At 71.6% G+C, this 195,503-nt stretch carries 180 protein-coding genes and 3 tRNA genes; 110 read left to right on the top strand and 73 right to left on the bottom strand.

The window, feature by feature from the left end:
* Positions 1-161 precede the first annotated feature (161 nt).
* From V6R91_RS33340 to lysS, 4 genes are all read left to right on the top strand, one after another.
* Positions 162-671 (top strand): PH domain-containing protein, encoded by a 510-nt coding sequence (locus tag V6R91_RS33340; protein ID WP_255218068.1) that lies wholly within the window; start codon positions 162-164, stop codon positions 669-671.
* Positions 672-721: 50 nt separating this feature from the next.
* The gene (locus V6R91_RS33335) at positions 722-2,413 is read left to right on the top strand and encodes a PH domain-containing protein (RefSeq protein ID WP_336398899.1); all 1,692 of its coding nucleotides are present in this window, start codon (positions 722-724) and stop codon (positions 2,411-2,413) included.
* Complete coding sequence (locus V6R91_RS33330) at positions 2,410-3,111, top strand: DUF2520 domain-containing protein (protein ID WP_271059714.1); 702 nt, start codon at positions 2,410-2,412, stop codon at positions 3,109-3,111. Before V6R91_RS33335 ends, V6R91_RS33330 begins: the two co-directional genes overlap by 4 nt.
* A gap of 99 nt (positions 3,112-3,210) precedes the next feature.
* The gene (gene lysS / locus V6R91_RS33325) at positions 3,211-4,758 is read left to right on the top strand and encodes a lysine--tRNA ligase (RefSeq protein ID WP_271059713.1); all 1,548 of its coding nucleotides are present in this window, start codon (positions 3,211-3,213) and stop codon (positions 4,756-4,758) included.
* A 47-nt stretch (positions 4,759-4,805) separates the two neighbouring features.
* Here lysS and V6R91_RS33320 read toward each other — a convergent pair whose 3' ends face one another.
* Complete coding sequence (locus tag V6R91_RS33320) at positions 4,806-6,017, bottom strand: DUF4192 family protein (RefSeq protein ID WP_336398898.1); 1,212 nt, start codon at positions 6,015-6,017, stop codon at positions 4,806-4,808.
* A gap of 149 nt (positions 6,018-6,166) precedes the next feature.
* Here V6R91_RS33320 and V6R91_RS33315 point away from each other — a divergent pair, with 149 nt between their 5' ends.
* The 3 genes from V6R91_RS33315 (at position 6,167) to V6R91_RS33305 (ending at position 8,775) form a co-directional block, all read left to right on the top strand.
* Complete coding sequence (locus V6R91_RS33315; RefSeq protein ID WP_169797634.1) at positions 6,167-6,340, top strand: hypothetical protein; 174 nt, start codon at positions 6,167-6,169, stop codon at positions 6,338-6,340.
* A gap of 135 nt (positions 6,341-6,475) precedes the next feature.
* Positions 6,476-7,936, top strand: coding sequence for a cardiolipin synthase (gene cls / locus V6R91_RS33310; RefSeq protein ID WP_067242839.1), 1,461 nt, complete (start codon positions 6,476-6,478; stop codon positions 7,934-7,936).
* A 104-nt stretch (positions 7,937-8,040) separates the two neighbouring features.
* Positions 8,041-8,775, top strand: coding sequence for a hypothetical protein (locus tag V6R91_RS33305; RefSeq protein WP_336398897.1), 735 nt, complete (start codon positions 8,041-8,043; stop codon positions 8,773-8,775).
* A gap of 50 nt (positions 8,776-8,825) precedes the next feature.
* Here V6R91_RS33305 and V6R91_RS33300 read toward each other — a convergent pair whose 3' ends face one another.
* Positions 8,826-9,824 (bottom strand): diacylglycerol/lipid kinase family protein, encoded by a 999-nt coding sequence (locus tag V6R91_RS33300; protein WP_067242844.1) that lies wholly within the window; start codon positions 9,822-9,824, stop codon positions 8,826-8,828.
* A 77-nt stretch (positions 9,825-9,901) separates the two neighbouring features.
* On the opposite strand from V6R91_RS33300, the gene serS reads away from it, so the two are divergent.
* The 4 genes from serS (at position 9,902) to V6R91_RS33280 (ending at position 13,668) form a co-directional block, all read left to right on the top strand.
* Positions 9,902-11,209, top strand: a complete 1,308-nt coding sequence (serS, locus tag V6R91_RS33295; RefSeq protein ID WP_336398896.1) for a serine--tRNA ligase — start codon at positions 9,902-9,904, stop codon at positions 11,207-11,209.
* On the top strand, positions 11,206-12,024 hold the full coding sequence (locus V6R91_RS33290) for an HAD family hydrolase (protein ID WP_336398895.1): 819 nt from the start codon (positions 11,206-11,208) through the stop codon (positions 12,022-12,024). The genes serS and V6R91_RS33290 overlap by 4 nt, the downstream gene beginning before the upstream one ends.
* 134 nt (positions 12,025-12,158) lie before the next feature.
* Positions 12,159-12,243: transfer RNA gene (locus V6R91_RS33285), tRNA-Ser, on the top strand.
* 126 nt (positions 12,244-12,369) lie between these two features.
* Positions 12,370-13,668: an LCP family protein gene (locus V6R91_RS33280; protein WP_336398894.1), complete on the top strand. Its 1,299-nt coding sequence runs from the start codon at positions 12,370-12,372 to the stop codon at positions 13,666-13,668.
* 10 nt (positions 13,669-13,678) lie between these two features.
* Here the strand turns inward: V6R91_RS33280 and V6R91_RS33275 are convergent, their stop codons facing one another.
* The 4 genes from V6R91_RS33275 to V6R91_RS33260 form a co-directional block, all read right to left on the bottom strand.
* A complete protein-coding gene (locus V6R91_RS33275; RefSeq protein ID WP_336398901.1) occupies positions 13,679-15,082 on the bottom strand; it encodes a rhamnulokinase in 1,404 nt (467 codons plus the stop codon).
* A gap of 2 nt (positions 15,083-15,084) precedes the next feature.
* Positions 15,085-17,121, bottom strand: a complete 2,037-nt coding sequence (locus V6R91_RS33270) for a bifunctional aldolase/short-chain dehydrogenase (RefSeq protein WP_336398893.1) — start codon at positions 17,119-17,121, stop codon at positions 15,085-15,087.
* A gap of 71 nt (positions 17,122-17,192) precedes the next feature.
* Complete coding sequence (gene rhaI / locus V6R91_RS33265; RefSeq protein ID WP_336398892.1) at positions 17,193-18,359, bottom strand: L-rhamnose isomerase; 1,167 nt, start codon at positions 18,357-18,359, stop codon at positions 17,193-17,195.
* A complete protein-coding gene (locus V6R91_RS33260; RefSeq protein WP_336398891.1) occupies positions 18,356-21,136 on the bottom strand; it encodes a family 78 glycoside hydrolase catalytic domain in 2,781 nt (926 codons plus the stop codon). Before V6R91_RS33260 ends, rhaI begins: the two co-directional genes overlap by 4 nt.
* A 263-nt stretch (positions 21,137-21,399) precedes the next feature.
* On the opposite strand from V6R91_RS33260, the gene V6R91_RS33255 reads away from it, so the two are divergent.
* The 3 genes from V6R91_RS33255 (at position 21,400) to V6R91_RS33245 (ending at position 26,115) form a co-directional block, all read left to right on the top strand.
* Positions 21,400-22,701: an MFS transporter gene (locus tag V6R91_RS33255; RefSeq protein ID WP_336398890.1), complete on the top strand. Its 1,302-nt coding sequence runs from the start codon at positions 21,400-21,402 to the stop codon at positions 22,699-22,701.
* Positions 22,702-22,740: 39 nt separating this feature from the next.
* Positions 22,741-25,029: an alpha-L-rhamnosidase gene (locus V6R91_RS33250; protein ID WP_336398889.1), complete on the top strand. Its 2,289-nt coding sequence runs from the start codon at positions 22,741-22,743 to the stop codon at positions 25,027-25,029.
* Positions 25,030-25,119: 90 nt separating this feature from the next.
* Positions 25,120-26,115: a LacI family DNA-binding transcriptional regulator gene (locus V6R91_RS33245; RefSeq protein WP_336398888.1), complete on the top strand. Its 996-nt coding sequence runs from the start codon at positions 25,120-25,122 to the stop codon at positions 26,113-26,115.
* 27 nt (positions 26,116-26,142) lie between these two features.
* On the opposite strand, the gene V6R91_RS33240 is transcribed toward V6R91_RS33245, so the two are convergent.
* Entirely contained in the window at positions 26,143-26,757 is a 615-nt protein-coding gene (locus tag V6R91_RS33240) for a MarR family winged helix-turn-helix transcriptional regulator (RefSeq protein WP_067242893.1), read from the bottom strand.
* Between the two features lie 140 nt (positions 26,758-26,897).
* Between V6R91_RS33240 and V6R91_RS33235 the strand changes: the two genes are divergently transcribed.
* The 5 genes from V6R91_RS33235 to V6R91_RS33215 all read left to right on the top strand — a co-directional run bounded on the left by V6R91_RS33235 (position 26,898) and on the right by V6R91_RS33215 (position 30,793).
* Positions 26,898-27,836 (top strand): transporter substrate-binding domain-containing protein, encoded by a 939-nt coding sequence (locus V6R91_RS33235; RefSeq protein ID WP_336398887.1) that lies wholly within the window; start codon positions 26,898-26,900, stop codon positions 27,834-27,836.
* Positions 27,836-28,744 (top strand): amino acid ABC transporter permease, encoded by a 909-nt coding sequence (locus tag V6R91_RS33230; protein WP_336398886.1) that lies wholly within the window; start codon positions 27,836-27,838, stop codon positions 28,742-28,744. The genes V6R91_RS33235 and V6R91_RS33230 overlap by 1 nt, the downstream gene beginning before the upstream one ends.
* Positions 28,741-29,538, top strand: coding sequence for an amino acid ABC transporter ATP-binding protein (locus V6R91_RS33225; RefSeq protein ID WP_067242899.1), 798 nt, complete (start codon positions 28,741-28,743; stop codon positions 29,536-29,538). The genes V6R91_RS33230 and V6R91_RS33225 overlap by 4 nt, the downstream gene beginning before the upstream one ends.
* Complete coding sequence (locus V6R91_RS33220) at positions 29,535-30,497, top strand: aldo/keto reductase (protein ID WP_067242901.1); 963 nt, start codon at positions 29,535-29,537, stop codon at positions 30,495-30,497. Before V6R91_RS33225 ends, V6R91_RS33220 begins: the two co-directional genes overlap by 4 nt.
* Positions 30,498-30,701: 204 nt before the next feature.
* A tRNA-Ser gene (locus tag V6R91_RS33215) sits at positions 30,702-30,793 on the top strand.
* Between the two features lie 56 nt (positions 30,794-30,849).
* On the opposite strand, the gene V6R91_RS33210 is transcribed toward V6R91_RS33215, so the two are convergent.
* Both V6R91_RS33210 and V6R91_RS33205 read right to left on the bottom strand, forming a co-directional pair.
* Positions 30,850-31,662, bottom strand: coding sequence for an NAD(P)H-dependent oxidoreductase (locus V6R91_RS33210; RefSeq protein WP_336398885.1), 813 nt, complete (start codon positions 31,660-31,662; stop codon positions 30,850-30,852).
* 98 nt (positions 31,663-31,760) lie between these two features.
* A complete protein-coding gene (locus V6R91_RS33205) occupies positions 31,761-32,351 on the bottom strand; it encodes a TetR/AcrR family transcriptional regulator (protein WP_336398884.1) in 591 nt (196 codons plus the stop codon).
* A 113-nt stretch (positions 32,352-32,464) separates the two neighbouring features.
* Between V6R91_RS33205 and V6R91_RS33200 the strand changes: the two genes are divergently transcribed.
* Positions 32,465-33,313 (top strand): phosphotransferase, encoded by an 849-nt coding sequence (locus V6R91_RS33200; protein WP_336398883.1) that lies wholly within the window; start codon positions 32,465-32,467, stop codon positions 33,311-33,313.
* A gap of 21 nt (positions 33,314-33,334) precedes the next feature.
* Here V6R91_RS33200 and V6R91_RS33195 read toward each other — a convergent pair whose 3' ends face one another.
* Positions 33,335-34,723 carry an HNH endonuclease signature motif containing protein gene (locus V6R91_RS33195; protein WP_336398882.1) on the bottom strand — a complete coding sequence of 463 codons (1,389 nt, stop codon included), beginning with the start codon at positions 34,721-34,723 and terminating at the stop codon, positions 33,335-33,337.
* A gap of 130 nt (positions 34,724-34,853) precedes the next feature.
* A complete protein-coding gene (locus tag V6R91_RS33190) occupies positions 34,854-35,495 on the bottom strand; it encodes a LysE family translocator (protein WP_271059686.1) in 642 nt (213 codons plus the stop codon).
* Between the two features lie 120 nt (positions 35,496-35,615).
* Here V6R91_RS33190 and V6R91_RS33185 point away from each other — a divergent pair, with 120 nt between their 5' ends.
* The 3 genes from V6R91_RS33185 to V6R91_RS33175 are packed head-to-tail and all read left to right on the top strand — an operon-like array spanning position 35,616 to position 41,237.
* Positions 35,616-37,109 carry a DUF3375 domain-containing protein gene (locus V6R91_RS33185; protein WP_336398881.1) on the top strand — a complete coding sequence of 498 codons (1,494 nt, stop codon included), beginning with the start codon at positions 35,616-35,618 and terminating at the stop codon, positions 37,107-37,109.
* A gap of 4 nt (positions 37,110-37,113) precedes the next feature.
* Positions 37,114-37,878, top strand: a complete 765-nt coding sequence (locus V6R91_RS33180; RefSeq protein WP_271059684.1) for a DUF4194 domain-containing protein — start codon at positions 37,114-37,116, stop codon at positions 37,876-37,878.
* Positions 37,875-41,237 (top strand): ATP-binding protein, encoded by a 3,363-nt coding sequence (locus V6R91_RS33175; protein WP_336398880.1) that lies wholly within the window; start codon positions 37,875-37,877, stop codon positions 41,235-41,237. Before V6R91_RS33180 ends, V6R91_RS33175 begins: the two co-directional genes overlap by 4 nt.
* A gap of 6 nt (positions 41,238-41,243) precedes the next feature.
* On the opposite strand, the gene V6R91_RS33170 is transcribed toward V6R91_RS33175, so the two are convergent.
* The 5 genes from V6R91_RS33170 to V6R91_RS33150 form a co-directional block, all read right to left on the bottom strand.
* Positions 41,244-43,154 (bottom strand): FAD/NAD(P)-binding protein, encoded by a 1,911-nt coding sequence (locus tag V6R91_RS33170; RefSeq protein WP_336398879.1) that lies wholly within the window; start codon positions 43,152-43,154, stop codon positions 41,244-41,246.
* Complete coding sequence (locus V6R91_RS33165; protein WP_336398878.1) at positions 43,151-44,086, bottom strand: carbohydrate ABC transporter permease; 936 nt, start codon at positions 44,084-44,086, stop codon at positions 43,151-43,153. Before V6R91_RS33165 ends, V6R91_RS33170 begins: the two co-directional genes overlap by 4 nt.
* A 2-nt stretch (positions 44,087-44,088) precedes the next feature.
* Positions 44,089-44,913, bottom strand: a complete 825-nt coding sequence (locus tag V6R91_RS33160; protein ID WP_336398877.1) for a carbohydrate ABC transporter permease — start codon at positions 44,911-44,913, stop codon at positions 44,089-44,091.
* 85 nt (positions 44,914-44,998) lie between these two features.
* On the bottom strand, positions 44,999-46,468 hold the full coding sequence (locus V6R91_RS33155; protein ID WP_336398876.1) for an ABC transporter substrate-binding protein: 1,470 nt from the start codon (positions 46,466-46,468) through the stop codon (positions 44,999-45,001).
* The gene (locus V6R91_RS33150) at positions 46,455-47,531 is read right to left on the bottom strand and encodes an NAD/NADP octopine/nopaline dehydrogenase family protein (protein ID WP_336398875.1); all 1,077 of its coding nucleotides are present in this window, start codon (positions 47,529-47,531) and stop codon (positions 46,455-46,457) included. The genes V6R91_RS33155 and V6R91_RS33150 overlap by 14 nt, the downstream gene beginning before the upstream one ends.
* Before the next feature lie 71 nt (positions 47,532-47,602).
* On the opposite strand from V6R91_RS33150, the gene V6R91_RS33145 reads away from it, so the two are divergent.
* Positions 47,603-48,238, top strand: a complete 636-nt coding sequence (locus tag V6R91_RS33145; protein WP_336398874.1) for a GntR family transcriptional regulator — start codon at positions 47,603-47,605, stop codon at positions 48,236-48,238.
* A 71-nt stretch (positions 48,239-48,309) separates the two neighbouring features.
* On the opposite strand, the gene V6R91_RS33140 is transcribed toward V6R91_RS33145, so the two are convergent.
* Positions 48,310-49,596: an MFS transporter gene (locus tag V6R91_RS33140; protein ID WP_336398873.1), complete on the bottom strand. Its 1,287-nt coding sequence runs from the start codon at positions 49,594-49,596 to the stop codon at positions 48,310-48,312.
* 136 nt (positions 49,597-49,732) lie between these two features.
* Positions 49,733-50,029, bottom strand: a complete 297-nt coding sequence (locus V6R91_RS33135; protein ID WP_271059676.1) for a metal-sensitive transcriptional regulator — start codon at positions 50,027-50,029, stop codon at positions 49,733-49,735.
* Between the two features lie 331 nt (positions 50,030-50,360).
* Here V6R91_RS33135 and V6R91_RS33125 point away from each other — a divergent pair, with 331 nt between their 5' ends.
* Together V6R91_RS33125 and V6R91_RS33120 are read left to right on the top strand one after the other, a co-directional pair.
* Positions 50,361-52,055 carry an FAD-dependent oxidoreductase gene (locus tag V6R91_RS33125; protein WP_336398871.1) on the top strand — a complete coding sequence of 565 codons (1,695 nt, stop codon included), beginning with the start codon at positions 50,361-50,363 and terminating at the stop codon, positions 52,053-52,055.
* Positions 52,052-52,717: a class I SAM-dependent methyltransferase gene (locus V6R91_RS33120; RefSeq protein WP_336398870.1), complete on the top strand. Its 666-nt coding sequence runs from the start codon at positions 52,052-52,054 to the stop codon at positions 52,715-52,717. The genes V6R91_RS33125 and V6R91_RS33120 overlap by 4 nt, the downstream gene beginning before the upstream one ends.
* 22 nt (positions 52,718-52,739) lie before the next feature.
* Here the strand turns inward: V6R91_RS33120 and V6R91_RS33115 are convergent, their stop codons facing one another.
* Positions 52,740-53,510 carry a TetR/AcrR family transcriptional regulator gene (locus V6R91_RS33115; protein WP_336398869.1) on the bottom strand — a complete coding sequence of 257 codons (771 nt, stop codon included), beginning with the start codon at positions 53,508-53,510 and terminating at the stop codon, positions 52,740-52,742.
* Positions 53,511-53,644: 134 nt separating this feature from the next.
* On the opposite strand from V6R91_RS33115, the gene V6R91_RS33110 reads away from it, so the two are divergent.
* From V6R91_RS33110 to V6R91_RS33100, 3 genes are all read left to right on the top strand, one after another.
* Positions 53,645-54,673, top strand: coding sequence for an ATP-binding cassette domain-containing protein (locus V6R91_RS33110; RefSeq protein ID WP_336398868.1), 1,029 nt, complete (start codon positions 53,645-53,647; stop codon positions 54,671-54,673).
* Positions 54,670-55,503, top strand: a complete 834-nt coding sequence (locus V6R91_RS33105) for an ABC transporter permease (RefSeq protein ID WP_336398867.1) — start codon at positions 54,670-54,672, stop codon at positions 55,501-55,503. The genes V6R91_RS33110 and V6R91_RS33105 overlap by 4 nt, the downstream gene beginning before the upstream one ends.
* Positions 55,504-55,724: 221 nt before the next feature.
* On the top strand, positions 55,725-57,002 hold the full coding sequence (locus V6R91_RS33100; RefSeq protein ID WP_336398866.1) for an MFS transporter: 1,278 nt from the start codon (positions 55,725-55,727) through the stop codon (positions 57,000-57,002).
* A 75-nt stretch (positions 57,003-57,077) separates the two neighbouring features.
* Here the strand turns inward: V6R91_RS33100 and ald are convergent, their stop codons facing one another.
* The gene (gene ald, locus V6R91_RS33095) at positions 57,078-58,169 is read right to left on the bottom strand and encodes an alanine dehydrogenase (RefSeq protein WP_231818971.1); all 1,092 of its coding nucleotides are present in this window, start codon (positions 58,167-58,169) and stop codon (positions 57,078-57,080) included.
* 154 nt (positions 58,170-58,323) lie between these two features.
* Between ald and V6R91_RS33090 the strand changes: the two genes are divergently transcribed.
* A complete protein-coding gene (locus V6R91_RS33090) occupies positions 58,324-58,809 on the top strand; it encodes an Lrp/AsnC family transcriptional regulator (RefSeq protein WP_336398865.1) in 486 nt (161 codons plus the stop codon).
* A 31-nt stretch (positions 58,810-58,840) separates the two neighbouring features.
* On the opposite strand, the gene V6R91_RS33085 is transcribed toward V6R91_RS33090, so the two are convergent.
* Positions 58,841-59,995: a DmpA family aminopeptidase gene (locus V6R91_RS33085; protein WP_271062221.1), complete on the bottom strand. Its 1,155-nt coding sequence runs from the start codon at positions 59,993-59,995 to the stop codon at positions 58,841-58,843.
* Between the two features lie 139 nt (positions 59,996-60,134).
* On the opposite strand from V6R91_RS33085, the gene V6R91_RS33080 reads away from it, so the two are divergent.
* The 7 genes from V6R91_RS33080 (at position 60,135) to V6R91_RS33050 (ending at position 70,673) form a co-directional block, all read left to right on the top strand.
* Positions 60,135-61,616 carry an APC family permease gene (locus V6R91_RS33080; RefSeq protein WP_336398864.1) on the top strand — a complete coding sequence of 494 codons (1,482 nt, stop codon included), beginning with the start codon at positions 60,135-60,137 and terminating at the stop codon, positions 61,614-61,616.
* Positions 61,606-62,187 carry a TetR/AcrR family transcriptional regulator gene (locus V6R91_RS33075; protein WP_271062219.1) on the top strand — a complete coding sequence of 194 codons (582 nt, stop codon included), beginning with the start codon at positions 61,606-61,608 and terminating at the stop codon, positions 62,185-62,187. Before V6R91_RS33080 ends, V6R91_RS33075 begins: the two co-directional genes overlap by 11 nt.
* Before the next feature lie 267 nt (positions 62,188-62,454).
* Positions 62,455-66,255: a DUF7507 domain-containing protein gene (locus V6R91_RS33070; RefSeq protein ID WP_336398863.1), complete on the top strand. Its 3,801-nt coding sequence runs from the start codon at positions 62,455-62,457 to the stop codon at positions 66,253-66,255.
* Between the two features lie 174 nt (positions 66,256-66,429).
* Complete coding sequence (locus V6R91_RS33065; RefSeq protein WP_336398862.1) at positions 66,430-67,548, top strand: ABC transporter substrate-binding protein; 1,119 nt, start codon at positions 66,430-66,432, stop codon at positions 67,546-67,548.
* The gene (locus V6R91_RS33060) at positions 67,545-68,354 is read left to right on the top strand and encodes an ABC transporter ATP-binding protein (RefSeq protein WP_271061909.1); all 810 of its coding nucleotides are present in this window, start codon (positions 67,545-67,547) and stop codon (positions 68,352-68,354) included. The genes V6R91_RS33065 and V6R91_RS33060 overlap by 4 nt, the downstream gene beginning before the upstream one ends.
* Entirely contained in the window at positions 68,347-69,198 is an 852-nt protein-coding gene (locus V6R91_RS33055) for an ABC transporter permease (RefSeq protein WP_336398861.1), read from the top strand. The genes V6R91_RS33060 and V6R91_RS33055 overlap by 8 nt, the downstream gene beginning before the upstream one ends.
* A 104-nt stretch (positions 69,199-69,302) precedes the next feature.
* Positions 69,303-70,673, top strand: coding sequence for an NtaA/DmoA family FMN-dependent monooxygenase (locus V6R91_RS33050; protein WP_336398860.1), 1,371 nt, complete (start codon positions 69,303-69,305; stop codon positions 70,671-70,673).
* A 269-nt stretch (positions 70,674-70,942) separates the two neighbouring features.
* Here V6R91_RS33050 and V6R91_RS33045 read toward each other — a convergent pair whose 3' ends face one another.
* Complete coding sequence (locus V6R91_RS33045) at positions 70,943-71,533, bottom strand: PadR family transcriptional regulator (RefSeq protein ID WP_067242947.1); 591 nt, start codon at positions 71,531-71,533, stop codon at positions 70,943-70,945.
* 100 nt (positions 71,534-71,633) lie between these two features.
* Here V6R91_RS33045 and V6R91_RS33040 point away from each other — a divergent pair, with 100 nt between their 5' ends.
* The gene (locus V6R91_RS33040; protein WP_067242948.1) at positions 71,634-72,146 is read left to right on the top strand and encodes a flavin reductase family protein; all 513 of its coding nucleotides are present in this window, start codon (positions 71,634-71,636) and stop codon (positions 72,144-72,146) included.
* Positions 72,143-72,544: a riboflavin kinase gene (locus tag V6R91_RS33035; protein WP_271061913.1), complete on the top strand. Its 402-nt coding sequence runs from the start codon at positions 72,143-72,145 to the stop codon at positions 72,542-72,544. The genes V6R91_RS33040 and V6R91_RS33035 overlap by 4 nt, the downstream gene beginning before the upstream one ends.
* A gap of 13 nt (positions 72,545-72,557) precedes the next feature.
* On the opposite strand, the gene V6R91_RS33030 is transcribed toward V6R91_RS33035, so the two are convergent.
* On the bottom strand, positions 72,558-73,667 hold the full coding sequence (locus tag V6R91_RS33030; RefSeq protein ID WP_271061914.1) for an LCP family protein: 1,110 nt from the start codon (positions 73,665-73,667) through the stop codon (positions 72,558-72,560).
* A gap of 453 nt (positions 73,668-74,120) precedes the next feature.
* Here V6R91_RS33030 and V6R91_RS33025 point away from each other — a divergent pair, with 453 nt between their 5' ends.
* The 11 genes from V6R91_RS33025 to V6R91_RS32975 all read left to right on the top strand — a co-directional run bounded on the left by V6R91_RS33025 (position 74,121) and on the right by V6R91_RS32975 (position 88,366).
* Positions 74,121-75,203: an ABC transporter substrate-binding protein gene (locus V6R91_RS33025; protein ID WP_271061915.1), complete on the top strand. Its 1,083-nt coding sequence runs from the start codon at positions 74,121-74,123 to the stop codon at positions 75,201-75,203.
* 70 nt (positions 75,204-75,273) lie between these two features.
* Positions 75,274-77,094, top strand: a complete 1,821-nt coding sequence (locus V6R91_RS33020) for an ABC transporter permease subunit (RefSeq protein WP_336398859.1) — start codon at positions 75,274-75,276, stop codon at positions 77,092-77,094.
* Positions 77,091-78,191, top strand: coding sequence for an ABC transporter ATP-binding protein (locus V6R91_RS33015; RefSeq protein WP_336398858.1), 1,101 nt, complete (start codon positions 77,091-77,093; stop codon positions 78,189-78,191). Before V6R91_RS33020 ends, V6R91_RS33015 begins: the two co-directional genes overlap by 4 nt.
* Positions 78,184-79,485, top strand: a complete 1,302-nt coding sequence (locus V6R91_RS33010; protein ID WP_336398857.1) for a M24 family metallopeptidase — start codon at positions 78,184-78,186, stop codon at positions 79,483-79,485. The genes V6R91_RS33015 and V6R91_RS33010 overlap by 8 nt, the downstream gene beginning before the upstream one ends.
* Positions 79,467-81,560: a prolyl oligopeptidase family serine peptidase gene (locus V6R91_RS33005; RefSeq protein WP_336398856.1), complete on the top strand. Its 2,094-nt coding sequence runs from the start codon at positions 79,467-79,469 to the stop codon at positions 81,558-81,560. The genes V6R91_RS33010 and V6R91_RS33005 overlap by 19 nt, the downstream gene beginning before the upstream one ends.
* A gap of 97 nt (positions 81,561-81,657) precedes the next feature.
* On the top strand, positions 81,658-82,032 hold the full coding sequence (locus tag V6R91_RS33000) for a nuclear transport factor 2 family protein (RefSeq protein ID WP_067244381.1): 375 nt from the start codon (positions 81,658-81,660) through the stop codon (positions 82,030-82,032).
* 46 nt (positions 82,033-82,078) lie between these two features.
* Positions 82,079-83,713: a phytoene desaturase family protein gene (locus V6R91_RS32995; RefSeq protein WP_336398855.1), complete on the top strand. Its 1,635-nt coding sequence runs from the start codon at positions 82,079-82,081 to the stop codon at positions 83,711-83,713.
* 67 nt (positions 83,714-83,780) lie between these two features.
* A complete protein-coding gene (locus V6R91_RS32990; RefSeq protein WP_336398854.1) occupies positions 83,781-84,161 on the top strand; it encodes a cupin domain-containing protein in 381 nt (126 codons plus the stop codon).
* Positions 84,158-85,609: an aldehyde dehydrogenase family protein gene (locus tag V6R91_RS32985; protein ID WP_336398853.1), complete on the top strand. Its 1,452-nt coding sequence runs from the start codon at positions 84,158-84,160 to the stop codon at positions 85,607-85,609. Before V6R91_RS32990 ends, V6R91_RS32985 begins: the two co-directional genes overlap by 4 nt.
* A gap of 37 nt (positions 85,610-85,646) precedes the next feature.
* The gene (locus V6R91_RS32980) at positions 85,647-87,275 is read left to right on the top strand and encodes an amidohydrolase (protein ID WP_336398852.1); all 1,629 of its coding nucleotides are present in this window, start codon (positions 85,647-85,649) and stop codon (positions 87,273-87,275) included.
* A gap of 5 nt (positions 87,276-87,280) precedes the next feature.
* On the top strand, positions 87,281-88,366 hold the full coding sequence (locus V6R91_RS32975; protein WP_067244395.1) for a PLP-dependent cysteine synthase family protein: 1,086 nt from the start codon (positions 87,281-87,283) through the stop codon (positions 88,364-88,366).
* Positions 88,367-88,412: 46 nt separating this feature from the next.
* Here V6R91_RS32975 and V6R91_RS32970 read toward each other — a convergent pair whose 3' ends face one another.
* On the bottom strand, positions 88,413-89,366 hold the full coding sequence (locus tag V6R91_RS32970) for a LysR family transcriptional regulator (RefSeq protein WP_336398851.1): 954 nt from the start codon (positions 89,364-89,366) through the stop codon (positions 88,413-88,415).
* A 174-nt stretch (positions 89,367-89,540) separates the two neighbouring features.
* Between V6R91_RS32970 and V6R91_RS32965 the strand changes: the two genes are divergently transcribed.
* From V6R91_RS32965 to V6R91_RS32950, 4 genes are all read left to right on the top strand, one after another.
* Positions 89,541-90,119 carry an NADPH-dependent FMN reductase gene (locus V6R91_RS32965; protein ID WP_217996195.1) on the top strand — a complete coding sequence of 193 codons (579 nt, stop codon included), beginning with the start codon at positions 89,541-89,543 and terminating at the stop codon, positions 90,117-90,119.
* A gap of 66 nt (positions 90,120-90,185) precedes the next feature.
* Positions 90,186-90,842 carry a GntR family transcriptional regulator gene (locus V6R91_RS32960; RefSeq protein ID WP_336398850.1) on the top strand — a complete coding sequence of 219 codons (657 nt, stop codon included), beginning with the start codon at positions 90,186-90,188 and terminating at the stop codon, positions 90,840-90,842.
* Positions 90,843-90,939: 97 nt separating this feature from the next.
* A complete protein-coding gene (locus V6R91_RS32955; protein ID WP_336398849.1) occupies positions 90,940-91,557 on the top strand; it encodes an asparagine synthase in 618 nt (205 codons plus the stop codon).
* Positions 91,558-91,673: 116 nt separating this feature from the next.
* Positions 91,674-91,746, top strand: a tRNA-Arg gene (locus tag V6R91_RS32950).
* 86 nt (positions 91,747-91,832) lie between these two features.
* On the opposite strand, the gene V6R91_RS32945 is transcribed toward V6R91_RS32950, so the two are convergent.
* From V6R91_RS32945 to V6R91_RS32930, 4 genes are read right to left on the bottom strand one after another with little or no spacing between them, the layout of a single operon-like run.
* Positions 91,833-92,711, bottom strand: a complete 879-nt coding sequence (locus V6R91_RS32945; RefSeq protein WP_336398848.1) for a metal ABC transporter permease — start codon at positions 92,709-92,711, stop codon at positions 91,833-91,835.
* Positions 92,708-93,454, bottom strand: coding sequence for a metal ABC transporter ATP-binding protein (locus V6R91_RS32940; protein ID WP_336398847.1), 747 nt, complete (start codon positions 93,452-93,454; stop codon positions 92,708-92,710). Before V6R91_RS32940 ends, V6R91_RS32945 begins: the two co-directional genes overlap by 4 nt.
* The gene (locus V6R91_RS32935) at positions 93,451-94,371 is read right to left on the bottom strand and encodes a metal ABC transporter substrate-binding protein (RefSeq protein WP_336398846.1); all 921 of its coding nucleotides are present in this window, start codon (positions 94,369-94,371) and stop codon (positions 93,451-93,453) included. Before V6R91_RS32935 ends, V6R91_RS32940 begins: the two co-directional genes overlap by 4 nt.
* Positions 94,372-94,419: 48 nt before the next feature.
* Positions 94,420-95,289 (bottom strand): helix-turn-helix transcriptional regulator, encoded by an 870-nt coding sequence (locus V6R91_RS32930; RefSeq protein ID WP_336398845.1) that lies wholly within the window; start codon positions 95,287-95,289, stop codon positions 94,420-94,422.
* Between the two features lie 153 nt (positions 95,290-95,442).
* Between V6R91_RS32930 and V6R91_RS32925 the strand changes: the two genes are divergently transcribed.
* Both V6R91_RS32925 and V6R91_RS32920 read left to right on the top strand, forming a co-directional pair.
* Positions 95,443-96,399, top strand: a complete 957-nt coding sequence (locus V6R91_RS32925; protein WP_336398844.1) for an SDR family oxidoreductase — start codon at positions 95,443-95,445, stop codon at positions 96,397-96,399.
* Positions 96,400-96,408: 9 nt separating this feature from the next.
* Complete coding sequence (locus V6R91_RS32920) at positions 96,409-97,920, top strand: L-serine ammonia-lyase, iron-sulfur-dependent, subunit alpha (RefSeq protein WP_336398843.1); 1,512 nt, start codon at positions 96,409-96,411, stop codon at positions 97,918-97,920.
* A gap of 12 nt (positions 97,921-97,932) precedes the next feature.
* On the opposite strand, the gene V6R91_RS32915 is transcribed toward V6R91_RS32920, so the two are convergent.
* On the bottom strand, positions 97,933-98,874 hold the full coding sequence (locus tag V6R91_RS32915) for a helix-turn-helix transcriptional regulator (protein ID WP_336398842.1): 942 nt from the start codon (positions 98,872-98,874) through the stop codon (positions 97,933-97,935).
* Positions 98,875-98,936: 62 nt separating this feature from the next.
* Here V6R91_RS32915 and V6R91_RS32910 point away from each other — a divergent pair, with 62 nt between their 5' ends.
* The 4 genes from V6R91_RS32910 (at position 98,937) to V6R91_RS32895 (ending at position 103,972) form a co-directional block, all read left to right on the top strand.
* Positions 98,937-101,186 (top strand): excinuclease ABC subunit UvrA, encoded by a 2,250-nt coding sequence (locus V6R91_RS32910; RefSeq protein ID WP_336398841.1) that lies wholly within the window; start codon positions 98,937-98,939, stop codon positions 101,184-101,186.
* Positions 101,187-101,302: 116 nt separating this feature from the next.
* A complete protein-coding gene (locus V6R91_RS32905) occupies positions 101,303-101,890 on the top strand; it encodes a TetR/AcrR family transcriptional regulator (protein ID WP_336398840.1) in 588 nt (195 codons plus the stop codon).
* A 469-nt stretch (positions 101,891-102,359) separates the two neighbouring features.
* On the top strand, positions 102,360-103,241 hold the full coding sequence (locus V6R91_RS32900) for an ABC transporter ATP-binding protein (RefSeq protein WP_336398839.1): 882 nt from the start codon (positions 102,360-102,362) through the stop codon (positions 103,239-103,241).
* On the top strand, positions 103,238-103,972 hold the full coding sequence (locus tag V6R91_RS32895; RefSeq protein WP_336398838.1) for an ABC transporter permease: 735 nt from the start codon (positions 103,238-103,240) through the stop codon (positions 103,970-103,972). The genes V6R91_RS32900 and V6R91_RS32895 overlap by 4 nt, the downstream gene beginning before the upstream one ends.
* A 101-nt stretch (positions 103,973-104,073) precedes the next feature.
* Here the strand turns inward: V6R91_RS32895 and V6R91_RS32890 are convergent, their stop codons facing one another.
* The 5 genes from V6R91_RS32890 to V6R91_RS32870 all read right to left on the bottom strand — a co-directional run bounded on the left by V6R91_RS32890 (position 104,074) and on the right by V6R91_RS32870 (position 108,244).
* Complete coding sequence (locus V6R91_RS32890; protein WP_336398837.1) at positions 104,074-105,684, bottom strand: SPFH domain-containing protein; 1,611 nt, start codon at positions 105,682-105,684, stop codon at positions 104,074-104,076.
* Positions 105,685-105,831: 147 nt separating this feature from the next.
* Positions 105,832-106,263, bottom strand: coding sequence for a MarR family winged helix-turn-helix transcriptional regulator (locus V6R91_RS32885; protein ID WP_336398836.1), 432 nt, complete (start codon positions 106,261-106,263; stop codon positions 105,832-105,834).
* A gap of 346 nt (positions 106,264-106,609) precedes the next feature.
* A complete protein-coding gene (locus V6R91_RS32880) occupies positions 106,610-107,146 on the bottom strand; it encodes a GrpB family protein (RefSeq protein ID WP_271060437.1) in 537 nt (178 codons plus the stop codon).
* A 60-nt stretch (positions 107,147-107,206) separates the two neighbouring features.
* Positions 107,207-107,482 carry a hypothetical protein gene (locus V6R91_RS32875; RefSeq protein WP_336398835.1) on the bottom strand — a complete coding sequence of 92 codons (276 nt, stop codon included), beginning with the start codon at positions 107,480-107,482 and terminating at the stop codon, positions 107,207-107,209.
* Between the two features lie 159 nt (positions 107,483-107,641).
* Complete coding sequence (locus V6R91_RS32870; RefSeq protein WP_336398834.1) at positions 107,642-108,244, bottom strand: TetR/AcrR family transcriptional regulator; 603 nt, start codon at positions 108,242-108,244, stop codon at positions 107,642-107,644.
* Positions 108,245-108,301: 57 nt separating this feature from the next.
* Here V6R91_RS32870 and V6R91_RS32865 point away from each other — a divergent pair, with 57 nt between their 5' ends.
* The 4 genes from V6R91_RS32865 (at position 108,302) to V6R91_RS32850 (ending at position 111,943) form a co-directional block, all read left to right on the top strand.
* Positions 108,302-108,838: a J-domain-containing protein gene (locus tag V6R91_RS32865; RefSeq protein WP_336398833.1), complete on the top strand. Its 537-nt coding sequence runs from the start codon at positions 108,302-108,304 to the stop codon at positions 108,836-108,838.
* 109 nt (positions 108,839-108,947) lie between these two features.
* Positions 108,948-109,316 (top strand): YciI family protein, encoded by a 369-nt coding sequence (locus tag V6R91_RS32860; RefSeq protein ID WP_336398832.1) that lies wholly within the window; start codon positions 108,948-108,950, stop codon positions 109,314-109,316.
* Complete coding sequence (locus V6R91_RS32855) at positions 109,313-110,560, top strand: RNA polymerase sigma factor (RefSeq protein ID WP_336398831.1); 1,248 nt, start codon at positions 109,313-109,315, stop codon at positions 110,558-110,560. The genes V6R91_RS32860 and V6R91_RS32855 overlap by 4 nt, the downstream gene beginning before the upstream one ends.
* Positions 110,561-110,668: 108 nt before the next feature.
* The gene (locus tag V6R91_RS32850) at positions 110,669-111,943 is read left to right on the top strand and encodes an alpha/beta fold hydrolase (protein WP_336398830.1); all 1,275 of its coding nucleotides are present in this window, start codon (positions 110,669-110,671) and stop codon (positions 111,941-111,943) included.
* Positions 111,944-112,285: 342 nt separating this feature from the next.
* Here V6R91_RS32850 and V6R91_RS32845 read toward each other — a convergent pair whose 3' ends face one another.
* Positions 112,286-113,416 carry a sensor histidine kinase gene (locus V6R91_RS32845; protein ID WP_336398829.1) on the bottom strand — a complete coding sequence of 377 codons (1,131 nt, stop codon included), beginning with the start codon at positions 113,414-113,416 and terminating at the stop codon, positions 112,286-112,288.
* Positions 113,417-113,718: 302 nt separating this feature from the next.
* On the opposite strand from V6R91_RS32845, the gene V6R91_RS32840 reads away from it, so the two are divergent.
* Complete coding sequence (locus V6R91_RS32840; RefSeq protein ID WP_067244292.1) at positions 113,719-114,387, top strand: response regulator; 669 nt, start codon at positions 113,719-113,721, stop codon at positions 114,385-114,387.
* A gap of 69 nt (positions 114,388-114,456) precedes the next feature.
* On the opposite strand, the gene V6R91_RS32835 is transcribed toward V6R91_RS32840, so the two are convergent.
* The gene (locus V6R91_RS32835) at positions 114,457-115,002 is read right to left on the bottom strand and encodes a small multidrug efflux protein (protein WP_231818948.1); all 546 of its coding nucleotides are present in this window, start codon (positions 115,000-115,002) and stop codon (positions 114,457-114,459) included.
* Positions 115,003-115,155: 153 nt separating this feature from the next.
* Between V6R91_RS32835 and V6R91_RS32830 the strand changes: the two genes are divergently transcribed.
* Both V6R91_RS32830 and V6R91_RS32825 read left to right on the top strand, forming a co-directional pair.
* Positions 115,156-116,355 (top strand): sensor histidine kinase, encoded by a 1,200-nt coding sequence (locus V6R91_RS32830; protein ID WP_336398828.1) that lies wholly within the window; start codon positions 115,156-115,158, stop codon positions 116,353-116,355.
* Entirely contained in the window at positions 116,352-116,954 is a 603-nt protein-coding gene (locus tag V6R91_RS32825) for a response regulator transcription factor (RefSeq protein WP_271060447.1), read from the top strand. The genes V6R91_RS32830 and V6R91_RS32825 overlap by 4 nt, the downstream gene beginning before the upstream one ends.
* A gap of 52 nt (positions 116,955-117,006) precedes the next feature.
* Here V6R91_RS32825 and V6R91_RS32820 read toward each other — a convergent pair whose 3' ends face one another.
* The gene (locus V6R91_RS32820) at positions 117,007-117,717 is read right to left on the bottom strand and encodes a MerR family transcriptional regulator (protein ID WP_336398827.1); all 711 of its coding nucleotides are present in this window, start codon (positions 117,715-117,717) and stop codon (positions 117,007-117,009) included.
* 60 nt (positions 117,718-117,777) lie between these two features.
* On the opposite strand from V6R91_RS32820, the gene V6R91_RS32815 reads away from it, so the two are divergent.
* Together V6R91_RS32815 and V6R91_RS32810 are read left to right on the top strand one after the other, a co-directional pair.
* Entirely contained in the window at positions 117,778-118,221 is a 444-nt protein-coding gene (locus tag V6R91_RS32815) for a DUF6194 family protein (protein ID WP_336398826.1), read from the top strand.
* Entirely contained in the window at positions 118,218-118,754 is a 537-nt protein-coding gene (locus tag V6R91_RS32810; RefSeq protein WP_336398825.1) for a putative immunity protein, read from the top strand. Before V6R91_RS32815 ends, V6R91_RS32810 begins: the two co-directional genes overlap by 4 nt.
* Here the strand turns inward: V6R91_RS32810 and V6R91_RS32805 are convergent.
* Positions 118,739-119,410 carry a TetR/AcrR family transcriptional regulator gene (locus V6R91_RS32805; protein ID WP_336398824.1) on the bottom strand — a complete coding sequence of 224 codons (672 nt, stop codon included), beginning with the start codon at positions 119,408-119,410 and terminating at the stop codon, positions 118,739-118,741. The genes V6R91_RS32810 and V6R91_RS32805 overlap by 16 nt on opposite strands.
* 69 nt (positions 119,411-119,479) lie before the next feature.
* Here V6R91_RS32805 and V6R91_RS32800 point away from each other — a divergent pair, with 69 nt between their 5' ends.
* The gene (locus V6R91_RS32800; protein ID WP_336398823.1) at positions 119,480-120,391 is read left to right on the top strand and encodes an alpha/beta hydrolase; all 912 of its coding nucleotides are present in this window, start codon (positions 119,480-119,482) and stop codon (positions 120,389-120,391) included.
* Positions 120,392-120,403: 12 nt separating this feature from the next.
* Here the strand turns inward: V6R91_RS32800 and V6R91_RS32795 are convergent, their stop codons facing one another.
* Positions 120,404-121,138, bottom strand: a complete 735-nt coding sequence (locus V6R91_RS32795; RefSeq protein WP_336398822.1) for a formylglycine-generating enzyme family protein — start codon at positions 121,136-121,138, stop codon at positions 120,404-120,406.
* Positions 121,139-121,202: 64 nt separating this feature from the next.
* The gene (locus V6R91_RS32790) at positions 121,203-122,147 is read right to left on the bottom strand and encodes an endonuclease/exonuclease/phosphatase family protein (RefSeq protein ID WP_336398821.1); all 945 of its coding nucleotides are present in this window, start codon (positions 122,145-122,147) and stop codon (positions 121,203-121,205) included.
* A 154-nt stretch (positions 122,148-122,301) separates the two neighbouring features.
* On the opposite strand from V6R91_RS32790, the gene V6R91_RS32785 reads away from it, so the two are divergent.
* Both V6R91_RS32785 and V6R91_RS32780 read left to right on the top strand, forming a co-directional pair.
* Entirely contained in the window at positions 122,302-123,057 is a 756-nt protein-coding gene (locus V6R91_RS32785) for an AAA family ATPase (RefSeq protein ID WP_271060455.1), read from the top strand.
* A gap of 106 nt (positions 123,058-123,163) precedes the next feature.
* Complete coding sequence (locus V6R91_RS32780; RefSeq protein ID WP_336398820.1) at positions 123,164-124,597, top strand: MFS transporter; 1,434 nt, start codon at positions 123,164-123,166, stop codon at positions 124,595-124,597.
* A 25-nt stretch (positions 124,598-124,622) separates the two neighbouring features.
* On the opposite strand, the gene V6R91_RS32775 is transcribed toward V6R91_RS32780, so the two are convergent.
* The 5 genes from V6R91_RS32775 to V6R91_RS32755 form a co-directional block, all read right to left on the bottom strand.
* On the bottom strand, positions 124,623-125,351 hold the full coding sequence (locus tag V6R91_RS32775; RefSeq protein WP_336398819.1) for a peptidylprolyl isomerase: 729 nt from the start codon (positions 125,349-125,351) through the stop codon (positions 124,623-124,625).
* Between the two features lie 60 nt (positions 125,352-125,411).
* Positions 125,412-126,305 (bottom strand): sigma-70 family RNA polymerase sigma factor, encoded by an 894-nt coding sequence (locus tag V6R91_RS32770; RefSeq protein ID WP_336398818.1) that lies wholly within the window; start codon positions 126,303-126,305, stop codon positions 125,412-125,414.
* 43 nt (positions 126,306-126,348) lie between these two features.
* A complete protein-coding gene (locus tag V6R91_RS32765) occupies positions 126,349-126,819 on the bottom strand; it encodes a carboxymuconolactone decarboxylase family protein (RefSeq protein ID WP_336398817.1) in 471 nt (156 codons plus the stop codon).
* A gap of 103 nt (positions 126,820-126,922) precedes the next feature.
* Positions 126,923-127,678, bottom strand: coding sequence for an SDR family NAD(P)-dependent oxidoreductase (locus tag V6R91_RS32760; protein ID WP_336398816.1), 756 nt, complete (start codon positions 127,676-127,678; stop codon positions 126,923-126,925).
* Positions 127,679-127,691: 13 nt separating this feature from the next.
* The gene (locus V6R91_RS32755; RefSeq protein WP_336398815.1) at positions 127,692-128,369 is read right to left on the bottom strand and encodes a GntR family transcriptional regulator; all 678 of its coding nucleotides are present in this window, start codon (positions 128,367-128,369) and stop codon (positions 127,692-127,694) included.
* A 108-nt stretch (positions 128,370-128,477) separates the two neighbouring features.
* On the opposite strand from V6R91_RS32755, the gene V6R91_RS32750 reads away from it, so the two are divergent.
* A complete protein-coding gene (locus tag V6R91_RS32750; protein ID WP_336398814.1) occupies positions 128,478-129,719 on the top strand; it encodes an MFS transporter in 1,242 nt (413 codons plus the stop codon).
* Here V6R91_RS32750 and V6R91_RS32745 read toward each other — a convergent pair.
* The 3 genes from V6R91_RS32745 to V6R91_RS32735 are packed head-to-tail and all read right to left on the bottom strand — an operon-like array spanning position 129,706 to position 131,618.
* Positions 129,706-130,710, bottom strand: a complete 1,005-nt coding sequence (locus V6R91_RS32745; RefSeq protein ID WP_336398813.1) for a GNAT family N-acetyltransferase — start codon at positions 130,708-130,710, stop codon at positions 129,706-129,708. The two genes, V6R91_RS32750 and V6R91_RS32745, sit on opposite strands and share 14 nt — an antisense overlap.
* On the bottom strand, positions 130,707-131,159 hold the full coding sequence (locus V6R91_RS32740) for a VOC family protein (RefSeq protein WP_336398812.1): 453 nt from the start codon (positions 131,157-131,159) through the stop codon (positions 130,707-130,709). Before V6R91_RS32740 ends, V6R91_RS32745 begins: the two co-directional genes overlap by 4 nt.
* A gap of 48 nt (positions 131,160-131,207) precedes the next feature.
* Positions 131,208-131,618 carry a VOC family protein gene (locus tag V6R91_RS32735; RefSeq protein WP_336398811.1) on the bottom strand — a complete coding sequence of 137 codons (411 nt, stop codon included), beginning with the start codon at positions 131,616-131,618 and terminating at the stop codon, positions 131,208-131,210.
* Between the two features lie 134 nt (positions 131,619-131,752).
* Here V6R91_RS32735 and V6R91_RS32730 point away from each other — a divergent pair, with 134 nt between their 5' ends.
* Positions 131,753-132,163, top strand: coding sequence for a RidA family protein (locus V6R91_RS32730; RefSeq protein WP_336398810.1), 411 nt, complete (start codon positions 131,753-131,755; stop codon positions 132,161-132,163).
* Between the two features lie 27 nt (positions 132,164-132,190).
* On the opposite strand, the gene erm is transcribed toward V6R91_RS32730, so the two are convergent.
* From erm to V6R91_RS32705, 5 genes are all read right to left on the bottom strand, one after another.
* Positions 132,191-132,979, bottom strand: coding sequence for a 23S ribosomal RNA methyltransferase Erm (gene erm / locus V6R91_RS32725; RefSeq protein WP_336398809.1), 789 nt, complete (start codon positions 132,977-132,979; stop codon positions 132,191-132,193).
* Between the two features lie 385 nt (positions 132,980-133,364).
* Positions 133,365-134,195 carry an acyl-CoA thioester hydrolase/BAAT C-terminal domain-containing protein gene (locus tag V6R91_RS32720; RefSeq protein ID WP_336398808.1) on the bottom strand — a complete coding sequence of 277 codons (831 nt, stop codon included), beginning with the start codon at positions 134,193-134,195 and terminating at the stop codon, positions 133,365-133,367.
* Complete coding sequence (locus V6R91_RS32715) at positions 134,192-134,611, bottom strand: VOC family protein (RefSeq protein WP_336398807.1); 420 nt, start codon at positions 134,609-134,611, stop codon at positions 134,192-134,194. Before V6R91_RS32715 ends, V6R91_RS32720 begins: the two co-directional genes overlap by 4 nt.
* Before the next feature lie 74 nt (positions 134,612-134,685).
* Positions 134,686-137,139: an alpha/beta hydrolase-fold protein gene (locus V6R91_RS32710; protein WP_336398806.1), complete on the bottom strand. Its 2,454-nt coding sequence runs from the start codon at positions 137,137-137,139 to the stop codon at positions 134,686-134,688.
* Between the two features lie 173 nt (positions 137,140-137,312).
* A complete protein-coding gene (locus V6R91_RS32705) occupies positions 137,313-138,086 on the bottom strand; it encodes a siderophore-interacting protein (protein WP_336398805.1) in 774 nt (257 codons plus the stop codon).
* Positions 138,087-138,188: 102 nt separating this feature from the next.
* Between V6R91_RS32705 and V6R91_RS32700 the strand changes: the two genes are divergently transcribed.
* The 4 genes from V6R91_RS32700 (at position 138,189) to V6R91_RS32685 (ending at position 142,019) form a co-directional block, all read left to right on the top strand.
* Positions 138,189-139,187 carry a siderophore ABC transporter substrate-binding protein gene (locus V6R91_RS32700; RefSeq protein WP_067249236.1) on the top strand — a complete coding sequence of 333 codons (999 nt, stop codon included), beginning with the start codon at positions 138,189-138,191 and terminating at the stop codon, positions 139,185-139,187.
* 63 nt (positions 139,188-139,250) lie between these two features.
* Positions 139,251-140,234 (top strand): ABC transporter permease, encoded by a 984-nt coding sequence (locus V6R91_RS32695; RefSeq protein WP_336398804.1) that lies wholly within the window; start codon positions 139,251-139,253, stop codon positions 140,232-140,234.
* Positions 140,235-140,238: 4 nt separating this feature from the next.
* Positions 140,239-141,267 (top strand): iron chelate uptake ABC transporter family permease subunit, encoded by a 1,029-nt coding sequence (locus V6R91_RS32690; RefSeq protein ID WP_442928212.1) that lies wholly within the window; start codon positions 140,239-140,241, stop codon positions 141,265-141,267.
* Positions 141,264-142,019, top strand: a complete 756-nt coding sequence (locus V6R91_RS32685) for an iron ABC transporter ATP-binding protein (protein WP_271063017.1) — start codon at positions 141,264-141,266, stop codon at positions 142,017-142,019. Before V6R91_RS32690 ends, V6R91_RS32685 begins: the two co-directional genes overlap by 4 nt.
* A 129-nt stretch (positions 142,020-142,148) precedes the next feature.
* On the opposite strand, the gene V6R91_RS32680 is transcribed toward V6R91_RS32685, so the two are convergent.
* The 3 genes from V6R91_RS32680 to V6R91_RS32670 form a co-directional block, all read right to left on the bottom strand.
* On the bottom strand, positions 142,149-142,355 hold the full coding sequence (locus tag V6R91_RS32680; protein ID WP_336398802.1) for a hypothetical protein: 207 nt from the start codon (positions 142,353-142,355) through the stop codon (positions 142,149-142,151).
* A gap of 186 nt (positions 142,356-142,541) precedes the next feature.
* Complete coding sequence (locus V6R91_RS32675; protein WP_336398801.1) at positions 142,542-143,510, bottom strand: DNA-3-methyladenine glycosylase family protein; 969 nt, start codon at positions 143,508-143,510, stop codon at positions 142,542-142,544.
* Between the two features lie 188 nt (positions 143,511-143,698).
* Positions 143,699-144,412, bottom strand: a complete 714-nt coding sequence (locus V6R91_RS32670; RefSeq protein ID WP_067249252.1) for a winged helix-turn-helix domain-containing protein — start codon at positions 144,410-144,412, stop codon at positions 143,699-143,701.
* A gap of 405 nt (positions 144,413-144,817) precedes the next feature.
* Between V6R91_RS32670 and V6R91_RS32665 the strand changes: the two genes are divergently transcribed.
* The 4 genes from V6R91_RS32665 to V6R91_RS32650 all read left to right on the top strand — a co-directional run bounded on the left by V6R91_RS32665 (position 144,818) and on the right by V6R91_RS32650 (position 150,303).
* Positions 144,818-145,123: a GNAT family N-acetyltransferase gene (locus V6R91_RS32665; protein WP_067249258.1), complete on the top strand. Its 306-nt coding sequence runs from the start codon at positions 144,818-144,820 to the stop codon at positions 145,121-145,123.
* Positions 145,124-145,239: 116 nt separating this feature from the next.
* A complete protein-coding gene (locus tag V6R91_RS32660) occupies positions 145,240-145,704 on the top strand; it encodes a DIP1984 family protein (protein WP_336398800.1) in 465 nt (154 codons plus the stop codon).
* A 304-nt stretch (positions 145,705-146,008) separates the two neighbouring features.
* Positions 146,009-147,175 carry an exonuclease SbcCD subunit D gene (locus V6R91_RS32655; protein ID WP_336398799.1) on the top strand — a complete coding sequence of 389 codons (1,167 nt, stop codon included), beginning with the start codon at positions 146,009-146,011 and terminating at the stop codon, positions 147,173-147,175.
* A complete protein-coding gene (locus tag V6R91_RS32650; protein WP_336398798.1) occupies positions 147,175-150,303 on the top strand; it encodes an AAA family ATPase in 3,129 nt (1,042 codons plus the stop codon). Before V6R91_RS32655 ends, V6R91_RS32650 begins: the two co-directional genes overlap by 1 nt.
* On the opposite strand, the gene V6R91_RS32645 is transcribed toward V6R91_RS32650, so the two are convergent.
* Complete coding sequence (locus V6R91_RS32645; RefSeq protein WP_336398797.1) at positions 150,291-150,866, bottom strand: phosphorylase family protein; 576 nt, start codon at positions 150,864-150,866, stop codon at positions 150,291-150,293. The two genes, V6R91_RS32650 and V6R91_RS32645, sit on opposite strands and share 13 nt — an antisense overlap.
* A 95-nt stretch (positions 150,867-150,961) precedes the next feature.
* Here V6R91_RS32645 and nadE point away from each other — a divergent pair, with 95 nt between their 5' ends.
* The 3 genes from nadE (at position 150,962) to V6R91_RS32630 (ending at position 156,177) form a co-directional block, all read left to right on the top strand.
* Positions 150,962-151,780: an ammonia-dependent NAD(+) synthetase gene (nadE, locus tag V6R91_RS32640; protein WP_336398796.1), complete on the top strand. Its 819-nt coding sequence runs from the start codon at positions 150,962-150,964 to the stop codon at positions 151,778-151,780.
* 94 nt (positions 151,781-151,874) lie between these two features.
* Positions 151,875-155,423, top strand: coding sequence for a TM0106 family RecB-like putative nuclease (locus V6R91_RS32635; protein WP_336398795.1), 3,549 nt, complete (start codon positions 151,875-151,877; stop codon positions 155,421-155,423).
* Entirely contained in the window at positions 155,410-156,177 is a 768-nt protein-coding gene (locus tag V6R91_RS32630; protein WP_336398794.1) for a GNAT family N-acetyltransferase, read from the top strand. The genes V6R91_RS32635 and V6R91_RS32630 overlap by 14 nt, the downstream gene beginning before the upstream one ends.
* Positions 156,178-156,272: 95 nt before the next feature.
* On the opposite strand, the gene upp is transcribed toward V6R91_RS32630, so the two are convergent.
* Positions 156,273-156,905, bottom strand: a complete 633-nt coding sequence (upp, locus tag V6R91_RS32625) for a uracil phosphoribosyltransferase (protein WP_067246642.1) — start codon at positions 156,903-156,905, stop codon at positions 156,273-156,275.
* 101 nt (positions 156,906-157,006) lie between these two features.
* Here upp and V6R91_RS32620 point away from each other — a divergent pair, with 101 nt between their 5' ends.
* A complete protein-coding gene (locus V6R91_RS32620; protein WP_267918686.1) occupies positions 157,007-157,474 on the top strand; it encodes a nucleoside deaminase in 468 nt (155 codons plus the stop codon).
* Between the two features lie 75 nt (positions 157,475-157,549).
* Here the strand turns inward: V6R91_RS32620 and V6R91_RS32615 are convergent, their stop codons facing one another.
* Positions 157,550-158,431: an alpha/beta hydrolase gene (locus tag V6R91_RS32615; RefSeq protein WP_336398793.1), complete on the bottom strand. Its 882-nt coding sequence runs from the start codon at positions 158,429-158,431 to the stop codon at positions 157,550-157,552.
* A 16-nt stretch (positions 158,432-158,447) separates the two neighbouring features.
* A complete protein-coding gene (locus tag V6R91_RS32610; protein WP_336398792.1) occupies positions 158,448-159,419 on the bottom strand; it encodes a cation diffusion facilitator family transporter in 972 nt (323 codons plus the stop codon).
* Between the two features lie 78 nt (positions 159,420-159,497).
* Between V6R91_RS32610 and proC the strand changes: the two genes are divergently transcribed.
* Positions 159,498-160,337: a pyrroline-5-carboxylate reductase gene (gene proC / locus V6R91_RS32605; protein ID WP_336398791.1), complete on the top strand. Its 840-nt coding sequence runs from the start codon at positions 159,498-159,500 to the stop codon at positions 160,335-160,337.
* 59 nt (positions 160,338-160,396) lie between these two features.
* On the opposite strand, the gene V6R91_RS32600 is transcribed toward proC, so the two are convergent.
* The 5 genes from V6R91_RS32600 to V6R91_RS32580 form a co-directional block, all read right to left on the bottom strand.
* Positions 160,397-161,989 carry a hypothetical protein gene (locus tag V6R91_RS32600; RefSeq protein WP_271060295.1) on the bottom strand — a complete coding sequence of 531 codons (1,593 nt, stop codon included), beginning with the start codon at positions 161,987-161,989 and terminating at the stop codon, positions 160,397-160,399.
* Entirely contained in the window at positions 161,971-162,747 is a 777-nt protein-coding gene (locus V6R91_RS32595) for an ABC transporter ATP-binding protein (RefSeq protein WP_271060296.1), read from the bottom strand. Before V6R91_RS32595 ends, V6R91_RS32600 begins: the two co-directional genes overlap by 19 nt.
* 76 nt (positions 162,748-162,823) lie before the next feature.
* Complete coding sequence (locus tag V6R91_RS32590; protein ID WP_271060297.1) at positions 162,824-163,543, bottom strand: alpha/beta fold hydrolase; 720 nt, start codon at positions 163,541-163,543, stop codon at positions 162,824-162,826.
* Positions 163,544-163,803: 260 nt separating this feature from the next.
* Positions 163,804-164,475, bottom strand: a complete 672-nt coding sequence (locus tag V6R91_RS32585; RefSeq protein ID WP_067246661.1) for a potassium channel family protein — start codon at positions 164,473-164,475, stop codon at positions 163,804-163,806.
* A gap of 126 nt (positions 164,476-164,601) precedes the next feature.
* Entirely contained in the window at positions 164,602-166,032 is a 1,431-nt protein-coding gene (locus V6R91_RS32580) for a TrkH family potassium uptake protein (protein ID WP_336398790.1), read from the bottom strand.
* Positions 166,033-166,109: 77 nt separating this feature from the next.
* Here V6R91_RS32580 and V6R91_RS32575 point away from each other — a divergent pair, with 77 nt between their 5' ends.
* Entirely contained in the window at positions 166,110-166,526 is a 417-nt protein-coding gene (locus V6R91_RS32575) for an ArsR/SmtB family transcription factor (protein WP_067246663.1), read from the top strand.
* A gap of 39 nt (positions 166,527-166,565) precedes the next feature.
* Here V6R91_RS32575 and V6R91_RS32570 read toward each other — a convergent pair whose 3' ends face one another.
* Entirely contained in the window at positions 166,566-167,387 is an 822-nt protein-coding gene (locus V6R91_RS32570) for an ABC transporter permease (protein ID WP_336398789.1), read from the bottom strand.
* Complete coding sequence (locus V6R91_RS32565; protein WP_336398788.1) at positions 167,384-168,295, bottom strand: ATP-binding cassette domain-containing protein; 912 nt, start codon at positions 168,293-168,295, stop codon at positions 167,384-167,386. Before V6R91_RS32565 ends, V6R91_RS32570 begins: the two co-directional genes overlap by 4 nt.
* 82 nt (positions 168,296-168,377) lie before the next feature.
* Here V6R91_RS32565 and V6R91_RS32560 point away from each other — a divergent pair, with 82 nt between their 5' ends.
* The 9 genes from V6R91_RS32560 (at position 168,378) to V6R91_RS32520 (ending at position 173,432) form a co-directional block, all read left to right on the top strand.
* Positions 168,378-169,367, top strand: a complete 990-nt coding sequence (locus V6R91_RS32560; RefSeq protein ID WP_067246672.1) for a TetR/AcrR family transcriptional regulator C-terminal domain-containing protein — start codon at positions 168,378-168,380, stop codon at positions 169,365-169,367.
* Positions 169,368-169,468: 101 nt separating this feature from the next.
* Positions 169,469-169,660 carry a helix-turn-helix domain-containing protein gene (locus V6R91_RS32555; RefSeq protein WP_067246676.1) on the top strand — a complete coding sequence of 64 codons (192 nt, stop codon included), beginning with the start codon at positions 169,469-169,471 and terminating at the stop codon, positions 169,658-169,660.
* A gap of 125 nt (positions 169,661-169,785) precedes the next feature.
* Positions 169,786-169,884, top strand: a complete 99-nt coding sequence (locus V6R91_RS32550) for a 30S ribosomal protein bS22 (protein WP_003792170.1) — start codon at positions 169,786-169,788, stop codon at positions 169,882-169,884.
* A gap of 120 nt (positions 169,885-170,004) precedes the next feature.
* A complete protein-coding gene (locus V6R91_RS32545) occupies positions 170,005-170,307 on the top strand; it encodes a rhodanese-like domain-containing protein (protein WP_336398787.1) in 303 nt (100 codons plus the stop codon).
* Entirely contained in the window at positions 170,304-170,579 is a 276-nt protein-coding gene (locus tag V6R91_RS32540; protein WP_271060300.1) for a glutaredoxin family protein, read from the top strand. The genes V6R91_RS32545 and V6R91_RS32540 overlap by 4 nt, the downstream gene beginning before the upstream one ends.
* On the top strand, positions 170,576-170,878 hold the full coding sequence (locus V6R91_RS32535) for a Dabb family protein (RefSeq protein ID WP_271060301.1): 303 nt from the start codon (positions 170,576-170,578) through the stop codon (positions 170,876-170,878). Before V6R91_RS32540 ends, V6R91_RS32535 begins: the two co-directional genes overlap by 4 nt.
* Before the next feature lie 148 nt (positions 170,879-171,026).
* On the top strand, positions 171,027-171,854 hold the full coding sequence (locus tag V6R91_RS32530; RefSeq protein WP_271060302.1) for a basic amino acid ABC transporter substrate-binding protein: 828 nt from the start codon (positions 171,027-171,029) through the stop codon (positions 171,852-171,854).
* 34 nt (positions 171,855-171,888) lie between these two features.
* The gene (locus tag V6R91_RS32525; protein WP_271060303.1) at positions 171,889-172,680 is read left to right on the top strand and encodes an amino acid ABC transporter permease; all 792 of its coding nucleotides are present in this window, start codon (positions 171,889-171,891) and stop codon (positions 172,678-172,680) included.
* Positions 172,677-173,432 (top strand): amino acid ABC transporter ATP-binding protein, encoded by a 756-nt coding sequence (locus tag V6R91_RS32520; protein WP_271060304.1) that lies wholly within the window; start codon positions 172,677-172,679, stop codon positions 173,430-173,432. Before V6R91_RS32525 ends, V6R91_RS32520 begins: the two co-directional genes overlap by 4 nt.
* A gap of 57 nt (positions 173,433-173,489) precedes the next feature.
* On the opposite strand, the gene V6R91_RS32515 is transcribed toward V6R91_RS32520, so the two are convergent.
* A complete protein-coding gene (locus tag V6R91_RS32515; RefSeq protein ID WP_067246698.1) occupies positions 173,490-173,672 on the bottom strand; it encodes a YegP family protein in 183 nt (60 codons plus the stop codon).
* Positions 173,673-173,892: 220 nt separating this feature from the next.
* On the opposite strand from V6R91_RS32515, the gene V6R91_RS32510 reads away from it, so the two are divergent.
* Positions 173,893-175,209 (top strand): alpha/beta hydrolase, encoded by a 1,317-nt coding sequence (locus tag V6R91_RS32510; RefSeq protein WP_336398786.1) that lies wholly within the window; start codon positions 173,893-173,895, stop codon positions 175,207-175,209.
* Positions 175,210-175,283: 74 nt separating this feature from the next.
* Positions 175,284-177,800: a bifunctional lysylphosphatidylglycerol flippase/synthetase MprF gene (locus tag V6R91_RS32505; RefSeq protein WP_336398785.1), complete on the top strand. Its 2,517-nt coding sequence runs from the start codon at positions 175,284-175,286 to the stop codon at positions 177,798-177,800.
* Positions 177,801-177,925: 125 nt separating this feature from the next.
* Here V6R91_RS32505 and V6R91_RS32500 read toward each other — a convergent pair whose 3' ends face one another.
* Complete coding sequence (locus V6R91_RS32500; RefSeq protein WP_336398784.1) at positions 177,926-178,444, bottom strand: GNAT family N-acetyltransferase; 519 nt, start codon at positions 178,442-178,444, stop codon at positions 177,926-177,928.
* A gap of 130 nt (positions 178,445-178,574) precedes the next feature.
* Positions 178,575-180,350 carry an aspartate--tRNA ligase gene (aspS, locus tag V6R91_RS32495; RefSeq protein WP_336398783.1) on the bottom strand — a complete coding sequence of 592 codons (1,776 nt, stop codon included), beginning with the start codon at positions 180,348-180,350 and terminating at the stop codon, positions 178,575-178,577.
* Positions 180,351-180,529: 179 nt separating this feature from the next.
* Between aspS and V6R91_RS32490 the strand changes: the two genes are divergently transcribed.
* The 5 genes from V6R91_RS32490 (at position 180,530) to V6R91_RS32470 (ending at position 183,437) form a co-directional block, all read left to right on the top strand.
* A complete protein-coding gene (locus V6R91_RS32490) occupies positions 180,530-180,934 on the top strand; it encodes a DUF5684 domain-containing protein (protein ID WP_174522535.1) in 405 nt (134 codons plus the stop codon).
* Between the two features lie 4 nt (positions 180,935-180,938).
* Positions 180,939-181,577, top strand: coding sequence for a histidine phosphatase family protein (locus V6R91_RS32485; RefSeq protein WP_271060309.1), 639 nt, complete (start codon positions 180,939-180,941; stop codon positions 181,575-181,577).
* A gap of 68 nt (positions 181,578-181,645) precedes the next feature.
* Positions 181,646-182,122, top strand: coding sequence for a DUF2975 domain-containing protein (locus tag V6R91_RS32480; RefSeq protein ID WP_336398782.1), 477 nt, complete (start codon positions 181,646-181,648; stop codon positions 182,120-182,122).
* Positions 182,122-182,355, top strand: a complete 234-nt coding sequence (locus V6R91_RS32475; RefSeq protein ID WP_271060311.1) for a helix-turn-helix domain-containing protein — start codon at positions 182,122-182,124, stop codon at positions 182,353-182,355. The genes V6R91_RS32480 and V6R91_RS32475 overlap by 1 nt, the downstream gene beginning before the upstream one ends.
* Before the next feature lie 53 nt (positions 182,356-182,408).
* Positions 182,409-183,437, top strand: a complete 1,029-nt coding sequence (locus V6R91_RS32470; RefSeq protein WP_271060312.1) for a DUF368 domain-containing protein — start codon at positions 182,409-182,411, stop codon at positions 183,435-183,437.
* 69 nt (positions 183,438-183,506) lie between these two features.
* Here the strand turns inward: V6R91_RS32470 and V6R91_RS32465 are convergent, their stop codons facing one another.
* Positions 183,507-184,403: an NAD(P)/FAD-dependent oxidoreductase gene (locus V6R91_RS32465; RefSeq protein WP_336398781.1), complete on the bottom strand. Its 897-nt coding sequence runs from the start codon at positions 184,401-184,403 to the stop codon at positions 183,507-183,509.
* 52 nt (positions 184,404-184,455) lie between these two features.
* On the opposite strand from V6R91_RS32465, the gene V6R91_RS32460 reads away from it, so the two are divergent.
* The 5 genes from V6R91_RS32460 to ccsB are packed head-to-tail and all read left to right on the top strand — an operon-like array spanning position 184,456 to position 189,101.
* On the top strand, positions 184,456-184,887 hold the full coding sequence (locus tag V6R91_RS32460; protein ID WP_336398780.1) for a helix-turn-helix domain-containing protein: 432 nt from the start codon (positions 184,456-184,458) through the stop codon (positions 184,885-184,887).
* Between the two features lie 23 nt (positions 184,888-184,910).
* Positions 184,911-185,549: a TlpA family protein disulfide reductase gene (locus V6R91_RS32455; RefSeq protein WP_336398779.1), complete on the top strand. Its 639-nt coding sequence runs from the start codon at positions 184,911-184,913 to the stop codon at positions 185,547-185,549.
* On the top strand, positions 185,546-186,316 hold the full coding sequence (locus V6R91_RS32450; protein ID WP_271060315.1) for a cytochrome c biogenesis CcdA family protein: 771 nt from the start codon (positions 185,546-185,548) through the stop codon (positions 186,314-186,316). The genes V6R91_RS32455 and V6R91_RS32450 overlap by 4 nt, the downstream gene beginning before the upstream one ends.
* Before the next feature lie 40 nt (positions 186,317-186,356).
* Positions 186,357-188,093 carry a cytochrome c biogenesis protein ResB gene (gene resB, locus V6R91_RS32445; RefSeq protein ID WP_336398778.1) on the top strand — a complete coding sequence of 579 codons (1,737 nt, stop codon included), beginning with the start codon at positions 186,357-186,359 and terminating at the stop codon, positions 188,091-188,093.
* A gap of 9 nt (positions 188,094-188,102) precedes the next feature.
* Positions 188,103-189,101, top strand: a complete 999-nt coding sequence (gene ccsB / locus V6R91_RS32440) for a c-type cytochrome biogenesis protein CcsB (protein ID WP_336398777.1) — start codon at positions 188,103-188,105, stop codon at positions 189,099-189,101.
* A gap of 272 nt (positions 189,102-189,373) precedes the next feature.
* On the opposite strand, the gene V6R91_RS32435 is transcribed toward ccsB, so the two are convergent.
* Both V6R91_RS32435 and V6R91_RS32430 read right to left on the bottom strand, forming a co-directional pair.
* Positions 189,374-191,527 (bottom strand): YhgE/Pip domain-containing protein, encoded by a 2,154-nt coding sequence (locus V6R91_RS32435; protein WP_336398776.1) that lies wholly within the window; start codon positions 191,525-191,527, stop codon positions 189,374-189,376.
* Positions 191,524-194,520, bottom strand: coding sequence for an efflux RND transporter permease subunit (locus V6R91_RS32430; protein WP_336398775.1), 2,997 nt, complete (start codon positions 194,518-194,520; stop codon positions 191,524-191,526). Before V6R91_RS32430 ends, V6R91_RS32435 begins: the two co-directional genes overlap by 4 nt.
* A 171-nt stretch (positions 194,521-194,691) precedes the next feature.
* Here V6R91_RS32430 and V6R91_RS32425 point away from each other — a divergent pair, with 171 nt between their 5' ends.
* Positions 194,692-195,336, top strand: coding sequence for a TetR/AcrR family transcriptional regulator (locus V6R91_RS32425; RefSeq protein WP_336398774.1), 645 nt, complete (start codon positions 194,692-194,694; stop codon positions 195,334-195,336).
* Positions 195,337-195,503 lie beyond the last annotated feature (167 nt).

Genomic DNA, 195,503 nt, shown 5'->3' with positions numbered 1-195,503 from the left:
CGCCCGCGGCACCCGCGCCTGCCCCCTCGCCCGCGCCGGCGACGCGGCGAGAGGCCGCCGCTGCGGCGGCCGCCGCCCCCGCCGAGACGACGGCAGTCTCCGGCTCCGCGGCCGCCGGGACCGGCGAGGCTCCGCGGGCCGCCGCCGTGCTCGACCAGGACGTGTTCACGACCCTGCGTCAGCCGAAGGCGCCCGGTGCGCTCGCGCTGGACGGCGTGTGGCATCAGATCTCGCCGCGGTACGTGACCTCGCAGCTGCTGCAGAACGTGCTCTTCCTCGCCGTGGTCGTCGTCGCGGCGCTCGTCCTGGTCTTCGTGCTGGACCAGCCCTGGGCCTGGATCCCCGGAGGGATCCTCGCCGTGATCACCGTCGTGACGCTGGCGATCCTGCCCCGGCAGGCCCGGGCGATCGGGTACATGCTGCGCGCGGACGACATCGTCTTCCGGCGGGGCATCCTCTGGCAGCGCATGATCGCCGTGCCCTACGGCCGCATGCAGCTTGTCGACATCACCCACGGCCCCCTCGATCGTGCGTTCGGCATCGCGAAGCTGAAGATGGTGACCGCCGCGGCGACCACCGGGGTGGAGATCCCCGGCATGAACCAGGCGGCGGCCGAGGCCCTGCGCGACACGCTGATCGAGGTCGCCGAGACCCGCCGGACCGGGCTGTGAGCGTGCTTCCTCCGTCGTCCCCGCCCGCGGGCGGCGAGCCCTCCGCACCCGTGACCACCGCGGACGGGACCCTCCCGTCGGGCGGGTCGTCCGAGCTCGCGGACGGCGAATGGCACCGGATGCATCCGCTGACCCCGCTGTTCAAGGGCGGGCTGGCGCTGATCGTCATCCTGGGTCTCGTCGTCGCGAACCTCCGCGACAAGGTCGTCCACTGGGTCATCGGACTCTTCTCGCCCGAGGCGTCGCGCGTGGAGGTGGGCGGGGACCCGGTGGACTGGGTGCTGTCGAACAACCTCGCGCTGGTGGCGCTGCTCGGGGTCTTCGTCGTGCTCGTCGTCCTGATCCTCATCTTCTGGATGGTGTGGCGCTTCCAGCAGTTCCGCATCACGGGTGAGCACGTCGAGGTGCGCAAGGGCATCGTCTTCCGCTCGCAGCGGCGCGCCCCGCTCGACCGGGTGCAGGGGGTGAACCTCACGCGGCCCTTCCCCGCCCGCCTGATCGGGATGGCGAAGCTGGAGGTGGTCGGTGCCGGAACCGACGCGAACGTCGCTCTGGAGTATCTGTCCACACCGAAGGCGGAGGCCGTCCGGATGGACATCCTCCGCCTGGCCTCCGGCGCACGTCGCGCCCGCGAGATCGCGCGCGGCGGCGATCCCGCCGTCGCCGGGAACGCGCAGGACGCCCGTTCGGCCAGGGCGCAGCTCGTCGAAGGCGTGAACCAGGGGGTCACCGGGATCATCGCGGGCGTCGACATGGACGACGTCGCGCCGGAGAGCATCCTTCGGATCCCGACCGGTCGCCTCGTCGGCTCGCAGCTGCTGTCGGCCGTCATGTGGCTGGTCTTCTTCGCGGTGCTGTTCGCCGTCGTCATGGCGTTCGTGTTCCCCCCGATCGTCGCGAACGAGGGCCCGGCGGGCGCAGCGATCCTCCTCGGCGTCGCGCTCGTGACCGGCCTGCCGATGCTGTTCGCAGCGGTCGCGATCACGTGGGCGCAGATCGCGAAGTCGCTGCGGTATTCGATCGCGCCCACCCCGGACGGCGTGCGGATCACCTTCGGCCTGCTCACCACCGTCACCGAGACCATTCCGCCGGGACGCATCTTCGCCGTCGAGGTGTCGCAGCCGCTGCTGTGGCGCCCGTTCGGGTGGTGGACCGTCAAGATCAACCGGATGTCCGGCAAGAGCGCCTCGGCCCAGCAGTCCAGCACGGCGCAGCAGTTCAACGTGGTGCTCCCGGTCGGTGCCCGCGCGGACGTCGAGCGCGTTCTCGGCCTCATCCTCCCGGATGCGCCGCACGAGGTCGTGCCCCTGATCTGGGAGCACGGCGTTCTCGGCCCCGTGGCGGGCGACCCGTACCGCACCATCCCGGCGCGGGCCTGGTGGCGGCGGCCGTTCTCCTGGCGGCGGCACGGCATCGCGCTGACCGACTTCGCGCTGCTCATCCGCCGCGGACGCATCTGGCGCAAGCTCGCGCTGTTCCCGCTCGCGCGGCTCCAGGGCTTCTCGGTCGAGCAGGGGCCGATCGACCGCGCGCAGCGCGTGGCCAGCGGCCGACCGCACTCCGTCACCGGACCCGTCACCGGCGATGTCTCCGGCATCGAGCGGGACGTCATGGTCGAGCTGCTCGACGCCGTCAGCCGAGCGGCGGCGCGCGCCGCGGCCGAGGACCGCGGACACCGATGGGCAGAGTCCGGCGCGGGGACGCCTCTCGTCGCCGACGCCGCCGGACCCGGGACGTCGTGAGCCGTGACGGGCGCCTCGCCGTCGGAATCGTCGGCGCGGGGCGTGTCGGGCCGGTCCTGGGCGCTGCGCTGGCCGGTGCCGGGCATCTCCTCGTCGGGATCACCGCGGGCTCCGACCCCGACCGGGTGGCGGCGATCCTGCCGGGCTTGGAGGTGCGCGAGGCCGACGCGCTGGTGCGGGATAGCCAGCTCGTGGTGCTCGCGGTGCCCGGCGAGCAGCTGCCCGGGCTGGTCGCGGGGCTGGCCGAGGTCGGGGCCTGGCAGCCGGGGCAGCTCGTGCTCCACACCGACCCGGCCTTCGGGACCGAGGTGCTCGAGCCCGCGGTGCAGCGCGGGGCGATCCCGCTCGCGGTCCATCCCGCGATCACCTTCACGGGGACGACGCTGGATCTTCGCCAGCTTCAGGCGTCCTACGCCGCGGTGACGGCGCCGCCGATGGTTCTGCCTATCGCCCAGGCCCTCGCGGTGGAGCTCGGATGCGAGCCGGTCGTGATCGAGGAGCAGGACCGGGCCGCGTATGCGGAGGCGATCAGCACCGCGTCGACCTTCTCGCGCGCCATCGTGGGTCAGGCCACGGGCATCCTCCGCGGGATCGGCGTGGAGAACCCCGGCGGCTACCTCTCGGCCCTCGTCTCCTCGGCGGTCGAGCAGGCTCTCCGCGACGCCTCCGACCCGCTGGAGCCGCCGGCCGTGGGCTGACGCAGTGGTCCTCGCCGCGACGAGTGCGGCGAGGGCACCCCGCGGAGAGCGGCGGAGGGCGCCGGTAGACTGGACGGCGACTTCCGAGGAGCCCCACCCATGACTGACGCGCCCGCGCAGACCCCCGCCGTCGACCCGTCGTCCGGCACCGACGCCGCCGAGTCGGCCGAGGACACCTTCGAGCAGCGGGCGGTGCGTCTGGCCAAGCGCGAGCGGCTGATCGCCGAGCGCACGGACGCGGCGGGCGGCGCCTTCCCCGTCGCCGTCCCGGTGACGCACACGATCCCGCAGCTGCGGGCGGAGTACGGCGAGCTGGAGGCCGGCGCGGAGACCGGCGCCGTCGTGGGCATCGCCGGTCGCGTGGTGTTCAGCCGCAACACCGGCAAGCTCTGTTTCGCGACGCTGCAGGCCGGTGACGGATCCCGCATCCAGGCGATGATCTCGCTGGCCAACGTCGGCGAGGAGTCGCTGCAGCGGTGGAAGGAGCTGGTGGACCTCGGCGACCACGTGTTCGTGCACGGCGAGGTGATCTCCAGCCGCCGTGGCGAGCTGTCGGTCATGGCCGACGACTGGATGATCGCTTCCAAGGCCGTGCTGCCGCTGCCGAACGTGTACGGGGAGCTGAGCGAGGAGAGCCGCGTGCGCAGCCGCTTCCTCGACCTGATCGTCCGCGATCAGGCGCGGACGACGGTCCGCGCCCGGGCCGCGGTGAACGCGAGCCTCCGGCAGACCTTCACGGCGCACGGCTTCCTCGAGGTCGAGACGCCGATGCTCCAGGTGCAGCACGGCGGCGCCTCGGCGCGCCCGTTCATCACCCACTCGAACGCCTTCGACACCGAGCTCTACCTCCGGATCGCGCCGGAGCTGTACCTGAAGCGCGCCGTCGTCGGGGGCATCGATCGCGTCTATGAGATCAACCGGAACTTCCGCAACGAGGGCGCGGACTCCACGCACAGCCCCGAGTTCGCGATGCTGGAGGCCTACCAGGCCTACAGCGACTACAACGGCATCGCGGACCTGACGCAGGAACTGGTGCAGAACGCCGCGGTCGCGGTGGCGGGGTCCACCACGGTCACCTGGGCGGACGGCACCGAGTACGACCTCGGCGGCGAGTGGGATCGCATCTCGATGTACGACTCGCTCTCCGCCGCGGCAGGACGCACGTTCTCTCCGGCCGACCCGCTGGACGAGCTCGTCACCTTCGCGCAGGCCCACGGCGTGGAGGTCCCGCCGCAGGCCACGCACGGCAAGCTCATCGAGGAGCTCTGGGAACACTTCGTCAAGGGCGGTCTGGAGCGGCCGACGTTCGTGATGGACTTCCCCGTCGACACCTCGCCCCTCGTCCGTGAGCACCGGTCGATCCCGGGCGTCGTGGAGAAGTGGGACCTGTACGTGCGCGGCTTCGAGCTGGCCACCGGGTACTCCGAGCTGGTCGACCCCGTGATCCAGCGCGAGCGCTTCGAGGAGCAGGCGCGACTGGCGGCGCGGGGCGATGTCGAGGCGATGCGCGTGGACGAGGAGTTCCTGCGCGCACTCGAGCACGGCATGCCGCCGACGGGCGGGATGGGCATGGGGATCGACCGTCTGCTCATGGCCGTGACCGGTCTCGGCATCCGCGAGACGATCCTCTTCCCTCTCGTCAAGTAGCGTCCCGGCGGACGGGCACTCCGCATCCGGCGGTCGCTTCGCCATGGTCATGCCCGCGCCCGGGCGAAGACCCAGTCCGGCAGCGGCGATGCGTTCAGCAGGCGCCGGAGGAGACCCGCGAACGAGTGCTCCGGGTCGATCAGCAGAGCCTGGTCCAGGTGGTGCGCCGCGGGCGTCGAGCGCCCCAGCGCCCAGGAGAGCCACGCGGCGGCGGCCAGGGCGCCGGGGCGGGCCCGACGAGGAGCGAGAGCCGCCGCGCTCCGCGCGAGCGAGAGCGCCAGCCCCAGCCGGTCCGGGTCCGGTCGGGCACCGCGCCCGAGCATCACCTCCCCGATGTCCGCCGGGAACGAGCCCGGATCGAGGTCGAACGCGATCTGCGCCTCCAGCGCGCGCTCGCCGTGCTCCTTCCCGCGGGCCCATTGGATCAGTGCGACATCGCGCAACGCTGGTCGGGCGAGGACCGCGATCAGCGCGGCGACGGTGAAGGGCGGCAGGTTCTGCGGTGCGTCCAGGAGGTCCTCGAGGAACGCCGGCAGGTCGTCGAGCGCGAGCGTCGCCGCGAAGGCGCGAGGGTCCACGCGCGCGGAGGCGCATCGCGGGTACCCGGACGACAATGCCTCCTCCACGTCCTCCCACGCGCGTCCGATCCGTTCCTTCTCCGCGAGGTCGGCGGGCGGCAGTTGGCCACCCGTCGTCTGGTCGCCGGTGGCCGGCGCGAGACCCGGGACGGCGGGGGCCGCCGGGAGGTCCCCGAGATGGTGGCGGACGCGGTCGGGGTCGAGATAGTCGCCCCAGGCGTCGGGCCCCACGCAGAGCGCCTCGACGATGCGCAGTCCGCAGGCCGTGGCGCGCAGGAGGAGGTCGTCCATGAGCGCTGCGCCGGGAAAGGGGGACGGCGACGCGTCCTCCCCGGCGGTGAGCGGCTCGTCCCGGTACAGCACGATCGCGAGTGCGTCGGTGTCGGGCACCCGGCAGGCCAGCCCCACCGCCGTGGCGGCGAACCTTTCGCGCGCCTCCGTCGTGACGGGATCCTCGCCCGCGTTCGGGCTCGGGACCGAGCCGGAGCCGGCGTGGGGCACGGAATCGGAATCGCGCTCGGAGCCGGAGTCTCCCTCGGGCAGGTCGAAGCGGATGGCTCCGGCGGTGCGCCGGCCGGCGAACGGGAGCAGGACGGCGCTGCGGCGAGGGGTGAAGCCGGACAGGACGGGGACGAGCGCGAGGAGCTCCGCGGCTCCGGACGCCTTCAGGATCGTGGTCATGTCAGGATCCTCCGCGACCGCGGGATCACGGAGCGGCCCGATCCCGCGATCGGTGGGCAACCGCGTGCCGTCCCTCGGGTGTGGAGGACGAGGAGCCGGGCCGCGGTCACTCGCAGCCGGAGCCGAGGCGCGGCGCGTACGATGGGGTCATGGACGATTTCTGGGCTGCGGCGGCGTGGTCGATCATTCCGACCCTCGCGGTGCTCGTCGTCTTCTTCGTGGTCCTTCGGGGCATCCTCCGCTTCGACCGCACCGAGCGCCGCACGCACGCGCGCATCGAGGCCGAGGAGCGAGCCGCCCGCGGTCTTCCCCCGCGTTCCTGAGCCGCCGGAACCCCTGAGCCCGAGGCGCGCGGGCCCGGTCCGCCGAGGACACACAGCGCAGCGCCCGAGGCGTGTCCGCGCGGCCCGCTACTGTGAGACGAAGCCGCCGCCGTGCGGCCTGCGTACGGGAGAGCGATGACCATCGATGCGTGGCCCTGGTGGGTGGTGGCGATCGCGCTGGTGGTGGACATCACCATCCGCGTGACCGCGATCATCGTCGTGCCGCGGAACCGACGCCCCACGGCGGCGATGGCGTGGCTGCTGGCCATCTACTTCATCCCCATCGTCGGGGTCTTCCTGTTCCTCCTCATCGGGAACCCGCGGCTGCCCCGGGCGCGGCGCCGCAAGCAGGAGCAGATCAACGAGTACATCGCGGACATGAGCGCGAGCCTGGCCGTCGGCAGCCTCCGCCCGAACGCCCCGGAGTGGTTCGACGCCCTCGTGCGCATGAACAAGCGCCTCGGCGCGCTGCCGCTCACCGGGGACAACGGCGCGGAGCTGATCTCCGACTACCAGGAGTCCCTGGACGCGATGGCCGCCGCCGTCCGCCGGGCGAAGGACTACGTGCACGTCGAGTTCTACATCCTGCAGGCGGATGCGGCGACCGACGACTTCTTCCGCGCGCTGGAGGAGGTGGCCGCACGCGGGGTGACCGTGCGCGTGCTGCTGGACCACTGGGCCAACCGCTGGAAGCCGCGCTACCGCCAGACGATCGCCCGGCTGGACGCGATGGGCGCCCACTGGCAGCTCATGCTCCCCGTGCAGCCGCTGCGGGGGAAGACCCAGCGCCCGGATCTGCGCAATCACCGCAAGCTCCTCGTCGTCGACGGCGACGTCGCCTTCCTCGGCTCGCAGAACGTGACCGACTCCAGCTACAACCTCCCGAAGAACATCAAGCGCGGCCTGCACTGGGTCGACCTGATGGTCCGCCTCGACGGCCCGGTCGTCGCGAGCGTCAACGCGGTCTTCCTGTCGGACTGGTACAGCGAGACCGGGCACGTCCCCGACGACCTGGACTTCCTGCGCGCCGAGGCGGGCAGCGGCGACCTGGACTGTCAGATCGTGCCGTCCGGTCCCGGGTTCGAGGTCGAGAACAACCTGCGTCTGTTCCTCAGCCTGCTCTATGCGGCCAAGCACAAGATCATGATCGTCAGCCCGTACTTCGTCCCGGACGAGGCGCTGCTGCTCGCCGTGACCGCGGCGTGCGACCGCGGGATCCAGGTGGAGCTGTTCGTCTCGGAGGAGGGCGACCAGGCCATCGTCTATCACGCGCAGCGCAGCTACTACGAGGCGCTGCTGCGGGCAGGCGTGCGGATCTGGATGTACCGCAAGCCGTACATCCTGCACACCAAGAGCCTCACCATCGACGACGACATCGCCGTCATCGGGTCGAGCAACATGGACATGCGCTCGTTCGGTCTCAACCTGGAGATCTCCATGCTGGTGCGGGGAGAGGAGTTCGTGGAGGACGTGCGCCGGGTCGAGGACCGCTACCGCGAGCTGAGCCGCGAGCTGACGCTGGAGGAGTGGATGCAGCAGCCGCTGCGCTCGACGGTGCTGGACAACCTCGCCCGACTGACCTCCGCGCTGCAGTGACGCCGGCAGAGACGCGAACGGCGGCGATCGGAGCGCGCCCATCCTCAGCACCCTCCCAGTGCGGGTCCGGGTGACGCGAGGGTCTCGCGTCTAGCATGGGCCCCATGAGGATTCGATCGGCTCTTGCAGCAGTGTCCCTCGCGGCGGCGGCGGTCGTCCTCGCCGCCTGCGCCGGCGGACCCGGGGGAACGCCGGCGCCGACGACGGTCCCCACCGAGTCCTCGACCGCGCGGCCGGGCCCCGACCTGGAGACCGCGGCGACGTGGCTGGACGGCGGCCGGCTCGTGGGGCTCGTCACCTTCGGCTCCTCCAGCTGCGTGCCGCAGGTCGGCGACGTCAGCGCGGAAGGGCAGCAGCTGACGGTCGAGCTGGTGTCGACGACTCCGGCCGATGCCGTGTGCACCGCCGACTACAGCCCTCGCGCCGTGGCGGTCGCGGTCCCCGACGGCGTCGATCCGACCAAGGACGTCGTGATCTCGATCACGGGGGACGAGGCCGCCGGACAGGTCGCGCTCGCCGGCGATCCCGCCATGACCGCGGCCGGCACTCCGACGGACTATCGACCCAGCGCCGGGTGGTATTCGGACGCCGGCGCCGTGCTGCTCACCTGGGGCTCGTCCTCCTGTGTCCCCGAGATCGAGCGGGCGCAGATCGGCGAGACCGGCGCGACCCTGACGTTCCGGGACCTCGACCGTCCGTGCACGATGGACATGCAGCCGCGGGCGACCGTGGTGGGCCTGGGCGGCACGGCCCTCACGCAGGAGGGCTACGTCCTGACGCTGACCGGAGGCGGTCTCGACGGCGAGGTCACGGTCGGCGGGGCTCTCCCCGGACGCTGATCCTCGTCCGCGCCCGCCCGGCCCGGCATCGCGCCGGAGAAGGGCAGCGTTCAGAGAGCGCTGACGTCGTGGCCCGCGGGCAGCACCACCAGGAGCGCTCCGGGATCGATGCGGCATCGGATGCGCACGGCCGCGCCGAACTCGTCGCCGTCCAGCTCGATCGGCGCGGGCTCCTGCGCGGCGGCCTCGGCCGCCTTGCCGCTCAGGTACCGGATCGACCGGCTCTGCCCGGCAAGCTCGATCATCCGGCGCCCTGCCTGCGTGCGGCGCAGCACCGAGTTCTGCCACCAGACCGTGCGCCAGACGGCCAGCCACCCGAAGGGGCCGCTGGGCTGGATGACGGCGACGTCCAGACCCCCGTCGGCGATCGACGCGTCCGGGATCAGCGAGATGCCGGCGGGGAGCGTGCCGCAGTTGGCGAACAGCATGCTGTGCACCTTGACCGAGTGCAGCTTGGCGTCGTCCACCGCGTAGACCACCCGGAACGGCTTCGCCCCGGCGAGCGAGCGCGCCGCACCGTCGACGTAGGCCACCCAGCCGACCGACTTCTTGAGATCGGGGCGCGTGTTGGCGATCATGTCGGCGTCCAGACCGATCCCGGCGAGCACGACGAACGCGTGCTCGCTGGTCGTGGCGTCCGGGCGGGTGATCTCGGCCCACCCGATGTCGACCGGGTGGACGTCGCCGCGGAACACGGCCCGGATCATGCCGAGCGGATCGTCGAGCGGGAGGGCGAGGTTCCGCGCGAGAAGGTTGCCGGTGCCGCTCGGGATGATCGCCAGGGGCACGCCGGTCCCCGCCATGGCCTCGGAGACGGCGCGGACCGTCCCGTCGCCGCCCGCGACCAGCACGGCCGACGCCCCGCCGGCGAGCGCCGTGCGGGTGGCCTCCTGACCGGGGTCCTCGACGCTCGTCTCGAGGATCGCCGGCGGCGCCCAGCCCATGGACGCCGACATCGACTGGAGCATCGTGCGCAGGCGCGGCGCGTCCGCTTTGACGGGGTTCACGACGAGCGCGGCGTGGGAGCGCGGGCGGTCGTCGGTGGTCACAGCGCCAGCATACGTCGCGGGGCGGTGGGGCGGGGCGCGAGGGCGGGCGGCCCGACCGGGCGTCCTAGACTTGAGGGGTGATCGATCTCGCGCTTCTCCGCGACGAGCCGGAGCTCGTCCGTCAGTCCCAGGCCGCGCGCGGAAACGCGCCGGAGACCGTCGATGCGGCGATCGAGGCGGATCGATCCCGACGCCAGGCGCTGGCGGCGTTCGAGGAGCTGCGCGCCGAGCAGAACGCCTTCGGCAAGCAGGTGGCCGCCGCGCCCAAGGAGGAGAAGGCCGCGCTGGTCGCGCAGGCGAAGGACCTCGCGGAGCGCGTGAAGCAGGCCCAGCACGCGGCGAACGAGGCGGCGGCGACGGCCGCCGAGGCGCTCTCGCACATCGAGAACATCGTCCTGGACGGCGTCCCCGCCGGTGGCGAGGACGACTTCGTGGAGCTGCGCCGCGTCGGCGACATCCCGACGTTCGACTTCGAGCCGCGGGATCACCTGGAGCTCGGCGAGCTGCTGAACGCGATCGACATGGAGCGCGGGGCCAAGGTCTCCGGCGCGCGGTTCTACTTCCTCCGCGGGGTCGGCGCCCGGCTCGAGATCGCGCTGATGAACATGGCCCTGGACAAGGCACTGCAGCACGGTTTCACGCCCATGATCGTCCCGACCCTGGTGCGTCCGGAGATCATGCAGGGCACCGGCTTCCTCGGGGAGCACGCCGACGAGGTGTACCGCCTCGAAGCGCAGGACATGTACCTCGTCGGCACGAGCGAGGTCCCCCTCGCCGGCTACCACAAGGACGAGATCGTCGATCTGTCCCGCGGGCCCCTTCGCTACGCCGGCTGGTCGACCTGCTATCGCAGCGAGGCCGGCTCGTACGGCAAGGACACCCGCGGCATCATCCGCGTCCACCAGTTCAACAAGCTGGAGATGTTCGTCTACACGACGCCGGAGGAGGCGCAGGCCGAGCACGAACGCCTGCTGGCGATGCAGGAGGACATGCTGACCGGACTCGGCCTCGCCTATCGGGTGATCGACACCGCGGCGGGCGACCTCGGCTCCAGTGCCGCGCGCAAGTACGACGTGGAGGCGTGGGTCCCGACGCAGGGCACCTACCGCGAGCTGACGTCGACGTCGAACTGCACGACCTATCAGGCGCGCCGGCTCGACGTGCGCCACCGCACCCTGGACGCCGACGGCAAGCCCGGGAAGACGCAGCCCGTCGCGACGCTCAACGGGACGCTGGCGACCACACGCTGGATCGTCGCGATCCTGGAGACGCACCAGCAGGCGGACGGCTCCGTCCTCGTGCCGGAGGTCCTCCGTCCCTATCTCGGAGGCCTCGAGGTCCTTCGTCCCGAGGGCGCGGACGAGGGTGCGGGGGAGACCGCATGACCCGGCCCTGGCTCATCGGCCTCGACATCGACGGCACGATCCTCCTCGAGGACGAGACCCTCAGCCCGGGCGTCGTCGACGCGGTGGCCCGGGTGCGCGACGCCGGCAACGAGGTCACCCTGGCCACCGGGCGCAGTTGGATGGCGACCCACCGATACCTCGACGAGCTGGCGATCGCTCCCGAGTTCGTGGTGTGCTCCAACGGGGCGGTCACGATGCGCCGCACGGGGGACGGCTGGGAGCGCTGGCACGTCGAGACGTTCGACCCGTCCAAGGTCTTGGCGCTGCTGGGCGAGCGCCTGCCGGACGCGCGGTACATGGTCGAGCTCGGCTCCGGGCAGCGCCTGTTCACCGAGCACCTCGACGACTGGACGCTCGACGGCGGCCGCGAGGTCGCGTTCGCCGACCTGTCCGCGGAGCCGGTGTCGCGCGTCGTCGTGGTCTCGCCCGGCCAGGACGAGGCGTACTTCCAGCGGATCGTGGAGGAGGCCGGGCTGAACGAGGTCTCCTACGCGATCGGCTGGACCGCGTGGCTCGACATCGCGCCGCAGGGGGTCGACAAGGGGACCGCCATGGAGCGCGTACGGGCACGACGCGGCATCGACGGCGACCGGGTGTTCGTGGCCGGGGACGGCCGCAACGACATCGGGATGTTCGGCTGGGCCCGCGACCTCGGCGGTCGCGCCGTCGCGATGGGACAGGCGCCCGAGGAGGTCAAGGCCGCCGCCGGCGAGGTCACGGACGACGTCGTGCATGGCGGCCTGGCCCGCGCGCTGTCCTCGCTGGTCGACGCCGCCGCGGCGACGCGGGGCTGAGATCACGGTGTGACCGGGGAGCGCTTCCAGGGCTCCCCCAGGTGGACCCGCCATCATAAGAGGATCGGTCCAGACCGCCTTCCGCGCGTCGACTAGACTCGACGCCGATCGGTTGTGGGGATTCCCGCAGTCGAGGAGGGTTGTCCGAGCGGCCGATGGAGCTGGTCTTGAAAACCAGTGGGCAGAGATGTCTCGTGGGTTCGAATCCCACACCCTCCGCTGGGTCTGAACGGCCGCCCGGAGGGTGGCTGTTCAGACGCACGATGGCTGAGCGGGATTCGAGAGGAGAACCGCCGCAGGCGGGTCACCGGCTCCCACACCCTCCGCAGGATCGAAAGGCACTGAGTGAGCGCGACCTCCCGATCGCGGCGACCCGTCGCCCGGCACGGCCAGCTTCGCCGACCCACCGCTTTGTCCCAGCTGCTGAAGATCGTCGGCGTGGCCATGGCGGTCGTGCTCGTCAGCGGCTTCGGCGTCGCCGCGTACGTCCTCTACGACCTGCAGTCCACCCTCTCCTCGAACGCCGTCGCACTGGACGGGCAGGAGTCGGTCCCGCCGGACATCGGCGAGCTCAAGGGCGGCATCAACATGCTCGTCGTGGGCACGGACGCCTGTGAGGAGTCCTTCTCCGGTCTCTTCGGCCTCCGCTGCGAGGAAGACGACGGCGGGGAGCGCAACGACGTCAACATGCTCCTGCACATCTCCGACAACCCGCGGCGCGTCACGGTCATCACGCTCCCGCGCGACCTCATGGTCCCGGTGCCGGAGTGCACGGATCCCGAGGGCAACACGACGTCGGCGATGTGGAAGCAGCCGCTGAACTCGACCTTCGAGACGGGCGGGCTCAACTGCGTCGTCAAGACGGTCTCCGAGCTGACCGGCCTCGACATCCCGTTCGCCGCCAAGGTCACGTGGGGCGGCGTGATCGAGATCACCAACGCCATCGGCGGCGTGGACGTCTGCATCGCGAACGGTCTGACCGACGAGTACACGAATCTGAACCTGCCTCCGGGGATCAACACCCTGCAGGGGTACGAGGCGCTGCAGTTCCTGCGCACCCGCTACGGCGTGGGCGACGGGAGCGACCTGGGCCGTATCTCGAACCAGCAGGTGTACATGTCGTCGCTGGCCCGCAAGCTCGTCAGCGACGAGGTGCTGTCGAACCCGGCGACGCTGCTGAAGCTCGCCCACACCGCCCTCGCCAACGTGACGCCGAGCGAGTCGCTGACGAACCCGATGCTGCTCGTGCAGATCGCGCTCGCGGTGAAGAACGTGCCCTTCGAGGACATCAACTTCGTGCAGTACCCCGTGTACACGGATCCGGACGACCCGAACAAGGTCGTGCCCGACGAGGAGACGGCGGACACGCTCATGGCGGCCCTGGAGGCGAACGAGCAGATCGTCGTGACCGGGACCAACGACGGCGTCGTCAACGCCGACGGGACCACGGGCGAGGCGCCGCCGACCGAGGGGACCGGTGAGATCCCGCCCACGGACGGCGACACCACCCCGGGCGACGGCGAGGAGATCGGCGAGACCGCCCCTCCGACCACGCCCGGCGTCGTCACCCTGCCGCAGGGGGTCGTGGGCCAGTCCGCGGCCGACCAGACCTGCTCCAACGGCGTCGGCTACGCGGGGGAGTGACCCGCGCCGATCAGCGCGGCAGGTAGCGGACCGGCCTCGTGGCGGCGGCCACCCGGGCGCGCAACTCCTCCAGCGAGGCGGCCGACCCGTCGAGCGCGCGCGCCTGCACGAGGACATTCCCGAGCGCCGTCGCCTCGACCGGACCCGCGAGCACCGTCGTCCCCGAGCGGTCCGCCGTCGCCTGGCACAGCAGCGCGTTGAGGGCGCCGCCGCCGACGAGGTTCACCGTGTCGATCCGGCGGCCGGTGAGCTCGGCGACGACCCGGAGGGTCCGCGCGAACGCCTCGGCGATGCTCTCCACGATGCTGCGCACGAAGGCGCCGCGCTCGGCGGGCGGCTCCGCCCCGCGGCTCCGCAGCAGGGCCGTGATCCGCGCCGGCATGTCGCCGGGGGCGCTGAGCGACGGATCGTTCGCGTCGAAGAGGGGGACGGGCGCGGTGACCGCCGCCGCCTCGCTCAGCAGCGACGACAGGTCGAGCGGGGCGTCGTCCTCCTGCTCCCACGCGCGGACCGTCTCGCTCAGCAGCCAGAGCCCGGTGACGTTGTGCAGGAAGCGGATCCGTCCGTCCACGCCCAGCTCGTGCGTCATGTTCTCCGTGCGCGCGGACTCGGTGAGGATCGGCGCCTCGATCTCCACACCGACCAGGCCCCACGTGCCGCAGGAGATGTACGCGGACGCCGGCGATGCCAGCGGGGCGGCCACGACCGCCGAGGCGGTGTCGTGGGATCCGACGGCGATCACGGGGAGCTCGGCGGCGCCGATCCGCGCCGCGATCTCCGGGCGGAGCCGGCCGAGCACGGTTCCCGCGTCCACGAGCGGCGGGAGCACGCGACGAGGGATCCCGAGCCGCTCGGCGAGGTCGTGGTCCCACTCCCTCGTCCGCACGTCGAGCAGGCCGGTCGTGGAGGCGTTGGTGCGCTCCGCGACGCGCGCCCCGGTGAGCCGGTGGGCGAGGAGATCGGGGATGAGCAGGGCGGTATCGGCCTCGGGGAGGCGCTCGTCGGCACGGTACTGGTAGAGCGTCGTGAACGGCAGGAACTGCAGGCCGTTGCGTGCGTACAGGTCCGGGAACGGCACCCGGGCGTGCGCCGCCTCGACGCCGCGCGCGGCGCGGTCGTCCCGATAGTGGAACGGCTCGGCGAGCAGCTCGTCGTCGCGGAGTAGTCCGTAATCGACCGCCCAGGAGTCGATGCCGATGCTCTCGATCTCCGGCGCACGTCGCACGGCCTCGGCGAGCCCGTCCAGCACATGGGCGAAGAGCGCCTCGATGTCCCAGTGCAGGCCGTCCTCGCGTGCGACGGCCCCGTTGGGGAAGCGGGCGACCGGCTCCAGCTCGAGGACGCCCGGCCCGACGCGGCCGATCATCACCCGCCCGCTCGTGGCGCCCAGGTCGACCGCCGCCACCGTCCGCATCGTCATCGCAGGAAGGCCGCGGCGACGCCCGAGTCGACCGGGATGTGCAGACCCGTGGTGCGGCTCAGCTCCGGGCCCGTGAGGACGTACACGGCGTCCGCGACGTTCTCGGGGACGACCTCGCGCTTGAGGATCGTGCGGTTGGCGTAGAACTGGCCCAGGTCCTCCTCCTTGACGCCGTAGGTGGCGGCGCGGTTGGCGCCCCAGCCGGAGGCGAAGATGCCGGATCCGCGCACCACGCCGTCCGGATTGATGCCGTTCACGCGGATGCCGTGCTCGCCCAGCTCGACCGCCAGCAGCCGCACCTGGTGCGCCTGGTCGGCCTTCGTGGCCGAGTACGCGATGTTGTTCGGGCCGGCGAAGACGGAGTTCTTGGACGAGATGTAGATGATGTCCCCGCCCAGCCTCTGGTCGATGAGGATGCGTGCGGCCGCTTGGGAGACGAGGAAGGAGCCCTTCGCCATCACGTCGTGCTGCAGGTCCCAGTCCTTCTCGGTCGTCTCGAGCAGCGGCTTGGAGAGCGAGAGACCGGCGTTGTTGACCACGAGGTCCACGCCGCCGAACGCGAGCACCGCCTCGTCCAGCGCGGCCTGGACGGCCTCTGCGTCGGCGACGTTCGCGGCGACGCCGATCGCGACGTCCGCGTTCCCGAGCTCGGCGGCGGCTGCGCGCGCCTTGTCGAGGTCCAGGTCGGCGACGATCACGCAGGCGCCCTCGGCGGCCAGCCGTGTGGCGACGGCCTTGCCGATCCCCGAGGCCGCGCCCGTCACGAACGCGACGCGCCCCTGGTGCGTCTTCGGCTTCGGCATCCGCTGGAGCTTGGCCTCTTCGAGCGCCCAGTACTCGATGCGGAACTTCTCGGCGTCCGAGATCGGAGCGTATGTCGACAGCGCCTCGGCGCCGCGCATCACGTTGATCGCGTTGACGTAGAACTCGCCGGCCACCCGCGCGGTCTGCTTGTTGGCGCCGTAGGAGAACATCCCGACCCCGGGCACGAGGACGATGAGCGGATCGGCCCCGCGGATCGCTGGGGACTCGGCGGTCGCGTGCGCGTCGTAGTACGCCTGGTAGTCGACACGGTACTCGGCGTGCAGCTCGTGCAGGCGCGCGATCTGCTCGTCGACGGACGCCGTCGCCGGGAGATCGAGGATGAGCGGCTTGACCTTGGTGCGCAGGAAGTGGTCGGGGCAGGACGTGCCGAGCGCGGCGAGTGCGGGGGCCTTCTCGGAGGCGAGGAAGTCGAGGACGACATCGGTGTCGGTGAAGTGCCCGAGCATCGGGCGGTCGGTGGACGCGATGCCGCGGATGGTCGGTGCGAGCGCGGCGGCCCGGGCGCGGCGCTCGGCGGGGGCGAGGGGCTCGAAGCCGGGGCGCACGGCGCCGAACGGCTGCGGTGCGCCGTGCTCGGCGATGTAGGCGGTCGCCGTCTCGATGATCCGCAGCGAGTTCGCCTCGGCCTCCTCGGAGGACGCTCCCCAGGCGGTGATGCCGTGTCCGCCGAGGATGCACCCGATCGCCCGCGGGTTCTGCTCCTTGATCGCCGCGATGTCCAGGCCCAGCTGGAAGCCCGGGCGGCGCCACGGGACCCACACGACCTCGTCCCCGAAGATCTTCGCGGTCAGCTCCTCGCCGTCGGCGGCCGTGGCGATCGCGATCCCGGAGTCGGGGTGCAGATGGTCGACGTGGGCGGCGTCCACGAGCGCGTGCATCGCGGTGTCGATGGACGGCGCTGCGCCGCCCTTGCCGTGCAGGCAGTAGTCGAACGCGGCGACCATCTCGTCCTCGCGATCCACGCCCGGGTAGACGTCGACGAGCGCCCGCAGGCGATCCATGCGCAGGACGGCGAGACCCTGCTCGGTCAGCGTGCCGAGGTCGCCGCCCGAGCCCTTGACCCACAGCAGCTCGACGGGCGCGCCCGTCACGGGATCGGTGTCGGAGCCCTTGGCGGAGGTGTTCCCGCCGGCGTAGTTGGTGTTCCTCGGGTCCGCGCCCAGGCGGTGGGACCGGGCGAGAAGGGCGGCGGCGGTGGGGTTGGTCATGAGCGTGGTGTCCTCGGTGTGGGTGTCGGGTTTCGCATCGGTCGGGGATCGAGGGGCTTCGGCCCCCGGGCTCAGGCGCCCCAGCCGGCCTGGGCGCCGCCGACGCGCTCGGCGGCGATCCGCTCGGCGTAGCCGGAGACGGCATAGGCGGCCATGGGGTCGGCGGGGAGGCCGCGAGACTCGCGCCATTCGGCGAGAGCGGGGCGCACGTCCGTGGAGAACGCGTCCATGAAGACGGCGTTCGCGCCGAGGATGTCCCCCGCCCGCTGCGCGGCCGCGAGCGCCTCGCGGTCCAGCAGCAGCGCCCGCGCCGTCATCTCCTGGACGTTGAGCACCGAACGGATCTGCCCGGGGATCTTGTCCTCGATGTTGTGGCACTGGTCGAGCATGAAGGCCACGTCGGCGTTGTTGAGCGCGCCGCCGCGGATCACCTCGACCAGGATGCGGAACAGCTGGAACGGATCCGCCGCGCCGACGATCAGATCGTCGTCCGCGTAGAAGCGGCTGTTGAAGTCGAACGATCCGAGCCGGCCGAGGCGCAGCAGCTGCATGACGATGAACTCGATGTTCGTCCCGGGGGCGTGGTGGCCGGTGTCCAGGCACACCATCGCCTTCTCGCCGAGCGCGACGACCTGGGCGTAGCTCGTCCCCCAGTCCGGCACGTCCGTGTGATAGAACGCGGGCTCGAAGAACTTGTACTCGAGCACGAGTCGCTGGTCGTCCCCGAGGCGGTCGTAGATCTCCTGAAGAGAGTCGTGCAGGCGGTCCTGCCGGCTGCGCATATCGGCCTGCCCGGGGTAGTTGGATCCCTCCGCGAGCCAGATCTTGAGGTCCCGGCCGCCGGTCTGGTCCATCACGTCGATGCAGGCCAGGTGGTGGTCGATCGCCTTCCGGCGGACCCGCTCGTCCTCGTGGGTGAGGGCGCCGAGCCGGTAGTCGTCGTCCTGGAACGTGTTGGAGTTGACCGTCCCGAGGGCGACGCCGTGATCCTCCGCGTGCCGGCGGAGGTCGGCGAACGAGTCCACCGTGTCCCACGGGATGTGCAGCGCGACGGTCGGGGCGAGGCCGGTGTGCGCGTGCACCTGGGCGGCGTCGGCGATCTTCTCGTACGGGTCCCGCGGCGTGCCGGGGCTGCCGAAGACCTTGAAACGGGTCCCGGAGTTCCCGAACGCCCACGAGGGGAGCTCGATCGCCTGCTTCTCCAGGGCGCTGAGGACGTCGGAAGGGAGTGCGGTCATGATGCGGTGCTTTCTTCGCTGCGGAGGAGGCGGACGGTGTGGGTTCCGGGGCCGAGGTCGTCGTCGGCGTCGACCCGCCAGCCCGGGCCGGCGTCCAGGCGGGCGCGCACGCCGATCGGGATCTCGACGGTCAGCTCCGCGTCGGCGTCGCGACGGCGCCAGTCCACCGCGATGCGCCCGGCCGGCGCGTCCACGTGGGCGCGGCAGTGGTCGAGGGGGCCGTCGAGGTCGGGCGAGATCCGCGTGACCCGGTACCCGGGCTCGATCGCCTCGATCCCGGCCTGTCTCCGGATGATCCAGTCGACGACGCAGCCGAAGGCGTAGTGGTTCATCGACATCCGGTCGACGGTGCCGTCCTCGTGCACGGCGTGCCAGGACTCCCAGATGGTGGTCGCGCCGTGGTCGACCTCGTACAGCCAGGACGGCGCGGTGTCCTGCGTGAGGAGCGTCCGAGCGAGGTCACGGTGGCCGTTGTCCCACAGCACGTCCAGCAGGAAGGGCACGGAGACGAACCCCGTGTCGAGGTGGTCGCCGGCGGCGTGGACGAGCTCGACCAGGCGATCCACGACGCGCGGGCGGATCCCGGCCGGGACAGCGTCGAAGGCCAGCGCGAGGACCGCGATCCCCTGCATGTCCGGTCCGATGCGCCCGTCCTCGCCCACGTACTCGGCGGCGAAGGCAGCGCGGACGGCGGCCGCCTGCTCCCGGGCCCGCGCGGCGGTGTCGTGCTCGCCGAGCGCGGCGGCGCTGGCCGCGTACAGGTCGAGCGAGCGGATCTGGAACAGCGGGCCGGTCAGCTCCGCGGTGAGCTGCGGAGCGAGCATGATGGCAGAGAACTCGTCGAGCCCCGCCGCCTCGGGACGCGAGCCGTCCAACGTCGACGGCGCGAGCCAGTCCCCGAAGTTCGGCTGGCCGTTCCACAGCAGGCGGTGGCGGGCGAGCACCTCCTCTGACGCGGTCTCGGGATCGATCCGGGAGGGGTGGGTCGCCGCCGCGTCCGCGGTCTGGTACTCGACCCACGCCCGCATCGCGTCCAGGTTGTCGCGCAGGAACCGCGGGTCGCCGTAGTGGCGGTACAGCTCCCAGGGCGCGATGGTGATCGCGTCCGCCCACCCGGCGGCGGCATGGATGCCGCCGAGCCCCGCGTTCGGGCGCGTCGGGTCGTCCATCGCCGGCGGCATCGGGACGATGATCGGCACCACGCCGTCGTGGGCGGCCTGGTCCACCCGGACGTTGCGCAGCCAGCGCTCCAGGAACGCCGCGACGCCCATCAGCGTGGCGGCCGTCGGGACGAAGATCTGCAGGTCGCCCGTCCAGCCGGCGCGCTCGCGCTGCGGGCAGTCGGTCGGGACGGCGAGGAAGTTGGACCGCTGCGACCACACCGTGTTCTCCACGAGGCGGTCGAGCCGCGGATGGGAGGAGGAGAAGGACGCGGTGGCCTCCAGGTCGTTGGCGATCACGACCGCCGTGAAGTCCGCGGGATCCGGGGTCCCGGGGTAGCCGATGAGCTTGACGTACCGGAAGCCGTGGAAGGTGAACAGCGGCTCCCACTCCTCGCCCTCCGATCGTCCGGCCAGCACGTACTCGTCCGCCTGGTCCTTGTTGACGCCGAGGATGTTGTCCAGGAAGTTCCCCTCCGCGTCCACGACCTCCGCGTGCTCCAGACGGACGACGGTGCCGCGCTCGCCGCGGACCCTCATGCGCACGCGCCCGGCCAGCACCTGGCCGAAGTCGACGACGGTCTCGCCGGAGGGGGTCGTGAGCACGGCCTGTGCGGGAAGCTCGCGGACGCGGCGGATCGGCTCTCCGACGAACGGGACGAGGGGGACCTCGACGGGAACGAGCGCGCACGGCGCCCCGTCGGCGAACGCGTCGTCGTCGTCCGGCGTGTCCCACCCGTCGATCTCCGCGCGGGCGTCGTGGCGTTCGCCGATGAAGATGTCGGACCAGTCGATGGGGCCGCGGACACTGCGCACACCCTCGTCCGGGCGGATCACATGCTGTGATCCGTCGGCGAGGTCGACCTCCAGCCGCCAGGTCGCGCGCAGGACGTCGCCGTACTGCGCGCTGCGCCCGAGGATCGAGATCCGCCCCGCGTACCACCCGTCGCCCAGGATCACCCCGAGCACGTTCCGGCCGGGACGCAGGAGCTCGGTGACGTCGTGGGTCATCACGGAGATCTCGTGCTGGTAGCTCTCGTAGCCGGGGGCCAGCAGACCGTCGCCGGCGGGGCGGCCGTTCACCGACGGATGGTGCACGCCCTGGCTCGTGATGCGCAGCCGAGCCGACACCGGCGCGGACGGCAGGTCGAAGCTCTGCCGGAGGTACCGGGGCGGGTGCAGGCGGTCCCCGGGCGGCGTGGCCGTGTCGGCGGCGGCGAAGACCTCCGGCCCCAGCTCCAGCGGGCCTTCGACGAGGACCGGCTGCTGCGGGGGCTCGACCCAGGGGGCGTCCCAGTCGGCGAGACCGATCCCGAAGGTGCTGGAGGCGGTGGCGACGGTGTCGTCGTCGCCGCGCACGGAGAGGTCCCAGCGGTACTCGGCGCCGGGCTCACCGCTGAACCGGGCCAGCTCCGCGGCGGACTCGGCGGAGTCGACCCAGTCGGTGTCGTGGACGGTCTCTCCGTCCCTGGTGCGGGTGACGCGGATCCGGTGCGCGCGCGGCAGGATCCGGTTCCCCTCGGCCGAGAGGCGCCAGGTGAGCCGCGGGCTCGTACGGCGCAGGGCCAGCGGGCGGACGAGGTGATCGGCCCGCAGGTCGGTGAGGAGGAGAGGCATCGACGGCTCCTTTGCTCTGAATCGATTCAAGCCTGAGATGAATGTAATGCGGAAGGTCGAGGGGGGTCAAGTCGCTCAGAATGGCGTGAATGCAAGGCGTCGAGCGTCTTACCCAGGACCGGTTGTGAATCGATTCATTCCCTGCTAGCGTGCAGTCACCCTCCCGATTCGCCGGGCGCCGGAACCCCATCCGGCGTCACCGACCGGGCCGCTCGCGTTCACACGCTCACGTTCATTCACACGCTCACGTTCAAAGGAGAACCATGGCCGTCGAAGCTCCCGCCGTCCGCCGCCCCAACCCGTGGTGGGTCGGCATCGTCTGCGGTATGGCGTCGTACATCGACGCCGCGACGATCGTCGCGACCGGCATCGCCCTCGTCATCTACCAGCACACGATCGGGATCACGCCCGAGCAGATCGGCATCCTGTCCGGAGTGCTGACCCTCGGCATCGCCGCCGGAGCGGTGTTCGGCGGCCGCCTCGGCGACCTGCTGGGCCGGCGCCGGGTGTTCCTCGCCACGATGGTCCTCGTGATCATCGGCATCGCCCTGCTCGTCTTCGGCGACAGCTTCCCGCTGCTGCTGGCCGGCGTCATCCTCGCCGGGGTCGGGACCGGGGCGGACCTGCCGGTGTCCCTGTCCACCATCGCCGAGGCGGCGACGGAGAAGAACCGCGGCGCCATCATCGGGCTCTCCAACATCCTGTGGGTCGTCGGCATCCTCGGGACCGTGATCATCTCGACGATCGCCGGCGGATGGGGGCGTCTGGGCGGTCAGCTGCTGTTCGCGCAGGTCGGCGTCATCGCCGTCCTCATCTTCCTCGCGCGCCTGACCATCCCCGAGTCCCCGTCGTGGCTCGCGGCGCGGGACGAGCGCCGCCGGGGCGTCGCGACGATCCGCGCGGACCGCGCCTCGGTGCGGGATCTGCTGCGCCCGCCGTACCTGGCCCCGTTCGTCGCCCTGCTGGTCTTCTACACGCTCACCAACGTCGGCGCGAACACGGGCGGCCAGTTCGGCACCTACCTCGCGGTGAACGTCGCCGGGATCTCCGTCGAGACCAACTCCGCGCTGGGCCTCCTGACGTTCCCGATCGGCCTGCTCTGCGGCCTCTGGTTCATGCGCATCGTCGACGGCGCACACCGGATGACCTACTTCACGATCGGAGCCGTGGTCCTCCTGCTGGGCTACCTCACCCCGGCGCTCCTCGGTTTCTCGCTGCCCACGATCGTCGCGATGAACGTCTTCATGGGAATCGGCGGGGCGTTCGCCTTCGAGGGGATGATGAAGGTGTGGACGCAGGAGTCGTTCCCGACGCTGCTGCGCACCACCGCGCAGGGGAGCATCATCGCCGTGGCGCGCGTGGTCGCCGCGCTGCTCGCGTTCGTGACGCCCTCGCTGGTCGCGGTCAGTCCGCAGGGGCTCTACGGCGTCCTGAGCGCGGTGGTCGCGATCGGGCTCGTCGTCGCCCTGCTGGCCTTCCGGGGCCAGCGCCGCAACCAGTTCGAGGAGGAGGCACGGCGCGATCCGGAAGCGGCGACCGCCGCCGTGCCGACCCCTCAGCCCTGACCGCGCCCGCCCGTCGCCCCCGCACAAGGAGATCCCCGCATGACGACCCCCCTCGACGCCGCCGCCTTCCTCACCGCGCCCGTTCCGCGCGACCGGGCCATCCGGTTCACGCGGTACGTCGAACCGGCTCGCCCTCGGGCCGAGGTCCGCAAGGCCGAGCTCGTCGCCACCGCACTGGGCGTGTACGAGGCGAGCATCGATGGCCGTGCCGTCTCGTCGTCGGTCCTCGATCCGGGGTGGAGCGCGTACGAGTGGCGGCTGCCGTACCAGACCTGGGACGTCACCGACCTCGTGCGCGACGGCAGCGGGCCGATCCGGCTCGGCCTGCACCTCGGCAACGGCTGGTATCGCGGGAAGCTGGGCTTCGAGGGCGCGGACATCGACTATGGCGACCGGATCGCCGTCTGCGCGGCCCTCCGCCTCACGTTCGCGGACGGCTCCGTGCAGAGCGTCGAGACCTCGGAGGGCGGGTGGGCGGCGCAGGGGTCCGAGACGACCCGCAACTCCCTCTACAACGGGCAGACCATCGACGCCCGGCTCCGGGGCGGCGAAGGTGGCGAGTCCGGGGAGACCCTGCCCGGGGAGACCCTGCCCGGGGAGGCGCTGCCCGTGGAGGCGCTGACGGTGGACCGCGCGCGACTGATCCCGCAGAGCGGTCCGCCCGTGATCCGGCACGAGGCGATCCGCCCGGTGAGCATCGACCGGTCGCCGTCGGGACGCCTTCTCGTCGACTTCGGGCAGAACCTCGTCGGATGGATCCGGGCGCGCGTGCGCGGCCCGCGGGGCACGGAGGTCACGATCCGGCACGCGGAGGTCCTCGAGCACGGCGAGCTCGGCACGCGACCGCTCCGCGCCGCCGAGGCCACGGACGTGTTCGTGCTGTCGGGCGGGGACGACGTCTTCGAGCCGACCTTCACGTTCCACGGCTTCCGCTATGCCGAGGTCGAGGGCTGGCCGGGCGAGCTGACGGCGGACGACCTCGAGGCCGTCGTGGTGCACTCGGAGATGCGCCGCACCGGCTCCTTCTCCTGCTCCGACCCGCTCGTCGACCGCCTGGTCGAGAACGTCGTGCAGGGGCAGCGGGGCAACTTCCTGAGCGTGCCGACGGACTGCCCTCAGCGCGACGAGCGCCTGGGGTGGACGGGCGACATCGCGGCGTTCGCGGCGTCGGCGGCCTTCGTCTACGACGTCGCGGACTTCCTGGACGACTGGTTGCGCGATCTGCGGGCGGAGACCGAGAACGCTCCCGATCGGTTCGTCCCGATCGTCGTCCCCGACGCGTTGAAGTACGCGCACTTCGGCGAGGACTTCGCGTTCCCCGAGATGGGGCCGACGGCCGTCTGGGGCGACGCGGCGGTGTGGGTGCCGCAGGCGCTGTGGCACGCCTACGGGGATCGGGACCGGCTCGCCGCGCACTATCCGGCGATGGTCCTGCATCTCGAGTCGGTGCAGCGGATGCTGTCGCCCGACGGCCTCTGGGACCGGGGGTTCCAATTCGGCGACTGGCTCGACCCCGATGCGCCGCCGGAGAACCCCGCGGCGGCGAAGGCCGATCCGCACGTCGTGGCGACCGCCTGCCTGTACCGCTCGGCGTCGTTCGCGGCGGAGGCGGCGGGGGTCCTCGGGCGGGCGGAGGACGCCGAGCGATGGGCGGACCTCGCCGAGCGGACGCGGACCGCCTTCCGCGAGAACTACGTCGACGGCGGGCGGATCCGCTCGGACTGCACCACCGTCTACGCGCTCGCCATCTGCTTCGGACTCCTGAAGGAGGAGGACCGGGTGCGGGCGGGGGACCGGCTCTCGGAGCTGGTCCGACAGGGCGGCTACCGGGTGACCACCGGGTTCGCGGGCACGCCGTTCGTGACCTGGGCGCTGTCCGAAACCGGGCACGTCGCGGACGCCTATCGGCTGCTGCTGGAGCGGGAGTGCCCGTCGTGGCTGTACCCGGTGACGATGGGGGCGACGACGATCTGGGAGCGCTGGGACTCGATGCTCCCGGACGGGTCGATCAACCCGGGGGAGATGACGAGCTTCAACCACTACGCGCTCGGGGCCGTCGCCGACTGGATCTTCCAGGTCGTGGGAGGCATCCGTCCGGCCGAGCCGGGATACGCCCGGATCCGGATCGAGCCCGTGCCGGGTCCGGGGCTGACCTGGGCGCGGACGCGGTACGCCTCGCGGGTCGGCGACATCGAGGTGTCCTGGCGGACGGACGGGGATCGGTTCGTGCTCGACGCCGTGATCCCGGACGGCGTCCCCGCGGACATCGTGCTGCCCGACGGCACGACGCACGAGGTGGCCGGCGGGGAGCACCGTTTCACGGTCTGACCCGCGTCCCGCCGTGGGTCCGGCGGGCGCCGGGCGGACCGTGCGGTCCGGCGCCCATGCCCTAGGCTCGCTGTGCGAGAAGGGGGCGCGATGGCGGTGAGCGTGCGTGAGGTCGCCGAGGACGCCGGGGTGTCGGTCGGGACCGTGTCGAACGTGCTCAACCGCCCCGAGCGGGTCTCGGCGGACACCGTCGCGCGCGTCCACGCGGCGATCGAGCGGCTCGGCTACGTCCGCAACGACGCCGCGCGGCAGCTGCGCGCCGGCCGCAGCCGCACGATCGGACTGGTCGTGCTCGACATCCGCAACCCGTTCTTCGCCGAGGTCGTCCGCGGTGCGGAGGGGCGCGCCGAGGAGCACGGGCGCAGCGTGCTGGTCGCCAACAGCGACGAGAAGGCGGAGCGCGAGGCGACCCACCTCGCACTGTTCGAGGAGCAGCGGGTGTCGGGCGTGCTCATCACGCCGGTGGGGGACGCGACGCCGCTGCTCGGCCGGATGCACCAGCGAGGCATTCCGTCGGTCCTGGTCGACCGGCGCTCGAGCGACCCGCGCTTCGCCTCGGTGTCGGTGGACGACGGAGAGGGCGGGCGCATCGCGGCCGCGCACCTGCTGTCCCTCGGTCGCCGACGACTGGCCTTCGTGGGAGGGCCGCTGACGCTGCCGCAGGTGTCGGACCGTCTCAGCGGCGCGCAGTCCGCCGCGGCCGAGGCGGGGGCGGCGATCGAGTTCCTCGCCACCCGTGCGCTGACGGTGGAGGAGGGGCGTCGTGCGGGGGAGCTCCTGCTGCAGCGCGCGCCCGCGGAGCGGCCGGACGGCGTCTTCGCGGCGAACGACCTCGTCGCGCTGGGGATCCTGCAGGGCATGGTGATGACCGGGGGCGCTCGCGTTCCGGAGGACCTCGCCCTCATCGGCTACGACGACATCGACTTCGCGGCGGCCGCCGTGATCCCGCTCTCCTCGGTGCGCCAGCCCGCGTCGCTCATCGGCGCGACGGCCGTCGATCTCCTGCTCGGCGAGGGGGAGGGGCTGGCGGAGCCGGTCCGGTACCGGCCGGAGCTGGTCGTCCGCGCATCCACGACCGGGCGCTGAGCCCGGCGATCCGGGCGCAGAGGTCCCTCAGCGCGCGTCGTCCGACGGCTCCTCGGCCTCGAGGAGCCGTGCGTCCGGGGCATGCGACGCCGCGTAGGACATCAGCTTCTCGAGGATCTGCATGAGCTGCGCGTACTCCTTCGCCGTGAGGGCGTGGAGCAGCTCCGACTCCTTGGCGTTGCGCGCGAGGAACGCCTCCCGATAGACCTCCTCGCCGTGCGGCGTCACGGCGTGGAGCACCGCCCGGCCGTCCTTCGGGGAGGGCGTGCGCGAGATCATCCCGTCCACGATCAGGGTGCGCACCGCCGATGAGACCGCGGCCCTGCTCATCCCCGAGTAGTCGGCGATCTGCGCCTGTGTGAGAGGGCCGGCGAGCATCAGCGTCAGCAGGATGCGCTGGCCCGCCGTCGAGGGTGCGCGATGGTCGGCGAGGCCGGATCTCGCGAGCTCGCTGAGGGTGCCTGTGGCCCGCCGCAGCCGCATCACGAGCCGGGACGCGTCGGCGTCGACGCCGGGGAAGTGCTCGCCGAGGACGCGGTACGCGTAGTGGGTGAACCACCAGTCCGCGAGGACCGGATCATGTCGCGGCTCGCCGTTCTCATCTGTCCAATGGACGCCGCTCGTGGCTTCGCCGTCTTCCAACGGACCTCCCTGTCTCGGTGCCCATGCTGACACAGCCTCGGTATCGAGCATAACTAAACAAAACAAAGTCTTGACTAAATTGCGGACCCGTGTCGATACTGAGGGCGAAGCCACTCATGGGCTGCGAAGGAGGAGAACCCATGCAATTCCCCCGTACGACGAGAACCCTGGCCGTCCTGTCCCTGGTCGCGCTGGCGCTCACCGGCTGTGCCGCGGGCGGCGCGGGCGGAGCCGACGCCGACGACGCCGGCGACGAGACGGCGCCGGCGTTCGCGCTGCCGACGGACATCCGGACCCCGACCGGCGAGAAGGGACAGTTCGCCGATCTCGTCCCCGCCGACGAGGACGGCGTCTGGATCGCCGCCGGCTCCGGGCAGGTCGCACCGCTGCAGTACGTCCCCGAGGGCGGGGACTCGATCATCGGCATCGTCGCCGACCTCACCGCCGAGTACGCGCACCGCCTCGGCCTGGAGCTGAAGATCGAGCAGGTCTCCGGCGGCGGCACGATGCCGGGCGTCGAGTCCGGGCGGTACGACGCCGCGCTCGCCGCGGGCGACTTCGCGGAGCGGCGGACGACCGTGAGCTTCGTCGACATCCTCAAGGGCGGCACCGCGCTGCTCGGCAGCGCGCTCGCGCCGGCCGACATCAGCGGCGTCGAGGACCTCTGCGGCCACTCGCTCGCCGTCACGATCAGCTCGATCCAGCAGACGCGTGCCGACGAGGAGAACAAGGCCTGCACGGACGCCGGCAAGGACCCGATCGACATCCAGGCGTACGACTCCGTGCAGGCCGCGGTCCTCGCCGTGCAGTCGCAGCAGGCGGAGGTGGCGTGGTCCGACATCTCGCCGATCAACGTGATCCTCGCCGAGACGCCCGGGCAGTTCGAGCTCGTGGGCGACCTGATGTGGTACGCCCCGTACGGGGTCGCGATCGCCGCCGACCGTGCCGACATGGCGGAGGCCGTCCGCGCCGCCCTGCAGAGCATGGTCGAGGACGGCACCTACGCCGAGATCCTCGAGCGCTGGGGCAGTGAGAGCCTGGCGATGGACGAGATCGAGATCAACGGATCCGAGTTCTGATGACCACCGTCGCGGAGAAGACGCGGACGGGCCCTCCGGAGCCGGTGCTGGCCACGCCGCACATCGGCCGCCGGCGTCTGTCCTGGTGGATCTGGGGCCTGGTCGGCGCGTTCGTCCTGGTCGGTGTCGTGCACTTCATGGTGACCACGCCCGGGTGGCAGTGGGACCTCGTCGGGGAGTACCTCTTCAAGGAGGAGATCCTCCGCGGGGTCGTGAACACGATCTGGCTGACCCTGCTGTCCGCGGTGACCGGACTTCTCGCCGGAGGCGTCGTCGCCTACCTGCGGATGTCGGAGAACCCGGCGCTGAAGGCCGCAGGGACCGTGTTCATCTGGCTGATGCGGGCGATCCCGGCCCTCGTCGTCCTGCTGTTCATCTTCTTCCTGGGCGCGCTCGTCCCGCAGCTGACCATCGGCATCCCCTTCACGGACATCGTGTTCTTCTCGGTCAAGACGAACGACGTGATCAACAAGTTCACCGCCGCGCTGATCGGGCTGACCCTGATCCAGGCCGCCTACGTGGGGGAGATCTACCGGGCCGGGATCCTCTCCGTGCCGAAGGCGCAGTATGAGGCGGCCGGGGCGATCGGGATGACGAAGGCGCGCGCCATGCGGCGGATCATCATGCCGCAGGCGATCCGGGTCATCATCCCGCCGCTGAGCAACGAGCTGATCACGCTGTTCAAGAGCACGTCGCTGGTGTCGGTGATCGGCTTCACCGAGCTGCTGACCTCGGTCCAGCTCGTCTACGGGCGGACCTACCAGACGATCCCCATGCTGCTCGTCGCCTGCCTCTGGTACCTCGTGCTCACGAGCATCGCGATGGTCGGCCAGAGTGCGCTCGAACGCCACTACTCGCGGGGATTCGTCCGTCGATCCAAGCTCAAGGCCCCGGAGGTGCCGGCATGACCGAGACGATCCTCACCGTGCGCGGCCTCGTCAAGGAGTTCCACGGCACGGCGGTGCTCCGCGGCGTGGACCTGGACCTCGCGCGGGGACAGGTGGTCAGCATCATCGGGCCTTCGGGGTCCGGGAAGTCCACCCTGCTGCGGTGCCTCAACCAGTTGGAGGAGACGGACGGCGGAGAGATCCGTCTGCGCGGCGAGCGGCTCGGCATCGAGACCGTCCGGGGGCGCCTCATGCGGGTCCGGGAGCGGGACGTGGTGCGCCAGCGCCGCCCGTTCGGGATGGTGTTCCAGCACTTCAACCTCTTCCCGCACATGACCGCTCTCGCGAACGTCTCGGAGGGACCGGTGCAGGTGCTCAAGGTGCCCCGTGCCCAGGCCGAGTCCGCCGCGAGGGAGGAGCTCGCCCGAGTGGGGCTGTCGGGGCACGCCGGGCATTACCCGACGGAGCTCTCCGGCGGCCAGCAGCAGCGGGTCGCGATCGCCCGGGCGCTGGCGATGCGCCCGGAGATCATGCTCTTCGACGAGCCGACCAGCGCCCTCGACCCCGAGCTCGTCGGCGAGGTCCTCGACGTCATCCGAGGCCTCGCCGCGGAGGGCATGACCATGGTGGTCGTCACGCACGAGATGGAGCTCGCCCGCGAGATCTCCGACGTCGTCGTGGTGATGGACGCCGGACAGATCGTGGAGACCGGTCCACCCGACCAGGTCTTCGCCGCACCGCGCTCGGACCGCACCCGGCGGTTCGTCGCGAAGCTCATCGCCGCACAGCAGGCAACCGACAAGGAGAACGCATGAACACGGCAACCATCGGCACGACGGACATCGAGGTCTCCCGGCTCTCGCTGGGATCCTGGTACACCTACTCGCGGCTGAGCTTCGAGGCCGGGGTGGACCTGGTCCGCAGCGCCCTGGATCTCGGGATCACGTTCTTCGACGTGGCGTACTACCGCAACTCCCCGCACACCGAGATGATCTTCAGCCGGCTGATCCGCGAGGCGGGTGCGCGCCGCGAGGACTACCAGCTCGCCGAGAAGCTCTGGTACTTCAACTATCCGTCGGAGTCGCTCAGCGACCAGACCGACCGCATGCTGCGCCGGGTGGACGAGGAGTATGCGGACGTCCTCATCATCGAGCACCCCCGTCCCGGGATGAGCGTGGAGAAGCTCGTCGACGAGGTCACCGAGGTCGTCGACAGCGGACGCGCCCGGTGCTGGGGCGCGCTGAACTGGGTGCCGGAGGACCTGCTCGCCGCGCACGAGCACGCCGCCTCGATCGGCAAGCCCGGGCCGCAGCTCGCCCAGCTGAAGTACTCGATCGTCCGTCGCAACGTGGTGGAGGACCAGTACCGCGAGGTGGTCGCGCGCACGGGGATGAGCATCCACGCGTCCGACACCATGGAGGGCGGCATCCTCGCGGGGATCCTGGAGCCGGAGCGCCACATCGGGATCGACGTGGGCGACATCCGGGCCCAGATCAAGGCGACCGTGCCGGCCATCGTCGAGGCGGCGGAGGGCCTCGGGATCACGCCCGCGCAGTTCTCGCTCGCCTGGTGCCTGACGAACCCGCAGGTGGCGTCGCTGCTGTTCGGCGCGACGCGTCCCGAGCGGCTGCGGGAGAACGCGGAGGCGGTGCGCATCGCCGCCGAGCTCGGCGACCGCATCCGCGAGGCGGCGGAGGGGCTGGGGATCGACGCGCACGCGCTCGACGCCCCGTACACCCACGACCGCGCGCTGATCGGCGACTACGTCGCCTGACCGCCCGGGCGGTTCCCCGTCCGGACGGGCGGGTCATCCGATCGCGTGGGTGAGGATCGCATGGGTGAGGAGAGGGTCCGTGACGCCGAGCGTCGCGGACCCTCTCGCGCGTCGGTCGGGCCGTGCGCATCCGCGGGCGGTTCGCGACCTCGCCTCGGAGCCGTTAGGATGGTCAGGCGTGTCCGTTCCTCGGAGCGGGCGCACGGAGACGTCGCATAGTCAGGCCTAGTGCACCACCCTGCTAAGGTGGAGTCCCCTCACGGGGACCGAGGGTTCAAATCCCTCCGTCTCCGCCACACTTCTTCAGGTTCGGCGCGGTCCGTTCGACCTTCGATCCGGCCGAGCCGCAGCGTCACGCGGACCGGCCCTCGGGATCGGCGAGGTGGATGCCGAGGTCGGTCCGGCCGGGGTGGATGTCGTCTCGCAGCGCTCGCGTCCCCCGGTAATCGCCGTCGCGGAGCCGTCGGAAGGGGCGTCCTGGCTCGTCGTCGAGGTGCTGCAACCGGTCGGTGAGGCGGCGGATCTCCCGCTCGAGTCCGTCGGTGCCGAGTCCGTCGGCGTCATGCACGACGTGCAGCGCGAGCGACTCGATCCCCACGTACCAGAGCGCGCCGTGCGTCAGCGGGAACAGCAGAGAGTCCAGGTCGCCGCTGATGCCGCGCGGCCCGATCGAGCGCTCGTCCTCGCCCGCGGTCACGATGATGAGGGCGCGTCGCCCGGCCAGGCCGCCGTCACCGTAGCGGCGGGGGATGCCGAGCTCCGGATCGGCGTCGCCGTACGCGAAGCCGTTGGCGAGGACGCGGTCGAGCCAGCCCTTCATGATCGCCGGAACCCCGTACCACCAGAGCGGGAACTGCAGCACGAGCAGCTCGGCGGCGGCGAGCTTGGCCTGCTCGGCCTGCACGTCTGCCGGCAGCAGCCCCTGTTCGTACGCCACGCCCTGCAGCTCCACGACGTTGCCCGGGCGCCTGTCCTCGACGGCGAGGTCGCGATCGGAGAGGACGGGGTCGAATCCCTGCGTGTACAGGTCGGAGGTCGCGACCTCATAGCGGCGGGACAGAGCCTCCGTGCCGGCGTCGAACAGGCGGCGATTGAAGGACGTGCCCCGAGGGTGCGCGAGAACCCAGAGCGCGTGTCCCGGGCGCGGAGGGTGGTGGATCGTCATGGGAGTCCTCTCGATCGGTGTTCCGTCTGTGGGGGTTCTGTCTGTCGGGTTCTGTGGGCCGCGAGTGGTCTGTTGCGGGCCGGGTCCGCGCCCTGCGTTCAGCCGCCGGCGACGGTGACGATGATGCGCGCCAGGGCTCGCCGAGCGCGACCCTCATCCAGCTCGCCGGCGAGCGAGGCGCGGGAGAGCGCGTCCGCGGCCCCGGCCACGGCGTGAAGCCCCGCGCTGTCGACGGGCGTCCGGGCGACCGGAGCCAGCGCTGAGCGGCACTTGGCGAGATACGCGTCGGTGGCGTCCCGGCGGAGCCGCTCAAGGGTGGGCGAGCCGGTGAGGGCGGAGAGGACGTCGGCCAGTTCGCGCCCCTCGGCTCGCGCGCAGTCCAGGTACGCGCCGGCCATGAGATCCGCGACGGCGTCCAGGTCCGGCTCGACCTGGGCGAGTGCCGCATCGAGGGCGGCATGCTGACGGGCGTCGAACTCCCGGTACAGCTCGGCCAGCAGCCCCGAGCGGTCCCCGAAGTGGTCGTAGACGAGGGGCTTGGCGACCCCCGCCCGCTCGGCGAGACGGCCGAGCGTGAGCCGGTCCGTCCCCTCCTCGCGGATCAGATCGCGAGCCGCGGCGAGCAGCTGGGCGCGACGCTGCGCCTTCGGCAGCCGCCGCGGGAGAGGCGGCGTCGCGTGTGGGGGCACTGCTCCTCCGTTCGGGGCGAGACGTGACGGTCGCACGTAACTTACCATTCGTATCTTACTCTTGGTAACCTCGGGCTGAGTGGCAAGGGCCGCGCTCAGGAGGGAGGCCCGTCGTGTCCGAGTCGATCCGTGCGCTCGACGCCGCCAGGGCCGTCTGCGCGGGCCTGGGTCTGCCGGTCGCGCAGGTGTCGATCCTGCAGGAGGCGAACCGGCTCACGCTGCGGCTGCGCCCGGCCGACATCGTCGCCCGGGTCGGACGGGGCGAGCATGCCGCCGCCCGTCTCGAAGTCGAGCTCGCGCAGGCGCTCGCCGACGCCGGGTGCCCGGTGGGGCGCGTGGACTCCCGCGCGGACCCGCGCGTCTACGTGCAGGACGGGTTCGCCGTGACGTTGTGGGAGCCTCTGGACCGGGTGGCATCGGCGGCGACGGCACGCGAGTACGCGGACGCCCTCGTGCGGCTCCACGCGGGCATGCGGACCGTCGCGACACCGGTCCCGCGGTTCACCGCGCGGGTCGCCGCCGCCCTCGACGTCGTCGGGAGCCCGGCCCTGTCGCCGGAGCTCGGCGACGGGGATCGGGAGTTCCTGCGCGGTCGCCTGATCCACCTCGGACGAGCGATCCACGATCGCGGCACCGAGCAGCTGCTTCACGGCGAGCCGCACCCGGGGAACGTGATCGCCACCGCCGCGGGAGCCCGGTTCATCGATCTCGAGACCGTCTGCCGGGGTCCGGTCGAGTTCGATGTCGCGCACGTCCCGGCGGAGGTCGCCGAGCTCTACCCCGGCCTCGACCGCAGCCTGCGTGATGATTGCCGGGAGCTCGTCCTGGCGATGGTGGCGGCGTGGCGCTGGGAGAGGGGTGACCGGTTCCCGAACGGTCCGCAGGTCAGGCAGGAACTCATGGACGTGCTTCGGTCGGGGGCGCCCTGGCCGACGCTCGACGCGTTGCGCAGCGCGGAGTGAAGGCCCCGTCATCCGCGGCGGTCAGACGAACTGGACGCGGGGTGTGGGGTGGTCGGTGTGGGTTCGTCCGGTGGGGTCGGTCCAGATGAGGGTGCCGTCGGGGCTCTGTGTCGCGGACCATCTCCACCGGTCGTCGTGGTGGGGGTGTTTGAGGGCGTGGTGCCCGGCGCAGAGGCAGGCGAGGTTGGTGATGTCTGTGGGCCCGCCGCGGGCGTGGTCGTGGGTGTGGTCGGTCTGTGTGCGGCGGGCGGGCATGCGGCATCCGGGAAATCGGCAGTGTTGGTCGCGGGCGCGGAGGTGGCGTCGCATGCGTTCGGTGGGGGTGTAGGAGTCGGTGCGGGTGAGCATCCCGGTCGGGTCGAGGAAGAGGCGGTCCCATCGCTCGGCGTCGGCGGCCAGCGTGCGGACGAGGGCGGGGTCGGCGGGGCCGTGACCGTCGTGTTCGGCGGGCCGGTCGTCGTCGCCGTGGAGGGTGGTCGCGGCGATGGTGACCTGGACGGTTCCGCGGATCGCCTGGGTGCCGGTCTCGGTGAGGGTGTCGGTGGTGGCGGCGAGGAGGAGGTCGGCGGCGATGTCGGCGCGGATCTGGTCGAGCGTGCGGTCGTCGGTGAGGGGTTCGTCGAGGTCGGCGACGAGGTGTTCGAATCCGGTGAGCTCTTCCCATTCCGCGGGCGTCGGCGGCGTGGTCCCGTCGGGGCCCTGGGGGCTGTCGGGGCCCGGGGGACTGTCGGGGCCCGGGGGACTGTCGAAGGCGCCGCAGTCTTCGGCGGCGCGGAGCATGCGGATCTGTCGCCCGATGCCGGTGAGGCGGTCGTGCACGGCGTGCGCGATCGGGGAGGGGAGGAGCAGGGAGAGCCAGCTCATGCCGTCGTCGGCGTCCGTGACGGTGACGCGTCGCCCGGCGCGGGCGCGGGTGAGGCGTTCGGTGATCGTCTGGGGCGACACGGATGCGGCGACGGAGCGGGCGAACGCCTCGGTGCGTGCCGGTGTCTCCGCGGCGGCGTACGGGATGACCTGTTCCTCGTAAGCGGCGTGCGCGGCGTGGTCGTGGAGGTCCAGGGCCTGTGCGGCCTGCACGATCGCGGACGCGTGCCGGGCGCTGATCCGGCCCTGGGCGAGAGCGGACATCGTCGCGGGAAACCGGTCCCGAAGCGCCCACCCGGTGCCGAGCGCCTTCGCCGCCGCCGTCCGGGACAGGTGCAGCGCGGCGGAGATCTCCGCGAACATCGACCGTTCCGCCTGCTCGAACCCGGCACTCCCCGCCGGCATCTCACGCAGCAGCAACTCGACGCGCTCGCCCAGCAGTGCCGCCTTCTCCGCCTCCCGGACCGCGATCTCCGCATCCAGCGCACGGCACCGCTCTACGATCTCCCGGCTCCGGAGGAGGTATGCGTCCTGGACTCCCGACATGATCTCAGCCTAGTACATATGTTCGAAACTCGCCAAGGGTCTGTGGGCAACCCGCCGTCAGAGCGCGACCCCTCCGCCGACCCGTGGCCGTGCCGTCGGACGGCGTGATCTGCGCCGATCCCGGTTGCGCTCAGGCCTTGTTGTCCGCGAGGAGCACCGTGCCGCCGAGGCCGATCATCATGCCGCCTCCGGTCGCACGCACGGCTGCGAGGCGGCGCGGCGACCGGGCGAACCACGCCCGCGCGGTCCCGGCGGCGAGGGCCCAGGCCCCGTCGCACACGAACGCGATGACGGTGAAGACCAGGCCGAGGACCAGCATCTGGACGGGCACCGCGCCTGCGGAGAAATCGACGAACTGGGGGAGAGCGGCGACGAAGAACACGATCGTCTTCGGGTTGGATGCGCCGACGATGAATCCCTGACGGAGCACGGTGGCCGTCGAGGCGCGGCGCGGAGCCTCCGCGGCGGTCGCCGCCATCCCGTCCTTCCGGTGCCGGATCGCCTGCACTCCGAGATACGCGAGGTACGCCGCTCCGGCGATCTTCACGACCGTGAACAGGGCCACCGACTGGGCGACGATCGAGCCCACGCCGAAGGCGACGGCGGTGATGGGGATGAGGCCGCCGAGCTCGTTTCCCACCACGCTCCACAGACCGCCGCGGCGACCGAGCGAGAGGGAGCGCCCGATCACGAACAGGACGCTCGGACCCGGGATCGCGATGAGGATCAGCGACGCGACCGCGAAGGCGAGGAGGGCTTCGATCGACGGCACGGCGTCACCCTACTCCCCGCGGGACCGCGCGCACCAGGCTGCGTCGCCCCCCCACCCGCGAGGCGCGGCCCCGCCCCCGCGCGTCGGGAAGGGGTGCGCGTCCTCGGTAGGCTCGAACGTGTGACGAACACGCGTGCCGAAGCGGCTTACCTCCGCTCCCTCGCCGCGTTCCGCACCCCCACGCTGGATCTCCTGCACGGCCGGTTCGCCCCGTTCGTCGTGGCGGCGCTGTCGGTGCTCTTCACCGCCGATCGACCCGCGGTGGCCGTCGCCGACGCCCATGCCGAGGTCGCCGAGATCCTCGACGAGCTGCGCGCGGCCGGCTATGACGACGACGACCGGCGGCTCCCCGGCGGCAGCGGCCGCGAGGTCTGCCGCACCTGGACGCGCGTGGGCTGGCTCGTCCGCCAGATCGACGACGACGTCGAGGTCTATCGCCTCTCCGCGCACGCGGTGGAGGCGCTGGAGATCGCCGGACGCACCGGCGGAGGACGCACGCGCGTCTCGAACTCCCGCGTCCGCACCCTGCTGGAGGCCGTCGAGCACCTCGCCGACAACGCGGAGGCCGATCCGGCCCGGCGCCTCGCCCGGCTGCTGGAGGAACGGGACCTGCTCGACGCGGAGATCGCGCGCGCCCGCGACGGCGAGATCGACCCGTTCGACGACGAGGAGCTGCGGGAAGAGGCGGAGAACGTGCTGCACCTGGCACGGGAGCTGCCCGCCGACTTCACACGGGTGGCAGAGTCGCTCAAGGCCATGCAGCGTGACGTGGTCGCACACCTCCGCCGCGACGAGCGGCCCACCGGCGAAGTCCTGCGCGAGTACCTTCAGCGTGCGCAGGACGTGATGCAGTCGACTCCGGAGGGACGCGCGTTCGCCGGCGCCCTGCGCCTGATCGGGGATCCGGACCGGATCGACGCGCTCACCGAGCAGCTGCACTCCGTGCTCCGTCAGCCCTTCGCGCGGATGCTGGACGGCACGCAGCGCGCGGAGCTCAACGCCATCGGCCGGCGGGTCGAGGTCGGCGTGGAGGAGGTGCTCGCCGCCCAGCGGCGGGCGTCGCACGTCATCACCGGTCAGGTGAAGACCCACGATCCGCTGCGCGACCGGCAGATCGACGACCTGCTCCGAGACGTGCTCTCCGGCCTGCACGCCTGGACCGACGAGACGGGCGGCGCCGCCGCGGTCAACGCCAGCGTGGACCCGGTGCGCAGCATGCCGCTCGTCGACCTCGGCCATCTACGTCAGACGGTCAGCGACATCCGCCCGGCCGGGACGCCGGCCCCGCTGGCGGGCGCGGACGACGTCGAGTTCGTCGACAACGACACCCGCGCCTGGGGCGGACCGCGCTACGACGAGCTGGAGGCATATCTGGCCGGTCTCGGTCCGGAGTTCGACCTCGGCGAGGCGTTCGCGGGAGCCGCGGACGAGACCCGGCGCCCGGTCGACCTCGTGGGCCTGCTCGAGATCGCCCACCGCAACGGCATGACCGAGGCGGATCGGATCTCCACGGTCGAGGCGCGGCGGCCCGACGGCACCACCCGGCGGTTCGCGTTCGGCGCCGTCACGGCGAGGACGACCAGAGCACAAGAGAAGGAAGACGCGATTGACTGACGACGTGCCCGGGACCGCTGCGCCTCAGGACGATCCGTTCATCGCCCCCGTCGCGATGGAGGACGACGCGGACGAGCTGTTCCCCGGCGATCGGGGAACCCTGGATCCGGAGGTCCGGCGCGTGCTCGTCCATCTCCTGCAGCGGCGGTTCGTGGCCGCGGATCGCAACCGCCGCGACTGGACGTTGCTGCTCGATCACCAGCAGGTCATCGAGTCCCGCCTGAACGACCTCTACCTCCGGCTCGTGATCGACCACGGCCGCGGGTACGCGTACAAGCAGCAGCTGCGCTCCGACGAGATCGACATGCCGGTCCTGCTGAAGGACGCCCCCTACTCCCGTGCCGAGACCCTGGTGCTCGTGCATCTGCGCACCGTCTACCAGCGCGAATCGGCGCTCGGGGAGGCCGCGCCCCGCATCGACATCGAGGACGTCGAGCAGACGGTGCTCAGCTACTTCGCCGACGTGGACGGCAGCACCGCGCGCCAGCAGAAGGCGATCCGCAGCGCCATGGACCGCCTCGACCGCGAGGGGATCATCGACGAGGAGACGGACGGACGCTACCGGATCAGCTCCCTCGTCGAGGTCGTCCTCAGCGCCGAGACCCTGAGGGAGCTGCGGGACTGGCTGCGCGCGCAGCAGGCGCCGCACGACGTTGCCGACGGCGACGTCGGATCGGATGACGAGGAGGACCGGCCCGAACAGGGGGCCGCAGTCCGCGAGGAGGCCGCGGTCCGAGAGGACGACGCGGCGGAGGTGCCCGTACCGTGACGATGGTGGAGACGCTCTTCGGGCTCATCCCGGCAGGGTCCCGCGGCCAGCAGTGGGTGGCCGAGGACCTGCAGCTGATCAACTGGGGCGGCTACGACGCCGGACCGCACGTGGTGCGGTTCTCGCCGGACGCGACCCTGCTGTGCGGCGGGTCCGGGTCCGGGAAGTCGACGCTCATGGACGCGTACATCGCGCTCATGATGCCGCATACGACGCCGTTCAACGGCGCGTCGAACGGCGGCGTCACCGGACGTCCGCGCGGCGACGAGCAGCGGAACATCCTCTCCTACGGCCGCGGCAAGATCGACGAGTCCCGCACCGACGAGGGCACCAAGCTCCGGGTCCTGCGCGGCGACGGCGAGGACACCTGGAGCGCGGTCGCGATGACCTGGCTCGACCACGACGGATCTCGGTTCACGGCCGTGCGCGCCTGGTACATCCCGGCGGGCGCGCGGGTGCTGGAGGACACCGTGCGGGTCCGGGCGACGGTCGACGCCGCCTTCGACCTCGGGCGCCTCGAGGCCGCGGCGGCACAGCGGCTCTCCGACGCGGCGGTGCGCGCGACGGGACTGGAGACGCTTGGGACCGACCGGGAGTTCTCCGCGCGCCTGCACGCCGTGCTGGGCATCGGGACGGCGGGGGCGGGCGCGAAGGCCGTCAGCCTGCTCGCACGCATCCAGGCCGGACAGCAGATCACGACCGTCGACGACCTGTACAAGAGGCTCGTCCTGGAGGAGCCGGAGACGATGGCGACGGCGGACGCCGTGGTCGCCCACTTCGACGAGCTGGAGAGCACGCGGATCAGCATGCTGACCGCTCGCCAGCAGGTGAGCGCTCTCGAGCCGATCCGCGGCATCCGCGAGCGGATGGCGGCGTCGAGCGAACGCGTCCGCCTCATCGACGAGCTCGGCTCGTTCACGGAGGCGGCGTCGAGCGCCGCGCTGTGGCGGGCCGAGCGTCGCCTGGACCTGCTGCGCGACGTGGAGACCGAACTGCGCGACCGCACCCACGCGCTGGAGCTCGCGCTGCGGGAGAAGCAGGCCCTCGCCGACGCCGCGGAGGCGGAGCGCGAGGGGCTTCTGGAGGTCCTGCGCCAGTCCGGCGGCGACCGGCTGGAGACCGCCCAGCGTGAGCTGCGCGGCGTCGAACGGCGGCTGGAGGAGGTGCGGCGCGAGCGCGACCGCGTGGGCGCGGTCCTGCGCGAGCTCGGTGAGGAAGTGACGACCGCCGACGCGTTCGACGCGCTGCTCGCCCGCGCACGGACCGCGTCGACGGGCGGCGACACGGGACGGTCCGCCCGCGCCGCCTTCGCGGAGGCCGAGGCGGAGCGACGCGCGATCGAACGGGAACGTGCGCGCCTGCGGGACGAGCGGGACCGGAGCGCACGCAGCGCGGGCAGCATCCCCGTGCGGCTGGACGAGGCGCGCGCCGCGCTCGCCGAGGCGGCGGGACTCACCCCGGACGACCTGCCCTTCGTGGGAGAGCTCGTGGAGGTGCGCACCGAGTACGAGCCGTGGCGGGACGCCTTCAACCTCGCCCTCGGCGGGTTCGCCCGCACGCTGCTCATCGACGTCGAGAACCTGCCGCGGTTCCGCGCGGCGATCGAGTCCGTGCGGATCCCGGACCGGTTGAGCTACGAGGGCGTGCACGTCGGGATCGGCACGCAGGTCCCCGCCGACCCGACGACGCTGCCCGGGCGCCTCGACTACCGCGACACCCCCTTTACCGGCTGGGTGCAGCAGCATCTTCGGGAGCGCTTCGACTTCGTGTGCGTGGACTCGTCGGCGCAGCTCGCGGAGCACCCGAAGGCGCTGACGATCACCGGGCAGGTCTCCCGCGGGCAGCGCGGCGCCCACGGGGGCCATGGCCGGGACAACGTGCTGGGCTTCTCGAACGAACGCCGGCTTCGTGATCTCGACGAGCGTCTCGCCGAGCTGGACACCCGGTACCGGAGCGCCGAGACCGCGGCGCGTGAGGCCGAGTCCGCCCTGGACAACGCCGTCGGGCGTCTCCAGTCCTACGCGAAGGTCCAGGACGTGACCTGGGAGCAGATCGACGTCGACGCCGTCGTCGCCGAGCGCGACCGCTGGCTCGCCGTGGAGTCCGAGGTGACCGACGGCAACCCGGAGATCGCGCGCCTGAAGGCCAGGGCCGAGGAGCTCAAGGCCCGTGACGCCGGCCTGCGGGCGGAGATGGCGCGGTTGCGCGCGGACCTCGACCGGACGCACACGGAGTGGGGAGAGGTCACCGACGACGTCGACGCGTGCCAGGTCATCGTCGACGCCGCCGAGGCGGACGAGCGCGCGCTCGATCCGGCGCAGTCGGCGTTCCTCGACGCGCGTTTCCTGCTCGCCGAGGAGGAGGACCAGGCGGCCCCGTCGGAGCGGCTGGCACGTCTTGACCTCGCCCTGCGCTCGGCCGCCCAGCGCCTCGCGGAGGACCGGCGCGCGGCGGCGGATGCGCATCAGGAGCAGCGCGAGGCCCTCCGGCGGCTGATGACGGGGTTCCTGGAGCGGTGGCCGGACCTCAACGTGCTGCCGGATCCCGACACGTCGGTCGCGGAGTTCGAGGGGATCCTCGACTCCCTCCGCACGAGCGGACTGCACGAGCTGGAGGCCGAGTGGCGCGACAGCCTGCTGCGCCTGTCCGGCAACGACCTGACGAGTCTCGACTCCACGCTCAGCCGCTCACTGCGGGAGATCAAGGACCGGATCGACCCGATCAACCGGATCATGCAGGAGCTGCCCTTCTACGACGACGATCACCGGCTCCAGATCGTCCCGCGCGAGAACCAGTCCGAGGCGCGACGACGCTTCCGCCGGGAGCTGCGCGAGGTGCGCGGCCTCATCGAAGCGGCGTCGACGGGCGAGCAGCGTCAGCACGCGTACAACCGGATGAGCCGCCTGATCGGCAAGATGCGGCGGACCGCTCCGGACTTCGCCGAGCTCATCGACGTGCGCAACCATGTGCGGGTGAGCGCGGAGCGGATCCACGCCGCCACCGGGCAGCACGTCGCCCTCTACGACCACATCGGGGAAAAGTCGGGCGGGGAGTCGCAGGAGCTCGTGGCGTTCATCGTCGGGTCCGCGCTGCGCTACCAGCTCGGCGACGCGGGAGCCCCGCGTCCGCGCTACGCGCCGGTGTTCATGGACGAGGCGTTGATCAAGGCGGACGCGCACTTCACCAAGCGCGCGATCGGCGCGTGGCGCGGGCTCGGCTTCCAGCTCGTCATCGGCGCACCCAATGACAAGTACAGCGCGATCGAGCCACACGTGGACGTGGAGTACACGATCCTGAAGGACACCCGAGGACGCTCCTGGGCCCGGCCGAAGGTGGGGCTCGATCCGGCAGTGAGCTGAGCGAGGTCAGGCCGGTCGCGAGGCCAGGTGCGGTCGGGGCGGATGGACGGCGCCCCGGCCGGCGACGCGGTTGAGCACCGCTCGCGCGATGGCGTCGGCGTCCCGGAGGAACGCCGAGTCCGAGCGTGCCAGCGGACCCAGCTGCGTGCCGTAGTGCAGGTGCTCCAGGGGCACGCCGAACACGTAGAGCGAATCGTCCTCGGTCCCGTCGACGGAGACCGCGCGGTAAGGGGAGCGCCCCACATCGATCGCCCCGGTGACGAACGGGGTCTGCTCGATCGGATCCGGCATGCGGTACGGACGCAGATGCCCCGCGTCGCGCAGCGTGCGCAGCAGCGGATCCCCCGTCTGCTGGAGACGGTTGGGCGGGAGGTGCGCCTCCAGCAGCGCGCGGGCGTGCCGCGGGGCGGACGCGACCGCCGGCGACGACGCCGCGAAGCCGTCCTCCGTCTCGGTCACCCTCAGGGACGGTCCCACCGGCTCGACGACCCCCGCCTCGGTCAGGGCGTGAAGCTCGGCGATGCGCCGTGCCGGCGGTCCGCTCGCCAGCGAGCCCGCGAAGCCGCGGTACCAGCGGTCGACGTCCCGATCGTAGGAATGCCCCCGGAACCCGCCGTACGCGACGAGCCGGCGGAGGGCGCCGCGGCCCTGGCCCAGCGCCACGGATGCGCACTTGCGCGCGCTGTCGAGCCCGCGTCGGGCCTCGTCGTGGTCATCGCGGAGGTCGTCGAGCCACCACTGTCGAAAGGCGTCGGCTGAGACGAACGAACGACCCTGAAGGGGGCGGTCCCAGGCCGAGAGGTCGAAGAGGCCTCCGGTGGCGGAGACCAGGGCCGCATCGAGCTCGGCGCTCGCCCAGGGCAGCTCGTCCAGGGCGTCCAGCACCTGCTGCGGGTCCGTGGCGAACCGCTCCGGCTCCGCCCGGGCGAGGACCATGTGGAACACTCGCGCCGTATCCTTGGCGATCAGGGGCCAGAGCTCGGCCCGGAAGTCGACGCCCGGCCGCGTCGCGAGTCGATCGACGACCTCCCTGGTCAGGTACCGCGGCGCGAACACCGGGGTCATAGAGCCGAAGAGGCCCTTCGCGCGGTACGGCGTGCCGCGCGAGGAACCGACGTGGAGGACGGGCTCGTCTCCGCTGGCGACGTACGAGAGGAGCCCTCCGTCGCGGTCCTCGAACCGACCGCCGCGACCGACCGTGAGCAGGGACACGTAGTCGAAGAAGTTCATGCCGAGTCCGCGGACGATGACGTCCTCCCCCGGCCCCAGAGCGCTCAGGTCCGCGTCGAGGGGATTGCCTGGACGCCCGTACCAGCCGCCGACCCGCCGGGCGTGCGCCGCCCTCGGAGCGTCGATCGTCGGGTCCAGGTCGACGTGACCGTTCGCGAGCACCAGCGCGTCGGCGTCGACCGTGTCGCCGTCGCTCAGTGCGATCGACCACCGGGCGGATTGCTTCCTCGCGGCGACGGCCCGGGCCGCGTGATGCACGACTCGCATCCCGTCCGGCACGCGGGAGAGGTCTTGCGCGTGGCACCAGCGCAGGTAGGCGCCGAGGAGTCGTCGCGACGGGTGACCGTGGGGCTCGATGCGCCCCGCCTCCTCGATGATGAACGGGTCGTCCTCGGCGATCGTCCCGGCGGCGACGGCGCGGGCCCACCCGTAGAGCGTCGGGCCCTCGACGATCGGGCCGTCGCACCGCACCGTCTCGTCGGTGAAGTGCGTCGCATCGTCGGCGAGGGTGTTCATCAGCAGGTGCGGCGGCTGGTCGTGCCGCCACACCCGACCGCCGCCGGGCGGGGCGGGATCGATCAGGTGCACGGTGAGGTCCACGGCGCCGCCGACGGCGTTTGCGACCAGGCGCTCCACGAGCGAGGAGCCGCGGGGCCCTGCCCCGACGATCGCGACGACCCCGCTCATCGGCTGGACTTCTCCGCCCGCCCGTACCCTCGCATGTACGCGTAGGCGGCGCCGGTCAGCACGATCGCCGTGACGACGGCCAGCGCCGACGCCTCGCCGATGCTGTTGCTCTCGAAGGCCAGCGACCGGATCGCGAGAGGCACGGTGACCGCGGCCTGATCCGGGCCTCCGCCGTTCGACAGCAGGAACGGGAGATCGAAGTCGTAGGCCGTCCAGATCGTCCGCAGCATCATGCCGGCCAGCACGACCGGCATGATCGAGGGCAGCGTGACGGCGGTGAACCGCCGGATCGCGCCTCCGCCGTCCATGGACACGGCCTCGTTGAGCTCGCGCGGGATGGACTGCAGCCGGGCCAGGACGATGATCATGAAGAACGGGCTGTACTTCCAGACGTTCACGACGACGGCGGTGCCGAGCAGGAGGTCCGGGTTGGAGAGGAACGAGATGGGCTCCTGGATCAGCCCGATCGACTGCAACAGGTAGTTCACCACGCCGGTCACGTCGTTGAACATGAACTGGAAGACCATCGCGACGACGATCGCCGGGACCATGTACGGGAACAGGACGAGCCCGCGCAGGAACGCCTGGCCGCGCAGACCCGCGTTCAGCAGGAGCGCGACGCCGATGCCGATGCCGACCTGCAGGATCATGTTCCCGCCGGTCCACAACACGGTCCGCAGCCCGGCGGCGAGCACCTCCGGGCGGGAGAAGATCGCGACGTAGTTGTCGACTCCGTTGAACACGCCCGCGCCGGTGGCGATGTCGACGTCGTTGAAGCTGTTCCACACCGCGATCCCGAACGGATAGACGGCGAACACGGCGATCAGCACCGCCGCGGGCAGCACCATGGTGAAGGCCAGACCGCGATCGGTCAGTCCCGTGCGACGGACGGGCGCCTCCTCGCGGGCCTTCGCCCGGGAACTCATCGTCATGGTCATCCCTTCACCGCTCCTTCACCGAATCCCGAGACGAGCCACCGCTGCGCGATGACGAACATCACGACCACAGGCGCCACGATCGTGAGGGCTGCGGCCATCAGCAGCCCCCAGCTGGTGACGCCCATGTGCCCCATCAGAAGGAAGATCGCCGGGTTGGCCGGCAGCTTCGAGTTGGTCGTCATCAGCGTCGAGGCGAAGAGGTACTCGCTCCACGCCGCGTTGAAGGTGAAGATCCCGGTGGAGATCAGGCCGGGCAGCACCTGCGGGATGACGACGCGACGGAACGCCTGGAACCGCGTGCAGCCGTCGATCATGGCCGCCTCCTCGATGTCGACCGTCGCGCCCTGGAAGTAGGACCGGAGGATCCACAGTCCGAAGGGCAGGAGCGTGGCCATGTACAGCACGGTGAGGGCGGCGCGGTTGTCGCCGAGCCCGGATCCGAAGAGGATCTGGGTCACCGGGACGAGCACGACGATCGGAGGGACGAGGTAGGCGAGCAGCGAGAGCTCTCCCACGGCGCGGATGAGTCGGAAGTCGAACCGTGCCATGGCGTACGCCGCGAGCGAGGCGACGACGAGCACACCCACCGTGGCGACGGTCGAGACCACCACGCTGTTGAGCAGGTACTGGCCGAACCCGCGGAGGACGAAGAGGTCGTCGAAGTGCTCGCCGGTGAGCCGGCCCGGGAGGAACGTCGGAGGGTAGGCGCTGATCTCGCTGTCCGGGCGGATCGCGTTCAGCAACACCCACAGCAGCGGGCCCGCGGAGAACAGCAGCACGATCCCCATGAGCACGTACTGGACGACGCGAAACGGTGTCATCCTGCGTCGCGGTCGCGGCCGTACGCCCGGAGGAAGGACGACGCGTTGGGTGGCGAGGGTGGTGGTCATCGTGTCGTGCCCTTTCTCACCGGGTGACCTCGGGCGTCCAGCCCGGGTTCGCGGCGCGCCAGTCGTCGCCGACCTTCTTGATCCGTGCCGCCGCGTTCCGCCAGGCGGTGTCGACGTCGACGCCCTTGATGAGGATGTCCTGGAACATCACCGTGTCGAGCGCGGGCGAGGGCCAGACATCGGCGGCCCACGGGCAGAGGTTCGAGATCTTCCCGTCGAACGTGCCGTCGCGGACCGCACCCATCGAGGTGGACGGCGTCATCGCAGTCGCGACGTTGTCGATGAACGTCCGCATCCACTGCCGGCGTTCGAACAGGTAGCCCTCGGAGGCGTCGTCGACCCGCTCGACGAGCAGGTCGCGCGTGCTCTTGAGCGCGGGGAGCAGATGACCGGGCACGGTGAGGGCGAACGCCACCGCGTCGTCCCCGGTCGTCAACCGCTTCAGGAACTCCGTGGCGAGCTCCAGGTTCCCGGTGTTCGCGTGGACCCCGTACTGCTGTCCGGATCCGAAGTGCAGTGCGGCGGTCTCGAAGGGGCCCGCAGGAATCGGCATCACGACGGTCGCGTCGGCCACGTCCTTCGCCTTCTCGTGCAGACCCGCGCCGAGGCGTCCGGGGAAGGTCGCGAACGCCGCGCGGCCGGCGGTATAGGAGTTGGCGATGTCCCCGAACGCGCAGTTGTACATGGAGTCGGAGGTGTGACGCAGGATGTCGGTGAAACTCTTCACGGCGTCGCGCGCCTCGGGACGGTCGAATGTGCACTCGCCGTCCTGATCGAAGTAGTCGACGCCCTGCTGGTAGAGGTACGGCGTGAAGAACTGCAGGCTGAGCTGCGGGGTCGCGCCGACGCCGGACGCGATGCCGATGATCCCGTTGCGGCCGTGCAGCGTGCGCACGGCGTTCAAGTACTCCTCGAAGCTCCTCGGGATGCTGAGGCCGGCCTCGTCGAGCAGGTCCTTGCGGGCGTAGACGAGCGAGGAGTTGGATTGCATCGGCATGCCGTAGTCCCTGCCGTCGATGATCATCCGGGTCCCCGGCAGGAAGTCGTCCTCGCCGATGTCCCTGACCAGTCCGGTGATGTCGGCGAGGTGCCCCGCGGCCTGGAAATCCGGGAACGAGCTCACCGGCGGCGCGAAGATCCCCAGATCGATGCCGTTCTGCACGGCCGTGGTGAGGTACTGGAGCTGGTTCGAGTCGGAGTACACCGTCACCTTCACGGTGTAGCCCGGATGGTCCTTCTCGAACTTCGCGATCACCATGTTGTAGAAGGCGAGGGTCGCCGGATCGTTCTCCACCGTGTACAGCGGGATCTCCGTGGAGGACCCGCCTCGCGCGCCGGCGGGCTTCAGACCGCCTGCGCAGCCGGCGAGGAGCGCCGTCGCCGAGAGCCCCATGGCGGCCGTCAGGAAGCCGCGCCGGGAGATGTCGCCCTGGAGGAGCCGGGTGCGCAGTGTCGAGAGCCGGTGCACATCGTCATGCGAGGGCATCGTGGTGCGTCTCCTTACGTGTCGAGAGGATGTGGTCGACCACGTCGTCGACGAGGCCGGGCGGGGGATCGAGCTCTCGTCCGAGGATCGCGGAGGAGAGCGCGTGGAGCGCGGAGAGGGTGCGGTGCGGCGTGCCGATCCGCCGCGCCGTCTGCGCCCACGCGGCGACGCCGAACGGGACGTCGTCGGTGAGGTAGCGGTACTCCAGGAGCCGCGGCGCGGGGGTGTCGTCGAACGGAGGAAAGCTCCGCAGGCACTCGACGAGCGTGTCGCCCGACATGCCCTGGTCACCGTAGAAGCCGTTCATCCAGTCCACGCCCGATCGGTCGTCCCCGCCGAGAGCGGCGACGAGCGCGCGGCGCTCGGCGTCCGCCGCGGACAGGAGCTCCTCCGCGGCCTCGGACAGCCCCTCCCGGTAGAAGCCGAACGGCTCGTCCCGATCGATCCGCACCGCGTTCGAGAGCACGAGCGGCGGATGGATGAGGTGGTTCGTGTTGCTGAAGGACGTGGTCGCCAGCGTGCTCGGCTCGAGGTCCGGGAGCCATGGCGCCAGCGCATCCGCGACCGTGAGGGTCTCATCGAGGGTCCGCCCGGCGATCGGCAGATGGCGCTTGACCGCGCGCACGTCCAGGTCGTCCCCCGAGCCCATCGCCGGGAACCCGGTGGCCTCGGCGATGGTCGGCGGATCGATCCCCGCCGCCTGGAACCAGGCGTGGGCCCGCAGCACGCCTCCGAAACCGCCCGGCGCCAGCAGCAGCGTGCCCCTGGACATCGCCGCGCCGTGCGCATCGAGCGCGGACTCGATCCGGGCGCTGCGGCACACGAGAACCCAGTGGGTCGCCCTCGGGTGCTCGGTCGTGCACACGTCCACGAGGGCGTCATCCCGGAACGGGGTGGCCGCCTTCGCCGGGCCCCCCGGGTTCGCGACGCCCGCGGGCGGCGCATCGTCGAGGGAGAGCAGGACGCTCCCTCCGCTGTGGGCCGCCGCCCAGGCGGCCACGCCGATCGCGGGCCTCTCGCCCACCACCGCCAATCGGTCCGTCGTCGAATCCGTGGTCGCCATCGACCCTCCTGCTCTCCATCGAGTTCCTGGCATATTACAGATATTTCAGTCGTGTGGGTAGTGTGATTCCCATGGTCGGCATTTCGTTGCGCGAGTCGGCGTATGAGACGCTCAAGGAGCAGATCCTCAGCGCGCAGCGCGCGCCGGGGGAGACGCTCAACGAGAAGGAGGTGGCGGCGAGCCTCGGCGTCTCGAAGACGCCGGTGCGGGAGGCGATCTCGCGCCTCTCCGCCGAAGGGTTCGTCGAGGTCTATCCGCGTCAGGGCACGATCGTCCGGCACGTCCAGGTGCGCGACATCAAGAACGTCCTGCTCGTGCGGAGCCTGGTGGAGCCGGAAGCCGCCTATCAGGCCGCGCTCCGGGCGACGCCGGAGGATCTCGAGCAACTTCGCACCCTCGACGACGAGCAGATCGCGACGCCGGAGGGCGCCTGGCCGGACCTGCGCCAGCACGCGCGCTTCCACGTCGCGGTCGCCGAGGTCGGTCGGGTGCCGCAGCTCACCGCCATCGTGGCGACCGTCCACGACCAGGTCCGATGGTTCCTCGCCAGTCACGCGAGGGAGGGCGGGGCCCCGTTCCCGATGCGACTGCACGAGACCCTTCTCGAGGCGATCGCCCGGGGTGACGCGGACGAGGCGCGTCGCGTGAGCGAGGAGAGCGTGCGGACCTCACGGGCGAACCTGCTGAAGAATCTCATCGACGGCTGACGCGCCCCGACGCTTCGGGTCGCCGCGTGTCATCTCGCTCCTCGCCCAACGGTCGAGCATTGCCTGAGTGCTCAGACGGGGCGGACGCAGGCGCACTGACCGGCGATCAGGATCCCTTCGGCGGCGGCGTCGTCGTCCTCGGAAGGGGCAGCCGTCGTCGCTTGGCGGCTCTCCGGGCGCCAGAGGAGTGGGGCGGCGAGGGACCCGGCGACGGCGAGGACGCCGAGGGCGATCCAGGCAGGCGCCAGGCCCGACGCCGTGCCGACCCACCCGGCGATCGGGTAGGTGATCAGCCAGGCGAGGTGCGAGAGCGAGAACTGGGCGGCGAACGCCGCGGGCAGCGCGGGCACTGCCACCGACCTGCGGATGACTCGGCCGGTCGGCGTGATGATCAGCGCCATCCCCGCGCCGATGAGGACCCAGACGGGGACGGCCGCGGCCCACGCGGCGAGCCCGAAGGCGGCCATGGCGACGGCGGCGAGCACCCCGGCGACGAGCACCGCGGCACCGGTGAGCATCACGCCCCGATCCGCGATCCGGTCCAGAACCCTCGGCAGGGCGAGCGCCACCACCAGCGTGCCGCCACCGGAGGCGGCGAGCATCCACGCGACGTCCGCCTGTGAGCCGCCCAGGGTGTCGCGGACGTAGTTGACGGTGTTGACGACGACGATCGATCCGGCGGCGGCCACCACAAGATTGAGGGCCAGGACGCCACGGAGCCGAGGCGTGGCGACGAAGGTGCGCATGCCGGAGCTGATGCGGTCCCACACACGGGTGTGGCCGCTGGCAGCGGCGTTGGGGATCCTGGTGGACAGGACCAGGCCCGCGGAGACGACGAACCCGACGGCGGTCCCGAGGAAGAGCCAGTTGAAGGTCATGAAGGTCAGCGCCACGGCGGCCAGGACGGGGCTGAGCAGGCTCTCCATCGTCGACGCGACCTGGGAGGCGGACAGGGCGCGGGTGTACTGCGACTCCTCCGTCACGATGTCGGGGATCACGGCCTGGAACGTCGGAGTGAAGGCCGCCGACGCGGCTTGGAGGACGCCGACGAGGACGTAGATCTGCCATACCTCGGTGACGAAGGGCAGCACGAGCACCACTCCGGCGCGGACGATGTCGAGCAGCGTGAGGAAGGCTCGTCGTGGCAGCCGATCGGCGTAGGCGCCCGCGAGAGGTGCGATGACGACGTACATGACCATCTTGATCGTCAAAGCGGTCGCCAGCACCGCCCCGGCGCTCGCGCCGGCGAGCTCGTACGCCAGCAGTCCGAGCGCGACGGTGGCCAGTCCGGTGCCGAACAGCGCGATGATCTGCGCGCCGAAGAGGTGCCGGTAGTCGCGGATCGCGAACAGTCTCACGTGATCTCTCCTCGTTCGAGGGGCGGCGCCTCTGCGACCGCGGTGCGCGCGGGTCCGCACAAGAGTTGTACTATACCCCGGTAACGTATTTATAGGCGCGCCCTCGGCGCGGGTGGGTGCGGGGTGGGGGTGCTGTTCAGGCGAGCGAGAGGAAGAGCTTCTCCAACTCCTCCTGCCGCAGGGCTCCCTCGTCCTCCGGGTCGGTCAGGCACTCCTTGAGGGCGGATGAGATGACGAGGAACCCCGCGCGATCCAGCGCCTTCGAGACCGCGGCAAGCTGCTGCACCACGTCGCGGCACGGGGCATCGTCCTCGACGGCCTGCAGAACGGCCGTCAGTTGCCCCTGGGCTCGCCGCAGTCGATTCGTCACCCGCCGCTTCGCCTCCGGGTCATGGGCGAAGACCGGGGGCTCGTGCTTCGTCGCGGTGCTCATGTGATGTCCTCTCCGCCTTCGTTCGATTCCACTATACCCCCAGGGGTATAATGGAACGGTCCCCTGGATACTCAGGGGAGTATCGAGACGAAAGGAAGTCCCATGTGTCGAGCCGTCCGCTGCCGGACCTGCGGGAAGACGACCTGGACCGGATGCGGTCAGCACGTCGCGAGTGTGAAGGCATCCGTTCCGGCCGCACAGTGGTGCAACGGGAAGCACACGCCGGCAGAGATCCGCGACGCGGAACGCCCCGCCGGCCTCCTCGCCCGGATCTTCGGTCGATGAGTCGGTCGGCGGCAGCCAGGGCCGCACGCGAGAGAGGACAGTGGGCATGAGGATCGTCATTGTCGGGGGAGTCGCCGCCGGGATGAGCGCGGCCGCGCGGGCGCGCCGTCTGGACGAGGAGGCCGAGATCGTGGTGCTCGAGCGCGGCGATCACGTCTCGTTCGCCAACTGCGGCCTGCCCTACTACGTGGGCGGTGAGATCTCCGAGGAGGACGACCTGCTGCTGCACACGCCCGCCTCCCTGCGCGCGGCGCTGGACCTGGACGTGCGCGTGCGGCAGGAAGTCGTCGGACTGGACGCCGCGGCGCGCACGGTCGCGGTGCGGACGCCGGGAGCCGCCGACGAGCGCACGGAGGAGATCGCCTATGACGCCCTGATCCTGGCACCCGGCGCGCTGGCCATCCGCCCGCCGATTCCCGGGCTGGGATCACCCCGCGTATCGACGCTGCGCACCGTGGGGGACGCCGTCGCGCTTCGGGACGCCGTCGAGGCGGGCGCCCGACGCGCCGTCGTGCTCGGCGGCGGCTTCATCGGCATCGAGGCGGCCGAGAACCTCCGCGCTCGGGGCCTGGCCGTCGATGTCGTGGAGCGGGCGCCGCACGTGCTGCCGATGCTCGACGCCGAGATCGCGCATCCTGTCGCCGTCGAACTGGAGCGGCTCGGGATCACGGTGCACGCCGCCGTCGAGGCGAATCGGATCGAGCAGGGCGAGGAGTACGACGTCGTCGTCCTCTCGGACGGAAGCCGCGTCGCCGCAGACCTCGTCGTCCTCTCGGCGGGAGTGCGTCCGGACACCGCGGTGTCCGAGGCGGCAGGAGTGGCGTGCGAGCGCGGCGCGATCGTCGTGGACGAGCACGGGCGCACGAACCTGCCCGGAGTGTACGCGGCAGGCGACGCCACGGCGGTCACCGACGCCGTGACCGGCGTCCGTCGTCCCGTCGCACTTGCGGGCCCGGCCAACAGGGCGGGACGACAGATCGCCGACCACGTCTTGCGTCCGGATGCCGCACGGCCCCTGCCTGCCCCGGTCGGCACGGCGATCGTGCGGGTCGGACGCCTCACGGCGGCCACGACCGGCGCCGGCGCTGCCGACCTGGCCCGCGCGGGGATCGCCGCGCACACCCTGCACCTGCATCCGACGCAGCACGCGGGGTACTTCCCCGGTGCGTCGCCGCTGTCCATGGCGGTGCGGATCCGCGAGGGGGACGGCCGGGTCCTGGGCGCCCAGATCGTGGGGCGCGACGGCGTCGACAAGCGCATCGACGTCGTCGCCACGGCGATTCGCGCCGGGCTCGCGGTCGGCGATCTCATCGACCTGGACCTCGCCTACTCCCCGGTCCACGGCAGCGCGAAGGACCCGGTCAACCTCGTCGGGATGGTGGGCGCCAACGTGCTCGACGGCACGCTCGCCCTCTGGTACGCGCAGGAGTGGGAGACGCTGCGTGAGACGGCGTTGATCCTCGACGTGCGCTCCCCGGAGGAGTACCGTGCCGGGCACCTCCCCGGAGCTCTCCTGATCCCGCACACCGAGCTCCGCGGACGGCTCGACGAGGTGCGCGAGGCCGCGGACGGACGGCCGGTCCGCGTGCTGTGCGGCTCCGGGGTGCGCTCGCACATCGCGCACCGGGTGCTGACCCAGGCAGGGATGGACTCGGCGTCCCTGTCCGGCGGGATGCGCACGGTCGTGAGCGTTCTCGGCGCCGACCTGCTGGAGCGGACGGGCGCCGAGGGGGTGGCATGAACGAGCACCCTGGCGACGCCTCCTCCGTGCATGGCGTGCCCACGGGGCACGGTCATGCCGATCCCGAGTCGCCCCCGTTCGGAAAGCGCTACTGGGAGGATCACTGGGCCCGTGCGGGACGACGCGCGCCCGCCCCGGCCAACCCCTACGTCGTCTCGGCGACGGCGGATCTCCCGCCGGGCTCGGCGCTGGACGCCGGCTGCGGCGTCGGGGCTGAGGCCATCGCGCTGGCCGAACGTGGCTGGAACGTGACCGGGGCGGACATCTCCCCGGCAGCCCTCTCGACGGCGCGCGCGAGGACGGAGGGCGCGGCGGCGCGGATCGAGTGGGTGGAGGCGGATCTGACACGGTGGGAGCCGGAACGCACGTGGGACCTCGTCGTCACGAACTATGCGCATCCGGACTCCGGGCAGCTCGCGTTCTACCGGCGTCTCGCGTCGTGGGTGGCGCCCGGTGGCAGCCTGCTCGTCATCGCGCACGCGGCCGGCGGCGGGCACGGGCATCACCCGGTGGAGGCGATGGCGAGCGCCGACGGCGTCGCGGGGGTCCTTCCGTCCGACGAATGGGTCATCGACTTGAGCGAGGAGCACGACCGGGAAGTGGCCCGCGGGGCGCAGACGCTCGGGCTGCGGGACCTGGTCGTGCGCGCCCGTCGCCGCTGAGGCACCCGGCCCCGCGGCCGTCTCATCCGTCGGCGGGTGACGCGTCTTCGATGAGGCGGTCGATGCCGGCGATCAGGATCGCGACGCCGGTGTCGAGCGTGTACCGGGGGCTGTGCGCGGCGTCGAAGGTCTGTCCCACCGTGGTGCCCACGCGCCCGGAGACGGGGTAGTCCGCGTCGACCATCAGGCGATCGAGCACCGGTGAAACGATCGCCCACCACTCGGCGTCGGCCATGCCGGACCGGCGCTGCACCTCCACGTCGCTCCGGCTCGCCCGGGCGGCGCCGGCGACGATGTTGAGCAGCGTCGTCAGCGACGCCTCCATGTCGAGGTCGGACAGTCCGATGCCGTCGAGGACCCGGATCTCGGTCTCGTACTTCCGTGCCGCGTGGGGGCCGAGCCCGATCCGCGTGTCCTGGACGTCGAGCAGCCAGGGGTGTCGGGCGTAGAGGTCCCACGTGAGTTCCGCGATGACGCGGAGTCCGGCGCGCCAGTCCCCGGCCGCGCGCGGGTCGTCCTCCGCGTACAGCTCGGCGTAGACGGCGTCGATCATGAGGGCGGTCAGGTCGTCTTTGCCCGGCACATGGTTGTAGAGCGCCATCGTGCTCACGCCGAGGCGCTCGGCGACGTTGCGCATCGTCGTCGCCCCGATTCCCTCCTGGTCGGCCAGGTCGATCCCTGCTCGCACGATGCGCTCCACCGTGATCCCGGATCGTCCCGGACGAGGATGGTGCCCCCACAGCAGATAGAGGCTGCGCACGAGGTCGGGCTCGGACTTCCGCTCCGTCGTCACGCTGCTCCTTCCTGCGTCGCGATCCCTCTGTCACGTCGACAGGATCACGCTATCCCACGGGCTAACGTACGCCGTACGTTTCGTGCTACCCTCTCCTGTACGCCGTACATAACGGCGCATAGAAAGGAGTGAGGATGTCGAACGACACGGCGGTCCTGCTGGAAGGGGTCCGCAAGACCTTCCGGGGATCGAAGGCGGGTCCTGTGCTGGACGGACTCGACCTGCAGGTCGCACGCGGGGATGTGCACGGGCTCCTCGGTCCCAACGGGGCGGGCAAGACGACGGCGGTCCGCATCATGACGACGCTGCTGAGCCCGGATGCCGGGAGTGTGCGCGTCGCCGGGGCGGACGCCGTGCGCCAGCCCGCGCGGGTCCGTGCGCGAATCGGTCTGGTAGGACAGCACGCGGCGGTCGACGAAGCGCTGACCGGGAGGCAGAACCTCGTGATGTTCGCTCGGCTCAACCGCTACCGGCCGAGGACCGCCGCGCGGCGCGCCGACGAGCTGCTGGAGCGATTTGGGCTCGAGGAGGCCGCCGACCGCCCGGTGAAGACGTACTCCGGCGGCATGCGGCGACGGGTGGATCTCGCCGCCGGGCTCCTCACCGCTCCCGAAGTGCTGTTCGTGGACGAGCCGACGACGGGGCTCGACCCGGGTGTCCGCCAGGAGGTGTGGAGCGCGATCAGGGACCTCGTCCGGGGCGGCACCACTGTTCTGCTGACCACCCAGTACCTGGAGGAGGCGGATCAGCTCGCGACCCGGATCTCGATGCTCGGAGGTGGGCGTGTAGTCGCGGAGGGCAGTCCTGCGCAGCTCAAGGCGCGCGTCGGCGACGACTGGCTGGAGGTCGCTCCCGCCTCCCCCGCCGACATCGGTGCGTTGCGGGGCGTCCTGGCCGCGTGGTCTTCCGGCGAGATCACCGAGGAGGACGGCATCGTCCGCGTGCCGCTCGTCGACCGGGCGACGTCGCTGATCGGCGCGTCGGCCGCGCTGCGGGACGCCGGTCTCGGCGTCCGGGACATCGCCGTGCGCACGCCGACCCTGGACGAGGTGTTCCTCCAAGTCACCGGTCGCTCCGCCCGGGTGCCCGGGGACGAACCCGTCTTGGAGGCCGTCGTCGACGGCGAGGAGACTGCGCCGCTCGCCCAGGAGGGAGCCCGATGAGCGCCGTCGCCCCCGCCTCCGTTCTGCCGGACGCCTCGGAGTCGTCCTTCGCCCGAGCCGTCGCCGACACCTGGACCATCACGCGCCGGGACCTCCAGCACTGGCGCCATCTTCTCGGCGCGCGCGTGTTCGGATGGCTGTGGCCGATCATCCTCATGGCTCTGTTCCTCGGGCTGATCGGCGGGGCCCTGAGCGGCGAGGTCGGCGGACGCTACATCGACTTCGTCATGCCCGGTGTCCTGGCGATGACCGTCTTCCTCGGTCTGGAGGGTACGATGGCCGCCGTCAGTCAAGACGCCTCACGCGGGATCACAGACCGTTTCCGGTCCTTGCCGATGAGCGGGATCGCGGTGGTCGGCGGCAGATGCGTCGCGGATCTGCTGGACTCGTTGATCACCCTGGGGGTCGTCGTCGCCGGAGGACTCCTGTTCGGCTGGCGACCCGACACCACCGTGCCGCAGGCGCTCGCCGTCGGCGGGCTTCTCCTCCTGCTGCGCGTCGCGATGCTCTGGGTCGGGATCTTCGTGGGGCTCAAGGCGTCGACCCCGGAAGCGCTCATGCCGGTCAACCTCCTGGTCTGGCCGATCCTGTTCTTCTCCAGCGTGTTCATCGACACCTCCACGATGCCGCGGTGGCTCGGCCTGATCGCGGAGGCGAACCCGCTCTCGGCCACCGCCACGACGGTCCGCGCGCTCCTCGGCGCCCCCGTGGTCGGAGGGGAGGGGTGGCTCGTCGACAACGCTCCGCTGCTCGCGATCGTCTGGCCGCTGCTGATCATCGCCGTCTTCCTGCCGCTCGCCGTGTCGACGTACCGGCATCTTCGCCGTTGAGCGCGCCCCTGTGCTCCGCGGCATCGTCCGCGGAGCACAGGGCGTGAGCGCACCTCTCCGGCGCACGCGCCGGTTCGTCGGAATTGGTGTGCATTTCTGTCGCTTGGTGACGCGCATCGCCGCCGGATAGGTTCGGTGCAGGGCAGAAGAGCGATCACGGCGAGGCGAGGGAGAGGGAGATGTCGACATCGAGCGGATCTGCGGCTGGCGTGCCATCGGGAATGACGACCGCGACGACGGTGAGCCGTGGCGAGGGCGTTCTCCTCGAGCCGACCGTCCCGCCGCCGCTGCGCTACAAGATCGGGCTCTTCGTCTCGATGCTTCTGTTCTTCGTGGCCCTGTTGGGCCCGGCGATCATCGGCATCGGATTGAAGGTCCAAGCGATCGTCCCCGACGCGGAGAAGGCGAGTGCGCTCGGACTCGTTGCCGGGGTCGGCGCGCTCGGGGCGCTGGTGGCCAACGTCGTCTTCGGGCGGCTGTCGGATCGCACGACGCTGCGGTGGGGAAGGCGTCGCCCGTGGATCGTCGCCGGCACGGCGGTGATGACGGTCGGGCTCCTCGTTCTCGCCCTCGCCCCGAACCTCCCGACGGCGACGGTCGGGTGGCTCGTGACCCAGCTCGGCGCGAACGCGACGCTGGCGCCGTTCGTCGCGACGATCGCCGATCAGGCGCCGAAAGCTCAGCGTGCGAGTATCTCCGCGCTGCTGGGCATGGCGCAGAACATCGGGATCCTCGGCGGCACGTACGTCGCCGAGCTGTTCATGGGGAACATGATCGTGATGTTCGTCGTCCCCGCGGTGGTGTCGATCGCGGGCATGGCGGTGTTCGCGATCGTGCTGCCGGACAGGGCGCTCCCGACGGCACCGCCGTCGATGACCCTCCGTCAGTGGGCGGAGACGTTCTGGGTCAGTCCGCGCAGGAACCCGGACTACGCGTTGGCCTGGTGGTCCCGTTTCCTCATCACCCTCGCGACGTTCATGTTCACGACGTACCGGCTCTTCTTCCTCCAGGACCGTCTGGATCTGAGTGAGGGACAGGCGGTGAGCGCGATCACCGTCGGCGTCCTCGTCTACACGGTCGCCCTGGTGGCCTCGGCATGGATCGCCGGGAAGATCAGTGACCGGATCGGCCGCAGGAAGCTCTTCGTGTTCGGTTCGACGGCCCTGTTCGCCGCGGGGACGGTGCTGCTCCTGTTCGCCCACGACCTGACGACGTTCTATCTCGTCGAGGTCCTGCTCGGCTTCTCGTACGGCATCTACGTCGGCGTGGACCTGGCGCTCGTGGTCGATGTGCTTCCCAACCCCGACGACGCGGGCAAGGACCTCGGCGTGTTCAACATGGCCAACGCGATGCCGCAGTCGATCGCCCCGCCCCTGGCGGCGTTCCTGCTCGGCGTCGGTTCGGCGACCGGTCAGAACTACGAGCTGATGCTCTGGATCGCGGGGCTGCTTGCGCTGGTGGGAGCGTTCGTGGTCCTCCCGATCAAGCAGGTGCGGTGACGTCAGCACCGGTCGTTGAGCGAGCGCTCACCGGTCGTTGAGCGAGCGCAGCGAGACGAAACGTCCCCGGCCCGATCAGGCTGTCAGGCCGTGCGCCTCGGCGACGGCCGGCACCGTGATGCGACCGTCGCGGACGTTGAGACCCTTCGCGAGCGCGGCGTCGTCCTCGGCGGCACGGTCCCAGCCCTTGCCTGCGATCGCCGAGACGTAGGGGAGCGTGGCGTTGGTGAGTGCGCGCGTCGCCGTCTCCGGCACCGCTCCCGGCATGTTCGCGACGCAGTAGTAGATCGAGTCGTGCACGGCGAAGGTGGGGTCGTCGTGGGTGGTGGGGCGCGACCCCTCGAAGCAACCGCCCTGGTCGATCGCGATGTCCACGAGCACCGAGCCGGGCTTCATGCCCGCGACCATCTCGTCGGTGACGAGCTTGGGCGCCGCGGCGCCGGGGATCAGCACCGAGCCGATCACGAGATCGGCGGTGGCGAGCTCCTCGGCGATGGCGTAGCGGCTCGAGGCGCGCGTCTGCAGCGCCCCGCCGTAACGGTGCTCGAGCTCGCGCAGGCGAGGGAGCGAGATGTCGATCACGGTCACCTGCGAGCCCAGGCCGAGCGCGTTCGCCGCGGCGTGCTCGCCGGCGACGCCGCCCCCGATCACGACCGTCTTGGCGCGCGGGGTGCCGGCGATGCCGCCGAGCAGCATGCCGCGGCCGCCGTTCGAACGCAGCAGCGAATAGGAGCCCATCGTCACCGACAGGCGGCCGGCGATCTCGCTCATCGGCACGAGCAGGGGCAGGCTGCGATCGGGCAGCTGCACGGTCTCGTACGCGACGGCCGTCGTGCCCGCCTCGACCAGGGCGGTGGTGAGCGCGCGGTCGGCGGCCAGGTGGAGGTAGGTGAACAGGGTGAGGTCGGAGCGCAGGAAGCCGTACTCCTGCGCGATCGGCTCCTTCACCTTGAGCAGCAGGTCGGCCGCGCCCCACGCCTCCTCGGCGGTGTCGACGATCTCGGCGCCGGCGGCGCGGTACGCGTCGTCGGCGATGCCCGACCCCCGTCCCGCCCCGGACTGCACCAGCACCCGGTGCCCCTCGTGGACGAGCCGGTCGGCTCCGGCCGGCGTGAGCGCGACACGGTTCTCGTTGTTCTTGACCTCGGTGGGGACAGCGATCCTCATCGATCCTCCTGGTGGCGATTTTGTCGTCCTGACGGCGATTTTGTCGTCGCATAGCATCGCAGGAAAACGCGGACGGGTACATATTCTCCGCAGAACCTTCGACATGAGCAGCGTATCCGGAAGAATCATTCGCATGGATGACTCTTCTGGGGAAATGGCGCCGAACCCTCTTCGGGCGCCCGCGCTGGATGCCGTCGATGCGCGGATCGTGGACCTCGTCTCGACGAACGGGAGGATCACGAACGCCGAGCTCGCCGCGCGGCTGGGCATCGCGCCGTCGACCGCGCACGCGCGACTCCGGTCGCTCACGGAGCGGGGCGTGATCACCGGCTTCCACGCCAGCGTGGACGAGAAGCTGCTGGGAGCCGGACTTCAGGCGATCATCGGGGTGACGCTGCGTCCCGGCGCTCGCCGCGAGAGCATCGTCACGTTCGAGGATCGCGTCCGTGCGCTGCCGCAGGTGATCCAGATGTTCTTCCTCGGGGGTCACGACGACTTCCTGCTCCACATCGCGGTCGCCGATTCCGAGCAGATGCGCGCGTTCGTCGTCGATCACCTCTCGGCGCAGAGCAGCGTCGCCTCGACCCGGACGAGCATCATCTTCGACTATCACCGCAACTCCGTCGCGGCGTCCTTCTGAGCCGCCGCGTGCGGCCTCGGCGCGTGCGGCTTCAGCCGGCGGGCCGCGCGGCTGCCACGGCGGCACGGATCTCGTCGTGCGGGAGCGCGAAGCTCGCGTGGCCGTCACGGCCGACCATGTCCCGTGCCGCCACCAGCGCGTTCATCACGGCCTCCTCCGTCGCCTCGACCACGGCCGCGTACAGCGGGTCGATCGCCCCCCACGGCGTCGCGGCGATCGTCGTCATCGAGCGCGTCTCACCCATCGACGAGCGGAGCCCGTCGGCATCCGCGGTCGAGAAGGCGAGGAAGATGTCGCCGGAGAAGTGCCCGCCCGTCGTCCCGGTCCTGGCCAGGCCCAGCGGCACGCGTCGGGCCAACGCCGCGCACTGCGACGGCAGGAGCGGGGCGTCGGTGGCCACGATCGCGATGACGCTGCCGGCACCGGGCGCCGCGGCGACACGGGCGTCGTCCGCGTCGAGCCAGGGCTCCGCAGCCATCGGGCACGGCGCGGCCGAGCCGCGCCCGAGGTCCATGCCGCGCAGGCGCAGCTCGTGACGGGCGCCGAAGTTCGCCTGGAGCAGCACCCCCACGGTGCGCGGTGCGCCGAGAACGTCCACGACGCGTGAGGCGGTGCCGATCCCGCCCTTGAACCCGTAGCAGTTCATCCCGGTCCCGCCGCCGACGTTTCCCTCGCCGACTCGCCCGCCGCTGGCGACGTCGAGCGCTCGCCGGGCGTGCTCCGGGCGGACGTGGCCGCCGTTGATGTCGTGCAGATACCCGTCCCAGGTCTCTCCGACGACCGGCAGCATCCACCGGTTGGCGAGCCGCGGCGCATGATCGGCCAGCCAGGAGTCCACGCCGCTGTGGCAGGCGCCGACCGCGTGGGAGGAGGTGGTGATGATCGGCGTCTCCAGCAGGCCAGACTCGTCGATCCAGGCGCGCCCGGTGAGCTCTCCGTTGCCGTTGAGCACCGCCGTCCCTGCGGCGCACGGCGCCTCCAGCGCCTTCTTCCCGCGGGGAAGCACCGCCGTGACCCCCGTGCGCACCGGGCCCTCGCCGCGGCGCAGGGGACCGTCGCCCGAGATGAGCGTGACATGGCCGACCTCGACGCCGGCCACGTCCGTGATCGCGTTGGCCGGACCGGGGCGTCCGTCGAACGGGAGACCGAGGTCGCGGGCGCGGGGGGAGGGCGGGGCTGGCTGCATGCGTCCATTCTTGGCGTGCGCAGACATTGAACGCAAGTGCAGCACTTGTGAGAACTTCGCTGGAGACCATTGACACCCTCTCCATGAGTGAATTAAATGAGTGTTCAAATTCGTCCGATGTGGAACGAGAGGGCCCGCGATGACCGAGCTTCAGCATGAGACGGCACGACCCGGGGTGCAGAGGCTTCCCGGCGGAAGGCTCGGCGTGTTCGCCGTCGTCTGCCTGGTGGTCTCCGCCGCTGCACCGCTCACCGTCGCCGCCAGCGCGGGCGCCACGTCCTACCGCCTCGGCGGGCTCGGCGGCCCCCTGGCGATGCTCGTGTGCGCCGTCGTGCTGATCTGCTTCTCGTTCGGCTTCACGGCGATGAGCGGCCACGTCACCAACTCCGCGGCGTTCTACGCGTACGTCGGCAAGGGGTTCGGGCGACCCGCAGGCCTCGGCGTCGCCGCGGTGACGACCTTCGCCTACGTCGTGCTCACCTGCAGCTTCTACGGCTTCATCGGCTTCTTCACGGCGATCGGCATGCGCACGATCTTCGGGATCGAGGTGCACTGGTTCGTCGGATCGGCCCTCGCCTGGGGCGTGGTCACGTTCCTCGGGCATCGCAGCGCCGAGGCGGGGGCGCGGGTCCTCGCGGTGATCCTCACGGGCGAGGTCGGGATCCTCGTCATCCTGTCCGTCGCCGCGCTCGTCAACGGGGGCCCCGAGCCGATGTCCCTCGGGTCCTACCAGCCGGGGCTCCTGTTCGTCCCCGGTGCCGCGGCGCTCTTCGTCCTCGGGTTCGGGGCGTTCGTCGGGTTCGAGGGGACCGCGATCTACGCCGAGGAGGCCAAGCGCCCGAAGCGGACCGTCCCGCTGGCGACCTACATCGCAGTGGGGTTCCTCGGCGTCTTCTACTCGTTCGTGTTCTGGATCTACACGGTCGCGTTCGGCGTCGAGGGCGTGCTCCTCGCGGCGCAGGAGGACGACTTCCAGGACATGATCTTCATCGCCTCCACCACGTATCTCGGCGACTGGGCGGCGAAGGTGATCGCGGTCCTCGTCGTCACGAGCTTCCTGGCCTGCGTGCTCGCGTTCCACAACTCCTCGGCGCGGTACATCTTCTCGCTCGGGCGCGACCGTGTTCTCCCCGCGTACCTCGGCGATGTCCACCCGCGCCACGGATCCCCGTCGAAGGCCAGCCTGACGGTCTCGTGCATCGCCGCGGTGCCGTTGATCGTCGTCGCGGTCACTGGCGCCGACGTGTTCCTCGTCTTCGGGCTCATCGCCTACGCGATCGGGGTGGCGGCGATCATCTTCGCGCAGGCCGTCGCGGCGCTCGCCGTCGTCGGCTACTTCGCGAGGGATCGCCGCGGCCACAGCCCGTGGCGGGTGCTGATCGCGCCGTCGATCGGTGCGCTCGGCCTCACGGTCGCCTGGATCGCGATCGTGGCGAACTTCTCCATCATCAGCGGGCTGGAGGGGGCCTGGCAGAACATCGCCCTGATCCTGCCGACCCCGATCCTCTTCGTCGTCGGCATCCTGCTGGCGAACCGCTGGCGTCGCACCGACCCCGCGCGCTTCGACGGGCTGGCTCAGGACATCGGGACGACGACTATCGTTGTTGACCGTGTCGAGTGAGCGACGACGGCGAGAGCTGCTGGAGGCCGCCATCCGGGTGGTGTCCCGCGGTGACGCGTCCTCGCTGAGCGCCCGCGCGGTCGCGGAGGAGGCGGGGGTGAGCCCGGGCTCCGTCATCTATCACTACGGCGACATGGACTCGCTCGTCAGCGCGGCGCTCGTGAGCGTGATCGAGCAGTACGTGGACCTCCGGCGCCAGGCGATCATGACGGTCACGGATCCCGTGGAGCGGTTGCGGCTGCTCATCGACACCGGGGTGCCGGAGAAGGTCGACGGCGCACTGCGGTTCATCTACGAGCACATCGATCATGCGCGCACCCATCCGGAACGCGCGTCCCTGCACCGCGCCGTGGTGGAGCGGCAGATCGACCTGTACGAGGCGACCATCGACCTCGGCGTCGCCACGAACGCGTTCCGTCCGGAGCTGCCACACCGCCGGATCGCGACGACGCTGGTGGCCCTCGAGGACGGGTTCGACCTCTGGGCCCTCATCGGGTTCCAGGACCGTGTCGAGGAGCACCGGGAGATCCTCCGCGTCATGGCGTCGCGCCTGCTCGCCGTCACGCTTTGACCGTTCGGCTGATCCTCGCCTTCCTATCTTGTGGAGTGCGATCACGCGCATTCACCGTGACTCTCGTTTGCGACCGTCATACCAATGTGCCAGAAGTCTTGCCTTCTGACCTGGATGTTTGGGATTGTTTCGCGATCCGATTCACTGGCATGCTGAACTCCCAAGGAACGGATCGATCGAGGGGGACCGATGCCTCGGAACGGGAAACGCACGTCGCCGACAGCCCATGTCCGCACGCGCGGAGGAAAGACTCGTGTCGCGAGTCTGATGGTCGCGGCACTCGCACTGGTGGTCGCCAACGTCGGAGGGTTCGCCGTTCCGGCCAACGCCGCCGAGCCGTTCGACGATGCGTATCTCTACGGGACAAGTGCTGGTGCGAACGCGAACGTCTACCGGATTGACCCCGCCTCAGGTGCGGCGACCATCGTCCTCGCCGCGCCGGCAAACCCGGGACTCAACGCGTTGGCGCTGAGCGCCGACGGCAACGCGATGCTGGCGGTGTCGAGTGCGGACATCTTCATGTATGACGCGCCGAGCGAGACCTGGACGCAAACCCCGCGCGTCGCGGGAGATGCCCCGGCATTCACCATGGGCGGGGTGAACTCCGTCACCGGGTACTTCTACTACGGCGGGCTGGTTTCGGGAGATCTCACGACGGCTCGATATGCAGCCTACGACCTGGCGACGAACACCCCGGTGCCGAACGCGCTCACGGTTGTGCTTCCTGGGAACACCGGCAACAACGGCGATGTGGTCTTCGACCAGCAGGGAAACATGTACATCGTCGCGTCCGATCCGGCAACGGGCGAAGGGTCGCAGGTGTGGCGCGTCGACGCCGGGGATGTCTCCACCTCGACGGGAGGCGTCGTCACCGCGACGCGTCTCGGCGACAAGATTCTCGACACTCAGCTCGCCGTCGGCGTCGCTTTCGGGCTGGACGGCTATGCGTACTTTGTCCGAAACGCTGCCGCGGGCGGGAGCGAACTGCTGCGCACGGATCCTGTGACGTTCGGGATCGAGGGCGCGCCGGTGCCTGTCACTCCGTCAGCGGTACGGCTGAACGACCTCGCCTCCAGGGCATTCCAACCCACGGCGCTGGTCAACGTTGACCTCCCTGAGGGGCGATACGCAGCGCGAGACACCGATCAGTTCCACATCACGATGCAGGGACCGGGTTCAGAAGACCCGCTGCTGGAGGCGGAGACCACGGGTGACGAGATCGGTCTTCAGGACCAAGAACAGGGTGAGTACATCGGCCGAATCGCGACCTTCCCCGGGGACACCTTCAGAATCGGGCAAAGCGCGGCGGGAACGACCAACCTCGGGAACTACACGACGACGTGGCAGTGCATCAACATCGGCAACCGGGAAGTTGTCGCCAGCGGTTCCGGTAACAGCGGTTCGTTCTACGTGCCGACGGCACCGGTGATCGATGTCGACTGCACCTTCACCAACATCCCGATCAGCCCGTCTCTGACTCTGGAGAAGTCGGCCGACAAGACCGAGCTCGTCGCGGGCGAGACGATCACGTACTCGTTCCTCGTGACGAACACGGGCAACGTGGCGCTCGACGTCGTGGTGAACGAGGTGTCGTTCACCGGCTCCGGTGACCTGTCGGACGCGGTCTGCGACCCGTCGAACCTCGCGCCGGAGCAGTCCGTCACGTGCACGGCGACATACACGGTGACGCAGGAGGACGTGGATCGCGGATCGGTCGACAACTCCGCGACTGCGACGGGAACTCCGCCGAATGGAGGGGACCCGGTGACGTCCGATCCGTCGGACGTGAGCATCCCGGGCGCTTCGGACCCGGGCATCACGATCGAGAAGTCCGCTCAGGCCGACGACGGCTCCGTGGTGGGCGATCTGTCGCTGGGTGACACCATCACCTACACGTTCGTGGTGACCAACACTGGGAACGTGACGTTGAACGACATCGTGATCAACGAGACCGAGTTCACGGGTTCTGGTGAGATGTCGGACATCGTGTGTGAGGCGACGACGCTGGCTCCGAACCAGAGCACGACCTGCACCGCCACCTACGAGGTGACTCAGGCCGATGTCGACGCGGGGCAGATCGACAACGAGGCCACCGCGACGGGCACCCCGCCGCGCGGTGATCCGGTGACGTCTCCGCCGGACGATGTCACCGTGCCGCAGGAGCAGAACCCGGGCATCAGCCTCGTGAAGTCGGCAGACCCCGAGGCCTACGCGGTCGGTGACACGATCACCTACACCTTCGCGGTGGAGAACACGGGCAACGTCACGCTGAACGACATCGTCATCGACGAAGGCGACTTCAGTGGTTCCGGCGAACTGTCCGACGTCACGTGTGAGGCGACGTCGCTCGCCCCGGGGGCGAGCACGACCTGCACGGCCACTTACGAGGCGACGCAGGCCGATGTCGACGCCGGGTCGATCAGCAACTCCGCGACCGCGACGGGCACCCCGCCGGGTGGCGGGGACCCGATCACCAGCGATCCGTCCGAGGTCCAGGTCACGTCCGACCCGCAGCCGGGCATCGCGATGGTGAAGACCGCGAGCACCGACACGCTGGTCGTGGGTGAGACCATCACTTACACCTTCGCCGTGGAGAACACGGGCAACGTCACGCTGAACGACATCGTGATCGACGAGGGCGAGTTCACCGGCTCCGGCGAGCTGTCGCCGGTGACGTGCGAGCCGACGACGCTCGCCCCGGGTGAGACCGTCGACTGCACCGCCACGTACGTGGTGACGCAGGCCGATGTGGACGCCGGCTCGATCACGAACGCCGCGACCGCCTCGGGTGCGTCGCCGACGGGTGACCCGGTGGATTCGCCTCCGTCCGCGGTGGAGATCACCGCCGACCCCCAGCCGGGCATCGCGCTGGTGAAGTCCGCCGACAAGACCGAGTTGGTCGCCGGCGAGACGATCACTTACTCGTTCACCGTGGAGAACACCGGCAATGTCACCCTGAGCGACGTGGTCGTCAACGAGACCGAGTTCAGTGGCACCGGTGAAATGTCTGAGATCGTGTGCGAACCGAACACGGTCGCTCCCGGAAACACGATCACCTGCACCGCCACCTACGAGGTGACGCAGGAGGACGTGGATCGCGGGTCGATCGAGAACACCGCGACCGCGACGGGCACTCCGCCGGGAGGTGCGGAGCCGATCACGTCGGAGCCGTCCGAGGCGCAGGTTCAGGGTGCCCCGGCGCCGGGTATTTCGATCGTGAAGTCGGCCGACAGGGCTGAGCTCGTCGTTGGTGAGACGATCACCTACTCGTTCGTCGTGACGAACACGGGCAACGTGACGTTGACGGATGTCGCCGTGTCCGAGGGCGAGTTCACCGGGACCGGTGAGCTGTCCGAGGTCGTCTGCGATCCGACCACGCTCGCTCCTGGCGCGTCGGTGACGTGCACGGCGACGTATGTCGTGACGCAAGCCGATGTGGATCGCGGGTCGATCGAGAACACGGCGACCGCGACGGGCACTCCGCCGAACGGCACGCCGGTGGTCTCGGAGCCGTCGGCGGTGCGACTGCCGCAGGATCCTCAGCCGGCCATCGCGATCGTGAAGACGGCCGACACTGAGCAGGTGTCGGAGGTCGGGCAGGTGGTGACCTACTCGTTCACGGTGACCAACACTGGCAACACCACGCTGATGGACGTTCGCGTGGACGACAGCGCGTTCTCCGGCGCGGGAGAGCTGTCGGAGATCTCGTGCCCCGCGGACGCGGCTCGACTGGTGCCGGGACAGACGGTGGTGTGCACGGCGACGTACACGGTGTTGGCGGCCGACCTGACCGGTGACGGGCTCAGCAACGTGGCCGTCGCCGAGGGGACGCCCCCGGGCGGTGAGGCGCCGATCGTCTCGCCGCCGTCGGAGGTCGTGATCGACACGGCCGTCCCGCCGACGCCGACGCCCGCACCGACCGCGCCGGCGCCGAAGCCTCCGGCCCCGGGGCTTCCGGTGACCGGTGGCGAGCTCAGCACGGGGATCGTGCTGCTGGCGCTGCTGCTCCTGGTCGGAGGGGCCGCGCTCGCGGGCGTCGCTCGGCGTCGCCGCACGACGGAGGGCTGACCTCGGCGTCCTCCACGGATGCCCCCGGAGCCCCCGCGCACCGCCGCTGGTGCGAGGGGGCTCCGGCGCGCGCCGCCGGACTTCGTCACGAAAAGCGTTCAATCTTGTCTAGTCAAGCTTGACTATGTTAGCTTGATCTAGCCATCAACGATGAACGGCCGAGAAGGGACCACCATGGCACTCTCCCCTGCGGATAGGACCCGATTCCGCACTGCCGCCACCCTGACGTGTGTTCTCGCTGCCACCCTGACGCTGGGCGCCTGCTCGTCGGCCCAGCCCAGCGCCGGCGGAACCCAGCCCCCGAACGCAGCCGTCGACGCCGACGCCTGCACGAGGAATCAGGACGCGGGCACGATCACCTACATCTCCGGCTACGGCTACTCCGCCAGCGCCGGGCAGCTCGACGTCTTCCTCGCACAGGAGCTCGGCTACTTCGACGAGCTGTGCCTGGACGTGGAGATCAACGCCTCCGGCGCGAACGGGCAGCAGCTCGTCGCCTCCGGGCAGGCGCAGTTCACCGCCCTCGGCTCCGCCTCCGACGTCATGCTCGCGGCGGCGAACAGCAAGAACCTCACGGCCGTCGCGACCTACGGGACGACCCCGCCGTTCTCGATCTTCGGCAATGAGAAGCTCACGAGCCTGAAGGACCTCGAGGGCGGATCGCTCGGCTACTTCATCAACCTCACCCCGATCGCCTCGGCCATGCTGGACAACGCCGGCGTCGACGCGTCGAAGGTCGAGATGATCAAGATGACCAACTACGACCCGACCGTCGTGGTGCGCGAGCAGGTCGACGCCATCGTCGGCTACGCCTCGAACCAGCCGCAGTCCCTCAAGGCACAGGGGCTCCCGTTCAGCGACTTCCTCCCCGAGGACGAGGGCGTGGAGGGCACCTACAACGTCATGGAGGTCAACTCCCGGTTCCTCGCGGAGCACCGCGAGGTCGCCGCCGACTTCATGCGCGCATCCCTCAAGGCCTTGCAGTACTGCCTCGACGAGTCCGACGCCTGCATCGACACCCTCGCGAAGCTCGCCGAGGACAACAACCAGGGCGCCGCCTTCCCGCGCGACCAGCTCGCCCGCACGTGGGCCGTGGAGTCGGAATGGGTGCGCAACAGCAAGGGCGGGAACCCTGGCGTGCAGACCGAGGCCATGTGGGAGCCGGAGTACGCGCTGGTCGAGAAGTACGGGAACGTGAAGTCGGTTCCCGAGATCGCCGAAATGATGGACGCCGACCTCGTCGCCGACCTCTACGACGGCGACGCCCTGATCTGGCCGGAGGCCGGCAAGTGACCGGGCAGGGCGCGGGCGTCGAGGTCCGCGGCGTCACCAAGTCCTTCGGGGTCGACGGGCGCCGGGTCACGGTGCTCGACGACGTCAGCCTCACGATCGGGATGGGGGAGTTCGTCTCCGTCATCGGACCGAGCGGCTGCGGCAAGTCGACCCTGCTGAAAGTGGTCGCGGGCCTCCTCGACGCCGACTCCGGCAGCGTCACGATCGACGGCGAGAGCGTCACGGCGGCCTCGAAGGACAAGAAGATCGGGCTGGTGCCGCAGTCCCCGGCGCTGCTTCCCTGGAAGACGGTGCTGGAGAACGTCCGGCTTCCGCTGACCGTGAACCGCCGGGGGAACGGGGCGGGCGGCGGGGGGTCGCGGACGCTCGGCAACGCCGAGACCCTGTTGTCCACGTTCGGCCTCGGCCACGCGATGAAGAAGTACCCGGGACAGCTCTCCGGAGGCATGCAGCAGCGGGCGGCGATCGCGCGGGCCTTCGTCTTCGATCCCGCGATCATGCTGATGGACGAGCCGTTCTCGGCGCTCGACGAGATGAACCGGGACCTGCAGCGGATCGCCCTGCTGGAGTTCTGGCAGTCCAACCGCAAGGCCGTGATGTTCGTCACCCACTCGGTGCCCGAGGCGATCATGCTGTCCGATCGCATCGTCGTCATGGCAGCGCACCCGGGCCGGATCGCCGAGATCATCGACGTGGACCTGCCGCGGCCGCGCACCGAGGACGCATACGCGACGGATGCGTTCCGCGACCTGGAGAAGACCGTGCGCGGTGCGCTGCGCGCGCAGACGGAGAAGGCGCATGTCTGAGATGACCATCCGAGACACGACGGCGACGCTCGCCACGGCCGAGGCCCGCGGGAGGGGACCCCGCCGGGGCGTCCCCCCGTGGCTGCGCTGGGGCGCGTGGGTGCCCACCCTCATCATGTTCGCGATCGCGGCGCTGCTGTGGCAGGTCGTCGCGGCGACGAATCCCTACGTGCTCCCGAGCCTCGGCGACATCGGGGCCACGCTCGTCGAGGATGCCCCGATGTACGGGTCGAACTTCCTCGTGACGCTCCTGGAGGTCGTCGTCGGGGCCTCGGCCGGGATCATCGCCGGCTTCCTCCTCGCCGTGGTGATGGCCGAGTTCCAGATCATCGAGCGCGCCGTGATGCCGCTGGTCATCATCGTCATGGTGACGCCGATCGTCGCCATCGCCCCGGCGCTCGTGGTCGCGTTCGGCTTCGGCATGGTGCCGAAGTTCATCGTGACGGGACTCGTGGTGTTCTTCCCCATGCTCGTGAACTCGCTCGCGGGCCTCCGTGACGTCGACCAGCGCGCCCTGGACGTCTTCAAGACGCTGCACGCGAGCCGCTGGGAGATCTTCCGCGAGCTCCGCTTCCCCGGCAGCATGCCCTACGTGTTCGCGGGGCTGCGCATCGCTCTGCCGCTCGCGGTGGTCGGCGCCGCCGTCGCGGAGTTCGTCGCGGCCGGCCAGCAGGCCGGGCTCGGATCGCTCGTGACCACCTCGGCGGCGCAGGCCAACCTGCCCGTCACCTGGGCCAGCATCGCCCTGCTGTGCGTGCTGGGCGTCCTCCTCATCGTCCTCCTCGCCCTGGTGCGCAAGCGCGTCCTGTGGTGGAGCGAAGGAGAGGTCACCGCCAAGGGCTGACCTCGCCGTCCGGATGCCGATCCGGGGATACCCGTCCCCGGGTCCGTCCGGCGTGCCCCGCACATGCCCCCGACGGGGCCGGAACAACACAGAAAGGCACGACCATGGCCACGCAGCTCAAGCTCGGACTCTTCGAGAACGCGCAGGCGAACGACTCCGGGACCGCCACCTGGCGCCACCCCGACAACGGCCGCTACCTCTTCGACCGACTCGACTACTGGCGGGACACCGCCCGCATGGTCGAGGACGCCGGATTCGACTTCCTGTTCCTCGCCGACGCCTGGGGGTGGGCGGACGTCGCCGGCGAACGCCCCGACATCTGCTCCGTGGAGGGGCTCGACCTCCCCCGGCTGGACCCGGCGATCGTGCTCGGTGCGCTCATCCCGGAGACCACGCGCCTGGGCCTGGTCGCCACCGGCTCGACGCTGCTCGAGCCGCCCTACGCCTTCGCCCGCCGGATGGCGACCCTCGACATCCTCTCCGGCGGGCGCATCGGCTGGAACATCGTGACCACCGGCACCGCGGACACCGCCGTGCAGGGCTTCGGCGTGCCGATGGTCGGTCACGACGAGCGGTACGCCATGGCCGACGACTTCATGCAGGTCGTCTACAAGCTGTGGGAGCAGGCGTGGGAGGAGGGTGCGCTGGAGCGCGACAAGTCCGGGCGCTTCGCCGATCCGTCCAAGGTGCACCGCATCTCCCATGACGGACCGTACTTCCGCTCGCACGGATACGGCAACACGTCGCGCTCGCCGCAGGGGACGCCCGTGCTCTTCCAGGCGGGGGCCTCTCCGGCGGGGCGCGCCTTCGGCGGCAAGCACGGCGAGGCGATCTTCGTCGGCAGCGGCTCCGTGGAGCAGCTCCGGGCACACTCGACCGCGATCCGGGAGGAGGCGGTGAAGAACGGCCGGGCCGCGGACGACGTGAAGATCATGTCCGCGTTCTCCGCCGTCGTCGGCAGCACCGAGGAGGAGGCGCGGCGCCGATACGCGGAGGTCGCGGACGCGCAGAACCCGGACGTGACCGTCGCCTCCTACGCGTGGTTCACGGGTCTGGACCTCTCCGCCTACGCGCCGGAGACGCCCATGACGGACCTCCGCACGGAGCTGTCGCAGACCCAGGTCGCGCGGTTCGCCGGGAAGACCGTGGGCGACGTTCTCGCGGACTGGCACGCGCACGGCGTGGGTGCACGGCCGATCGTCGGCACCCCGGAGCAGATCGCGGACCGGATGATCGAGCTGGCCGAGGGGGCGGACCTCGACGGGTACCTCTTCTCCCCGGTCATCCCGCCGTCCTCCACCGCGGACTTCATCGAGCACGTCCTGCCGATCCTCAAGGAACGGGGCGCGATCGCCGAGCCGGGAGACGGGCGGCAGACGTTGCGCGAGCGGCTGATCGGCACGCCCACGCCCGCGCTGGCGGACTCGCACGTCGGCTCCTCGTATCGCCGGAGCCCCGCCCTGTCCGAGGCCTGACACGCGTTTCGTCTCGCTGCGCTCGCTCAACGACCGGCACCTGTCCCGCCGGTCGTTGAGCGAGGAGCGCAGCGACGAGTCGAAACGCGCTGAGGCGGGGGTGGGGCGTTTCGTCTCGCTGCGCTCGCTCAACGACCGACACCTCTCCTTCCGGCCGTTGAACCGGGGTGGGGCGTTTCGTCTCGCTGCGCTCGCTCAACGACCGGCGCCTCTCCTACCGGTCGTTGAGCGAGGAGCGCCGCGACGAGTCGAAACGCGCTGACCCGGGGTCAGCGGGCGGGGGAGGCCTCGGCCGGCGTCTCGCCGGCGAAGACGTACTCGCCCGCGCGCAGGCGGTCGAGCAGGGCCAGCGCCCACTCCTTCTCGGCCGTGAGGCGAGCGGTCGACAGGTCGAAGATCTCGCGGACGTACTTCGGCGTGGTCTCCGACCGCAGCGTGTCCTGGACGTGGAAGCCGTTGGCGGTGATGAGCGCGTCGCTCTTGCTGAGGCGGTTCTCGAGCCCCGCGATCACCTCCTGCCGGCTGAGCACGAACATGAAGGAGGCGACCGTCATGATCGCCTCCGTGTCGAACGGGGCGACGTTCCAGAGGTTCTCGCGGAGCATCCGTTGGAGTTCCACCTCACCGGTCGGCGTGATCCGATACGTGGTCCGGGCGGGGCGCTTGCCGTCGGCGACGGTGTCGTTCTCGGCGATGTACCCATCGACCTCCAGCGCGCGCAGGGCGTTGTAGATCGAGCCGGGCTGGATGTGCGCCCACTCGTCGATGTGCCACGTCATCAGCTCGCGGCGCAGGAAGTAGCCGTGCACGGGCTGGAACTGCTTGACCGCTCCGAGGACGACGAGGCGCGTGGTGGACATGGACTCATGCTATCCGGGGTGGGGCGGATCCGTTCAGGTTTGTATGGTCAAGACCAACGCTTGCTTGTATAGTCAAAGTTGACGAAGAAAGGATGTCGAGATGACGACCGTCGCGCACGAAACCCTCTCGCAGGACCGCGCCCTGCGCCGGGCCTTCTCCCTCTACCCCACGGGCGTCGTCGCCCTGGGAGCCCGCATCGAGGGGCGGCTCACCGGTATGGCGGTGAACTCGTTCACATCGGTCTCGCTCGATCCGGCGCTCGTGGCGATCAGCGCGGCCCGCACGTCCAAGACCTGGCCGCTGCTGCGGGACGCCGCCGCGCTCGGCATGAGCGTCCTCGCCGCCCATCAGGAGGCGTTCAGTCGGCGGCTGTCCGCGCGTGAGGGCGACCGGTTCGGGGACCAGGCCCTGCGGGAGACCGAGGGCGGGGCCGTGCTCATCGAGGAGGCCGCCCTGTGGCTCACCTGCCGCCCGCACTCCCGATTCGACGGGGGCGACCATGAGATCGCGCTCTACGAGATCGTCGACGTGACGGTGTTCGACGACGTCGAGCCGCTCGTTTTCCACCAGAGCCGCTACCGCAGCATCGTCGGCGACGCGCCCCGTCCGTGACCGAGGCCGCGTCCGCCATCGTCGGCGTCGTCGTCCCGGGTGACGGACGGGGCCGACTCCTGGGGTTCCCCACGGCGAACCTCCGCTGCGAGGACGCGGCCATCCCGGCGGACGGGATCTACGCGGCGTGGGTCACCGAGCCCGAGCGGGGCATGAGGTGGGAGGCGACCGCCAGCGTCGGGACGAACCCCACCTTCGCGGGAGCTCGCCGACGCCGGCTGGAGGTCCATCTGCACGACGCGGACCTGGATCTGTACGGTCGGCGTCTCGTCGTGGACCTCGTCGCGTTCCTCCGCCCGACGCTCCGTTTCGAGGACGCGGACCAGCTCGTCGCCCAGGCGGTCGACGACGTCCGTCGCAGCCGGCAGGTGCTGTCCATGCACGGACGGGCGCCCTAGACGGGCAGGAGGCTCATCGTCCGGCGCAGGTGGTGTCGGCGGCGGTCTGGCCGTGGGCGTCGACGGGCACCGCGGCGGTGTGCTCGGCGGCGGCGGTGTCGTCGTCGGCGGGTGTGTCGTCGGTGGCGTCGGCCGCGGCGATCTCGTCGGTTCCACCGAGGGTGATGGGACGGTCGTCGCGGAGGGCGGCGAAGAGGGCCTCGGTCTGGTCGGGGACGGGCTCGACCCGGTTCGGGTCGTCGGGGTACTCCTGCACGGGAAGCTGCACGAGCACCATCCGGGTCAGATCCACCCCGGACAGGGCCCCGGCGAGCCCGGCGAGGACCCCCGGATCCGCGAGCGCCTCATCGACCCGCAACGACCGGCTCGCGGCGTCGGCGAGGGAGAACAACGCGACCGGGTTCGTCAACGTCTGCGCGCTCTTCACCTTCCGCGCCAACGCCGACAGATACGTCTGCTGCGTATGGATACGACCCAGATCGCTGCCGTCACCGATCCCGTACCGGGTCCGCACGAACGCCAACGCCTGCTCCCCCTGGACCGTGTGCGACCCCGCCGCCAAGTGCAGCTGCGAGTCCGGATCGTCCACATCCTCCGCCAGACACACCTCGACCCCGCCGACCGCGTTGGTGATGTCGATGAACCCGTCGAAGTTCACCACCACGAAATGATCGACGTCGATCCCGGTCAGCTCCCGCACCACGTCCAGGGTGCAGTACGGGCCGGTATCGAACGCACTGTTGATCTGCGCGACCTCCACCGCCGGCTCCACGTCCCCGTCCGCCGTGGTGCACTCCGGGAACGGCACCATCGTGTCCCGCGGCAGACTCACCAACGTCGCATCCGTATGCGCCGCGTTCACGTGCAGCAGCATCAGCGTGTCCGACCGATCCCCCGCGATGTCGTCATCCCCGTACGACCCGCTGGTCAGCCCGTCCCGCCCGTCCGACCCGATGACGAGCAGATCGATCGGCCCCTCCCAATCCGGGATCTCGACACCCCCACCACCAGGACGCGCCACCACGTTCGCCGCGATGTTCCCCGACACTCGCAGCACCGTCGCCACCGCAAAACCACCCACCGCGACCAGCGCGACGACGAGCGGCGCGGCGATCAACAACACCCGACGCCGACGCCGACGCCGACGCACATCGCGGTGCGATGCCCGCGGCCGCTCGGGTTCGGGCGAGGGGGAGGGGGCAGCGGGCTGGGGCAGGGAGGGGCGTCTCATCGGCAGGCCGTTCGTCGGTGATCGTCGCACGGGGCGCGGATCCTCGATCGGCCCGCGCCACCGCTCCGCGGGGGGAAGCTCCGATGCTCTCATCCGCAGCGCGAGGGACGCTGAGCTTTCCCTGGGTACCCGACCCGGCAGCGGACCCCTCAGCGGATCCTCGGCTCCGCCGCCACCTGCGGCGTCACACTCGGACATCGGATATCCGATGGTTATGGCGCCTATTGACAATGAATGCACCGCACCGAGCCGCCCTAGCATCGGCCCCACGGGCTCGTCGACGGTGTGAGCCGTCGCCGTCGAGGTCGTGTGATTCCCCGCAGTTCTCGCCGAAAGGATGCCGCCATGGCTGTTCGCTCACGTTCCCCGCGTCGCCTGCTCGCCCTGGGCCTGGCCGCGCTCAGCGCGGTCGCGCTGGCCGGCTGCACCTCGAGCGAGGTCGGAGGCGGCGGCGGGGGGACGACAGGACCGGAAGACTCCGGCACGCTGCTGTACTCCGGCTTCGGCGGCAGCTACGAGGAATCCATCCGCGCGGCGGTGTTCGACCCGTTCCGCGCGGAGACCGGTGCCGAGGTGCTCTTCGACACGGACGGCTCGAACGTCGCGAAACTGGCCGAGACCATCGCGGCCGGAGCCACCCCGCCGGATCTCGTCGACACGGAGTCGCGGACCCTGGCGCAGTTCATGGCCGGGGATCTCCTGGAGCCGCTCGATTTCGACGAGCTCGACATCACCGACGTCGCCAGCCAGGAGACCGTCAACGACTACAGCGTGCCCTGGTACCAGTTCTCGCGGAACCTCTTCTGGAACGCCGACGCGTTCCCGAACGGCGGTCCGCAGACGTGGGCCGAGGTCTGGGACGTCGAGAAGTTCCCCGGGACGAGGTCCTTCCCGACCTACCCGACCGGCGTGCTGGAGGTCGCGCTCCTCGCGGACGGGGTGTCCGTCGACGACCTCTATCCGCTGGACATCGACCGCGCCTTCGCCAAGCTCGAGGAGATCAAGCCCAACGCGCTGTTCGGCGGACAGGAGGACGTGGCGATCGCCCAGGGCGAGGTCGTCGCCGGGCTCTACACCCTGGGCCGGATCCGCGACATCCAGTCCGGCGGGGCCAACGTCCAGTACAGCTGGGACGGCGCCGTCGTCTCGGTGCAGTCGCTGACGATCCCTCGGGGCGCGGCGAACCCCGCCCTCGCGCACGAGGCGATCCAGTTCGCCCTGGAGCCCGAGCAGCAGCGGGCGGTCCTGGATGCGCTGAAGTACACCCCGAGCGTGCAGAGCGTGCTCGACGAGCTCACCCCGCAGGAACGGGCGGACCTCCCCGGGACGCCGGAGACCAACGCGGTGTCGTTCTACATCGACGGCGACTGGTACGCCGAGAACTGGGACGAGGTGTCCTCGCGCTGGCAGGAGTTCGTCAACTCCTGATTCCCCCGCCGGACCCCGGCCGGGACCGCCGCCACGTCGGTCCCGGCCATGACACGGAGGAGGACCCACGATGGCAACGACGACTTCGAGGCAGAGCCGAGGGTGGGGGCTGTTCGCCCTCCCCGCCGTCGCGTTCGTGCTGGGCGTGTACGTGCTCTCGCTCGGCGTGCTCGTCATCCGCAGCGTCACGGAGCCGGACGGCGCACTGGGGCTCGGCGTCTACGCCTCCGTGCTCACCAGCAGCGGGTTCCAGAACGTCCTGATCAACACGGTCGTGCTGGCGATCGTCGCCGCGGTCCTGTCCGTGCTCATCGGCTATCCGATCGCGTACACGATCGCCCGGTCCCGCGGCGTGCTCCGCGGGTTCCTGTTCATCTGCGTGCTCACGCCGTACCTGACGTCGATCCTGATCCGCACGTTCGCGTGGCAGGTCGTGCTGGGGCAGCAGGGGCTGATCAACTCGGTGCTCGCCGCGCTCGGTCTGCCCAAGGCCGACCTCATCTACAACGCGATCGCCACGACGATCGGCCTCGTGCACTCCCAGCTCCCGCTCGTGGTGCTCATCCTCGTGCCCGTGATCCAGCGGGTCGACGCGAGCCGCATGCTCGCGGCGCGCAGCCTGGGAGCCGGCCCCGCGCAGGCGTTCTTCCGAGTCTTCCTCCCCGCGACCCGCCCCGGGATCCAGGTCACGTTCATCCTGGCGCTCGTCTACAGCGCGGGCTCGTTCGCCGTCCCTGCCCTGCTCGGCGGCAACTCGGGGCGCATGCTCGGCTCCTTCATCCACGGCTCGATCGAGGAGCAGGCGAACTACTCGGTCGCCGCCGCCGCCTCGGTGATCCTCGGGCTCGTCGTCTTCCTCATCCTCATCCTCTTCACGGTGCTCTCCCGGCAGAAGATCCAGAACGTCGTCGCCCCGCAGATCGCGGCGGCGCCGTCCGCGTCCGCCGCGGCGGGGCCGGGGTCCGCGGACGAGACGCAGGCGATCGCCCTCGCGCAGGCCGCGGGCGGCCGCGACGAGCCGACCGTGCGATCGTCGCTCGGGTCGCGTGCCCTCGGCGCCTTCGCCCAGGCGCTCGACCGCTCCCGGCTCAGCTATCTCAGGGGCGTCGGGACGGTCGTCTCGATCGTGCTCGCGGTCCTCGTCCTGATCCCCCAGCTGCTCGCGATCCCGATCTCGTTCTCCGGGGCCCGTGCGCTCGTGTTCCCGCCGCAGAGCTGGTCCACGACGTGGTACGCGAACTTCTTCCAGCCCACGTGGCTCGACCCCACGATCATCAGTCTGCGGGTGGGGGTGATCACCGCGCTGGCGGCCACCGCGCTCGGCATGCTGGCGGCGATCGCGGTCAGCCGGACGGCATCGCGCACCCTGCGCGGCGGGATCACGCCGTTCCTGCTGATCCCCTTGATCTTCCCGGCCGTCGTGGCGGCCGGAGCCTTCTTCATCGCCTTCCTCAAGGTCGGGCTCATCGACACCCAGACCGGGATCGTCCTCGCGCACATCTCGATCACGCTGCCTCAGGCGTTCATCATCACGCTCGCCGGGATGCAGACCCTGGATCCGGACTACGAGAGGGCGGCGGCCAGCCTCGGAGCGGGGCGCGCGCGGACCGTGCGTCGGATCCTGATCCCGCTGCTGTCGGGGCAGATCCTGGCCTCGCTCTTCCTCACCTTCATCACCTCGTTCGACGAGTCCACGATCGCGATCTTCCTCTCGGGGGTGAGCGTCAAGACGCTGCCCCGACGCATCTACGAGGCCCTCGCGGTGCAGACGGATCCGACGGTGGGCGTCGTGGCCGTCCTGTTCATGGCGCTCGTCGCCGTCGTCGGGATCGGCGCGGCGGTCGTCACGCGGCTGCGACGCCGCCACATCCAGGGAAGGAACCACACGTGAGCCTCAAGCTGTCGCTGCGGGACGTGACCAAGGAGTACCACGGGGTGAGGGTGCTGACGGTGCCCGAGCTCGACGTGCACGAGGGCGAGTTCTTCTCGCTGCTCGGGCCGTCCGGATCGGGCAAGACGACGACCCTCAAGCTCGTCGCGGGCTTCGAGGGGCTCACGACCGGGACGATCGACGTGGACGGCAGGGACATCGCCCCGGTGCCGGTCGAGAAGCGCAACATCGGCGTCGTCTTCCAGAACTACGCGCTGTTCCCGCACATGACCGTCGCGCAGAACATCGCCTTCCCGCTGGAGACCCGCCGTGTGCCGCGCGCCGAGATCGCGCGCCGGGTGGCGGAGGTCCTGGAGCTCGTCGACCTCACCGCGCACCGGGACAAGAACGCCGCCCTGCTGTCCGGCGGGCAGCAGCAGCGCGTGGCGATCGGGCGCACCCTCGTCTTCGAGCCGTCCCTGCTCCTCATGGACGAGCCTCTGGGCGCGTTGGACCGCAAGCTGCGCCAGCGCCTGCAGGAGGAGCTGCGGGCACTGCAGCGCTCGCTCGGGATCACGGTCGTCTACGTCACGCACGACCAGGACGAGGCGATGTCGATGAGCGACCGCATCGCGATCATGAACCACGGCGTCGTCGAGCAGCTCGGGGATCCGCGCGGGCTTTACGACCGCCCGGAGACGCTGTTCGTCTCGAACTTCCTCGGCGACAACAACACGCTCGCCGCGATCCAGGCCTCGGCTTCGTCGCTGCGGTTCGACGGCGGTGCCGAGGTGGCCTCGGCGTCCCGCTTCGCGCCCGGCACGCGGTTGTCGGCGACGCTGCGCCCGGAGCGGGTGAGCCTCGCCCGTGACGGCGGTCGCGTGCACGGCTCCACCCGCCTGACCGGGACGGTGACCGACGTCGTCGCGCTCGGCGCGGTGACCGCCTACCGCGTCGACGTGGCGGGGGTGGGACAGCTCAAGGCGACCGTCCAGCACAGCGGGGACTACTTCTCCGCGGTCCCCGGCGACGCCGTCGCGGTCGGCTGGAGCGGCGAGGACCTGCACCTCTTCGCGGACTCCGGCACGGCCCCCGACGACGGACTCGGGGATGACTGACTCGCGGGAGCTCCTCCTCGCTCCCGGACCCTACGCGCCCGCCGACGGCTTCCGGCTCCCGCTCGCATGGAGCCGGGAGAGGGCCGCGGAACTGAGGCGTCGTGTCGACCCCGAGGGGCGCACCGGGGTCCTGCTGCTGGACCCGTGGAACATCGTGACCTTCACCGGGCTGTGGGCGCTGACCACCGAGCGGCTGCTCGCCGCGTACCTGCCTCCGGACGGCTCGGCCCCGACCTGGTTCTACCCGTGGCTCGACCACGAGCTCGTGACGACGTGGTGGTACGGGGACGGGGACTGCTACTTCGACGTCCCCGACGTGCCGGGGCAGTTCCCCCCGCACGGCACGGCGACGGCCGGGCCGGGACAGGACCGCTGGGAATGGCTGTTCGAGCGTCTGCGGCATCGGGGGCTGCGGCCCGCGGCGGGCGCGGTCGACGGGTTCGTCGTCGACGCGGAGCTGCCGATCGCCGCGCGCGAGGCGGCGGAGAGGTCGTTCGGGGGCGTTCCCGCCTCTGTCGCGCACCACGCCATGGCGATGCGCATGGTCAAGACGGACGAGGAGCTCGCGCTCTGGTCCCGCGCCTACCGCTACTTCGACGATGTCCATGCGTACGCGCGGGACCGGATCCGCGAGCGCGACCCGCTTCTGACGGACGCGCGTCTGCGGCTGGACATGTCGGGACGGGTCCTGGACGAGATCATGGCCGACTACGGAGCGGATCGCTCCGTGCACGGACCGGTCGGGATCACGGTCGACCTGGGCTGGGTGCGTGCGGGGCGCATCACCGGCCTTCCCCACCCGAACCAGGTCCGTCATGCGGTGATCGCGGACCAGCGCACCGTACAGGTGTCCGGGATCGTCCAGGTCGGCGGGTGCGGGGGAGAGCTGTACCGTCCCTATCTCCTCGCGGAGCCCACGGCGCACGAGCGACGTCTCTGGACGACCGCGCGCGACGGCTGCCTCCTGCTGCGCGACGCGCTGCGGGCCGGTCGGACCGGGGGCGAGGTCGCCCAGGACGTCCACGGGTTCCAGCGCGCGAACGGCGTCGAGCGCTACGCGGCCACCCGGCCCTCGCACGGCCAGGGGATGGAGGGGCACCAGCCGCCCTACATCGCGCTCGGCGAGACCACCGTCCTGCAGCCGGGGATGTGCTTCTCGGCGGAACCGGGCCTCTACGACCCCGCGGGCGGGTTCGGGGCGAACTTCTCCGACACGTTCGTGGTCCAGGCGGAGGGGCCGGCGGTCCAGCTCTCGCGGCTGCCGTGGAGCGAGGAATGGTGCTGGCTCGGATGACGGGGACGGAGGTCGACGACGATCTGTCCCGGTGGGACTGGATGCGCGGGGATCCGGAGCAGCCACCGCTGGACGAGTGGCTCGCCGAGCGAGCCGCCGAGCGTGCGGCCTTCCGGCAGGATCCCGGGGTCCGGCCCCTGCGCGAGCGCGCTGCGGCGGCGCTCGCGTCCGCCACCGCCCTCGGTCATCAGGGCACCCCGTTCCTCGCCGGCGGCGCCGTGCTCAGCCTCGACCGGCTGCCCGGACACGCGCACCGGACGATCGTGCGGCGCGCGCCGGGCGCTCCGGCGCCTCATCCGCTGCTCGACGGGGCGGGCGCCGGGATCGACTGGTTCCACCCCAGCCCCACGGGCCGCTTCCTCGCCCTCGGCCGCTCGCAGCGCGGATCCGAGCAGTCGGTCGGCACCGTGCTCGACACCGGGACCGGGAGGCTCCTCGCCGATCGGCTCTTCGGCGTGCGTCACGCGTGCGTCTCGTGGCTGCCCGCGGAGGACGCCTTCGTCTACAGCCGTTACCCCGGAGGACGGGACTACGGTCGCGAGCTCTGGATCCACCGCCTCGGCGAGAGCCAGGGCGCCGACGTCCTGCTCTGGCCGAACACCCCCGACAGCACCGACTGGCCCGACGTGGAGGTCTCGCCGGACGGGACACGCGCGCTCGTGCACGTCTCGATCGGGTGGACGCGGACCGACGTGTACCTGGTCGACCTGCGGGACGGGAGCCGCGCGGCGCTCGTCGAGGGCCGAGAGGCGATGACGCGCCTGCACTTCACCCCCTCCGGAGGGATCCTCGGCGTCACCGGGATCGACGCCCCGCGCGGACGGCTGGTCCGCGTGGAGCCGGGCGACCCCGGGCCCGCGCACTGGCAGGAGCTCCTGCCGGAGGGAGAGGCGGTGCTGGAGGACTGCTCCGCGCGAGACGACGGGGTGTTCCTCGTCGGCGAGCGGGAGATGTCCGGCGTCGTCGGCTTTCTCCCCCTCTCCGTCGAAGCCCCTGCGCCGTCCGCCGCGGACGATGTCGAGTGGGCCCGGCTCGGGATCGGGGACGTGGGGATCGCGTGGCCCACACCGGGGCGCTCGACCATGCGCGACCGTGTCGTCCGCCACCGGGCCCACCGGACCGCCGTGTTCGCGTGGTCGAGCCTCACCGCTCCCGCACGGATCATGGAGTGGACGCCCGGCTCGGCGCCGCGCCCGCTCGACCCCGGTGAACCCGTCGACGAGTCCTTCCGGACCCGGTCCCTCTCCGTGGAGGCGGGCGACGGGGAGCACGTCCCCGCGCTGGTCCTCGAGCCGGTCGGCGCCGACGCGCCGCTCCCGACGCTCCTGCACGGGTACGGCGGGTTCGGGCTGTCCTCCACCGGCGGGTACTCGGACGTGGCGCGGGCCTGGGTCGCTCTGGGCGGGCGCTACGTCGTGGCCGGTCTGCGGGGTGGACGGGAACGCGGCGCGGCCTGGCACGAGGCGGGCAGGCTCCAGCGGCGGCAGCGGGTCTTCGACGACTTCGCCGACGTGGCCGACGCCCTCGTCTCGCGGGGACTGTGCACCCGGGAGCGCCTCGCGATCTGGGGCAGCAGCAACGGCGGGCTGCTCATCGCGGCCACGATCGTCCGGCGTCCGGACCTCTGCGCGGCCGCGCACGCCGCGGTCCCGATGACGGACATGCTCGGGTACCACCGCCTCTCGATCGCACGGCTCTGGGCCGGGGACTTCGGCGATCCGACGGATCCCGGCGCGCGGCCCTGGATCCGCGCCTCCTCCCCGATGCACAACCTGCCGGACGGATCCGTGGCGCTGCCCGACATCATCGTCACGACAGGACGCAACGACACGCGGGTCGCCCCGTTCCACTCGTACGCGTTCGTCGAGGCGCTGCGCGAGCGGCGGGACCAGGCGGCCCGATCGGCGCTGCTGCTGGCCGAGGACCCGGACGCCGGGCACGGCGTCGGCAAGCCCGCGGACGCCTTCGTCGACGAGCGGGCCGACGTCTTCGCGCTCTTCCTCTCCGCGTTCGCACGGTGTCTCGGGGAGAGGGGCGACGCCGAGGACGACGCGGCTGATTCGGTCTCGTTATGAGCGTCATCGGGTACGGAGGAGCACGGGCCCGGCTGACCTACGCTGGCCCCGCGAGCGCATCACGCCCGCCGCACGACAGCCCCTCCGAAGGAGTCACATGAGCACCGCCGTCGAGACCGAGCGCGCGATCGAGCGCGTCGTGCACTCCGTCGCCTACATCCTCGACGCCGGGGAGTACGACCGGATGGGCGAGGTCTTCCACGCCGACGTCCTCTTCTCGAACCCGGGACGACTCGAGGCGCAGGGCCTGGCGACGCTCATCGAGCGCTTCCGGGGCATCGCGAACCCGGCGCGGAGCCACGCCAACTCCAACGTCGTCGTCACCCTGGTCGACGAGCGCACCGCCACCTCGGTCTGCAAGGCGCACACCGTGCGGTCCGACGGCGAGGTGGCTCCGGCGGAGTACCGGGACGTGCTCACGCTCACGGACGAGGGCTGGCGGATCTCGGAGCGCCGGATCCGTCCCCTCTGAGACGGACCGGAGCGCGAGGGCCAGGACAGGACACAGGAGGAGCGACATGACGGACGGCTTCGATGCGATCGTGGTCGGCGGCGGCCACAGCGGACTCGTCGGCGCCTTCTACCTGGCGCGCGCCGGCTGGAAGGTGCTCGTGCTGGAGGCCAGGAGCGTGGTCGGCGGCTGCTGCGTGACCGAAGAGGTCGTCCCGGGGTACCGGTGCAGCGCCGTCTCCAACTCGAGCCACAGTCTCGATCCCCGCATCATCGCCGACATGGAGCTGACCTCGTTCGGGCTGCGGTACACGTCCCCGCCGCTCGGGTCGCTCACGCTGTTCGAGGACGGGCAGGCGTTCGTGCCGTGGCCGGATCGCGCGCAGCGCCGCGCGCAGGTGGAGCGGTTCGCGCACGGACCGTCCGACGTCGAGGGCTTCTTCGGCGTCCTGGAGCGCATCCGCCGGGTGGCCCAGCGGATGCGCGTCTCGTTCCACGAGGCGCCGCCCACACTGGCAGAGGTCGCGGCGCGGTTCACCACCGCGGAGGAGACCGAGGACTTCAACGCGCTGATGTTCGGGAGCGTCGGCGACCTCCTCGACCAGCATCTGTGCTCGCCGCATCTCAAGGCGTTCTTCGCCGCGACCGCCGTGGCGACGAACCTCGTCGGCCCGTACACCCCGGGGTCGGCCTATCTGCTGCTGCAGCGGCCCCTGTACGAGGAGTCGATGGCCGCGTTCGGCGTCGACGACCGCAACGACCTGATGATGAAGAACGCGGCGCCCCTGGGTGGCATCGGATCGGTCACCCAGGCCATGGCGCGCTCGGCCGAGGCGCGGGGAGCGCGGATCGAGGTCGACGCCCCGGTCGAGCGGATCCTCACCGACGGGGGACGGGTCGTCGGGGTGCGACTGGTCGACGGGCGGGAGTTCTTCGCTCCCCGGGTGCTCTCCAACGCCGACCCCAAGCGCACCCTCACCGAGCTCGTCCGCCCGGAGGACCTTCCGGACGAGTTCGTCGCCCGCGCGCGGCGGCTCAAGATGGACGGCACGAGCGCCAAGGTCCACATCGCGATGACCGGCGCGCCGCGGTTCGCCGCCGCCGAGGACGAGGCGCAGAACGAGCTGTTCCTCCCGACGAACTTCCGCGTCGCCTCCTCGATGGAGGTCCTCCAGGAGGCCTACAACGAGGCGATCATGGGTCGATGGTCGCGGCGGGTCACCGTGACGGGACTGATGGACTCGGCGATCGATCCCGAGGTCGTCGACACCCCGGGCCATCACATCATGAGCCTCAGCGTCCGCGGTGTCCCGTACCACCTCGCGGAGGGCACCTGGGACGACCAGCGCGACGAGCTCGGCGAGGCCGTGCTGGCGACGGTCGCGACGCACATGCCCAACGTGCCGGACATCCTCGATGCCGTGCACGTCTACACGCCCCTCGACCTCGAGCGGGAGTTCGGGCTCGTGGAGGGATCCGGGTCGCACGGGGACATCGTCCCGGGCCGGATCCTCGACGCCCGACCCCTCGCCGGCGCCGCCGACTACACGACGCCGCTGAAGGGGCTGTACCTCTGCGGGGTCGGGACCTGGCCGGGCAACTTCATGAGCGGGGTCACCGGGCACAACGCCAGCAATCGGATGATCGCGGACCGGGAGAACGGCACGACGGCCTACGACGAGATGGAGCCGCAGGTCGGCTGACCAGCGCATCGGCAGGAGACCGCCCTGCCCCACCCTGCCCTCTGCGGGCGACATGAAAGGACGACCCATGATCATCGGACGCGGACACCGCGACGGAGCCCCCTCGGGCAAGCGCGACGAGACCACCACCGGCGGGGTCTGGTCGGACATCCTCCTCAACCAGGACGGCGTGCGCTCCGCCAACATCATGTTCCCGCCGGGGGGACGCACCCACTGGCACACCCACCCCGGCGGCCAGTTCATCTACACGCTGCAGGGCGAGGGATGGATCCAGGAGCGGGGCGGGGAGCGGGTCGTCGTGCGTCCGGGCGACGTCGTGTGGACCGAGCCGAACGTGGAGCACTGGCACGGCGCGACCGACACCAACCTCGTCACCCAGGTGATCCTGCACTTCGAGGACGTGCGCTGGACCGGTCCGGTCAGCGACGAGGAGTACGCGGCGTCATGACCGGAACGGGGGGTGCGCCGTCGCGGATGCTGATCGGGGGCGCATGGATGCCCGCGGTCTCCGGCGCGACCTTCGCGGTGTGGGATCCGGCGACCGGAGACCGCCTCGCCGACGTCGCGGACGCCGGCTCCGCGGACGTCCGCGCCGCGATCGCGGCGGCGGGCGCGGCGTGGGAGGGCTGGCGGGACACCGTCGCGTCCGACCGGTACGCGACCCTCCAGCGCGCGGTCGCGCTCCTCCGGGACCGTCAGGGCAGGATCGCCGACCTCATCGTGCGGGAGACCGGCAAGCCGCTCGCCGAGGCGAGGGGCGAGATCGCGAACAGCCTGCGGTTCTTCGACTTCTTCAGCCACGAGGCGCTGCGCCTGCCCGGCGAGTACTGGCCGCGGGTCCAGGAGGACCGGGACGCGTACGTCGTCCACGAACCCGTCGGTGTGGTCGCCGCGATCACCCCGTGGAACTTCCCCGCCTTCATGGTCGCCTGCAAGGTCGGCGCGGCGCTCGCCGCCGGCTGCGCGGTCGTGCTCAAGCCCGCCGAGCAGACGCCGCTGACCGCCCTCGCGATCGCCGAGGCGTTCGTGGACGCCGGTCTTCCCGCGGGCGTCCTGTCGGTGGTGCCCACGAGCGATCCGGCCGCGATCGGAGAGGTGCTCCTGGAGCACCCCGAGGTCGCGTGCCTCACGTTCACGGGCTCGACGGCCGTGGGGCAGCGTCTGCTCGCGGGAGCCGCCGGCGGCGTGAAGAGGATGCTCCTGGAGCTCGGCGGCAACGCCCCCGTGATCATCACCGAGGACGTGGAGGTCGACGCGGTCGTCCGTCATGTCGTCCGGGCGCGCTACGCGAACGCCGGACAGGCGTGCGTGGCGGCCAACCGCGTCTATGTGCACCAAGGGGTGGCCGATCGCTTCGTCGCGCGCTTCACGGATGCCGTGCGCGGCCTCCGCGTCGGGGATCCGTGGGACGCGGCGACGGACATCGGCCCGCTGATCGACCGGCGGGCGGTCGAGACCCTGGAGGATCAGGTCGCGCGCGCCCTGGCGGGCGGCGCGTCGCTCGTCGCCGGGGGGCGACGGGTCCGCGACACCGCGACCAGCGCGTTCCTGGAGCCGGGCGTGCTCACGTCCGAGGGAGGGATCGGCGTCTTCTCGGAGGAGTTCTTCGGACCGATCGCGAGCGTCGTGGTCGTCCAGGACGACGACGAGGCGGTGCGCCGGGCCAACGACACCACCTACGGGCTGAGCGCGTACGTGTTCAGCGGGGACGAGGGGCGGGGGCGCCTCATCGCCGACCGCGTCCGCAGCGGGAACGTGGGCGTCAACTGCGCGCTGACGAGCGATCCGGCCCTCCCCTTCGGCGGGGTTCGGATGAGCGGGATCGGACGCGAGCGCGGTCGCGCCGGCGTCCTGGAGTTCCTCGAGAGCAAGACGATCCAGATCGCGCGGCGCTGAGGCGCCCGCGGGAGAAAGCGGGAGAGAAGGAGCGGAGATGGCCAACGAACTGTGCATCGTCGGAGGGCGCGTCCTCACCATGGACGCGGAGGACCGCGTCGCCCAGGCGCTTCGGAGCGTGAACGGCGAGATCGTGGCGGTCGGGACGGACGAGGAGATCCTCGCCGCCGCGACGGCGGACGCCGAGATCGTGGACGTCAAGGGGGCCACGGTCCTCCCGGGCCTGATCGACGCCCACTCCCACATCGAGATGCTGGCGTACGCATGGGAGCTGGCCGAGGACGTCCGCGCCTCCCGGGTCTCGTCCATCGAGGAGCTCGTGCTGGCCCTGCGCGCCAGGGCGGGACGCACGCCGGAGGGCGAGTGGGTGATCGGCCACGGTCAGCACTTCCAGGACTCCCTCTTCGCGGAGCAGCGGTTCCCGGACCGGCACGACCTCGACCGCGTCTCGACGAGCCATCCGGTCATGTACCGCTCCAGCTTCCACACGAACATCTTCAACTCGGCGGCCCTCGCGCGCATGGGCGTGACGGCGGCCACGCCGGACGCCCCCGGCGGACGCATCGAACGGGACGAGGACGGCGAGCCCACGGGACGCACCTTCGACATGTTCGCGGCCATCGGCGGTCCGCAGGCCCCCGTCCCCGTGCTCGCGGACGCGATCGAGCGGGTCCAGGAGATGTACCTCCGCGTCGGGGTCACGGGACTCGGCGAGATCTCGCTGCTCTCCCACGGCCTCGACGCCGTGCTGGACCTCGCTCGTCGCGGGGAGCTGAAGCTGCGCACGACCTCGTACGCGACGTACCCCAACGTGGTGGACGAGGAGACCGTGACCGGTGGCGCGCTGGCGCAGAGGTTCGAGGGCATCGACGAGGATCGCCTCAAGCTCGGCGGCGTGAAGCTCTTCCTCGACGGCGGCCTCACGTCCCTCGCCGCCGCGCTCACCGAGGACTACCCGGACAAGCCCGGCTACCGCGGCGAGCTCGCCTACGAGCAGGAGGAGCTTCGTGCCTGGGTGTCGCGGGTGAGCGGGCTCGGGCTCCAGATCGCGATCCACGCGATCGGAGACAGGGCGCTCGACGAGGCGCTGGACGCGATCGAGGCCGCCGGCGACGGCGCCCGACGGCTCCGGCACCGGATCGAGCACGCGGGCAACCTCTGGATGACGCCGGAGCGCATCGCCCGTCTGGTCGAGCTCGGGGCGGTCCCCGTCCCCCAGCCCGCGTTCATCCTCACCACCGCGCTCGGGTACCGTCGACACCTCGGTGACCGCATCGGCGACCTGATGCCGTTCCGCAGCCTGATCGACGCGGGCCTCGCGCTGGTCGGCAACAGCGACGCGATCGGCATCACCGCCGATCAGCACGACCCGTTCCCGGCGATCCAGGCGGTGATCACCCGGCACACCCACGACGGTCAGCCGGTGGATCCGCACCAGGCGCTGACCCTCATGGAGTCGCTGGGGATGTACACCCGGGACGCGGCGTACGCCGTGCAGCGGGAGGACGAGATCGGATCCCTGGAGCCGGGAAAGCGCGCCGATTTCGTCATCCTGGACGAGGACCTCCTCACGCTCGACGCGGAGGACATCGGGGCGATCCGTCCGCGCGAGACGTGGATCGACGGCGAGCGCGTGTATGCGCGCGACGTGCTTCCCGAGGGGTGATCCCGATGGGGCACGGCCCGGACCGCACGGCGACGACGTGGTGCGCGGAGGCGATCCGCCTGCTCCAGGCGGACGCCACCCGCAGCGCCGACACCCACCTCCACCTGTTCCCGCTCGCGCCGGAGTGGGGCATCGACCTGTATCTCAAGGACGAGTCCGTCCATCCGACCGGATCCCTCAAACACCGCCTGGCGCGCTCGCTCATCCTCTACGCGCTGGTGAACGGGCGGATCGGACCGGAGACGACGCTCGTGGAGGCGTCGAGCGGCTCCACGGCCGTGTCCGAGGCGTACTTCGCGCGGATGCTGGGGCTGGACTTCGTCACGGTGCTGCCCCGGACGACCAGCCGCGAGAAGATCGAGCTGATCGAGTTCTACGGCGGGCGCTGCCACTTCGTCGACCGTGCCCCGGAGATGTCGGGAGCGGCCGAGCGCCTGGCGGCCGAGGTCGGCGGCTACTTCCTCGACCAGTTCACGAACGCCGAGCGGGCGACGGACTGGCGGGGCAACAACAACATCGCCGAGAGCGTGTTCGGGCAGATGGCCGAGGAACGGCACCCGATCCCCGCGTGGATCGTCGTCGGTGCGGGGACGGGCGGCACGAGCGCGACCTTCGGCCGCTACGCGCGCTACCGGCGTCACCCCACGAGGATCGCCGTCGCGGACCCGGAGGGATCGGCCTTCGCCGAGGCCTGGCGGAGCGGGGACATGACCGTCACGACCGGCAGGGGGTCGCGCATCGAGGGGATCGGTCGTCCCCGGGTGGAGCCCTCGTTCGTGCCGACCGTGATCGACGAGATGTTCTCCGTGCCCGATGCCGCCTCGATCGCGGCGATCCGGATGCTCCGCGAGCGGACGACCCACTGGGCGGGCGGATCCACGGGCACCAGTCTCGTCGCGGCGTTCCAGATCATCGCCCGCATGCGCGAGCGCGGGCAGACCGGCAGCGTCGTCGCCCTGATCTGCGACGGGGGCGCGCGCTACGCGCACACGTACTACTCCGACGACTGGGTCCGTGAGCAGGGGATGGACCTGCGTCCGCACCGGGAGCGGATCGACGCCTTCCTGGCGACCGGGCGGTGGCGCGACTGATCCGGCGGGGTGCCTGAGTCCGCGTCCGGCCTCGGCGGGCAAGGGGTCAGACGACGACCGATCCGGGGCGGTTCAGCCGCCACGGGGTGCCGTCGAGGCCGGCGATGACACCGGTCGTCAGCTTGACGGCGGGGATGGAGGACCGCTCCGGCATGGTCGCCACGTGGATCGTCCGGTACTCCTGGGGGTTCGTGGGCTTGATCACGCAGCCCCGGGGGATCGCCGCGGTCGTGAGGGGGAGCCGCGGCAGCAGCGACACGCCGAACCCGCGCGCGACGAGGCCGAGCACGGCGATGAAGTTATCGGTCGTCATGGAGACCTTCGGCGTGAATCCCAGGTTCCGGCAGACCTCCTCGGTGTGCCATCCGGAGATCCAGTCGTCGTCCTCGAGGTCCACGAGATCGACCGTGGTCTCGTCGGCGAGGGGGTGGTCGCGGGGGAGAACGGCGTAGAGGGGGTCGACGAACAGTGCGTTCGACTCGATGCCGAAGCTCTCGAACGCCGCGTCCATCTCCGCCGCGTCGTATCCGCACACGAGGGCGACGTCGCACTCCCCGCTGGCGAGGGCCTCCAGGGAGTCGTGCGGCTCGGACTCGGTGTAGGAGATGGCGATGCCGGGGCGGGCCGTGCGTACGTCGTTGAGCAGGGTCGGCACGAGCGTGGACGAGGCGGACGGGAAGCCGCGCAACCGGACGTTCCCCGACCGCAGCTGGGTGAGCCCGTCGAGCTGGGTGAGGACGTCGTCGACCGCGCCGATGACCTGCGGCGCGATCGCCGCGATCGCCGCGCCGGCCTCGGTGAGCTTGATGCGCCGCCCCAGACGGGTGATGAGCGGCATGCCGATCCGGCTCTCCGCGCGTTGGAGGTGCTGGCTGACCGCCGGCTGGCTGTATCCGAGCCGTTGCGCGGCGGCGGTGATGGACCCTTCCTCCTCGATGGCGCTGAGGATGCGGATCGTGCGCAGCTCGATGTCTCGGGCGCCTTCGCCGGTGGGGGTCATGCTCTCACGCTACCGCCGCGCAGGTCCGGGCGCCCGCGGCGTGACGGGTGGTGACGGCCCGGCGACGCCGCCGGTGGGACACCGCCGAAATGTCGGCTCGCCGATCTGGCGTGCATGCGGCGGCAGGAGCACACTGTCGGTGATGCCGGGGGATCCGGCCGAGCCGAAGGAGCTGTGATGACGTACCGAGTCGGATACTTCGTGGGGAGCCTGTCCTCCACATCCATCAACCGCGTGCTGTCCCGGGCGCTGATCCGGCTGGCGCCGGACGACCTGGAGTTCCACGAGATCGGGATCGGCGGCCTGCCGCTGTACAGCTCGGACTTCGATGCCGACTACCCGGCGGAGGGTCGTGAGCTCAAGGCGGCGATCGAGTCCAGCGATGCCGTGCTGTTCGTGACGCCGGAGTACAACCGCTCGATCCCGGGCGCTCTGAAGAACGCGATCGACTGGGCCTCCCGCCCCTGGGGCCAGAACTCGTTCGACCACATCCCGGCGGCGGTGATCGGCGCCTCGATCGGCGCCATCGGCACGGCCTTGGCGCAGCAGTCGCTGCGCAGTGTCCTGTCGTTCTGCAACGCCCGGCAGATGACGGCGCCGGAGGCGTACATCCACTTCAGCCCCGAGGTGTTCCTTGAGGACGGGACGATCACGAAACCCGACACGGAGGAGTTCCTGAGGGCCTACATGGCCGAGTTCCGCGAGCACATCGAGCGCGTGCTCACCGTGCTCCCGCGTCAGCAGGGGGAGTGACCCCCGGGGGTTCCCGGTGCAAGCGTGCCGGGACCGGCCCGGGACGGGCGGTGCCACAATGGGCGCATGGCGGGCGGGGGCGGTGAGGAGCTCGAGTCGGCACGCGTGGCGCGCGTGCTGCGCGAGGAGATCCTGCACGGCGACCGGGCGCCGGGGTCCCGCCTGATCGAGCGGGACATCGCCGCGGCGCTGGGGGTGAGCCGTCTTCCCGTGCGCGAGGCGATCCGCAAGCTCGGCGCCGAGGGGATCGTCGTGTCGCGTCCGCGCTCGTGGGCGACGGTCCGGATCTTCACCGAGCGGGACATCGAGGAACTCGGTGAGGTCCGTGACGCCCTGGAGGGCTTCCTGTTCGTGCTCGCGGCCCGCCGCCACGACGAGCCCGGACTCGCGCGTCTGCGCGCGGTCATCGAGGCCGAGCGCGCCGCGGCCCTGCGCGGCGACCACGCCGGCGCGCAGGACGCGGCGGCGGAGTTCCACCTCGCGGTCACCCGTCTCGCGAACAACTCCGCCTTCGACGAGATCGTCTCCGGCACCCTGACCCGTCTGCGGTGGGTCTTCGGCCAGCACGACGACCTCGGCGGCATGGTCGACGAGCATGAGGCGCTGTACGAGGCGATCGCCGCGAGGGACGAGGCACTCGTCCGCGAGCGGATCACCGATCATCTGCGCCGCGGGCGCGTGCAGGCGATGCGTCGCCTCCGGGCACTCCCCGTCGAGCGGTGACCGCGTCGCCGAGCGCCGCGTGCCCTCGCCTCGACGGGCGGATCCGCCCCGTCCGTGTCGCCGGGAGCGGGTACGCTCGAAGCCTGAGGAGGTAGCGGTGGGACGGACTGCGGATGCCATCGCCGAAGGCGTCGCCATCGCGACGTCGGCCGCGCGCCTCGTCGTGAAGAACCACATCCTGGTCGGGACGATCGGGCAGGGCGGATCCTTCGACGTGGAGCGTTACGTCCAGGATGCCCGGGATGCGCTGCGGGGTCTCGCCGCCGAGTCCGCCGAGGCGGCCGATCTCGCCACGCGGCTGCGCAAGCGCGCGCACGGGCGCCACTCCGACCCCGTCGGCACCCACGACTACCGCGACCGCGACGTGCGCAACCTGAAGCGGCGTGCCAAGCAGGCGGCGGGCGTGGCCCAGCGCCTGGAGGCCATGGCGGAGGACCACGAGGCGCTGCGTGAGCTGGTGGAGCAGGCCCGGCGCGCGGCGTGGGGCGACGTGGCCAGCAACCTGCAGCGCCGGTTCCAGGTCGAGGCCATGCGGCCGGACCAGGACCCCGACTACGCGGTGATGCGCGAGGCGCGCATGCAGGCGCTGCGCCTCGTCGATCTGCAGGCGCTCTCGTCGGAGCAGCGCGCGCGCCGCCGACGGCGCGAGAAGGCCGAGAAGGCCGCGGCCAAGGAGGCCGCGCGGGAAGAGCGCAAGGCTCGCCACAGCGGGTGAGGGGCGCTCATCCGGGACCTTTCGGGGCCGGCGGACGGGCGCTCCGGCTCGATTCGCGTTGCGCGACGCCGTGAGGTATTGTTGACGAGGCCCGCGAGAGCGGAACAAGCCGGAATGCGCCTCTAGCTCAATGGATAGAGCATCTGACTACGGATCAGAAGGTTGGGGGTTCGAGTCCCTCGAGGCGCGCACTGTGTTGAGACAGTAAGAGGAAGGCCCCGCTTCGGCGGGGCCTTCCTCGTCTCCGGGCGCTGTTCCTCGGATCCTCCTCCGGGTCAGCCCTCCGTGCGTGCCAGGAGGCGTCGCCGACGAGCGCGGCCGAGCTGACGGCGCAGCAGTCCATGGCGCGGGCTGAACAGGTACACGACCGCGAACACCGCGCCCTGGGCGAGCACCACCATGCCGCCGGAGGCCGTGTCGAGCCAGTAGCTCAGGTAGATGCCGAGGACCGAGCAGGTCACGGACAGCACCGGCGCGATCACCAGCATCCGGCCGAAACGGTCGGTGAGCAGGTACGCGGTGGCACCCGGGATGATCAGCATCGCGACGACGAGGATCACGCCGACGACCTGCAACGCCACCACCGAGGTGAGCGCGAGCAGTCCCAGCAGAAGGGCGCCGAGGAGGCGGGGGCTCAAGCCGATCGCGTGGGCGTGCGTGGGGTCGAAGGCGTAGAGCGTCAGGTCGCGCCGTTTCAGGACGAGGGCGAGGAAAGCGATCGCGCCGAGCACGCCGATCTGGATCAGGTCGCCGGTCGAGACGCCGAGGATGTTCCCGAAGATGATGTGGTTGAGGTCGGTCTGGCTCGGCGTGACCGAGATAAGGACCAGCCCGAGTGCGAACAGCGTCGTGAACACGATCCCGATGGCGGCGTCCTCCTTCACGCGACTCGTGCCGCGGACGAGCCCGATCAGGATGACGGCGAGGAACCCGAAGACCAGTGCTCCGAGGGCGAACGGGGCGCCGAGCACGTAGGCGATGACGACGCCGGGGAGCACCGCGTGCGACACGGCGTCGCCCATGAGCGACCAGCCGACCAGCACCAGCCAGCACGACAGGAGGGCGCAGACGATCGCCGCAATGGCGGTCGTGACCAGCGCGCGCACCATGAAGTCGTACGCGAGCGGTTCGAGGATCAGATCCCACGGGGTCATGCCGCGTCCCCCCGGTCCCGGCCGAGGACGTCGAGCCCGAAGGCCATCGCGAGGTGCTCCGGGCGGAGCACCTCCTCGACCCCCGCGTGCAGGAGCACCCGGCGCATCAGCAGGATCGCCTCGTCGGCGAGCTCCGGGAGCGCCTGGAGATCGTGCGTGGAGACGAGCACCGTCCTCCCGTCGGCGGACAGCTCGCGCAGCAGCCGCACGATGGTCGCCTCGGAGCGCTTGTCGACGCCGGCGAACGGCTCGTCCAGGAGCAGGATCTGCGCCCCCTGGGCGATCCCGCGGGCGACGAACGTGCGCTTCTTCTGCCCGCCGGAGAGCTGGCCGATCTGCCGGTCGGCGTACTCGGTGAGCTCCACCCGCTCCAGGGCCTCGGCCACGGCGGCGCGGTCGGCGGGTCGCGCCCGCCGGGTGAGTCCCTGCCGCCCGTACCGGCCCATCATCACGACGTCGCGCACGGAGACCGGGAAGGCCCAGTCCACGTCCTCGCTCTGCGGCACGTATCCGATGAGTCCGCGCTTGCGCGCTGCGGAGGGTTCGACGCCGTCGATGAGGACCCGCCCGCGGTCGGGGCGGACCATGCCCATGATCGTCTTGAAGAGCGTGGACTTGCCGGATCCGTTCATGCCGATCAGGCCGCACACGCGGCCGGAACCGACGCGGGCGGTCACGGCGTCGAGCGCGAGCACCTCGCCGTAGTGGACCGTGACGCCCTGGACGTCGATCGCGGCGGTCATCGGGCGCGCCCCGTCAGTGCGCGGGCGATGGTGTCGGCATCGTGGCGGATGAGGTCGAGATACGTCGGCACGGGGCCGTCCGCCTCGGAGAGGGAGTCGACGTACAGGGTCCCGCCGAAGACGGCGCCGGTCGCCTCCACCACCTGCTTCATCGGTCGATCCGAGACGGTGGACTCGCAGAACACCGCGGGCACGTCGTGGGCCTGGACGAACTCGATCGTCGCCGCGATCTGCTGCGGGGTCGCCTGCTGTTCGGCGTTCACCGGCCAGATGTAGCGCTCGGCCAGACCGGCGTCGCGGGCGAGGTAGGAGAACGCCCCCTCGCACGTCACGAGCGCGCGCTGACTCTCCGGCAGGGTGCTCAGCTCGTCGACGAGTTCATCCTGCACGGTCTGGAGCTCCGCTTTGTAGGCCTCGCCGTTCGCCGCGTAGTCGTCGGCGTGCGCCGGGTCGAGCTTGCGGAAGGCGTCCACCATGTTGTCCACGTAGAGCTGGACGTTCAGCGGGCTCATCCACGCGTGCGGGTTCGGTGTGCCCGCATACGCATCGGCGGTGATGTCCATCACCTCGACGCCGTCGGAGACGACGACGTGCGGCACGTCGAGCTCCTCCACGAACTGGGCGAACCACAGTTCGAGGTTCAGCCCGTTGTCGAGGATCAGGTCGGCGTCGGCGGCCCTGCGGATGTCGCCGGGCGTGGGCTCGTAGCCGTGGATCTCGGCTCCCGCCTTGGTGATCGACTCCACGGCGAGATGGTCGCCCGCGACGTTGCGGGCGATGTCCGCCAGCACGGTGAACGTGGTCAGGACCCGCGGGCGGTCGTCGGCGGGCGCGGCGCTCGGGCCCGCGCAGGCGGAGAGGACCAGGGACGACGCGAGCACGGTCGCGGCGAGCAGTCGGAGGCGAGGTTTAGGCATACCGAAACCCTATGTTTTCGGTGCACCGAAAACAAGCCGGGACCGGCGTCAGGGGGCAGCCGCCTCCGCGCTCCCCGCCCAGATCGCTCCGTGGTCCGCCAGGGCGGACAGCAGCCGCAGCCGCTCGTGGCTCTCCGAGCCGGGGGCCGCCGTATAGACGAGCAATGAGTGGGACGTCGAAGGGTCCACCAGGGTCTGGCAGGTCAGCTCGAGCGCCCCGACCTCCGGATGCCGGAACCGCTTGACGTCTCGAGGGCGCAGGCCGATCTCGTGCCGGTCCCACACTCGACGGAACTCCTCGCTCTCCTCGAGGAGTAACCGGGCGAGATCGGCGGCGCGGGAGCGCGGCCCACGCCGCGTCTTCACATCCCGCAGACCCGACGCGAACATTCGGGTGAGGAAGGGATGCTCGTCCGGGTCGTATCGCTCACGTGTCTCCGGATCCGTGAACCACCGATAGCCGATACTGCGGGCCGGTCCGGCGAACCCTGTCAGGTCCCCGGCGAGCGCGACGCTCGACGGCGTCTGCCGCAACGTCTCGCCGAGCTCGGTGACGATCTCGGCGGGCGTGTCCTGGAGCCGGTCGAAGATGCGCAGCATGCCCGGCGCGATGTGATCCGTCTGACCTCGCGCCGGCGGCGGATGACCGGCGAGACGGAACAGATGGTCGCGCTCGTCCGCCGACAGATGCAGGCCCTGCGCGATCGACGCGATCATCTGCGCAGACGGGCGGGGTCCTCGTTCCTGCTCGATCCTGGTGTAGTAGTCGGTCGAGAGGTGACAGAGCGCGGCGACCTCCTCGCGGCGGAGGCCGTCGATGCGCCGACGCGCTCCCCGGGGGAGGCCGACATCCTCGGGTTGCAGGGCGGTCCGTCGTCGACGGAGGAAGTCCGCCAAGCCCGTCCGATCGATGTCCATGCGTTCCTCCGGTCCTGTCGCGAACGGTGTACGTCGAGACAATCACGGACCACCGCGCGCATCCACGGATCAGTGGTCCCTGGATGCGCTCCGGCCGGCGGGTCACGGTGGGAACGAGCACCGATTCCGGTGCCGATCACCGAGGAGGTCCCCTTGCGCGCACAACTCCCTTCCCTTTCCGACCTCTCCGGACGCCGAGCGGTCATCACCGGCGGCAGCGATGGGGTGGGCCTTCGCATCGCGACCCGCCTCGCTGCGGCGCGAGCCGAGGTCGTGCTGCCCGTGCGCAACCGGTCCAAGGGGGAGGCGGCGCTCGAGCGCATCCGTCGCACCGCCCCGGCGGCCCGGATCACGCTGCGGGATCTGGACCTGTCCTCGCTCGACGCCGTCGCGGAGCTGGGCCGGGTCCTCCGAGCAGAAGGGCATCCGATACACCTCCTCGTGAACAATGCCGGCGTCATGACGCCCCCCGCGCGGCAGACGACCGCGGACGGGTTCGAGCTTCAGCTCGGCGCCAATCATCTCGGCCACGTCGCGCTGGTGGCCCACCTCCTTCCTCTCCTGCGGAGCGGACGAGGACGGGTGGTCTCGCAGGTCAGCGTCGCCGCGGCGCGGGGCTCCATCGCATGGGAGGATCTGCAGAGCGAGCACCGGTACGACCCGATGGCGGCGTACCGACAGTCGAAGATCGCCCTCGGGCTGTTCGGCCTGGAACTGGATCGGCGCAGTCGTGCCGGTGAGTGGGGGATCACGAGCGCGTTGTCGCATCCGGGGGTTGCCCCGACCAACCTGCTGGCGGCCCGTCCGGACCTGGGGCGGTCCGAGCAGACGGCGGGGCGACGGATCATCGGGGCCCTGTCGCGTCGAGGGATCCTGTTCGGGACGCCCGAGAGCGCGGCGGAGCCCGCGCTTCTCGCGGCGACCGATCCGGCGGCCCCGGGGAACCTGTTCGGGCCGCGCGGACTCGGGCGCCTCGGTGGCCGACCGGCGGGGCAGAGGCTCTACCGGCCTCTTCGTCGGGCCGAGGACGCGGAGAGGGTCTGGCGGGTGTCCGAGACGCTCACGGGTGTCGCTTTCCCCCGCGCATCCGGCGGGTCCGCGGCGGCGTAGCCTGGAGGGGTGACTGCGTACGTCTCGGCTTTCGACCTGTTCTCCATCGGTGTGGGACCCTCGAGCTCGCACACCGTCGGGCCGATGCGTGCGGGGTACGACTTCGCCCGGCGCCTGACCGCGAGCGGCCGGCTGGAGGACACGGCGCGGGTGACCTGCGCGCTCTACGGTTCCCTGGGGGCGACCGGCCTCGGACACGGCACCCCCGATGCGGTCGTCGCCGGCCTGCAGGGACTGGCCCCGGAGACCTGCGATCCGGACGACGTGCGACGTGCCTGGTCGGACTGGCCGGACGGCGCGGAGCTGCGCCTGGACGGCACGCACGGGATCCGCTTCGACCGCGACGACGTGACGTTCGAACCGCGCACGCGTCTGCCCGGACACCCCAACGCCATGACCCTCCGCGCGCTCGACGCGGATGGCGCGCCCCTCGCGGAGGAGACGTACTACTCGATCGGTGGCGGGTTCATCCGCCGGGACGGAGAGGACGCGGCGCTCGCGGACGCATCCGGCTCCACGCCGGAGACGCCCTTCTCCTACGGGGACGCCGCGACCCTGCTGGAGCTGTGCGACGAGCACGGGCTGACGATCGCCGAACTGGCGCGGCGCAACGAGACCGCCGTGCGCAGTGAGGAGGAGGTCGCCGCGGGCCTCGACGCGATCTGGGACGCCATGGCGAGCTGCGTCGAGGCAGGGCTGCACGCCGAGGGCACGCTGCCCGGGATCCTCAAGGTCAAGCGGCGCGCGTCGACGATCCGCGCACAGCTCGAGGCCACCGAGGCGGAGGGTCATCGCGAGGTGCCCGGCGAGTGGCTGGGGGCGTTCGCCTTGGCGGTGAACGAGGAGAACGCCGCGGGCGGCCGGGTCGTGACCGCCCCGACCAACGGCGCCGCGGGCATCCTCCCCGCGGTCGCCATGTACTGGTGGCGGTTCCTCGCGGACTCCGGGCTCGGCGCGGGCAACGCGGTCACCCCCTACGGCGAGCTCGTGGGCAGCGCCCTGCTCGGTTTCGGTCCGGAGCGCTCGCTCGTCGCCGTCGGTGCGATCGACGACCCCGATGAGCTCGCCGAGGCGAACCGCCGCCGGGGCATCCGGCGGTTCCTCCTCACCGCGACCGCACTGGGATCGCTGTTCAAGGCGAACGCGTCGATCTCCGGTGCCGAGGGCGGCTGCCAGGCCGAGGTCGGCTCGGCGTGCGCGATGGCGGCCGGCGGGCTGACCGCCGTGATGGGCGGCACGAACCGGCAGATCGAGAACGCCGCCGAGATCGCGATGGAGCACCATCTCGGCCTCACCTGCGACCCGATCGGCGGGCTCGTCCAGATCCCCTGCATCGAGCGCAACGCGATCGCCGCGTCCACCGCGGTCACTGCGGCCCGGCTCGCGCTGCGCGGCGACGGCACGCACTACGTCTCGCTGGACGCCGTCGTGGAGACCATGCGGCAGACGGGCCTCGACATGTCGACGAAGTACAAGGAGACGAGCGAGGGCGGCCTTGCCGTCAACGTCATCGAGTGCTGAGCGCGGCAGTCGTCACCGGTCCCTGAGCAGGCGCGCGGCGAACCCCCGCAGCTCCTGCGCATACTCCCGCGGTTCCACCACCACGGCCGGGGGAAGCACCGCCAGGGCGTGGGCGAGCCATGGCCAGCCCGCCAGGTGCAGCGCCACGCGGGTGCGCCCCTCCGGCAGCGCCTCGATCTCCAGCTCCTCCCAGGGCAGCGCGTCCCGCACCGCATCGCCGTCGGCGTCGACGTCGAGCACGACGCGCGTCCGATCCCGGCGCAGGCCCGCGGCGAGGTGAGCGTCGGCGGCGTCCTCCGGAAGCGGGCGCGCCGCGAACCCGAGCGTCGAGACCGCGGCGGCGGTCATCCGGTCGAGGCGGAACGTCCGCCAGTCCTCCCGGTCCCGATCCCACGCCAACAGGTACCACCGTAGATGCCGGTGCAGCAGGCGGTGCGGCTCCGCGCGCCTCTCCTCCCGGTCGCCGGGATAGGCGAACCGGACGATGAGGCGGCGACGGATCGCGTCGCCGAGGTCGGCGAGCAGGCGAGGATCGACGGCGGGGGACTCCGGCCACGACACATCCAGGCCCTCGCGGAGAGCAGCGGCGCGGGGCCGCAGGTGATCCGGCAGGAACTGGTCGAGCTTTCCCTGGACCCGCGCAGACGCATCCGTGAGCGATCCCGGGGAGTCGCCGGCCATGGCGCCGAGCACGGACAGGGCGACCTGGGTGGCCACGGCCTCGTCGTCCTCGAGCAGCAACGGTGGCAGGGACCGCCCCGAGACGAGCCGGTATCCACCGCCGGGGCCGGGGCGGGTCCGCACGGGATAGCCGTACCCGCGCAGGCGCTCCACGTCCCGCCGCAGCGTCCGCTCGCTCACGCCGACCTGCGCCGCGAGCTCGGCTCCGGCGTACTCCCGTCCCGTCTGCAGCGCCGACAGCAGTTCCAGCATGCGTCGGGTGACATCGGCCATGCTCCGAGGATAAAGGCAATCCCGGCCAGGATCCGGCCGGATCTGCGCGTACGGTGGGCGCCATGTCCACCCCCGTGATCCGCATCCGCGGCGCCCGCGCCCACAACCTCCGGTCCCTCGACATCGACATCCCGCGGGGCCGACTCGTCGTGTTCGCGGGCCTGTCCGGTGCGGGGAAGTCCTCGCTCGTCTTCGACACGATCGCCGCCGAGGCGGGGTATCAGCTCACCGAGACGTTCCCGCCGTTCGCCCGCAACCGCATGCCGAAGTGGACCCGCCCGGAGGTCGACGCCATCTCCGGCGTCTCGCCGGTCGTCGTGATCGACCAGCGGCGGCTGGGCGGCAACGCGCGCTCCACGGTCGGGACCATCACCGACACGTGGACGTATCTCCGCCTCCTGTTCTCGCGGCTGAGCGAGCCGCACGTCGGTGAGTCCACGGCCTTCTCGTTCAACGACCCGTCCGGGATGTGCCCGACCTGCGCAGGGCTCGGGGAGGTCGTCACCAGCGCCGTCGAGCGGTTCCTCGACCTCGACAGATCGCTCGAGGACGGTGCGATCCGCGTTCCCGGGTTCGGGCACGGCGGCTACTTCTACCGCCAGTACGCCGACATCGGCAGCTTCGCCGTCGACACCCCGGTGAAGGACTGGACCGCCGACGAGCGGGAGGCGCTGCTCTACGGCGGAGAGGCCGCGGCGCGCCTCGGACGCCGCCCGCCGAAGGACTACGAGGGGATCGTCCCGCGCTTCGAGCGCATCCACCTGCACACGTCCGACCACGTCTCGGAGCGCAAGGCCGCGGTCATCCGCGACTTCACGAGGTCCGAGACCTGCCCGGACTGCGGCGGAGACCGGCTGAACGAGGCGGCCCGCACGGCGACGGTGCACGGGCGGACGATCGTCGAGCTCGCCCGGATGGAGGTGGCCGAGCTCCTGCCGTTCGTGCGGGGGATCCGGGACGCCGACACCGCCCCGGTCCTGGCCGCGCTCGTGCAGCGGCTGGAGGCGCTCGACGGCATCGGGCTCGGGTACCTGAGCCTGGGGCGCGCGACGCCGACCCTCTCGGGCGGGGAGTCCCAGCGGATCAAGACGGTCCGGCATCTGGGATCGAGCCTCACGGAGATGCTGTACGTCTTCGACGAGCCGACCGTCGGCCTCCACCCGGAGGACGTCGACGCGATGATCGCGCTGCTGCGGGATCTGCGCGACAAGGGCAACAGCGTGCTGGTCGTCGAGCACGATCCGGCGGTGATGGCGGCCGCCGACCAGGTCGTGGAGATCGGGCCTGCCGCGGGAGAGGGCGGTGGGCGCCTCGTGTTCCAGGGATCGTTCGAGGACCTGCGGCGCGCAGACACCGCGACCGGGCGTACGCTGCGTGCTCCGCTCCCCGAACCCGGTCCGCCGCGGACGGGGGACGGTGTCGTGGAGATCCGGCACGCGACGCGCAACAACCTCCAGGACGTGTCGGTGAGGATCCCCCGCGGGGTGCTCACCGTCCTCACCGGCGTGGCGGGCTCCGGCAAGTCCAGTCTCGCGGCCGAGCTCGTCGCACAGCACGGGGCGATCGTGATCGACCAGCGACCGATCGCCGCGAACCGGCGATCGACGCCCGTCACCTACACGGGCATCGCGACCCAGATCCGCCGGGTCTTCGCCGATGCGCACGGAGTCTCGCAGGGGCTGTTCAGCGCGAACTCCGAAGGCGGCTGCCCCGCGTGCGGCGGCCTGGGCGTGCGCTACACGGACCTCGCCTTCATGGAGGGGAAGGAGACGCCGTGCGAGACGTGCGGCGGCCGCCGGTTCCGGCCGGAGGTGCTCGCGCTCACGGTGGACGGGCTCAGCATCGCCGACGTGGACGAGCTGACGATCGCCGAGGCCGTCACCCGCCTGCCGTCGAAGCGGATCCGGGACGCGCTGTCGCACCTCGCCGGCATCGGGCTCGGCTACCTCCGGCTCGGGCAGCCGCTGAGCACGCTGTCCGGTGGGGAGAGCCAGCGTGTGAAGATCGCCGCGGAGCTGCGCGACGCCGAGGAGCCCGCCGTGTACGTGCTCGACGAGCCCACCACCGGCCTGCACGCCTCGGACGTCGGGACCCTCGTCGAGCTGCTGTCGGCGCTGCGCGACCGGGGCCACACGGTGGTGGTGATCGAGCACAACCTCGCCGTCATCCGCCGGGCGGACTGGCTCATCGACCTCGGACCCGGCGCGGGGCGCCATGGCGGCCGAGTGCTGTACGAAGGCCCGGTGCCGGGGATCCGCGACACCCCGACCGCCCGCGCGCTCGCCGCGGAGGAGACCGCCCACCACGGGTGAGGCGCAGGAGCGGGCGCAGGGCGATGTGGGTGTGGGGGTGGGTGCGTGCGGTGGGCGTGGGCGCGGGCGGGAGGAGTCCCCCGCGTCGGCAGGGCTGCGCGGAATAGGGTGGGGGCATGGTCAGTGCTCGCCGCCGCGGACGGCCGCGCGGGGAATCCGGGTCGCGGGAGCGCATCCTGTCCGCCGCCGTGGAGGAGTTCGGCGAGCACGGATACGAGGCGGCCACGATCCGCGCGATCGCCGGACGTGCGGAGGTCGACTCCGCTCTCGTGCACCACTACTTCGGCACCAAGGCCGATCTGTTCGCGGAGGCGGTCGGGATGCCGGTCCGGCCCGACCACGACGTCCCGGGGATCCTCCGCGGTCCGCGAGACGGGGTCGGCGAGCGTCTCGTCCGGTATGTGCTGGAGGCCTTCGAGCGTCCGGAGGTGCGCAAGCGCGGGGTGATGCTGCTGCGGACGGCGATCGGCAGCAAGGCGATGACCCCGCTCGTGGCGGGCTTCCTCTCCCGCGAGCTGATCGGCCGGGTCGCGACGGAGCTCGACGTCCCCGACGCGGAGCTTCGCGCCGGGCTCGTCGCCTCCCAGATGGCGGGGATGCTGATGGGACGGTACGTGCTCCGCCTCGCGCCCCTGGCGGAGGCGTCGGTCGACGACCTCGTGGCGCGGGTCGGCCCGACGGTCCAGCGTTACCTCTTCGCATAGCCGCCGCGGATATCGCGCGCTCCCGCGGAGTTCGCGCGCTCCGGCGGATATCGCGCGCCCCGGCGGAGTTCGCACGCCCCGGCGGATCCTCCACCGTGAATCCTCCGCCGCTATGCGCTGTCTCCGTGTGCCGGCGTTGTCCTGGCGCCCCCGCGGCTTCCGCAGGCTCTCACGGAGATCTTGCGTTGCTGCGCATTCCCCCGCCCGAATCGTCCTCCGTTGCGGGAGTCGTCCGTCGGCGCGAGGTCTGCGCGGCACGGCCGGAGGGGCCGGGGAGTGGAGTCGACGGGGCGGGGAGAGAGCAGGGGAGCGGATCCGGAGGGAGCAGGGGCGCGGGTCCGGAGGGAGCAGGGGCGCGGAGCTGAGCGGGCAGGGGAGAGGGGGTCGAGGGATAGGGAGAGGGGGGCGAGGGGCAGGGGAGGAGCGGGGGATCTTGACGGGGGAGAACGCCGGGCGGATAATTCATCACATGATGAATAACGTCGCGGTGGACGTCGACGACCTGCGGGTCCGGCGGGGCAGGACCGAGGTCTTCGACGGCCTCTCGGTCCGCATCCCCCGCGGGGACGTCACGGGGTTGCTCGGGCCGTCGGGCTGCGGCAAGACGACCCTCATGCGATCCATCGTCGGCGTGCAGCGGATCCGCAGCGGCACGGTGACCGTGCTCGGGGAGCCCGCCGGGTCCGCGCGGCTGCGGCGTCGCGTGTCGTACGGCACGCAGGGCGCGGCCGTGTACACGGATCTCACCGTGCGGCAGAACCTGCAGTACATCGCGTCCCTCCTCGGGGTCGATCGCGCCGAGGTGGATCGCGTGATCGCGGACGTCGGGCTCGTCGACCAGGCGCGGCAGGTCGCCGGATCCCTCAGCGGCGGACAGCTCGGGCGCGTGTCCCTCGGCATGGCGTTGCTGGGCGGACCCGAGCTGATCGTGCTGGACGAGCCCACGGTGGGACTGGATCCCGTCCTGCGCGCCGAACTGTGGACGCTGTTCCGCCGGATCGCCGATTCCGGTACGACCGTGATCGTGTCGAGCCACGTCATGGACGAGGCGCTGCGCTGCGACCGCCTGCTCCTCATGCGTACCGGACGCATCGTCGCCGACACCACGCCCGACGCTCTGCTCGCCGACACCGGCGAGACGGACGCGGAGGCGGCGTTCCTTGCCCTCATCGCTCGGGACGAGGCCGCCCACGCGAATCTGCGACGGGAATACCGGCCCGATCGCGAGCGGGCGTCGCGGAAGGGGCCCGGCCCGGACCGTTCGCGACCATCCGGCGCGGGGCCGCACGACGCGGATCCGGGGCAGGCTCCGTCTCCGGGTGCGCCGAACGGAACGGAGGACGGACGATGAACGGCCGACGTCTGTTCGCGACCGCCGGGCGGGTGCTGCATCAGCTCCGCCACGATCCGCGGTCCATCGCCCTCATGCTCGTGGCTCCGAGCCTGCTCGTCGGGCTCTTCGCGTGGCTGTTCGCAGATCAGGAGGGGGTGTTCGACCGGTTCGGCGGCGCGATCCTCGCTCTGTTCCCCTTCATCCTGATGTTCCTGCTGACCTCGATCACGACTCTTCGCGAGCGCCGGTCCGGCACGCTCGAGAGGCTCATGACCACGCCGCTCGGCAAGGCGGACTTCATCCTCGGGTACGCGCTCGCATTCGGCCTGATGGCGGTCCTCCAGGCGGTCATCACCGTCGCGTTCGCCGTCGGGGTGTGCGGTCTGGAGGTGGACGGACCCCTGTGGCAGCTCGGTCTCGTGGCGGTCGTGGATGCGCTGCTCGGGACCTCACTCGGCCTGCTGGCGAGCGCCTTCGCGCAGACCGAGTTCCAGGCGGTGCAGTTCATGCCCGTGCTGGTGTTCCCGCAGATCATCCTGGGCGGGCTGTTCATGCCGCGCGATCAGATGCCGGATGTGCTGTCCGCGATCTCCGACTGGCTGCCGCTCAGCCACGCGATCGACGCCATCCAGGCCGTCGCCGCCGGAGACGAGGGGGCGGATCTGTGGCGACCCGTGCTGATCGTCGCCGCGTTCGCCCTCGGGTTCCTCGTGCTCGCACCGCTCACCCTGCGTCGTCGGACCCCGTAGCCGGCCGACATCGGCGGGGACGGCGAAGGGCCGGAGCGGCGTCGTCCCGACGATCGTCGGTGGATGCCCCTCCGGCCCTTCGGTCGGCGTGTGGAACGGTGCTACTCGGCCGTCTCCGGGGCGTCCTCCCGCACGGACGATGCCGATCCCGAGGCCGCCGTGGCCGGCGCCGCGGTCCGAGACGTGTCCTGCGCCTCGGCCACGCCGGCGCCGAATCCGCGACCGATCGCCTGGCCCTGGATGATCGCGGCGAGGTCGAGCCCGGTCGCGGCGCTGACGCTGTCGAACACCGAACGCATCGCCTTCGCACTGTCGCCGCCGACGACGCCCGAGGCGCCGTCCTCGCCCGATCCGCCGATGATCGAGACGTTCCCGATCGCGGCGTAGCCCTTGGCGAACTCCGCCATGATCGCGGGGAGCACCTCCAGCACACGCTGGGACAGGAAGGCCTCCTGGTTCGACGCGATGGCCTTGGCCTCCGCCTCCACCGCGGCGGCGCGCGCCTCACCCTCGGCGCGGATCGCGTCCGCCTCGGCGTTCGCCCGGAGGCGGCGCGCCTCCGCCTCGGCCTCGGCGAGGGCACGGAGCGCGCTCGCCTCACCGGCGGCCTTGGCCTCGGCGGCGGCGGCTTCACCGTCCGCGCGGGCCTTGTCCGCCTGGGCCTGCTGCTCGGCGATCCGGGTGCGGGCCTCGGCCTGCTTGACCTGCTCGATGGCCGCCGCCTCGGCGGCGCGCTCGCGCGTGTAGAGCTCCGCCTGCGCCCGCGTCTCCGCCTCGTAGCGCTGGGCATCGGCGACGCGCTTGACGTCCGCATCCAGCTGCGCCTGCTTGTTCTCCGCCTGCTGCTGGAGAACGGCCTGCTCCGCCTGCGCGCGGGCGAGCTGCTCGGCCTGCTCGGCCTCGGCACGCGCCCGGCCGATGCCGGCGTCGGCGTTGGCGGTGTTCGTGTCGAGCGCGGTCTGCTCGATCAGGTTGGCTTCCTGGTTGGCGATGTTCTTCTGGTTGATCGCACGGTCCGCGTTGGTCTGCGCGATCTCCGCGGCCTGGCGCTTGGCCTGGATCTCCGGGGCTCCGAGGGACTGGATGTACCCGACCTTGTCGGTGATGCCCTTGATCTGGAAGGAGTCGAGGATGAGTCCCTGTTCGGCCAGCTCCTGCGACACGTCCGCGGCGATCTGGTCGGAGAACTTCTTGCGCTCGCGCATGAGCTCGACGACCGACAGCGTGGCCACGATGCCGCGCAGCGCGCCCTCGAGCTGCTCCGTGGTGAACTGCTCGATCGCCTTGTCCTGCGAGGCGAAGCGCTCGGCGGCCCGACGCACGTACAGCGGGTCGGATCCGATCTTCACGATCGCCACGCCGTCGACGTTGAGCGTCACGCTGTCCAGGGACTGGGCCTCGGCGTTGAGCGACACCTGACGGGAACGCAGCGAGATGATCTCGTGACGCTGGGTGATCGGGTTGACCAGCGACTTGCCGTTGACGATCACGGTGACGGGCGATTCGCCCATCTGGGTCTGGCTGGACCCGTCCGCCGCGATGACGGCCCGCTGCACCTTCTGTCGCCTGCCCGAGATGACGAGCGCCTCGTCGGCGCGAGCGACCTTGATCCAGCTGCGCGCGAACAGCAGCACGATCAGCAGGACGATGACGATGCCGACGACGGCGATGCCGGCGATGACCAAGATCCCGATCAGAGACGCGGGGTCCATGGTGTTCCTCCCCTCCGGGGCTCTCCGGTCGGAGAGCCGATGGCGCCGGCGCCGGATGCGCGGGCGCGTCCCCTCACTCTGCCAGATGCCCGGGCTCCGGTCCGTGGACGGCGGAACGATCGGAGTGCAGACGGGACGGGGCCCGGGTCAGCGGTCGCCGCGGAGCTTGGCCGTCAGGTCGCGCAGCGTGCGCTGCTCCTCGGGGGTGAGCGCGGACATCTTCGACGCGATGGTGCGCGCATGCACGAGGGCGATGCGGTGGAACGCGCGGCTGCCCTCCTCCGTCGCACGGATGAGGGCGCCGCGCCCGTCCTGCGGGTCGATCTCCTTGGTGACCAGTCCGCGCCCGACCATCCGGTCCACGAGGCGGGAGACACTGGGCTGGCTGATGAGCATCCGCGCGGTCAACTCGCGCAGTCGGACCGTCCTGCCGGGACAGCGGGTGACCGTCAGGAGCACGTCGTACTCGGCGGCGCTGAGCCCCGCGCCCTCGAAGTCCGCGGACATCTCGAGGAAGAGCTCGTGCTGGGCACGGAAGAGGCTTTCCCATGCCTCGACGGCCAGCTTCCGATCGCTCATCCCCTCAGGGTATAGCGAAGCTCGGACGCCGCGCCCTCCGGGGCCTGCCCGCGCCCGCCGACGCGCACGGGGCCGCGGATCAGGGCGGCGTCGGCCCCGTCCGCGGGACATGAGTAAGGGCCGGTCGGAGAGGCTCCCGACCGGCCCTTGTCCCTTGCACCAAGAGTTCCTGCAATCACATGCGGTGGATGCCACAGCAAACATTCACCGTGCAGACACTGTATAACGGCGAGGTAACGAAAGCAACGGTTTGGTCACGAACTCAGCGGATCCATCTCGCATGCGTTGGAGCGTTCGCCGGGCCGGACTCCTGCACGCCTCACTCCGCTGCTGCGGCGGAACGTCGTTACCTGCCCGTGCGCCGTGCGATGACGTCGAGAATGAAGGCCTCCTTGCCGCGGTTGTAGTCCGCGCGCGTGCTACCGGTTTCTGCGAGGCGCCGTTTCAGTCGTTCGTATCGACGGGCGAGGGTCGCGTCCAAGCGCAATGCGTCGCGGAAAGCGAGATGGTCCAAAGCCCAGGTGGAGTCTCGCGTGCAGACGTGGACGTGCGCATCGCGCACACGTCCCGCGGGTGGGCGGAAGAAGCGGAACTCTTCGCCGCGAGCTCGCAGCACCATTCCCAGGCTCTCCAGCGGGAGCGCGTAAGCGGCTTCATCTGCGAGGTCCGGTACCTGGACCTGAAGGTCGATGACCGGTTTGGCTGCCAAGCCCGGCACCGAGGTCGAGCCGACGTGGTCGACTCTGGTCGGTAGCGGCGCGAGAGCGTCGCTCAAGAGCCTCTCCCACCGTCTGCCGACTTCAGCCCACTCCACTGAGGCGTCGTAAATCTCGACGGCGTCGCCGATCGGTTGGCCAAACCACTCAACGTTCGCGTTCTCCACAGTTCCAGTCTTGCCCCGATGGTCGACGTTGACGGCCTCGCCCCGCGGAGCGGCTGCGCGTTACTCCTCGTCGTCCGGCGTGGGGATCACGCCGATGCCGACGGCCTCGTGGTCAGGTTCGGGGTCGAGGGGCTTGTCGGCCTTGGGCTCCTCCCCGGGCTCCTTGGCGACGCTCGGCTCCTGCAGGTCCTCGTCCGAGGGCATCTCGTCCTGGTTGCGCTGGGCGTCCGCATCGGCGGAGTTGGTCGCGTCCGCGTCGGGCGAGTTGGCCGTATCGGAGTCGGTCGGCTCGGCGGAGCCGGTCGTGTCGGTGGTGTCGTCGGCTGGCGTGCTCATGGCGGACTCTCCTCGCATCGGTCTCTCCTCGACCCGACGGCATGCGTCGTCGGTCCGCCCAGGATGGCGCGGGCCTGCTTCCCGCGGAACGGGGTTGACGAGGGCCGTGGCGTCACCGCCGCTCCGCCGGCGGGGGTCGTGACCCGCTGTGGCCCGGGATCAGCCCTGCGGCGCGAACAGTCGGTCGAGGTGGCGGTCGATGGCGGTGCGGGCGGCGTCCGCCGTGATGACGCCCAGGTCGATGAGCGGCGCGAGGCCCGTCAGCGCGAGCAGCAGATCCGTCTCCACGACCGGGTCGCGGTCCTCCGGGATCGCGCCATCGGCGATCGCGGATCGGATGATGCCCTCGATCCGGGTGCGGCCGTCCTGCAGTCCGACGCTCGCCTGTTCCCGCAGCCGTGGGTCGTGGAGGGCCTCCAGGACGAACGCGGTGTGCAGTCGACTGGTCGCCCGGGAGTCGGGGTGGAGGGGCAGCATCTCCAGGATCCCTGCCGCGAGGGCGTCGCGAGCGGCGGCAGGCTGCGGGAGCGCTGCCAGCGCGCGCGCGACGCGCTCGCCCGCACGCTCGGAGGCGAGCTCGCGGGCGAACGTCAGCATCTCTTCGCGTGTGGAGAAGTAGTGCTGGAGCTGCCCGAGGGACACGTCGGCGGCGCGGGCCACTTCGCGCATGGTCGTTCGCGCCCAGCCGAGCTCGTCGACGACGCGCCAGAGCGCCTCGGCGATGGCCCCACGGCGCTCGTCGTGATCCACGCGCTTCGGCATGAGGACACCTTAGCAATACGGGTGACATAATACAGCTGACCGAAAAAGGGGGACGGCATGTCGGACGACGAACGCCCCTCCGTCTTCTTCAACGCGGCGGCGATCGCCTTCGATGCGGACGTGGCGATCGCCCTGCTCGCCGACCTGCAGATCCGGCGGGCGATCGAGCGCGGCGAGTTCGATGATCTCCCCGGATCCGGCAGGCCGATCGACCTCTCGGACAGCCATGATCCGGACTGGTGGCTGAAGAGCCTCATGCGGAGGGAGGGCATGGTGCTGCTCCCCGCTTCCATCCAGCTCCGCAAGGACGATGCCGCGCTGGACGAGCTGCTGGACGGGCTGCCGAACGAGCACGACGTGCGTCAGGAGATCGAGCAGTTCAACGCGCGGGTGATCCGCGCGCGGTACGACCTGTCGCCGGGGCCGCCCCTGGTGACCATGCCGAGGGATGTCGACGAGACCGTCCGCGCCTGGCGGGACCGACGTGCCGCGCGGCGGGCCGAGGCCCGGGCGGCGCAGAAATCGGGGGAGGCCAGGGAAGGGACGGGGCGACGGGGGAGACGCCGCCGCGTGCGCGGACGCCGCGGCTCGTGACGAAGGGATACGACGCCGCGGTCCAGCCGACACCGGGCAGCATCTCCCGCTGCACACCGCGTGACAGTCGACGCCGTCACGGTTAGCATCGCCACGACAGGGAGGCGTCATGAAGTTCTTGATCCTGGGCTACACACCGGCGGCGTCGTGGGACGGCCAGACCGCGGACGTCCCGTCCGAGGACGCGCTCGCCGCCTTCGCCGAGTACCAGAAGTTCGAGGCCGAGCTCCGGGAGACCGGGGAGTTCGTCAGCGCGGAGGGACTGGGGCACCCGGTCATGACGACGACGGTGCAGAAGCAGGGCGACGCGGTCGTCGTGACCGACGGACCGTATGCGGAACTGAAGGAGGTGCTCGCCTCCTTCGCCGTGCTCGACGTGTCGAGTCTGGATCGTGCGAAGGACATCGTCGCCCGGATGGTCGCCGTGCTCGGGGAGCCGATGGAGATCCGACCGATCATGGGCGACGACTTCGCTTGACGGACGACGCGCGCGTACGAGAACGGGTGCTGCGCGACGAGGCGCCGCACGTCGTCGGGGCGCTCGCCCGACGCTTCGGGCGTTTCGACATCGCCGAGGACGCGGCGCAGGAAGCCTTGCTGGCGGCGAGCCGGCAGTGGGCGGAGGACGGCATCCCGGAGGAGCCCCGTGCGTGGCTCATCCGGGTCGGCTACCGGCGGATGATCGACATGATCCGCTCCGCGCAGGCGGAGCGACGCCGTGAGGAGGAGTACGCGGCGGGGGATCCCGTCTGGATCGATCCGGCCTCACGGGTCACGATCGATGTGGACGACAGCCTCCATCTGTTGCTGCTGTGCTGCCACCCGATCCTCTCCCCGGGATCCCGGATCGCACTGACCCTCCGTGCCGTGGGCGGGCTCGCGACGGCGGAGATCGCCCACGCGTACGGCGTGACGGAGCCGACCATGGCGGTCCGGATCAGTCGCGCCAAACAGCAGCTGCGAAAGGCCGGCGCGCGCTTCGAGTTCACCGCGTCGGACGACCTCGAGGCACGCACGACGGCGGTCCGCAAGGTGCTCTACCTGATCTTCAACGAGGGCTATACCGCCTCTGCCGGTGATCGTCTGATCCGGGCCGACCTCTCCACCGAGGCGATCCGGCTGGCACGGCTGCTGCACCGCCAGGCCCCGGACGACGCAGAGTCCGCGGGCCTGCTCGCCCTCATGCTCCTCACCGACTCGCGGCGCGCCGCCCGCGTGGATGATGCCGGCCAGCTGATCCCCCTCGCGGAGCAGGACCGGGACCGATGGGACCCCGGGATGATCACCGAGGGGACCGCCCTCATCGAGGCGGCGTGGCCGCGGGGGCCGGTCGGGGCATACCAGCTCCAGGCCGCCATCGCCGCGGTGCACGCCGAGGCCCGGAAGCCGGAGGACACGGACTGGCGACAGATCGCGGCACTGTACCTCGCTCTGGAGCAGGCGGAACCCGGCGGGCCGACGATGCTCGCGCGGGTCGTGGCTGTCGCGCACGCGTACGGCGCCGCAGCGGCCCTGGAACTGCTCGATCAGAGGGATCGCGAGCACGGACTATCGGGGCATCCGCTCACCGCGCAGCGCGCCCACGCCATCCGGGCGCACCTGCTGGCCGATTCCGGCCGTGCCGAGGCGGCTCGGAGCGCTTTCCTGGCCGCCGCGGATCTCGCCGAGAACCGCGTGGAATCGCACTACCTGCGACGCAAGGCGGGCGGTGCCGCCGACTGACGACGCTCGGTCGGAAGATTTTCTCGCGAGCGATGTCAAGAATGCGCCGACGGCTCCGATGTCCCTGTGAACGCCGCCCGAGGGGTGGCACCGAACACGGAGGACATCATGAACGACATCCAGACCGACGCGATCGTCTCGGCGGACGGCACCATCATCGCGTTCGAGAGGAACGGATCCGGCCCGGCGATCATCGTCATCAGCAACGTCGCGGAGGACCGTCACGGCGTCGCGGGCGTCGCCGGCGCCCTGGCGGCGGACTTCACGGTCGTCACCTACGACCGCCGGGGCCGCGGAGCGAGCGGCGATCCCCAGCCCTACGACCCTGCCCGGGAGATCGAGGACCTCGCCGCCCTGATCGACGTGGTGGGCGCTCCGGTGTTCCTGGCCAGCGGGTCGGGCGGATGCGGTCTCGCCCTCGACGCCGCCAGCGCCCTGGGCGATCGCGTCGCCGGACTCTACCTGTACGAGCCGCCGTTCATCGTCGACGACTCCCGCGCCCCGGCGCCCGCCGACTACGTCGAGCACCAGGAGGGGCTGGTCGCCGCGGGCCGCCGCGACGAGGCGGTCGAGTACTTCATGACCGAGATGATCGGCGTGCCCGCCGAGTACCTCCCGATGATGAAGGAGGATCCGTCCTGGCAGGAGATGGTCCGCTACGCGCATACATACGCCTATGACGGCCGGATCATGCGGGGGCTCCAGGACGGCACGCCTCTGCCCGAGGGACGCTGGCACATCGATGCCCCGATCGGGGTGGCGGTCGGCGGTGAGGGGGAGCCGTTCATCCGCGCCGGAGCCGAGGCGTTGGCCGGGCTGCTGCCGAACGTCCGCGTCCTCGAACTGGAGGGGCACGACCACTCGGCGTTCTGGACGGCGCCGGAGCCGGTCGCCGCGCAGGCGCGCGAATTCCTGCTTGCCGGGGAGGGCGGCGATGCGACCGGTGCCGTGGACCGGGCCTCCGAGGAGTCCGTCCCCAGTGCGGACGTGACGGCACTCGACCGGCTCGTCGGAGAGTGGACGGTCACAGGCGGCGCCGAAGGGATCGTGCGCTATGAGTGGATGGCCGGTCGGCACTTCCTGTTGCAGCACGTCGAGCTGGAGCAGTTCGGCGAGCGCGTCGTGGGCCTGGAGGTCATCGGCCACCTCCGTCCGTTCGGCGAGCCGGCCGGGACGGACGTCGTATCCCGGTTCTATGACTCGCAGGGCAACACCCTCGACTACACGTATGAGCTGGAGGGCGACACCCTCACGATCTGGGGTGGTCCCAAGGGCAGTCCCGCGTACTTCCGCGGTGAGTTCCGGGAGGATGACACCGTCATGGACGGCGCATGGGTCTACCCGGGTGGCGGCGGGTACGCCTCCACGATGACCCGGCGCTGAGAATCCGCTGCGGGCGGCTCGCGACGGCGGGTCGCCCGCACCGTTGCGCCAGGGCGCGGTCGTCGGATCCGACGACGACGATCGTCGGTCGCGCAGCAAGACGGCACGGCCATACGGCCAACGAAGAGGGCCGCCGGTCTTGCCTGAGAACGGCAGAAGATGTGCCTCAGGCAAGACCCGCGGCGTCAGAGACTGGGGAGGCTCTGACTGGTCGTGGACTGGGGTTCCACGTGTGGGCTGGGGACCCACTGTCGAGATTAGGGCAGATTCGCCGTCCGTCAGAGGGACGAAGGTCGAAAGGCTAGTGGACCTTTGGCCAGGCTTTGGTCGACCATCATCCGTTCACTCGGCGGGCGCGGCCACGGCGGTCCCGGCCAGCGGGAGGCGGATGGAGACCAGCCAGTTCTCTCCGTCCTCTCCCGCGTGGAACTCGCCGCTCACGCCGAGCACGCGCTCGGCCATCCGGTTCAGGCCGGTCCCGGTGGACGGGAGGTCTCGCCGGGGCGTGGCCGGACGCGGGCTGCGGATGCTCATCCGCACGTCGTCCTGCCCGACGACGATGGCGAGGCGCACCTCGCCCGGCGCCGCGTACTTGAGCACATTGGTGGCGGACTCCCGCACCACGCGCGCGAGGATGATCTCGGCTCCGCGAGGGATGCGTTCGTCGGCCGGGTCGCCGACGACCGTGACGGGATGCCCCGCCGCCTCGAACTCCTCGCGGGCCTCGGCGACGGCCGCGGACAGATCGCCGGATCCCACCTCCGTGCCGCGCGGGGCATCCTTGGCGAGCTCGATGACGAAGTGCAGATCGCTGAGGGCCTTGCGGGCCGCGGAGCGGATGGCGTCCTGCGAGGTCGGCCGGGTGGCCTCGTCGTCCAGGAGCTGCGCGTGCATGGCGACGATCGTCAGATGGTGGGCGATGCTGTCGTGGAGTTCGCCGGCGATCCAGGACCGCTCGGCGAGCACGGCCTCGCGCTCCTTCTCCGCGCTCGCGGCGAGTTCGTGCTCGAGGCGCTGGCGACGGGCGTAGGCGGCGCGGATCCCGAGGCCGAGCGCTCCGGCCGCGACCGCGATGATGAGGGCGACCGAAACACTGGCCGCGTCAGCGCCCTCTCCTCCGAGCCCGAAGAGCAGAGCGGTGAAGACCATGAGTCCTGCGACGTAGCCGAGGATGACGGGCGGCGTGGCCAGTCGCATGACGAGCAGCGCAGCGATCGCGGCAGCGATGAGCCCGGCTCCTCCGTGCCCCAACGGGAACGAGAGAGCGAGGGTAGCTGCGAGCGCGAGGACGGCCGCCAGCGGCGACCAGAGGAAGAGGAGGAAGGTCAGCGTCGTGGCGATGCTGACGACGTTACGCACCGGATCTGGTGTCGGTGCGGTGAAGATCAGGAGGACATCCACGAGGACGCTGCCGGCCACGATAGCCAGGAGCGCGATCCACTCGGGACGATGGAGGCCCTCGGCGCGATCCAATCGAAAACGATCGAACGTGCGACGAGGGCGCGCTCCCTCGGCAGGCAAGCCGCTCGACATGCCCTCAGTCTCCTCTATTGGCTTCAGCCGCGGCGGAAGAGGTTGGCCACGATGTCCCAGAACGTCATGATTATTGCACCCCCTTTTGGCTAATAGTCGATTCCTCTCTGATCTTTCCGGTCAGCAGGGGCGCGCACATCTGACTGTTAGGCAGGGTTTCGATAGCCGAAGGTCGTAGATCGGGGCAGACCCGACAGGGGGTGTTCGTATCCGGAACGACCGGACGGACGTAGGATCGGCCCATGGAAGAGGGCGGTACGGGGGAGATCCGAGTACTCATCACGGACGACGATCCGTTGGTGCGCGTGGCGTTGACGCATTTCGTCTCGCGGGCGCCGGAGATCACCGTCGTGGGAGAGGCGACCGACGGCGCAGAGGCGATCGAGGCCTTCGAGCGGCTCCATCCGGATGTCGTGATGATGGACATCCAGATGCCCGGGATGGGCGGGATCGAGGCGACCGAGGAGATCGTGTCGCGCTGGCCGGAGGCGTGCGTGGTCGCCGTCACGACGCTGGACACCCGGGAGACCGTGCTCCCGATGCTGAGCGCCGGGGCCTCGGGGTACATGCTCAAGGACTCGAGCGCCGACGAGATCGTCAGTGCGCTCAAGCAGGCGTACCAGGGGGAGAGCTCGCTCTCGCCGAGGATCGCCGCGATGCTCGTCCAGCACGTCCGCGACACGAAGCAGGCCTCGGGCGCCTACGGCCTGGAACCGCTCACCGATCGGGAGAAGGAGGTGCTCCAGCGCCTCGCGGAGGGGATGTCGAACTCCGAGATCGCCGTGGCGATCCACGTGTCGGAGGGGACGGTGAAGGCGCACCTCGGCAGCATCATGGCGAAGTGGCAGGTGCGCGACCGCGTGCAGGTCCTCGTGACGGCCGCACGCGTCGGCCTCGTCGAATTCGTCTGAGGCGGTGGGTGCCTCTCGATCCGACGAGGCCTGTCCGACGGTGGCCGGTACGTGGCCGGTGCCGCCGGCTCAGCGCAGCGCGGTGATCGCGCCGGTGATCAGGAGCGTGACGACGGTCGTCCAGCCCACGATCGCGACGCCCTGCCAGAACAGGATGCGCGCCTTGCCGATGCCCGACGCCGCGAGCATCGTCGCGGTGAAGTGGGTCGGGAGCAGCAGCGGGCCCAGCAGGCTCACGCCGGGGACCCCGTAGCGCTCGAACGCCCGCTGGAACTTCTCCCATCGCGCACCGCGACGCTCGCTGCCGGGCTCCGCGGGGGCGTCCTCCAGAGACGACGCCGCGCTGCCCGCAGCGACCGCCGTGCGTGACCGCCGCCGGTTGGTGATCGCGCTGCGCGCACCGGAGCTCAGCATCACCAGGATCGTCACGCAGAGGAAGTTGCCGACGATCCCCGCGATCGCGGCGACGACGGGAGCGATGCCGCCGACGATGCCGATCGCCGCCGCGCCCTCGCCCTCGATGAAGGGCACGGCACCGGCCAGCGCGACGATGAGGGGCTGGACGATCTCGGGCACCTTCGCGACGAGGTCCTGGAAGGTGTCGATGAGGTTCATGTCGATGCTCCTGTCGGTCCGCCGGGGCGGGTGCGCCGGCAGAGACCAGTCCACCGGAGCCGGTCGTGCGGCGGCAGTGCCGGCGCGTCATCGATGGTCGTGCGGTTCGCGTCGGCAGGCCCTGACAAGTGTCATGGCCCTATCGTGGGGCGGGTGAGCACCGCGTCCGTCCGTCCTGTGCCGGCCGCCGATCCGTCCCCGGGAGCGCGCCAGCTGGCGAGAGGGATCACGGCGACCTGGTGGTACACGGTGTCCGCCGTGATCGGGTTCGAGGTCGCCGTGCTCTTCCTCTGGGCCGTCGTGGTCGCCGCCGACGGCACCGGCCCCGCCGTCCCTCTGACGATGGGCTTGGGCGGATCGCTCTGGGTGGCATCGACGCTGTTGCTCCTGTGGGATTACCGCCACCGCGGCGACGCCGACCGCCCGCGGTCATGGTGGCGCCTTCTCGTGCCGGTCCTGATCGCCGTGGTGTTCGGCGTCCTCGCCGGGTACCTCACGGGGAGCTGGGTGGTCCTCGCGACCCCCGTGGCGCAGTGCGCGACGCTGTGGAACTGGCCGAAGGGCGTCCGGCTCCGGGTGGTCGTCGGGCTCACCGGCCTCCTCCTCGTGCTCGCCGTGATCGACGGGGCGCGGGGCATGGCGTGGTTGATGCCGGTCGGCTGGGTTCCGGTGTTCTTCGCGGTGACGCTGCCGTCGATGAGCGTGACGTCGCTGTGGTGGTGGGACGTGCTCGTCGCCCTGGACAGGGCGCGACTGTCGGAGGCGCGGCTGGCGGCGACTCAGGAGCGGCTGCGCGTGGCCACGGACGTCCACGACCTGCAGGGGCACCACCTGCAGGTGATCGCGCTTCAGCTCGAGCTCGCCGAACGCCTGATGGGGAGGGACCAGGACGCGGCGCTGGAACAGCTCCGCGCGGCCCGCGCCAGCGTGGACGAGGCGCGTCAGGGCACGCGGGACCTCGCGCTGCGGTTCCGGTCCGTGCCCCTCGGCGACGAGCTCGCCAACGCCCGGGACCTGCTCGCCGCCGCGGGGCTGACCGTGGAGGCCGACATCGCCGCCGACGCGGACGAGGCCCCGACGGCGGCCCTCGGGCCGGTCATCCGAGAGACGACGACCAACGTGCTGCGGCACGGGGGCGGGCGGCGCGCACGTCTCACCCTGCGTCGCGAGCCGAGCGGCTGGCGCTACGAGATCGTCAACGACGCGCCGTCGGACCGCCCCGCAGACGCGGACGGATCCGGTCTGGAGGGCATCGGGCGGCGGATCACCGAGGCCGGAGGCACGATCCGGGTGCGCCGCGGGGCGGACGAGTTCGCGCTCTCGGTGCTCGTGCCGGACGGGGGCGTCCGATGATCCGGGTCCTGCTCGCCGACGACGAGGGGATGATCCGCTCCGCGCTCGCGGCCCTGCTCCGGCTGGAGGACGACATCGACGTCGTCGCCGAGTGCGCGGACGGCGACGAGGCGCTGGCGGAGGCGCTGCGTCTGAAGCCAGACGTGTGCCTGCTCGACCTGGAGATGCCGGGCCGAGACGGCGTCGAGGTCGCGGCGCAGCTGGGGCGGTCGATCGCGACCCGCTGCGTGGTGGTGACCAGGCACGCGCGTCCGGGCGTGCTGCGCCGCGCCCTCTCGTCGGGGGTCGCGGGGTTCCTGCCGAAGTCCCGAGGAGCCGACGAAGTGGCTGCGGTCATCCGCCGGGTCGCCGGAGGCTCGCGGTACGTCGATCCGGAGGTCGCCGCCGACGCGCTGAGCGACGAGCGCTCGCCGCTGACCGACCGCGAGCTCGACGTGCTGCGTGCGGGACGCCGCGGCGAGACCACCGGGCAGATCGCGCGGACGCTCTCGCTGGCGCCGGGGACGGTGCGCAATCACATCTCCGCGGTGCTCACCAAGCTCGGGGTCGCCACCCGCCAGCAGGCGGTGCTCCTCGCCGAGGAGCGCGGCTGGATCTGACCGCTGAGCGGCCGGCGCGACGGAGGATGAAGGCTGTCCCACCGCCCGCGCCTCAGCGCTCGAGGAGGCGGTGGAGGTCGCCCGCCGCCGCGAGGAGGGCGACGCTGCGGCGGGAGAGGTCGGTCAGGCGCTGCTCGAGGAGGGCACGGGCGGGGAGTCCACGCCCGTGAGACCGCAGGTCCTCGAGTACCTGCCCGATCGGGGGGATCGGGTAACCTCCGGCACGGAGCGCCGCGACGATGCGCGCGGAGTGGATCGCGTCCGCGCCGAAGCGACGGACCCGGGTCCGCTCCGCACGCTCGGGGCGGACGAGCCCCTGATCCTCCCAGTGGCGCAGGGCCGAGGTGCGGACGCCGAGGGCTTCGGCGAGCTCGCCGATGCCCATCGCGTCCCTGTCGTCGAAGGACGCGTCGTCGTCCCGGAGGATCGCGTCGAGGGACCGGAGCGCCTCCCGCACGCGACGGCGCTCCTCGGCGATCCCGGCATGGAGGTCGTCGAGCATCTCGGCTGCCGCATCGAGGGGCGAGGTGCGGAGGACGGGCAGGAGCCGCCGGGCCGGGACGGGACCGACTGCCGCGGCGAGGGCGCGGTAGGCACGGAGCGCGAGGAGATGCTCCGGCCGGTAGCGGCGGTACCCGTTGGGTCCGCGTGCCGCGGGCGGGATCACGCCCAGCCTCTCCAGATCACGCACCTGCTGGGTCGAGTAGGAGACCATCCGGCCGATCTGCGCGGTGGTGAAGATCCGCTCTTGAGGCTTTTCCATGGATTTCCGCTCGCTGACGTCGCAAAGTCCACATAAGCACATGAAGCGCACTATGGAAGCATGACGATGCAGCAGATCCTCGATGCCGTCCACGGGTTCGACGGCGTCCTCGTCGTGGAACCCCACGCGGCGCCGTTCCCGGAACTCGCGTGGGGCGACGCCTTCTTCTCCTACGCACCCGACGGCGTCATGCCGGAACGGACTCAGCCCTACGGGACGATCATCACCAAGGACTATCCCGACGACGAGAGCTCGCGGCTCTCGGCCGCGGGGCGCTTCCGCGTGAACATCCACGTCGGAGGGAGGCGGGTCGCGGAGGTGGCGGACCCGGCCGCGGACGCGGCGGACGCCGACGTCATCGTCCGGCACCCCGTGTACGGAGACGCCGGGTGGGTGTCGATCGTGAACCCTGGGACGGCGACGACGGGCACGGTCCTGGCTCTCCTGAAGGAGGCGCATGACGCCGCGCGTGCCCGGACGCGGCGTCGCGCGGAGCGAGGATGAGCGCGCCGCGCTCGGCGCAGGCGCTGACCGAGGCGCAGCGCCGGACCCTGGCGGCCTGGGCGGCGGACTGCGCCGAGCGGGTCCTTCCCCTGTTCGAGGCCGAGGCCCCCGGAGACGCCCGCCCGCGTGACGCGATCGCACGAGCGCGGGCGTTCTCCCGGGGTGAGCTCGATACGGCGGGCGAGATCCGGCGCCGCTTCGTCGCCGGGCGCGCGGCGAGCGCGGTGGACCGGCCGGCGGCGGTCGCCGCGGCCAGGGCGGCGGCGCAGGCCGCGGGCGTGGCTCACATGGCCGCGCACGCGCTCGGAGCGGCGGCCTATGCGGCCCGGGCGGCACGCGAAGGCCGTCCGGAGGACGCGGAGGGGTTCGAGGCGGAGCTCCGGTGGCAGGTGGGGGCGCTGTCGGACGCGGCCCGTCCAGCGCTTCGGGCGCTTCCTCCGCTCGGCGAGGACTCCGCGGGGCCGCTGGGTCCGGGGCTGCTCGCCCGCGGCGACCTTGCCGACGCGATCCGCCGGATTCAGTCGGCGCTCTGAGAGCCACGCGGGGAGACGAGCGGGGCGTCGAGCGTCGCGTCCGCGGCGCCGAGGGCGTGCAGGCGCTCGACGAGAGCGCGCTCGGCCCGGCGGTACGGGGTGTCGCCGCCGCGGAGCACCGACTCGGCGTTCGCATGTGCGAGCAGGGCCTCGAGCTCGAAGACGAGCTGTCGTGCGTCGTCGAGCCCGGGGAGATCCCCGTCCGCCATCGCTCGGGAGATCGAGATCTCCAGGTACGAGCGCCAGAGCTCCATCGCCTCGGAGACGGCGTCGCGCACGGCGCCCGGCCGCGCCGCGTACTCCGCGGCGACGGCGAGGAAGAAGCAGCCGCCGGTGAACGTGCGCCCGGACGAGTAGTCGATCCAGGCGCGCACCAGGGCGCACAGGCGCGGAAGGCCCCGCGGGTATGCGCGCGCGGGCTCGACCACCACCTCGATGAACACGCGGCGAGCCTCGGCGACGACGGCAAGCTGGAGCTGCTCCTTGGATCCGAACAGGGCCGCGACACCGCTCTTGCTGGCATCGGTCTCGGCCGCGAGTCGGGCGATCGAGACCCCGGTGAGGCCCTCCGTCGACGCGAGCTGGGTCGCGACCGACAGGACGGCTCGGCGGGAGCGGTCTCCCCGCGCCCGGCGTCCGTCGATCGCTGTTGTCATCGCCCCAAGGTATCAGTACGATCGTGCGTATAGATATATGAACGATCGTCCGTATTGTTTGGAGTCGCCATGGATGTCCGGTCCCTCGTCCGCTCGCTCGACCGCCTCTCGCCCGTTCTGGCCGCCGCAGCGACCTATCCCGGGTACATCAGCGCCGGTCGTCGGCTGCCGGTGCGTTCGCGCGACCGCGCGACCCACGACGACGCCCGGCGTCGGGTCCGCGACCTCGGCGGACACCGAGTCGTCGTGTACGAGTGGGGAGCAGGACCCCGCGCCGTGCTCATCGTGCACGGCTGGCGCGGGCGGGCATCGCAGTTCGGCGCGATCATCCGCGAGATGCTCTTCGCGGGCTACCGCGTCGTCGCCTTCGACGCGCCCGCCTCCGGGGACTCGCCGGGGCGACGCACCCACGTCGGCGAGTACCGCCGGATCATCGACGCCCTGGCGCAGGAGGAGGACGGTGGGAGCTTCCACGCGGTCGTGGCGCACTCGGCCGGAGCACTGGCCGCGCTCACCGCCGTCGCCGACGGGGGGATCTCACGGCGCATGGTCGCGATCGCACCGGTGGTCCGGTACTCGGCCCTCAGCGAGGCGTTCGCGCGCGGAGCCGGACTGGGCGAGAAGGCGAGGATCCGGCAGGAGGGATGGTTCACTCGGCGACTGCGGCGCGACGGCGTCGACGCGGCGTCCTACGACATGCTCGTCCGGGAGCTCCCCGAGGGCCTCCGGATCCGGATCGTCCACGACGCCCGGGACGGGTGGTCCGAGGTGGGAGAGAGCCGGCGCCTCGCCGAGCGGCATCCGGGCCGGGTGGATGTGACCGAGACCACCGGGCTCGGACACACCCGGATCCTCGAGGCGGACGTGACCCTCGACACGGTGCTCGAGGCGGTCGGTGCCGTCACCGTCGCACGTGGCGAGACGACTCGGTCCGGCGCGTCGGCGGCTTCGCCGGCCGGATCGGAACGCCCCGCCGCCTGAACCGAGTCCGCGTCACGCCGCCGAGGCCGCCAGCCGGACGCCGACGCCGATCGCGCGCAGATCCTCCTCGTACGCGCCGTGCCGACGCGCGCACCGGGCGAGATCGCGGTCGTGGCGGAAGGCGCCGCCGCGCGTGATGTGCGGGTCGAACGCCCAGGACTCCGTCGCGGCGAGCTCCGGCGGCGCGCCCGGGTAGGGGGCGTAGAGCGTGGACGTCCACTCATCCACGTTCCCGGCCATGTCGAGGACGCCGAACGGGCTCGCGCCGCCCGGGAACGAGCCCACCGGAGTGGTCGTGCCGAGCCCCAGATCCACGAGGTTCGCCAGCCCCCGACGGTACTCGTCGCCCCAGGGGAACTCGCGCGCGTCGTCCCCTCGGGCGGCCCGCTCCCACTCGTCCTCGGTCGGCAGGCGCACCTCCATGCCGGTGCGGCGCGCCGTCCACGCGCAGAAGGCGACGGCCGCATCCCAGGAGACGCCGAACACCGGGTGGTCCGCCGGGCCGTCCGGCAGCGACCGACCGGTCTCGGCGGCGAAGGGTTCCCACTGCCCGACCGTGACGGGAGTCCGTGCGATCCGGAACGCCGGCACGCGGATCGGCGTGCGCGGGACCTCCTTCACGTACCAGGCCAGGGGGACGCCGGTGTCCGAGAACCGCTCGGCGATGTCGGGGAGCTCGTCCGCGGGCGTGCCGCGCAGGAGCGTCCCTGCCGGGATCTCCACCCAGTCGATGGCCTCGTCGGGCATGCGTCCTCCTCGTGCGATCCGGTCATCCCATCCTCCCGGCATCCCGGGGCACGGGCGCCGTTCGTCAGAAGTCCACGGTCGTGAGCGTGGCGAGGTGATCGCTGGCGCCGGCGCGAACCGCGGTCGAGGAGACCACGGACAGGCCGCGCTCGAAGACCTGGTCGATCCGCGCGAGCGGGAAGGGCGCGGGCCACGTCAGGCCGAGGCCCGCCTCCGTCGGGCGCACCCAGTCGGCGCTCGCTCGCAGCGGTCCCAGGGCCGGGTCGGTGGGGGTCGCGTTGAAGTCGCCGACCGCGAGGACCCGATCCGCGTCGTCGGCGGCGATCTCGTCCGCCAGCGCGGAGAGCATCGTGTCCCGTGCGTGCTGCTCGCCCGGCCGCAGGGAAGCGGCATGGATCAGGTAGACGCTCACCGGTCCCGCCGGCGTGTCCGCGACGACGCGCAGGGCGCGGTTCCAGCCGAGCCCGAGGTCGAGCGGCTCCATGTCGACCAGCGGGTAGGCGCTCCAGACGCCGACGGTCCCGATCCGGTACGAGTACGCGAACCGCTGCCCGAGGAGCTCGTCCGCCACCGCGCCGCTCTCGCCGTCGAGCTCGGTGAGCGTCACGATCTGCGCGCCGGTGTCCATCAGCGTGCGAGCGGAGGCGGCGACCCCTCCGGAGTTCGCCTGCACGTTCTGGCTGGCGACGGTGAGGGCGCCGGTGCCGGATCCGGGGAGCGCGGGCAGCGCCGGGATCATCGCCACGAGCCAGACGACGCCCGCGGCGAGCGGGACGAGGACGGCCCGCCGCGCGAGGAGCGCCGTCAGCACGACGGCCAGCGCGATCGCGGCGCCGACCCACGGCAGGGTCGCGGCGACCAGCGCGCCGACCTGTCCCGGCAGCATCCCGAGGAGCACCCACACGGCCAGCAGCACGCTCGCCGCCGCCAGGGCGCGTCCGCGGCGCACCGGCCGCGCGCGAGGCGGGGGCGGCGGGGCGTGCACGGCCGCAGGAAGCGTCTGGGTCATGGATCCTCCGGTCGGGTACGGCGGGAGCGCCGGACTCCAGGAACGTATCCGATGATCCTGTCCGCCGGATGTCCGTCCTCTGTGGGTCGGATGGACGCACTGTCGGCGGCTCCCGGCACAATGGTGCGCACGGTCGGACCAGCGGAGGGGGAGCATGGAGTCGTTCTGGGATCCGCGCAGTCGCCGCACCCGCCAACAGCCGGTCGTCGCGGTGAGCGCCAACGACGACGCGCCGGACCCGGCCTCCCCGCGATGGCCGGTGAGCATCCCGGCGGTCGCTCAGGTGCTGCGGGACGGGCTGGATCTGGACCCCGGGGTGACCTTCCTCGTCGGCGAGAACGGCAGCGGGAAGTCCACGCTCGTGGAGGGGATCGCCATCGCGTACGGACTCTCCCCGGAGGGGGGATCCCGCCAGGCGAACCACCGCACCCGGGCCACGGAGTCGCCGCTGTCGGACTGGCTGCGGATCCGACGCGGAGTCGGGGCCGACCGGTGGGGGTTCTTCCTGCGCGCCGAGACGATGCACTCCTTCTACACCTATCTCGAGGAGAACCCGGGGACCAGTCCGGAGCCGGCCTTCCACGAGATGAGCCACGGCGAGTCCTTCCTCGCGCTGCTCGATGCGCGCTTCGACGACCCCGGCTTCTACTGTCTCGACGAGCCGGAGGCGGCGCTGTCCTTCGGCTCGACGCTCTCGCTCATCGCCGTGCTGCGCCGCATCGCCGACGAGGGCGGACAGGTGCTCTGCGCCACGCACTCGCCGGTGCTCGCGGCCCTTCCCGGAGCGACGATCCTCGAGGTCGGCGACCGCGGGCTGCGTCGCGTCGAGTGGGACGAGCTGGAGCTCGTCGCCCACTGGCGCTCGTTCCTGGGGGATCCGTCCCGGTACCTCCGCCACCTGCTCGACTGACGCGGCGCCGGGCGGGCCGGGGCCAGCCGCGGCGGCGATCCGGAGACCGACCCTCGGTTCTCCCCCTAGACTCGGAGGCGATGTCGCGAAACGGGTGGGTCGTCTGATGGGGGTCGAAGAGGAACGCCGCCGACTGTCGCGGCCGGCACCGCATCGCGCGATCGTCGCGGTGCTGCTGGCCACGGGGCTCTGCGCGTCGTTCCTGTTCACGCTCGTCGTCCCGATCCAGTCGAAGCTCCCGGATCTGCTCGGCGCCGCCCGCGAGGACACCGCCTGGGTGGTCACGGCCACCTTGCTGGCGTCGGCGGTGGTCACCCCGATCGCGGGGCGTCTCGGCGACATGTACGGCAAGCGCCGCATCATCCTGTCGCTGCTGGTGATCACCCTGGTCGGGTCCGTGGTCGTCGCCCTGTCGTCGCAGATCCAGGGCGTCGTCATCGGCAGGACGCTGCAGGGCGCGATGGCGGGAGTGATCCCGCTGGGCATCGCGGTCATGCGCGACGTGCTCCCGACCGAGCGCGTGGACGGCGCCGTGGCCATGATGAGCTCGACGCTCGGCGTGGGCGGTGCGCTGGGCCTTCCCATCAGCGCTCTCATCACGGAGTACGCCGACTGGCATCTGCTGTTCTGGGTGACCACCGTGCTGTGCGCGGCCGCGTTCGTGCTCGTGCTCTGGGTGGTGCCGGTCAGCGTCCTGCGCACCGAAGGGCGATTTGACTACCTCGGCGCCGCGGGTCTCAGCATCGCGCTGATCGGCGTGCTGCTCGCCGTGTCGCGCGGCGATCAATGGGGCTGGTCGTCACCGGCGACGCTGCTGAGCGGGTTCGGGGGACTCGCGCTTCTCGTGCTGTGGGGCTGGTATCAGCTGCGGGCGAAGGAGCCGCTCCTGGATCTGCGGGTCGCGGCCCGCCGGCCTGTGCTCCTCACGAACCTGGCCTCGATCGCGATGGGCTTCGCCCTCTTCGCCTCGAACGTGGTGTACCCGCAGCTGCTGGAGCTGCCGCCCGAGTCCGGTGTGGGCTTCGGTCTGCCCCTGATCGCCGCCAGCCTGGTCGTGATGCCGTCGGGCGTCCTGATGATGCTGCTGTCCCCGGTCGCCGGGCGCGTGGCTCACGCGATCGGCCCCAAGGTGCTGCTGCTGGGCGGCGCCGCCGCCCTGATCGCCGCGTACGCGTTCACCATCCTCCTGCACAGCGAGGTCTGGCACGTCCTCGTCGCGAACCTCCTGATCGGTGTGGGGATCGGCTTCGGCTACGCCTCGATGCCGATGCTCATCATGCGCTCCGTGCCGCAGAACGAGACCGGCGCGTCCAATGGGCTCAACGCGCTGTGCCGGTCTCTCGGCACGAGCGCCGCGGCGGCCGTGATGGGCGCCGTCCTCGCGGCGTCCAGCGCCCAGAGCCCGATGGGGCAGCCGACCGAGGACGGATTCCAGCTGGCGTTCCTGCTCGGCATCGGTGCCGCGGCCGTCGCGTTCGTGCTCGCCCTGATCATCCCGACGAAGCCCGCACGCGAACGGCACCCCTCCCTGCCGGAGTGAGGACGTCGCCGGCGGGCGCAGGCCCTCAGCCGGCGGTCACGCCGGCGATCGTCACGGGCTCCTTGGGCTCGCCGTCGCCCGCCCCGGTGTCGGTGCCCTTGGCTGCGATGGCCTTGACGACCTCGACGCTCGCCGCGTCCAGGGACCCGAAGACCGTGTAGCTCGGGGCGAGCTGGGTGTCGGCGTAGACCACGAAGAACTGCGAGCCGTTCGTGTCGGGGCCGGCGTTGGCCATCGCGAGGGTCCCGGCCGGGTAGGTCTCCGAGCCGGTCAGCTCGTCGGGGAACTCATATCCCGGCCCGCCGGTGCCCTTGCCGGTGGGGTCGCCGCACTGCAGCACGAAGATGCCGGAGGTGGTGAGACGGTGGCAGGGGGTGTCGTCGAAATAGCCCTGCTGCGCGAGCGACAGGAAGCTGTTGACGGTGCACGGCGCGGCGTCCGCGTCGAGGGACACGGCCAGATCGCCCGCACTGGTGCGGATCGTCGCCGGGACCGTGCCCGACGCGGTCGGCTCTGCGGGCGGCGTGGTCGCGTCCTTGGCCGCCGGTCCCGCCGCACCGTAGACGCAGGTGCCCGCGGGCGTGGTCGGTTCCGCGCTGGCGCCGGCGTCGCCGGGCGCACCGGATCCGGCGTCGGTCGGCGCCGCGGGAGTCGTGGAGCATCCGGCGAGGGCGAGCATGGCCGCGGCCGACACCGCGAGCAGGGAGCGGCGGGCCAGGGAACGGGGGGCCAGGGGACGGGAGGAGGTGCGCATGCATCGATCGTAGTTCGACCCGGAGCGCGAGCCCGATGCCGGCGAGCGGGGCGCTTGGTGTCACGCCGCGCGTGCGTGGCGGAGCTTGTCCGGGTTCGCGACCTGCCGCAGCGCACGGATCCGCCCCGAATCGCCGAGCTCGATCGTCACGACCGCGTCGTGCCCCGAGTAGTGCAGCAGGAGCGCCGTCTCGCCGTTGACCTCCACCAGACCGCCCCGGAGCGGATGGACGGCGTCGTGCGCGCGGGCGCGTTCCACGATCCCCCGCAGGAAGCGCGTGACCTTCTCCGCGCCGAACACCGGGTTGAGCGCGCTGCGGACCCGGCCCCCGCCGTCGGCCCACAGGATCGCGTCGTCTTCCAGGAGGGTCACCACGGCGTCGATCTCGCCCTCCTCGATCGCGGCGACCAGACGGGCGAGGGCCTCCCGGTCCGCGGAGCGCGGAGGCGTCGACGTCGCGTCGATCCGCAGCCGTCGCTCGGCCCGCGAGAGGAGCTGGCGCACCGCTGCCGGGCTCTTCTCCAGGATCTCCGCGATCTCCCGCGTCGGCATGCCGAACGCCCGATGCAGCACCACCGCGGCGCGGGCCTCGGGAGCGAGCTGCTCGGCGAGGTGCAGCAGCGCGAGGGAGAGCAGCTCGCGGTCCGCGATCGCCTCCTCGGGCAGACGCTCGGTCGCCACCGGCTCCGGAAGCCAGTGCCCGACGTAGTCCTCCCGAACCGCGATCTCGGCCCGCAGCCGGTCGATGGAGCGTCGCACGCAGATGGTCGTGAGCAGGGCCGGCCAGGACCGCACCTCGCGCGTCCCGGCCCGCTCCTCGCGCAGCGCGTCGATCGCCACCTCCGACACCACGTCCTCGGCATGCCCGAGATCGCCCAGCATGCGATAGGCGATCCCGAGCAGCCGGCCGCGTTCACGCTCCCACGCCTGCGTGGCGGGGGAGGAGGCGGTCATGGCCTCCACGCTAGCCCGTGCAGCGAACGGGCCGGGGATCTCCTCACTCGACCGGATGCTTGTCGTCCACGGGCGGTTCCATCTCGGTCGCGATGGCGATCCGGTTCCACACGTTGATCGTCGCGATCGCGAGCACGAGGGCCCCGAGCTCGCCCTCGTCGAAGTGCTGCGCGGCGGCGTTCCAGATCTCGTCCGTGACGGTCGTGGGCCCGAGCTCCGTCACGGCGTCGGTGAGCGCGAGGACCGCGAGCTCCCGCTCGTCGAACAGGCTCCGGGAGTGCTGCCAGGCCGCCACCGCGTGGAGCTTGCGCTGAGGGATGCCGTGCTTCGCGCCGTCGGTGGAGTGCATGTCGACGCAGAACCCGCAGCCGTTGAGGATCGACGCGCGAAGCTTCAGAAGGTGATACAGGGAGGTGTCGACGGACTTCCGGGAGTACGCCTCCAATCCGATCACGGCGGCGTAGCCGAGCTTGTTGGTCCGGGACATGTCGATTCGCATCGCGGATGCATCCATTCCGCCGGTCCTCTCCGGCGGATCTCGCCGAAGGCGCCACCGGCCTCATGGATGGTGTCGGAGCGCACGCCCGAAGTGTGACAGCCGGCCGTCGATCGTCCCGTCAGCCGCGGCCGAGGAGGGCCCCGCCGTTGACCTGGATGATCTGACCGGTGGTCCAGGCGGCGGACGGCCCGGCGAGATATGACACCGCACCCGCCACCTCGTCGGGCGTGCCCGGGCGGTTCATCGGGACCCCGGCGAGGCGCGAGGCGGCGATCTCGGGGGTGCGCCGGCCGTCCCAGAACCCGGTGTCGGGCACGTATCCGGGGGCCACGGCGTTCACCGTGACGCCCTCGTCGGCGAGCTGGAGGGCCAGGCCCATGCTCCATCCGTGGATCGCGGCCTTGGCCGCACCGTAGGCGTCCGCACCACGGAGTCCGGCGATGGAGCTGATCGACACGATGCGTCCCGGTCGTCGCACGTGCGGAAGCAGCGCCTCGGTCAGGAGCACGGCGGTGAGGACGTTGCGGCGGAAGTTCGCCTCGTAGTACTCCGCCAGTCCGCTCAGGCCCTCGCCGCGGTCGAGGAGGTTCCCGCCCGCGTTGTTCACGAGCACGTCGACCGTCCCGATCGCCACGATGTCGGCGGCGGCCCGCTCCACCCGCACGGGGTCCTCGAGGTCCGCCGTCACGGTGTGCACCCGGCGCTCGGGGGCGGCCCGGCGGATCTCCTCGGCGGCCTCGTCCAGGACGGCGGGGCGACGGCCGATGATCGTCACGTCGAAACCGTCGCGCGCGAGCCGGAGGGCCGTGGCCCGACCGATCCCCGTGCCGCCGCCGCTGATGACCGCGTGCCCGGCCTCGTCCCTCGTCGTCATGACGCCAGCCTAATCAGCCCTCGTCCACGACGGCGAGTCCGTGCCCGCGGAGCCGGCGCCGCTCGTGCGCGAGCGTCTCGACCGTCCGCTGCGCTCCGCTGCGGACGTGCGCGCGGACGAGCTCCGCGGCTCGTTCCGCGTCCCGGGCCATGAGGGCGTCCGCGATCTCCCGGTGCTCGTCCCTGGCGCGGTCTCTGGCCTCGTCCGTGCGGACCTCGAGCCACCGCGGCCGCAGGAGCCGTGTCATCGCGCCCGCCAGCCCTTCGGCCAGGAAGACGTTCCCGGAGAGCCGGCCGATGATCTCGTGGAAGCCCGCGCCGGGGCGGAGCAGGTCGTCGTCGTCCGTCGCGATCGCGTCGGCGAGCGCGGCGAGGTCGTCGTCCGAGGCGCGTTCGCCGGCCATCCGGACGGCGGCGACCTCGATCGCCTCGCGGTACTCGGCCAGGGCTCGGATCTCGGCCAGGTCGATCGGGGCGACGGCCCAGCCCCGGCCGTCGCGGCGGACGAGGCCGTCGGCCTCGAGGCGCAGGAGGGCGGCGCGGATCGGGGTGCGCGACGAGCCGAGGCGATCCTCGAGCCCGCGTTCGGTGAGCCTCTCCCCGGGCAGGTGGTCCAGGGTGAGGATCCCGTGCCGCAGGCGGCCGTAGACCGAGGCGTCTGCCCGGAGCTCGGACCGGTGCGCAGTGCTCATCGTGCTCCTCATCGACGGCGACCTTCTTCCTCAGAGCGGAAGTTACGGGATACCAACTGGGTGTACCGTAACGATACCCCTCTCTTGGACGACGTGAAGGAGATCGCGATGGCTTCTGCGACGCCGCGTCGCGCGTGGACGATGCTCTCCCTCGGCGTCGCCGCCCAAGCGGCGGGGACGGTGTTCGTGAGCACCCCGGCCTTCCTGATTCCGCATCTGCACGCCGAGCAGGGCATGTCCCTCGCCGAGGGAGGGCTCCTTGCCGCCGCGCCGACGGTGGGGCTCGTCCTGACGATGGTGCTCTGGGGCGCCCTGGCGGACCGGCACGGGGAACGGATCGTGATCGCCGGCGGATCCGCGCTCACCGCGGCGGCAGCCCTCGGCGCAGCGGCCCTGGCCGAGGATCGCGCGTTGCTGGGCGTGCTGCTGCTCGTCGGCGGCGCGGCCTCGGCGAGCGTGAACGCGGCGAGCGGACGCGTGGTGATCGGATGGTTCCCGCGTGAGCGCCGCGGACTGGCGATGGGGGTCCGCCAGATCTCGCAGCCGCTGGGGGTGTCGGTCGCCGCCGTGCTCGTGCCCGCGTTCGTGGGTGGCGCCGGCGTGGGCGCCGCCCTCCTCCTGTCCGCCGTGCTCACCGGTGTGCTCGCGGTGCTGTGCGCCATCGGCATCCGCAACCCGCCCAGGACCCCGCGAGCGGAGGCCGTGCTCGCCCGTCCGGCCAATCCCTACCGCGCCGGGTCGTTCCTGTGGCGCATCCACCTCGTGTCGGCGCTGCTCGTCGTGCCCCAGTTCGCCCTGTCGATCTTCGGCGTCGTCTGGCTCGTGACCGATCTGCGGTGGGACGCCACGATGGCCGGGCTGCTCATCTCCGTCGCGCAGTTCGTCGGCGCACTGGGCCGGATCCTCATCGGGGGCTTCAGCGATCGCGTGGGCAGCCGGGTCCGGGTGCTGCGGGGGGTGGCGATCGCTGGGGTCGCGGTGATGCTGGCCGTCGGCGCCGCCGGCGCGCTGCGCATCGACGCGGCGGCCGCCGTCGTCTTCGTCCTGGCGACGGTCGTCAGCGTCGCCGACAACGGCTTGGCGTTCACCTCGGTGGCCGAGGCGGCGGGCACCTCCTGGGCGGGGCGGGCGCTCGGGGTGCAGAACACCGGTCAGTTCCTCGTCGCTTCCGCGGTGGGTCCGGCGGTCGGGGCGCTGATCGGACTGGTGGGGGCGCCGGTGGCCTTCGCGCTGCTGGCGGCGGCGCCCGCGGTCGCGCTGCCCCTGGTCCCGCGCGAGGACCGCCACGATCTCGCGGAGCCCGACGGATCCCTCCCGGTCGCGCCGGACGGAGGCGTCAGAACCCCGTGAGCTCGACCTCGTGCATGATCTCGACGGGACGGTAGCCGAACGCCTCGTTCGTGCGGTACATCGCGGTGTTGGCGGGGTCGGTCCATGTGTAGACGACACGGCACTCGGGCGCCTGTTTCCGCAGCCGCGCGAGCGTGTCGCGCTTGAGCGCCCCGCCGAGTCCGTGTCCGCGGTGGGCGGGCATCACGAGCGTGTCGTCCTGACGTGCCACGCGCGCGTCATCCCTCGGAGTCATGAGGACGGAGTACCCGGCGAACTCGCCGGTCGACCGGGCGCGGGCGGCTGCCACGAACGAGCGCCAGCTCGCGGATGTGCGCTCCTCGGAGACCCGCAGCCGCTCCTCGTCGAGGACGACCGGATCGATGTCGATCTCGCCCAGGGGGACGTCGGCGTTCATCTGGTTGCGCATCGCCAGGTACGCCGCGAGGAACTCCTCGGGGCAGCGGTCGGTCCAGCCGAGGATCTCGTAGGCCTCATCGGGGCGGGACGGGGCGGCCGGTGCCGCGGGACCGTCCGCCCCGGGGACGTCGAGACGCAGCACGTGCTCCGTGTGGACCACCCGGTAGCCGAGGGACTCGGCGAACGCGGCGCCGATTCCGCGCGCATCCATCGGTCGGGAGACCTCGGCCAGGATCGTGCGGCGCCCCGCCTCCCGGCACTCCGCGATGAGACGCTCGTGGAGCGCGCGGCCGATGCCGCGTCGCCAGACCGGCGGCTGCACGCCCAGCGCGAGCGTCGCCAGGTGCGGGTTGTCGGCGAGGGAGAAGGCGAGCTCGGCCGCCCCCACGGTCTCACCCCCTTTCTCCGCCAGGAACCACCGGCGCTCGGTGTACGGCGACGGGGACAGCGCGCGGGCGAGCAGAGCGTGCTCCGGTTCGGGCACCGCATCGGGACGGCCCTCGCGGTACGCCGCATCCAGGATGCGCCAGACGGTGCGCAGCTGTTCGGGGCGGTCGGTGGGCACGTGGTGCACCGTGACCGGCGGCGTCATCGAGCGCCGCCGTCCGCGTCGGCCGCGTTCTCCGCATCGGGCGACGGATGCTCCCAGCCCTGCGGGTCGTGGAAGACCTCGAGGCGGATGCCGTTGTCGTCCTCGACGAACGACGCGTAGTACTCCGGAGTGAAGCGCGGATACTCCTTGGGCTCGCGGACGGCGGACCAGCCGGCCGACAGCGCGACGCGGTGGATCCGGTCGACCTCGGCGCGCGACTCGACGCGGTAGGCGAGGTGCTGCCACCCGACGCGGCCGTGCCGGTGCGGCGCGGACCCCTCCTCGCGCGCGGGATAGAGCAGGATCTCGGGGACGACGCCGGTCCAGAACGCGAGGTCCTCCGCGTCGTGGGTGCGGCGGTAGCCGAGGGCGGCGAGGACCGGGTCGAACTGTGCGGACGCGGAAGGGACGTGGTCGACGGTGATCCCGAGGTGGTCGATGCGGGCCATACGGGGCAGTCTCCCACGGACCGCGGACGCGGCCGTGCGGCCGGCGCGTCAGTCCTCGGTGGTCGCGACCATCCAGTCGATCCCGAACCGGTCCGTGAACATCCCGAACAGGCCGCCCCAGGGCGCCGGGGCGAACGGCATGGTGATCGAGGCGCCGTCGGTGAGCCGGTCCCACGCGGCGCGCAGCTCGTCCGCGTCGGGGCCGCTCAACGAGACGGCGACCCCCTGCGGCGCGGCGTACGGCATGGCGCTCGGGGTGTCCGAGGCCATGAGGACCAATCCGTCCGGGGTGGTGAGCTGCGCGTGCATGACCAGCGATGCCTCGTCGGGGCCCTGGACCATGTCGGGGAAGGACTCGAAGGTCGAGATGTCGAGCTCGCCGCCGAGCGCGCCCTGGTAGAACTCCATCGCCTCGCGGGCGTTGTCGCGGAACGAGAGATACGGGTTGAGGTTCGTCATGATGCTCCTTCGACAGACGCGACGGTCGTCGCGCACGCTCAGTCTCCGCCCGGGCGCAGATGTCCGCAATGGCCTGTCCGCGCGTGGACGGAGCCGGTCCGCCCGGGGCCGATGCGCCTGGCAGAGTGGGGGACATGACCGCCGTGACCCTGATCCGTTCCGCCACCCTGTCCGACGTCGCCGAGTACGCCTACGCCGCCACCGCGCCGAAGGACGCGCGGCTGATCTTCCTCGCCGGCGCCTGCCCGCTCGAGGACGACGGCTCCACCGCCGCGGTCGGCGACTATGCGGGGCAGGCGGCGCGCTGCGTCGAGACGCTGCGACGCGCGCTCGCCGACGCCGGCGCGTCGATGACCGACGTCATCAGCACGCGTGTCCTCGTCGCCTCGTCCTCCCAGGCCGACCTCGTTGCGGCCTGGGAGGTCGTGCGCGACGCGTTCGGCGCTCACGACGTCCCCAGCACGCTGATGGGCGTCACGGTGCTCGGGTACGACGACCAGCTCGTGGAGATCGAGGCGGTGGCCGCCGTCGTCGACGACTCCTGAGGCCCGGGCGGCGTCGCGGACGCCGCCTCACCGTCCCGACCCCAGCGCCCGCCAGAGCACGGCCCAGTCCTCCGCCGCGAGGTCGCGCGGCAGGGCGCGCGACCCTACCCCCGCGCGGCCCAGCGCGCCCCGGGCGTCAGCGAGCGGGCGCCCCGCGGCGTGCGCGACGATGCGGTCGAGGCCTCTGCCGGGCGCCGTGAACGCGGCACGTACGAACCGCTCGTACCCGTGCTGCTCCCGGCGGGGCAGGAGAGGCTCGGGCCGGCGGGCGATCCCGAGGATCCCTCCGTCGACCGAGGGCACCGGACGGAACCGCCCGCGCGGCACGCGTCCGTGGAGGGCGAAGGTGAACCACGGCGCCGCCTGCGCCGTGAGCATCGTCGCCCCTCCCACGCCCGCGCGCTTGCGGGCGACCTCCCACTGGGTGAGGAGGACGGCGTGCCGCCACTGCCCGGAGGTGAGGATGCGACGCAGCAGTGGCGTTGTCAGGTGGAACGGGATGTTGCCCACGAGCACCGGCGCGTCCAGGCGCGCCCGCAGGGCGTCCCCGTGATGCACCGCCAGGGGCGCGCCGGCGAACCGCTCCCGGAGTCGACGGACGCGGTGCTCGTCGATCTCCACGGCGGTGACGGGGCGTCCCAGACGCAGCAGGTGGGCGGTGAGCGCGCCGTCTCCCGGACCGATCTCGAGGATCGGGCCACGGGTCGCGGCGACCAGGTCGGCGATCGACCGGGCCGTGGGCGGGTGCGCGAGGAAGTTCTGCCCGAGCTCGTGGCGTCCGCCGTGACGGGAGCGCGGCTCGTCGGACGACGGCACCTCGTGCGGCGCCGGATGTCGAACGAGGGCCGATCCGCTGCGGTGACGGGAAGGGGTCGGGCGAGGGGGACGAGAGGATGGGGGATGACGACGCATGGCGCTCTCCAGGGTTGAGGGGAGCACCCGAAAGGGTTACCGGGACGACGGCGTGCGGCGTCTCAGAGAGGACGCGCGGGAGCACGCGGACCGGTGAGACCGTGCGGGTGCAGGTCGACCGGCGTCGGCGCGAGAGGCTGGGCTAGCGAAGCGTCAACGCGCCGTCAGGCGCGGCGGTCGCGGTAGCCGTAGAAGCGCACACCGACGTGAGCGCTGCACAGAGTTCCCATGGCGTCGAGTGTACGCGATGCCCGCGCCGGGCCGCGACCGCTCGGCGGTCGTGGGGGCGTCAGAGCGCGCGGATGCGCAGCAGGTCGCGGATCCTGGGCCACGCGAGCAGCCCGAGCTCCCGGTCCGCGGCCTCGCTCCCTCCCCGCTGCATCCGGGTCCCGCCGGTGGGCGGTCGCTCCCCGGGGAGGACAAGTCGATGTCCGGCGTCCGGATGGGCGATCACGGCGGTGTCGAGCCCGGCGGCACGGCGGCGGCGGGCGATGCGCTGGGCGAAGGCATCGCTCGGCCACACCCGGTCGTCCCCTCCGTGGACGAGGAGCACCTCGCCGTCGATCCTCTCCACCGGGATCTCCGGGCTCTCCGCACCAGCGGCGGCGGCCCGTTCGTGGGCGGCGAGGCTCCGCTCGTACAGCGAGCGGAAGGCGGGAGGGTCGGTCTCCGGGGCCCAGTCGCCGTCGAACGGCACGGCTGCGAGGGCTCGCCCGCCGCGGGTCCAGTGCGAGGACCAGCCGCCGTCGAGGAGACCGGGCCAGACGACGGAGCTGGGCGCGATGGCGATCACGGCGTCCACGGGCTCGGCGGACGCGGTCAGGAGCACGGCCTCGGAGCCGAACGACGTCCCCATCAGGACGACGCGGTCGTGATCGTGGCGCAGGGACTCGGCCTCCGCCGCGAAGATCTCCAACGGCACCTCGTGCGGGGCGGGGCGCTGCGCCGCGCCGCCGAACCAGCGGATGGTCCTGGCGTGCACCCCCTGGCTCGCGAGGAGCTCGGCCCGCGCGGTCTCCATCCGACCGCTGGAGCCGGCGACGATCAGGACCGCCGTGCCGTTGGGCCTCGCCGGGCGCGCGTCGACGCGATCCTCGTCCTGCACGTACCGATCGGTCATGGCATGGCCGTGTGGACCGTCTCGCGCGGCGGGTTGTGCATGAACTCGATCCGGATGCCGTTGTCGTCCTCCAGGAAAGAGGCGTAGTACCGGTCCGAGAAGCGCGGATAGAGCTTCGGCTCGCGGACGACGTTCCACCCCGCCGCCACGGCGATCGCGTGCAGACGGTCCACCTCCTCGCGGGAGTCGACGGCGAAGGCGAGATGCTGCCAGCCGACGCGGCCGTGGCGGTGCGGGCCGCTTCCGGGCTCGCGGGCGGCGAAGACGATGAACTCCGTCTCGCCTTCCTTCCACCAGGCGGACGACCCTTCGATGTCGCTGCGCTCGAACCCCAGTGCGGTCATGACGGGATCGAACTGCGCGATCCCCCGGGCGAGATCCTCGACGCTGACGCCGAGGTGATCGAAGACGGGCATGGGGCCAGTCTGGCCGATCCGCGGGCGTTCGGGCGGTCCGACGAGCGATGTCGTCGAACCCGCGGCGCCGGCTGTCACCTTCCCGGGATCGTGTGACGCCGCGCCCTCCGGACGACGACGACACCCGCGAGGGCCGCCAGGACCCCGGCGGCGAGCAGGCGCCACTCCGGGGAGCCGCCGGTGCCGGGCAGTGCGGAGCCGGGGTTTCCTCCGGGGTTCCCCTCCGCATCGCCGTCGGGGCCCGGCCCGCCGGGGCCCGGGGTCGGCGTGGGTGTCGGGGCCGGCGTGGATGTCGGCACCGGCGTGGGCGTCGGTGTCGGAGCGACGGGATCTTCGGTGTCGAAGGGGCGGACGGAGGTGAAGACGTCGCCCGCACCGGCGGACGCGGTCCCGGTCGGCGCGCCGTACGTGAGCCCGGAGATCCAGGCCGCCTCCGCCCCCGCGGCGACGAAGAGGTTCGGGTCGTCCCATTCGTCCGCGCCGTCCCGGTCGATCGAGCCGAACTGCGTCACGGGACCCGGCGTCCCGTCCGCGTCGACCTCGATCGTGGCGACGTCGACGCCGCCGATCTGGTCGGCGAGGGTTCCGTAGGTCGTGGCGACGACGAGGACGCGGCCGTCCGCCCCGAGGACTCCGGTGACGCCGCGATCGTCGGTCTCCGTGCCGATCTGCGTCGTCCAGAGGGTCGCGCCGTCGGCTCCGAGCGCACGCACCAGGACGTCGTGGTCGCCGGACGCCGACGCACCGACGGTTCCTCGCGTGTGCCCGATCGCCACGACCGAGCCGTCCGCGCGCGGGACGAGCCCCCACACCTGGTCGGTCTCGGCGGATCCGTACTGCCGGGTCCACGAGACCGTGCCATCCGGATCGATCCGCGACACGAACGCGTCCAGCCCGCCGTGGGCCTCGCCCCCGGGCAAGGCATCTCCAGCCACCCCGCCGAGGTACACCGCGCCGTCCGCCCCGAGGGCGACCGCCTGTCCTTTGTCCTCGCCGGGGCCGCCGAGCTGCAGGGTCCGCTCGACCTGGCCCTTCGCGTCGACGTGCACGAGGAGCGCGTCCTTGTCGCCGGCGTTCGGGGCTTCGAGCGACCCGCCGGTGTATCCGCCGAGGTATGCGCCGCCGTTCCCGTCCGCGGTGATCGCGTAGAACCGGTCGGCGGCCTCGGGATCCCCGATCTGGACGACCCACGACGTCGTGCCGTCCGCGGCGATGGAGGCGACGAAGCCGTCGTCGCGGGTCGCTCCGGGGTGCCGTCCGTCCAGGTCGCCTCGCGCGTAGCCGCCGACGAGGACGCCGCCGTCCGCGCCGGGGACGACGCCATACGCGCGTTCGTCCGCCTCGGTCGCGAGCGCGGTCGACCAGCTCACCGCACCGGCTGCGTCCCGGCGCTGCACGACGACATCCAGTCCTCCGGCATGCGGGACCCCCTCGACGGGCCCCGCGGCGGCGAAAGCGAGCACGGATCCGCCGTCGGGCATCGCGACCACGCCGCCCGCGCGGTCGTCGCCCTCTGATCCGACGAGAGTGCCCTCCCAGTCCGGAAGCGGTGCGGAGCGCAGCCTCGAGGCGACGTCGACGACGCCCTCGGCAAAGGCGGGGTCCCAGACGTCCCAGTCGTGGCCGCCGTCGAGCACGCGCAGCTCCGCGGTGACGCCGGGGACGCGGCGGGCGGCGGTGTAGAGGGTCGTGGCCTCCATGGTGAGGTCGTGGATGGCGTCCGCCGGATCGGGATTCGGCCATTCGTCGTCGCCGACCGCGATGAACAGGTGCACCGGCAGGGACGGGTCAACGGACGACAGCGCCGCGGGATACGACAGCTCCGCGAACCGCCCTTCGTCGAAGAGGCGGTCCCCGACGCCGTATCCGCCGTAGTCGCGCGTCGAGGAGTCGGCGGGCGGCAGGGGGACGTACACGGCCGGACTCAGCACGATTCCCGCCGCGAACATGTCCTGATGGGCGAGGGTGAGCCGGAGCGCGCCCGCGCCGCCCATCGAGTAGCCGCCGACGGCTCGGGCGACGCGGTCGGGGACGGTCCGGTACGTCGCGTCGACGTGGGCGACGAGGTCGTCGACCAGGCCGCTCTCGACGGCGAGGCCCGGTCCGCCTGCGGCGTCTCCGGTGTACTGCGAGTCGGTGTACCAGCTCCCGCGTTCGTTCCAGGGCGCGTCGGGCATGATGACGACCATGGGCGGGATGCGGCCCTCGGAGATGAGGGCGTCGAGGGTGCTCGACACGTGCTGCCACGCCGCCATCGTGTCGCCGCGCCCGTGCAGGAGGTACAGCGTCGGGTACCGCTCGTCCGTCGTGTCGTAGCCCGGCGGCAGATAGGCGGCGTAGGCGATCCCTCCGAGCGCATCCGAGGGCGCGGTCCCGGTGGACACGGCCCCTTCAGAGGCGACGGCGGCCGGAGCGCGGAACGGGAGCACCGCGGCCAGCGCGATCGCGACGACCGCCGTGACGACCGCGAGCGCTCGGGTGGTCCTGCGGCGGGCCTGCGGGCGTGCGTCATGACGGGGTCCGGGCATCGTCGCTCCTCGGCGCTGAGGGAGATGGAAACGTTTCCAATTCGGGCGCATCCAGTCAAGCACTCCGGCGCGGACGTCGTCAATGGTGCGAGGCGCCCTCCGCGCCCGATCTCCCCATCGGATCCGGCGACGGCGGCTCGGGTCCAGGGACGAACGGCGAAGGGGCCGGCGACTCAGTGCGGGGCGTGGTACTCGGCCTCGCCGCGCTTCCAGTACCCCTTCACGACCGCGCGCGAGGTGTCGACGCCCCAGCGCTCCAGCAGCGCACGGCCCGGCTTGACGACGGCCTGCTCGGCGGCGATGAAGCAGAACGGGTCCGCCGCGACCGCGTCGTCCTCGGTCAGCGCGTCGAGGTACCGGATCAGGGCGGTTCCCGCGGGGGCATCGCCACGGTGCAGCCACTCGACCGCCACGGGGGCGTCGACGGCCAGTTGTGTCTCCGCGGATCGGGTCTCGATCACGATGCGGGCCGGGACGGAGGCCGGGATGAGCGCCGCGAAGCGCCGGATCGCCGGGATCGCCGTCTCGTCCCCGGCGAGGAACCACCCCGCGGGCGAGCCGGTCACGACCGCCGAACCCCGTGGTCCGCCCACGCCGATCCGCGCGCCGAGGGGCGCGGTTGCCGCCCAGGGGGCGGCCACGCCTTCGTCGCCGTGCACGGCGAACTCGACGTCCAGCCAGTCCTCGCCCCAGGCGAGCGGCGTGTACTCCCGGCTCGGCGACGCCCGCAGCTCCTCCACGGTGTCGGGGATCGTGTCCGGGAAGAAGAGTCGCATGTGGTCGTCGGCGCCGGGGGAGTCGAAGCCGGCCAGGTCCGCGCCCTGGAGGCGCACCCGCACGTACTCCGGGGTCACCCACTCGCGCTCGGCCAGCGCGACGGTGCGGAAGCGGAGGTCGAGCGGGCGCCGCTCGATCGTGAACGAGGGGGTCGGGTTCGACGAAGTCATATCCGTAGGTTAGCCTGAATCCGTCAGGTTAGGGTTGGCTTACCTACATATCGGTGCCGCCTGCCGACGACCCTCGCACAGCAGCAGAACAGGAGTCCTTCCATGTCCGTGCCCAGAACGCTCACCGCCGCCGGTGTCGGCCTCGTCTCCCTCCTCGCGATCGCCGGATGCTCGGCCGCACCCGCCGCGGAGCCGACGACCGTCCCGAGCAGCGCGTCGAGCACCGTCACCGTCGAGGACAACAACGGCGAGCACACCATCGCCACCCCGCCCTCGTCGGTCGTCGCCACGGACAACCGCACGTTCCAGACGCTCAACGACTGGGGCATCGAGCTCTCCGCCGCCGCGGTCTCGTTGATGTCGGACGGTAACCCGTACACCAAGGACGACAAGATCATCGACCTGGGAACGCACAACGAGCCCGACCTGGAGGCGGTCGTGGCCGTCGAGCCGGACCTGATCATCAACGGTCAGCGCTTCAGCCAGTACCACGACGACTTCGCCCAGCTCGTGCCGGACGCGACCGTGCTCGAGCTCGACCCGCGCGAGGGCGAGCCCTTCGACGAGGAGCTCAAGCGCCAGGTCACCGTGCTCGGCGAGGTCTTCGGCAAGCAGAAGGAGGCCGACGCGCTCGTCAAGGACTTCGACAAGGCCGTCGAGCGGGCCAAGAAGGCGTACGACTCGTCCCAGAGCGTCATGGGAGTCATCACCTCCGGCGGCGAGATCGGCTACGTCGCCCCGACCGTCGGCCGCACGCTCGGCCCCGTGTTCGACTTCCTCGACCTGACCCCGGCCCTCGAGGTCGCCGACTCGTCGACCGACCACCAGGGCGACGACATCTCGGTCGAGGCGATCGCCGAGTCGAACCCGAGCTGGATCCTGGTGATGGACCGCGACGCCGTGTTCGCCGCCGACCAGCCGGACTACAAGCAGGCCGCGCAGATCCTGGAGAGCTCGGAGGCGCTGAAGAACGTCACCGCGGTCAAGGAGGGGCACATCATCTACATGCCCGCCGACACCTACCTGAACGAGGGCATCCAGACCTACACGACCTTCCTCAACGACTTCGCGGACGCGCTCGAGAAGGCCGCGAAGAAGTAAGGACGAAAGAACGCCTGAGGCGGCGGCGTCCGGGCGCTCCGGACGCCGCCGCCGACTCGCCCCATGACCTCCGCCACCGCTTCCCCCACGCGCTCCCGCGGCCGGCTCTTCGACGTCCGGCTGCTCATCGGCGTCCTCGTCGTCGCCGTCCTGCTCGCCGCCTCCCTCGCCGTCGGCGTCTACGACATCGCCGGCTCCTCGGACGGCGCCGAGATGTTCCAGATCACCCGCATCCCGCGCACGATCGCGCTCGTCCTCGCCGGCGCCTCCATGGCGATGGCCGGGCTCGTGATGCAGATGCTCACCCAGAACCGCTTCATCGAGCCCACGACGACCGGCACGACCGAGTGGGCGGGCCTCGGCCTCCTTGCCGTGATGATCCTCGTGCCTCACGCCCCGCTCCCGCTGCGGATGGCGGGGGCGATCCTCGCCGCGTTCGTCGGGACCATGGTCTTCTTCCTGTTCCTGCGCCGCGTGACGCTCCGCTCCTCCCTGATCGTCCCGATTGTCGGGATCATGCTGGGCGCCGTCATCGGCTCCGTCTCCACCTACGTCGCGCTCTCGACCGACACGCTGCAGAGCCTCGGGGTCTGGTTCGCCGGCAGCTTCACCTCCGTCCTGCGCGGACAGTACGAGATGCTGTGGATCGTCGCGATCGTGGGCGTCATCGTGTTCGTCGTCGCCGACCGGCTCACCGTGGCCGGGCTCGGCGAGGAGATCGCTACGAACGTCGGCGTGAACTACGACCGGATGATCCTGCTCGGCACCGTCCTGATCGCGGTGGTCACCGGCGTGGTGACCGTCGTGGTCGGGAACCTCCCGTTCCTGGGCCTCATCGTGCCGAACCTCGTCTCGATGATCCGCGGCGACGACCTGCGCAGCAATCTGCCGTGGGTCTGCCTGCTCGGGATCGGCGTGGTGACCCTGTGCGATCTGATCGGGCGGACGATCATCATGCCGTTCGAGGTCCCGGTGTCCCTCGTGCTCGGGATCGTGGGCGCCGTCGTGTTCGTCCTGCTCCTGCTGAGGCAGCGTCGCCGTGGCTGAGGCGATGCGGACCCGAGGGGCGCAGGCGCCCGCGCGGTCGTCCGGTGCGCTGCCGGCGCGGCACACCCGGCGGCGCTTCGTGATCGTGGTGTCGGTCCTCGCGGTGCTCGCGCTCGGCTTCGCCTTCGGGATGCTGGCGTGGGGGAACCCGATGCCCGTCGGCTCGGAGGGGTTCTGGCGGATCGCGAACCGGCGATGGAACAACGTGATCGTCATCGCGATCGTCGCCGCCTGCCAGGCGGTCGCGACCGTCGCGTTCCAGACCGTCACCACCAACCGCATCATCACCCCGTCGATCATGGGGTTCGAGTCGCTCTACCGCGCCGTGCAGACGACCTCGGTCTACCTGTTCGGGATCGCGGGGCTCGTCGCGATCCAGGGGCTGTGGCAGTTCACCCTCCAGATCGCCATCATGGTCGGGCTGGCGATGCTGCTCTACGGATGGCTCCTCACGGGTCGCTACGCGAACCTGCAGATCATGCTGCTCGTCGGGATCGTCATCGGCGGCGGTCTCGGGGCTGTCGCCACGTTCATGCAGCGCCTGCTCACGCCCAGCGAGTTCGACGTGCTGGCGGCGCGGCTCTTCGGGAACGTCTCCAACGCGGATCCCGCGTACCTGCCCCTCGCCATCCCGCTGTGCGTGGGGGCGGCGGCGCTGCTGTGGGCACGCGCTCGCCGGCTGAACGTCATGGCGCTGGGGGCGGACACCGCGACGTCCCTGGGGCTGAACCACCGGCGGGAGCTCATGGTCGTGCTGTTCCTCGTCGCGGTGCTGATGGCGACCTCGACGGCGCTGGTCGGGCCGATGACCTTCCTCGGGTTCCTCGTCGCCACGCTCGCCTATCAGCTCGCCGACACCTATGACCACCGCCTGGTCTTCCCGATCGCGGTGCTGACCGCGTTCACGATCCTCACCGGGGCCTACTTCGTGATGCGCAACGTCTTCTCCGCGCAGGGCGTGGTGTCGATCATCATCGAGTTCGTCGGCGGTCTCGTCTTCCTCATCGTCATCCTCAGAAAGGGGCGTCTGTGATCACGCTCGAGGGCGTTCGCCGCCAGTACAGCACCGAGGTCGGGATCGGACCCGTCGACCTGCGGATCCCGCGGGGCGGGGTCACGGCGCTCATCGGTCCCAACGGCGCGGGCAAGTCGACGCTGCTGACCATGGCCGGCCGGCTGATGGGGATGGACGAGGGGGCGATCGAGATCGCCGGGATGGACGTGGCGCGCACGCCGTCCAAGGATCTGGCGAAGATTGTCTCGATCCTCCGGCAGGAGAACCACTTCGTCACCCGGCTGACCGTGCGCCAGCTCGTGGGCTTTGGCCGGTTCCCATACTCGAAGGGGCGGCTGACGCGCGTCGACGAGGAGATCATCAGCCGCGCGATCGACTTCCTGGAGCTCGGCCCGCTCGAGTCGCGCTATCTCGACGAGCTCTCCGGGGGGCAGCGTCAGCGCGCGTACGTGGCGATGGTGTTCGCCCAGGAGACCGAGGCGGTGCTGCTCGACGAGCCGCTGAACAACCTGGACCTCCGCCACGCCGTGCAGATGATGAAGCACCTGCGCCGGGCGGCGGAGGAGCTCGACCGCACGATCGTGGTCGTGCTGCACGACATCAACTTCGCGGGGCACTACGCCGATCACATCTGCGCGATGAAGGACGGGCGCGTGGTGGAGTTCGGCCCGCCCGCGCAGATCATGACCGACGAGGTGCTGACGCGGGTCTTCGACACTCCCGTCCGGGTCGTCGACGGCCCGCACGGCCCCCTCGCGGTCTACTACTGACCGGCGACTACTGACCTGACGGCCGCATCGACTCGCGGTGGTCGAGTGGTCAGTTTCTGTGGGCTCCCGGCCCGCGAACCCGCAGAAACTGACCACTCGGCGGGGAGGGCGGGGACGGGGGCGGGCCGGCTAGAGCTGGATGCCGTTGTCCTCGTCGTTCACACCGGTGTTGCGCCCGCGGCGGGTCTCGAATCCGAGGAACCAGATCGTCCAGATGAAGGCGGCGAGGACGAGCGCGAGGACGACGTTCTGCAGGACGAGTCCCACGACGATCCCCAGCACGAGGAAGCCGAGCGTCACGAGGATCCGGAGGCCGGTGCGCCGCGGAGTCTGCATCCCGCCAGTCTAGGCGTCGCCCGTCGCGGCTCGTCTGGCGCCGAAGCCCCCTCTCTTCGCCGACCTCTCGGCCAGCCCGAACCCTCTCCTGACGCCGAAACCCCCTCCGCCCGCCGACACCCCCTCTGAGACGCGTATCTCCGAGGGGGTGTCGGCGAGGAGAGGGGGTTTCGGGTGGAACGCCGGTCAGCGATCGCGGTGGTCCTCGGGAGCCAGGCGCGGACCCCGCCGGGGCTCGACGACGCCGCTGGCGAGGATCATCCGGATCGCGCGCTGGCGCTGACCCGCCCACGGCGCGAGGAGGGCGATCATCCCCTCGTCGTCCGTTCTGCTGCCGGTGAGGGCGTAGCCGATCTCGTGCGCGAGGTGGTAGTCGCCGACGCTGACGGCGTCCGGATCGCCGAGTGCGCGGATCCGCGTCTCGGCCGAGGTCCAGGCGCCGATCCCGGGAAGGCTCGTGAGGACCGCGTCCCGCGCGGCCCCGCCCGCCGCCTGCAGTACGGCGGAGGCGATGCGCTCGCCGCGTTCCGCCGCACGGACGATGGTCCGCGACTGCGGCGGCTGGACGCCCGCGCGGTGCCAGGCCCACGAGGGGATGCGCCGCCATCCGGCCGGATCGGGCGGCGCGGACAGGGGACGCGGCGTGGGGCCAGGGGCGCGCTCGCCGAAGCGGGACACCAGGGCTCGCCAGGCGCCGAAGGCCTGCATGGCCGTCACCTTCTGCTCCAAGACGGAGCTCGCCAGGGCGTCGAACACCTGGTCCGTGCGGGCGAGGCGGAGCCCCGGGTTCCGTCGGGCCGCCTCAGCGACGAGCGGGTGCGCGGAGGCGTCGAAGCCCGCGGCGTCGTCCGCGGCGCCGCAGAGCCGTGGCACCTGGTCGAGTGCGTGCCCGGCGCCCGGCCCCCACGCGGTCGCCCTCACCTCGCCCGAGACGGCGCGCAGCGCCAGGGTCGCCACACCGGCGGGGGTGCGGGACGCCCGCCAGATCACAGGTCCGTCGACCGCCATCGTCGGGTCCGTCCCGCCGCGACGGAGCACCGCCACCGTCGCAAGCAGATCGAGCGGGTGGCGCGGGCGATACACCGTCTCCCTCGGACGCTCCGTGTGCCGCGGCGTCGGGAGGGGCCCGGTGCGCGCGGCGCGGACGATCGTCATGCGATCACCCTACGTCGGCACGGCGACATCGTCCGCTCGGCCGGCTCGCTCGCCGCCATCACCGCGACGAGGTGCGGTCGGCCGCCGTCGATCCTGCACGACTCCCTTGCGCGGTGCCGGGACCACCGCGATCGCAGGGAACCCGGCGCGGACGCCGCGGTCCGGCGGATCAGGAGCCGCCCGGCGGGTCAGAAGCGGTCGGGCGAGGGGGTGCCGTGGCCGTAGCGGATGACGACGTCGGCGTGACGGTCGAAACGGTATCCGACCCCGCGCACCGTGCGCACGATGTCCTCGTACCGGCCGAGCTTGGCCCGCAGACGGCGCACGTGGACGTCGATGGTGCGCTCGCCCGGGGTCTCGTCTTCGGGGGCCTGCCACAGGGCGGACACGAGCTCGCTGCGCTCGATCGTGCTGCCCTCGCGGAGAACCAGGTACTGCAGCAGCTCGAACTCCTTGTAGGTGAAGGAGGCGGACTCTCCGTCGATGAGGACGCGCTTGCGGGAGATGTCGACCACGACGCCGCCCTCGTCCTCGTCGCGCTCCTCGGCGGCGGCCTTGGAGCGCGCGATGGCGCCGGGCTCGTGCAGGGCGAGACGGACGACGTCGAGATCCCGGCCGCCGGCGGTCTGCGGGGCGAGGGCGACGGTGGCGTGCGTCTCGGCCTCGGGCGCGAGCTCTGCGAGGGTGCGGCGCAGGGCGTCGACGAGGAGGGGCAGGCTGACCCCCGCGGTCGCCGCCTTCAGCTCGTCGATGCCGACGTAAAGGGCGAAACCGCGCGGGGCACGGGTGGTGGGAAGCTGGGCGGCCGAGGATTCGGCGGGGGCGTCGATCTGAGTGTTCGGCACGACGTGGAGACGGGTCGGGGCGGTGGCGGGACGCTCGAGGAGGGCGGTGTTCGACATGATGATGAGTCCTTGGGAACGGACCCGGCGACGTCGGTCGTCGATGGTTCGAGTGAGGACGACGCGTCGCGGACGGGTCTGATGTGTTGCGGAAGTGACCGGTAGGGCCGGGGCGAGCACGCGGGTGGGTGCTCGGTGACTCAGCTCGCGAAGATCACGACAGAGCGAGTCGGGCGGGTGGCTGAATCGTTCAGCAGCACATTCGGCAACACATGCCAACGCGGCCGGCCATCATCATGCCGGTCGTCCCGTTCGCCTCCTGGGCGGACATGGGGCGTGCGTTGGTGGTCATGGGGCCGATTATTACCGACGGTGTCCGCATGTGTCAAAACGGGCTCTCCGCGGAGACGAGCACATACGAGGCGAACCGGCCCCGACCCCGGCGGCGGGGCGTAGCGTGGCGGCGTGACGAAGACGGATGACACCGAGTACCTGGTGACCAGGGAGGACGACGCGTCGCGGTACACCCTCACCCGCGGCGGGGAGCTGCTGAGCGTCCTGGACTTCCGCGACGACGGGCGCACCATCGCGCTCACCCGCGCCTTCACCATCCCGACGTTCCGCGGCTCCGGGCATGCGGCACGGGTCGTGGCGGGCGCGGTGGCGGACATCGCCGCGCGCGGGGACCGGAAGGTCGACGCCGTGTGCTGGTACGTCGCGGACTGGTTCGCCGCGCACCCCGAGCACGCCTCCCTCCTGCGCGTCCGCTGACGGCCGCGCAGGAGGACCCGGCCGAGGCGGCGGGCGTAACACAGCGTCATGATCGCCGCGGGCCCGGCCGGGGCGCGGCCGAGACAGGCGCCGCCACGGGATGCGAGGATGACGGCATGAAACTCGCCGAGGCCCTGGCGGCGCGCGCGGACCTGCAGCGCCGCATCGAACAGCTCCGATCCCGGATCGCGACGAACGCGCGGTTCCAGGAGGGGGAGGAGCCCGCGGAGGACGCCGGCGCGCTGCTGGCGGAGGCGGAGGAGGCGCTGGAACGCCTCCGCGACCTCATCCGACGGATCAACGCTACCAACGCGGGGCTCGATCTCGGCGCCGACGGCACCATGACCGACGCGCTCGCTGCGCGCGACGTGCTGCGCCTGCGACACGCCCTTCTCGCGGAGGCGGCCGCCGCCGCGTCCGGCTCGAACGGGCTGATGCGGCAGATGCGCTCCGAGCTGCGCCAGTTCCCCGCGCTGCCCGTCGCCGAGCTGCGCACCCGGGCCGACGATGTCGCGCGCGAGCTGCGCGAGCTCGACACGCGGATCCAGCAGGCCAACTGGACCAACGATCTGAGGGAGTGAGGCCGAGCGGACGGAAGTCGGTAGTCCGAGGAAGCGGGCACGAACCCTGCCGGAGGGTCAATCCGGCCCTGTCGGGCGGAGGGCAGCCCCTGTCTCGCACAGCGCAGCCCCGCACCCCGCACAGGTGATCGCGCACCGCGCAGGTCGCACCACCGTGTGCCGGTCCTCGGACGAGGGCGGGTCAGGGGATCTTCCGTCCGGTTCCCCGGAGCGGGCGCGGCGCCGCGTCGCTGAGCCGGGGCGGCGGACGGGTTCGCGGCACGCCTCAGCGGCGATGTCGGACCCTCTCCGTACCGTGGGTGGCATGAGGATCCTGCACACCTCCGACTGGCACATCGGCCGCACGTTCCACGGGCACTCGACGCTCGCGGCGCTGGCCGAGGTGCTGGGCGCCCTGGTCGCGCAGGTGCGGGAGCACGATGTGGACGTCGTCCTCCTCGCGGGGGACGTCTTCGACTCGGCGACCCCGGCCGCGCCGGCCTACACGCTGCTCACGGACACCCTCGCCGCAGTGCACGACGCCGGAGCGCAGATCATCGTGACCAGCGGCAACCACGACTCCGCCGCCCGGCTCGGCTTCCAGTCCCGGCTGCTGCGCGAGGGCATCCACGTCGTCACGGACCCGCGGGGGATCGCCACGCCGATCACGATCGAGGACGAGCACGGCCCCGTGCGGTTCTTCGGGCTGCCCTACCTCGAGCCGGCGATCGTCCGTCAGCACTGGGCCGAGGACGCCGAGGCGCTCCCGCTGCGCACGCAGGCGCAGACCCTGGCACACGCGATGTCGCTCGTGCGGACCGGACAGGACGCGCACCCCGGGCGATCGGTCGTCGTCGCGCACTGCTTCGCCGCCGGAGTGGACGCGACCGTCGGGCTGGAGCGCGAGATCCGCCAGGGCGGGATCGACATGGTGCCGCTGTCCGTGTTCGACGGCGCCGACTACGTGGCGCTGGGGCACATCCACGGGCGGCAGACGCTGAGCGAGGGCGTCCGTTACGCGGGCGCGCCGCTGCACTACAGCTTCGGCGAGCAGCACAAGGAGCGCGGTTCCTGGCTGGTCGAGCTGGACGCCGACGGGCTCGCGGACGTCACGTGGCTGGCACTGCCGGTGCCGCGGCGGCTCGTGACCCTCACCGGACCGCTGGACGAGATCCTCTCCGAGGAGAACGCGGCGGCTCACGCGGATGACTGGGTCTGCGCGGTCTACACGGACGCCGTGCCTCAGCACGAGCCGATGCGGCGGCTGCGCGAGCGCTTCCCGTTCTGCGCACTGGTCCAGCACCAGCCGGCCGGCGCGGACGCCCGCGACGAGCGCTCGTACGCGCAGCGGCTGCGGGCCGCCCTCACCGACACGGACCGGATCGACGCGTTCCTCTCCCACGTGCGTGCGGGCGTCGGGCCCAGCGAGGCGGAACGGCTCCTGATCCAGGAGGTCGTGGACGACCGGGTCCGGGCAGAGGCACTCGTCTAGTGCGACTGCATCGTCTGGAGATCGAAGGCTTCGGGCCGTTCCTGCGCCGTCAGGTCATCGATTTCGACGCCTTCTCGGACGACGGCATCTTCCTCATCGCCGGACGCACCGGGGCCGGGAAGTCGAGCATTCTCGATGCCGTCTGCTTCGGCCTGTACGGCGGGGTCCCGCGGTACGACGGCGGCGAGAAGCGGTTGCGCAGCGATCATTGCGAGCCGGAGGACCCGACGGAGGTCGTCGTCGAGTTCAGCACGGTCGCGGGGCGCTTCCGGGTCACGCGCTCGCCGGAGTACCTCCGACCGGCCAAACGCGGCGGCGGTCTGACCAAGCAGGCGGCCGCGGTCGCCCTGGAGGAGCACACCGATGCCGGGTGGGTCGGCCGCGCCGCACGGGCGGTCGACGTGGCGAACGAGCTCGCCGACATCCTTCAGCTCACCCAGGAGCAGTTCCTGCAGGTCATCCTGCTCGCGCAGAATCGGTTCGCCGACTTCCTGCTCTCCGACAGCCGAGATCGGCTCGCTCTGCTTCGCCGCCTGTTCGGCACCGAGCGGTTCGAGGACTACCAGACCCGGTTCGAGGACCGACGCCGTGCCGCGGAGGCGGCGCTGGGCGGTCGCCGGGCGACGGTCGAGGCGCGGCTGGCGGAGGCCGAGCGGATCGTGGACGGCGCCGGTCTGCACGGTCGTACCGCCGCCGAGGACGAGGACGGCGCCGATGTCGGAGATTCGACGCCCGCCGCAGAGCCGCGGCGATCCGATGCGGACGAGGGGATCGGCGAGGCCGCCCCGACCGGCATCGGGGCACGGAGCACGCCCGAACGGATCGCCGCGCTGCGGCGGGCGCTCGCGCGCGCCGACTACCGCGTCGAGAGGCTGCGCGCGGAGCGAGACGCCGCCGAGTCGGCCCTCGCCGCCGCGGACGAGCGTCTTGCGACCGCGAAGGAGGAACGTCAGGCACAGAGCGAACGGGACCGTGCGCGCGCGGCGCTCGCCGCGCTGGACGCCGAGGCGGAGCGCGTCGCCGAGGACCGCGAGCGGCGGGACCGAGCGCGGTCGGCCGAGGCGCTGCGGTCCGTGCTCAAGGCGGCCTCGCGCGCGCAGGCGGCCGAGAAGGCAGCGGTCCAGGCGGAGGACGCAGCCCGAGCGGCATGGGAGCGGTATGCGGACGAGACCGTCGGTCCCGACGCGGAGGCCGCCGACCTTCGTGCCTGGGCCTCCGACCGAACGAGGGAGAGCGGTGCCTGGCAGAGGGCCGCGGACCTCGAACAGCGCCACCCGGAACGCGAACGTGAGCTCGCCGAGGCACGGCGGGAGGCGACGGAGGCCGCGGAGGAGCTGGCCGCTGTGGAGCGTGAGAGCGAGGAGCTGCCGGCGCAGATCCTCGAGCTGACGGCCCTCCGTGACGCCGCTCGTCGTGAGGGCGACCGGGTCGACGACCTCCGTCGCGCCGAGGAGGAGTCGGCCGCGCGCCTCCGCGCCGCGTCCGAGATGCAGCGGCTGGACGAGCAGCGCACCGAGGCCGAGCGCCGCAGCGCCGCCGCGGCGGGGGAGAGCGCCCGGGCGCAGGGCGTCGTCGCCGCTCTCCGGCAGCGTCGTCTGGACGGCTTCGCGGGGGAGCTGGCGTCGGCTCTCGTCCCCGGGGAGCCGTGCGCCGTCTGCGGTTCGACCGAGCATCCCGCCCCGGCGGAGCACGCGGACCCCGTCTCGGCCGAGGATGTCGCGCAGGCCGAGGCGGTCCGGGACGCGGCGGCGTCGGCGGAGCGCGAGGCGGTCCAGCGCGAGGCCTCCGTCCGGGCGGAGCTGGCGGCGGTGACCGAACGGGCGGGGGGCCGTACGGTCGCCCAGGCGGAGGACGAGCGCGACCGTGCCCGGGAGGCGTGGGAGGCCGCGCAGGCCGCGGCCGCGCGCGCCGAGGAGCACGAGCGCGCGCTGACCGCGGCCCACCGTCGCCGGGAGGAGAACGGGGCGCGTCACGATGAAGCGGTCCGGACGCTGGCGGAGGCTCGGGAAAAGCTCGTTCGATGCGAGCAGCGCGCTGCCGAGGCCGACGCGGAGATCGCCCGGGCGCGCGGGGAGCACGAAAGCGTCGCGGAGCGCCTCGATGACCTGCGCCGCGCCATCGCTGCGGCGGTCGACGCGGCGATGGCGAGCGAGGAGCGGGCGTCACGCACCGCGGCGGCCGAGGAGGCGTTCTCCGCGCAGAGGCGCGCCCTGGAGGAGTCGCCGTTCGCCGACGCGGAGGCGGCCGAGGCGGCCCTGCTCGCGCCGACGGAGCTCGCCGCGCTGGAGAGCCGTCTCACCGCCCACGCGGTGCAGCGCGAGAAGGAGCGCGACACCCTTCTGCACCTCGAGCTGCGGATGCTCCCGGAGGAGCCCATCGATCTGGATCCGGTGACGCGCGCCGCCGCGGACGCCCGCGAGGCGTGGAAGCTCGCCGTGGGGGCCGCGGCGCGGGCGGAGGAGACCGCGGTGCGGCTGCGGGGACTCGTCGACGATGCCGAGGCGGAGCACGCCGTCTCAGCCGAGGAGCAGGCGGAGTTCGACGTGCTGCGCGGGCTCGCGGACACCCTGGCCGGACGCGGCGAGAACACCCGGAAGATGAACCTGGAGACGTTCGTGCTCGCCGCGGAGCTGGAGGAGATCGTCGCCGCGGCCACGCTCCGGCTGCAGGACATGTCCTCCGGGCGCTACCAGTTGCGCCACTCCGACGCGCTGGCCGCGCGCGGCGCCGCCTCCGGGCTCGGGATCGTCGTGTTCGACGCCTTCACCGGTCAGACGAGGCCGGCCCGATCCCTCTCCGGCGGCGAGACGTTCCTCGGCTCTCTCGCCCTCGCCCTGGGGCTCGCCGAGGTCGTGACGGCGCGGGCCGGGGGGATCCGGTTGGACACGCTCTTCATCGACGAGGGCTTCGGATCGCTCGACGCCGACACCCTGGAGGTGGCCATGCGCACCCTGGACGAGCTGCGCCAGGGAGGCCGGACCGTCGGCGTCATCAGCCACGTCGAGGCCATGCAGGAGCAGATCCCCGCGCAGCTGACGGTGCGAGCCACGCCGGACGGGCCGAGCGTGATCGACGCTCCCCGGTCGGTCGGGCCGGGCGCCGGGGAAGACGCGGGTCAGACGCCGTAGTCGGCGCGGATGCGCTCGCGCAGCTGACGGCTGCAGCGGTCCAGAGCCGCCTTCCAGTCGGTGAGCGCACCGTCCTCCGCACGGTCCGAGACGGCGCGCAGCACACGGATCGGCACCTCGAAGCGCTGCGCTACCCAGATGTACGCGTAGGTCTCCATGTCGACGAGCACGGCGCCGAGGGGCCGGATGGTCGCCGTCGCCTCGGCGTCGTCGACGAAGTGGTCGCCGGTGGCGATGACCACGCCGTCCCGGCCGGTGGAGACGCGCGCGGGCAGGGACACGTGCTGTCCGACGATGCCGTCGATGTCGGTGACGTCGTGCTGGATCGCCGTGCCGACCTCGTGCACGTCCGCGTCGAGATCCGGATCGATCGCCCCCGCGGTCCCCACGACGACGACCTCTTCGTACGTGCGCCGGGACAGCGCCATGGTCAGCGCGTACGTGGCCTGGAGCTTGCCGGGGCCGGTGACGAGGCGCTCGAAACCGGGAAGCGCATCGCTGAAGCCCTCCTCGGCCGGGAACGCGGACAGTTCGGAGGCGAGGGCGGCGACGAGAAGTCTCACCGGATCATCCTGCCACTCCCGGGCATCCCACCCGGCGTCGTTCATACCGTCGTAACGTGGCGAGGCGGATACTGGACCGGACGAACGGAGTTGCCGTGACCCTGCAGCAGGACATCATCGACGCCCTCGGCGTGCGCGCCGACATCGATCCGCACGCCGAGATCGAACGCCGCGTGGCGTTCCTCGCCGACTACCTCGCGCGCACCGGCGCCCGCGGCTACGTCCTGGGCATCTCCGGCGGTCAGGACTCGACGCTCGCCGGGCGTCTCGCGCAGCTCGCCGTCGAGCGCGTCCGGGCGCAGGGCGGGGAGGCGGCGTTCATCGCCGTGCGGCTCCCGTACCGGGTGCAGCACGACGCCGACGACGCCGCGGCGGCCCTGGACTTCATCGCCCCCGACGAGCGCCTCGAGGTGAACATCGAACACGGCGTGGACGGGCTGGAGACGGACCTGGAGGCCGCAGGCGTCGGCGAGATCAGCGATTTCCAGCGTGGGAACATCAAGGCGCGGCTGCGGATGGTGACGCAGTACGCGATCGCCGGGCACCGCGGCATGCTCGTGATCGGGACCGACCACGCCGCGGAGGCCGTCACCGGCTTCTTCACCAAGTTCGGCGACGGCGCCGCCGACCTCACCCCGCTGGCGGGACTGACGAAGAGACAGGGCAGGGCCCTGCTGCAGGAGCTCGGCGCACCGGACCGCCTGGCGTTCAAGGTGCCGACCGCGGACCTGCTGGACGGCAACCCCGGTCGTTCCGACGAGGACGAGCTCGGCCTCACGTACGAGCAGATCGACGACTACCTGGAGGGGCGGGAGATCTCCGCCGACGCCGCGCAGCGTCTCGAGGGCAAGTACCTCGCGACGGCGCACAAGCGTCACCTGCCGGTGACGCCCGACGACGCCTGGTGGCGCTGAGCTCCTGAGCCCCGTCGGCGGGGATGTCCGCGGGGCGGTCTAGGGTTTCAGGAGCGGCCGGACGAGGCCGCGCCACCCGAGGCAAGGAGTCCCTGTGCGCGTCATCCCCGCATCCGATCCCGCTTCCTCCGGCGGGGCGGCGCGGGTGGTCTGGAGCGCGACGGACCTCAAGCTCGCCGCGGAATGCGAGTTCGCCTGGGCGAGGGCGCTGGACGCGAAGCTCGGTCGTGTGCCCGCCGTCGAGGACCCCGAGGACGCCACGCTGCGCCGGGCCGCCGAGCTCGGCGACGCGCATGAGCTCGCGGTGCTCGGCGACTACGTCGCGCGATTCGGGACGGCCGCCGACGGCGGTCCGGGCGTCGTGGAGCTGCCCAAGGTCTCCGCCGCCGACCCGGACGCCCTGGCCGCGGTCGTCGCGGAGACGGAGCGCGCGCTGCGGTCGGACGCCGACGTGGTCTTCCAGGCCGCATTCTCGACGCCGGAGTTCGTCGGGTTCGCGGACTTCTTGCGACGCGACGACGACGGCCGTTGGCGGGTGCAGGACTCGAAGCTGGCGCGGCACGCGCGGGTGACCGCGCTCATGCAGCTCGCGGCATACGTCGATCAGCTCGACCGTCTCGGCATCCCTCGCGCCGACGAGGTCGACCTGATCCTGGGAGACCGCTCGGTCAGCACCCACGCCGTCGACGACCTGCTCCCGCTGTTCCACGTCCGGCGAGCCCGACTGCGGCGCATCATCGCGGATCGACGTGTCGAGGAGGCCGAGGCCGGCGCGCCGCTCGCCTGGGGCGACGACCGCGGCGATCTCCAGATCGTCGCGTGCGGCCGGTGCGCGACGTGCGACGAGCAGGTGGAGGCCCACCGCGACCTGCTGCTCGTCGCACGCATGCGGCCGGTCCAGCGTCAGCGTCTGCGGGCCGCCGGGATCACGACGATCGACGCCCTCGCCGCGGCCGCCGAGGCGCCCGAGGGGATGAGCACCGAGACGTTCACGGCCCTGCGGTCGCAGGCCCGCCTGCAGGTCGCGGCGCCGACGGAGCCCGGCGAGGCGCCGACGTTCGAGCTCGTGTCCGCGAACGCGATCGGGATGCTCCCCCGCCCGAGCCGCGGCGACCTGTTCTTCGACTTCGAAGGCGACCCGCTCTACACCGAGGCGGCACCGGATGCGCCGTGGGGGCTGGACTACCTGTTCGGCTGGGTGGACGACGCCGAGCAGTACTCGGCGCTGTGGGCGCACACCTTCGCCGACGAGAAGAAGGCGCTGCTCGACTTCCTCGCCTTCGTGAAGCTGCGCCGGCAGACCCACCCCGATCTGCACATCTATCACTACGCCCCGTACGAGACCTCGCACCTGGCGGCCATGGCGGCCCGGCACGGCGTGGGGGAGCCGGATGTCGACCGGCTGCTGCGGGAGGGCGTCTTCGTCGACCTGTATCCCCTGGTGCTCCGAGCGGTGCGGGTCGGCTCGCGGTCCTACTCGATCAAGAAGCTGGAGCCGCTGTACATGGGCGCGGAGGTCCGTACCAGCGACGTCCAGAAGGGGGACGACTCGATCGTGCAGTACGTCCAGGCGCGCGCGCTCGCGGCGGAGGGGCGGACGACGGAGGCGGACGCGATCCTCGAGGACCTCGCCGACTACAACCGCTACGACTGCGTCTCGACGAGACGACTGCGGAATTGGCTCGTCGATCTCGCGCGCCAGGAGCGCGTGCTGCCCGCGCCGCCGGACGATCCGGAGACCAGGGCCTACGAGCCGTCGCCGCTGTCGGTCGCCCTGCAGTCGGAGGCGCAGCGTGCCGACGAGGAGGAGCGGGACGGCGAGATCTATCGCGTCGCGGCCGCCGCGATCGACTACTACCCCAGGGAGGCGAAGAACTTCTGGGTCGCGCATTTCCAGCGGCTGCGCGAGCCCGTGTCCCTCTGGGAGTCGACGCGCGACGTGCTGCGCGTGGATCCCGAACGGTCCGCGGCGGTCGGCGACTGGGAGATCGAGGACGGCAAGCGGGTGCTGACGCGGACCATCGCGCTGCGCGGCGAGCTGGCCCCCGGCAGCACGATCGGGGTCGGCGCCCGCCCGTTCGCCCTGTACGCCGTGCCGGCGCCGTTCGACGGCGAGTTCCCGTCGCGGGTGATCCACGTGCCGCACGAGGTCGAGGTCGTGGAGGTCGGCGAGGACGCGCTGGTCGTCTGCGAGCGCGCGGTGCAGGGCCAGACGTGGGAAGAGCTCCCGGTGGCCCTCACCCCGGCCGCGCCCCCGCACGTCGGCGCGCAGCAGGGCGCGATCGAGGAGTGGGCGGGCGCCGTCCACGCGGCCGCGCCCGGGTTCCCGGAGGACGCGGCCACCGACGTGCTGCGGCGCATCCCGCCGCGGACGATCTCGGGCGCACCGCTGCCGATCGCGGAGGACGGCGGGGCCGCCGACGCGATCGTGCGCGGGATCCTCGACCTGGATCGCAGCTACCTCGCCGTGCAGGGACCTCCGGGCACGGGCAAGACCTACACCGGGTCCCAGGTGATCGCCCGGCTCGTCCGTGAGCACGGCTTCCGCGTCGGCGTCGTCGCCCAGTCGCACGCGATCGTGGAGAACCTGCTCGACCGCGTGGTCGTGGCCGGGGTCACCGCCGCTCAGGTCGCGAAGGCCCCGAAGAACGGCGGCGACGGCGACGAACCGGCGTACACGGTGATCCGCAAGGACGGCATGGCCGCGTTCCTCGGCGAGAACGCCGGCCGCGGCGTCGTCGTCGGGGGAACGGCCTGGGACTTCGCCAACACCCGCCGCGTGGAGCGCAAGGCGCTGGACCTCCTCGTGATCGACGAGGCGGGGCAGTTCTCCCTCGCCTCGACCATCGCCGTCGCCGCGGCGGCGCAGCGGCTGCTCCTCCTCGGCGATCCGCAGCAGCTGCCGCAGGTGAGCCAGGGAGCGCACCCCGAGCCGGTCGACACCTCGGCGCTGGGGTGGGTGATGGCGGGGCGCGCGGTCATCGACCCCGGGCACGGCACGTTCCTCGCGCGCTCCTGGCGGATGCATCCCGCGGTGGCGGCCCCCGTCTCGCGGCTGTCGTACGCGGGGCGCCTCGCCTCTGCGCCGGGCGCCGAGCGGCGGATCATCGAGGGGGTCGAACCCGGGCTCCACGTCCGCGCCGTACGCCATCGGGGCAACGCGACGCAGTCGCCCGAGGAGGCGGCGGAGGTCGTCCGGATCGTGGCCGATCTCGTCGGGCGCGCGTACCGCGACGCGATGGAGGACCCCGACGCACCGGAGCGGATCCTGCGGACGTCGGACATCATCGTGGTCGCCCCGTACAACGCCCAGAAGCAGCTGATCCACGAGGAGCTGTCGGCGGCCGGCTTCGGCGACGTCGAGGTCGGCACCGTCGACAACTTCCAGGGCAAGGAGGCGGTCGTCTCGATCACCTCGCTCGCCGCGTCCAGCGGACGCGATGCTCCCCGCGGACCGGACTTCCTGCTCCTCCAGAACCGCCTCAACGTCGCCGTGTCGCGGGCCAAGGCCGTGGCCTACCTCGTGCATTCGCCGGCCCTGCTCGACGATCTGCCGTGGACGCCGGAGGGCGTGGCACGGCTCAGCGCCTTCGCCCGCCTGGTGGGTGCGGACCGGGAAGGCGGTGCCCATGCGGTCGCCTGACGACATCGCGCGGGCGTCGGCCTCCTGGGTGTGGCATCCGCGGGGCAGCGAGCATGACGACCAGCACCTGCACCTCGTGCGCTACCCCGCGCGCTTCGGCGGCGGCGTCCGGGCGTCGCAGATCGACACCGACCTGGACGCGGAGGAGGTCGTGTCGCTCGCGATCGACCGGACCCGTGCCTGGGGCGAGAACCGTCTCGTCGTCTGGGTGGGCGCGGCGGACCGGCCGGACGTCGAGGACGAGCTCCGGCGCATCGGCGCCGTGCACGACGACACGGTCACCGTGTTCGCCCGTCCGCTTCCCGGGGATCCGATCCCGGTGCCGGACGACGTCACCGTCGAGATCGTGCGGACGATGGATCAGGTGCGGGACGTGGATGCCGTGAACGTCCCCGTCTGGGAGCAGGCTCCGCTCGACGCCGAGGGACTGCGCGCGGAGCACGTGGAGGTGACGACCGCGCTCGAGTCCGGAGAGGGCTGCCGGGTGCTGTCCCGGATCGACGGGCGACCGGTCGGCACCGGAGGCTGCACCGTCGTCGACGGGTTCCTGCGGCTGTGGGGCGCGGCGACGCTGCGCGAGGTGCGTGGGCGTGGCGCCTACCGGGCGGTCCTGGCGGAACGGCTGCGGTGGGGAGCCGCCCAGGGGGCGGACACCGCTCTCGTGAAGGGCAGGGTCGAGACCTCCGCTCCGATCCTGTCACGCGCCGGATTCCGCCGCTTCGGCGAGGAGCGTTCCTACTCGATCCGGCTCTGAACGTCGCCACCGGGCCGCCGTCCGCGGCATCGTCGGGGACGAGTCAGGCGCGGGATCAGGGAACCAGCGCGCGGCGGCGCGGGCAGCGCGAGGGATCAGACGGTGCCGTAGAGCCGGTCTCCGGCGTCGCCGAGACCGGGGACGATGTAGCCCTTCTCGTTCAGACGCTCGTCGAGGGCGCCGAGGACGAGGGTGACGTTGCGATCGCCGACGAGCTTCTCGATGGTCGCCACGCCCTCGGGGGTGCCCAGGAGGCAGATCGCCGTGACGTCCTCCGCACCGCGGTCGAAGAGGAACTGGATGGCGGCGGCGAGGGATCCGCCGGTGGCGAGCATGGGGTCGATCGCGAAGCACTGGCGATCGCTGAGGTCGTCGGGGAGGCGCTCCGCGTAGGTGGTCGGCTCGAAGGTCTCCTCGTCGCGGACCATTCCGAGGAAGCCGACCTCCGCGGTCGGGAGGAGCTTGACGAGCCCCTCCAGCATGCCGAGCCCCGCGCGCAGGATCGGGACCACGATCGGCCGGGGTTCGGAGATCTTGACGCCCGTGGTCGTGGTGACCGGCGTGGTGATCTCGATTGGGCTGACCCGGACGTTGCGGGTCGCCTCGTAGGCGAGCAGCGTCACGAGCTCCTCGGTCAGCTGGCGGAACACCGGCGACGGAGTGCGCTCGTCGCGCAGCACCGACAGCTTGTGGGTGATGAGGGGGTGGTCGGCGACGTGCACTCGCATAGATACAGGCTAGTGCGCCGCGAGTCGGTCCGCCGCCCTGGTCCGGTGCGCGGCGCGCGGCAGTAGGCTCGGGACCCAGGACGCTCGGGATCGGGAGGGCGATGGTGACGGTCGGGATGCAGCGGTACGCCGACGCGATGTCCCGCGCCCTCACGCTCGCGTCCGAGGCCGCCCGCGCAGGGGAGATCCCGGTGGGCGCCGTCGTCCTGGACCCGGAGGACCGGATCGTCGGCGAAGGACGCAACGACCGGGAGGAGTCCGGGGATCCGACTGGGCACGCGGAGATCGTCGCGCTCCGGACCGCGGCGGCCGCGCGTGGCTCCTGGAACCTCGACGGCTGCACCCTCGTCGTGACGCTGGAGCCGTGCGCGATGTGCGCGGGCGCGATCCTCCAGGCACGCGTCCCGCGGGTCGTGTTCGGCGCGTGGGACGACAAGGCCGGGGCCGCGGGATCGATGTACGACCTGCTCCGCGACCGCCGTCTGCCGTACCGGGCCGAGGTCGTCGGAGGGGTGGCCGAGGCGGAGTCCGCCGCACTGCTGCGCGCCTTCTTCGAGTCCCGCCGCTAGCCCGCCCCCTCTGTTCGCCGAGTGGTCAGTTTCTGCGGGTTCGCGGCGCTCGAACCCGCAGAAACTGACCACTCGTCACGTGGGGAGGGCGAGGTCGGCCAGGCGCTCGACGAGGAAGAGGTACGCCTGGGCGTGCGGATCGAAGTAGCCGCGATCGGTCCGCCCCTGCTCGTCGACGCTCGTGCGGGAGGCGTGCCCGGTCGTCGCCAGCCCCCGGGTTCCGTCCGAGCCCGCGACCGGGCCGCCGTCCGCGTCGTAGACCACGGCGCCCTCGACGTCGCGGGGATCGACCGGATGCTGGCCGAAGCGCCCGAGCGGCGCGACCGCGTCGGCCGACGCCTCGGTCGCGTAGTAGATCAGCTGGCCCGCGGCGATCGCATCCTCGATCGCTCCCGCGGCCATCCGTGTGAGCCCCGCGGATCCGATCGAGAAGGCCGCGTCCACCTCGGACGACGCGCCCAGCACGACGAGCTCGCCGAACAGCGTCGACGAGTACGAGTACCCGACGACGGCGATCGCCGCCGTGGGGTTCGTCGCGCGGATCCGATCCAGGTCCGCGCCGAGCCGGGCCGCCCCGATCGTCGCGTGCGCGGTGGCCAGCGCCGTGGCGTGCGTGCCCGAGTCGTACCCGAACCAGGCGATCGTCGCGACGCGGGCCGACCCGCCGCGCACGGTGACGGCCCGGATCACATCGGCGCACAGACGGCGGATCGTGTCCGCCCAGCTGGGTAGCTCGGACAGGTCGGTCGCGATGCCGTGCATCACCACCACGTCGAGGTCGGCGGTGGCGACGTCGCCGAACGCGATGGTCGCGTACGGCTCGTCACCGAGGAAGAAGAGCTGCAGCAGACGGGCCTGGGAGTCCTCGCGCAGCACGTCGCGCACGTTCTGCAGCTTGTGCCGGGCGTGCTCGGCGAGATCGGGTCGCGCGAGCGCGTCGGCGAGCGGGTCCGTCATGGCGTGCGGCCCGGTCTCAGTCCTCGGACTTCAGCACGAAGGCGTCGGTCGGGGGCTGCGGGTCGCGCGACGGCCGGTAGACGTCGGGCTCCAGATAGACGACCCGCGCGATCGGCACCGCGGCGCGGATCCGCTCCTCGATCGCGTCGATGTCGCTCGCGGCCTCGCGGACGGTCTGGTCCGCGGGGAAGGCGACCTTCGCGGCGACCAGCAGCTCGTCCGGGCCGAGGTACAGCGTCTTGATGTGGATGAGCCGCTCGACGTCGGGCCCGGACTCGATGGCGTCGACGATGCGGCGGTGATCGGCCTCGGTCGCGCCCTCGCCCACCAGCAGGCTCTTCGTCTCGATCCCCAGGACGATCGCGATCAGCACCAGGAGCACGCCGATCATGAGCGTGCCGAGGGCGTCGAAGACCGAGTTCCCGGTGAGGACGGTCAGGCCCACGCCGAGGAGGGCGAAAGTCAGACCGGTGAGGGCGCCGACGTCCTCGAGCAGGACGACCGGCAGCTCGGGCGCCTTGGCCCGGCGGATGAACGAGCTCCAGGACTGCCCCTGCTCGCGCACCCGGTTGCTCTCCTTCACCGCTGTCCTGAGCGAGAAGGACTCCAGCCCGATGGCGATCACGAGCACGACGAGCGGCAGCCACCACCACACCGGGTCCAGGGCGTGCGGGTGGGTGAGCTTCTCCACGCCCTCGTAGATCGCGAACAGGCCGCCCAGGGAGAACAGGATGATCGAGACCACGAACGCGGAGACGTATCGCTCCCGGCCGTAGCCGAACGGATGCGCGCGGTCCGCGTGGCGACGGGCCTTGCGCCCGCCGAGCATGAGCAGGAGCTGGTTGCCGGAGTCGGCGACGGAGTGGATCGCCTCGGCGAGCATCGATGCGGAGCCGGACAGCAGCCACGCCACGAGCTTCGCCAGAGCGATCCCCATGTTCGCCAGGAACGCCGCGAGAACCGCCTTGCCGCCGCCGGTCGCACTCATGGACCGAGTCTAGATCGCGCGCGGAGGACGGGTCTGCGGGCGAGCCGACGCACAGGGGCCGATCCTAGGATGGGCGGCATGGTCGATCAGCTTCCCTCCCTCGCTTTCCTCGGTGCCGGCTCGATGGGGGGAGCGATCCTCCGCGGCGTCGTCGCCTCGGGCATCCCCGTCGACGGCGGCATCACGGTGACCAACCGCACGGCCGCCAGGGCTCTGCCGCTGGCCGGGCTCACGGGCGTGCGCAGCATCGCCCTCGAGGAGCAGCCCGACGGCAACCTGGAGGCCGCGGGATCGGCGCGCATCGTCATCGTCGGCGTCAAGCCGGCCATGGTCCCCGACTTGCTCGCGGAGATCGCCCCCCGGCTTCGTCCCGATGCGCTCGTCGTGAGCATCGCGGCGGGGGTCACCCTGGCGACCTTCCGTCGGATCCTCGGCGACGGGGTCAGCGCGCTCCGGGCGATGCCGAACACCCCAGCCACGGTGGGGCGCGCGGTCACGGGACTCGCGGCCGCGGAGGACGTCCGCGCGGAGGACGTCGCGCTCGTCCGGGCGCTGTTCGAGACCGTCGGGTCGGTGGTCGAGGTCCCTGAGGACCAGATCGACGCCCTGTCTACGATCTCCGGATCGGGACCCGCCTACGTGTATCTGCTCATCGAGGAGTTCACCCGGGCGGCCGTCGGCAAGGGGTTCTCCGAGACCGACGCGCGTCTGCTCGCGGAGCAGACGTTCATCGGCGCCACGGCGCTGCTGGAGGCGTCGGGCGAGGACCCCGCCGAGCTCCGCCGCGGCGTCACCAGCCCGAAGGGCACGACCGAGCGCGCCGTCGCGGTGCTCCAGGAGGCCCGTCTGGACGACGTGTTCGCCCGCGCCACCGACGCGGCCCTCGCCCGGGCCCGCGAGCTGGCCGCCGAGGGCTGACCCGGATCCCGTCGACGTCGCCCACGCCGCCCACCGGGGGCGGGGTGGGGCCGCCTGCGTCAGGACTCGCTGGACACCTCGGCGAGCAGCTCGGGCCACCGCCGGTCCAGGATCCGCCCGCCGAGGACCGCGCCGCCCCACACCGCGGCGCCGCCCAGCGCCACGCCCAGGATGAGGCTGACGCCGCCCAGCCACGGGGTCCAGATCGCCGCGATCGCGAACCCGAACGCCGGTGCGCCGACCACGAGGGCCACCGGGGTGATGATGAGCATCGCCAGCATGGACTGCACGCCGCCGGAGGAGCCGCGCCCGAACGGGCTGGCCTCGGGGGCCGGAGCGCGTCCCGGGAGGAAGGCGCCCACCCAGGCGCCGGCGCCGGCGGCGCCCGCGCCGAGGCCGATCGCGGCCCCGAGGCTCGCCGGGAGCAGGTCGATCCGTCCGACGAGCAGGCACGCGGCGAGGCAGAGGACGATCGTCACCGGAACGGCGATGATGCCGAAGCCGAGGAGCCGGCCCGCGCGGTCGGCGGTCCCGCGCACCCCGGCGTGGATGTGCAGCGCGATCGCGTCGTTGTCGTAGGCGATCCCCATCTGGATGATCGTCCCGATGAGCAGGGCGTTGACGGAGGGGATCAGCACGGTGGCGGGGGAGAGCTGCGAGGCGTCCCCGCGCAGCCCGTTCATCACGGCGAGCCCCACGAGCAGCGCGGGAAGGAGCAGCATCATCACCACGTTGATGACCTGTCGCGGGTCACGGCGGAAGTAGCGGAGGGTGCGGGCGGCCACCGCTCCCGCCGGGGTCGCCGGGAGCAGACGGTCGAGCATCCGCCCGGAGCGGACCCGGCCTCCGCCGCGCAGCTCGACCGGAGCGACGAGGCGAGCGGCCAGCAGCCCCCGGGCGGCGAACCAGAGGGCGGCCACCGTCGCCAGGGCGATGAGGAGGCGCAGCCCCGCCGCCGCGAGGTCGCCGTCGACGAGCGCCGCGGGGACGCCGAACGCGGCGCCGAGCGGGGTCCAGGCCACGACGCCGGCGATGGCGGTCAGCACCGTCCCGACGTCCTTCGCGGTGCTGACCGCACTGATCACGATGTTCACGAGCAGGCCCGAGCTGGCCAGCAGGAGGACCCCGACGGTGAGCACGAGATCCCGCATGCGCCGGTTGGCCAGCCATCGGGCGAGCAGACCGCTGACGACCCGGGCGCCCAGGACGCACGTGACGAGGGCGACGGGGAGCAGCAGGACGGCGGCGATCATCGCCGGGATGCTCACGGACCACCCGACGAGCATCAGCAGGAGCGCCAGTGCCGTGCCGAGTCCGCCGATCGTGGTGGCCCCCGCGACGACCATGCCCGGCAGCAGCGTCCCCGCGGTCACCGGGAGCAGCGCGAAGCGCTCCGGGGCGAGAGCGTCATCGGCGCTGACGATGATCGATCCGACCCACCAGCCGGCCACGATCACGGCGCCCACGAGCACCATGGCCGTCACCGCCGCCTCGGGCGCGGCGACGCGCAGCGCGGCGAGGCCTCCGGCCAGGAGCGCCAGCATCCCCGCGGCCATCAGCCCGGTGACGACGAGCGTGACGATGAGCCAGGGGTTCCGGCCCAGCTGGTGGCCGAGCTGCCGCCAGCGCAGGCCTACGAGGAGCGCAACCACGCCAGGGTCTCCGATCCGAGGTCATGGGCGCCGACGAGGGTCAGGAAGCGCTGCTGCAGGCTCATGCCGTCGCGCACCTCTTCGAGCGTGCCGTGGGCGAGCAGCCGCCCCTCCGCGACGATCGCGACCCGGTCGCACAGCGACTCCACGAGCTCCATCACGTGACTGGACAGCACGACGGTGCCGCCGCCGGCGACGTACGCGCGGAGGATCTGCCGGATCGTCTCGCCGGAGACGGGATCGACGGCCTCGAGCGGCTCGTCGAGGATGAGCAGGCGCGGCGCGTGGATGAGCGCGCACGCGAGGCCGATCTTCTTGCGCATCCCGGCCGAGTAGTCCACGACGAGCGTGTCGCCGGCGTCGGCGAGACCGAGCGCCTCGAGCAGCTCGCCGGAGCGCGTCACGACGTCCGTCTCGGTCATGCCGCGCAGCAGCCCGGTGTAGCGCAGCAGCTCCGCGCCGGTGAGGCGGTCCAGCATGCGGACGCCGTCCGGGAGGACGCCCATCCGGGCCTTCGCGGCGGCCGGGTCCTGCCACACGTCGGCGCCCAGCACCCAGGCGGATCCGGCGTCGGGACGCAGCAGCCCCGTCGTCATCGCGAGCGTCGTCGTCTTCCCGGCGCCGTTGGGCCCGAGGAGTCCGAGCATGGACCCCGCGGGGACGTCGAGGGAGAGGTCGGCGACGGCCACCTTCTCCCCGAACTGCTTGCGGAGGGCACGGAGGGCGAGCACCGGGGGCGGTGCCGTGGGGTCGGTCATGCCTCCATCCCACCATGCGCGCCCCGCCCGGGACATCCGCCTCCAGACGGATCCTCGGAGGCGGTGCGCCCCGGGCTCAGTTCGAGGACGGGATGATGATCGCCTCGGTCGGCGGCGCGGGGTCCTGGTGGTGCCCGAGATAGCCGGTGCGCTCCAGGAGCGCGCGGCGGAAGGCGCTCGGCCGTTCCTGGTGCGGCACGCCGTCCACGCCCTCCAGCATGACCTCGGTCACGTCCCCGCCGGCGCGGGTGTACGCGGCGAGGGCCTCGCGCATGGGAGACGCGGCCGCGCGGTCGTCGTCGCCGTGGATCCAGAGCACCGGCGGGGTGTGGTCCGAGTCGGCGAGGCCGGCGGTGTCCACGTCCTCCGAGCGCGGGGCCTGGAGCGTGAGGCTCAGCACGGGGGACTCCGATGCGTACTGGACGGCGACGGCCCCGCCGGTCGACCAGCCCACGAGGTGCGCGGTGGCGATCCCGAGGGCGTCGAGCACGGCACGCACGTCCTCGACGGCGGCGGACACGTCCAGGGTGGCGCCGGCCTCGGACGCATCCGTCACACGCGCGCGGTCGGCCGCCCCGCGCAGATCCACGGCGATCACGCGCAGGTCCGAGGGCAGGTCCAGCATCATCTCCTGCCAGAGGAGGGCCGGGGCGACGTCGCCGTGGACGAAGACGATCGTCGCATCGGGGTCGGCGGAGACGGCGTCGCCGGATCGCTCCAGGACGCCGACCCGGCGGTGGGGCGCGTCGATCAGGCGCGCGGAGATGCCCTCGAGGAGGGCGTCGGGATCGGGCATCGGTGCCTCCTTCCGTCGCGGATCCCTCGCGGGTCCGCGCTGCTTCCGACTCTACGCGCGCAGACGCGGCACGGCGCGGTGGCGCGGCGGCCCCGGTCGTTGGGCGACACTTCGACTCGCTTCGTTCGCTCGCTCGGTGCGGGGCTCCGCGAGTCGAGACGCGGTCACCCGGGGTGGCGGCGTTTCGTCTCGTCGCTGCGCTCCTCGCTCAACGACCGGGTGGCGGTTCTCGGCGCTGAGCGCGCGGGCGCGGGACCGGGTCAGCGATCGAGGGCGGCGAAGCGCTCGATGTCGCTGTTCGTGCCGGAGACGATGATGAGGTCGTGGTTGGTGACGACCGTGTCGGCCTCCGCGTAGCGGAAGGGCTTGCCCGGGCTCTTCACTCCCACGACGGTGACGTTGTACTTGGAGCGCACCCCGGACTGGTTCAGCCCCACGCCGCGGATGAACTTCGGCGGGTACATCTTGGCCAGGACGAAGTCGTCGTCGAAGCGGATGAAGTCCAGCATCCGGCCGCTCACGAGGTGCGCGACGCGCTCGCCGGCCTCGCGCTCCGGGTAGATGACGTGGTTCGCGCCGACGCGGGCGAGGATCTTGCCGTGGGACTGGGACACGGCCTTCGCCCAGATCTGCGGGACCTTGAGGTCCACGAGGTTGGCGGTGATGAGGACGGACGCCTCGATCAGTGATCCGACGGCGACCACCGCGACCTGGAAGTCCTGGGCGCCGATCTGCCGCAGCGCGTCGATGTTGCGCGCATCGGCCTGCACGGTGTGCGTGACGCGCTCCGACCACTTCTGCACCAGCTCCAGGCTGTCGTCGATCGCGAGCACCTCGCGGTCCAGGCGGTCCAGCTCCCCGGCGCACGCTGCTCCGAACCGGCCCAGGCCGATGACGAGCACGGGTGCATCGGTGCGCAGCACTTCAACCATGCCGATTACTCTAACGCCGTCGTTTCCCCCGCCGAGACCCCCTCCGGCCGTCGACACCCCCTCTGGCGCGCGCGGATACGAGGGGGTCTCGGCGGGGCGAGGGGGTTTCGGGGAAACGACGCGGGATCAGCCCACGATCGGGCGCTCGACGGGGAGGGAGTAGAGCTGCGACCGGCTCGTCGCGGCGACGGCCGCCGCGAGGGTGACCGTGCCGACGCGCCCCATGAAGATCGTGGCCGCCATGATGTAGCTCGCGCCGTCCGGAAGGCTCGCGGTCACGCCGGTCGACAGGCCCACCGTGCCGAACGCCGAGATCACGTCGAAGAGCACTTCGACGACCGGCTCCTTGGTGATCTGCGCGATGGCGATCGTGGAGACGGCGACGATCGTCGCCCCCCACGCCACGACGCTGAGCGCCACGCGCTGGACGTCGCTCGGGATCCGCCGGCCGAACGCCTCGACCGACGGGCGTCCCTTCGCCTCCGACCACACGGCGAGGGCGAGCACGGCGAGGGTGGTGACCTTGATGCCGCCGGCCGTGGACGCCGATCCTCCGCCGACGAACATGAGCATGGACGCGGCGAGCAGGGAGGAGCCGTTGAGGTCGGCCTGGTCGATCACGGAGAAGCCGCCCGACCGGGTCATCGCCGACTGGAAGAAGGCCTGGAACGTCGTGTCCGCGGCGTCCATGGATCCGAAGGTCCGCGGGTTGTCGTACTCCAGGAGGAGGAACACGCCCGCTCCGATGATGAAGAGCAGGACCGTCGTGATCAGGGTCAGCTTGGTGTGCAGAGACCACTTCTTCACGTGCCAGAGGTTCCGGGTCAGGGTGTAGATCACCGGGAACCCGATGCTCCCCAGGAACACGCCGACCATGAGCAGGCTCAGGACGAGGTAGTCGTCGGCGAAGGGCGCGAGCCCGCCCGGGTTCGGGGTGAACCCGGTGTTGGTGAACGCCATGGCGGCGTAGAACGGGGCCTCCCACAGCGCCGAGATCGGATCGACGCCGGCCATGAGCAGCGACGGGTACAGCAGCACCATGAGCCCGGCCTCGATGACGAGGGCCGAGATCGCGACCGTGCGCAGCAGCTGGCCGACCTCGCCGAGCCGGACGGTCTGGCTCTCGTTGACCGGGCCGCCGTGCGCGCGCATCGGGTTCGTGTCTCCGGCCGCGATGAGCTTGGCGCGCAGGCCCAGGCGCTTCGAGATCACCAGGCCCATGACGGAGGCGAGGGTCAGCACGCCCAGTCCGCCGATGTTGACGCCGACGAACACGACGGCGTGGCCGAACGGGGACCAGTGGGTGGCCATGTCCACGGTCGACAGGCCCGTCACGCAGATCGTGGAGACGGCGGTGAACAGGGCGTCGGCGAGCGGGGTGACCGTCCGGTCCGCGCTCGCGATCGGCAGCGACAGGAGCCCGGTGAACAGCAGGATGAGGGAGGAGAATACGACGATCGCGAAGCGCGAGGGAGAGGACGTCGTGAGGTCCTTGCCCACGCGGACCACGTCGCGCAGGTTCGCGCCGAGCGATCGCGGCTGTCCGCTGCGCGCCATGTCCCCCCGTCCTTCCGGTGACTCCCCGCGGAGCCCTCGTCATGGTACTCCGCCCGTGTCGCGGCTACCCTGATGTCATGACCGACATCTTCGACGTGATCTCGGACGGCACGCGGCGGGACATCCTCCAGCTCCTGCTCCGACGCTCCGCCGAAGGGGATGCCGGCACCAGCGTGACCCAGATCGTCAGCGAGCTGGGGATCAGCCAGCCCACCGTGTCGAAGCACCTGAAGGTCCTTCGCGACAGCGAGCTCGTCACGGTGCGCGAGGACGGTCAGCGCCGCTTCTACAGCCTGTCGGTCGGCCCCCTCGAGGAGGTCGACGACTGGCTCGTCCCGTTCCTCGTCGACGCGTACGGGGATTCCGCTCCCGACCTCTCCGGAGTCGTCCCGCCCCTGCCGGGCGGGGCCGCCCAGGCGGCGGAGGCCGTCGGCCGCGCGGCGGCGTCGGCCAAGCACGTCGTGCAGACCGCGCTCAAGCGCCTGGGCGCCTGAGCGCGGCCGTTCCCGCACACACGGTCGGCGGGCGATCGGTCAGCGGCGTCCGGCCTTGCGCCGGTAGAGCCAGGACCCCCAGGCGGCGGCGACGGCGAGGATCACCACGCACCAGCCGATGGCCCACCACTGCTGCCCCTCGAGAGGGGTCCCCAGCAGGAGTGCGCGGACGGTGTCGATGATCGGCGTGAGCGGCTGGTGCGCCGCGACCGGCTGCAGCCAGGAGGGCATCGAATCGACGTGCACGAACCCGCTCGACAGATAGGGCAGGAACAGGAGCACGAAGCCGTATCCGTTGGCGCCCTCCGGGCTGCGGGCGGCCAGTCCGATCGCGGCGAACAGGTAGGTCAGGGCGAGGATGTACAGCGCCAGCAGGCCCGCGACGGCGATCCAGGCGCCCAGGTCCGCATGCGGACGGAAGCCCACGAGCAGGCCGACGCCGATGACGACGGCGGTCGCGACGAGGTTGCGCACGAGGCTCCCGATCACGTGCCCGGTCAGCACCGCGCTCGCTCTCAACGGCATGGTGCGGAAGCGATCGATGATGCCGTTCTTCATGTCCGCCGCGACGGAGACGGCGGTCGTGGCGGCGCCGAAGCCGGCGCAGGTGAGGATGATCCCCGGGACCACGTAGTTGACGTACCGGCCGCCGGGGTCGATCTCGCCGCCGAAGACCCACGTGAACATCAGCATGAGCATGACCGGCAGCAGGATCGCCATGAGGACGGATTCTCCGTCGCGGAGCGAGTGGCGAAGGCTCCGGCCGACGAACACCGCTTCGGGCGTGGCGCCGCGCAGCCGCGGCCGCGGCGCGGGGGAGGGGACGAGCGGGGCGTCGGGGGTGAGGGCGGCGGTGCTCATGCGGACTCCTTCAGGAGGCTCGGCCCGGCGGACGCGGGGCGGGCGCCGGGGGCGGTGGTGAGGGCGAGGAAGACGTCGTCGAGCGTGGGGCGCCGGAGGGAGACGATGCCGTCGACGTGATCGGCGGCGAGCTCGTCCAGCGCCCGGCGAAGGCCCTCGATCGAGCCGTCGGTGGTGAGCTCGCTCAGGAGCGCGCCGTCGGGGCCGTGCAGCTGGACCGACTCCGCGCCGACGCGCTCCTTCAGCTCGGCGGCCGTGCCGAGGGCCGCGATGCGCCCCTGGTCGATGACCGCGATGCGGTCGGCGAGCTCGTCGGCCTCCTCCAGATACTGGGTGGTCAGGAACACCGTGGTGCCCGCAGCGGCCACGGCGCGGATGACGTCCCAGAGCTCGCGGCGGCTGCGGGTGTCCAGACCGGTGGTCGGCTCGTCGAGGAAGAGCACCTCCGGCGTCGTGACGAAGCTGAGCGCGAGGTCGAGCCGGCGGCGCATCCCCCCGGAGAACGTGCCGACCCGGCGGGTCGCCGCGTCCTGGAGACCGAAGCGACCCAGGAGCTCGGCCGCGCGCTGGCGGGCATCGCCGCGCCCGAGGCCGGCCAGGCGAGCGAAGAGCACGACGTTCTCGGCGGCGGTGAGGGCGTCGTCGACGGCGGCGGCCTGGCCGGTGAGGCTGATCCGCCGCTGCACCTCCACGGGCTGCGCGACGACGTCATGCGCGGCGACCTCGGCCGAGCCCCCGTCCGGGTGGACGAGCGTCGTGAGGATGTTGATGGTCGTGGTCTTCCCGGCGCCGTTCGCGCCGAGCAGCGCGAAGATCTCGCCGCGTCGCACGGTGAGGTCGATGCCGTCGAGGACGGTGAGGGTGCCGAACCGCTTGCGCAGGCCCTGCACGTGGATGGCGGGACGCATCGCGTCTCCCTTCTGTGTATGGATGAAACTGTTTATGACCATAACACACTGTTTATGCAATACACAGGCCTAGACTGAGGGCATGTCCAGCGAGTCCGACGCCGTCCTCTCCGATCCGCCCGAGCTGCCGCGCGGGATCGCGCTCGCCTGGGGCATCGCGTCGAACCCCCAGCGCGGACCCAAGCGGGAGATGAGCGTGGAGCGGATCGTGGAGACCGCGGTCGCGCTGGCCGACCGGGACGGACTCGGTGCGGTCTCCATGGCCGCCGTCGCCAAGGAGCTCGGCTTCACGCCGATGTCGCTCTACCGCTACGTCACCGCGAAGGACGACCTCCTGCTCCTGATGCAGGAGGAGGCGACGGGTCTGCCCCCGTCGGATCACGCCGACGCCGACGGCTGGCGCGCGAAGATCGAGGCGCTGCACCGGGCGCAGGTCGGGGTGTACCTGCGCCACACGTGGCTGCTGAGCCTGCCGATCCACGGTTCCCCGGTGACGCCGAACAACGCGGCGTGGATGGACGCCTACCTCACGGCGCTCGCCGACACGCCCCTGACTGCGGACGAGCGGCACGCGACGATGCTCGCGATCCTCGGCCACGCCCGCTGGTACGGGATCGTCACGGCCGGGTACACGGAGGCCGCGCGGGACCAGGGGATCACGGTCGAGGAGGTGGATGCCCGCGAGGCGGCGATCTTCTCCGCGGTGGTCGACGCCGAGGCGTATCCGGCCCTGCGGGCGGCGCTCGACGCAGGCGTCATGCAGTCGACGGCGGATCCGTTCGCCTTCGGGCTGGAGTGCCAGCTCGACGGCATCGAGGAGGCGATGCGGCGCCGGCGCGAGGCGTCGGCGAGCGGGGGCGAGGTCGCGCGGAGGGGGCTCCCGGCGCTCGACTCCGCCGCAGTCCCGCCGGAGCTCCTCGCCGACAAGCGATACAAGGCGGCGGAGAAGACCGTACGGGAGGCCGAGAAGGCGCTCCGCGACGCGGAGAAGGCGCTCCGGGCGGCCCGAAAGGCGCAGGGGCAGGCCCGCCGGGAGGCCGAGGAGCGGCTCGGGCGGGCGCGCGCGACGTGATCCGGGGCCGCACCCGCCGGCGATCACAGCAGTCACTCGGGTTTACACCCGTCGCGGACAGCCCCTAGAGTGTGGGCTACCGGAAGAAGGGGGTACGGGGGATGCCCGAACTGCAGGATGTGCGGTTCCTGACGGTGGCCGAGGTCGCCGAGATCATGCGCGTGTCGAAGATGACGGTCTACCGTCTCGTCCACGCGGGTGAGCTTCCCGCCGTGCGCTTCGGCCGCAGCTACCGCGTGCCCGAGTCGGCGGTGACCGCCGCGCTGCAGCGCCCGATCGCCGACGCGGGCTGAGCCGCCGGGCCGTCCCCGCGCCGGCGCTCGTCGCCGCATAGGCTAGGATGGTCCGAGGCATTTTCCGTGCCCGATCCCGGGTGTCGTCCGTATCGACGCCCAGCCCCTGACATAGTGAGGTTTCCGTGGGTTCTGTCATCAAGAAGCGCCGCAAGCGCATGGCGAAGAAGAAGCACCGCAAGCTGCTTCGCAAGACTCGCCACCAGCGCCGCAACAAGAAGTAAGCGGCACACAGGTAGCGATACCGCCACTGAGCGCCCCCGACGGCTCCGCCGTTCGCCGGGGCGCTTCGTGTGTCCGGGGGCGTCGGAGCCGGCCGCGCACGGGTCTGCGAGAATCGCAGCATGAAGACGATCACGACGGCCGAGCTCGCCGACCGGCTCCAGGAGCCGCTCATCGACGTCCGCGAACGCGACGAGTTCGCCCAGGGGCACATCCCCGGGGCGGTCAACATCCCGATGTCCGAGCTGCGGGGCCGTCAGCACGAGCTCCCCGACGGCGCCATGAACGTCGTCTGCCTCGCGGGCGGGCGCTCGGCACGCGTCGTCCAGGCGCTCGAGGCCGAGGGCTACGACATGACCAACGTCGAGGGCGGCACGCAGCAGTGGGTCGCGGAGGGACGCGAGCTGGAGCACCCGTCCGCATGATCCGCGTCGACCTGATCGGCAAGCCGGACTGCCATCTCTGCGAGGTCGCCTCGGACGTGATCGATGTCGTCGTCGCGGATCTCCCCGACGCTCTGGCCGAGAGCATCGAGATCACCGAGCGCTCGATCCTCGACGACAAGGCCCTGTACGACGAGTGGTGGGAGAAGATCCCGGTGGTGCTCATCGACGGCGAGCTGCACGCGCACTGGCGTGTGTCGCCGGACCGGCTTCGGGACGCCCTGACCCTGCGCGCCGAGGAGACGGCCTCATGACCCTGCGGCACGTCGTGATGTGGCGGATGGCCGCCGAGGACCCGCGGCAGCGTGCCGAGCACGCCGCGGAGGGCGCGCGCCTGCTCGCCGCCCTGGAGGGTGTGGTCCCGGAGATCCAGTCCCTCTCCGCCGGACCGAATGCGGCCTATCCGGAGGAGAACTGGGACCTGGTGCTCGTGGCGGACTTCGCCGACCAGGCCGCTCTGGAGCGCTACCAGGTGCACCCCGCGCACCAGGAGGTCGTCGCGTACATCCGTTCCGTGGTCGGCGCGCGCGCCGCCGTCGACATCGCCCTCTGAGCGCCCTGCCGGGTCACGACCGTTCCGCAACACGATCGTGACCCGCCCGGGTGGGACCGGGGTTCGTGGACACGGATCCTCCGTGTCAAGATGGCATGCACCCCACCCGCACGGGCGGCGATCCCGTCCCTCGACATAGGAGTCGAAAATGTCTCGTCGAACCCCTCTTCTGCTCGGTCTCGCCTTCGCCGCGGCCGCGTCCCTCACCCTCGCCGGCTGCGCGGGCTCCGGCGACGCCCCCTCGGAGGTCCCCGGCGGCACCCCCGCGGCCGGCGACGACTACGGCCTGGTCACGGCCGGAACCCTCACGGTGTGCTCGGATGTGCCGTACCCGCCCTTCGAGGTCGAGGACCCCAGCGCCGAGACGGGGTACTCCGGCTTCGACATCGATCTCCTCGGCGCCATCGCCGAGAAGCTGGGGCTGAAGCTCTCCGTGCAGGACGTCGGCTTCGACGCCCTGCAGTCCGGGGTGACGCTGGTCTCCGGCACCTGCGACGTCGGCGCCTCCGCCATGACCATCACCGACGAGCGCAAGGCGAACATCGACTTCTCCGACCCGTACTACGACTCGCTCCAGTCGCTCCTCACGCGCACCGACTCCGGGATCAAGAGCATCAAGGACCTCGACGGGAAGAACGTGGGCGTCCAGCAGGGCACGACCGGAGAGTCCTACGCGACCGAGAACGCGCCGGGCGCCCAGCTCGTGCAGTACCCCTCGGACGGCGAGCTCTGGCCGGCCATCCAGGCGGGGCAGATCGACGCCATCCTCCAGGACCAGCCCGTCAATCTCGAGCACGAGAAGGCCGACAAGTCGTACAAGATCGTCGAGACCTACAACACCGACGAGCAGTACGGCTTCGCCTTCGCGAAGGGGGAGAAGGAGGCGCTGCTGACCGCCGTCAACGGGGCGCTCAAGGAGCTCCGCGACAGCGGCGAGTACCAGACCATCTACGACTCGTACTTCACGGCGGAGTGAGCGGCCGGGTCGAGACGGACGAAGGTCTTTGACGATGGCGTTGAAACGGACCACCAGAGCGCGGCTGTACCGCCTCGTGATGTACGTGATCTTCTTCGCGGCGATCGCGGCCATCGCGCTCTCGATCAACTGGGGGAAGGCCATCCCCCAGTTCTTCAACCTGGAGGTCGCGGCGAAGCTCTTCCCCGGGATCATCACGGTGGGGCTGCGCAACACGATCCTGTTCACCATCATCGCGTTCACCGGCGGACTGCTGCTGGGCATTCTCTTCGCGCTGATGAAGCTGTCCAGCATCGGGCTGTTCCGCTGGTTCGCCACGGCGTGGATCGAGTTGTTCCGCGGGCTTCCCGCGCTGCTCACGATCTTCTCGGTCGCCTTCATCGTGCCGGTGGTGTTCGGCTGGAAGGTGCCAGGAGGGCCGGTCGGGGCCGGACTGCTGGGCCTCATGCTGGTGGCCTCGGCGTACATCGCCGAGGTGATCCGCGCCGGCATCCAGGCGGTGCCGAAGGGGCAGACCGAGGCGGCGCGCTCCCTGGGCATGTCGCCGCTGAAGACGATGTTCTGGATCATCCTCCCTCAGGGCTTCCGGATCATCATCCCGCCGATGACGAACGAGCTGGTGCTGCTGCTGAAGGACACCTCCCTCGTCTTCATCGCGGGAACCTTCATCTGGTCGAAGGAGCTCACCACGCTCGTGCGCGATGCGAACACCGCCAACGCCAACGCGACGCCTCTGATCGTCGGCGCGCTGCTGTACCTCGTCGTCACGATCCCGCTCACGCGGTACACGGCATGGCTGGAACGACGACTGGCGAGGGAACGATGAGCACGGACCTGATCGACGTCCAGGCGCCCGCGATCGATGTGCGCGGCCTGGTGAAGAGCTTCGGCGACAACGAGGTGCTGAAGGGCATCGACCTCACGGTCACGGCGGGGGAGGTCGTCTGCGTGATCGGGCCCTCCGGATCGGGGAAGTCGACGCTCCTCCGCTCGGTGAACCTGCTGGAGGAGCCGACCGCGGGCAGGGTCTTCATCGAGGGGATCGACATCACCGATCCGGAGACCGACATCGACCGGGTGCGCACCCGGATCGGGATGGTGTTCCAGAGCTTCAACCTGTTCCCGCACATGACGGTCCTGGACAACCTGACCATCGCCCAGCGCCGGGTGAAGAAGCGGCCGAAGGCCGAGGCGGAACGGGTCGCGCACGAGATGCTCGGGCGCGTGGGGCTGGAGGAGAAGGCCGCCGCCTACCCGGGCCACCTCTCCGGCGGCCAGCAGCAGCGCGTGGCGATCGCCCGGGCGCTGTGCATGAACCCGGACATGATGCTGTTCGACGAGCCGACCTCGGCGCTGGACCCCGAGCTGGTGGGGGAGGTGCTGCAGGTCATGCGCACCCTCGCCGACGAGGGGATGACCATGCTGGTGGTGACGCACGAGATGGGTTTCGCCCGCGAGGTCGGATCCCGGCTCATCTTCATGGCCGACGGGAACATCGTCGAGGAGGGCGATCCCCGCGAGGTGATGGCCAACCCGCGGAATCAGCGCACGAAGGACTTCCTCTCGCGCGTGCTCTGACCCCGGACGACGAAGGGGGTACGGGATGTCCCGTACCCCCTTCGTGGCGCCGAGGGGTCAGCCGTCGACCTCGACGACCTCCGCGTCCGCGGCGTTGCGGCGCACCGAGTCGATGCCGTTCACCGCACCGGACTTGGAGGCGTAGCCCTCGCCGGTGGCGATCACCTCGCCGTTGCCCGCCTTCAGCCGGAACCGCCACTCGCCGTTGCTGCTCTGGTACAGCTCGAACTTGCCCGCCATCGTGCGTCCTCTCGGATCGGATCTCGGTCGGGCGGATCCCCGACTCTGGGCTCACGTTATCCAGCCGTCGGTGCGGAGGGGAAGAGCGCCGGGGGAGCGCGCTCCGCGCGGTTCCGCACGGCGGGATCGCGCGCGCCGCGCGGAACCGGCATATCGGTGGGTCGGGCGCGGCCGATACCATGACGACGAGTCCCGCCCCCGGGACCGGAAGTGAGGTGCCATGCCCCCGTGGCTTCTGATGCTCGACGTCGTCGACGGCGTCGTGCCCTGGACCGTGTGGGGGATCACCGCGCTGGTCGTGGTCGTCCTCGTCGCGCGTCGTCCGACGAAGAGCTGGGCGCTGGCGACGGTCATCGGAGCCCTCACCGGCGCCATCCTGGGGACCGCCGCGCTCCTCGTCCTTCGCGCCACCGGCGTCCTGCCGGATCCGCTCCCGGCCGTCGTGGGCTGGGCGATCGGAGGACTCGCCGCGCTGGGGCTCGTCATCGTCTCGATCTTCTTCCGTCCGGCCTGGCGCCGCATCGTCGCCGTCGTCGCGGTGCTGCTGGTGCTGCTGTCCACCGCGATCGGCGTGAACGCGGCGTTCGGCGTGGACCGCACGCTCGGAGACGTCCTGGGCATCTCGACCCTCGACAAGGCCGACCGCCTTCCCGGCCCGGGACCCGAGCCCGTCGTGAGCCCGGCCGTCCCGCTGTATGAGAGCTGGACCCCTCCGGCCGGCATGCCTGCACAGGGCAAGGTCCTCGAGCTGTCGGGCGATCTCGCCATCCCGTCCACGGCGGGCTTCGTCGCACGTCCGGCCTCGATCTACCTCCCGCCGGCCGCCCTGGTCGCGCGGGAGGACATGCCGGCCCTGCCGTTCATGGTGCACATGATGGGTCAGCCCGGCGACCCGAATCCGCAGTTCATCCAGGCGGCGATGGACGAGCTGGCCGCGAAGAACAAGGGGCTCGCGCCGATCGTCATCGTCGCCGATCAGCTGGGCGATCCGAACCGGAACCCCGCGTGCGCCGACTCGAAGACCTATGGCGGCGTCGACACCTATTTCAACAAGGACATCGTCGAGTACGCCAAGACGAAGCTCAACATCCTGCAGGATCCGAAGTTCTGGACCATCAGCGGATACTCGAACGGCGGGGCGTGCGCGCAGGTCTGGGGCGCGGAGCACCCGGAGATCTGGGGCAACATCGTCAGCATCTCCGGCGAGGAGTTCCAGGGCTCCGAGGAAGAGGACCAGGTGCTCTCCCAGGTGTTCGGCGGCGACAAGGCCGCCTACGAGGCCGCGAAGCCGGCCGCCGTGATGGAGCGGAACAAGGGCAGGTTCGCGGGCCACGCCGCGATCTTCACCGTCGGAGACCAGGACACCGCCTACGTCCCGCATGTCACGAAGGCCGAGGCGACGGCGAAGGCCGCGGGCTTTGACACCGCCCTGTTCATCGTGGCGGGCGGCGACCACGTCCAGAAGGGCCTTCAGCTGGGCATGCCCCTGGCGTACGGCGCTCTCTTCCCGCACATCGGCCTGGCGCCGCCGGGCTGATCCCGCCATCGCAGGTCGGCTGATCCCGGTCCCGCCGGTCCGTCCCCCTCCCACCCCGCCGAGAAAGGCACACCATGTCGAGCACGGACTCCGCGTCCGCCGCCCCTGCCGCTCCGAAGCGTCCCTCCGGGGTCGCGCGGTACCTGCTCACCCACCCGTTCGCCGTCGCCCTGAGCGTGGTCCTGCTGGCGACGGGAACCGTGTTCGGCACGCTCTGGGGCCAGGCGCCGGTGGAGATGGCGGCGAGCCCGCTCACCACGCTCGACGGGCTGTGGTGGACCCCGGTGACGAGCCTGCTCATCCCGGACTCGGCCGTCGAAGCGGTGCTCACGATCGCCCTGATCCTCACGGTGATGGCGTACGCGGAGCGGCTGCTGGGCAGCATGCGCGCGGTGGTCCTGTTCTTCGTCACGGGCGTGCTCGGCGTCATCGCCGGCATCGGGTTCGAGCTCCTGCTGGGCCAGGGCGACCTGCTGTGGGGGCTGGAGCTCGAGGCCGGGTTCGTCCTGGATCCCGCGGTGGGCGTCGTGGGCGTGATCATGGCGGCGAGCGCCTTCGCGCCCGCGCTGTTCCGCCGCCGGATCCGCGTGATCGGGTTCGCCGTGCTGTTCATGTACGCCCTCTACGCGGGAGACGCGGACAGCGTGTACCGGCTCGTGTCGGCGGCGCTCGGGGTGCTGTGCGGCGTCCTCCTGGCCCGGGACCGCCCGCCGTCCGCCTGGCACCGCAGCTCCTACGGAGAGACGCGCACGATCATCGCGTCGATCGTGGCGGTGACCGGTCTCGGCCCGCTCATCGTGCTGCTCTCGGGAGTGCAGAGCGGTCCGCTCGCGAGCACCGTGGCCGGCTTCCAGGGCGTCGACGGCGACGAGATCTTCGAGCGCTGCGCGACGACCTACACCGCCGCCTGCGACACCGACGTGGCGCGCGCGCTGACCGACGGCCCTGGCGCCTTCCTGCTCAGCCTCATGCCGCTGCTGCTCAGCCTCCTGGCCGCGTGGGGGCTGCGCCTCGGCCGCCGTGCCGCCTGGATGCTCGCGATCGCGGTCAACGCGGTGATCGCCGTCGTGACCGCCGTGGGGCTGGGGGCCGGGCAGCTGCTCGACGAGAAGACCCGGGCCGTGCTCGGCGTCGAGGACGTCGTGTGGTCGGTGCTGGCGATCCTCATCCCGATCGCCGTGATCGTGCTGCTGCTCGTCACCCGTCACCGGTTCGCGGTGCGTGCGCCGAGGTCGGCCGTGCGGCGCTTCGCCGCGCTGGTCGGGGGTGCGTTCGTGATCCTCGCCGGCGGCTACGCCGCCGTCATGCTGGCGCTTCCCGACGACGCGTTCATGATCCCGGTCGCGCCCGGCGACGTCATCGTGGACGCCGTGCGCCGCTTCCTCCCCGCGGGTCTCCTGCAGCCGGTGCCGACCCCGGTCGCGCCGCTGGAGGGCTTCCCGCTGATCGTGCACCAGTGGGTGGGCGTGCTGTTCTGGGTCGTCTTCATCGGCGCCGTCCTGATGCTCTATCGCGCCACCGCCGCGCATCGCGACGCGGACGGCGAGGCGCGGTTCCGGGAGCTGCTGAAGAGCGGGGGCGGCGGGACGCTCGGGTTCATGGGCACCTGGCCCGGCAACGACTACTGGTTCACCCCCGACGGGACGGGCGCCGTCGCCTACCGGGTCATCAACGGCGTCGCCCTGACCATGTCGGATCCCGTGGCCTCCGACGAGCACGCCGAGGCGACCATCCGCGGGTTCGTGGACCACTGCGACCGCCAGGGCTGGACGCCGGTGTTCTACAGCTTCCACGAGAAGCATCTGCCGGTGTTCCAGAGCTTCGGCTGGCAGTACATGTCCGTCGGGGAGGAGACCGTCGTCCCCCTCGCCGGGTTCGAGCTCACGGGCAAGCCCTGGGCGAAGGTCCGCCAGGCGTACAACAAGGGCGAGCGGGAGGGGATCACCACGCTGTGGTCGACGTGGGACGATCTGCCCGCCGCCGTCGCCGCGGAGATCACGGCCCTCAGCGAGCAGTGGCTCTCCGAGAAGGAGCTGCCGGAGATGGGCTTCACCCTCGGCGGGGTGGAGGAGCTCAAGGATCCGGAGGTCGCGCTGTACCTGGCCTTCGGCAAGGACGGCGGTCTGCAGGCGATCACGAGCTGGCTGCCGAGCTGGCGGGACGGCCGGCTCACCGGCTGGACGATCGACTTCATGCGCCGCGGGGACGAGTCGATGTCCGGGATCATGGAGTTCGTCATCGCGTCCGCCGCGTTCCGGATGAAGGAAGACGGGGTCGAGGTGTTCAGCCTCTCGGGCGCGCCGCTGGCGGAGAAGCCGCTCGCGCCGGGGGAGGATGCGCCCGAGCCGACGGTGATGACGCGCCTGCTCGCGTGGCTCGGCAAGGTGCTGGAGCCGGCGTACGGGTTCACGTCCCTGTTCCGGTTCAAGAGCAAGTTCAACCCCGAGTACCACACGATCTACATGGCGTACGCGGATCCGGCCCAGCTCCCGACGATCGGCCTGGCGATCGGGAAGGCCTATCTGCCCGAGGTCTCGCCGAAGGAGTACCTGGCCCTGGCGAAGACGCTCACGCAGGACTCCTCGCACTGACCCGGGCCGCGGCGTCGTTCACGGCCTCGTCCCCGTCCCCGTCCCTCCCGTCCCCGTCCTGGGGATCGTTTCGGCGTCGGACGACGTCAGGGGTCGACGCCGGTCAGGAGGTCGGGGGGGCGGGGTCAGGGGGTCGGGGGCACGGCAAGCTTGAAGCCGCGGTGCGAGCCGACATAGCCGAGCCGTTCGTAGAAGCGGTGCGCGTCGACGCGGGCGGCGTCCGACGTGAGCTGCACCATCGCGGCGCCCAGCTGCGGCGCCGCCACGTCGCCGACCCAGCGCATCATCGCCGAGCCGACGCCGCCGGAGCGCTGGTCCGAGCGCACGCGGACCGCCTCGACGAGCAGGCGCGTCGCCCCGCGCCGTGACATGCCGGGGATCCGCGTGAGCTGGAACGTGCCCACGATCTCGCCGCCGGACTCGGCGACGAGCAGGTCGTTGCCGGGCTCCTCGAGGACGGCGACGAGCGCCCGTTCGTAGAGGTCGTGATCGTCCGCCGCGCCGACGTCGCCGCGGGCGGTGCTGATCGGGTCGTCGGCGAGCAGGGCGACGAGCGCGGGCGCATCGGCGCGGATCGCGCGTCGCAGCACGACGTCGCCGGATCGGGAGTCGAGGACCGTCGGGAGGGAAAGGGCGGACAGCATGATCCGATCATCGCAGGGCACCGGCGCCGTCGCTTCGTCCCCTGGGGCGCCGAAACCGCCCTTTCACGTCGAGACCCCCTCCGGCGCGCGTGTGCAGGAGGGGGTCTCGGTGGGGAGAGGGGGTCTCGCGTCAGTCCTCGTCGGCGTCCGGGTCGTGGTCGACACCGGCCTCGGCGCGCTGCTCCGGGGTGATCGGCGCGGGCGCGGCCGTCAGTGGGTCGAAGCCGTTGCCCGTCTTGGGGAACGCGATGACGTCGCGGATCGACGGGGCGCCCGCGAGCAGGGAGACCGTGCGGTCCCAGCCGAAGGCGATCCCGCCGTGCGGCGGGGCGCCGAACTGGAACGCGTCCAGGAGGAAGCCGAACTTCTCCTGCGCCTCCTCGGCGCCGATCCCCATCACGTCGAACACGCGCTCCTGCACGTCCCGGCGGTGGATGCGGATCGAGCCGCCGCCGATCTCGTTGCCGTTGCAGACGATGTCGTACGCGTACGCCAGCGCCTCGCCGGGCTCGGTGTCGAAGCGATCCAGCCACTCCTCCTTGGGAGAGGTGAACGCGTGGTGGACGGCGGTCCAGGCGGAGTGGCCGAGGTCGACGTCCTCGGGGTCCTCGCCGGTCGGCTTGAACAGGGGTGCGTCGACGACCCACACGAACGCCCAGGCGTCGGGGTCGATCTGGCCGGTGCGGTGCGCGATCTCGACGCGGGCGGCACCGAGCAGGGCCTGGGCCTCGCGGGTGGGACCCGCGGCGAAGAACACCGCGTCGCCCAGCTGCGCGCCCGTGGCGGCGGCGAGGCCGTCGCGCTCGGCGTCGGACAGGTTCTTCGCGACCGGGCCGCCCAGCGTCCCGTCCTCGCCGAAGGTGACGTAGGCGAGCCCCTTGGCGCCGCGCGACTTCGCCCAGTCCTGCCAGGCGTCGAACTGCCGACGGGGGAGGGATGCCCCGCCCGGGTGGACGACCGCGCCGACGTACTCCTGCTGGAACACGCGGAACGTGGTGTCGGCGAAGTAGCCGGCCAGCTCGACGATCGGGTTGCCGAAGCGCAGGTCCGGCTTGTCGGATCCGTACAGGCGCATCGCGTCGGCGAACGTGATCCGATCGATGGGCGTGGGGATCTCGACGTCGATGAGGCGCCACAGCCGCTGGACGATCTCCTCGCCCAGCGCGATCACGTCCTCCTGGTCCACGAAGCTCATCTCGATGTCGAGCTGCGTGAACTCCGGCTGGCGGTCGGCGCGGAAGTCCTCGTCCCGGTAGCTCCGTGCGAGCTGGTAGTACCGCTCCATGCCCGCCACCATGAGGAGCTGCTTGAACAGCTGCGGCGACTGCGGCAGTGCATACCAGCTGCCCGGGTTGAGGCGCGCGGGGACGAGGAAGTCGCGGGCGCCCTCGGGGGTCGAACGAGTGAGGGTGGGCGTCTCGATCTCGACGAAGTCGTGGCCGGTGAGCACCTCGCGGGCGGCGGCGTTGGCCTTCGAGCGCAGCCGGATCGCGGCCGCGGCGGACGGGCGGCGGAGGTCCAGGTAGCGGTGCTTGAGGCGCGCCTCCTCGCCGACCGTCTCGGTGCCCTCCAGGGCCGTGGAGACCTGGAAGGGCAGCGGGGCCGACTCGTTGAGGACCTCGACCTCGGCGGCGATGACCTCGATGTCGCCGGTGGGCAGGTTCGGGTTGGCGTTGCCCTCCGGGCGCTCGGAGACCTCCCCGGTGATCTTCAGCACGAACTCGCTGCGCAGCGGATGGGCGACGGACTCGTCGCGGATCACGACCTGGGCGATGCCGGACGCGTCCCGCAGATCGATGAAGGCGACGCCGCCGTGATCGCGACGACGATCGACCCAGCCGGCGAGGGTGACGGTCTGACCGATGTGCTCGGCTCGCAGCGAGCCGGCCGGGTGGGTGCGCAGCACGGAGGATTCCTCCTGATCCGGGGAAAAGATGAACCCCGCCATTCTACGGGCCGGGTCCGCCGACGCCGCCCGGACGCCCGCTCGTCCCGCGGGTGCCCTCGCGTCCTCCCTCGCGCGGGACGGGGCGTCGCTAGGATCGGAGCATCCGCGCGACGGCCGCGGCGTCACGGGAGGTCCTCATGCTGTCCACCATCGTCCCGCTCGCCGACGGCGGCGCCGACCTGATCTCCGATGTCTACGCGGGGCTGTTCTCCGGCACGACGTCTCTGCTCGCCCTCGCCTACTACGTGCTCGTCGTCATCGCGATGTGGCGGGTGTTCACGAAGGCGGGCTATCCCGGAATCCTCGCGCTGATCCCGATCGTGAACCTCGTCTTCCTCGTGAAGATCGCCGGGATGTCGGGGTGGTGGGCGCTGCTGTACCTCATCCCGCTGGTCAACATCGTCTTCGCGATCGTCGTGGCCGTGAAGCTCGGCGCGAACTTCGGCAAGGGTGGGGTGTTCTCGTTCTTCCTGCTCTGGCTGATCCCCTTCATCGGGTACTTCATCATCGGCTTCGGCAGCGCCCGCTACCAGAGGGCCTGACCGCGTGCCCGCCGAGCGCCTGCACCTCGTCCGCCACGGCGAGGTGCACAACCCGGCGCGCGTGCTCTACGGTCGTCTTCCCGGCTATCTCCTGAGCGAGGCCGGTCACCGGATGGCGCAGGCGGCCGCCGACCACGTCGCCGGGCTCGGTCGCCCCGTCCTCACGCTCCGCTGCTCGCCGCTGGAGCGCACCCAGGAGTCCGCGGCGCCGTTCGCGGAGGCCTTCGGGCTGGCCCCCGCGCTGGACGAGCGTCTCATCGAGCCGACCAACGTGTTCGAGGGAACGCAGATGCGCCGCGCGCTGCGCAACCCCGCGAACTGGCGGCATCTGCGCCGGCCCGCCGTCCCGAGCTGGGGCGAGCCGTACGTCTCGATCGTCGCCCGCATGCGCGCCGCGATGGATGAGGCATGGGAGCAGGCGTCCGTGCCGGACGCTCCGGACGGGGACATCGTTTTCGTCTCGCACCAGGCCCCGATCTGGATCACCCACCTCGCCGTGGCCGGGCGCCCGCTCCGGCACGACCCGCGGACGCGCCGATGCGCGCTGTCCAGCGTGACCACCTTCGAACGCGACGGCGGGATCTGGCGGGAGACCGACTACGCCGAACCGGCCGTCGCCGGAGTCGACCTCGGGGCGGTCTGAGGATACGGCAACTTCGCAGGTAAGTATCGTTTTTCGATAGTAAAGTATCGAAAAACGAGAGGATCGAGATGTCCAAGCCGGTCGTGTGGGCGCTCAAGGCGCTCCTGGTGCTCTTCTTCGCCGTCTGCCTGATGGCGCAGGTCTGGGCCATTCCCTCGCTCGCCCGCGAGGTCGCGACGCATTTCCCCGGGACCGCGCACCTGGAGGTCGTCGGCATCGTCGGCGCGGTCGTCATGGTGCTCTGCGCCCAGGTCGTGCTCGTGTGCCTGTGGCGGCTGCTGAGCATGGCCGCCGCCGATCGGGTCTTCCAGGCGGCGTCGTTCCGCTGGGTGGACGCGGTGATCGTGAGTCTGGGCGTGTTCGCCCTCCTCAGCGCGGTGGCGTTCGTGCTGTCCGGCACCGTCGGGATCCTCGCGCCGGGCCTGGTCCTGGTGCTGTCCGTCGCGACCTTCGGCTCGCTGGCCGCCATGCTCCTCGTCGTCGTGATGCGCGGGCTGCTCGTGAAGGCCACCCGGCTCGAGGGCGAGATGGCCGAGGTGGTCTGATGGCCATCGTGCTGAATCTCGACGTGGAGCTCGCCAAGCGCAAGATGAGCGTGGCGCAGCTCGCCGAGGAGGTCGGGATCACTCCGGCCAACCTGTTCGTGCTCAAGAGCGGGCGGGCCAAGGCGGTGCGCTTCACCACGCTGGACGCGATCTGCCGCGTGCTCGGCTGCCAGCCGGGCGACCTCCTCGCGTGGGAGCCGGACCCCGAGCCCGGCGCCGCGCGGGAGCGCTGAGGGCACGCGCCGTCCGCAGGAGATCCCGAGGTGGCGCCGGTAGCGTGACCGGCATGCCGACGACTCCCGAGCCGCCGACTCCGTCCCTGCGCTCCGCCACCGCGCCGCAGGTGATCCTCAACCTCGTCCGAGGGGCGCTGATCGGCGCCGCCGAGCTCGTCCCCGGGATCTCCGGGGGGACGGTCGCCCTCATCACCGGGGTGTACGAGCGGCTGATCGCCTCGGTGTCGCATCTGATGGCCGCCATGACGCGGCTGGTGCGCGGTCCCGACCGTGCCTCGGGCGTCCGCGCGGAGCTCCGGCGCACGGACTGGTGGCTCGTCGGGCCGGTGCTCGTCGGGATGGCCGCCATGGTCCTGACGCTGGCCGGCGTCGTCGAAGGGCTGGTGTCCGCGAACCCCGTCGCGTCCCGGGGACTGTTCTTCGGGCTGGTCGCCGCGAGCCTGATCGTGCCGCTGCGCATGGCATGGGCCTCTGCTCCGGACTCCGCCGATCCGCGCGACCGGGGCCCGGTGCGCCTCACGGACGTCGTCCTCTTCGTCCTCTCGGCGGTGGGCGCGTTCCTGCTGATCGGACTCGCGGAGGGCGAGACCCTGGCGGAGCCGCCGATGTGGCTCGTCTTCGCCGCGGCCGCGATCGCGGTCTGCGCCCTGGTGATCCCCGGGGTGTCCGGGTCCTTCTTCCTGCTCGCGATCGGGCTGTACTCGACGACGCTGCAGGCGCTCTCGTCCCGCGATCTCGGCTACATCGCGGTCTTCGCGGCCGGCGCGCTCGTGGGTCTCGTCACGATCGTGCGCGGCATGAGCTGGCTCCTGCGGCGTCACCGGCGAGCCACTCTCGTGGCGATGACGGGTCTGCTCGTGGGTTCGCTGCGCGCGCTGTGGCCGTGGCAGACCTCGCCCTCCGGGGACGCTGACGGCGTCGGCGTCCTCCTTCCGCCCGGAGGGGACGTGCTGACGCCGGTCCTGCTCGCGTTGGCCGGCGCCGCGATCGTGGCGGCGATGATCCTGGTCGAGGACCGGCTGTCGCGGCGATCCGGGCTCCCGGCCGGGGTCGAGCAGGGCGCCGCGCGTCCGGCCTGAGCCCGCCGCCCGCACGGCGCCCCGACGTCGGCGCCCCAGCCTCAGCGCCCCGGCCTCAGTGCCCCGGCCTCAGTGCCCCGCGGCGAGCTCCTGGACGATCGCCGCCGCGGCCATCTGGCCCGCCGCCGCGGCCATCACCACGGAGGCGACGACGCCCGGCAGTGTCACGCGGTGGGCGTTGTCTCCCGCGGCGAAGACGCCGGGCACCGAGGTGCGGCCGAAGTCGTCGATCTCGACGGCGCCCGAGGGCAGCATCCGCAGTCCGAGCTGCGCGGCGAACGGCGCGCGCTGGCGCGGCGCGGTGCCGGCGACGAAGATCCCGTCGACCGGGGTCGCGGTCTCCCCGGCGTGCACGACGACGTCGCCGCCGGACTCGGTCACGGCACTCGCCGGAGCCGAGGAGATCGCCGCGCCGAGGCTCTGGACCGCTGTGCGGAACTCGTCGGTCGGACCGGCGCCGACCGTGAACACGGTCGCGTCGACGCCGAGGGGGCGCAGCATCCCCAGCACGTGCGGCGCGGCGGTCCCGATCACGGCGATCCGGCGCCCGGCGAACTCGTGCCCGTCGCAGAACGGGCAGGAGAACGCCCGCCGGCCCCACAGCGGCGCGAGCCCCGCCACATCGGGAAGCTCGTCGACCAGGCCGGTGGCGAGGAGCAGGCGCCGGCCGCGGACCGCCGGGCCGTCGGCGAGCTCGACCCGGAAGCCGTCGTCCTCCGCGGCGGCGGCGACGGCGGTCCGCTGCTCGATCCGGACCGTGCCGTACTCCTCCAGCTGAGCGCGCGCCGTGCGGCGGAAGTCCGCGGGCGGCGTGCCGTCGTTGGCGATCACGTTGTGCATGTGCGCGACGGGGCCGTTGCGGTACTCGCCGGAATCCAGCACCAGGGCGCTGCGGTGCATCCGGCCCAGGGTCAGCGCGGCCTGGAGGCCTGCCGGCCCCGCTCCGATCACGATGGCGTCGTCCATGGATCTCTCCTCCTCGGTTGCGTTCCGGACCAGTGTGTGACTTCATGTCAACATGAAGTCAAGCGAGGACCGTCCCTGGTCGGTGGGAGAGGTGGCGGCCCGGTTCGAGCTGCCCACGAACGTGCTGCGCCACTGGGAGGCGGTCGGCCTGCTGAGCCCGGATCGCGATGCGGGAGGGCGGCGCCGCTACGGCGAGGAGGAGGTGGCGCGGATCGCCGTGATCGTCCGGAGCAAGGCGTCCGGGATGAGCCTGGACCAGATCGCGCATCTGCTGGACAACGGCTCGTCCGGGCGCCACGAGGTCCTGCACGCCCACCTCGCCGACCTCGATCGGCGGATGGAGGACATGCGCCGCTCGCGAGCGATGACCGAGCACGCGCTGCGCTGCGAGGCGCACGACATCATGGCCTGCCCCCGGTTCCGCGCGGGTGTCGACGACATCATCGCGGGCTTCGGCAACGGCTCCCTCTCCGCTCACGCATAGGGATCGGACGTAGGATTCCCAGCGTGTCACCCTCCCTGCGCCCGAATCGCAGCGTCGTCCGAACCCGCCTCCTTCGCTCCGCTGCGGCCGCGATCGGCGTCGCCCTCGCCGTCGGTCTCTCGGCCTGCGCGCAGGACCCGGCGACCGAGCAGTACCTCGCCGGGGACAACAAGGGGTACATCGGTGCCGCGGGTCTCCGCGTGGACGAGATCCCGGCCGACCAGCGCACGGAGCCGGTGGAGTACGGGGGCACGCTCGAGGACGGCTCCTCCTTCTCCAGCGAGGACGTCGCCGGGGACGTCGTGGTGGTGAACTTCTGGTACGCCGCCTGCGGTCCCTGCCGCGTCGAGGCGAAGGACCTCGAGGCGGTCTGGCAGGAGTACCAGGACCAGGACGTGTCGTTCATCGGCGTCAACACCTACGACCAGGCGGACACCGCGCGCGCCTTCGCGGAGCAGTACGGCGTGACCTATCCCAGCCTCATCGACGTGAACACCGGCGAGGCCAAGCTCGCCTTCGCGCAGGCCACGACCATCCAGGCGACGCCGACCACCCTGGTGCTCGACCGCCAGGGGCGCGTCGCGGCGCGGATCGTCGGGCAGCTGGAGGAAGCGTCGATCCTCTCGACCCTCGTCAAGGACGCCCTCGCGGAGAAGGCGTGAACGTCGACGCCCTCGTCGGATTCGGCGCACTCTGGCTCGCGATCCCCGTCGCGATGCTCGCGGGCCTCGTCTCCTTCCTGTCACCGTGCGTGCTGCCGCTGGTGCCGGGGTACCTCGGCTTCCTGGGGGGAGCCGTGGCGCCGTCCTCCGGTGCCCCGCGCCCCGGCGCCGACGCGCCGGCGGCGCCGACGCGGGCACGGCTGGTGCTCGGCGTCCTCCTCTTCATCGCCGGCTTCACCGCCGTCTTCGTGGCCTTCGCGGTCGTGGGCGGCGCGGCGGGGATGTTCCTGCTGCAGTGGGGAGACCTGATCACCCGCGTCCTCGGCGCCGTGATCATCCTCATGGGGCTCGTGTTCATCGGTCTCTTCGGCTTCGCGCAGCGCACGATGCGGGTGAACCTCAGCGGCCGTGCGGGCCTGGTCGGGGCTCCGCTGCTGGGGGTCGCGCTCGGGCTCGGATGGACGCCTTGCATGGGTCCGACGCTGTCGGCGATCATGGCCGTCGCGCTCAACCTCGGCGACCCGTGGCGGGCCGCGCTGCTGGGCGTCGCCTACTCGCTCGGGCTCGGGATCCCGTTCCTGCTCGCCGCGCTCGGCTTCGGCTGGGCGGCGCGCTCGATCGGGTTCCTCCGCCGGCACGTCCGCACCGTCAACATCATCGGCGGCGTCCTGCTGATCCTCCTCGGCGTGCTGATGGTCACCGGCATCTGGACCGACGTCATGTCACGACTGGGGGCGGTGATGGGCAGTGTCACCGTCCCGCTCTGAATCGCCCGAGCCCGGAACGCCCCGTGACGAGGAGACTCACGTGAACAAGCCCCGGAAGGGGTCGCATGCGCGCAGCTCGGATCCGCTGCGTCCGTCCGACCACATCGACGGCGACGACCGGGTGACCTCGCCCGCGCTCGGTATCGTGGGCTGGCTGCGCTGGGGCTGGCGTCAGCTCACGTCGATGCGCACCGCACTCGTGCTGCTGCTGATCCTCGCGATCGCCGCGATCCCCGGGTCGATCTTCCCGCAGCGGATGGCGGATCCCAACGGCGTCACGCAGTGGAAGGCCGACAACCCGGACCTCTTCCCGATCCTCGACGCGCTCCAGATGTTCGACGTCTATCTCTCGGCGTGGTTCTCGGCCGTCTACCTGCTGCTGTTCCTGTCCCTGATCGGGTGCGTGATCCCGCGGATCAAGCACCATGCGACGGCGCTGCGCTCCCGCCCGCCGCGGACGCCGATCCGGCTCAAGCGCCTCGACGACCACCGCGAGGCCGTCCGATCCGTCCCGGAGGGCGCGGACGCCGCCGCGGCCGCCGAGAAGGCCGTGGACATCGCGCAGTCGCAGCTGCGCGCCCTCCGCTACCGGGTCGAGCGTTACGACGACAAGCGCGGCTTCTCGGTGTCCGCCGAGCGCGGCTACGCCCGCGAGACCGGCAACCTGCTGTTCCACCTCGCTCTCCTGGGCGTTCTCGTCACGGTGGGCGTCGGCGGCGGCTTCGCCTACACCGGGCAGCGCGTCATGACGGAGGGGGAGACCTTCGTCAACACGCTGCTCGACTACTCGTCGATGAACAAGGGCCGATACGTGGCCGACGGCGCCCTGGCCCCCTACGCGATGACCCTCGACTCGTTCGACGTGACCTACGTCCCCTGGGGGGAGTCGGCGCAGGGCCAGGCCGGAGACTTCTCCGCCAACGTCACGGTGCGAGAGCCCGGCGGGGAGCCCCGTCAGGAGTCCGTGCGCGTGAACCACCCGCTCGACGTGCGCGGCGACAAGGTCTACCTGCTCGGCAACGGCTACGCGCCGACGATCACCGTCCGCAACGCCGAGGGGGAGGTCGCCTTCCACGGGCCGGTGCCCTTCCTCCCGCAGAACAACGCCACCATGACGTCGTTGGGCGTCGTGAAGATCACCGACGGGATGCCCGAGCAGCTGGGCATGGTCGGCTTCTTCTACCCGACCGCCGCCGCGCTGGAGACGGGGGCGCTCACCTCCGTGTACCCGGCGCTGGTGAACCCGACGCTGACGCTCAACGTCTACTCCGGCGACCTGGGGATCGACGACGGCACCCCGCGGTCCGTGTACGTCCTCGACCCGACCGACATGACCCAGCTCACCGGCGGAGACACGGGCGTCGACTCGATCGAGCTCACCCCGGGGCAGACGCAGGAGCTCCCCGGGGGCCTCGGATCCGTCACCTTCGAGGACGAGTCGTCCGAGGGGGCGACCGACGCGTCGCAGTCCGTGCGCCGCTACGTGTCCCTGCAGGTGCACCACGACGCCTCCGCCGTCTGGGTCCTCGTCTTCGCGGTGCTCGCGGTCGTCGGCCTCCTCCTCGCCCTGTTCGTCCCGCGCCGTCGGATGTGGGTCAAGGCCGTCGTCGTCGACGGCGCCGTCCACCTGGAGTACGCGGCGCTGGCCCGCGGGGAGGACCCGACCCTCGCGGCCGCCGTGAAGGACCTCGCCGAGGGGCACGAGCGGCTCCTCGACGCCGACGGCGGCACGACCGCGGCGTCCGCCCCCGATGCGTCCGAGAACCCCCGAAAGTAGGCTGTGACCATGGACCTCGACTCCCTGTCGGTGCTGCTGATCTGGACGGCGATCGCCGTGTACGCCGCGGCGTTCGTGTGCTACGCGTTCGACCTGGCGCACCGCTCGCAGCGCGCCGCGGACCGGAAGCTCGCCGCGCCCGCGGTGCAGGAGCTCGTCGGCGTGTCCGCCGGCGCCGCGAGCACCGGTGCCGGCAAGGGCGGGGGAGCGACCCCGGTCCCGACCGACACGGCATCCGCGCCGCGCTATGTGATGGGCCGGATCGGAACGTCGCTGACCGCTCTGGGCTTCCTGTTCCACCTGGCCGGGACGATCCTTCGCGGCATCGCGGCCGAGCGCGTGCCGTGGTCGAACATGTACGAGTTCGCGATGACCGGCACGCTCCTCATCGTCGCCGTCTATCTCGCGGTCAACATCCGCATGGACCTGAAGTACCTCGGCACCTTCATCGTGGGCCTGATCGTGGTGCTGCTCGGCGGGGCGACGACGAGCTTCTACGTCGAGGTCACGCCGCTGATGGATCCGCTCAAGAGCGTGTGGCTCGTGATCCACGTCTTCGTGGCCTCGCTCGGCACGGCGTTCCTGGCGCTCGCGTTCGCCCTCTCCGTCCTGCAGCTCATGCAGACCCGCCGGGAGCTGCGGATCCTCGGCGACCAGCCGAAGACGGGCCCCGGCTTCCTCGCGACGCTCCCGACGGTGGAGCGGCTGGAGAGCCTGGCCTACCGCTTCGCGACCGTCGGGTTCATCTTCTGGACCTTCACGCTCATCGCCGGCGCGATCTGGGCGCAGGACGCCTGGGGCCGGTACTGGGGCTTCGACGTCAAGGAGACCTGGACGTTCATCATCTGGGTGCTCTACGCCGGCTACATCCACGCTCGTGCGACGCGCGGCTGGCGCGGGAACCGGTCGGCGTGGCTGTCGATCGTGGGCTTCACCGCGGTCCTGTTCAACTTCACCATCGTGAACATGTTCTTCAAGGGACTGCATGCCTACTCCGGCCTGAACTGACGCGTTCCGCGGGCCCGTCGCCGGCCCGTTCCCCGAGCCCGCCGTCGCGTCCGCCCCGCGAGCCCGGCGCCGTGTCCGTTCCGCGAGCCCGGCGCCGCGGATGCGTCGAAACCCCCTCCTGTCGTCGAGACCCCCTCCTAAACGCGCATTTCTGAGGGGTCTCGACGGGGAGAGGGGGTTTCGACGTTGTGGCGAGGGGGATCCGGGCCCCTGGGCACGGGGCGGGGCGCTACCGGGCGGGGCGGGGCCGCGGAGGACGGGCGGAGGACGGGTCAGGCCGCGGCGGGGGCGGCGGCCAGGGCCTCCGCGCTCGTGGTGCGGCGGCGGACGACGGCGAGGATCGTCGCGACGAACGACAGCACGCCCCAGACCACGACGCCCGTGATGGCCGCCCCCGCGCCGTCGCCGACGAGGAGCGCCGTGGCGGCCGGGGTGGTCGGCAGGAAGCCCGCGGCCCCGGCGAGCCAGCCCGGAAGGGTCGAGATGATCCCGGCGGCGATCGCGGCCACCCCGGCGATCGCGGCGAGCCAGCGCCCCGCGCCGCCGAGCACCGCGACGAGCGCCTGGTTCACGGCGGCGAACGCCACCCCGACGAGCATCGCGATCCCCGCGAACGCCCACCAGTGGCCCGCGTCGTACCGCGCGACCGTCTGCACGATCAGTGCCACGAGGAGCCCCTGGCCCGCGCCGAGCGCCGCCGCGGGGGCGAGCGCGCGCACGGCCAACGACGCCGAGGAGCGACGGGAGGTCAGGGCGCGCGCGGTCACCGCGCGCATCACGACGAAGGACGCCAGTCCGCCGAACCACAGGACCACCGCCGCCAGCAGCGGGATCGCGGTCGGCCCGAAGAGCGCATCCTCGGCCTCCGCATCCACCGGCGAGGACACGACGGAGGCGAGCGAGGAGGCCTCGCTGTCGGAGTACGAGGGCAGCGCAGTGGCGGCCTGGTGCAGGCCCGCGGCGAGGTCGCTCGTGCCGCCGGCGAGCTGACCGATCCCGCCGCTCAGCGCCGTCGCGCCGTCGGCGAGCTGGGTCGCTCCGTCGCCGAGCTGTCGTGCCCCGTCGCCGAGCTGCGTCGCCCCGTCGGCGAGGCGGTGAGCGCCGTCGGCGATCCCCGTGGCGCCGTTCTGCAGACCGGTCGCGCCGAGCGACAGGTTCCGGGCGCCGCTCGCGCTCTGGTCCGTGCCGTCGGCGAGCTGACCGAGGCCCGCGGCGAGCTCGGAGGCGGCGGACCCGGCGGTCCGCATCTGCCCGGCGATCTGCGCAGGAGCCTGCTGGGCGAGCTGGGCGAGCCCCTGGGACGTGCCGCCGGCGGCCTGTGCGGCCTGGGCGGCGGGGTCCTGGAGCTGGGCCGCGCCCTGGGACACGGCGGCGAGCTGCGCGCAGAACTCCGGCGTCGCCTGGAGCGCGCACGCGGCGTTGAGGCCGTCGAGCCCCTGGGCGAGCTGGGTCACGCCCTGCGCGACCCCGGAGGTCGCCTGCGCGGCGCCGTCCGCCGCGGCGAGGAGCTCCTGCGGGACGATGCCCTGGGCCTCGAGCTGGTCGGCTCCGCCGGTGAGGCCCGCGCCGAGCTGTGCCGCGCCGGACTGCGCGTCCCGGGTTCCCGCGGCGATGGTGTCCAGGCCGCCGGCGAGCTGATCGGCCCCTCCGGCGAGCTGTCCCGCGCCGCCGGCGAGCTGCCCTGCGCCGTCGCCGAGCTGCGCGGCACCGGTCGCGAGCCCGTCCGCGCCGGTGGCGAGCTCGCCCGCACCGGACGCGAGCTGGGTCGCCCCGTCGGGGAGCTTCGCGGCGCCGGTCGCGGCGTCCCGGGCGCCCCCGGCGAGCGTGTCGGCGCCGTTCGCGGCCTCGCCGATCTGGTCGCCCAGCGTGGTGAAGCCCAGGAGCACGTTCTCCAGGGTGGTCTCGGACAGCGCGGTGCCCATCGTCGTCGCCGCGGTCTGCGCGATCTGGTCCGCGATCAGCCCGTCAGCGACACGGGCCTCCGGAGCGGTGCTCACGGAGATCCTGGCCTTCTCGGCGGTCACGTCGGTGTCGTTGATCGCGCGCCCGCCGCTGGTCGCGGCGGAGGAGAAGTCCTCGGGGATCGTGACGACCGCCTGATAGGTGCCGTTGGCGAGCCCGGATGCCGCGTCGTCCTCGTTCGAGATGACCCACGTCAGATTCGAGTCCGCGTCGTCCGAGCCCTCGACGAGGCCGGAGGCGAGCTGTCGGCCGAGCGGGGCGAGCTGTCCGTCGATCTCCACCGGCTCATCGAGGTTGACGATCGCGGCCGTCATCTCCTCGAGTCTCTCGGTGGGGTTCTGCAGAGCGGCGACGAGGGCGCCCCCGAGAAGCCCCGGCAGCAGCAGCACGCCGAGCAGGGTCAGCCAGGTGACGGGGCGGCGCGAGCGCGCCCGTTCGATGAGGGAGGACAAGCGCGTGGTCATTTCGTCTCACTCTGCTCGCTCGGTGCGGCCCAAGCGGTTGCCTCGGCGTGGCCGGCGGGATCGGTGCGGGGGGAATCGGAGCGGCCGTCGTCCGGTTCGTCGGGGCCGGGGAGGCCGAGCACGGCGAAGCTCGACGCCTCGTCGGGCTCATCCACGGAGGAGGACCGGCGCGCGAGCGGTGCGGGAAGGGCGAGGTCGTGCGTGACGACCGTGCGCCATCCGGCGTCGGTCAGCGCGGCGGCCGCGTCCGACGCCGTGGCGGCGGTGACGACGACGGCGAGCGGATCGCGGGCCGCGCGCGACAGTCGGGCGGAGGCGTCCCGGAGGAGCGCGGCGGCCTGATCGCGGTCCGCGGGGGAGAGGGCGTCCCAGCCGTCGAGGACGACGAGCGAGGTGCGGCCGCGCAGAGCGTCGCGCAGGTCGGCGAGCGGATCCCCGGAGGTCTCGGCGACGACGCAGCCGACGTGGGCGCGGACCCAGGCCGCGCGGCCGGGAAGAAGATGGCCGGCGACGCGGAGGCGGCCTCCGGACGCGGGGACGCGTCCGGCGAGCGTGAGGGCCAGCGTCCGACGGGCGACGGGGTCGGCGCCGGTGAGCACGAGCGCGGCACCCGGAGCGAGTCGCAGGGAGACGCTCCGCAGGGCGGGATGGCGGTCGCCGATCGCGAGGTCGTCCGCGGCGACGACCGCGTCGTCACCGGGCCAGGACCGCAGGCTTCGCTCCCGTTCCACGGCCTCACCCTCGATGTCGACGTGGGGCAGGATCCGCTCCAGCCACGCCGGGATCCGCCAGGCGCGGTCGCCGAGGATCGCCATGAGGGCGGGGATCAACGTCATCCGCACGAGGAACGCGTCGATCGCGATGCCCGCGGCGAGCCCGAGCGCGATCGGCTTGAGGGACGAGTCGCCCTCCGGGACGAAGGCCACGAACACGGCGAACATGATGAGCGCGGCCGCCGTGACGACGCGGGCGGATCCGGCGAACCCGGTGCGCGTCGCCCGGACCGCGGCGGCGCGGCGCGTGGCGCGGTCGGCGTGCTTCGCGTCGGGGTCGTGCACGTAGTCCTCGCGCATCCGCGACACGAGGAACACCTGGTAGTCCATGGCCAGGCCGAACAGCACTCCCATGAGGACGATCGGCATGAAGCTGATGATCGGGCCGACGCGGGCGACGTGCAGGAGGTCCGCGAACCAGCCCCATTCGAACACGGCCGAGACGACCCCGAAGGCGGCGACGATCGACAGGAGGTAGCCGAGCGCGGCGGTGATCGGCACCCAGATCGAGCGGAACACGATCGTGAGGAGGACGAGAGACAGGCCGATCACGAAGATCCCGAACGGCAGGAGCGCGGCGCCCAGCTGATCCGAGATGTCGATCGCCACGGCGGTGAAGCCGGTGACCTTCAGGTCCACTCCGAACTCGTCCAGCCACTCGTCGTGGTGGGAGCGCAGTTCCCGGACGAGGTCCGCCGTCTCCGGCGCGTCCGGGGCGGTCGTCGGGATGATCTGCACGATGCCGGTGTCGGCGGTCTCGTTCGGGGTGGCGAGGGCCACCTCGGCGACGCCGGGCACCTTCTCCACGGCATCGCCCAGATCCTCCATCAGGCCCAGCGGGTCCGTGGAGGTGACGATCGTACCGGTGAGGATCAGCGGTCCGTTGAAGCCGGGACCGAAGTGCTCGGCGGTGAGGTCGTAGTTCTCCCGGGCCTCCGAGCCCTGCGGGAGGACCCCGGCGTTCGGAAGGGCGAGGGCGAGGTTCGCCGCCGGCACCGCGACGATCCCGAGACCGAGGACGACAGCGAGCGCGACCAGGATCGGCCGCCGCGTGACCCCGGCGACCCAGCGCTCGGAGAACGAGGGACGGGCGGCGGGTTCGCGGGCGGGGGCGTCGTGCGCCGTCTCGGCGGCAGCCGTGTCCTCGGCGCCCGTCTTGGCGCCGGCCTTGCGGGCGCGTCGTGAGGGCCTCTTGGCCCGGCCGGCGACGCGGCCCTTGACGAAACCGAGCATGGCGGGCGTCAGCGTGACGGCGATGAGCACGGCGATCGCCACCGCCACCGACGCGGCGATGCCCATCGTGGTGAGGAACGGGATGCCCGCGAAGCCGAGGCCGATGAGGGCGATGAGGACGGTCACCCCGGCGAAGACGACGGCGGAGCCCGCCGTGCCGGTGGCGCGGGCCGCGGACTCCTCCGGATCCACCCCGGCGCGGACCTGGTCCTGATGGCGGGCGACGATGAAGAGGGCGTAGTCGATCCCCACCGCGAGGCCCAGCATCAGGGCGAGCAGGGGAGTGGTGGACGACACCGTGGCGAAGGCGGTCGCGGCGAAGATGGCCGCCATCGAGATCCCCACGCCCAGCACCGCCGTGAGGAGCGGAAGACCCGCGACGACGAACGAGCGGAACGTCACGATCAGCACGAGCAAGGCGATGAGGAGGCCGACCGCCTCGGTGATCGTGACCGCCGGGATCGACATCGCGAACAGATCCCCGCCGAGCACGGTCTCCGAGCCCGAGGGCAGCTCGTCCTGGAGGTCCGCGACCACGCCGCGCAGGGCGTCCTCGGTCGCGGGGGTCACGTCGGTGGCCTGGCCCTCGAACTGCAGCCGGACGATCGCGGCGGTGTCGTCCTCGCTCACCATCCCGGCGATGTTCTCGTCGAACGGCGAGGTCGCCGCGAGCACCCCGTCGAGGTCCGCGAGCTCGTCCACGGCGTCATCGATGGGGGAGCGATAGGCGTCGTCGGTCACCCGGTCGCCGTCGGCGGCGACGACGATGAACTGCGCGCTCGTCCCGCTGACCTGCGGGAAGGTGCGCTCCAGCTGCTCCAGACCGGCCTGGGACTCGGTGCCGGGGATCGAGAAGGTGTTGTCCGTTCCCGAGCCGAGTGTCAGCGCCCCGGCACCGGCGATCCCGAGGACGATCAGCCACGACACGAGCACGCGCCACGGGTGGCGGAACGACCAGCGTCCGAGTGAGGACAGCAGTGTGGACACGGGGGTTCCTCCCGGGAAAGTTCGATACAGTCGTGTATCCGATACGTCAATGTATCGTAATCTGGTGGCCCTCTCGCATTCTGTGCGCGGGGTGTGAATCCGTCCCGCCCCTCATGCGAGGATCGACCAGAGGTCGGCGGCGACGGGGCCGGGCCGATCAGGAGGTGGAAGATGTCGACGACGTCGACGCGCAGCAGGGAGAACACACGAGCGCGCCTGCTCGACGCCGCCGCGCAGGTGTTCGCCGAGTCCGGGCTCGACGGTGCGACCGTCGAGGCCGTCTGCGAGCGGGCGGGCTTCACCCGCGGCGCCTTCTATTCCAACTTCGAGTCGAAGGACGAGCTGTTCCTCATGCTCGCGGGGACCGTCGGCAACGAACGGCTCCGTGCGGTGCGGGATCGCGTGGCGGAGATGACGGCGTCCGGGGCACTGGACGAGGGCTGCGACGTCACCCAGCTCGTCCAGCAGGTCATGGACACCGGCAACGACGACCGTCTCGGGGTCATGCTGCTCAGCGAGATCCGCATCCACGCGCTGCGGGACGCGGCGTTCGGGCGGGCGTACCTGCAGCAGGAGCAGGAGATGGTGGACGGGATCGCCCGGATCATCTCCGACATCGTCGAGTCGGGCACCATGACGCTCCGGGTGTCCCCGGGCGCCGCCGCGCGGATGCTCATGATCGCGTGGGAGGGCTGGACCGTCCGCGGCGCGATGGCGGGACTGGACGCCGAGCGCCTGCGCCGGGGCGCGAGCACCGAGCTGGGCGCCGTGGTGGAGCTCCTGCTCGGCGACGACTGCCCGGTTGCCGACCGCTGAGGCGGGTGTGCCCGGTCGTTGGGCGAGGAGCGCAGCGACGAGTCGAAACGCGGTGACCCGGGGCTGATCCGTGGCTCGGTCCGCGGTGTGGGTGCGGTCCGCTGCGCGATGGCCTCGTCCGTCGCGCGGTCCCCCGCCGTCCTTCGGTCGGCTCCCGCCAGGCCCGA

It is taken from the genome of Microbacterium sp. CCNWLW41 (assembly GCF_037083505.1).
This window is presented reverse-complemented; position numbering and strand designations above follow the sequence as displayed.

Coding starts and splice junctions, on each gene's coding strand:
- V6R91_RS33170 (WP_336398879.1), bottom strand. CDS start 43,154: ATGAGCGGGGTCGTCGCGATCGTCGGGGCAGGGCCCCGCGGCTCCTCG.
- V6R91_RS33315 (WP_169797634.1), top strand. CDS start 6,167: ATGGACGATTTCTGGGCTGCGGCGGCGTGGTCGATCATTCCGACCCTC.
- V6R91_RS32970 (WP_336398851.1), bottom strand. CDS start 89,366: ATGACCCCCACCGGCGAAGGCGCCCGAGACATCGAGCTGCGCACGATC.
- V6R91_RS32805 (WP_336398824.1), bottom strand. CDS start 119,410: ATGACAACAGCGATCGACGGACGCCGGGCGCGGGGAGACCGCTCCCGC.
- V6R91_RS32655 (WP_336398799.1), top strand. CDS start 146,009: ATGAGGATCCTGCACACCTCCGACTGGCACATCGGCCGCACGTTCCAC.
- V6R91_RS32700 (WP_067249236.1), top strand. CDS start 138,189: ATGTCCGTGCCCAGAACGCTCACCGCCGCCGGTGTCGGCCTCGTCTCC.
- V6R91_RS32695 (WP_336398804.1), top strand. CDS start 139,251: ATGACCTCCGCCACCGCTTCCCCCACGCGCTCCCGCGGCCGGCTCTTC.
- V6R91_RS32680 (WP_336398802.1), bottom strand. CDS start 142,355: ATGCAGACTCCGCGGCGCACCGGCCTCCGGATCCTCGTGACGCTCGGC.
- V6R91_RS32745 (WP_336398813.1), bottom strand. CDS start 130,710: ATGACGCCGCCGGTCACGGTGCACCACGTGCCCACCGACCGCCCCGAA.
- V6R91_RS32865 (WP_336398833.1), top strand. CDS start 108,302: ATGTCGGACGACGAACGCCCCTCCGTCTTCTTCAACGCGGCGGCGATC.
- V6R91_RS32795 (WP_336398822.1), bottom strand. CDS start 121,138: ATGCCCGACGAGGCCATCGACTGGGTGGAGATCCCGGCAGGGACGCTC.
- V6R91_RS32515 (WP_067246698.1), bottom strand. CDS start 173,672: ATGGCGGGCAAGTTCGAGCTGTACCAGAGCAGCAACGGCGAGTGGCGG.
- V6R91_RS32780 (WP_336398820.1), top strand. CDS start 123,164: ATGGGGGTCGAAGAGGAACGCCGCCGACTGTCGCGGCCGGCACCGCAT.
- V6R91_RS32525 (WP_271060303.1), top strand. CDS start 171,889: ATGGCGTTGAAACGGACCACCAGAGCGCGGCTGTACCGCCTCGTGATG.
- proC (WP_336398791.1), top strand. CDS start 159,498: ATGGTCGATCAGCTTCCCTCCCTCGCTTTCCTCGGTGCCGGCTCGATG.
- V6R91_RS32465 (WP_336398781.1), bottom strand. CDS start 184,403: ATGGACGACGCCATCGTGATCGGAGCGGGGCCGGCAGGCCTCCAGGCC.
- V6R91_RS32630 (WP_336398794.1), top strand. CDS start 155,410: ATGCGGTCGCCTGACGACATCGCGCGGGCGTCGGCCTCCTGGGTGTGG.
- V6R91_RS32690 (WP_442928212.1), top strand. CDS start 140,239: ATGCGGACCCGAGGGGCGCAGGCGCCCGCGCGGTCGTCCGGTGCGCTG.
- V6R91_RS32960 (WP_336398850.1), top strand. CDS start 90,186: ATGGCGGGCGGGGGCGGTGAGGAGCTCGAGTCGGCACGCGTGGCGCGC.
- V6R91_RS32750 (WP_336398814.1), top strand. CDS start 128,478: ATGGCTTCTGCGACGCCGCGTCGCGCGTGGACGATGCTCTCCCTCGGC.
- V6R91_RS33125 (WP_336398871.1), top strand. CDS start 50,361: ATGAGGATCGTCATTGTCGGGGGAGTCGCCGCCGGGATGAGCGCGGCC.
- V6R91_RS32480 (WP_336398782.1), top strand. CDS start 181,646: ATGTCCAAGCCGGTCGTGTGGGCGCTCAAGGCGCTCCTGGTGCTCTTC.
- V6R91_RS33290 (WP_336398895.1), top strand. CDS start 11,206: ATGACCCGGCCCTGGCTCATCGGCCTCGACATCGACGGCACGATCCTC.
- V6R91_RS33100 (WP_336398866.1), top strand. CDS start 55,725: ATGACGACCGCGACGACGGTGAGCCGTGGCGAGGGCGTTCTCCTCGAG.
- V6R91_RS33145 (WP_336398874.1), top strand. CDS start 47,603: ATGGTCGGCATTTCGTTGCGCGAGTCGGCGTATGAGACGCTCAAGGAG.
- V6R91_RS32990 (WP_336398854.1), top strand. CDS start 83,781: ATGATCATCGGACGCGGACACCGCGACGGAGCCCCCTCGGGCAAGCGC.
- V6R91_RS32530 (WP_271060302.1), top strand. CDS start 171,027: ATGTCTCGTCGAACCCCTCTTCTGCTCGGTCTCGCCTTCGCCGCGGCC.
- V6R91_RS32585 (WP_067246661.1), bottom strand. CDS start 164,475: ATGGTTGAAGTGCTGCGCACCGATGCACCCGTGCTCGTCATCGGCCTG.
- V6R91_RS32810 (WP_336398825.1), top strand. CDS start 118,218: ATGAGCGCGCCGCGCTCGGCGCAGGCGCTGACCGAGGCGCAGCGCCGG.
- V6R91_RS33255 (WP_336398890.1), top strand. CDS start 21,400: ATGGCCGTCGAAGCTCCCGCCGTCCGCCGCCCCAACCCGTGGTGGGTC.
- V6R91_RS32435 (WP_336398776.1), bottom strand. CDS start 191,527: ATGACCACGCGCTTGTCCTCCCTCATCGAACGGGCGCGCTCGCGCCGC.
- V6R91_RS33305 (WP_336398897.1), top strand. CDS start 8,041: ATGAGGATTCGATCGGCTCTTGCAGCAGTGTCCCTCGCGGCGGCGGCG.
- V6R91_RS32850 (WP_336398830.1), top strand. CDS start 110,669: ATGAACGACATCCAGACCGACGCGATCGTCTCGGCGGACGGCACCATC.
- V6R91_RS32870 (WP_336398834.1), bottom strand. CDS start 108,244: ATGCCGAAGCGCGTGGATCACGACGAGCGCCGTGGGGCCATCGCCGAG.
- V6R91_RS33225 (WP_067242899.1), top strand. CDS start 28,741: ATGACCGAGACGATCCTCACCGTGCGCGGCCTCGTCAAGGAGTTCCAC.
- V6R91_RS32520 (WP_271060304.1), top strand. CDS start 172,677: ATGAGCACGGACCTGATCGACGTCCAGGCGCCCGCGATCGATGTGCGC.
- ccsB (WP_336398777.1), top strand. CDS start 188,103: ATGGACCTCGACTCCCTGTCGGTGCTGCTGATCTGGACGGCGATCGCC.
- V6R91_RS33155 (WP_336398876.1), bottom strand. CDS start 46,468: ATGCCCTCGCATGACGATGTGCACCGGCTCTCGACACTGCGCACCCGG.
- V6R91_RS33235 (WP_336398887.1), top strand. CDS start 26,898: ATGCAATTCCCCCGTACGACGAGAACCCTGGCCGTCCTGTCCCTGGTC.
- V6R91_RS32620 (WP_267918686.1), top strand. CDS start 157,007: ATGGTGACGGTCGGGATGCAGCGGTACGCCGACGCGATGTCCCGCGCC.
- V6R91_RS32560 (WP_067246672.1), top strand. CDS start 168,378: ATGTCCAGCGAGTCCGACGCCGTCCTCTCCGATCCGCCCGAGCTGCCG.
- V6R91_RS32570 (WP_336398789.1), bottom strand. CDS start 167,387: ATGAGCACCGCCGCCCTCACCCCCGACGCCCCGCTCGTCCCCTCCCCC.
- V6R91_RS33010 (WP_336398857.1), top strand. CDS start 78,184: ATGACTGACTCGCGGGAGCTCCTCCTCGCTCCCGGACCCTACGCGCCC.
- rhaI (WP_336398892.1), bottom strand. CDS start 18,359: ATGACCGCACTCCCTTCCGACGTCCTCAGCGCCCTGGAGAAGCAGGCG.
- V6R91_RS33000 (WP_067244381.1), top strand. CDS start 81,658: ATGAGCACCGCCGTCGAGACCGAGCGCGCGATCGAGCGCGTCGTGCAC.
- V6R91_RS32710 (WP_336398806.1), bottom strand. CDS start 137,139: ATGCCCGGACCCCGTCATGACGCACGCCCGCAGGCCCGCCGCAGGACC.
- V6R91_RS32425 (WP_336398774.1), top strand. CDS start 194,692: ATGTCGACGACGTCGACGCGCAGCAGGGAGAACACACGAGCGCGCCTG.
- V6R91_RS32505 (WP_336398785.1), top strand. CDS start 175,284: ATGTCGAGCACGGACTCCGCGTCCGCCGCCCCTGCCGCTCCGAAGCGT.
- V6R91_RS32875 (WP_336398835.1), bottom strand. CDS start 107,482: ATGAGCACGCCAGCCGACGACACCACCGACACGACCGGCTCCGCCGAG.
- V6R91_RS32790 (WP_336398821.1), bottom strand. CDS start 122,147: ATGACCCAGACGCTTCCTGCGGCCGTGCACGCCCCGCCGCCCCCGCCT.
- V6R91_RS33085 (WP_271062221.1), bottom strand. CDS start 59,995: ATGCAGCCAGCCCCGCCCTCCCCCCGCGCCCGCGACCTCGGTCTCCCG.
- V6R91_RS32915 (WP_336398842.1), bottom strand. CDS start 98,874: ATGGCCGATGTCACCCGACGCATGCTGGAACTGCTGTCGGCGCTGCAG.
- V6R91_RS33320 (WP_336398898.1), bottom strand. CDS start 6,017: ATGACCACGATCCTGAAGGCGTCCGGAGCCGCGGAGCTCCTCGCGCTC.
- V6R91_RS32755 (WP_336398815.1), bottom strand. CDS start 128,369: ATGAGCACTGCGCACCGGTCCGAGCTCCGGGCAGACGCCTCGGTCTAC.
- V6R91_RS32815 (WP_336398826.1), top strand. CDS start 117,778: ATGACGATGCAGCAGATCCTCGATGCCGTCCACGGGTTCGACGGCGTC.
- V6R91_RS32835 (WP_231818948.1), bottom strand. CDS start 115,002: ATGAACCTCATCGACACCTTCCAGGACCTCGTCGCGAAGGTGCCCGAG.
- V6R91_RS33120 (WP_336398870.1), top strand. CDS start 52,052: ATGAACGAGCACCCTGGCGACGCCTCCTCCGTGCATGGCGTGCCCACG.
- V6R91_RS32580 (WP_336398790.1), bottom strand. CDS start 166,032: ATGGCGCGCAGCGGACAGCCGCGATCGCTCGGCGCGAACCTGCGCGAC.
- V6R91_RS32715 (WP_336398807.1), bottom strand. CDS start 134,611: ATGCCCGTCTTCGATCACCTCGGCGTCAGCGTCGAGGATCTCGCCCGG.
- V6R91_RS32735 (WP_336398811.1), bottom strand. CDS start 131,618: ATGACGAACCTCAACCCGTATCTCTCGTTCCGCGACAACGCCCGCGAG.
- V6R91_RS32705 (WP_336398805.1), bottom strand. CDS start 138,086: ATGACTTCGTCGAACCCGACCCCCTCGTTCACGATCGAGCGGCGCCCG.
- V6R91_RS32940 (WP_336398847.1), bottom strand. CDS start 93,454: ATGACCGCCGCGATCGACGTCCAGGGCGTCACGGTCCACTACGGCGAG.
- V6R91_RS32840 (WP_067244292.1), top strand. CDS start 113,719: ATGGAAGAGGGCGGTACGGGGGAGATCCGAGTACTCATCACGGACGAC.
- V6R91_RS32930 (WP_336398845.1), bottom strand. CDS start 95,289: ATGGACATCGATCGGACGGGCTTGGCGGACTTCCTCCGTCGACGACGG.
- V6R91_RS33065 (WP_336398862.1), top strand. CDS start 66,430: ATGGCACTCTCCCCTGCGGATAGGACCCGATTCCGCACTGCCGCCACC.
- V6R91_RS33025 (WP_271061915.1), top strand. CDS start 74,121: ATGGCTGTTCGCTCACGTTCCCCGCGTCGCCTGCTCGCCCTGGGCCTG.
- V6R91_RS33070 (WP_336398863.1), top strand. CDS start 62,455: ATGGTCGCGGCACTCGCACTGGTGGTCGCCAACGTCGGAGGGTTCGCC.
- V6R91_RS33245 (WP_336398888.1), top strand. CDS start 25,120: ATGGCGGTGAGCGTGCGTGAGGTCGCCGAGGACGCCGGGGTGTCGGTC.
- V6R91_RS32490 (WP_174522535.1), top strand. CDS start 180,530: ATGCTGTCCACCATCGTCCCGCTCGCCGACGGCGGCGCCGACCTGATC.
- V6R91_RS32590 (WP_271060297.1), bottom strand. CDS start 163,543: ATGCCCGATCCCGACGCCCTCCTCGAGGGCATCTCCGCGCGCCTGATC.
- V6R91_RS33020 (WP_336398859.1), top strand. CDS start 75,274: ATGGCAACGACGACTTCGAGGCAGAGCCGAGGGTGGGGGCTGTTCGCC.
- V6R91_RS33045 (WP_067242947.1), bottom strand. CDS start 71,533: ATGTCCACCACGCGCCTCGTCGTCCTCGGAGCGGTCAAGCAGTTCCAG.
- V6R91_RS33250 (WP_336398889.1), top strand. CDS start 22,741: ATGACGACCCCCCTCGACGCCGCCGCCTTCCTCACCGCGCCCGTTCCG.
- V6R91_RS32945 (WP_336398848.1), bottom strand. CDS start 92,711: ATGACCCCGTGGGATCTGATCCTCGAACCGCTCGCGTACGACTTCATG.
- V6R91_RS32975 (WP_067244395.1), top strand. CDS start 87,281: ATGGGGCACGGCCCGGACCGCACGGCGACGACGTGGTGCGCGGAGGCG.
- V6R91_RS33230 (WP_336398886.1), top strand. CDS start 27,836: ATGACCACCGTCGCGGAGAAGACGCGGACGGGCCCTCCGGAGCCGGTG.
- V6R91_RS32675 (WP_336398801.1), bottom strand. CDS start 143,510: ATGACGATCGTCCGCGCCGCGCGCACCGGGCCCCTCCCGACGCCGCGG.
- V6R91_RS32905 (WP_336398840.1), top strand. CDS start 101,303: ATGGTCAGTGCTCGCCGCCGCGGACGGCCGCGCGGGGAATCCGGGTCG.
- V6R91_RS33005 (WP_336398856.1), top strand. CDS start 79,467: ATGGTGCTGGCTCGGATGACGGGGACGGAGGTCGACGACGATCTGTCC.
- V6R91_RS33080 (WP_336398864.1), top strand. CDS start 60,135: ATGACCGAGCTTCAGCATGAGACGGCACGACCCGGGGTGCAGAGGCTT.
- V6R91_RS32760 (WP_336398816.1), bottom strand. CDS start 127,678: ATGACGACGAGGGACGAGGCCGGGCACGCGGTCATCAGCGGCGGCGGC.
- V6R91_RS32470 (WP_271060312.1), top strand. CDS start 182,409: ATGCCGACGACTCCCGAGCCGCCGACTCCGTCCCTGCGCTCCGCCACC.
- V6R91_RS32900 (WP_336398839.1), top strand. CDS start 102,360: ATGATGAATAACGTCGCGGTGGACGTCGACGACCTGCGGGTCCGGCGG.
- V6R91_RS32775 (WP_336398819.1), bottom strand. CDS start 125,351: ATGCGCACCTCCTCCCGTCCCCTGGCCCCCCGTTCCCTGGCCCGCCGC.
- V6R91_RS33210 (WP_336398885.1), bottom strand. CDS start 31,662: ATGACGATCCACCACCCTCCGCGCCCGGGACACGCGCTCTGGGTTCTC.
- V6R91_RS33090 (WP_336398865.1), top strand. CDS start 58,324: ATGGCGCCGAACCCTCTTCGGGCGCCCGCGCTGGATGCCGTCGATGCG.
- V6R91_RS32825 (WP_271060447.1), top strand. CDS start 116,352: ATGATCCGGGTCCTGCTCGCCGACGACGAGGGGATGATCCGCTCCGCG.
- V6R91_RS32660 (WP_336398800.1), top strand. CDS start 145,240: ATGAAACTCGCCGAGGCCCTGGCGGCGCGCGCGGACCTGCAGCGCCGC.
- V6R91_RS32765 (WP_336398817.1), bottom strand. CDS start 126,819: ATGGATGCATCCGCGATGCGAATCGACATGTCCCGGACCAACAAGCTC.
- V6R91_RS33220 (WP_067242901.1), top strand. CDS start 29,535: ATGAACACGGCAACCATCGGCACGACGGACATCGAGGTCTCCCGGCTC.
- V6R91_RS32565 (WP_336398788.1), bottom strand. CDS start 168,295: ATGCGTCCCGCCATCCACGTGCAGGGCCTGCGCAAGCGGTTCGGCACC.
- V6R91_RS32610 (WP_336398792.1), bottom strand. CDS start 159,419: ATGAGTGCGACCGGCGGCGGCAAGGCGGTTCTCGCGGCGTTCCTGGCG.
- V6R91_RS32910 (WP_336398841.1), top strand. CDS start 98,937: ATGTCCACCCCCGTGATCCGCATCCGCGGCGCCCGCGCCCACAACCTC.
- V6R91_RS32575 (WP_067246663.1), top strand. CDS start 166,110: ATGACCGACATCTTCGACGTGATCTCGGACGGCACGCGGCGGGACATC.
- V6R91_RS33160 (WP_336398877.1), bottom strand. CDS start 44,913: ATGACACCGTTTCGCGTCGTCCAGTACGTGCTCATGGGGATCGTGCTG.
- V6R91_RS32535 (WP_271060301.1), top strand. CDS start 170,576: ATGACCCTGCGGCACGTCGTGATGTGGCGGATGGCCGCCGAGGACCCG.
- V6R91_RS32615 (WP_336398793.1), bottom strand. CDS start 158,431: ATGACGGACCCGCTCGCCGACGCGCTCGCGCGACCCGATCTCGCCGAG.
- V6R91_RS33040 (WP_067242948.1), top strand. CDS start 71,634: ATGACGACCGTCGCGCACGAAACCCTCTCGCAGGACCGCGCCCTGCGC.
- V6R91_RS32800 (WP_336398823.1), top strand. CDS start 119,480: ATGGATGTCCGGTCCCTCGTCCGCTCGCTCGACCGCCTCTCGCCCGTT.
- V6R91_RS32885 (WP_336398836.1), bottom strand. CDS start 106,263: ATGAGCGATCGGAAGCTGGCCGTCGAGGCATGGGAAAGCCTCTTCCGT.
- V6R91_RS32860 (WP_336398832.1), top strand. CDS start 108,948: ATGAAGTTCTTGATCCTGGGCTACACACCGGCGGCGTCGTGGGACGGC.
- V6R91_RS33055 (WP_336398861.1), top strand. CDS start 68,347: ATGTCTGAGATGACCATCCGAGACACGACGGCGACGCTCGCCACGGCC.
- V6R91_RS32890 (WP_336398837.1), bottom strand. CDS start 105,684: ATGGACCCCGCGTCTCTGATCGGGATCTTGGTCATCGCCGGCATCGCC.
- V6R91_RS33260 (WP_336398891.1), bottom strand. CDS start 21,136: ATGCCTCTCCTCCTCACCGACCTGCGGGCCGATCACCTCGTCCGCCCG.
- V6R91_RS32500 (WP_336398784.1), bottom strand. CDS start 178,444: ATGCTGTCCGCCCTTTCCCTCCCGACGGTCCTCGACTCCCGATCCGGC.
- V6R91_RS32895 (WP_336398838.1), top strand. CDS start 103,238: ATGAACGGCCGACGTCTGTTCGCGACCGCCGGGCGGGTGCTGCATCAG.
- V6R91_RS32540 (WP_271060300.1), top strand. CDS start 170,304: ATGATCCGCGTCGACCTGATCGGCAAGCCGGACTGCCATCTCTGCGAG.
- lysS (WP_271059713.1), top strand. CDS start 3,211: ATGACTGACGCGCCCGCGCAGACCCCCGCCGTCGACCCGTCGTCCGGC.
- V6R91_RS32510 (WP_336398786.1), top strand. CDS start 173,893: ATGCCCCCGTGGCTTCTGATGCTCGACGTCGTCGACGGCGTCGTGCCC.
- V6R91_RS32935 (WP_336398846.1), bottom strand. CDS start 94,371: ATGCCTAAACCTCGCCTCCGACTGCTCGCCGCGACCGTGCTCGCGTCG.
- V6R91_RS33050 (WP_336398860.1), top strand. CDS start 69,303: ATGGCCACGCAGCTCAAGCTCGGACTCTTCGAGAACGCGCAGGCGAAC.
- V6R91_RS33275 (WP_336398901.1), bottom strand. CDS start 15,082: ATGCGGACGGTGGCGGCGGTCGACCTGGGCGCCACGAGCGGGCGGGTG.
- V6R91_RS32995 (WP_336398855.1), top strand. CDS start 82,079: ATGACGGACGGCTTCGATGCGATCGTGGTCGGCGGCGGCCACAGCGGA.
- V6R91_RS32670 (WP_067249252.1), bottom strand. CDS start 144,412: ATGTCGAACACCGCCCTCCTCGAGCGTCCCGCCACCGCCCCGACCCGT.
- upp (WP_067246642.1), bottom strand. CDS start 156,905: ATGCGAGTGCACGTCGCCGACCACCCCCTCATCACCCACAAGCTGTCG.
- V6R91_RS32785 (WP_271060455.1), top strand. CDS start 122,302: ATGGAGTCGTTCTGGGATCCGCGCAGTCGCCGCACCCGCCAACAGCCG.
- V6R91_RS32475 (WP_271060311.1), top strand. CDS start 182,122: ATGGCCATCGTGCTGAATCTCGACGTGGAGCTCGCCAAGCGCAAGATG.
- cls (WP_067242839.1), top strand. CDS start 6,476: ATGACCATCGATGCGTGGCCCTGGTGGGTGGTGGCGATCGCGCTGGTG.
- V6R91_RS33195 (WP_336398882.1), bottom strand. CDS start 34,723: ATGTCGGGAGTCCAGGACGCATACCTCCTCCGGAGCCGGGAGATCGTA.
- V6R91_RS32545 (WP_336398787.1), top strand. CDS start 170,005: ATGAAGACGATCACGACGGCCGAGCTCGCCGACCGGCTCCAGGAGCCG.
- V6R91_RS33110 (WP_336398868.1), top strand. CDS start 53,645: ATGTCGAACGACACGGCGGTCCTGCTGGAAGGGGTCCGCAAGACCTTC.
- V6R91_RS33105 (WP_336398867.1), top strand. CDS start 54,670: ATGAGCGCCGTCGCCCCCGCCTCCGTTCTGCCGGACGCCTCGGAGTCG.
- V6R91_RS32740 (WP_336398812.1), bottom strand. CDS start 131,159: ATGGCCCGCATCGACCACCTCGGGATCACCGTCGACCACGTCCCTTCC.
- V6R91_RS32985 (WP_336398853.1), top strand. CDS start 84,158: ATGACCGGAACGGGGGGTGCGCCGTCGCGGATGCTGATCGGGGGCGCA.
- V6R91_RS32730 (WP_336398810.1), top strand. CDS start 131,753: ATGACCGCCGTGACCCTGATCCGTTCCGCCACCCTGTCCGACGTCGCC.
- V6R91_RS32595 (WP_271060296.1), bottom strand. CDS start 162,747: ATGACCGACCCCACGGCACCGCCCCCGGTGCTCGCCCTCCGTGCCCTC.
- V6R91_RS32820 (WP_336398827.1), bottom strand. CDS start 117,717: ATGGAAAAGCCTCAAGAGCGGATCTTCACCACCGCGCAGATCGGCCGG.
- V6R91_RS32720 (WP_336398808.1), bottom strand. CDS start 134,195: ATGACCGATCGGTACGTGCAGGACGAGGATCGCGTCGACGCGCGCCCG.
- V6R91_RS32555 (WP_067246676.1), top strand. CDS start 169,469: ATGCCCGAACTGCAGGATGTGCGGTTCCTGACGGTGGCCGAGGTCGCC.
- V6R91_RS32460 (WP_336398780.1), top strand. CDS start 184,456: ATGAAGTCAAGCGAGGACCGTCCCTGGTCGGTGGGAGAGGTGGCGGCC.
- V6R91_RS32770 (WP_336398818.1), bottom strand. CDS start 126,305: ATGACCGCCTCCTCCCCCGCCACGCAGGCGTGGGAGCGTGAACGCGGC.
- V6R91_RS33270 (WP_336398893.1), bottom strand. CDS start 17,121: ATGACCAACCCCACCGCCGCCGCCCTTCTCGCCCGGTCCCACCGCCTG.
- V6R91_RS33150 (WP_336398875.1), bottom strand. CDS start 47,531: ATGGCGACCACGGATTCGACGACGGACCGATTGGCGGTGGTGGGCGAG.
- V6R91_RS33135 (WP_271059676.1), bottom strand. CDS start 50,029: ATGAGCACCGCGACGAAGCACGAGCCCCCGGTCTTCGCCCATGACCCG.
- V6R91_RS32980 (WP_336398852.1), top strand. CDS start 85,647: ATGGCCAACGAACTGTGCATCGTCGGAGGGCGCGTCCTCACCATGGAC.
- ald (WP_231818971.1), bottom strand. CDS start 58,169: ATGAGGATCGCTGTCCCCACCGAGGTCAAGAACAACGAGAACCGTGTC.
- V6R91_RS33165 (WP_336398878.1), bottom strand. CDS start 44,086: ATGACGATGAGTTCCCGGGCGAAGGCCCGCGAGGAGGCGCCCGTCCGT.